Genomic DNA, 227,312 nt, shown 5'->3' on the forward strand with positions numbered 1-227,312 from the left:
CAGAAGGCGGGGTTCTTGGCGAAAAAGAGGCGCGACGATCCGTGGCCGCATTCCACCTTGCTGGTAGAGACGGCTTCCAACAGGTCTGAGGCGGGGACGATCTCGCCGTCGGGGAAGTGGCGGATGTTGAACTTGCCGCCCGTGGCTTCCGAGACGAATTTGCAGAAATGCTCGCCGGCGCCGATGCGCAGGTCCAGGGCAGCGGGAAAAGCAGACGACAGGCGCCAGCTCAAAGACGGCATGTCCTGCGCGAACGCAGGCGTGCTGACGGCGGCCCCCGTGGCGACGGCGCCGAGTCCGGCGTGCTTCAAGAATGAACGTCGTTGCATCTCTTTGCTCCTTACTGCAACACCAAGGACTTCGAGCAATACCCGCCGGATATTACACGGGGATATCGGTGTTGGTGGCTAGAGGAATTCCCGAGAGGGGGAGATGATGGGTGGAGCGCGAGGAAACGTGGATCAGGACACCGGCATGCGCCGCGCGCAACCCATCGTTTCCCCCGGCGATCACGTTCCCGCGATGGCCATTTGCTCGATCAGGATCGAGCCGGTGGTCTTGGTGCCGCGCGAAATGGTGTCCGCGCCCACGGCGACGATCTGCTGGAACATGTCCGCCAGATTGCCGGCGATGGTGATTTCCTGCACAGCATGCTGGATCTTGCCGTTTTCCACCCAGTAGCCGAATGCGCCGCGGGAGTAATCGCCCGTGACGTAGTTGACGCCCTGGCCGATCAGCTCGGTGACAAGGAAACCCGTGCCCAGCTTCTTCAGCATGGCTTCGAAATCGTCGCCGCGCTTGGTCAGCGTGGAGCTGAACACCAGGTTGTGCGAGCCGCCGGCGTTGCCGGTAGTAGCCATGCCCAGCTTGCGGGCCGTGTAGGACGACAGGAAATAACCTTCCAGCACGCCGGCCGACACCACGTTGCGGCGGCGCGTGCGTACGCCCTCGTCGTCGAAGGGCGAGCTGCCCATGCCGCCACGGATGTGGGGGTCTTCGGTCAGGTTGATGTGCTTGGGGAAGATCGGCTTGCCCAGCGAGTCCACCAGGAAGCTGGCCTTGCGGTAGAGCGCCCCGCCGTTGACGGCCTGGGTCAGCGCGCCGACCAGCCCCAGCGCCAGCGGCGCCTCGAACAGGACGGGAAACTTGCCGGTGCGGATGCGGCGGGCCGACAGGCGGCTCAGCGTGCGCTCGGCAGCGTAACGGCCGATGGCCTCGGGCGAGGCCAGCTTGGCCGGATCGCGCTCGGACGTGTACCAGTAGTCGCGCTGCATGCCGTTGCCGCGGCCCGCGATGGGCGCCACCGACAGGCTGTGGCGCGAATACGGGTAGCCCCCCAGGAAGCCCCGGGTGTTGCCCATGACGAACTGGCCTTCGTAGGTGCCCACGGTGGCGCCGTCGGTGTTCGTGATGCGGGCGTCGACGTCGCGCGCAGCGCGTTCGGCGCGCAACGCGAGTTCGGCGGCTTCTTCGGTGGACACGCTCCAGGCGCGGTGCAGGTCCAGGTCGGGGAATTCGGTGGCCAGCTGATCGGCATCGGGCAGGCCGGCGGCCGGATCGGCAGCGGTATGGCGGGCGATGTGCCAGGCGGCCTCGACGGTCTGGCGCAGCGCCGCTTCGGAAAAGTCGGAGGTCGAGGCGGACCCGCGGCTCTGGCCGGCGTAGACCGTCAGGTCCAGCGAGCGATCGCGTGTCTGCTCAACGGTTTCGATATCGTTCTTTCGGACCGAGACCGACAGGCCCAGGCTTTCCGAGACTTCCGCCGCGGCGTCGGAAGCGCCGATCTGGCGCGCGTAGGCGAGGGTTTGTTCGACGAGTTCGGAAAAACGCGCGTGATTCGCCGCCAGCGGCAAGGATGAGGAGGATTTAACCATTGCTGTCCAATTTGCAGAGACGGTTATCATAGCCAAGTCTGTCATTGCGCAGTTTTCCATGAATTCCCATACTGAAGAAGAATCCGTCGACGACGGTTACGATGAAAACGGCTACGACCGTCCCAGCAAGTCCCAGGTCAAGCGTGAAATGCACGCCCTGCTGGACCTGGGCAAACAGCTGATCGAACTGTCCCCCGAACGCCTCAAGCAACTGCCGCTGGCCGAACGCCTCTATGAGGCGATCCGCATGGCGCAGCGCACGACCGGCCGCGAAGGCCGCCGCCGCCAGGTCCACTTCGTGGGCAAGCTGATGCGCGACGCCCCCGCCGACGAGATCCGCGCCCAGCTCGATGTCTGGGAAAACGGCTCGCGCGAAGAAACCGCGGCCATGCATCGGCTGGAAACGCTGCGCGACCGCCTGCTGGACGACGACGACCTGCTGACCAAGCTGCTGGCGAACAATCCGCAAGCCGATGCGCAACAACTGCGCACGCTGATCCGCGCCGCGCGCAAGGAAAAGCTGGGCAACGCCTCGCTGCTGCAAGGCCAGGAACCGCAGAAGAAGCACTATCGTGCGCTGTTCCAGGCCTTGAAGACCCTGACGCTCTGATTCCCCTTCTCTGAATTTCCCGCCGGCCGTCCATGAACGCTTCCACCGACCTGCTCGATTGCATCGAGATCGAAACCGCCCCCAATCCCACGCACGCCGTGATCTGGCTGCACGGCCTGGGTGCCGACGGCAATGACTTCGCGCCCATCGTGCCGGAACTGGACCTGCCCGCGGGCCTGGGCGTGCGCTTCGTGTTTCCGAACGCGCCGGTGCAGCGCGTGACGATCAACAACGGCATGTCGATGCGCTCCTGGTACGACATCCTGGTGATGGACCTGGTGCGCGTGGAAGACGCGAAGGGCATCCGGGCATCCGAGGCCGCCATCCACAAGCTGATTGCGCGCGAAAACGCCCGGGGCATCCCCACATCGAACATCGTGCTGGCCGGGTTTTCGCAAGGCAGCGCCATGACGCTGCACACGGGCCTGCGCCTGCCGGAGAAACTGGCGGGCATGATGGCGCTGTCGGGTTACCTGCCGCTCGCGGATACCGCCGAAGCCGAACGCCACAGCGCCAACAACGCCACGCCGATCTTCATGGCCCACGGCCAGTACGACCCGGTCGTGTCGCTGGCGCGCGCCGAGGCGTCGCTGGCTGAACTGAAGCGCCTGGGCTACGACGTGCGCTGGCACACGTATCCCATGCCGCATTCGGTGTGCGCCGAAGAAGTCCGAGACATTTCGGCGTTCTTGAATGGCGTGTGGGGTTGATCTCGGGTTGATGATGGGTTGCGCGCGTTGGGCGTCAGCGCCCTCTCGCGCCTGACCTCGCGCTTCACCCATCCTGCGAAGCACGGCAAGCTTTCGCCTGTCCGGCGCGCGAAATCCATCGTTTCCCGCCGGCCGCTATAGCCCACGCCCAAACGGCCAAATCCCATTCCTGTATACCAAGTGGTATTCAAGCCCTGAATTTTCCGGGCTTGGCTGGCGCTCGTCCATAGAGAAAAACGCCAATCGCAAAATACTTGTCGCCTGTTTGTATTGAATATAGTATTCGATCCATGCCTTAGGGCCCGGGCAGTGATCGTTCGGGCTTCCCTGTTGTTGTTGTCGATTCCATCCCATTGGCCGTGTTGCGCCGGGTTTCGGCGTGCCATACAAGACGCAGGAGAAAGTCCCGTGAAATCCTTGCCATTGCCCCGCCTGGCGGGCGTAGCGCTGCTTGCGCTGTTCATTCCGCTGGCCGCCCACGCCGAAGCCCTGAATCCCCCCGTGAAGGTCCGCTACGAAGAGGTGGTGCGTTCCATCCTCTACGTGCCCAAGTACGTGGCCCTGTCGCAGGGGTACTTCAAGGATGCCGGGCTGGACGTGTCGATGAAGACATCCCAGGGCACCGACAAAGGCATGACGGCCCTGCTCTCGGGCAGCGCCGACATCGTGCTGATCGGTCCCGAGGCATCCATCTACGTGCAGAACAGCGAATCGCCGGTCAAGCCGAAGATCTTCGCCGGCCTGACGGCCACCGACGGGTTCTTCCTTTTGGCGCGCAAACCCATCGAGAAGTTCGACTGGTCGATGCTCAAAGGCAAGGACGTCATCGGCTTTCGGCCGGGATCCAACCCCATCGTGTTCCTGGAAACCGCGTTGCGCAAGCACGGGCTTGACCCCCAGAAGGACGTGAAACTGCTGAACAACATCGGCATTCCGGCGCGCGCTGGCGCGTGGATGGCGGGGCAAGGCGAATACGGCATCTTCCTGGAACCCGAGGCCGGCGAACTGGTGCGCAACGGCAAGGGTTATATCGTGGCCTCCGTCGGCCATGAAGTGGGCCAGGTGGACTACACCGTCTTCACCGCCACCGACAAATACATCCGCGACAACCCCAAGGTCATCCAGGCCTGGACCGATGTGGTCGCGCGCGCCGAAAAATACGTGAAGGACACGCCCGCCGCCACGCTGACCCCGCAGATCATGACGTTCTTCCCCGGCATGGACCAGGGCGCCGTGACCGAAGCGATCGAACGCTACAAGCAGTACCAGATCTGGAAGACGTCGCCGCTGGTGACGGCCGAGGCCATGGCGAAGCTGCAGGACATGCTGGTTGCCAGCGCCGTCATGAAGGAAACCGCCCGCGTGAAGTATGAAGACGTGGTGGTGGCCGACTTCGCCAAGAAGGTGCCGTGATGGGAGCCGCCGTCCATAACCTGAAGCCGGCCGTCGCCACGGCGAAGATCGAGCTGCGCGAGGTCTGCCTGTCGTACTTCACGACCGAAGGCGAAACCGAGGCGCTGTCGAACGTGTCGTTCACGCTGGCGCCGGGCGAATTCGTCAGCCTGATCGGGCAAAGCGGCTGTGGCAAGAGCACCTTGCTGTCGCTGATTGCCGGGCTGATCCCGCCGACCTCGGGCGCCGTGCTGATCGACGGCCAGGGCGTGACCAAGCCCAATCCGCGCATCGGCTACATGCTGCAGCAGGACTACCTGTTTGAATGGCGCACCATCCTGGACAACGTGATGCTGGGCGCCGAGATCCAGGGCCGGCGCGATGCGCGCAGCGAGGCGCGCGCCGTGCATCTGCTGGAGAAGTGCGGGCTGGGCGCCTTCCTGTCGCACACGCCGCGCCAATTGTCCGGCGGCATGCGGCAGCGCGCGGCGCTGGCGCGCACGCTGGTGACCGAGCCCGACGTGATCCTGCTGGACGAGCCCTTTTCAGCGCTGGATTCGCAGACGCGGCTGGCGATCTCGGACGAAGTGGTGGACATCCTGCGCCGTGAGGGCAAGACGGTGGTGCTGGTCACGCATGACATCGGCGAGGCCATCGCCATGACGGACCGCGTCATCGTGCTGTCGCGCCGGCCCGGCCGGCTGAAAAGCCAGTACCGTATCCACTATGGCGACGGCGCCCGACCGACGCCCTTCCAGGCGCGCTCGCGGCCGGAATTCAACACCTATTTCAAACAGCTCTGGGACGAGTTGGACGTCCACGTGGAGGGTTGACCCATGAATGCGCCCATCGCCAATACCGTCCCTCTGCGCGCCGTTGCCGCGCCCAGCGCCAAGTACCTGGACTACCTGCGCCGCGACCGCGCCCGCAAACGCAACATCCGGCTGTCGCAGGCGCTGCTGCTGGTGGTCTTTCTGTGCGCCTGGGAAATCCTGCCGCGCATGCACATCCTGAATCCGCTGCTGACCAGCTACCCCAGCGCGCTGTGGCCCACCTTCATCGAACTGTGGAACAACGGCCAGCTGGGCAAGCACATCATGACGACGCTGTCGGCCACGCTGGTCGGCTTTACGCTGAGCATGGCGATCGGCATCGTGGTGGCCGCCGCGCTGTGGTGGTCGGACTTCCTGTACAAGGTGCTGGACCCCTTCCTGGTGGTCGCCAACGCCATGCCCAAGATCGCCTTCGTGCCGATCTTCTACCTGTGGCTGGGGTCGGACTACGCCGTGTACGGCATGGCCGTGGCCATCGCGGTATTCGTCACCATCATGGTGGTGTATGCCGGCTTCCGGGGTATCGACCTGAACAAGGTCAAGCTGGCCCACACCTTCGGCGCCAGCCGCTGGCAGGTGCTGACCAAGGTGGTGCTGCCCGGCAGCGTGCCCACCCTGATCGCGGCCGTGAAGATGAACATCGGCCTGGCGCTGGTGGGCGTCATCGTGGGCGAATTCCAGTCCGCGGATTCCGGCCTGGGCTTTTTGATCATGAACGGCAGCCAGGTATTCAAGCTGAACATCGTCATGACCGCCATCGCCATGCTGGCGCTGATCTCCAGCGTGATGTATCTCATCATCTACCGCGTCGAAGCCGCCGTGGCGCGGCGCTACGGATAAGGAACCGCCATGGAATTCCCGCAATGGGTACAGGATCGCGTCGTGGCCCGGCAAGGCTGCCTGCATCCGTATGACGAACTGCCCGCCGCCCGCACGGCGGTGGTCGTGGTGGACATGCAGCAGTACTTCACGCTGCCCGGCTATCAGGGCGAATGCGCGCCGGCGCGCGAGATCATCGCGCCGGTGAACCGCCTGTGCGACGCCGTGCGTGCGGCCGGGGGCACCGTCGTCTGGGTGCAGACCGCATCCGACAACGCCGACGCCTTCTGGTCGCACCATCACGGCGTGATGCTGACGCCCGAACGCAGCGCGCGCCGTCTCGAAACGTTGCGCCGCGATTCGCCGGGTTTCCAGCTGCACCCGGACCTGCATGCGCACGACAAGGACCTGCGCGTGGTCAAGCGCTTCTACAGCGCGATGGCGCCCGGATCGTCCGAGCTGGAACCCCTGCTGCGCGGACTGGGCGTGGACACGCTGCTGATCGCGGGCACCGTCACCAACGTGTGCTGTGAATCCACCGCGCGCGACGCCATGATGCGGGACTTCCGCACCATCATGGTCGACGACGCGCTGGCCGCGGTGACGCCCGCCGAGCACGAGCATTCGCTGCACGGCTGGATGCTGTTCTTTGGCGACGTGTTGTCGGTGGACGAGGTGGCGGCGCGGCTGACGCCGGCGCAAGCAGCCAGAAAGACCGCCTGAGGGACCTGACCCCGCATGGGGTCAGGCCATCGGGTCAGACCATGGGGGTCAGACCAAACCCAACCAGACCCGGCGCATCGTCGGGTCTTCCGGGTCGGCGTCGTTGGTGAAGCCCAGGCTTGTCATCAGCGCCAGCATGGGCCGGTTCGTCGACAGCACCAGGCCGTCGATGTATTCCAGCCCCTGCTCGCGCGCCGCGTCGATCAGCGCCGTCATCAACTGGCGGCCCAGGCCGCGGCGCTGCCAGTCGTCACCGATCACCAACGCGTACTCTGCCCCGCGCCCGTCGGGGTTGCGCAGGTAGTGCGCGAAACCCACGATGACTTCGCGCGGATGACCGCGGTTGGCCGGGTTGGGCACTTGCGTGGCCGCCACCAACGCCAATTCGCGGTGGTAGTCCACCTGCGTGTAGCGCGACACCATGCGCGGGGTCAGCTCGCGCATCATCGACACGAAGCGCATGTAGCGCGAACGCTCCGACAGGCCGCGGATGAACTCCTGCAAGGCGTCGCCGTCTTCCGGGCGGATCGGGCGCAGCACCCACGGGATGCCGTCGCTGAAACGACGCACCTGCACCAGGCGCGCCGGGTACGGGTGGATCGCCATGTGCGGATAGCCCGAGGTCTGCGGCGTTTCACAGCCCGGGGCTTCTGTCAGCAGCAAGCGCAGGCCGCCGGCGCGCAAATGCGTTTCGCCGGCGTAGAGGGGATCGATGTCCAGCGTTTCGATGTCGGGCAATTCCGACACCATTTCGGACACCAGCACCACCGCCTGCTGCAGGGACTCGGCGGCGATATGGCCGATGCGCGGTGCCAGAACGCGGCGCCACAGCCGGCTGCGTTCGATCAGTTGCCGGGCCAGGAAGCCGTTGAGCGGCGGCAGGTCCATGCCGCGGTCCGACACGGACAGCATCGCGTCCGGGCCGCCCGCGCCAAAGCGGATGACCGGACCGAACTGCGGATCGCGCCGCACGCGGATGGCCATCGGACGGGATTCGGGCTCGACCGCGGCAACCTCCACCGGCATGTCGCGCAGCGGTACGTAGAACAGGCCCAGCAGGGTGCGGATTTCAGACGTGTTCAGTTCGCGCCGGCAGTCGGCGCGCACCCGCGCGATGACTTCGCGCGCCGCGGCCAGGTCCGGCACGTGGCTGGGGGGTTCCTGCGGCTGCGTCTGCAGCAGCAACTGCTGGTTGTAATGGTGGGACGCCAGCACGCCAAACGCGTCGGCGGCGGATTCCGGCGTCCGGAAAGCGGACGTGCCCGCGTCGTCCAGCATGCGCCGCAAAGGCCGCATGCCGGCGTCGCCCATGAAGCAACTGACGACGGGCTTTTTCGCCTTGGGCGCGATCTGCGCCAGTTCGCGCGCGACCGCCGGCATGTCGGCCAGCGCATCGGGCGCCAAGAGCACCAGCACGCCATCGACGCCCGCGTCGTCCAGCACCGTTTCCAGGATGGCGCGGATGCGCTCCGGCGTCAGCGGCGTATAGGTGATGACCGGGTTGGCGCTGGCCGCGTCCGGTTCCAGCATGCCCTCGAGTGCGCGCCGCGTGGCGGGCGCCAGCTCGGCGCGCAGCACGGCGGCGTCGGGGCCGATCAGGTCCATGGCCAACTGCGGGGGGCCGTTGCCGTTGGAGATCAGCGCCACGCGCCGGCCCTTGGGGCGGCGCGTGTAGCCCAGCACCTTCACGGCCGAGAACAGCTGCACGAAGTAGCGCACACGCACCGCGCCGGCGCGGCGCAAGGCGGCGTCGAAAATGGCGTCGGCGCTGTCGGCGTCGGACCGGCCGGCCTTCAGCACAATGACCGGCTTGACGCTGGCGGCGGCGCGCAGCGTGCTCATGAATTCGCGGGCGGGGCCCACGTCTTCCAGATACAGCACGATGCTGTCGGTGCGCGGGTCGCTGGCCAGGTAGTCCAGCACCTTCGACAGGCCCACCACCGCCTCGTCGCCCAGCGACACGGCGGTGGAAAAGCCGATATGCACGTCTTCGGCCCAGTCCATGACCGCCGCCATGATCGAGCGCGACTGCGCCAGCAGCGCCACGCGGCCGGCGCGCGCCAGCACCGGGTGCTGGCTGAAGTTCAGGCCCGCATGGGGACGCTGGGCGCCGAAGGAGCGCGGCCCCAGCAGTTCGCAGCGGTTTTCCTCGGCCCAGGCCCGGCACAGGGCCAGCGTGCCGCGCGGATACGGGTCGGGCAGTTCGTGGGGCAAGAGGATTACCGAGCGCGGCGCCAGCGGCGACAGGCGCCGCAGCGTTTCCGGCAGCACGGCCGGTGACACGCAAACCAGGGCCAGATCAGGCCGTTCGCCCGGGGCCAGCCCTTGCAGGGTGGCGGGCAGTTCAGGCGCGGCCCCCGTTTCGCAGGCCACCACGGTGGTTTTCGCCTTGAGCGCGGGCGACAGGGAGGCCGTCGCCGGCAGGGGCCTGTCGGCAACGATCACCAGCGAGCCGGGTTCGAACATCGGGGCAAGAGCGTGTCGCAGCATAGGGGGCAGGCGCTTATCGGGCCCTAATCTAAAATACCGTTCATCGTAACAAGACAATCCCGTCGTCCGCTTGATGTGGACCCTGCCTGACGCCGCTTTGTGGCGCCGCAGCCGCTATCATTGCCACCTATGACCTCCAACGCCTCCTCCCCCATTCGTACCCGTTTCGCGCCTTCGCCCACGGGCTTCCTGCACCTGGGCGGCGCGCGCACCGCGCTGTTCTCCTGGGCCTTCGCGCGCCATCACCAAGGCACTTTCGTGCTGCGCATCGAAGACACGGACGTTGAACGCTCCACGCCGGAAGCGGTGCAAGCCATCCTGGACAGCATGGAATGGCTGGGCATGCAGCCCGATGAAGGCCCCTTCTACCAGATGCAGCGCATGGACCGCTACCGCGAAGTGGTCGCGCAGATGCTGGCCGCCGGCACCGCCTACCACTGCTACAGCTCGCCCGAAGAAGTGGAAGCCATGCGCGAAGCCGCCCGTGCCCGCGGCGACAAGCCGCGCTACGACGGCACCTGGCGCCCGGAACCGGGCAAGACGCTGCCGGCCATCCCCGACGGCCGCAAGCCCGTCGTGCGCTTCAAGAACCCCCAGGAAGGCGCCACCTCCTGGAACGACATGGTCAAGGGCACGATCAGCTTCGACAACACCGAACTGGACGACCTGATCATCGCGCGCCCGGACGGCACGCCCACGTACAACTTCTGCGTGGTGGTCGACGATTGGGACATGGGCATCACGCACGTCCTGCGCGGCGATGACCACGTCAACAACACCCCGCGCCAGATCAACATCCTGCGCGCGCTGGGCGCGACCCTGCCCGAATACGGCCACGTGCCGATGATCCTGGGCCCGGACGGCGAAAAGCTGTCCAAGCGCCACGGCGCGGTCAACGTCATGGAGTACGACAACGACGGCTACCTGCCCGAGGCCATGATCAACTACCTGGCCCGCCTGGGCTGGAGCCACGGCGACGACGAACTCTTCTCGCGCGAGCAACTGGTGTCGTGGTTCGACACCAAGCACCTGTCGAAGTCGGCCTCGCAATGGGATCCGAAGAAGCTGAACTGGGTCAACGCCCACTACATCAAGCAGATGGACAACGCGGAACTGGCAGAACGCGTGGCTCCGCGCGTGGCCAACCGTGGTGGCCATCCGGAAAAGATCGACCTGCCGGGCGTCATGGGCCTGCTGAAAGACCGCGCGGAAACGCTGGAGCAACTGGCAGACGGCGCCATGCTGTTCTGCGCCGAGTTCAAGCCCGCTGCGGCCGAGCTCGTCGAACAGCACCTGACCGCCCCGGCTCGCGAAGCACTGGCCGATTTCGCCCAGCGCGCCCAGGACACTGACTGGACCCGTGAAGCCATTTCGGCGCTGATCAAGGCCGTGCTGGCCGACCGCGGCCTGAAGATGCCGCAACTGGCGATCCCGCTACGCGTGGCCGTCACCGGCCAGACGCAGACGCCCGCCGTTGACGCCGTCCTGGCCCTGCTGGGCAAGCAGACCGTGCTGGCCCGCCTGGCCGCAATCTAAAACCGCCGCCCACCGGCCACGGGCCTTGCGCATCCCAGGATGCGCAAGGCCCGTCTTGTTTCAAGCCTGTTTTTCAAGCCCGATTTTCAGGCCTGTTGAATCGCCGCCCGCGCCTTCAGCGCCCGCGCGAAGAACGCGCCCAGTAGCGGCAGCAGCACGGCAGATCCGCCGAACAGCGCGGCCGCGCCGATCTCGTCGACCACCGCGCCCGCCAGGGCCACGCCGGCCGCCTGCCCCATGAACAGGCAGGACGCGAACCAGGCCACGGCGGTGCCACGCGCCGACGGCACCATCTGCGTCGCGTTGGTCTGCAGCGTGGCGTGCAGCAGGTAATAGCCGAAGCCGGCCAGCACGCTGGCAAGCAGGCTCCACATCCAGACCGGCCCCAGCAGGTAAGACAGGAACGCCACGCTCAGCACCAGGCCGCCCGCGATCGCCAGGCCGCGTTCGCCCAGGCGCTTGAGGATGCGGCCCGCCACCACCGTATAGATCAGGCCGCCCACGGCGTACACCGCCACCAGCGCACCGGCCGCGGTCAGAGAAATATCGAAGCGTTCATGCAGATACGACGGCGCGAACGCCAGGGCGCCGAACACCAGCAGGCCTTCGGCGAAGACCGTCGCCAGCACGATGCGCGCCCACGGCGTGCCCAGCACCAGGCGCGCCTGCGCCACGAAACCTTTAGTGCCGGCCCCCGCCTCGACCCGGCCGAAGCCCGAGACCTGCTGACGCCGCACTTCCAGGTGCAACAGCACGCCCACAGCCAGATACCCCACGACCAGCGCGGCAAAGGCCCAGCGCCAGCCGATGGTGTCGGCGAACAGTCCGCCGGCCAATTGCCCGGCCGACATGCCCAGGATGGTCCCGGTCAGGAAACGCGCCAGCGTCGCCTGCCGGCGTTCGTAGGGCACGTTGTCGCCAATCCAGGCCATCGACAGCGGCACGATGCCCGCCCCCGCCGCGCCCGACAGCGCGCGGCACAAGACCAGCACATCCAGGGACTCGGCCATGACGGCGCCCGCGCTACCCAGCGCGCAGGCCACAGTCGCCACGCTGACGACGCGGTACTTGCCATAGCGGTCGCCGACTGGCCCGAAGAACATCTGCAGCACGCCGTAGGCAACGGCAAACGCCGTCACGGCGCGGGCGGCCTGACCGGTGGTGGTGCCGAATTCCGCCGCCAGTTGCGGCAGCATGGGATCACAGATGCGGAAAGCGCTGGCGCTGACGAAAGCGGCCAGGGCAAGCAGCGCGATGGCGCGTGCTTCGGAGGACATGGCGGGCATGGAGGTCCGGCGGCGAGGCGAAAGTCGAAGCCCGCACCTTACCGCAGCCCGGCCGTCTTGGCGAAGCCGCCGGGCGGAGTGTCCGCCCGGCGCAACGCTTAGTAAGGCAGGCGGTAGCCCGGAGGCATGCGGCGCGCGGTCACGACCTGGCCGCCGGTCTTCAGTTCGCGCAGCGTCAGCTTGGTCTTCTCGACCTTTTCGACGCGGTAGCGGTTCAGGTAGATCGGATCGTTGGCGTCCACCAGTTCGCCGGCGGATTTGGTGGTCCGCATCGTGTAGATGCCGTCTGCCACCGTCCAGCAACCGGTCTCGCGCAGGGCGGGACGCGCCTTGCGGCCGATCTTCAACAGGGTTTCATAGGCCATCGTGCCATCGGCGGACAACACGATCAGCGATTGCAGGTCGCCGCTGACGTCGCGCGGCTTGCTGTTCGACAACCACGTGCCGATCATCGGATCGCCGCTTTGGGCGGGTACGCAAGCCACCGGCTTGGGCGGTTCCGCGGGCTGGGCCTCGGTGATGACGGCGGGTTTCCTGGCGACGCAACCGGCCAGGACCAGAACGGCGCAGGCGATGCCGGCCGAACGCAAATACACACTGCTCATGTCTTCCTCAACACGTCTGTCGACGCGCCGCACCGATCACACCGGCACGTCCTTCGCGCAGCAAACATGACGCACTCTAAAGAGCCGCCTGGGAAGAATCAACGACGATCCGCGCGGAGTGCAATTGCGCAACAGTCGGGCGTTCAAAGCCCCGGGTTTAGCCCTGGAAAACGCACGAATGCGTTGGTTTCAAGCGACACTGCGGCCGCCCCGCACCGCTTTGGCGCGCAGCATTTGTTCCATGCGCGCGGCCGCCGGCGAGAGGCTGCGCCCCGCCAGCCGCGTGATGCCCAATTCGCGTTCGATCCGCGGCCGCGACAGCGGCACGAACGCCAGCCCGGGCGAGTCCGGCGGCACGCCCAGCCGCGCCAGCACCGTCACGCCCACGCCGCGTTCCAGCATGGCCAGCAGCGACATCATGTTCGACACGAACACCTGCCGGTCCAGCATGAACGCGGCCTGCGGATAGCCGGCAAGCTGCCGGTGCGCCACGGTGCCCACGAGCGGCAGGCCCGCGATCTCGCGCCACGTCACCGACTTGCGCCCGGCCAGCGGATGGCCGCGATGGCAGACCAGGCCGAAAGCGTCGCGCAGCAGCGGCTCGAACGACAGGCGGCGATCCTGCAACACCGGGCTGCACACGCCCAGTTCGACCTCGCCTGCCAGCACCATGCGTTCGACGCCTTCGGAGTTGTCGTCGAACAGGCGCAACGCGACCGCCGGGTAGCGCTCGCGGTAGGTGGCCACGAGTTCGGGCAGCCAGTGCGTCGCCACGGTGGCAACAGAGGCCATCGTCAGCGTGCCGGCGCCGTTGTTGGCCAGCCCGGACAGCGCGCCCGCCACGCGGTCGTGATGCTCGACCAGTTCGCGCGCCAGCGGCAGGCAATCCTGCCCGAAGCGCGTGAGCGTGTTGCGGTTGCCGCGTTCGAACAGCGGCTGCCCCAGGCGCTGTTCCATTTCACGGATGGACAAGGACAACGCCGGCTGCGAGCGGAAGGCCCGGGCGGCCGCCGCGCGGAAACTGCGCAGCTCTGCCACCAGCAGGAAATGCCGGTAGTGCGTAATGGACAGGTCAGGCAGGGATCGCATCGGGCAGCTGGATTTGGAAAACTTATCGAATCATAGGAAAAATAAAGTTTTCTCATCATAGGGGCGCACTTAAGATGGCCGCAAGATGAACGCTGCCGCCCCCACTTCCGCCCCCATCGCCACGGACCCGCTGGATTTCAGCCTGGCCGACCGCCTGCCCGCCCGCGCCGCGGGCCAGGGCCGCCTGATCGTCGGCGCGCTGCCGCAAAACGGCCGGCCCGGCCTGCTCTTCGTGCCGGGCGCCTATCACGGCGCCTGGTGCTTTGCGCACTATCTGGACTATTTCGCCGCCGCCGGCCTGGCCTGCGCGGCGCTGGACCTGCGCGGCCATGGCGCGCTGCCCCAGGACGCGGCGTTTGCGTCCACCACCATCGCCGACCTGGGCCAGGACGTGGCCCACGCGCTGGATGCGCTGGAAGGCCCTACGGTCGTGGTGGGCCACAGCATGGGCGCGTTGCCCGCCTTGCTGGCAGCCCGCCAGCGGCCCGTCGCGGGCGCGGTGCTGATGGCGCCGTCACCCCCGGGCGACCTGCCCGGCGCGCTGGCCCTGCCCCCGGTGCCAGACGCCGTGCCGCGCACCGCCCCCGCCCCGGCCGAAATCCGCGCGCGCTTTCTGGCGACCTCGCCCGACCGCGATATCCGCGCCGTCACGCAACGCCTGTGCGCCGAAAGCCCGCAGGTCCTCAACGACCGCTACCTGCTGCGCGTGGCGCTCGGCGACGCTTCTTTCAATGTGCCCGGCCTGTGCCTTGCTGCCGGGCTCGACACCCATGACCGCCATCCGCCCGGGCAGGACCAGGCGATCGCGCAACGCTATGGCTTTTCCCACGCCGTGCTGGCCGAACAGCCGCACTGCATGATGTACGCGGACCAATGGCAAATCAGCGCCGCCGCCATCCTGGCGTGGCACCGCGAGCAGTTCGGCTGAATCTTCATTCCCACACAGCAACGCCAAAACAACGACACATGACCGCGCAAGCACGCGGCCAAGCGCAATCAGGAGACAAGCATGTCCATTCCCCGTTTTCTTCGCCCGGCGCTGTTCGGCGCCGGCCTTGTCCTGGCCGCATCGGCCCACGCCGCAGGCTGGCCCGAAAAGCCCGTGACGATCATCGTGCCGTCCGCGCCCGGCGGCGCAGCCGACCTGACCGCGCGTACGTTCGCCCAATACCTGGGCGAACAGACCGGGCAGACCGTGATCGTCGAAGACCGCCCCGGCGCTGGCGGCATCGTCGGCACCAATGCGTCCAAGAACGCGGCGGCGGACGGCTACACCTTCCTCTTGTCCACGAACTCCACGCACGCCGCCAACCAGTTCCTGTACAAGAGCCTGCCCTACGACGCGCAAAAGGACTTCCAGCAAGTCGGCATGCTGGGCACGTTTGGCACCGTCGGCGTCGTGGCGCCCGGCAGCCCCTACCGCACGGTGCCCGAGCTGGTGGACTACGCCAAGAAGCATCCCGGCGAGGTCTTCTTCGGCTACTACAGCTCGTCCTCGCAAGTGCCGTCGGAACTGTTCAAGCAGCGCGCCGACATCAACATCACCGGCGCGGCCTACAAGAACATCACGCAGATCATCACCGACCTGCGGGGCAAACAGATCAGCTTCGCCTTCGTGGACTACCTGACCGCGATGGGCCAGATCGACGGCAAGGGACTGATCCCCATCGCTGTCACCGGTGCACAGCCGCACGCGGCCTGGCCCAGCGTGCCGACCATGGCGACCTACTACCCGGATTTCGTCGTGGCCGGCTGGCTGGGCCTGTCGGCCCCCGCGCACACGCCGCCGGACATCGTGGCGAAGATGAACGGCTACATGCAGGCGGCAGTCAAGGATGAAGCCACGGCGAAGAAGCTGCACGCCTTGGGTCTGACCCCGGAATCGATGGATGTCGCGCGCTTTGACGCCTTCGTGAAGGAAGACACGGCGCGCTGGAAGGAATGGATCCGCATTTCCGGCATCCAACCCCAATAAACCACTGCGACGGCGGATTTCCCGCTACGAACATTGCGCCCTCTATATATAGAGGGCGCAATGCGCATCACAGCGGCAGGCGCTGTTCGTGCTTGATCTCGCGTAGCGCCACGATGGTGCGCGTCTGGCGGATGCCCGGCATGTTGAAGAGGAACCGGTGCAGGAACCGGTCGTAGGCCTCGGGGCTTTCCACCAGGATCTTCAACAGGAAGTCCGAATCGCCCGTGACCGCATAGCACTCCAGGATTTCGGGGGCATCGCGCACCGAGCGTTCGAAGTTCTCGACCGTACTGGAGGAATGCCGCTCCAGGCTGATCTGCGCGAACATGCATCCCAGCCCCACCTTGCTGCGGTCCACCTGTGCGCTATATCCCTGGATGACCCCGCTAGCCTCCATTGCCTTCACCCGCCGCCATACCGGTGCGGCCGACAGGCCCACCTTCTCCGACAACTGCTGCGCCGAAGCCCGGCCGTCCTCCTGCAAGGCCTTGAGGATGCCGATATCGGTCTTGTCCATCGCTTTGTCTCCTGGTTTTTGTCGAACACGAAATGTTCATTGCGTATTATAGGGATAGCACGATCCGAAAACGCAATAAATCGAATGCTCCGCGAACCTATCATGGTGCGAAATACCAGGAGCATTCACTATGGACGGCACTCCCGCCCCCGAACCCCAGCTGGACCTTGAGTACCAGCTTGCCGACAACCTCACGCGGGAGTCCGGCCGCATCTTCCTGACCGGGACGCAGGCGCTCGTGCGCATCATGCTCACGCAGGCCCGGGTAGACCGCGAACGCGGCCTGAACACGGCCGGTTTCGTGTCGGGCTACCGCGGGTCGCCCCTGGGCGGCGTCGACATGGCGATGTGGAAGTCGAAGAAGGCGCTGGACGCCAGCAAGATCTCCTTCCTTCCCGGCATCAACGAAGACATGGCGGCCACCGCCGTCATGGGGACGCAGCAGGCCGGCGTGCGCGCCGACCGCAACGTCGATGGCGTCTTCGCCATGTGGTACGGCAAGGGCCCGGGCGTGGACCGCGCTGGCGACGCCCTGCATCACGGCAACGCGGCGGGCGCCTCGCGCAACGGCGGCGTGCTGGTGGTGGTGGGCGACGACCACACCGCCGTGTCGTCATCGATCCCGCACGCCAGCGAAGCGTCGCTGATCGGCTGGCAGATGCCCATCGTGCATCCCACGTCCATCGACGAATACGAGACCTTCGCGCTGTGGGGCTGGGCGCTGTCGCGCTATTCCGGCACCTGGGTCGCGTTCAAGGCCGTGTCCGAGACCATCGAAAGCGGCCACTCGTTCACGCCTGCCGCCGTGCACGCCTACGACATGCCCGCCGATCCGGACATGCCGCCTGAAGCGCTGGAGTATTCGGCGCGCGACTTCCTGTCGCTGGCCGTCGAAACGCGCATGAACCTGCGCATGAAGGCCGTGGCCGCGTTCGCGCGCTGCCACAGCATCGACCGCCTGACCTGTCCCGCGCCCCGCGCCACCGTGGGGATCGTGACGGTCGGCAAGGCGCATCTGGATACGATGGAAGCGCTGTCGCGCCTGGGCGTGGACACCGTCACCGCCAATGCGCCCGTGCGCATCTACAAGCCCGGCCTGACCTGGCCGCTGGATGGCGAACGGCTGCTGGACTTCGCGCGCGGCCTGTCGCACATCCTCGTGATCGAAGAAAAAGGCGCGGTCGTCGAAAGCCAGATCAAGGACCTGCTGTTCAACCGGCCCGACCGCCCGTCCGTCATCGGCAAGAAAGGCTTCGACGGCGAAACAATGGTGCCGTCGGCGGGCCAGTTGCGCCCGTCGCTGCTGGCGCAGCCGCTGGCAGGCTGGCTGACCCGCACGGCGGGCCTGCCGCTGGCCGCGGACCTGGCGGCGTTCGAGTGCCAGGCCGCACTGTCCAACGACGCCGACGGCATGCGCCGCCGCCCCTATTTCTGTTCAGGCTGTCCGCACAGCACGTCCACCAAAGTGCCCGAAGGCAGCCAGGCGCTGTCCGGCGTGGGCTGCCACTACATGGCCGCCTGGATGGACCGCGACACTGGCGGCCTGACGCAGATGGGCGGCGAAGGCGTGGACTGGATCGGCTTGTCCCGCTACACCAAGATGCCGCACATCTTCCAGAACATGGGGGAAGGCACCTACTACCACTCGGGTTATCTGGCGATCCGCCAGGCCGTCGCCGCCGGCGCCAACATCACCTACAAGATCCTCTTCAACGACGCCGTCGCGATGACAGGCGGGCAGCCCGTGGACGGCCCGATCTCGGTGCCGCAGATCTGCCAGCAGTTGCGTGGCGAAAACGTGGCGCGCATCGTCGTCACCAGCGACGAGCCCGAGAAATATCAGGGCGTGGACCTGGGGCCGAACATCCGGGTGCACCACCGCCGCGAACTGGACGCGCTGCAACGCGAACTGCGCGAGATCCCCGGCGTGACCGTGCTGATCCACGACCAGACCTGCGCGGCCGAGAAGCGCCGCCGCCGCAAGAAGAACCAGTTCCCGGACCCGGCACGCCGCATGCTGATCAACAGCGCGGTGTGCGAAGGCTGCGGCGACTGCGGCGTGCAATCGAACTGCCTGTCGGTCGTGCCGCTGGAAACGCCGTATGGCCGCAAGCGCGCCATCGACCAGTCCAGCTGCAACAAGGACTACTCGTGCGCGGAAGGCTTCTGCCCCAGCTTCGTGTCCGTCATGGGCGGCAAGCCCAGGAAGAGCGCGGCGCCCAAGACCGACCAGGAACGCCTGCAACGCCTGATCGAACAACTGCCGCTGCCGGCCACGCCCGCGCTTGACCGCCCCTACCGCCTGCTCGTCGCGGGCATGGGCGGCACCGGCGTCATCACCATCGGCGCCATCGTGTCGATGGCCGCGCACCTGGAAGGCCTGTCGGCCGCGGTGCTGGACCTGACCGGCCTGGCGCAAAAGGGCGGCACGGTCGTTAGCCACATCCGCTTGGCGCCCGCTGGCGCCTCCGCCGGCCCCGTGCGCCTGGACTGGCAACAAGCCGACGCCGCCATCCTGTGCGACCCGGTGGCCTCGGTGGCGCCGGATTCTCTGGGCGCGCTGCGCCGCGGGCACACCCAGGTCACCGTCAACACGTACGTGGCCCCGGTCTCCGACTTCACGCGCAACCCCGATGCCGCCATGCGCCCCGAAGCGCTGCTGGCCAAGATCCGCCACGCGGCGGGCGAAGCCAACACGGCCGCCATCGACGCGCACGAAGCCGCGCTGGCCCTGTTCGGCGACAGCATCCTGTCGAACATGTTCATGCTGGGCTATGCGTGGCAGCGCGGCGGCGTGCCGCTGTCGCAGGCCGCCATCAACCGCGCCATCGAACTGAACGGCGTGGCCGTCGCAGCCAATCGCGCCGCGTTCGACAGCGGCCGCCTTGCCGCGCACCAACCCGACGCGCTGGACAGCGCGCTGCGCCCGCGCGCCCAGGTCGTGCAGCTGCACGTGCCCGAGACCTTCGAACGCGCCGTCGCGCGCCGCATCGCGGACCTGACCGCCTACCAGGACGCCGCCTACGCCCGCGAATACCAGGACGTGGTCCAAGCCATCGCGGCCCGCGAACGCGAACTGGCTCCCGAGGCCAAGACCCCGCGCCTGGCGATGGCGGTGGCCCGCGGCCTGTTCAAGCTCATGGCCTACAAGGACGAATACGAGGTGGCGCGCCTGTACACGGGCGAAGCGTTCCAGGCGCAGCTGAAGGGCCAGTTCGAAGGCGACTACAGCCTGCGCTTTCACATGGCCCCGCCGATCTTCGCGCAGAAGGACCCGCGCACCGGCGTGCCGCGCAAGATGACGCTCGGCCCGCGCACCATGACCGCGCTGAAACTGCTGACCCGCCTGAAGGGCCTGCGCGGCACCTGGTTCGACCCGTTCGGCCGCACCGCCGAGCGCAAGATGGAGCGCGCCCTGATCGGCGAGTATCGCCAGACCATAGACCGGCTGCTTGTAGGGTTGACCCGGGACAAGCTCGCGCAAGCAGCTACAATCGCCGGCCTTGCAGAAACCATCCGCGGCTACGGCCACGTGAAGGCTGCGAACGTCGAGAAGTATCGGACGGAATTGGGTCGATTGATGCAGAGCTATACGGCACCGGCCCCGCGCGACATGCCCCTGCGGAAAACCGCATAAACATTCGCTCTGAGCGGTCCTGTCCTGGGCGCGCCTTACTGGGCGCGCCCAGTGCATTTAGTAACAATCTTTTGTGAGCTTCGTCATATCTTCTTCTTGTCCCTGTAGTTCTCGATCACTAGAATTAGTGTCCAACGAGGGGTGCTACACTATATGTTGTGGTCGCCTAAGCGCTGATTCTCGTCGGCCACGCCTTTTGGACTAGCCCGTCCAAGCGTTCCGACCCCCTCAAAAGATCCACATTCGTACCGGACATGACCGCCGTCATGTCGCTATCTACGCGTTTTCGCACAGGAGCTTCCATGCAGACTACGATCGCCTCTGTGACCCGGCCTTCGGCCGTGCCGCCCTCGCAAACCGATTCCCCTGCCGACGCCAATGGCGGGCAATGGGCCAGCTATAACATCATTCGCCGCAATGGCTCGGTGGTCGGGTTCGAACCCAGCAAGATCGCCATCGCCATGACCAAGGCTTTCCTGGCCGTCAACGGCGGCCAGGGCGCAGCGTCCGCGCGGGTGCGCGAGCTGGTCGAGAACCTGACGGGCCAAGCCGTCAATGCGCTGGTGCGCAACCGCCCCAACGGCGGCACGTTCCATATTGAAGACATCCAGGACCAGGTCGAACTGGCTCTGATGCGCTCGGGCGAGCACGACGTCGCCCGCGCCTACGTCCTGTACCGCGAGAAGCGCACGCAAGAGCGCGCCGCCGCCGCTGCCGCCGAAGGCCAGGACAAGGCCGCCGCTGCCCCGCAGGAACACGTGCTGAACGTGACCGATGCCGGCGTGCGCCGCCCGCTGGACCTGGCTGAACTGCGCGCGACCATCGTCGCCGCCGGCGAAGGCCTGGACGAATTCATCGACAGCGAAACCATCCTGAAGGAAACGGTCAAGAACCTGTACGACGGCATCCCCGTCGACGAAGTGTTCAAGTCCGCCATCCTGTCCGCGCGCGCACTGGTCGAAAAGGACCCGGCCTACAGCCAGGTCACCGCCCGTCTGCTGCTGCACACGATCCGCAAGGAAGTGCTGGGCGAAGAAGTGTCGCAAGACGGCATGGGCGCGCGTTACGCCGAATACTTCCCCACGTTCATCGCACGCGGCATCGAAGGCGGCCTGCTGTCGCCCGAACTGGCCAGCTATGACCTGACCAAGCTGGGCCACGCACTGAACGCCAAGCGCGACCTGCAATTCGGCTACCTCGGCCTGCAGACCCTGTACGACCGCTACTTCCTGCACATCCGCGGCACCCGCATCGAACTGCCGCAGGTCTTCTTCATGCGCGTGGCCATGGGCCTGGCGCTGCGCGAAGCCGATCGCGAAACGCGCGCCATCGAGTTCTACGAGATCCTGTCCTCGTTCGACTTCATGAGCTCGACGCCGACGCTGTTCAACTCGGGCACGCTGCACTCGCAGTTGTCGTCGTGCTACCTGACCACCGTCTCCGACGATCTGGAAGGCATCTACGACGCCATCAAGGAAAACGCGCTGCTGGCGAAGTACGCCGGCGGCCTGGGCAACGACTGGACCCCGGTTCGCGCACTGCGCAGCCACATCAAGGGCACCAACGGCGAAAGCCAGGGCGTCGTCCCGTTCCTGAAGGTCGTCAACGACACCGCCGTGGCGGTGAACCAGGGCGGCAAGCGCAAGGGCGCGGTTTGCACGTACCTGGAATCGTGGCACCTGGACATCGAAGAATTCCTGGAACTGCGCAAGAACACCGGCGACGAACGCCGCCGCACGCACGACATGAACACGGCGAACTGGATTCCCGACCTGTTCATGAAGCGCGTCATGGAAGGTGGCGAATGGACGCTGTTCTCGCCGTCGGACTGCCCTGACCTGCACGACAAGGTCGGCCGTGCGTTCGAAGAAGCCTACGTCGGCTACGAAAACCGCGTTGCCAGCGGCGAGCTCAAGCTCTACAAGAAGATGCCGGCGCTGACGCTGTGGCGCAAGATGCTGTCGATGCTGTTCGAAACCGGCCACCCGTGGATCACGTTCAAGGATCCGTGCAACATCCGTTCGCCGCAGCAACACGTGGGCGTCGTCCACAGCTCGAACCTGTGCACCGAGATCACGCTGAACACGAACGAATCCGAAATCGCGGTGTGCAACCTGGGTTCCGTGAACCTGGTCGCGCACATGAAGCCGGCTGCCGGCGGCGGTTTCGAACTGGACCACGACAAGATCAAGCGCACCGTCAGCATCGCGATGCGCATGCTCGACAACGTTATCGACATCAACTACTACGCCGTCGAGAAGGCCCGCAATTCCAACGCTCGCCATCGTCCGGTGGGCATGGGCATCATGGGCTTCCAGGATTGCCTGCAGATGATGCGTGTGCCGTACGCGTCGCAAGCCGCAGTTGAATTCGCGGACCGTTCGATGGAAGCGGTGTGCTATCACGCCTACTTCGCATCGAGCCTGCTTGCCGAAGAACGCGGCCGCTATCAGTCGTACGAAGGTTCGTTGTGGTCGCGTGGCATCTTGCCGCAAGACACGTTGAAGATGCTGCGCGATGAGCGCGGTGGCCATGTTGAAGTCGATGAATCGAGCTCGCTCGATTGGGATACGTTGCGCGCGCGCATCAAACAACACGGCATGCGCAACTCCAATTGCGTAGCAATTGCCCCAACCGCGACTATTTCCAATATCATTGGTGTATCTGCGTGCATCGAACCTACTTTCCAGAACTTGTACGTCAAATCGAATCTCTCCGGCGAGTTCACGGTCGTTAACGATTACCTCGTGCGTGACCTGAAGAAACTCGGTCTCTGGGACGAAGTCATGGTCGCCGACCTCAAGTACTTCGACGGCAGCCTGTCCCGCATCGATCGCGTACCTTCCGAACTCCGCGAACTCTACGCCACCGCGTTCGAAGTCGAACCGAGCTGGCTGGTTGAATGCGCGTCGCGCCGTCAGAAGTGGATCGATCAGGCTCAGTCGCTGAACATCTACATGTCGGGCGCATCGGGCAAGAAGCTGGATGACACCTACAAGCTGGCATGGCTGCGTGGTCTGAAGACGACGTACTACCTGCGTACCCTGGGCGCCACCAGCGCCGAAAAATCCACGGGCCGCGGCGGCGAACTGAACGCCGTCACCGCCGGTGGCCAATCCACGGCTGCGGCTGTGGGCGCCGCACCTGTTTTGCCGGAACCCGAAGTTCTCGGGGCGGTTTGCACCATGCGGCCGGGCGACCCCGGCTTCGAAGAGTGCGAAGCCTGCCAATAACCGCCTCCGGAGAATTGAATCATGATTAATTGGGAAGACGACACCCTCGCCACGCAACCTGCAAAAGCCCCCGCCCCCGCGGGTGGCGGGCAGGCTGCGCCCGAAGTCCGGGCGGCGACCGGTGTATTCGGCGACACCGCCATGCCCACGCCCGCCGCGCCTGAACACGCGGCCGGCCTCGCCGCGAGCGGCGCCGCCACCTCGCAACGTGTAAAGGTTGCTGACAAGCGCATCATCAACGGCGAAACCGACGTCAACCAGCTTGTGCCTTTCAAGTACAAGTGGGCGTGGGAAAAGTATTTGGCCACGTGCGCCAACCACTGGATGCCGCAAGAGATCAACATGTCGCGCGACATCGCCCTCTGGAAGAACCCGAACGGGCTCACCGAGGACGAGCGCCGCATCGTCAAGCGCAACCTGGGTTTCTTCGTCACGGCCGACTCGCTGGCCGCGAACAACATCGTGCTGGGCACCTACCGCCACATCACGGCGCCCGAATGCCGCCAGTTCCTGCTGCGCCAGGCATTTGAAGAAGCGATCCACACGCACGCCTATCAATACATCGTCGAAAGCCTGGACCTGGACGAAGCCGAGATCTTCAACGCTTACAACGAAGTTCCGTCCATCCGCGCCAAAGACGAGTTCCTGATCCCGTTCATCGACGCGATCGCGGACCCCCACTTCAAGACGGGCACGCCCGAAGCCGACCAGACGCTGCTGAAGTCGCTGATCGTCTTCGCATGCTTGATGGAAGGCCTGTTCTTCTACGTGGGCTTCACGCAGATCCTGGCGCTTGGCCGCCAGAACAAGATGACCGGCGCCGCCGAACAGTACATGTACATCCTTCGCGATGAATCCATGCACTGCAACTTCGGCATCGACCTGATCAACACCGTCAAACTGGAAAATCCGCATCTGTGGACGCCGGAATTCCGCGAAGAAATTCGAGAACTCTTCCGCAAAGCGGTCGAACTCGAATACGCTTACGCCGAAGACACGATGCCGCGCGGCGTGTTGGGCTTGAACGCACCTATGTTCAAATCCTACCTGCGCTTCATCGCCAACCGTCGTTGCCAGCAAATCGGTATCGAACCGCTGTACCCGCAGGAAGAAAATCCCTTCCCGTGGATGGCGGAAATGATCGATCTTAAAAAGGAACGCAACTTTTTTGAAACTCGCGTGATCGAATACCAAACTGGTGGCACGCTGAGCTGGGAGTAAAAGCAGTTCGTCATCAAGCCCGACGCGGGCACGCTCCAGCAACACGGAGCGTCGCGTTCGCGACAGGCTTGATGGCGCTCTCCCTGGTCAGGGTGTTCTGTCGCCGGGCCGCCTCAAGGCAAAACGCACCCCCTCGGGGGCAGTAAGCCGAAGGCGCGGCGTGGGGACAATTTCGAACACGTAGAACAAGCGGTCGGCGGCCTGTGATCAGGCTGCGACCGGCGCCATTTGAAATGGCTCGCGCCAAAGGAGCGGGGGCCATATCAAATGGCTGTGCCGAATTCATTAGCGCAAACCGTAGTAGCTGTTGCTCGCACAGAACAGCGGCATGCGCCGATGAATAGCCCGGGCACGGTTCGCCTTGTTGGCGAGTCGGGGCACGGGTTTAAGTTCTGGGACCCCTGAACCTAAGGAGCATGACCATGGCAACAGCCAAGAAAGCCGTAAAGAAAGCAGCGGTGAAGAAGCCCGCCGCCGCCAAGAAGGTAGTCGCGAAGAAGGCCGCACCGGCCAAGAAAGCCGCTGTCAAGAAGGTAGCTGTCAAGAAAGTCGCCGCCGCCAAAAAGCCGGCAGTGAAGAAGGTTGCCGCCAAGAAGCCGGCAGCCAAGAAGGTCGTCGCCAAGAAAGCGGTAGCCAAGAAGGCCGTCGCCAAGAAAGCGGTAGCCAAGAAGGTCGTCGCCAAGAAGGCGGTTGCCAAGAAGGCCGTCGCCAAGAAAGCGGTAGCCAAGAAGGTTGTCGCCAAGAAGGCGGTTGCCAAGAAAGCCGTCGCCAAGAAAGCGGTAGCCAAGAAGGCCGTCGCCAAGAAGGCTGTTGCCAAGAAAGCGGTAGCCAAGAAGGCCCCCGCCAAAAAGGCCGCTGCCAAGAAGGCGCCTGCTGCCAAAAAGGCTCCTGCTGCCAAGAAGGCCGTAGCCAAGAAGGCCCCCGCTGCCAAGAAGGCTCCTGCTGCGAAGAAGGCTCCTGCTGCCGCCAAGCCGGCTGCTGCTGCCAAGCCCGCCGCTGCCAAGAAGCCTGCTGCCAAGAAAGCCGCTCCGAAGAAGCCCGCAACGCCTCCGTCGTCGACGGCTGCTGCCCCGGGCGCGAAGACCGCGCTGAACCCCGCCGCGTCGTGGCCGTTCCCGACGGGTGGCCGTCCGTAATCAGGACGGTTGAAGCCCTGGCTTCACCAGAGCCGCCCGGCATGCCGGGCGGCTTTTTCACGCCCGTCGGCAGTCACGACGCGGTGGCTTGTCGCCGCCCAGCGCCTCCACGACAACGCGTTTTCCCCAGAGGGGCCGCAATCGTGCAGAGGGTGTACAGCGTACGGGCAACTCCCATGCGACAATTGACTCCTTCTTTTTTCGGCGAACGCGTCCATGCTCGGTGATATCTTCCGCTTTCTCCTCGAAATCGTGTTCACGCTGTTTGGCGCGGCATTGATTGCCCGCGCCTGGATGCACGCGATCCGCCTTCACCCGTTCAACCCGCTTTCGCGCGCCATCTACCAGGTCACGAACTGGCTGGTGATGCCGCTGCGCAAGATCATTCCAGCCGGCAACAAGATCGATTGGACGAGCCTGGTCGCGACCTGGCTGGCCGCGCTGGCCTATATCGTGCTGATCTGGCTGGTGTCCATCGGCGCGCTGATTCCCGCCGCGCTGTTGCCTGCCGCCATGGGCTCGGCCCTGCTGATGGCCATCAAATGGGCGCTGAACCTGGTGGTGTGGCTGACGCTGATCCAGGCCGTGCTGTCGTGGGTCAACCCGACCGCTCCCATGATGCCGCTGCTGCAATCGCTGACGGCGCCCATGCTGGACCCCATCCGCCGCCTGCTGCCGCGCACGGCCATCGACTTTTCGCCGCTGGTGCTGCTGATCGTGGCGCAGGTGCTGCTGATGGTGCTGAACAACCTCAGCCAGCGCATGATGGGACTGTAAGACGGCGGGGCCTTGCGCCCCGCCCTTGATCGCTACGCCGGAATGCCGGCGTAGATCTCGACCAGCTTCTTGCGGTCGATCTTGTGGTTGTTCGACATCGGCAGCGCCGGGCACGCCACCAATTCAGACGGCACCATGTAGGGCGGCAGCCGCTGGGCCAGCCGCTCCTTCCAGCCGGCCAAGGCGTCCGGCGCCAAAAAGCGCGCCTCTGCCGCTTGCGCCGCGCCCGCCACGAAACCAATCAAACGCACCGCCGTGCCGTCAGGCCGGCGCAGGACCGCGCACGCGCCGCCTTCCACGCCGGGCAGGGCGTGCAGGGCCTCGTCGATCTCTGCCAGCTCGATGCGGTAGCCGTTCAGCTTGATCTGGTCGTCCATGCGGCCGCGGCAGAACAGCAGGCCGCCCTCTTCCATCTGCCCCAGGTCGCCCGTGCGGAATGCGCGGCGGCCGTCGGCGTAGGTGTAGAGCTTGGCTTCGTTCAGGTCGGGACGGTTCAGGTAGCCGCGCATGACGTGGTCGCCCACGATGCAGATCTCGCCTTCGTCCACGATCAGCACGCTGTCGGGCTTGGCATGCCCCACGGGCAGCGGGTCATGCGCGGCCAGGACAGCATCGGTGACTTCGATCCAGGTGGTCGCCACGGTCGCTTCCGTGGGGCCGTAGGTATTCAGGATGACGGCGCCCGGGAAACGCTGGCGCAGCTTCTTGGCCAGTGCCGCAGGCAGCGGCTCGCCGCAGAAGAGGAACGTGCGCAACAGCGGCAAGGTCGCCGGCGAGAAGTCGCGGTTGGCCAGCTGCTGGTGCGCGAACGACGGGGTGGACACCCACACCGTCACGCCATGCTCGGCCAGGCGAGGCATCCAGGTGCCGGCGGACGCGATCTGTTCACGGGCGTTCAGCACGCAAGCGCCGCCCGAGGCCAGGGTGGCGAATACTTCATACATGGACAGGTCGAAGCTGAACGGTGCCTGGTTCATGAACACGGGCGCATCGCCCAAGCCGAAGCTGCCCAGCATCCAGTCGCCCAGCAGGCCGACGCTTTCGCGGCCGATCTGCACGCCCTTCGGATCGCCCGTGCTGCCGGACGTGAACATGACATAGGCCAGGCCGCGCTCGGCCAATTCGGCGCCCTCGCCCGGCGTGAACGTGCCGGCGGCGGCGTCGTAGACGGCGGCGGCGCGCACGATCTCGACGATGCGGCGCAGGCGCTCGGCCGGGTAGATGGTATCCACCGGCACGAACGGCGCGCCGATCAGCAAGGCGCCCACCATTGCGACGAAGAACGAGGCTTCCTTGTGGCCGTAGATGGCCACCGGCACATCCGGCGCCGCACCGTTCTTGCGGGCCTCGTCGGCCCAGGCGGCCGCTTCGGTGCGCAATTGGGCCCAGGTCAGGCTGCGGTCGGCGGCGGCAACGGCCAGCGCCTCGGGCGCCACTTCCGTGTCAACGAATTGGAAGGACTTCAGGTCGAAACGCATGCCGAAACTCCCGGCGTCAGATGGGGCTGCGACCGCTGAACACGTACAGCGCCAGCGCAGCCAGAATCAAGGTAAGCACGCGGCCCAGGAAGCGCATGACAGGCTGCGCCAGGGCGGCCTGCAAGGCGGGGCGGGTGCGCGAGGCGTTGATCAGCAGGTTGTGGCCCACCGAATACGCGCCGAACATCAGGCCGCTGACGATGTAGTGCAGCGACAGGCCGTTCCACACGCCCATGGCCAGCAGCGTCGCGAAGATGCCGATGTTCTGCGCCGCCATGCGATGGCGGCCGAAGAACTTGGTCTTGCTCAACGCCTTGTAGATCGGCATGAACACGACGTCGCGCAGCCACTCCGACAGGCTGATGTGCCAGCGGCGCCAGAAGTCCTGCGGATTGAGCGTGGCCAGCGGATTGCGGAAGTTGATCGGCAGCGTGAAGCCGAACAGCATGCCGATGCCGATCGCCATCGTCGAATAGCCGGCGAAGTCGAAGAACAGGTAGGCGCTGTAAAGCGACGCGTTCAGCGCGACGCCCGAGAACGAGTAGTCGTGCGCGTCCAGCGTGGACAGGCCGTAGCGCCAGATCAGTTCGGCCAGGCCGAACTTCTGGATCACGCCCAGCATGATCAGTTCCAGGCCGGTCAGCCACGTGCTCAGGTTCACGCCTTCGTAGCCGCGCTTCAAGTCCGCCTGGAAATTGCGCCAGCGGTACATCGGGCCAGCCAGCAGCGTGAGCGGGAAGAAGAGATAGATGAAGTAGTCCAGCGGCGACACGCGTTCGTTGCGCTGCGCGAAGAGCAGCACGTCGATGGCGCGGAAGGTCGCAAACGACAGGCCCAGCATGGCGCCCAGGTGCGATACGCCCGTCTTCACCAGCAGCAGCGGCGTCATCGTGATGATCACGGCGAGCCAGGTGGGAATGTAGTTGCGGCGCACGGCCCACAGCGCGCTGCCCGAAATGGCCAGCAGCGCAATGGGCTGATAGGGGCGCGCCCAGAACACCGCCATCCACACGCCCAGGCAGATCACGCCGATGATGTGGCGGTAGCCGATGCGGAACGGCATGCCGAACGAACGGTACGCCAACAGGCCAAGGCCCCCGAACAGGGCCCCGCCGAAAAAGCTCAAGCTTGCGAACAATTCCATGGCGCGGTCAGAACTGTTGGTATTGGAATTCGACCTTGATCGGTCCGCCGCTGCCCGTGGTGGGCTGCGCCTGCAGCACGAACACCAGGATCACCCCGATGTACAGGCAAAGATGCCAAAAGAAGCGGCGCGCCGCGCCCTCTTTGCGAAAGAATTTCATCGGGAAAAGTACTCCGCAATGCCTTGGTCCGCCATCGCCCAGCCGAGTTCGGCCAGATGCATGTCGTCGCGCACCATGCCAGGTTCGAACGGGATGCTGTAGAGATCCAGGCAACCCATCTGATACCGCTGGCACATGCCCGTAATGGCAGCCACCACCGGGTCGAAGCGCTCGACGTCCAGGATGAGCTTGGGATTGAACGGCTGAATGACGAAATACGCCTTCACCTTGCGCTTTTGCAGCAAGGCCATGACGCGCGACAGATCACCCAGCTCGGTGCGGGTGATCGGGTCCACGTCGGCGAATTCGTTGCGCGCTGGCGAATACAGCGACGCCAGGTACTGCTTGTAGTAGTCGTCGCGGACGTCGTAGGGATTGTTGCTGCCCAGGCCGCGTTCGACTTCGCGCGCCTCGTGCGTCAGCCGGCCCCACTGCCCTTCGTTCAGGCGGGCGGAAGACGGCCAGGACACGAAGCGGTGCGCCGGCACGGACAGCTTGCTGCGCGGACGGTCAGGCGCGGGCTCTTTGCGGGCGTGCCACCACAGCGACAGCTTGTCCTTGAGCTCGGCCACCTGGCCATTGGCGATCAGCCACAGCAGTCCCCAGTTGGCGTTGTCGCTGATCCAGTTCTGCATCTGCTCGCGCGTGTTCGGCTGGTCCCACAGGCGGTCCCAGACCGGGCCCGTCACGTGTTCGGCGAACGCGCTGCGCGGCAGTTGGCCGCCCGAGGCGAACCAGGCGGGCGACACCATGATCACCAACCGCGTGTTCGGCGTGAGCGAATCCGCAACGGACTCCAGCACGCTGACGATGCCGTAGGACTGGAACATGGCGTGGCCGTAGGCCAGCGTCGGCACCTTCAGCTCTTCGGGGAAAAAGCGGTAAGGCACGAAGCGCAGGTCATGACTGGACAGTTCGGACGACCCCAGCACGACCAGCGTGCCATCGCTCAGGGCGTTGCCCAGGCGATTCAGGTTGACGTGCTGCGTACCCCAGTCCGGTCCCAGGTTGGGCAGGTAGTTGCTCTTGTCGGCAGCGGCCGCAGCCGGGGACGACACCGGCGTGACGATGCGGCTGAGCAGGTCATCCGCGCCGCAGTACGCCCCGAACGCCAGTGCCACGGCGGTCGCGGCGGCCGCGACGTGGGACCACAACTGCGAATTACGAAGTATGGGCAGCGACATAGCCGGCAAGCGTGCGGACCGACTGGAGGTGCTCGGCGATCTCGGGAGCCGGGATGCTGCAACCGTACTCGGACTCGACGGCCAGCGTGATGTCCACGGCAGCCAGGGAATCAACCAGGCCAGTGGCAATCAACTGCGTATCGGGGGTGACTTTCTTCATGACGATCGACTCGACGATCTCGCCGATCTTGGTGTGGAGTTCTTGCTCGGTATGCATAGATAGTGCAGGTTGCCTCGTCGGCAAAACATCCCCATCCCCTGGGATTCAGGTAGACGAGAATACAGAAAAATGCTGAAGCTCAACTGACGGTTCCAGCGATCCAGACCGGCAGCAGGATGCACTTGGTTACATCAAAATCGAATCGCGATGCCGATCGCAGGCGCAATCATTGCACTTTGGCCGTTGAATCGCCATGAAACTTTTGGGGTAAATCGCGAGAAAAGGCTGGCAAACGTAACGCCTGCGGGTAAATCCCGGGTGCTGCGTTGCGGCAGAACGACAGATTCCGCCGTTTTCCGGGTTCCCATTAGCCCTGCCCCCATTTTCGGCTGCGGATTTTCAGGCAGAAACCCTATCCCGGAAAACGGAGCCGCCCCGCCAGCTCCAGGCGAAAAAAAGCCCGCTTGCGCGGGCTTTTTTGCGGCCTTGCCGATTACATCGGCGTGACGCGGGTCGGGCCCGAGCCGCTGATCACCTGGACGCGTTGGCCCACGCTGACCGGCACGTCGGCTTCCTGCGCGACTACGCGGGTTTCGCCGTTATCCAGACGTACGGTGATTTCGTAGCCGGAATTCTTGCCGACCTGGTTCTCCACGGCGTTGCCCGCCAGTGCGCCCAGGATGGCGCCGCCGACGGTAGCGATGGTGCGGCCCGTGCCGCCACCGATTGCGTTACCCGCCACGCCGCCCAGTGCGCCGCCGGCCAACATGCCGACACCGCTGGATTTGTCGTTCTGGATCACGATCGGGCGAACGCCCGTGACCGTGCCGGTACGGACGATCTGCTCACGCTGGGCTTGGTCATAGCTATACACACCGCTGGATGCGCTGCGATTGGCGCAGCCACCCAGGACAGCCATCGACGTCACGACGGCTGCGATGGCCAACCACCGGCCAGTACGCGGCGTCACCAGGGAAAGAGATTTGCTTTGGTTCATTTGGACTCCTCGATCGGGCACTGCCGACGATGCTTGATCATACTCCGCCCGGAAGTAGCGGCACTCGCAGCTGCAACACACTGAAACTCACAGCCAAAAGCGGAAAACAGCACCTGAATACGGCGGCCGCCTGGCCGCCGTCCTTCGAAAACGCGATGGGTTCGACCGCAAACCCGCATCGCGGTTCCCGACGAGCGGCAGCAATCAGGCCGGCAGATGAATGCCGTAGGTCGCGTGCAGCACGGCGTCGATGTCCGCGCGCGACGGCGCGTGGTTCTGCGGACCGCGCGATGCGATCTTGATGGCGCCCATGACGTTGCCCAGGCGGCAGCTATCTTCCCAGCTCCAGCCGCTGGTCAGGCCATAGAGCAGACCGCCGCGCTGGGCGTCGCCGCAACCCGTCGGGTCGACGACCTGCGAGGCGCGCACCGGAGCGATCTGGATGGTCTTGCCGTCCGTGTACAACGTCGCGCCTTCAGCGCCGCGCGTCACCACCACCGCTTGAAGCGTGGAGGCGATGTCGGCCACGCTGCGGCCGGTGCGCTGTTCGACGATGCCCGCTTCGTAATCGTTGACGGTCAACGCCTGCGACAGTTTGAGCATGCGTTCCAGATCGGCGCCGTCGAACAAGGGCATGGCCTGGCCCAGATCGAAAATGAAGGGGATGCCGCGGCGGTGCAGGCGTTCGGCATGGGCGAACATGCCTTCCTTGGCATCCGGGGCCACGATGGCCCAGGCGGCCTCGGCGTCGCTCAAGTCGTTTTCCGCGGCGAACGCCATGGCGCCCGGGTGGAAAGCGGTGATCTGGTTGTCGTCCAGGTCGGTCGTGATGAAGCACTGCGCCGTGAAGGTGTCGGGGATGACCTTGACCCGGCTGGTGTCGATGCCCAGGCCCGACAGGCGTTCCATGTATTCACCGGCGTCTTCGCCCACCGTCGCCACCGGCACGGGTTTGCCGCCCAGCAGGTTCATGGTGTAGGCGATGTTGCCGGAGCAGCCGCCGTATTCCTTGCGCATGCTGGGCACCAGGAAGGACACGCTGAGCGATTGGATGCGGTCAGCAAGAATGTGCTCTTTGAAGCGGCCTTCGAACACCGCAATCGTGTCGAATGCCATCGAGCCGCAAACCAGTACAGGGGTCGCCATGCTTGTCATCCTTTAAGGGAAGAATTTATCGAGTTGGTAGCCATTGACCTGGACACCGGTCACTTCAATGGGTACGGAAATCTTGAGCTCGCCAGCCGGGCCGAACGGGCCGCTCAACTGTTCGGGCGTCAGGTAGTTTTCGGGCATCAGCACCTTGCGCACGACCACCGTATCCGACAGGTCGGTCAGGTCCAGCACGAGGGCCGGCCAGTGCTGCGGCTTGTCATAGCGGTTGCGCAGCACCAGGTTCAGTACCAGGCGGCTGCGGCCGTCGTCGATCGCGGCGGCGCCGGGCGGCGGCTGCAGCGACGAAGAGGAAATCGCGATGCGCTCCAGGCGCCGGGCGTAACCGACCGTGCAGCCCAGCGGCTTGCAAGCGACGTCCAGCACCGGCCGCAGGACGGGCACGGAATTGGCGATGTCGGTGCGATAGGCATATACCAGTTGCAGGCCCAGCGCGATCAGGCCCAGCAGGCATGCGTAGCCCCACACTTTGCGCATGAGGCCGCGGCGCTCCTGCCGGTCCTGGTCCAGGAACTCGGGCGGGGCGCGGCCCACATCGGTGGCGCTGGAGTAGCGGGTACGCGTTTCACCCAGCACCGGCTCGCGCGTGTCGTCGTCTTCGGGCTCGTCGTCGTAATCGCCGTCGTCGCGGATGCGGTGATGGCGGGTGCGCGGATCGACGGGGTCGTCGGCGCTGTCGTCGTCGAGGTAGCGGTCATGTTCGTCATCACGGGCGTCGTCGCGAGCGTCGTCGGCGGTGAATGACGGCTCGGCTTGGGCGGCGGCGCGGCGGCGGGCGTCCCAATCGATGACGGGTTCGCTGTCGCGCGACGCGATGATGGGCTCACTGCGCAAGGGAGGCGCTACCGGTGGCTCCCAGCGCGGCGCGGGCTCGCGCACCGGCGCGGGCGGGCGGGCGAAGGCGGCGTGGCGGTCGCTGTCGCGCAGATCGCTGTCGTCTTCGCCTTCGTCCTCGGTATCGTCTTCGGGCAGGTCCGCCTCAGGCTCGGCACGCTGGCGGATGGCTTCGCGCCCGCGCAGCACGGCCGGCGGCACGGCGGGCGCGGCCGGGGCGGGAGCTGGCGGAGCGGAAACAGAAGGAGCGGGAACAGACGGCGTGTAAACCGGCTCGTCTTCCCACGGGGCGATCTGTCGCGGTGGCTCGGCTGACGGGCGCGAGAGCGGCGGCGGTACGTCGGCAACCGGCGGCGGAGCCACCGGGGTCGCCAGCACCGGCGCGGCGGCCGCAGCCGCGGGCGCCATCGCAGGCGGCACAGCGGGCGCGGCGGGCGGCGTCGCCGGCGCGCCGGCTTCCGGCAGCAGGCAGGCCCGGCCGTCGAAGACAGTCGAGCAGGCGCCGCAGCGCACCAGGCCATTGCGGACCCGGAGCTGGTCAGGCACCACCTTGAACGAGGTGCCGCACTGGGGGCAACGGGTGGTCAGAGCCATGTCGCGATCCTGCCGAACGGCGCTCAGGCCTTCTGGCCGTGCAGGCACACCCAGCCGTCGCGCGCGCGCCAGACCGACATGGCGATCCAGGGCGCATACGCGGCGGCCACTTCTTCGGCTTGGCGTTCCAGCACGCCGGACAGCACCAGATGACCGCCCGCGGCGACGCGGCCGGCCAGCATCGGCGCCAGCACCTTCAGCGGATTGGACAGGATGTTGGCAACGACGACCTGGAAGGTGCCGTCCGCCAGCGCGTCCGGCAACATCGCCTGCAATTCAACGCCATTGACCTCGGCGTTGTAGGCCGTGCTTTGCACGGCCTGCGCGTCGATATCCACTGCCAGCGTCGGGCCCGCGCCCAGCTTGCGGGCGGCGATCGCCAGGATGCCCGAACCGCAACCGTAGTCCAGCAAGGTCGCGCCGGCCGGCAGCTCGGCTTCCAGCCACGCCAGGCACAGGTGCGTCGTGGGGTGACTGCCCGTGCCGAAGGCCAGGCCGGGATCCAGTTCGATATGAATCGCGCCGTCGCCCGTGGCGGCCGGGTCGAAACCGGGCACGTCGGGGCTGTCGCGGTGCCAGCTGGGCACGATCCACAGGCGTTCGGCGATGTGGATGGGGCCGAACTGCGATTGCGTCAGGCGCACCCAGTCGGCGTCCGGGACGTCGCGCAGGCTCCAGCCGGCGAACAGCGCCGGATCCAGTTCGCCCGCCGCGGCGGCCTCTTCCATGATCTGCGCGGGATCGGCTCCGTCGGGCAGCAAGGCGACGACGCGGTTGCGGTCCCAGGCCTGCACGTCGGGCTCGGTGCCGGGTTCGCCGAACAGGGGACGTTCGTCGTCGGTGCCGAAGTCGGCGTCTTCCACGGAGACGGACAGCACGCCCGCTTCCAGCAGCGCATCCGACAAGGCTTCGGCCTGCGCCTCTAGGCAATGGAGCACGAGTTCACGCATGATTATTCTTCCATCTGGTCATCGGGCCGCGGCTGATGCCGCGGCCCGATGACCGTAAAACAATTAAAAAGGCCCCTGAGGGGGTTGCCTTCGGTAGGCCCAAAGGCAAAAAGGGGCCCTGAGGCCCCTAGTGGTCGGTCAGGGACGCTGAGCCAACTTGTTTTCCAGATAGTGGATGCTGGTGCCGCCTTCGATGAAACGGGCGTCCTGCAGCAGTTCGCGATGCAGCGGGATGTTGGTCGAAATGCCTTCCACCACCATTTCCGACAGCGCGATGCGCATGCGGGCCAGCGCCTGGTCGCGCGTATCGCCGTACGTGATGACCTTGGCGATCATCGAATCGTAGTTCGGCGGCACGAAGTAGCCGTTGTAGGCATGCGAATCGATACGCACGCCCGGACCGCCCGGCGTGTGCCAGTTGGTGATGCGGCCGGGGCTAGGCACGAAGCGGAAAGGATCTTCCGCGTTGATGCGGCATTCGATCGCATGGCCCTTGAACTGCACGTCGCGCTGGCGCAGCGTGAACTTCTCGCCTGCGGCCACCAGGATCTGCTGCTGCACGAGGTCGATGCCGGTGATCAGTTCGGTCACCGGGTGTTCGACCTGGATGCGGGTGTTCATTTCAATGAAATAGAACTCGCCGTTCTCGAACAGGAATTCGAACGTGCCGGCGCCGCGGTAGCCCATCTTGCGGCAAGCATCGGCGCAACGGTCGCCAATGCGCTCGATCGCGCGGCGGGGGATGCCCGGCGCCGGCGCTTCTTCGATGACTTTCTGGTGGCGGCGCTGCATGGAGCAGTCGCGTTCGCCCAGCCAGACGGCGTTGCGGCCGCCATCGGCCAGCACCTGGATTTCCACATGGCGAGGGTTCTCGAGGAACTTCTCCATATAGACTTCCGGGTTGTTGAACGCGGCGCCCGCTTCCGAACGCGTCATGGTGACAGCGTTCAGCAGCGCGGCCTCGGTGTACACCACGCGCATGCCGCGGCCACCGCCGCCGCCTGCCGCCTTGATGATGACCGGATAACCGACTTCGCGCGCAATGCGGATGATTTCCTGCGGATCTTCGGGCAACGCGCCCTCGGAACCCGGCACCACCGGCACGCCCGCTTCGATCATGGCGCGCTTGGCGCTGACCTTGTCGCCCATCAGGCGAATGGTGTCGGGACGCGGACCGATGAAGACGAAGCCACTCTTTTCGACGCGATCGGCGAAGTCGGCATTTTCGGACAAGAACCCGTAACCCGGGTGGATTGCCTCGGAATCCGTAACTTCGGCCGCCGAAATGATGGCAGGCATGTTCAGGTAGCTGTCACGCGACGGCGCGGGCCCGATGCACACGGATTCATCGGCCAGGCGCACGTACTTGGCTTCGCGGTCAGCCTCGGAGTGCACGACCACGGTTTTGATGCCCAGCTCACGGCAAGCGCGCTGAATGCGCAGGGCGATTTCGCCCCGATTGGCGATCAGGATTTTTTCGAACATTTTCAGCTATCAGCCAATGACGAAGAGGGGTTGACCGTACTCGACGGGCTCACCGTTTTCGACCAGGATTTCTTTGATGACGCCGGACTTGTCGGCTTCGATTTCATTGAGCAGCTTCATGGCTTCAATGATGCACAGCGGATCGCCTTCCTTGACGGTGGCGCCCACGTCGATGAACGGGGCGGCGCCCGGGTTCGGCGAACGGTAGAACGTGCCGACCATCGGCGCCTTCACGACATGGCCCTGGATGACCGGGGCGGCTTCGGCGGCCGGGGCGGCGGGTGCCGCGGCCGGGGCCACCGGTGCGGCGTGCGCGCCGGCTTCGGGCTGGTGGTAAGCCACCGGCTGCAAGGTCTGCGAGAACTTGACGATGCGTACCTTGCCTTCGCCTTCGGTGATTTCCAGCTCGGCGATACCCGATTCAGCCACCAGGTCGATCAGGGTTTTGAGTTTTCGAAGGTCCATAGAAGCTGCTTCCCGAGATAGTGTCGACGACGTCCCAGCGTGGGGTCCGCGCCGTATAAGATGTAAAAGCTGTGAGTTGGTGCGAGATCAGTGCCGCACTGCGTAACGCAGAGCCGCCTCGTAGCCGTCCGCGCCGAGGCCGCTGATAAGGCCTATCGCCAAGTCGGACAGATAAGAGTGATGCCTGAAGGGCTCTCGCTTATACAGATTGGACAAATGTACTTCAATAAATGGGATCGCGACCCCAGCCAGCGCATCGCGAATTGCGACGCTGGTGTGCGTATATGCCGCCGCGTTGATGATGATGAAGTCCGTGCCGTCTTGCCGGGCCGCCTGAATGCGGTCAACCAGCGCACCTTCGTGATTGCCTTGCCAAGCAGTCAGCTTGGCGCCCAATTCGCCTGCAAGCAGTTCCAGGCGCTCATTGATCTGGGGCAGGGTCAGACTGCCGTAGATATGAGGTTCCCGGGTGCCAAGCAGGTTCAGGTTCGGGCCATGCAATACCAGTATGTTTTGCGCCATGCGCTTGCCAATGAGTGGATTGCCAATTGTTGGCAAAACAGCCGATAAACCAGCTTTTTACGCCAATTCCTACTATTTGTCCAACAGACTTACGCCTTCAAACCAGACAGGGTTTGATTCAGGTCATCGGGCTGAATTTCACCCAATATCTTCCGGTTAATTCCGCCATCGGCGTTGAACACGATGGTAAAAGGCAGGCCACCGCTGGGGTTTCCGAGCTTGCGCAGGGTATCGATTGCCCCGGCGCCGATCACCCACAGGGGATAGGAAACTTGCACTTTCTCGACAAATTTTTGCATATTCGCTGCGGAATCGACACCGATGCCGACAAAACGGACGTGCGGGTATTTTTTCTGCAGCGCGTCGAGCTCCGGCATTTCCCTGACGCAAGGCGCGCACCAGGTTGCCCAGAAATTGACCACGATCGGCTGCCCCTTCCACCCGGAGAGCGATTGCGTGGCACCGTTCAGGTCAGGCATCTGCAATTGCATCAGTCCGGCAACAGGATCGCCCGCGTCGGCCGGCGCTGCGGAGTTCTGGGACTTGCGGCCCAGCAAGGTCAAGCCGCCCGCAACCGTGGCGGCCACCGCCACGCCGGCGGAAAGAAGTAGGCGTCGATTCATGGCGCGATCATAACCGCTGCCGCTGTTTTTTGTCGTTCGGCCGGCCTAGGACGAATACGCCCCCTAAAGGGAGCAGCCCGCCTGCGCGGAACGCAGGTCCGCTATATATACAATGCAGGACAGGAGAGTTTTCAATGCACCTGCACATTCTTGGCATCTGCGGTACGTTCATGGGTGGCTTGGCGCTGATCGCGCGGGCCGCCGGACACAAGGTCACTGGTTGCGATGCGGGCGTGTACCCGCCCATGAGCACGCAGCTGTCCGAACAGGGGATCGAACTGATCGAAGGCTTCGGCGTCGAGCAGATGGCGCTGAAGCCCGACCTGTACGTGATCGGCAACGTGGTCAGCCGCGGCAACCCGCTGATGGAAGCCATCCTGGAATCGGGCGGGCGCTACGTGTCCGGTCCGCAATGGCTGGGCGACAACGTCCTGCCCGGCCAGCACGTTCTGGCGGTAGCCGGTACCCATGGCAAGACCACCACCAGCTCCATGCTGGCGTGGGTGCTGGAAGCCGCGGGCCTGGCGCCCAACTTTCTGATCGGCGGAGTGGCCCAGGACCTGCACGTGTCTGCCCGCTACGACCCGGCGCGCCGTCCCTTCGTGATCGAGGCGGACGAGTACGACACGGCGTTCTTCGACAAACGCTCCAAGTTTGTCCATTACCGCCCGCGCACCGCCATCCTGAACAACCTGGAATACGACCACGCCGACATCTTCCCGGATCTGGCCGCGATCGAGACCCAATTTCACCACCTGGTGCGCACCATCCCCGGCTCTGGTCGCATCGTGCGCCCGACGCACTCCGACGCGCTGGACCGTGTGATTGCCCGCGGATGCTGGTCGGAAACCGTCACGTTTGGCGCCGATGGCGCCTGGCAGGCCACGCCACCCAATGCCGAGGGCGCGTTCGGCGTGCTGCGCAATGGCGTGGCGGTCGGCACCGTGCGCTGGAACCTGACGGGCGAGCACAACCGCATGAATGCGCTGGCGGCGCTGGCGGCGGCCGAGCACGTGGGCGTGTCCGCGGAACAGGGCATCGAGGCCCTGACCCGCTTTGCCGGGGTCAAGCGCCGCATGGAACTGCGCGGCACCGTCAACGGCGTGAAGGTCTACGACGATTTCGCCCACCACCCCACCGCCATCGCCACCACCCTGGAAGGGCTGCGCCGCCAAGTCGGGTCGGCTCGCATCCTGGCGGTGCTGGAACCGCGTTCCAACACCATGAAGCTGGGCACCATGGCCGCCCGCCTGCCCGAGGCGCTGGCCGACGCCGACCTGGTGTTCTGCTTCGGCGCGCACAGCGGCAAGCATGCACTGGGCTGGAACCCGGCCGACGTCCTGGCGCCTCTGGGCGACCGGGCTTCCAGTTACGATGACCTCGGCGCGCTCGTTGCCGCCGTGACCGCCGCCGCCCGCCCGGGCGACCAGGTGCTGGTCATGAGCAACGGCGGCTTTGGCGGCATCCACGGCAAGCTGCTGGACGCCTTGCAGGCGCGCGGCTGAACGGCGGACCGATACCGGACGAGCACGAAATGATTCTCTACCTGCACGGATTTCGCTCCTCGCCCACCTCGATGAAGGCTCGGATGATGGCCGACGCCATGACCCAGCTTGGCCTAGCCGCCGACTGGGCGTGTCCGCAGCTGCCCGCCAGCCCCCGGGAAGCGATCGACCTGGCCATGGGCATCGCCCGGCGCCAGCTGGAAGGCGCCGACACACCCCGCGCCCTGACCGTGATCGGCTCGTCGCTGGGGGGTTTTTACGCCACGTGGCTGGCCGAACAGCTGGGCTGCAAGGCGGTCCTGCTGAACCCGGCAGTGGAGGCCGCGCGCGACCTGGCCACCCAGGTCGGCGAACACCACATGTATCATTCCGACGCGCCGTTCGTCTTTTTGCCCGAATACGTGGACGAACTGGCGGCCATCCATGCCCCTCGCATCACGCAGCCCGACCGGTACTTCCTGGTGGCGGCGACCGGCGACGAGGTGCTGGATTGGCGTGAAATGCGCGATCGCTATGCGGGTTGCCGCCAGCGTATCGTGCAGGGAAGCGACCACGGTTTATCCGATTTCGCGCAATGGATGCCCGAGGTGCTTGAATTCGCCCTTGGCGCCAGGCACGTTCGCCCCCAATAATCAGTATCAGACCTCAACACTCTATATAGCTGCGCAAGGCGGCGCGTGCGCGCCGCCCAGGACGATCCCCACCATGTATGTGTTTTACGAAGACGACGGCAGCTTCAAGGCCGGCAATATCCTGTCCGAGACCGACGCCAGCCTGCAGGTGGAGTCGGAGTCGGGCAAGCGCAGCAAGATCAAGCGCGCCAACACCCTGTTCAATTTCGCGTCGCCCGAGCCGGCGGCGCTGATGAGCCAGGCGGCCGCGGCCGCCGAGGCGCTGGACCTGCAGTTCCTGTGGGAATGCGCGCCGCAGGAAGAATTCGACACGCCCGCCCTGGCCGCCGACTACTTCGGCCACGCCCCCACGCCCGTGGAGCAAGCCGCCTTGCTGATGCGCCTGCACGGCGCGCCGGCGTACTTTCATCGCCGCGGTAAGGGCCGCTACCGCCCTGCTCCGCCCGACATCCTGGCCGCCGCGCTGGCCGCGCTGGACAAGAAGCAGCGCCAGGCAGAGCAGCAGCAGGAATGGGTCGACGAGATGGCCGCCGGCCGTCTGCCCGAACCCATCGCCCAGGCCGCCGAGTCCCTGCTGATCCGCCCGGACAAGAATACGCAGCAATGGAAGGCCCTGGACGCTGCCTGCACCAAGCTGGGCAAGACGCCGGACCGCCTGCTGCTTGAACTGGGCGCCTGGCCGCATGCGCTGGCCTTGCACAAGCGCCGCTTCCTGGCGGTGAACTTCCCGCGGGGGCTGGCTTTCCCCGACCTGGAACTGCCGCCCGTCGACCGCGAACTGCCGCTGTCGGACGCCGAGATCTATTCGGTGGACGATGTCACCACCACCGAAATCGACGACGCGCTGTCCGTCACCGAGCTGCCCGACGGGCGCCTGCGCGTGGGCGTGCACGTGGCCGCCCCCGGCCTGACCGTGACCCGAGACAGCGAATTCGACAAGCTGGCCCGCGCCCGCCTGTCCACGGTCTACATGCCGGGCGACAAGATCCCGATGCAGCCGGATAACGTCATCAAGGCGTTCTCGCTGGACGCCGGCCGCGAAGTGCCAGTGCTGTCGCTGTATGTGGTGGCCGACCCGGAGACGGGCGAGATCTTCGAATCCGAAACGCGGCTTGAGCGCGTGGTGGTGCGCGAGAACCTGCGCCACAACATGCTGGATGCCCAGGTCACGGAGGCCAGCCTGGCCGATCCGTCGGCGGACATGCCGTACGGCCACTGGCTGCGCCCGCTGTGGAAGCTGGCGCAGGCGCTGTCGGCGCAACGCGAGAAGGTGCGCGGCAAACCCGAGAACAATTCGCGGGTGGAATACAGCTTCTATCTGGACGGCAACCCGGACGACCCGGACACGCCCGTGCGCCTGGTGCCCCGCCAGCGCAACGCGCCGCTGGACCGCATGGTGGCCGAATACATGATCCTGGCGAACAACCAGTGGGGCGGCTTGCTGCACCAGCACGGCGTGCCGGGCATCTACCGTTCGCAACAGGCCGGGCGGGTGCGCATGAGCACGCAGGCGCTGCCGCACGAGGCTATCGGCGTGCCGCAATACGCCTGGAGCACGTCGCCGCTGCGCCGCTATGTCGACCTGGTCAACCAATGGCAGCTGATCGCCGCAGTGGAGCATGGCGTATCAGCCCGCCTGGTGGCACCGTTCAAGCCGCGCGACGCGGACCTCTTCGCGATCATCGGCGCGTTCGACGCGCAGTACGCGGCGTGGGCGGAGTTCCAGAGCGCGATGGAGCGCTACTGGTGCCTGCGCTGGCTGAAGCAGCACGGCGTGACCCGGACGGTGGCGCACGTGTTGCGGGACGATCTGGTGCGGTTCGCGAATGCGCCGCTGGTGACTCGGGTGGTCGGAATGCCCGAGCTGGAGCGCGGGACGGCGGTGGAGATCGATATCCTGGGGATGGATGAGTTGAGCCTGGAGCTGGATTGCCGGTATCTGGGGGAAGTTAGTCCTGCTGCGGGAGAGGCGGCTTAGTCGCTGCGGGGCTTTCGGGCTTTGAGGGGTGGCTTCGCGGCGGAGGTCGGGGTTCTTCTTTCGGAGTTCCCAGTTCTTCGTCGGTCGCCCGTCGGCGGGGCCGGGCGAATGGCGCGCGCCCACGATTGCGGTCCGGAGCCTTCGCTCCGGACTGCCCCGTCGTCATCTTCGTTGCGGCCTGCGGCCGCTGCCTTCAGATTCCCTCGGGCGCATCAAGGTTGCGCGCCCTCCGCCCGGCCCCGCCGACGGGCTGGCGCTGTCTTGGTTTCCGCGCCGCTAGATTGCGACTGACTGACGAGATTTGCGTGGCCCGCCTCAAGCGGCCGCGCAGGCGGCCGCGTTCGGCATACGTGTTGCGGGGTGTCGGGGGTGTGGTCGCTTGCGCGCTTGCGGTGAATGGTTTTCTGTTGGGCCCCGCAGTCAGGTGGGTGGGGTGGAGCGACGGGTAGCGCGCGGCGGATAGCCGCGTGCTGATTGAGACCCGTGCGCGCGCCACCCGTCTAATAGGGAGACTGTCGTGCGGTACTGCACTGTCGCTCATCTGACGAGTTGATCGTTGAGCGTTATTCGTCTTCATGCACGTAGGATGGGTGGAGCGCGGTAAATCCGGCATAAAAACGGGAACATCCATCGCGCGTAACCCATCATGGTGGCATGCATGGGTGATGGGTTACGTGCGACACACGCCCGTGTGCTTGGGCCGACCAGAACGCACTCCACCCATCCTACGACGCCAACACCCCGACGCAAGACAACGCGTAAGCTCCCAAAGGCCGCCCGCGCGGCCGGCCGGGAGTGGGCCCCGCAAGATCTTCCTCTCCCTCACCTCCGACGAGCAGAACCTAAAAAACTCGACTCTCCCCGCCGACCCTCAGGATTCAGCCACCAGAGCCCGGCGTGGGGGTGGCCTGGGGTGCGCGGGGCGTCGATAAGCCCGAGGGAATCTGAAGGAACGGCCGAAGGCCGTGACGAAGATGACGAAGGGGAAGTCCGGAGCGAAGGCTCCGGACCGCAATCGTTGACCCGCGCACCCCAGGCCACCCCCACGCCGGGCGTCTTAAGAACTCAATCCCGATGGCCTCAAGAACCCAAACTGCTCCCCCCATTCCCCTGAACCCCGTAAACTCCCCAAAAAAATCAAAACATCCGGAGGAAACAACATGCGCATTTTGCTGGTCGAGGACAACCTTGATCTAGGCGATGCCGTGGAAAGCAAACTGCGTCTGGCGGGCCATAGCGTGCAATGGGTGCATGATGGGCTGGCGGCTTTGCGTTGGGGGCTGGACGAGACCTGGGATGCGTTGGTGCTGGACATCAACCTGCCGGGCAAGGACGGGTTTTCGGTCATCCGCGAATTGCGTGCGGCCGGGCTGGAGGCGCCCGTCCTCGTCATGACCGCGCGTGCGGAAATCGAAGACAAGATCGACATGCTGGATCTGGGCGCCGATGACTACCTGGTCAAGCCCTTTGACCTGCGCGAACTTGAAGCGCGGCTGCGAGCGCTGATGCGGCGGCCGGCCGGGCAGACCAGCAGCACCACCCAGTACGGCAATCTCAGCCTGGACCTGGCGGGGCGTAGCGTCACGCTATCGGGTGCGCCGCTGGAGTTGGGGCGGCGCGAATTCCGCTTGCTGGAGATCCTGGTTGGCCGGATCGGGCAGACGGTTGCCAAGGAAAGGCTGATGAACCAGTTGTTTGACCTGGATGACGGGTCGCTCAACGCGCTGGAGCTCCTGATTTCCCGCCTGCGCAAGAAGCTGGCCGGCGCGTCGATCGATATCGTTACCGTGCGCGGCGTCGGCTATCAGGCCCGCAGCCATGAGCATCCCTGAAAGCGCCTCCATCCGCCGCCGCGTCTTCACCTTGGGCGCGGCGTTGCTGGCGTGCGCGCTGATCGGGCTGGTGTTCTTCCTGCGCGATTATGCGCACCGGGCCGCCGAGCAGGCGTTCGACCGGCTGCTGGCCGCGTCGGCGCTGACCATCGCGGGGTCCGTGCAGATCGAGGACGATGGCGTGACCGTCGAACCGCCCGTGTCGTCGCTGGCGATGCTGTCGGGCAGCGAACGCGTGTTCTACGAAGCGCGCACCTCCAACGGCCGGCTGATCACCGGCTACGCCGACCTGGCGCCCACCCTGCCGCTGGCGCAGGCGGCAACGCCGGTGTTCGCGTATGTGACCTATCACGATGAGCCGGTCCGAGTGGCGACCGTGGGCAGGCTCGTGTCCGCCAGCCAGCATGCCGGTTGGGTGACGGTGCGCGTGGCCGAAACGCTGGGCTCGCGCGAAGAACTGGCCAGCGAAATCCTGGGCCGGGGGGTCCTGCCGTTGCTGGTCGTCTCGCTGGTGGCGCTGGGCTTGCTGTGGTTCGGAGTGCAGCGCGCGTTTGCGCCGCTGGCCGTGCTGGAACGTGACTTGCGCACCCGCGCGCCGGAAGACCTGACGCCGCTTGCCACCCCGGTGCCCCGCGAGGTGCGCCGCCTGGTCGAAGCGCTTAACGCCTTCATGCAACGCCTTTCCATCATCATGGATACCTTGAACACGCTGGTGGCCGACGCCACGCATCAGGTCCGCACACCCCTGGCGTCCCTGCGCGCACAAGCCGAGGTGGCGCTGGAGGAAACCGATCCGACACGCCTGCGCGAACGCATCGGCCGCATCCACCTGAACGCCACCCATGCCAGCCAGCTGATCAATCAGCTGCTGATGGACGCCACCATCACGCACCGCCTGGGCAAAGGGCCCCCGGAGCCGGTCGGGGTGGCCGAAACCATCAACGAAACCCGCCGCCGCATCGGCCCCGTGGAAGCCGGAAGGCTGCGTATCGAGATCGCCCCCGAAGTACGCCGCGCCCGGATCGCCGGCGACCGTGTGGCGCTGCGCGAAATGCTGCGCAACCTGGTGGACAACGCGCTGCGCTACGCGCCCGACGGCACCGTGGACATCCAGGCGACGCCGGTTGCAGGGTTCCGCGTGGCGCTGACGGTGTCCGACCGGGGCCCGGGCATTTCCGACGACGAGAAAGAAGCGGTGCAACAGCGCTTCACGCGGGGCCGTGCCGGGCAGTCGCAATCGGGCTCCGGCCTGGGGCTGGCCATCGTGCGCTCGGTCGCCCTGGCCCACGGCGGGTCGCTGTGGCTGCACGACCGGCCGGGCGGCGGGCTGTCGGCACGGGTCATCCTGCCGCTGGCGCAGCCCTCGGGCCGCCATCTGGCCACCTGGCTGGGCGCGCTCTGCACGGCGGCGATGTTGCTGGTGTCGGCCCCCAACGACCTGCAGGCGGCCGGCCTGGAAGAGATCGTCACGCACTATCCCGCGCCGCAGCCCTCGTCGCGCACGCTGGTGATCGCGGGGCCCACCGACACGCCGGTCGTCGCGCCGCTGATCCAGGGGTTCCAGTCCCTGCGGCCTGACGTCTCGGTGACCTACCGAGAAATCGGCAGCCGGGATCTGTACGAAGCCACGATCGACGGGCGGTTGACGCAGGTGGATGTGCTGATGAGTTCGGCGTCGGACCTGCAGATCAGGCTGGCCAACGACGGCTATGCGCAAAGCTACGCATCCCCCTACGCCCCCAAGCTGCCTTCGTGGGCCGTCTGGCGCAACGAAGTCTATGGCTTCACGTTCGAACCCGCCGTGATCGTCTACAACCCCAAGCGCTATACGGAGGCCACCGTGCCGCGCTCGCGCCAGGACCTGCTGCGGCTGCTGGAACGCGAACAGGCCAGCCTGCAGGGCCGCGTCGGCACCTACGACATTGCCGCCAGCAGCGTGGGCTATCTGCTGGCCGAGCAGGATGAGCTGGTGTCGTCGAACTTCTGGGGGCTGGCCAACGCCATGGGGCAGGTCGGCGTGCGCCTGTCGCCCACCACCGCCCAGTTGCTGGACGCCATCGAGAACGACGAGATGGACCTGGCCTACAACATCCTGGGGTCGTACGCGCTGTCTCGCCAGGCCTCCGGCAGCAAGATCGGCGTGGTGTTCCCGCAGGATTATGTGCTGGTGCTGGCGCGTTCCGTGCTGATATCGCGCCGCGCCCCCAGCCCGGACCTGGCGCGCGCGCTGGTGGACTGGCTCCTGTCGCCCGCCGGCCAGCAGGTGGCCTCCAGCCATGCGGCGCTGGGTTCCATCATGGAAGACACGCCCGGGCGCTGGACGTCCGAGGCCGTGCTGGCGCGTTCCAGCGGCATCGTGCAGCCCGTGGTGCTGAGCCCCGCGCTCTTGGTGGGGCTGGATCAGCGACGGCACTCGCGCTTCGTGCAGAACTGGGTGCGGCTGGTGACGGACACGCCCAAGCGACCGTAGCTGCGCCCAGGGATTACCCCTAGCCGCAACCTGTCTCCATGACAGGACGACGACAGACGCCGCCTCCTAAGATGGGCGCAGGCTGGACCAAGATCCTGCTCAGACCAATTCCAATCGGAGACAACACCCATGCTTGCCAAGTCCCAACTGGCGGCCGCCTGCGCCGCTGCATTCGCCATTGCCACCGGCAGCGCCTTTGCGCAGGCCGTGCCCGCGGGTTACCCGGCCGACTATCAGAAGATCCTGGACGGCGCCAAGAAGGAAGGCAAGGTCGTCATCTATTCGACCACCGACACCAAGGCCGCCGGCCCCATCATCAAGGGCTTCGAAGCGCTGTACCCGGGCGTCAAGGTCGAATACAACGACATGAACAGCACCGAGCTCTACAACCGCTACATCAGCGAACAAGCGGCGGGCGGCGGCAGCGGCGACATCGTCTGGAGCTCGTCGATGGACTCGGCGCTGAAGCTGGCCACCGACTACGCCTTGCAGTACAAGTCGCCCGAAATCGGTAAGCTGCCGGCCTGGGCCGTGTGGAAGGATTCGGCCTACGGCACGACGTACGAGCCGGCCGTGTTCATCTACAACAAGCGCCTGATCCCCGCCAACGAAGTGCCGACCACGCACGGCGCCCTGGCCAAGCTGATCGCCAGCCAGCCGGACAAGTTCAAGAACAAGGTCACCACCTACGACATCGAGAAGTCGGCCGTGGGCTTCATGCTGGCCGTGCAGGACAAGGCCAATGACCCCAAGTACTTCGAAACGCTCAAGGACATTGCCAAGGGCGGCCTGATCGTGCAGTCGTCCACGGGCACCATGATGGAACGCGTGTCGTCGGGCGAAAACCTGATCGGCTACAACATCCTGGGTTCGTACGCCGAAACCCGCGCCAAGTCGGATCCGTCGCTGGGCGTGGCCTACCCGACCGACTACGCGCTGGTGCTGTCGCGCGTGGCGTTCATCAGCAAGAAGGCCAAGAACCGCAACGCGGCCAAGCTGTGGATGGACTACCTGCTGTCGCAGAAGGGCCAGGAAATCATGGCCAACCAGGCCGACCTGGCTTCGGTGCGCGACGACATCGAAGGCGACAACGACGTGGACGGCATGACCAAGAAGCTGGGCGCCTCGCTCAAGCCGATCCCGGTCAACGAAACGCTGCTGGACTACCTGGAACAGACCAAGCGCCTGCAGTTCATCAAGGACTGGCGCGCCGCGGCGGGCAAGTAATGCCGCGCGGGTTCAGGACGGCGCACCCGGCCTGAACCGCCACAACGCGTAGCGGGCGGCACGGCGCCGCCCGCCTGACCGCCCCCGGGCGGGCTCTTCCCTGCCCGGGCGGCGCGACCGTCGCGTCATTTTCGACAACAGGATTTCCCCATGCAGTCATTGCGCAGAAAATGGCAGTCCCTGCCGCGCGGCGTGGTGGTGTTGATCACGGCACTGGCCATCTACGTGCCGCTGTCGTTCATCATCATCCAGAGCTTTCTCTCCGCGCCTTTCTTTGCCCCGTCCAAGGTCTTCAGCCTGGATGCATTCCGCTTCATCTTCGCGGACCCCGATTTCTACAAGGCGCTGAAAAGCGGCTTCATCCTGGCCTTCGGGCTGGCCATCATCGCCATCCCGCTGGGCGGCATGCTGGCCTTCCTGATGATCCGTACCGACCTGCCCGGCCGCCGCTGGATCGAACCGCTGATCCTGGTACCGGTGTTCGTGTCGCCGATGGTGCTGGGCTTCGGCTACGTCGTGGCCGCCGGCCCCGTGGGCTTCTTTTCGATCTGGGCGCAGAACATCCTGGGTTTCGTGCCCTGGAACGTCTATTCGCTGACCAGCATCGTCATCATCGCCGGCCTGACGCACGTGCCGCACGCCTACCTGTACATCTCGTCGGCCCTGCGCAGCATGGGTTCCGACGTGGAAGAAGCCGCCCGCGTCACCGGCGCCTCGCCGCTGCGCGTGATGGTGTCGGTCAGCCTGCCGATGGTGCGCCCGGCCATGCTGTACGCCACCGTGCTGCTGTTCTTCCTGGGCCTGGAGGTGTTCGGCCTGGTGCTGGTGCTGGGTGACCCGGAAGGCAACCTGGTGCTGGCGACGTACCTGTACAAGCTGACGAACAAGCTGGGCATCCCGTCTTACCACCTGATGGCGGCCGTGGCCGTGGTCCTGATCTGCATGACGATCCCGCTGGTCATGCTGCAGCGCCGCCTGATGCGCACCGCCAACCGCTTCGTCACCGTCAAGGGCAAGGCCTCGCGCGCCCGTCCGCTGCCGCTGGGCAAGTGGCGCTGGGTGGCGGGTGCCGTGGTGGCGTTCTGGCTGCTGGTTACCATCGTGGTGCCGCTGCTGGGCGTGTTGCTGCGGGCCTTCGTGTCCAACTGGGGCATGGGCGTGTCGCTGTTCGACGTGCTGTCGCTGGACGCCTTCCGCACCGTGTTCGCGCAGCCCAACCTGATGCGCGCCATCGTGAACTCGGTGGCCATCGGCGTGTTCGGCGGCGCGCTGGCCGTGATGTGCTACATGTTCGTGGGCCTGGCGATGCACCGCAAGCCCGACAACGTCACGCGCTTCATGGACTACAGCGTGCTGGTGCCGCGCGCCGTGCCCGGCCTGCTGGCCGGCCTGGCATTCCTGTGGGTCTTCCTGTTCGTGCCGATGTGGCTGGACAACGCGCTGGACGTAGACGAGAACGGCTGGCTGTCCGCCCTGCCGTTCGCGGAATGGCTGCGCGAGAACTTCATCGAATGGCTGCGCGCCATGCGCAGCACCATCTTCAGCGTGTGGCTGGCCTATACCGTGGTGTGGATGGCCTACGGCCTGCGCCTGATCTCGTCGACCCTGCTGCAAGTCGGGCCGGAACTGGAGGAGGCCGCCCGCAGCGCTGGCGCCCGCCGCGGCCAGGTCACGCGCCACGTCACGGTGCCGCTGGCCAAGTACGGCCTGATCGGTTCGTGGTTGCTGATGTTCCTGATCTTCGAGCGCGAATACTCCACGGGCGTCTACCTGCTGTCGCCCGGCACCGAGACCATCGGTTCCATGCTGGTGTCGCTGTGGGCCTCGGGCGCCATCGACATCGTGGCCGCGCTTTCCTTCATCAATATCGTTCTGGTCGTGATCGGCCTGGGCATCGCCCTGCGATTCGGAGTCAAACTTCATGATTGAGCTTTCTGTAGAAGACCTGCACCTGGACTACGGCGACAACCCGGTGCTCAAGGGCGTGTCGATGCAACTGCGCCAGGGCGAAGTGGTATCCCTGCTGGGACCCTCGGGCAGCGGCAAGACGACCTTGCTGCGCGCCGTGGCCGGCCTGGAAGGCCCCAAGCGCGGCCGCATCACGATTGGCGACCGCATCGTCTACGACGGCGGCGCGCGCAAGGAGATTCCCGCCGAAGAGCGCAACCTGGGCCTGGTGTTCCAGTCCTATGCGCTGTGGCCGCACAAGACCGTCTTCGAAAACGTGGCCTACCCGCTGAAGCTGCGCAAGGTGCCGTCGGCCGAAGTGCGCGAACGCGTGCAGGCCGTGCTGGACCAGCTGGGCCTGGGCAAACTGGGTCAGCGCCATCCGCACGCGCTGTCCGGCGGCCAGCAGCAGCGCGTGGCCATCGGCCGCGCGCTGGTGTACAGCCCGCCCGTCATCCTGCTGGACGAGCCGCTGTCCAACCTGGACGCCAAGCTGCGCGAAGAGGCTCGCGCCTTCCTGCGCGAACTGATCATCCGCCTGGGGCTGTCGGCCCTGATGGTGACGCATGACCAGAGCGAAGCCATGGCGATTTCCGACCGCATCCTGCTGCTGAACAACGGGAAGATCGAACAGCAGGGCACGCCGCAGGAAATGTACGGCTCGCCGTCCACGCTGTTCACTGCCGAATTCATGGGCAGCAACAACCGGCTGGAAGGCAAGGTCACCGAAGTGCGCGACGGCCGCGCCCGCATCGAAGGCCGCGGTTGGGCCCTGTGGGGCAAGGCGGGCGAAGGCGTGACCCAAGGCCAGGACGGCACGGCGGTGGTCCGGGTGGAGCAGGTGCGCCTGGCGGACGACCCGGACGGCAACCATCTGGACATGCCGCTCTTGACCAGCATGTACCTGGGCGACCGGTGGGAATACCTGTTCCGCACCCCGGACGCGGATCCCGCCAACACGCTGGCCCTGCGCGCCTATGGGCCGGAAGGCCGCGAACCCGGCCCCTGCCGCCTGGCGCTGCCCGCCAGCAAGGTCTGGGTCTTCCCGCGCAAGACGGCGTGACGCACCCCGGCCGTCTGCACGCGGGGGCCCGCCCTTCGCGCGCACGGCCGGATGAGTCCCGGGCCCGGGCGGCCGCCCGGCTTGCCGTCCGATAGCTGTTACAAGCCGTTGGCCCGCATGCCGGGCAACGTGGACTCGACTTACAATGCGTCCGTGCAACGCCCTGATTCCCCCTCCCCGCTAAGCCGTTACCTGCGGTGGCTGGGCGCTCCCGCCCAGCACTACCTGCGAATCGGCATCGCAATATCGCTGTTGGTGCACGCCGGCGCGCTGGCGTGGCGCTTTGGCGCGCCCGCCTTTACCCGCCCGCCCGTGACCAGCCTGGAAGTCGTGCTGCTCAATGCCCGCAGCGAGACGCCGCCGGACACGCCCCGTGCCCAGGCGCAGAATCAGATGAGCGGCGGCGGCAACGCCGACCGCGGCATGACCACCACCCCGCTGCCCCAGACCGGCGCCTCCGCCGAAACCATCGTGCTGGAAGCCATGCGCCGCCGCCAGGTGCAGTTGGAAGCCGAACAGACCCGCCTGATGACCCAGTTGCGCTCGCAAGAGAAAGCCGGCGTCGAACGCCAGGCCGTCAACCCCTGGCCGGACGGCACCGACTTGGGGCAGGACTCCCAGGACCAGGCCAGCGTGATCCAGAATGCCCAGGTGGCGGCCCTGGCCGCACGGGTGCAGCAATACAGCGCCGAACCCCGCAAGCAATTCGTGGCCCCGTCGGCCGAGGCCTCGCGCTATGCCGCTTACCTGGACGCCTGGCGCAGCCGGATCGAGGCGGTCGGCACCCAGCACTACCCGGACGAGGCGCGCGGGCGCATCTACGGCACGCTGCGCATCACGGTGTCGGTCCGCAGCGACGGCAGCATCGCCAACGTGGAAATCGATCAGCCCTCGCCGCACGCGGTGCTGAACCAGGCCGCGCGCCGCATCGTCCAGCTGGCGGCCCCCTTCCCCCCATTCCCTCCCGATATCGCCCGCGATACGGACGTGCTGGTCATCACCCGCACCTGGCATTTCGTCAACGACACCCTGGAAACACAAGCCCCATGACCGAGGCGACCCCTCTTGCCCGCTACGCCGTCATCGGCAATCCCATCGCGCATAGCCGCTCGCCCCAGATCCACGCCCTGTTCTCCCAACAGACCGGCAAACCGCTGCGCTACGAGCGCCTGCTGGCGCCGGTGGACGGGTTTGCCGAGGCGGCCGCGGCCTTCGTGGCAGAGGGCGGCCTGGGCCTTAACGTCACGGTGCCCTTCAAGCTGGACGCCTACGCCCTGGCGGCGGGCCGCTTGTCCACCCGCGCCCGGCTGGCCGGGGCGGTCAACACCCTGTCCTGGCGCGATGGCGCCTGGCACGGCTGCAACACGGACGGCGTAGGCCTGGTGTCCGACCTGCTGCGACTGGGCGTGCGCCTGAACGGCGCCTCGGTGCTGCTGGTGGGCGCCGGTGGCGCCGCTCGCGGCGTGCTGCAACCGCTGGCGGAAGCCGGCTGCGCCCGCCTGCACATCGTCAACCGCACGGCAGCCAAGGCCTTGGCGCTGGCCGATGCCTGGCGCGATACCGGCGTGTCGCCGCAGACCCGGGTCACGGCCGGCGGACTGGCCGACGCCGCGCTCGCAGGCGGCTGGAACCTGGTGATCAACGCCACGGCCAGCGGACTGCAGGACGCCGCCCCGGACCTGCCCGCCGGCCTGTACGCCGACGGCGCGGCCGGCTACGACATGATGTACGGCGCCCAGCCCACCGCGTTCATGCAACAGGCGCAGGCCGACGGCGCCGCGCTGACGGCCGACGGCCTGGGCATGCTGGTGGGCCAGGCCGCCGAGAGCTTCTACATCTGGCACGGCGTGCGCCCCGACCCGGCACCCGTGCTGGCGGCGCTGCGCGAGGCGCTCATGGCGGGACGCTAAGCAGCATGGCGGCGCGCAAGGGCCGATCCTGGTTCCGGATCACTACCGGCGTCCTGATGGCGCTGGTGTGCCTGGTCCTGCTGTACCAATTCTGGCTCTTCGCCCAAGTGGTCTGGTACAACTACCGCGACCCCGGCAGCAGCGCGATCATGCGCGAAGAGCTGTCCCGCCTGCGCGAGGGCAACCCCGACTTCAAGCTGCAGTACGAATGGGTGCCCTACGACAAGATCAACCGCAACCTCAAGCGCGCGGTCGTCGCCTCGGAAGACTCCAACTTCACCGTCCACGACGGCATCGAATGGGACGCCATCCGCAAGGCCTGGGAGTACAACCAGCGCCAGGAAGAAGCCGGCCGCAGCAAGATGCGGGGCGGCTCCACCATCACCCAGCAGTTGGCCAAGAACCTGTTCCTGTCCAGTTCGCGCAGCTATATCCGCAAGGGCCAGGAACTGGTCCTGACCTACATGATCGAACACGTCATGACCAAGGAACGGATCCTGGAGCTGTATCTGAACGTGGCCGAATGGGGCGTGGGCGTGTTCGGGGCGCAGGCAGCCTCCAAGCATTACTTCAACACCACGGCCGCCAACCTGGGCGCAAGCCAGGCTGCCCGGCTTGCCGCCATGCTGCCCAACCCCCGCTTCTATGACAGCCGCCGCAATTCCAACTACCTGAACTCCCGCGTCGGCGTGCTGACCCGCCGGATGCAGATGGTTGACATCCCCTGATACCCAAATCCACGCCATTCCGTCAGGCCTTCCCCACCCTTAGCGGCGGGATTTGTTAAGCTTTCACGTTTACGCGCTCCCTTTCCTTTTCATGCGTACCGCACGTCGCTACCTGGCCCGCGAGATCTATCGCTCTTGTGCAGTGGTCCTTATGGCCCTGCTGGGTCTTTTCACGTTCTTCGCGCTGGTGGACGACCTGGACAACGTGGGCGACAAGTTCTCCATGATGGCCCTGCTCTACATGCAGGCGCTGGCCATTCCCACCCGCTTGTACGACCTCCTGCCCATCGGGCTGCTGATCGGCGCGATCCTGGCGTTGGCGGGTCTGGCGCAGCGTAACGAACTCGTCATCCTGCGGGTCTCGGGCGTCAGCGGCATGCGCCTGCTGCGCATGCTGTGGATCGTCACCATCCCCCTGATGATCGGCGCGGCCCTGCTGTCCGAATACGTCACCCCCTGGGCCGAGATCAAAAGCGGCGAAGCCAACCTGCTGTTTCGCGGCAAGGCCGGCGGCGACCGCTTGAAGAGCGGCTACTGGTTCAAGGAACCCACCGCCAACGGCGGCACCCGCATCATCAATATCGGCGAACTCAAGGGCGACGGCCAGGTGGCCAACATCACCCTGTACGAATTCAAGAAAGACCTGACGCTGTCCGTCCTGTCCACGGCGCCCACCGGCCTGTTCGCCCACGGCGACCTGGTGCTCAAGGACGTGGCCGAGACGCGGCTGGACGACGAGGCCTCCGAGGCGCTGGCCAACGCCCGCCCGCCGAAGAACCCGCCCGCGGCCGTCGTGAAGGTGCCCGAGCGCACGGTGGACACCACGCTCAGCGCCGAGCGCCTGCTGGCCCGCGTGCTGACCCCTGAACGCATGTCCATCGTCACGTTGCTGGACTATGTGGAGTATTTGCGCGACAACCAGCTGCAATATGGTCGACAGGTCGTCGCCCTGTGGCGCAAACTGGCGTATCCGTTCACCTTGCTGGTGATGATCACGATTGCGGCCCCGATCGGCCTGATGCAGACGCGCCGCGGTGGCGTGGGCGCCAAGGTCTTCATCGGCATCCTGCTGGGCGTGGGCTTCTTCATGCTGAACCAGCTGGCCCTAAACGTGGGCATGTTGGGCAAGTGGCCGCCCTGGCTGACCGCCCTGGGTCCGAACCTGGGCGCCATGGCCCTGGCGCTGGGCGCGATGACCTACATGGAATACCGCCACACCTTTACCCGGTTCGTCCAACAACGCTGGCCTTGGAGCAAAAGTCCCGCATGAACGGCAGTATCTGGATGATCGGCGACGTGCAGGGGTGCTGCTCGCCGCTGGACCGCTTGCTGTCCCACCCCGATCTGGTCGGCGACCCGCAGTCGCGCTTCTGGTTCGCCGGGGACCTGGTCAACCGCGGCCCGCAGTCGCTGGAGACCCTGCGTCGCATCATCGACCTGGGCGACCGCGCGACGTCGGTGCTGGGTAACCATGACCTGCACCTGCTGGCCGCCGCGGCCGGGGTGCGCAAGCCGTCGAAATCGGACACGCTCGAAGAGATTCTTCGCGCGCCGGACGCGGCCGACCTGATCAACTGGCTGCGTTTCCGCCCGCTGGCCCATTTCGAACAAGGCCACCTGCTGGTGCACGCCGGCACGTTGGCAAAATGGGACGTCGCCAAGACGCTGTCCCTGGCCGGCGAAGTCCAAGACGCCCTGCGCGGCCCGAACTGGCAGAAGGCGCTGCAAAAGATGTACGGCAATGAGCCGGCCACGTGGAAAGAAGACCACAAGGGCGGCAAGCGGATGCGGGTGATCATCAACGCGCTGACGCGGATCCGCCTTTGCACGCCGAACGGACACATGGAGTTCGCAACCAAGGTCGCCCCGGGCGCCTGGCCACCGGGCCTGGTGCCATGGTTCGACGTCCCGAACCGGGCCACCCGGGACATCACGACGGTTTTCGGGCACTGGTCGACGCTGGGGTTATTGCAGCGGCCGGACGTGATCTGCCTGGACACCGGGTGCGTGTGGGGGGGAGCGTTGACGGCTTTGCGGTTGCAGGATCGGAAACTGGTGCAGGTGAAGTGTTCGCAGTTTCAGAATCCGTTGTCTGAGTGATTGGGAAGCTGCTGATTTAGTGGCTCGTTTTTTTGGCGAGTCTTAGCGCTTCGTAGGTCGCCCATCGGCGGTGTCGGCATGACGGCGCGCGCCCACGATTGCGGTCCGGAGCCGTCGCTCCGGACTGCCCCTTCCTCATCCTCGTCCGCCTTCGGCTCCCTTCGGATTCCCTCGGGCGCATCAAGGTTGCGCGCCGTCATGCCGACACCACCGACGAGCTGCCGCCGTCTGGGCCTGGGGCGCTGCTAGATCCTCGATTAATGACGAGTGCTGCGTTGCCCGCCGATTGCAGCCGCGCGGGCGGCTGCAATCGGCATACGTGATGTGGGGCGTCGGGGCTATGTCGCTTGCGCGCTTGCTAAGGCGGGGTTGCTAAGGGCGCCGTATTCACTCGGGGAGAGGTGGAGCGACGGGTGGCGCGCCACCCGTCTAATAGGGAGACTGTCGTGTGGGTGCGGCACTGTCTCTCATCTGACGAATTGATGGTTATTCGTCTTCTCGTGTCCGTAGGATGGGTGGAGCGCGGTAAATCCGGCATTGGGAAGGGAAACTTGATCGCGCGTAACCCATCGTGGCGGCATGCATCGATGATGGGTTACGTGCGATACACGTCGGTGTGCTTAGGCCGACCGGAACGCACTCCACCCATCCTACGAAGATGAACGACGCCGCTACCAACATCAATCGCCTGCGTAGGATGGGTGGAGCGCGGCAAATCCGTCATAACGGGAACGTCCATCGCGCGCAACCCATCATGGTCATGCAACGGCGATAGGGTCTACATGCAAGACGCGATCAACATCCTCACGACGCAAGACGCTGCGTAAGCTCCCAAAGGCCGCCCGCGCGGCCGGCCGGGAGCGGGCCCCGCAAGGTCTTCCTCTCCCTCACCTCCGGAGAGCAGAACCTAAAAAACTCAACTCTCCCCGGCGACCGTCAGGATTCAGCCACCAGAGTCCGGCGCGTGGGTGGCCTGGGGTGCGCGGGGCGTCGATAAGCCCGAGGGAATCTGAAGGAACGGCCGAAGGCCGTGACGAAGATGACGAAGGGGGGGGCCGCCGAGGCGAGTCCGGAGCGAAGGCTCCGGACCGCAATCGTTAACCCGCGCACCCCAGGCCACCCACGCGACGGGCGTCTTAAGAACCCTCAACCGCCCGAAAAAAAACCACCCTTAATGCCGAATCTCAGCCAAGAACTTCTGCGCCCGCACCGTCCCCGGTCGACTGAAAAACCCCTCCGGCGTTCCCGTCTCCACAATCCTCCCGGCATCCATGAACCACACCCGATCCGCGACTTCCCTCGCGAATCCCATTTCGTGGGTCACGCACACCATCGTCATCCCGTCTTTCGCCAAGCCCTTCATCACCTGAAGCACTTCGCCCACCATCTCCGGGTCCAGCGCGCTAGTCGGCTCGTCGAACAGCATCACCGGCGGGTTCATCGCCAAGGCGCGCGCGATGGCCACGCGTTGCTGCTGGCCGCCTGACAGTTGGGCGGGATAGGCGTCGGCCTTGTGCGCCAGGCCGACGCGCTCCAGCAGCTGCATCGCGCGGTCGCGGGCTTCGGGGCGGCGGGCGCGTTTGAGTTGCAGCGGGGCCAGCATCAGGTTTTCCAGCACCGACAGATGCGGAAACAGGTTGAACTGCTGGAACACGAAACCGATGTGGCTGCGCAGCTGGTCCAGGTGGACCTTGGGGCCGTAGATGTCCTGGCCGTTGACCTCGATCACGCCCTTCTGGATGGGTTCCAGGCGGTTCACGGTACGGATCAGGGTGGACTTGCCGGAACCGGACGGGCCGCACACCACCACGACCTCGCCTTGCGTCACTTGCTCGGTCACATCGGCCAGCGCCTGGTAGTCGCCGTACCACTTCTGCACTTGGGAAAATCGGATCATGTCGGCACCACTTTAGGGGTAGCCGTGAGCCCGGCGCGCCGTCTGCCGATACGCCGTTCGGTCAGGTGCACCAATGAACTCAGGCCAAAATTCAGGATGAAATAGGTCATCGCCAGCAAGCCGAACACTTCGAACGGCTTGGTCAGCAGCACGCTGTTGATCTGGTTCGCGGCATAGGTCAGTTCCTGCACGCTGATCACATAGGCCAGCGACGTCTCCTTCACCGTCGACACGAACTGGCTCAGCATGCTGGGCAGCATGTTGTAGAGCGCCTGCGGCAGGATCACGCGCCGCATTGTCTGCATGTACGACAGGCCCAGCGCGCGGCTGGCTTCCTGCTGGCCGGGGGGCAGCGCCTGGATGCCGGCGCGGATGATCTCGGCCAGGTACGCGCTTTCGTAGCAGACCAGCGCCACCACCATCGTCGTGGTGCCCGCGACGGGGCGGCCGATGATGAGCGGCACGAAGAAATACGCCCAGAAGATGAACATCAGGAGCGGCAGGCCGCGCACCAGGTAGACCACCGCCGAGGACGGCCAGTAGAAGATGCGGTAGGGGCTGATGCGGCCCAGCGCCAGCAACACGCCGCAGGGCAGCGCCAGGGCCAGGCTGATCGCGGCCAGGCCCAAGGTGGCGACCAGGCCGCCCACCGGTCCGTGCGGGTACTGCCCGATCAGCAGCAGCAGCCAGTTGTCTTTCAGTATGTCCCACATGTCAGCGTGCCCCCAGCGGACGGTAACGTCGTTGCAAGAGCGCCCCGCCCCCCATGATGATGAACGACAGCACCAGATAGATGACCGTCACCACGGCATAGGCCTCGAAGGTGCGGAACGTGTAGTTCTCGACCTCGCGCCCCGCAGCGGTCAGTTCCGTCACGCCGATCGCCATCGCCAGGCTGGTGTTCTTCAACAGCAGCAGGGTCTGGTTCAGCAGCGGTGGAATCGCGATGCGGAAGGCCTGCGGCAGAATGACCTTGCGCATGGTCTGCAGAAAGCTCAGGCCCAGCGCCCGCGACGCCTCGACCTGCCCCGGCGGAATGCCGCGCACGGCGCTGCGCAGGTCTTCGCAGATATAGGCCGACATCACCAGCGAGATCGCGATGCACGACATGATGAATTCGCTGCCGTGGCTATTGAGCCAGTCGGTCGCGAATTGCGGCAGCAGCGCCGGCACGCCGAAGTACCAGAAGAGAATGTGCACCAGCATGGGCACGTTGCGGTGGAACGCGACGTAAACCGCGATCACCGCGTTGGCCACGGGCGAGCCCGTCAGGCGGATCACCGCCAGCAGGCTGCCCACGAAGAACGCCAGGATCCAGGCCAGTCCGGCCAGCGCCAGGGTGGTGATGAACCCCCTGAGCAGCCATGACGGATACTCGCCCTGGAAAATGGCGCTGAAGTCGAAAACGTAATGCATCGAGACAGGCTCCAGCGCGCGCGGCGCGTCAACCCTTGATGGCTTCGATGCGGAAATCGCGCTTCATGTTGAACTGCGTGCCCGCGCCGAACCATTTGTCGAACGTCTTGGTGGCCTCACCCGATGCCTCCATGCCGTCCAGCACCTTGTTCACCTGGGCAAGCATGGCGGTGTCGCCCTTGCGCACGCCCATGCCCCAGGGCTCGACGAACAGCGCCGGCTCCAGGATCTTGACCGGCACCGCGCTTGCCGACGCCTGTTGCTTGAGCTTCACCAGCATCAGCTCAGACCCCACGAAGCCGCTGACCTTGCCCTGTTGCAGCGCCAGGAACGCGCCGCTGGGATCCTTGAAGGTCACGGGCTCGACATTGGGGATGTTCTTGCGCGCGCCCTGCTCCGACGACGAGCCGCGCACGGCGCTGACGCGCTTGCCGGCAAGATCAGCGGGCGCCTTCAAGTCCTTTTCCGAATCGCGCGCCAGGATCTTCTGCAGGCTCACGAAGTGCTGGTGCGAGTAATCGATCTGCTGCGCGCGCTCCGGGCTCCAGCCCAGGTTGGCCGCCACCACGTCGACGCGGCCGGCGATCAGTTCAGGGATGCGAGCTTCGACCGCGATCAGCTTCAATTCCAGCGGCACGCCCAGGCTGTCGGCAATGGCCTGGCACATGTCGACCTCGTAGCCCACGACGGCGCGGGTCTCGGGGTCCTGGAAGCTGAAGGGCTCGGCCGTACCCATGGTGCCGCAGATGAATTTGCCACGGGCCTTGATGTCCTGCAGGGTGTCCGCATGCGCGGCGGGCGCCAGCGTGGCGGCAAGGCCGACGGCGGCAACGAAAGTGGCGATGGTGGTCTTCATGGTATTTCCCCTTGGAATATAGGTATGGGTACTGCCTGCAAAACCTGCGCGTCAACGCAAGGCCGCGCACGCCTCATGGATGCGGCGGCAGCCTTCTTCGATGTTTTCCATGGACGTGGCGAAGCTCAGCCGCAAATAGGGCGACAGGCCATAGGCCGCGCCGTCCAGCACCGCGACGCCCGCCTCGTCCAGCAGGAACATCACCACGTCCAGGTCATTGGCCAGCAAGCGGCCGGCCGGCGTGCGCTTGCCCAGCAGGCCGTCGACCGACGGATAGACGTAGAACGCGCCCTGCGGTTGCGGGCAACGGATGCCCGGCACGGCGTTCAGCAACGCGACGATGCGGTCGCGACGCTGATGGAAGATGGCCGCGGCATCGCTCACGCAACGCTGGTCGGCCGTCAGCGCCACGCGGGCAGCAGACTGGCTGATGGCGCTGACGCAGCTGGTGCTTTGCGAGATCAGCGTGGCCATGGCCTTGATCAACGGTTTGGGGCCGCCGGCATAGCCCAGGCGCCAGCCCGTCATCGCATAGGCCTTGGACACGCCATTGATCGTGAGCGTGCGCGCAGCCAGCGCCGGCACCACGGCGGCGGGCGATGCGTGGGGCGCCTGGCCGTAAGCCAGATGCTCGTAGATCTCGTCGGTCATCAGCCAGACATGCGGATGGCGCGCCAGCACCTCGCCCAGCGCGCGCAGTTCGTCTGCGCCGTACATCGCGCCGGTGGGATTGCTGGGCGTATTCAGCAGCACCCACTTCGTGCGCGGCGTGATGGCCGCTTCCAGCGCCTGCGGCGTGAGCTTGAAGCCGTCGGCCTCCGGGCAAGCCACCACGACGGGGGTGCCGTCGTTGACCAGCACCATGTCCGGGTACGACACCCAGTACGGCGCGGGGATGATGACTTCGTCGCCGGCCTGCACGGTGGCGGCCAGCGCGGTGAAGATCAACTGCTTGGCGCCCACGCCGACGATCAGTTCGTCCAACCCGTAGTCCAGGCCGTTTTCGCGCTGGAACTTGGCGCGCACGGCTTCCAGCAGCGGCTTGGCGCCGGCGGAGGCCGTGTAGCGGATGTCGCCGCTGTTGAGCGTGTCGATGCCGGCCTGCACGATGTGGGCGGGCGTGGGCAGGTCGGGTTCGCCCACCGTGAAGTCGATGATGTCGCGGCCCTGGGCGCGCAACTGGTCGACGCGCGTTTTGGCCGCCATGCTGGGCGACGGCTTGATGGCCCGGGCGCGGTCGGCCAGGAATTCGGGGGCTACGGCGCTCATGCCAGCCCCTTGGCGGCAAACGCGGCCTGCATCCAGCTTTGCGTCCGGTCACCGCCCGCGATCTCGGCCATGATGCGTTCTTCCTTGGCGGCATGCGCGTGCGCCGCGGCGATCAGGCTTTCCGCGTCGCTGGCGGGAAAGCTGACCAGGCCGTCTTCATCGCCCACCAGGATGTCGCCGGGCTGGATGACCTGGCCGCCGATGGACACGGGCACGTTGACTTCGCCCGGGCCGTCCTTGTAGGGACCGCGGTGGATATGGCCACGCGCATAGCAGGGAAAGCTGTCGGCTTCGAACGCGGCCACGTCACGGATGGCGCCATCAACGACGACGCCGGCGCAGCCGTGGATCTGCAGGTAGCGCTTCATGATCTCGCCCAGCACGGCGTTGGACAGGTCGCCGCCCGCATCCACCACCAGCACGTGGCCGGGCTGGATCTGCATCATCGCCTTGTAGATCATCAGGTTGTCGCCCGGACGGGTCTTGACCGTCAGCGCGGTGCCCACCAGCTTGCCGCGCCCGTTGTAGCGGCGCAGGCCCGAGATGCCTTCGCGGCGCGCGAGGTTGTCGCTGAGGTGGGGCGTGACGATACCGGCCAGCGCTTCAAGGATGGCGGCGGGAGCAACGGGGGAAGCCGGCAATTGGCGTGCGCCGGTAAGGATAGTGGCCATGACGATCTGCAAATTCCTGAGTCGAAAGCCGCCGCAAGCCCGGAACCCTGTCCAGGCCCCGGCCAGCCGGGAGATGAATCAGATCGCATGGTGCGAGCTTTTCGGTTTGGGAAAAAGGGATTAAATTTCCACGAACTGCATCGCTTTTAGGAATATAAGGGTTAGCCCTTAGCGAAATTTCGGAATGAACCTGACCTTGGGCGGACCCGCCGCATGCTGACTTTCAAACAAATCGAGGCCCTGTACTGGACCGTCCGGCTGGGCACGTTTTCGGCGTCCGCACAGAAGCTGCACACCACGCAATCGGCCATCACCAAGCGCATCCAGGAGCTGGAGGCGGACTTCGACGTGGCCCTCTTCGACCGCTCCGGCCACCGCGCCGAACTGACCGCGCGTGGCCACGAGGTCTATGCACTGGCCGAAGAGATGCTGGGCCACCGCGACCGCCTGCTGGTCCGTTTGAAGGGCCAGCACACGCTGACCGGCACGTTCCGTTTCGGCATCACCGAGATCACGGCAATGACCTGGCTGCCCGCCCTGATCCGCCTGCTGCGCGCCCACTATCCGCGCATCACGCTGGAGCCGCACATCGACCTGGGCGCCGACCTGCTCAAACGCCTGCAGGCCGGCCAGCTGGACATGGCGTTCCTGCACGGTGAATTCGCCGAACCGAACTTGCAGGTGGTGGCGCTGCAACGCCTGGAGTTCGCCTGGATGGGCAGCCCCGACATGATCGACGCCAGCCGCATCTACACGCCCGCCGACATCGCGCGCCTGCCCTTGCTGCGCCAAAGCCGCGAGTCCGGCTTGAACATGATCTACGACGGCTGGCTGCGCCCGCATACGCCAGCCAGCAACATCTTCACGATCAACAGCCTGATCGCAATGGCAGGCCTGACCGCGGCCGGTTTCGGAGTGAGTTGCCTGCCGCGGGATTATTTCGCGGACATGGTGAGCAAGCGGCAGTTGGTGATTGCAAGAACCAGCACGGCGCCGCCGCAATCGGTGTACAGCGCGATGTTCCGGCGGGACGCAGACGTCGCGTTTTGTGAAAGCGTGGCGGAACTGGCGGAGAGTTGTTGTGAGTTTTCTGGGGGGTGGCAGTAGGAGGGGTGTTTGCGTGGTTGACGGGTGGGGGGTTCTTGAGACGCCCTTCGTGGCGGTCCCCCGGGGTGTGCGGGTCAACGATTGCGGTCCGGAGCCTTCGCTCCGGCCTTCCCCTTCGTCATCTTCGTTGTTGCCTACGGCAACTGCCTTTAGATTCCCTCGGGCTTATCGACGCCCCGCACACCCCGGGGGACCGCCACGAAGGGCTCTGCCAGCGGCAATTTCACGTCAGCTGGGGAGAACGGTGTGCTTAGGGTTCTCGCCAATAGTTTTGAGTGGTGGAGGATCTTGCGGGGCCCGCTCCCGGCCGGCCGCGCGGGCGGCCTTTGGGAGCATACGCAGCGTCTTGCGTCGTGAGGATGCGGGTTGCATTCAGCGTGTGACCTATCGCCGTTGTATGACCCATGATGGGTTGCGCGCGATGGACGTTCCCGTTCTTAGGACGGATTTGCCGCGCTCCACCCATCCTACGCAGGCGATTGATGTGGGTGGCGGCGTCGTTCACCTTCGTAGGATGGGTGAAGTGCGTTCGGGTCGGCGCAAGCACACGGGTGTCTGCCGCACGGAACCCATCATCGATGCATGCCACCATGATGGATTGCGCGCAAGCGGTCATCGCACCAACGACACACGATGCGTATGCCAATTGCAGCTGCCCGCGCGGCTGCAATTCGGCGGGCCCCGCGGCACTCGTCATTAATCGAGAACCTGACAGCGCCCCAAGCCCAGACGCACGTAGCGCGTCGGCGTTATCGCGATGACGGCGCGCAACCTTGATGCGCCCGAGGGAATCTGAAGGCAGCGGCCGTAGGCCGCAACGAAGATGACAAAGGGGAAGTCCGGAGCGAACGCTCCGGACCGCAATCGTGGGCGCGCGCTGTCATGGCGACAGCGCCGACGGGCGACCTACGAAGCACAACAAACCGCCAAAAAAAACCTAAGCAAGCACCCCAAGAATCGCATCCCGCGCCTGATGCGACAACTCCAGGCGAGTAGGCAAACTCCCATCAGGATGTCTCGTCGACAGCGCAGGCAAAAACACCACCTCGACTGACAGTCCCGTCGTCCCCATGACCCGCCAGAGATTCGCCACCAGGCTCTCTTCGCCGACAAACGCGGCGAAGCCGTCCCGTTTGCCGTCACGCAAAAACCGTAACGCGACGGGTTGGATTTCCACCGCCGCCGAACGCGCCGGTTCGAACAGGCTGGCGTGGAAAGGAAGCAGGTCGAAGCCTTCGGTCGTCGTGCCTTCGGGAAACAGTCCCACCGCATCGCCCTGCTTGAAGCGGGCCTGCATCGACTCCCCCATGGCATGCACTGCGTGGCGTTGGCCGCGTTCGATGAACAGCGTGCCTGCGCCCGCCACCAGCCAGCCGATCACCGGCCAACTGCGGATTTCGCTCTTGGCCACGAAAGACGTCGCGCGCGCGGAATTCAGGACGAAGATGTCGATCCAGGAAACATGGTTCGCCACCAGCAGCACGGGCCCCGTCATGCGCGGTTCGCCTTTGAAGACGACCCGCAGCCCACAGGCCGCCATCAATGCCCGCGACCAGGTGCGGTTCAACCAGGCTCGGGATTGGGGCCGGAGAAACGGGTAGACCGCTCCCACGCAAAACAGGCCGAAAACAATCAAGGGCAGCACCAGTGCCAGCCGTAGGACAAAGCGCAGCAGCTTCAAACTGAAGTCTCCCAGGCCAGCCGGCCACCGACCACGGTGGCGCGTACCCGACCGGGCAGCATCATACCCGCGAACGGGGTATGGGCGCTGCGGCTTTGCAGCGCTGCCGGCATCACCAGCCATTCGGCGTCCAGGTCGGCCAGGCACAGGTCCGCCGGCGCGCCCACGCCCAATTGGCCTGCCCGCGCGGCGTCCGGCGTCATGCGGCCGAGCACGGCGCCCGGGCCCGATGTCACGCGGGCCAACGCGTCGATCAGCGGGCAGCGACGGTCGCGCACCCACTTCAGCGTCAGGGACAGCAGCAGTTCCAGCGCCGTCGCGCCCGGCGCAGAGGCCGGGAACGGCACCGCCTTGGCTTGGCTGTCGACGGGAGTGTGATCCGAACACAAGGCGTCGACCAGCCCCTCGGCCAGCGCCGCGAGGATGGCATCGCGGTCGCGTTGGCCGCGCAGCGGCGGCGACAGATGGAAATTCGTATCGAAAAAGCCGATGTCGACGTCGGTCAGGTGCAGGTTGTGGGCCGACACGTCAGCGGTGACGGGCAGCCCTTCGCGCTTGGCCGCGCGCAGCAGTTCCAGCCCCGCCGCCGTGGACAGCCGGGTCAGGTGCACGCGGGCGCCGGTAGCGCGCTGAAGTTCGAAGATCGTTTGCAGCGCCACCGTTTCCGCTTGCGGCGGCAGGCCTTCCAGCCCCAGGCGCTCGGCGTAGGCGCCGCTGGCCGCGACCGTGCCGCGCGCCAGCCAGGGATCCTGCGGACGCAGCCACAACGTGCGGTCCATGCCACTGGCGTAGCGCATGGCGCCCCACAGCACCCGCGTATCGGCAATGCCGTGCTCGCCCTGGGCGAAGGCGATACAGCCCGCCAGGGAGAGCAGGCCCATTTCCGCCAGCGTCTCGCCGGCAAGACCCACGGTCATCGCGCCCAGCGGGTGAACACGGACCGTGCCGGCGTCGGCCTGACGCATCAGCGCGTCGACCTTGCCCGGTTCGTCCAGCGCGGCATCGGCATCCGGCGGCAACACCAGGCGGGTCACGCCACCGGCAAGCGCCGCGCGCAACTCGGCGGGCGCAAACGCGGAACCCGTGGCCATACTGCCCGCCCCTGCGGGCTGCAAGATTCGGGCCGACAAATCGACCAGGCCCGGCAGCACGGCCAGCCCGTCGGCATCCAGCACGCGGTCGGCCTGGAAGCCGTCCGGCGCCGCCCCCACAGCCACCACGTGGCCGTCGGCCGTGTAAATATCGTGCCGCCCGTCCACGCCGTTGGCGGGATCGATCAGGCGGCCGTTGGCGATGTGCAGCCTCATGGCGCGTCTCCGGCCAGCACGCCCAAGGCGGCCAGGCGCAAATGTTGCTGCAAGCCGGCCAATCGGGCCTCGATGGGCGGCAGGCTGGCCGCCACGTCGCCATCCACTTCCACGCCGGGCGTCAATGCGCCGGCGGGTAGCAGCAACACGTCGGAGTTGGCCGCGGCCAGCGCCGCGGGCGTCACGCCATAGGCCTGGGCGTATTCCCGGGCGGACGGCAGCAGCGCGCCGCTGATCCGTTCGACGCCCAGGGGCAGCACGATGACCACGTCGGCCCCCTGCAGGCCTTCGTGCAGGCTGGCGCAGGCGCGCACGCCCAATTGCGGCAGGCTGTCCGGCAAGAGCGTGCGCGGCGCGACGGCGCGCACTTCGGGCACGCCCAGCGTCGTCATCGCGTGGATGACCGAACGCGCCACCGGCGAATGGCGGATGTCGCCCACCAGCGTCACGGCCAGGTTCGTCAGGTCTTGCTTGATGTCCTGCATTGCCTGGAGCAATGCCAAGGCCGGCAGCGGGTCCGCATGCTGGCCGTCGCCGGCATTGACGACATGCAGCCCCGGCGCCGCCCGGGCTGCCGCACAATGCGCCGCGCCGCTGGCCGCATGGCGCAGCACCAGGATGCCCGGCGCCAGGCCTGTTACGGTCTGGGCCAGCGCATCGCCCGGCTCGGCGCCGTCGTCTTGCGTATCCAGGACGACAGGCAGCAGGGACAGGCGCGAGGCCGCGTCGGCGTAGGCGTCGCGGCAGGCGGGGTCGTCGGGCAGGGAAAGGAATACGGGCTGCGGCGTGGCGGCCGGCGCCTCGCCCGCGGCCCACGTGCGGGCCGCCTCGAGCAGGCGCTCGACGTGGCGTCGCGGCAACCCTTCCGTTGTCAGCAGATGAATGAGTTCGCCGCGGCGATCAAGTTGCGGATTGAGCATAGGCAGGCCGGGCCGCGTGCTTCAGGACGCAGGCAGGGTGTCCAAGTATCGTTGCAGGATAACAGCCGCGGCCATCGCGTCATCGGCCGCATGCGTACCCAGCAGGCGCTGGGCCTCCATGCTGGAGCCGCGTTCGTCCACCAGTTCAACGGCCACGCCGAAGCGGCCATGCAGCTGGTTGGCAAAGCGCCGGCAACGCGCGGTGGCGGGCTGTTCTCCGCCATCGGCATCCAGCGCCAGCCCCACGACCACGCGATGCGGCTGCCATTCCTGCAGCAGCGCCGCGATGCGGTTGAAACGCGCGTCGCGGATTTCACTGAAGATGATTTCCAGCGGACGCGCCTGGCGCGTCAGCGTGTTGCCGATAGCAATGCCGATCTTCTTTTCGCCGAAGTCAAAGGCAAGCAGCGTCTCTTCAGGCATGGCCCGCGTCGCCCGCCAGCATGACCGGATCGATGCCCAGCAGCTTCAAGGCGGCAGGGTATCGGTCTTCCGGAGGCACGTCGAAAATGATGTGGTCGTCGGCGCCGACGCTAAGCCAGGCGTTCTGGCCCATTTCGCTTTCCAGCTGGCCTGCGCCCCAGCCGGCATACCCCAGCGTGACCAGCATCCGGGCGGGCCCATTGCCGTCGGCCACGGCCTGCAGCACGTCGCGCGAGGTCGTCAGCGCCATCGCGCCCATCTTGATGCTGGAGCTGTAGTCGCCCGCAGGCGCGTGCAGCACAAAGCCGCGGTCGGTCTGCACCGGGCCGCCAAAGAAAACCAGCGTGTCCTTGACCGGGCCGATCTCAAGCGTCAGTTCAATGCGCTCGAACAGGGTGCCCAGCGTCAGGTCGGTGGGCCGGTTGATGACCAGGCCCAGCGCGCCGCGCTCGGTGTGTTCGCATACGTAGATGACAGAACCGGCCAGGCTGCCCTCGACCATGCCCGGCATGGCGATCAGGAACTGGTTGGCAAAGTTGGCCGCCTGCGTCGAGGCGGCTTCGTGGTGTTTTTCCGTCATGGCAACCCCTTCATGGGTAGTCTGAAAGAACCGTGGACGGGGCGCGCGTCATGCGCGGTCCTGCTTGCCTGGCGGCAGACCGTCCTGCGGTTACGAGGGATGGGGGCTTGCCCCATCTTACGAGCCCTGGCGGAATAGGTCAGCGGATCGGGTTCAGATTTCCATCAATTCAAAGTCCTCTTTGCGGGCGCCGCATTCAGGACAGACCCAGTTCGGCGGCACATCTTCCCAGCGGGTGCCGGGAGCAATACCTTCGTCGGGCAGGCCGGCCTCTTCGTCATAGACCCAGCCACAAATCAGACACATCCAAGTACGCATAGTTCTCTCTTACATCAATTCCCGACCGTGGTCCCCGTGGCGGGGCAAAGGTGGGGGGCTTCCATTAGAATGGGGACAATCTTACCGAAACCCAATAGGGGTTCCCCTGATTCACCTCAAAATGAGTCCGGGTACCCTCACTCAAGCGCTGTCCACGTGGCCCCCGTTACTCCCCCTCTCGTTTTGGTCTTCGGCCCGCTCGATCCCTCGGGATCCGACGGCTTGCCCGCGGATGCCGTCACCTGCGCCCGCCTGGGCTGTCATGGCCTGGCGGCCGTGACCGCGCTGACCGTGCAGGACACTGCCGGCATCGAAGAAATCCATCCTGTTTCGCCCGACCTGCTGGACGACCAGGCCCGCTGCCTGCTGGAAGACATGTCCGTGCAGGCCATCAAGGTGGGCGGACTATACACCGCTGAAACGGCAAGCGTTGCCGCCCAGGTCGCCGCAGACTACAGCCAGGTGCCGCTGGTGCTGCACCTGGGCCAGCGCGCCCCCTTGCCGGCGGACGCCGCCGACGAGGACGATGCCGACGACCTGTTGGCCGCCACGCTGGAACTGGTGCTGCCGCAGACCGACCTGCTGGTCATCGAACACCTGCGCCTGGCGCAGTGGCACGCCGACGGCGACATCGATATCGGGGACGCACCGACGCCCATGCACGCCCTGGTGGCGGCCGGCGCCGAATGGGTCCTGGTGCTGGGCAGCCCGCAGCGGCCCGGCCATTACGCCAACGTGTTGCTGGGCCCCAGCGGCCAGACCCACACCTGGCCGTGGCAAACGCCCCCGGACCGCAACGGCGACGCCGGCGGCCTGGCCGCCACCGCCATCACCGCCATGCTGGCCCGCGGGCTGGAAATGCCCGAAGCCGTGCGCCAGGGCCTGGCGCATGCCGACGCCTCGGTCGCCGCCAGCTTCCTGCCTGGCATGGGCCGGCGCATTCCCAACCGGATCCAACCGCAATGAAACCGCTGCGTTTTCCCGCCGGCCTGTATGGCGTCACCCCTGAATGGGACGATACCGAACGCCTGATGCAGGCCGTGCGCAAGGCCGCCGACGGCGGCATGCGTTCGCTGCAATTGCGCCGCAAGAACGTGCCCGACTCGGTGCGCGCCGAACAGGCGCGGGCACTGGCGCCCCTGTGCCGCGAACTGGGCGTGGTGTTCCTGATCAATGACGACTGGCGCCTGGCGCTGGAGGTCGGCGCCGACGGCGCGCACGTGGGCCGCGAAGACGAAAGCCTGGCGCGCATCCGCGCCGAAGCCGGCCCCGACCTGATCCTGGGCGGCTCCAGCTACGACGACCTGGTCCGCGCCCGCGAACTGCTGGATGCCGGCGCCGACTACATCGCCTTCGGCGCGATGTTCGCCTCCACCGTCAAGCCGGACACCGTGCGCGCACCGCTGTCGGTGCTGACCGAAGCCCGCCGCCTGGTCGAAGAGCGCGACGCGCCCCGGCCCGCGGTGGTCGCCATCGGCGGCATCACCGCCGACAACGCGCCGCTGCTGGCCCAGGCGGGCGCAGACTCCATCGCCGTCATCACCGGGCTTTTCGAAGCGCCCAGCATCCGGGCCGCCGCAACGGCCTGCTCCGCGCCCTTTTCCGCCAACCTCAACCGCAAGCCTTGAACGCCATGTCCCGTAACGAACAGCTTTTCGAACGCGCCTGCCGCAGCATCCCCGGCGGCGTCAACTCGCCCGTGCGCGCATTCCGCTCCGTGGGCGGCACGCCGCGCTTCATCAAGCGCGCGCAAGGCCCGTACGTGTGGGACGCGGAAGACAAGCAGTACATCGATTACGTGGGCTCCTGGGGCCCGGCCATCCTGGGCCACTCGCACCCTGAAGTGGTGCGCGCGGTGCAGGAAGCCGCCGTCAACGGCCTGTCGTTCGGCGCTCCGACCGAAGCCGAGATCGAACTGGCCGAAATGCTGATTGCGCGCCTGCCCTCGCTGGAGCAGGTACGTCTGGTCAGCTCAGGCACCGAAGCCACCATGACGGCCATTCGCCTGGCGCGCGGCGCCACGGGCCGCGCCAAGATCGTGAAGTTCGAAGGCTGCTACCACGGCCATTCGGACAGCCTGCTGGTCAAGGCCGGCTCGGGTCTCTTGACCTTCGGCAACCCCAGTTCGGCGGGCGTGCCGCCGGAATTCGTGTCGCACACGCTGACCCTGGAATACAACAACCTGGACGCCGTGCGCCAGGCCTTCGCCCAGCACGGCGCCGACATCGCGTGCATCATCGTCGAGCCGGTGGCCGGCAACATGAACCTGATCAAGCCGGCAGCGGGTTTCCTGGAAGGCCTGCGCGAGGTCTGCACGCAGCACGGCGCGCTGCTGATTTTCGACGAAGTGATGACCGGTTTCCGCGTAGGCCCGCAGGGCGTGCAGGGCCTGACCGGCGTGAAGCCGGACATCACCACGCTGGCCAAGGTGATCGGCGGCGGCATGCCGGTGGGCGCCTTCGGCGGCAGCGCCGAAGTCATGAAACACATCGCCCCGCTGGGCGGCGTGTACCAGGCAGGCACGCTGTCGGGCAACCCCGTCGCCGTTGCCGCGGGCCTGGCCACGCTGCGCCTGATCGCCGCGCCCGGCTTCTACGACAAGCTGTCGGCCCAGACCGCCAAGCTGGCCCAGGGCCTGCAAGAGCGCGCCCGCGCCGCCGGCCTGGCCTTCTCGGCCGACTCCGTGGGCGGCATGTTCGGCATCTATTTCAGCAACCACGTGCCGACCTCGTTCGCGGAAGTCTCGCAGTGCGACACGGCGGCGTTCAACCGCTTCTTCCACGCCATGCTGGACCACGGCGTGCATTTCGCGCCGTCCGCATTCGAAGCGGGCTTCGTCTCGGCCACGCACGACGACGCCGTGATCAAGTCCACCCTGGACATCGCCGAAAAGGTTTTCGCCGCGATGTAAGCGGCGGGCGTGCCGGCCTGGGATGCCTTACAAGGCGCCCGGCTGGCGCGTACCGGTTCAGGGCGCCTTGTAGCGCTCGTAGAGCGCCGTCACGTCCCTGACATAGGCTTGGGTTTCCGCATAAGGCGGCACGGCGTCGTACTTGCGCACCGCCCCTTCCCCCGCGTTATAGGCGGCCAGCGCCAGGTCCAATCGGCCGGGATACTGGTCGATCAGCCGGCGCAGATGGCGCGACCCGGCCCGCACGTTCGTTGCCGGATCCACCAGCGCCCGCTCGATATCGTCCACGGACAACACCGACGCCGCCGTCGCCGGCATCAGCTGCATCAGGCCCAGCGCCCCCTTGGGCGAGCGCGCATCGCTGCGGAACCCCGATTCGATCGCAATGACGGCAGTCAGCAACGCCCCATCCACGCCGGAATCCTGCGCCGCGCGGGCGATCAGCCCGTCGTGGGCGGTGGACGGCTTGGCATCGCCCCAGCGCAGGGCGCGGGAAGTGGGCGCAAGCGATGCCAGCCGCGCCCCGTCGCCCGCCTGCGGCGGACAGTCCAGGCAGGCCTTGATGCCGTTACCACGCCATACCGTGCGTGCCTGCGCCCGCTTGTAATACTTGGCGTAGCCCGTGGGCACTTTCATGGCGCGCCAGACGCCATACGGGTCTTTGTAACGGTAGATCTCGCTGGCCTCGGCGGGGCGGGCGGGCGCCAGCGTCAGCACGGCCGCCGCAAGGGCCGCCACCGCCGCCATGCCCCCGGCCCGCGCGGCAAAGGCGCGCAAGGCAGGTAGGAAGGATGAGGGATGTCGGCGCATGGTCGGGGCGAAGGTAGCGTCCGAAGACGGGTTGGCGAGCCCCTATGCTGCGGCGACGATCCCGGTTTGTCGCTCGGTCCTACGCCCTAGTCCCGCGCGGGCGGTGGGTTTCCCTATGTAAAACAGGGCCGAAACTACGGCATATGTCGGACGAGTACGATAGAATATGTCGCAATATTTCGTTTATTTACCAAATGAATGAACCTGGCAGCCATTGAGCGCCAGGCGGGAGAGGCTGAGATGGACGCAGAAAACACGCTCCAGCTGGTGCTGGATGCCAATACCAACGTCCTGACGGCCATCTATACGCCGCCTCCACGCCCCGACGCGGCGCCGGCGGACGACGATGACGCCCCCGCCGCTGAGGCATCGGGCAGCGCTGGCGGTGACGACGCCCCGGAGCTGGACGCCGACACGGACGTCGCCGTCGACACGGCGCCCCACATCAATCTTGACCTGCCCACCTGGGATGCGCTGACCGCCGCCGTCGTGGCGCAAGGCTGGACCGCCGACGCGCTGGACAACCACGCCGTGCTGGCCTTCATCGACCAGTGCCGCAGCGCCGCCGAACCCGTGCAGTTTCCGGTCGGGCAGGTGGTGGACGGCTCGTTCGAACTGGAACTAGACCCCACCCGCATGGCCGCGCTGCTGACCCTGCACCCGCCCAAGGGCGGCCAGCCGGTCACGCTGGACATGCTGCGCCACGCAGTGGCTGACCGCGGCATCGTGCATGGCGTGCTGGAAGCGGCCATGGCCGAAGTCGTCGAGCAAGGCCGCAGCGCCACCGTCATGATTGCTCAGGGCACGCCGCCGACCCGCGGCACGCCCACCCGCTTTGAAAGCCTGCTGGACCGCCTGAAGCCGCGCGCCCAGGAGATCGACGAACTGGCCCAGGTGGACTACCGCGACCTGGGCAGCCTGTTGCTGGTGTCGCCCGGCACGCCGCTGATGCGCCGCGTTCCGCCGCTACCCGGCGTGGACGGCACCAACGTGCTGGGCGAACCCGTGCTGCCGGACGAAATGCCCGACACGCCGTTCTCCAAGGACATCTCGGGCGTGGAAGTCGACCCGGAAGATCCGCTGCTGCTGCGCGCCACGATCGCCGGCACGCCCAAGCTGATCAGTCAGGGCGTGCAGGTCAATCCCATGGTGGAGGTCGACGCCGTCAACCTGTCCACGGGCAACATCACCTTTGAAGGGTCGCTGCAAGTGCGGGGTGACATCGCCGCCACCATGGAAGTCCGCGTGACGGGCGACGTGGTGGTCAACGGCACCATCGAGGCCGCGCTGGTGGAAGCCGGCGGCAGCGTGACCGTCAAGGGCGGCATCATCGGCATGGCCGAGGCCCTGCAGGACGCCGCAGCCACCGCCCGCACCGCCCACATCGTCTGTGGCGGCGCGCTGAAAGCGAAGTTCATTGAAAACGCGATCATCAGCGCCGGGCAGGATGTGGAAGTCGAACGCGAGATCCGGCAAAGCAGCATCGCCGCCGGCGGCAGCGTGCTGGTCGGCCCGCCGAACACGCAGCAAAGCGCCATCACCGGCGGGCAGACCCGCGCCTTGAATGCCGTGCGCGCGGGCACCATCGGCTCGCCGTCGGGCATTCCCACCCTGGTGCAGGCCGGGCTTGACCCCCACGCGGATATCAAGCGGTCGGCGCTGACGCGCAAGCGCCTGAAGATGAACGAAGAGAAGGCCAAGCTGGAACAGCTGCTGATGTTCCTGAAGGCCAACCCTCAGCGCGCCCCGGGCGACGTCGTGGAACGCGCCCGCAACACCCACGGCAAGCTCAGCGGCGAACTGCTGGCGCTGGACGCGGAAGAAGCGCAGTTGGTCCGCGACCTGCTGCCCCTGCACACCGCCGTCATCACGGCGACGCGGCGCTTTTGCAGCGGCACGAAGATCCAGTTGGGCAACAAGATGCAGGAGTTTCTGGAAGATCAGGTCGGCGGCAAAGCCGGGCTGGAAGAAGGCGAGATCGTCATTCGCTGACGCAGACGCCAACAGCGCCCGCCCTGCCGCCGGTCAAGGCACCAGGACAGGCGCCCCCCCTCTGCCCCGATCAGGGCGCCAGTTCCTTGAACCAGACCCGCGGTGAAATGCCGCGGTCTGGCCCCAGGATGGAAAACCCGCCGTCCACCGGGATATCCACACCCGTCATCCAGGACGCGGCATCCGAACACGCGAAGCAGACGGCGGCGGCGATCTCGCTGCCCGAACCCACGCGGCCCAGCGGATGGAAGTGCGCTCCCACCGCATCGGCCGCTGCCCGCGAACCGCCAGACAACTGTTCCACCGACGGCGACCACGTCCAGGCCGGCGACACCGCCAGCACGCGCACGCCGGCCGGCGCAAGTTCCACCGCGAAATTCTTGGTGATCTGCAGCAGCGCCGCCTTGGACGCCGGATACAGCGCGCGTCCGGCCGCGCCGAACTTGCCGCCCGTGCTGCCCAGATTCACCACCACGCCGCCGCGCGGCAGATGCGGCGCCGCGAACTGCGTGAAGATCGCGGCCGACACCAGATTGGTGTCCAGGGTGCTGTGCCATTCCTCGCGCGAAGACGCCAACCCGCGGTCCGCGTACTGGCACGCGTTGTTGACCAGGATGTCCAGCCGGCCGAAGCGCGCCAGCGCGGCGTCGATGCAGCGCTGGATCTGGCTGTCTTGTCCGATGTCGGTCTCGCAGAACAGGGCGCGCCCGTCCAGCTCCTGAGCGAGCGCCTGGCCCGCCTGGGCGTTGCGCCCGACCAGCACCACGTTCACGCCGGCCGCGGTCAGACCGCGCGCGATGTCAGCACCCAGGCCTTGCGTGCTGCCGGTGACGATGGCGGTTTTGCCGGCCAAGCCGGGAAAGCCTGAAAAATCCATGGATAGTCCTTGATCAATGCGGCGCGGCGGCCCAGCGCACAGCATCGGCCACCGAGCCGGTTTGCGCAATCAGTCGCATGCTGGCAAGCGAAGCCTGATGCACGGCTTCGTCGGCCGAGGCGCAGGCGTCTTCGGCCACCATCACGTCAAAGCCGATGTCGGCGGCATGGCGCACGGTGCCCTCCACCACGGAATGCGTGGCAACTCCGGCCACCACCAGCCGGCGCGCGCCGATCACGCGCAGCGTCTCTTCCAGCGGCGTGCCATAGAACGCGCTGATGCGGGTGTGCTTGACGATGAACTCGCGCGGGCTGCCGGCCAGCGGCTGCAGGCCGTCGTAGAAGGCGCTGCCCCACTGCCCTTCGGGCACCGCGCCGATCGTCGCCACGTTGCGGAAGATCGCGCAGTTGGGCAGCAGGTCGGCGTAATCGGGCCGGAAAGCGATGCGCACGTGCACGATGGGCAGCGACTGCGTCCGCGCGCCGTCGAGCAGGGCTGCGGCGCGGTCCAGCAGGCGCTGGCGCGCCCCGCTGTCAGCGTCCAGCCCGACGCGGATCTTGCCCTCGGGATGCAGCACGTCGTTCTGGTAGTGCAGCGCCAGCACCGCGGTGTCCGTCGTCATCAAACGAACACCTCGAACACGTCGTGCGCGTCGTCGCAGTTGACGAGATCCACGCGCTTCATGCGGATGCGCCAGCCGTCGCCTTCGGCGGCCAGCTTATGGGTGTAGCGGCCGGCCAGTTGGCGCGGCTGGCGCTTGCGCCATTCCGTCATCTGGAAGGCGGAGTGCACCACCAGGTTGCCGCCCGCATCCACGCCTTCGACCTGGACGCCGCCCACCAGCCGCACGCTGCGCGTGGGCGGCTGCTGCGACCAGTTGCGGGGATGCTCCAGGCGCCGGATGCGCACGTCGCGCAGCATGCGGTCTTCCCAGAACAGCGAAATGTGGTCGTACGGGCTTTGCTGGCCCGGGACCCGCGGCATCCAGTACATGCCGTCCGGCGTCCACAGCGACTGCCAGTCGTCGTAGCGCCGTTCGTCCAGCAGCCGCGCTTCGCGATAGAGGAACTGGGCGATGCGGTGGTAGGCATCCGCCGGCACGTCGGCCGGCGACAAGTCCGTGGTCCCGACGTCGAAATCCAGGTCTAGCAGCATGCGCCTTCTCCCGTGGCGGGCGCGGTCGACGCCGCGCCGGCTTCCATATAGGTCTTCCAGGCGCGGAACTGGTTGCGCATGGGCAATTCGCTGGTGCCGTTGACCGACACCAGGCCGTCGGCGTCGCTGCGGTCGCTGCCGTGGTAGCGATGCATGCTGACCCATTCACCGCCGCGCGTGGCGTTGCCCTCCTGGCAGCGGTTATAGAGTTCGATATCGTCCGGCATGACATTGGACGACGGCGAGTTGATGACGTTGGCGTACAGCATGGCGCGCTTGAACACACCGTCCGGCGCCCCCTTGCAGCGAAACGTCTGGATCTCGATCAAGGTGCGGTCCACGGCGATCGGCCGGATCACGCGGAATTGCTGGAACACGGTATGGGGCGAGCCGCTGCCGTAGATGACCGTGTTGTGGCGGTTCATGCCCAGGATCTCGCGGGCGCGTTCTTCGCCATAGGCGCCCGTCAGCGTCTCGAAGTGCGCGCGCGACACCGGATCGCGCTCGGCGGCGCCCGGGTTGAAGATGCCTTCCATATAGCCGTGGCCGTTGTCGTAGGCGCGCAGTTCCAGCTTTTCCCAGAACTCGTAGGGTTCGCCGTTGCCGTCCATGATGTGCAGCTCGAGCGGCATTTCGCCTATCTCCTTGGCCTCGTCGCGGGCCGCGGCATAGGACGATTCATGTGTCACGCGGGCATGCATGGTGTCGTGCAGGTTCTCGTAGAACACCTTCCAGTTCGACCGCTGCATCACCCGGAAGATGCCGCCCGCGACTTCGACTTCGCCCACCGGGGACCGGTCGCACAGATTGTCGATGGACGAGCGCACGCCGCCCAGGAAGTCCGTCAGTGCCGGGCCTTCCTTCGCCTGGCTGGCGAACACGAAGCCGCGGTAGCTTTCCACGCGCGCCAGCCGGCGCATCGAAAACGTGGGGTCGGTGGGGTCGTAGGCCGTACCCTCCAGGCCTTGCTTGAGCGGCACGCCCAGATGGCTGCCGTCCAGCTTGAAGGTCCAGGCGTGATACGGGCAGCGGAAGAACTTGCCCACGCAGCCTTCGCCGTCGGCCACCACCTTCGCGCCCTTGTGCGGGCAGCGGTTGTACAGCACGTGCACGTTGCCATCGGAGGCACGCACCATCAGCACGTCCTGGTCGCCCAGACGGGTGGTGTGATAGTCGCCCGTCTTGGGCACCTGGCTTTCGTGGCCCACGTAGATCCAGGCGCGGCCGTAGATCCGCTGCATCTCCAGATCGAAGATGGCGGGGTCGGTGTAGACGCCGCGGTGCACGCTGTCGCCGCGTACCATCGCGGCCAGTTGTTCCTGCGAGTAAGACATGTCGGCCTCCTACTTGTTCGCGCTGTCTTTCCAACGCGCCATCAGCGTGTTGGACGGCAAGGTCTCGTCCAGCAGCTTGGCGGCGGTTTCACGGCCCGCCACGGGCAGCCCCTTCGGGTCCAGCAGGCCCACCTGCACCAGCACGCTGGCCTGGTCCCAGTAGATGTGCTCGTGGTAGAGCTTGTCGCCCCGGAATTTCACGATGGCGATCAGCGGGATCTCCACCGGCCGGCCCGTAGGCGCCACACCGGGCAGCAGCCAGTCGATCTCGGTGGTATGCGTGAAGCAGAACAGCAGCTCGTCCACGATCTGGGTCGCGCCGACGGTGCGTGACAGCGGGATCAGCCGGGTATCCGGCGGGTTGCTGTTGACGAAATGGTGCTGGTAGAAGCGCGACAGCTCCTTGTGGCCCACGCCGCCCGTCATCGTCGGGATATGGTTCACGTAGGGTTCGGCCACCATCGTGGCCATGGTGGCGGCCACATCGCGCGTGCCGAATTCATATTCGCAGTGCTTGTCCCACAAGGCCGAATAATCGAACTCCGGGCCGATGGCGCGCTGCAGGGCCGCCATGCTGCGCTGGTGCGCCATCAGGGCCGACGGCTTGTCGTAGTGGTCCCCGCCGGTGCGCGCGAACGCGTGGTCCATGCCCGGATACACGTAGAGTTCCACGCCCGGCTTGCCGCCCAGCGCGGCGAGGATGCGCTGGCGTGCCTCGGGCGGACAGAAGCCATCCTGCTCGGCAATGTGCAGCACCAGGCGGCCGCGCAGGTTGGCCGCCTCTTCCAGGCTGCTTTCGATGCCCACGCCGTAATAGCCCACGGCCACGTCCACATCGGTGCGGCACGCGGCCAGATAGGCCAGCTTGCCGCCCAGGCAGTAGCCCAGCACGCCCACCCCGCCCTGCTGCTCGGGCAAACCGCGAAGCGCGGCGAGCGTGGACGCGATGTCTTTCAGGCCCAGCTCCACGTCGAAGCCCTGATAGAGTTCGAACGCACGCGGCATGTCGGCAGGGCCATCGGTTAGCTGGATGCCGGGCTGCTGGCGCCAGAACAGGTCGGGCACCAGCACCACGTAGCCCTCTTCGGCCAGCAATTGCGCCGCACGGCGCATGAAGTCGTTGACGCCGAAGATCTCCTGGCAGAGCACCAGGCCGGGGCCGTGGCCCGCGGCCGGCACGGCCAGGTAGGCGCCAAAGGACTTGCCATCGTGCGAGGCAATCGTGATCTCGCGCGTCGTCATGTTCTGGGTCATGCGGTTCTCCTGTAATGCGTGATGCGTATTGCGTGAGGCACGCCGCCTTACTTCATCTGGCACGAGGCGGCGAACGGGTCCTGGTACTGCGTCAGCACGGTGCCCGACAGCTTGTTGGCCAGCTTGCCATCCGCGCCCGCCTCGACGACGCGCAGGTAATAGTTCTGGACCGGATACTGGTTGCGGTTGAACGTGAAGTCGCCCCGCACCGACTTGAAGTCCGCACGCCGCAATGCCGGGCGTAAGGCGTCCGCTTCCAGCTTGCCGCCCGTCTGGCGCACGGCGCTGTCCAGCAGCATGGCCGCGTCATAGCCCTGCGAGGCGTACAGCGTGGGGCTGCGGTTGTAGGTCTTCTTGAAGTCTTCGACGAACTTGCGGTTGGCCGGGTTATCCAGGTCTGCCGCCCACTGCGACGTGTTGCGCAAGCCCTGGATGGGCGCACCCACCGCCGCGATCGTGTCCTCGTCGCCCGAGAAGCCGGGGGCCAGCAGCGCGATGTCCTTCGACAGGCCCGCGCCGTTGAACTGCTTGATGAAATTCACGCCCATGCCGCCGGGCAGGAAGAAGAACACCGCATCTGGCTTGCTGGCGCGCAGCCGCGTGATCTCGACCCCGTAGTCCAATTGGCCGAGCTGGGTGTAGATCTCTTCGGACAGGCCGCCCTTGTACAGGCGCTTGAAGCCATTGAGCGATTCGCGGCCGCCGGGGTAGTCCGGTGCAATCAGCGCCACGCGCTTGTAGCCCTGGTCGGCGGCGTACTTGCCCATGGCCGCGGGGATGTCCTCGTTCTGCCAGGCCACCGCGAAGAAATTCGGATTACAGCCCGCGCCCGCGTAGTTTTCCGGGCCGGTATTGGTGCTGAGATAAATCGTGCCCGACTGCAGGATGGCCGGCATCACCGGCAGCAGCACGTTCGAAAACACGATGCCCGTCATGATGTCCACGCGATCGCGCTTGAGCAGCCGTTCCACCGCCTGGCGGCCCGTGTCCGCCTTCTGCTGGTCGTCGGCCACCACCACTTCCGCCGGCAGGCCGCCCAGCTTGCCGCCGGTATGCTGCAACGCCAGATTGAAACCGTCGCGGATCTCGTTGCCCAACGCCGAACCGGGTCCGGACAGCGTCGTCAGCAAGCCCACCTTGACCTTGTCGGCCGCCGAGGCCCCCGCCGCGGCCGCCATACAGACCAGCGCCGCCAGCGCACGCCGGCTCCAGAGATTTCGATTCATGAGCCACCCCGTTTGCACCGCCAGCCGCGCTGGCGGAAAGCTGACAGAACCCGTCTGCCGTCGGTTTACGCATGCTGCCGATCCACGTCGCCACCTAGCGTATGCCGCCGGGCGGCGCCGCTCTATCCGAATACGGTCAGTTTTATCCGGGATTCACTTAATTCCCAAGCCGGGACGATTAAATTACTCTGGCCGCAGATACGGGAGCGTTCCCGTCCCGGAGGCATCCATGCACGGCTGGTCCCGACTCACGCTTGCGCCCTTGCTCAAACGGCGCGTGTTCAGTTCCACCCACCAGGACGAGACGCGCACGCGCGTGTCCGAAGCGCTGAAGGAACACCGCCTGACGTGGAAAGGCGGCCGCGTGGACGCCGAACTGAACCGGGGCCGCTTCGGTTCGCTGACGGTCTGTACGTTGCGCTACGGCGCCGAAGTCCACATCGAACCCGATCGCCTGCAGGATTTCATGCTGGTGCAGGTGCCGCTGCGCGGCCGCGCCTGTATCGAATGCGGCGACGAGCGCGTCAACGCCAACCCCGATTGCGCCGCCGTCATCGCCCCCAACCGCCCGCTGCGGCTGCACTGGGAAGCCGGCTGCGAACAGCTGCTGCTGAAGATCCCCCGCGGCAAACTGGAAGCCATCGGCCAACGCGCCTTCGGCGACGCCGCCACCCGCCCGCTGGACTTCAGCCCCGCGCTACGCCTGGACAACCCCATCGGCGCCGTCTGGCGCAGCATGATGACGGGCCTGATTCACCTCTTGCCCACCCTGGACGACGGCGCCCCCCGCCCGCCCGCCGCGTGGCTGGAACACATGGAAGACAGCCTGATCCTGCACCTGCTCTACAACCAGCCCAACACCTGGCAGACCCAGTCCGGCCAAACCCCGGCCGTCCCGCGCCGCCTGACGCTGGCCGAGACCTACATGCGCGACCACCTGTCCGCCCCCCTCACCCTGACCGACATCGCCCGCCACGCCGGCGCCAGCGCCAGCGCCCTCACCCGCCTGTTCCAGGAACACCGCGACACCACCCCCATGAACGCGCTACGCGCCCTGCGGCTGGACACGGCAAGGCAACAATTGAAGACGAACGCCACCGCCAGCGTGACCGAGGTCGCGCTGGGTGTCGGGTTCGGACATCTGGGAAGGTTTTCGGAGTACTACCGCGAACGGTTCGGCGAACTGCCAAGGGAGACGCGACGCGGTTGATGGGGGTCGGTTCGCGGGGGGAGATGATGGGTTGCGCGCGTTGGGCAACGGTTCAATATTGACGACCCGAGCGCGCTCCACCCATCCTACGGATGACGAGCAGCGCCACAGAAGAAGGCCAGCAGCGTCATATGTAGAGGATCGGCAGCACCAAGTCCGAAAGGACCAACAACGTCACGACGCAAGACGCTGCGTACGCTCCACGAGGCCGCCCGCGCGGCCGGCATGGAGCGGGCCCCGCAAGATATTCCACCCAACCCAGACGTTGGCGCGAGCCCTAAGCACGCAGCCCGCCCCGGCGGACGCCAGGTTGTCAATCACGCAGCCCGGCGCGGGGGTGGCCTGGGGTGCGAGGGGAGTCGATAAGCCCGAGGGAATCTGAAGGCAGTTGCCGTAGGCAACAACGAAGATGACAAAGGGGAAGTCCGGAGCGAAGGCTCCGGACCGCAATCGTTGACCCGAGTCACCCCAGGCCACCCCCGCGCCGGGCGTCAAAAGAACCCACCCCATCCCCCTCGCAAAACAATCAAGCCCCCGGCACCACAGCCGTCACCTCAATCTCCACCTTAGCCCGATCCTCAACCAGATCCGCCACTTCCACCGCCGTCATCGCCGGAAAATGCCGTCCGATGAATTCCCGGTAGTGCTTGCCGATCGCCGGATACGCCGCCACGTACGCATCCTTATCCGTGACGTACCACGTCATCCGGACAATGTGCTCGGGCTTCGCACCGCCTTCGGCCAGGATGGCGACAATGTTCGACAGCGTCTGGCGGACCTGGTCCGCCAGGTCATCCGATTCGAACTGCTGCTGGCCATTCCACCCCACCTGCCCGCCCACGAACACGAGCTTGCTGCCCACCGTCATTTCGGTAAGCACGCCATTCGAATAGCCCCGGGGCGCCATCCAATCCGGCGGTTGCAGAATCTTCATAACGTCTCATCCTATTTTTAAAAAAACAAACTACAGGGTGGCCCCGCCGCTTACGCCGCGGCAGCCAGATAAGCCTGCATGCGTTCCCGCAAGTCCGCAGGCAGCGGCATGGACTTCATCGTCCGCAAATCCACCGTCACGATCGTCAGCGTCGCCGACAAGCGCAACTGGCCGTCAGGCCCCTCGAAACGCACCAGCGCCTTGAACGACGCCCCGCCGATACGCTGCACTTCCAGCGTCTGGCGCAGGCGCTCGTGCCAACGGCTGGGCGCGCTGAAATCGCACGTCACCGACGCCATTGGCGTGCCGATGTGGCGCTCGACATGCAGCGCGTGGAACGGCAGCCCCATGCCCTTGTCGAACCATTCTTCGACAAAGTCGTTGATCATCTCGAAATAGCGCGGGTAGAAGACAATGCCCGCGGGGTCGCAATGACGGAAGCGGACTTCTACCTGGCTGATGAAAGGAGCGGCCATGATGATTTCCCGGTTGCCAGTTCAAGCCATCTTGCGCAGCGCGAAACGTTGCAGCTTGCCCGTTTCGGTACGGGGCAGAGCCGCCACGAATTCGATCGCGCGCGGGTATTTGTACGGCGCGATGCTGGCCTTCACGAAGGTCTGCATCGCCGCCACGAGTTCGTCGCTGGGCGCGTAGCCCGGCTTGAGCACCACGAACGCCTTGACCAGCTGGCCGCGCTCGTCGCACGGCGCGCCCACCACGCCGCATTCCGCCACGGCCTCGTGGCGCAGCAGCGCGTCCTCGACTTCCGGACCGGCGATGTTGTAGCCCGCCGACACGATCATGTCGTCATTGCGCGCCTGGTAGAACAGATAGCCTTCGTCGTCCTGCATGAAGGTGTCGCCCGGCAGGTTCCAGCCGCTTTGCACGAAGCGGCGCTGGCGCTCGTCGGCCAGGTAACGGCAGCCCGTCGGGCCCTTGACCGCCAGGCGGCCCACCGTGCCGTTGGGCACCGGATTCATGTCGTCGTCCACCACTTGCGCCACATAACCCGGCACCACCTTGCCGATGGCGCCGCGCTTGACCGATTCCGGCGGGCTGGACACGAACACGTGGATCATTTCCGTGCCGCCGATACCGTCGATCATCTCGATGCCGCTGGCCTGCTTCCACAGCTGGCGGGTAGCGTCCGGCAGGGCTTCCCCGGCCGACACGCTCTTCTTCAGTGACGACAGGTCGAACTTGCCGACCAGTGCCGCCATCTGGCGGTAGAACGTGGGCGCCGTGAAGACGATGGTGGCGCGGAAGTCCTGGATCAGTTCCAGCAGGCTTTCCGGCGTCAGCTTTTCGGCCAGCACGGTGCTGGCGCCCACGCGCAGCGGGAAGCACAGCAGACCGCCCAGGCCGAACGTGAAGGCCAGCGGCGGCGTACCGCAGAAAATGTCGTCCGGGCCCGGCTTGATGACGTGCTTGGGAAAGAGGTCGCACATCGCCAGCACGTCGCGGTGGAAGTGCATGCAGCCCTTGGGCGAACCCGTGGTGCCGCTGGTGAAGGCGATCAGGCACACGTCATCGGACGCCGTGTCGCAGGCAGCGAAATCGTCCGGCTTGGCGGCCGCCAACGCGTCCAGCGCATCCGGCGCCGTGTCGTTGAAATACATGACCTGCGACAGACCGGGGCAATGGTGTTCGTGATCCGGCTGGGCGCAGAACTGCGCTTCGTCCTTCAGGCGGGCGTCGCACAGGACGGCCTGGATCTGGGCCTTCTCGATGATCTGCTTGAGTTCCTTGGCGCGCAGCAACGGCATCGTCGGCACCGTCACCAGGCCCGCCTTGATCGCGGCCAGCCAGGACGCGGCCATCATCGGGTTGTTCGGTCCGCGCAAAAGCAGGCGGTTGCCGGCGACCAGCTTCATGTCCTCGGTCAGCACGCGCGCGATGCGGTTGGTCAGCGCGGCCAGTTCGCGGTAGGTCATGGTGGCCGGCTTGCCGTCCTGGCGCCAGCGCAGCGCGACGCGCTCGCCGAAGCCGCGGTCGACCATGGCGTCCACAAGTTCGACGGCGCAATTGAACCGCTTCGGATAGGCCACGTCGGGGCCGTCCAGCAGGAATTCTGGCCATTGGTCGCCCGGGGGCAGGTTGTCCCGGGCGAAAGTGTCGATGTGGGCGGATGCTTCCATAAGATTCCCCTTGCTATGCGATGCGGTGCGGTGTGGTTGGCGTTGCGGAATGGCGAGGGCTCGATGGCCCCTTATGCCTTCAGCAATTCACGGGCGATGATCAACTTCTGCACTTCGGTGGCGCCTTCGTAGATACGCAGCGCTCTGATTTCCCTGTAAAGCTTCTCCACCGGCATCCCCGACACTACCCCCGCGCCCCCGAACATCTGGAGCGCGCGGTCGATCACGGTCTGCGCCGACTCCGTGGCCATCATCTTGGCCATCGCCGCTTCACGCGTGGTGCGCAGTTTCTGCACGTCGCGCATCCACGCGGCGCGGTACGTCAACAGCGCCGAGGCATCGATGGCGGTCGCCATGTCGCCCAGCGCGGCTTGCGTCAGTTGCAGGTCGGCCAGGGTCTGGCCGAACATGCGGCGCGACTTGGCGCGCGCCAACCCTTCATCCAGCGCCCGGCGGGCAAAGCCCAGCGCGGCCGCCGCCACCGATGCGCGGAAGATGTCCAGCGTCATCATGGCCAGCTTGAAACCCTGGCCCGCGTCGCCCAGGCGATGCGACACCGGGATGCGGCAGTTGTCGAAGGTGATCGTGGCCAGCGGATGCGGTGCGATCAGTTCGATGCGCTCGCTGACCTCGAAACCCGGGGTGTCGGCATCCACGACGAACGCGCTGATACCGCGCGCGCCCGGCGCCTCGCCGGTACGGGCGAAGACGACGTAGAAGTCGGCGATGCCGCCGTTGGAAATCCAGGTCTTGGCGCCGTTCAGCACATAGTGGTCGCCGTCCAGCCTGGCTTCGCAGGCCAAGGCGGCCACGTCCGACCCGGCGTCCGGTTCGGACAGCGCGAAGGCGGCGATCTTCTCGCCGCTTGCCACGCGCGGCAGGTAGCGCTGGCGCAGCTCGTCCGAGCCCATCAGCGAGATGGCGCCGCTGCCCAGGCCCTGCATCGCAAACGCGAAATCGGCCAGCCCTTCATGGCGGGCGAACGTTTCGCGCAGGATGCACACGGCGCGGGAATCCACTTCCGACAGCGCGCCGCCCCAGGCGCCACCGGGGCCGCCCGCAACCGCGTAGCGCAGCCAGCCGGCCTGGCCCATGGCCTTCACCAGTTTCTTGCACGCCGCATCCGCGTCGTGATGATCCACGTCGCCCAACGATTTCTCGCACCAGGCGTCGACGTCATGCGCCAGCTTGCGGTGCGCGTCGTCAAAAAAGGGCCAGTCCAGCCAGCTAGCGTCACGCATCATCAGTTCCCCTCGAAGACCGGCTTCTGCTTGGCCACGAAGGCCTCGTAGGCACGGTGGAAGTCGCGCGTCTGCATGCAGATGGCCTGCGCCTCGGCTTCGGCCTCGATGGCTTCGTCCACGCCCATATTCCATTCCTGATGCAGCAGCTTCTTGGTGACGCCGTGGGCGAACGTCGGACCCGCGGCCAATTGCGCGGCCAGCGTCTGGGCGGCTTCGCCCAGCTTGTCGGCGTCATGCAGGGCATTGAAAAAGCCCCAGCTGGCACCCTCGTCGGCCGTCATGGCGCGGCCGGTGTACAGCAGTTCAGAGGCGCGGCCCTGGCCGATCATGCGCGGCAGCAAAGTGCACGCGCCCATGTCGGCGCCTGCCAGGCCCACCCGCGTGAACAGGAAGGCGGTACGCGCGGCCGGGGTGCCCAGGCGCATGTCGGACGCCAGCGCCACCATCGCGCCCGCGCCGGCGCAAACGCCGTCCACCGCGGCCACGATGGGCTGCGGGCAGGCGCGCATGGCCTTGACGAGGTCACCCGTCATGCGCGTGAAGTCCAGCAGTTCCGGCATGGTCATCTTGGTCAGCGGACCGATGATCTCGTGCACGTCGCCACCCGAGCAGAAGTTGCCGCCCGCGCCCGTCACGACCACGACCTTGACGTCCGTGGCATACACCAGCGAGCGGAATAAGTCGCGCAGTTCGGCGTAGGAGTCGAACGTCAACGGGTTCTTGCGTTCCGGTCGGTTCAGGGTGACGGTTCCGATCTTGCCGTCGGCCGACACCTGCCACAGGAACGTCTTGGCCTGATAGCCGGCCAACGGACGCTTGTGGTGCTTCATGGTGTGCTCTTCGGACTGGGTGCTCATGGTGTCTCCGTTCGTTATCCTGGGGTTGATGGGTCGCGCCGGCCTCAGCCGGTCATCACTTCGCCGCCATCCACGGCGATCGCCTGGCCGTTGATGGAGGCGGACGCCGGCAGCGCCAGCCAGGCCACCGTCTCGGCCACTTCCTCAGGCTGCACCAGGCGGCCCTGCGGGTTGCGCTCGGCCAGCTTGGCCCGGGCGGCTTCCGGCGTCATGCCGGTCTTGTCCACAATATTGGTCACCGCGCCACGCACGATGTCGGTTTCGGTGTAGCCGGGGCACACCGCATTCACGGTGACGCCCTTCTGCGCCGTTTCCAGCGCCAGCGACCGGGTCAGGCCGATCACGCCGTGCTTGGCGGCGCAGTAGGCGCTGACATAGCCATAGCCGATCAGGCCCGCCGTGCTGGCCACGTTGATCACCCGCCCCCACTTTTCCTGCAGCATGCCGGGCAACGCCGCCTGGATGCAGTGGAACGTGCCCGTCAGGTTGACGGCGATCATCTGCTGCCAGAGCGCCGCGTCGGTGCGGTCAAAGCGCTGGCTCACCGCCTGGCCGGCGTTGTTCACCAGCACCAGCACCGGGCCGAATTCCACTTCGGCCTGCGCGAACGCCGCGCGCACCGAGGCTTCGTCGGCGATGTCCGCGCTGACGGTCTGCACCTGGCCCAGGCTGGCCAGGCTGTCGGCGGCCGCCTCCAGGGACGCGCCGTCGCGGCCCAGCAGCGTGACGCGCGCGCCGCGCGCCAGGAGCGAACGCGCGCTGGCCAGGCCGATGCCGCGGGCGCCGCCCGTCACCAGCGCATGGCGCCCGGCAAGGGGTTGCGGGGAAGTCGTCATTTGATATCCAGTTGCGCCATGGCAGCGGCGCGTTCGAAATTGGTTTCCAGCTGGCGCTTGCCGGCGAAGTACTGGCTGGGCCAGGCCACGTCGGTATAACCCACCCGCGCCGCTTCGCGCAGCGTCCAGGAGGCGTCGGCCAGATGGGGACGCGCCAGGGCGCACAGGTCGGCGCGGCCCGAAGCGATGATGCCGTTGGCATGGTCGGCTTCGAAGATGGCGCCCACCGCGATGGTGGGGATGCCGGCTTCGTTGCGCACGCGGTCGGCGAACGGGGTCTGGAACATGCGGCCGTAGACGGGCTTTTCTTCCTTGCTGACCTGGCCCGACGAGCAATCGATCATGTCGGCGCCGGCCGCCTTGAAGTGGCGCGCGATCTCTACCGCGTCGTCTGCGGTGATGCCGCCTTCGACCCAGTCGCTGGCGGAAATCCGCACGGACATGGGCTTGTCTTCGGGCCACACGGCGCGCACGGCGTGGAAGACTTCCAGCGGGAAGCGCAGGCGGTTCTCCAGGCTGCCGCCGTATTCGTCTTCGCGGCGGTTGGTCAGCGGCGAGATGAAGCTGGACAGCAGGTAGCCGTGGGCGCAGTGCAGTTCCAGCCAGTCGAAGCCGGCTTCGGTGGCGCGGCGGGCGGCGGCCACGAAGTTGTCGCGCACCGCATCCATGTCGGCGCGCGTCATGGCGCGCGGCGTCTGCGACACGCCTTCGATGTAGGGCAAGGCGGAGGCCGACAGCAGCGGCCAGTTGCCTTCGGCCAGCGGGTGGTCGATCTTCTGCCAGCCCAGCTGGGTTGAACCCTTGCGCCCGGCGTGGCCCAACTGCACCCCGATGCGGGCGTCGCTGTTGCCGTGCACAAAATTGACGATGCGGGCAAAGGCCTGGGTCTGCTCGTCGTTCCACAGCCCCGGGCAGCCCGGGGTGATGCGGCCGTCGGGCGACACGCAGGTCATTTCAACCATGACCAGGCCGGCGCCACCCATGGCGCGCGCGCCCAGGTGCACCAGGTGGAAGTCGCCCGGGACGCCGTCGGAGCAGGAATACATGGCCATCGGCGACACCAGGATGCGGTTCTTCAGCCGCACTCCACGCACCTGGTACGGCGTCAGCATCGGGATGGCGGGACGCTTGCCGGCTGCCGCCGGTGCGCCGGCGCGCTCCGCGATCCAGCGTTCGAAGCCTTCCAGCCAGGCGGGATCGCGCAAGCGCAGGTTTTCGTGCGAGATGCGCTGCGAACGGGTCAGCAGCGAGTAGGCGAATTGCTCGGGTTCCAGTTCCGCGTAACGCTCGACGTTTTCGAACCATTCGGTGGAATTGCGGGCGGCGTTCTGGATCTTCAGCACTTCCACGCTGCGCACTTCCTCGTAGTGCTTCAGGCCGGCTTCCACGCTGCCTTCCGCGCCGCTCAAGCAGCGGGCAAGCTCGATGGAGTCTTCCAGCGCCAATTTGGTGCCGGAGCCGATGGAGAAGTGGGCAGTGTGGGCGGCGTCGCCCATCAGCACGACGGGCACGCGGCGCTGGCCGCGAGCGGTCTCCAGCGTGTTCCAGTGCACCCAGGTGTTGCAGATGACGCGCGGGAAGCGGATCCAGATGGCCGAGCCGCGCAGGTGCGAGGCGTTGCTGATCAGCGCATTGCCGTCCAGCCAGGGCGCGAACAGCTTTTCGCAGTAGGCGATGCCCTCTTCCTGGCTCATCTGCTCGATGCCGGCGGCCTGCCAGGTTTCCTCGGGCGTTTCCACGATGAAGGTGGACATGCCGTCTTCGTAACGGTAGGCGTGAGCCTGGAACCAGCCGTGCTCGGTCTGTACGAAAGCAAAGGTGAACGCGTCGAATACTTTTTTGGTGCCCAGCCAGACGAAGCGGCAGCGGCGCTGGTCGATGTCGGGGTGGAAGGTATCAGCGTAACGGGTACGGATCTGGCTGTTGATGCCGTCGGAGGCAATGACGAGGTCAGCGTCGTATTCGCGGGCGATGGCCTGGTCGTCCTGGACGAAGTTCTCGAACACCAGCTTGACGCCGACGTCTTCGCAACGCGCCTGCAGGATGTTCAAGAGCTTCTTGCGGCCGATGCCGATGAAGCCATGGCCGCTGCTGCGGATGCTGCGGCCCTTGAAGTTGATGTCGATGTCGTCCCAATGGTTGAACGCATCGCCGATGGTCTGGGCGGAAACGGGGTCTGCTTCACGCAGGTTCTGCATGGTGGCATCCGAAAACACCACGCCCCAGCCGAAGGTGTCATACGGCCGGTTGCGTTCGATGACGGTGATTTCGTTCGCGGGGTTCTGCAATTTCATCAGCAGACCGAAATACAGGCCGGCGGGACCACCGCCGATGCAGACTATTTTCATTGCCGTAACGCTCCGAGGTACGCGACAGTCGCTCGTTTATCGGGAGCGGGGCGCCGCGGATATTTAGGTCTGGATAGTTTAGGCTTGAAATATATACCTGAAGTGGGGGGATCGCAAATGGGGGAAATCTATTAGGGCTTTGGGGAATGGGGGACGGGGCGTGGGGCGGTTAACGGCGTTGTAGGTTCTCGTAGGTCGCCCATCGGCGCTGTCGGCGTGACGGCGCGCGCCCACGATTGCGGTCCGGAGCCTTCGCTCCGGACTGCCCCGTCGTCATCCTCGTCCGCCTTCGGCTCCCTTCGGATTCCCTCGGGCGCATCAAGGTTGCGCGCCGTCACGCCGACAGCGCCGACAAGCTACGGAAGTCTTGGGTCGAGGCGCTGTTAGGCCGCTGTTTACTGACGAGTGCTGCGGGCCCGCCGATTGGCGCCGCCCGGGCGGCGCCAATCGGCATACGCGTCTGGTGTCGTTGGGGTGGTGGTCGCTCGCGCGCGGGTGGGGAGGAGCGACGGGTGGCGTTCGTCATTCGTAGGATGGGTGGAGCGCGGCACATCCGTCATTAGGATGATGACGCCTGTCGCGCGTAACCCATCGGGGTGGCATGCATGGATGATGGGTTACGTGCGGCATACATTCGCGTGCCTATGCCGACCGGTACGCACTCCACCCATCCTACGGTGCATGGACAGATACGTAGGGGCAAAGTACCTCAAACCCAAACCACATCTTCACGACGCAAGACGACGCGTAAGCTCCCCGAGGCCGCCCGCGCGGCCGGCCGGGAGCGGGCCCCGCAAGATCCTCCACCACCCAAACACCGGTGGAGAGAACCTTAAGAAACCCGTTCTCCCCTGCTGACGCCATCGTGCAACTGACAGAGCCCGGGGCGACGGTGGCCTGCGGGGCGCGGGGCGTCGATAAGCCCGAGGGAATCTGAAGGCAGTTGCCGCAGGCAACAACGAAGATGACGAGGGGGCAGTCCGGAGCGAAGGCTCCGGACCGCAATCGTTGACCCGCGCCCCGCAGGCCGCCGACGCCCCGGGCGTCTCAAGAACCCACGCCCGCGACAACACAAAACGCCGTCAAGCCCTCCCCCGAAGCCACTCCTCCAATTCCTTAGCCGGCAACGGCGGCGAAAACAGAAACCCCTGCCCCGCCGCACACCCCTGCTCGATCAAGAACCGCCGCTGTTCCTCATTCTCGACGCCTTCGGCTACCACCGGCAGGCTCAAGCTCTCTCCGATCCGAATGACGGCGCTCGTCAATGCCCGCGCCGCGTCATCGCTTTCCAAGCCTTGGACAAAGCTGCGATCCAGCTTCAGTTCGTCCACGATCAGGCGCCGCAAATGTCCCAGGCTGGAATACCCCGTTCCGAAGTCGTCCATCGACAAGCGCACGCCCAGGCGATGCAGTTCGGCAATCGTCCGTAGCGTGCCGGCCGTAGCGTCCAGGACCACGCCTTCGGTGATCTCCAGCATCAGGTCGGCAGGCGCCAGGCCGAACTCGGCCAGTGTGGCCGCGATCATCCGGGGCAGGTTCAGGTTGTGGAAATTCGTGGCCGACAGGTTCACCGACACCGACGGCACCTTCAATCCGTTGTTGCGCCACGTCGCCAACTGCGAGCATGCCTCGCGCAGCGCCCAGTCGCCCAGGTCGCCAATCAGTCCGCACTCTTCGGCCAGCGGCACGAAACGCACCGGCGAAATATCGCCGAGCGTCGGGTGGCGCCAGCGGGCCAGCGCTTCCACCCCGTACAGGCTGCCGTTCTTCAGGCCGACCTGCGGCTGGTAGTGCAGGCGCAGCGCCTTGGCTTCCAGCGCGTCGCGCAGAGCCGCTTCCAGCGCCAGGCGTTCTTGCGCCTGGCGGTTCATTTCCGCGCTGAAGAAAGAGATCCGGTTGCGGCCCGCCGTCTTGGCCTGGTACATCGCCATGTCGGCATGGCGCAGCAACGTATCCATGTCGCGCCCGTTTTCCGGGAACACGCTGATGCCGATGCTGACCGACGGGTTCAGGGTGATGCCACCCACCGAGAACGGCTGGGCCAGCGCCACCAGGATGTGTTCGGCGGCGGCCGTCAGCCGGCCGTGCTCGAAGTCCGGCATCATCATCACGAACTCGTCGCCGGACAGCCGGCCGACGATGTCGGTCGCCCGCGCCAGGCGGCGCAAGCGCTGCGCCACGTCGCGCAGCAAGGCGTCGCCGATGGGATGGCCCAGGGTGTCGTTGACCTGCTTGAAGCGGTCCAGGTCCAGGAACAGCACCGCCACGCGCTTGCGTTCCGGTTCGGCGCGCGCCAGGGCCTGCTCGGCTTGGGCCAGCAGCAGGTTGCGGTTCGGCAGGCCGGTCAGCTCGTCGTAGAACGCCAGTTGGCGGATGCGGGCGCGGGCTTCTTCGCGTTCCAGCGCCAGCGCGCACAGGTAGACGCACACATCCACCAGGCGATGGTGGAAGTCGTCGGGCAGGCGGCGTTCGCGGAAGTAGAAGCCGAACGTGCCGATCACCCGCCCGTCGCTGGATTTGATGGGCGAAGACCAGCAGGCCTTGATGTCGTCGGGCAGCGGCAGGTGGCGGTAATCGTCCCACAGGGGGTCGGTGGCGATATCGGGCACGATGACGGGGCGGCCCAAAAACGCGGAAGTGCCGCAGGCGCCCGATTGCGGGCCTATCTTCACGCCGTCCAGCGCATCGCTATAGGCGGGCGGCATGCTCGGGGCCGCCAGTGGGCGCAAGTGGCCGGTGTCATCCACGCGCAGCACGGTGGCAGCCACTTCGGGCGCCAGGCGCTCGACTTCGCGGCACACCATGTTCATGACCTCGACGACCGAGGCCTCGTTCACCATCGCCTGCAGCACGCGGCGCTGCAGCACTTCATGCACCTTGGTGGGGGTGATGTCGGTCAGCACGTCCACGATGTTGACGAGCGTGCCCCGGTCGTCGAAGACCGAGTTGGCCATGACCGACACCCATAGCGGCTTGCCGCAGCGGTCGTAGACCAGCACGTCCTTGTGGTACCCCTCGCGGCAGGCGATGCGGCGGTCCAGTTCTTCGCGGGTGCCGCCGTCGGGCCGGCCGCCGGCCAGCAGTTCGCCCAGTTCCTGGTGCACGGCATCGCCCCGGCCGAAGCCCAGCATGCGCTGGAAGCCGTCGTTCACATAGACGATGCGGCCATCACTGCCGGACACCGCAACGGCGTTGCCGGTTTCGTTGATGCCCAGGAGCAGCAGGCGGATCTCTTCCTGCCGCTCGGCATCGGCAATCGACTTGCGCGAGATGACTGAAATGCGCACGACCTCGCCATCATCGTCCTTCAACGGCAGATAAGTGGCCTCGATCCATAACGATCCGCCGTCCTTCTTGCGGTAGCGGCAGGTGCCCGAAAAATGCTCGCCCTGGAGCAGCCGGGCCCAGATGCGTTCTCCGCTGGCGATGCCCTTGCCTTCGTCCATGCTGTCGCACAGCATGTCGTGGCGCAGCGCCAGGGCCTCCTCCAGGGTGTACCCCGCGGCAGCCAGGAAATTGGCGTTGGCGTTCGACAGCGAGCTGCTCGCATCGAAATCGAACAGCAGCAGCGCCCGATCCATCGACGTCAGGTAATTGCCCGCATGCCACGCGGCGCCCTGGGGGCCCGCGCTCGAAACGCCTACATGAGTATCAAGCATAAGGGGCTCCATGCCGGAATACAGCTGTTCCGGTTTCATTCAGCGCTTTGGAAAACCAAGCGTGACGCGGTCTCGGCCGTCCTGCTTGGCCAGGTACAGCGCCTGGTCAGCACGACTGAGCGTTTCCGAGAAAGTCTCTCCCAACTGGTGATGCGCCATGCCGATGCTGACCGTCAACCGCAATACCTCGTCGCCCGCCGCCACCGCCAGCCCGCGCACCGCGCCGACCAGCCGATCCATGACGCCCTGGGCGGCGTCGGGCTGCGTGTGGGGCAGCAGCACCAGGAATTCCTCACCGCCCCAACGTCCGCACAAATCGTATTCGCGCAGGCTCTCGCGCATCACGCCGGCCAGCTCGACCAGCGCGCGGTCGCCCGTCTCGTGCCCATAGCGGTCATTGACCGCCTTGAAATGGTCCACGTCCAGCATGGCGACGACAAAACTCTCGCCGCTGCGCGAGGCGCGCTCGACTTCCTGCTTGATCATTTCCATCAAGGCGCGACGGTTCAGCAGGCTGGTCAGCGGATCGCGGCTGGAGGTTTCTTCCAGCGCCGCGTTCAGGTCGCGCATCATGTTCTGGTAGTGGTCGGAGATCCGTGCGATGCGGGTCAATCGGCGCAACTGCCGGTCGAATTGGTCGCACAAGCCCAGTTCGCGCTCGTGCGCCATGGACTGGTAGGCATCCGACAACTGGGTCACGCGTTCGATACGGGCCATCTGCTCGGCCGTATGCCGCCACAGCGCCTCGAGCGCTTCGCGCAGCGGATGGCCTTCATAGGCGGGGTCCGCCAGCAGTTCGGTGATGCGTCGATCCAGCTCGGCGGCGCCCGGTTTCATTCGCGGCCAACCACCGAGAACGGAAAAGTGCAGTCTTCCTTGAATTCCTCGGCCAGTTCGCCGACGCGTTCATTGCGCTTGTCGTAGAACCAGGTCACGCTGACCTGACGGCCTTTGCCGTGGGCCGCTTCGAGGACGTCGAAGATGTCCATGACGGACTTGATGCTGCTGGTGTTCAGATACAGCAGTTCCAGTTCCAGGCTCAGCGGGGCGGTCGTGCCCAGCAGATACGCCTCGACCCACTCGATCACGGGTCCGAACAGTTCGAAGGAATTCTCGGGATAGGAGTCGCCGCGCATCGCCAGCACGCCGGCGGCGGCATCGGCGGTGATGGCGGGCGTGGACTGCGTCCCGGGAATGTTCAGATCTTTCATCAAATACTCCGAAAATAATTCTTGAATGCCTGCGGAGCCCTCAGATCACTACGCTCAGGCTGAAGAACGCCTGTCCTTCCTGCGCAGCGGGCGTCAGGCTGGCTTCCAGCGGGGCGCCAGCGCGCCGGGCGATATCGATCAGCCCCAGACCCGCGCCCGAGGCAACGCCTTGGGTGCGCGGCTTGTGCAGCTGCGTCTTGTATTCAGCCTTCAGGGCCGCCTTGTCCAGCGCGGCCAGTTCCTGGATCCGGGCAACCAGCGCATGGCCGTCATCGGACTTGACCAGATTGCCCGCCGACACCACGTAGCGGCTTTCATCGCGGCGGCCGATCACGACGGTGGCCGAGGCCTCGGCGTCTCCGTTGGCGGCAGCGTACTGGCGGATGTTCTGGATCATCTCGATGTACACCGAGAACACGTCCATTGCTTCGGCCGGGCGCACATGTTCGGCGTTCAGGTAATTCTTGAGCGCGTTGCCGATTTCCTCGATCAGGCTGCGGGAGATCGGCCCGTTGAAGCACAGCAGGGTGCGGTTCTGATTGAACCGTTCGCCCAGCGCGTAGAGATCGGAGGCATTCATAGCGGTACCGCCCTGATAACGTTTATTCGAAACGGAAAGACAGCAAGGTGATGTCGTCACGCTGGGGACGGCCACCTTGATATTCGGCCAGCGCTTGGGTAAACGCGGCGGCCTGTTCAGTTAACGGCTGCCGCGCGTGTCTCTTGAGCATATCCGCGAAACGCGTGTTGCCGAACCCGAATCCGTGCTCGCCGCCCGCCTGGTCCAGGAAGCCGTCGGTGGCCAGGTAATAGGTCCAGCCCGGCTCCATCTGCAGCTCGATATTCTCGTAGACCCCGGCGCGTTTGTCGCCCAGCGCGCGCCGGCCGCCGGGGATCTCGCGCAAGGTATCGCCATCGCTGGCGTACAGGCTGATCTTCGCACCCGCATACCGCAGGCGTCCGGTCTGGCGGTCAATATATACCAGGCCCGCATCGGTGTTGGTGGCCAGCGCCCGGGGCAATTGCGCATCCGCAAGCATGGCGCGAATGGCGGCGTCGGTGCGAGTCAACACGCCTGCGGGATCGCCGGGGCCGACCTCGGTGATCGCCAGGTCGATGGCGGCGCGCGCCAGCATGGTCATCAGCGCACCCGGCACGCCGTGGCCCGCGCAGTCCATGATGCCCAAGAGGCAATTGACGCCGTCCGAGCGGAAGACATAGAAGTCGCCGCCCACCACGTCGCGCGGCTTCCACAGCACGAAGTGGTGCGCGCCCAGGGACTGCGTCAGTTGGCGGTCCGGCAGGATGGCGCGCTGGATCAGGCTGGCGTAGTCGATGGAGTCGCCGATCTTCTTGTGCGCGGCGGCCATGGCGCGATTGGCGTCTTCCAGTTCGGAGGTGCGTTCGCGCACCTTCGTTTCCAGTTCGGCCGTGTGCTGGCGGACCTTGTCGGCCATGACGCCGAAGGCCCGGCTCAGGTCGCCGATCTCGTCTTGGCCGCCCGGGGGCAGGCGCACGTCGTAGCTGCCGTCCGCGATCGCGCGGGCCGACTGCTGCAGGCGGCGCAAGGGGCGCAGCATCAACCGCTCGATGGCATAGCCGAAGCACAGCAGCATGGCGGCAAACAGCACCGCCAGGCCGATGGCCGCCGGCCAGAGCCAACCGGTGTCCAGCACGCGGGCCGCCCCCAGGTCCACGACGGTCAACACATGCCAGTGCAGCTCGGGCATGTAGGCCACGGACATCAGCTGGCGCGTCCCGTCCATCTTCACCCAGGCGGACTGCACCGATTGCGGATCGGCCTGGGCCGCGTGCATGGCCGAGCGCAACTCCTCCCGCCCCGGGCCGTCGTCCAGCAGGTTGAACACCCTGCCCCGGCCGTCGGCCGCGCCGCTTGCGCCCGAGTTGTAGGCGATGAGGGTCGCGTCCATGTGCGCCTGGATGGCGCCTTCTTCGTCCACGATGATGGGCGTGACGCCGGGCTGGCCGCTGTTGACGAAGTCGCGCAGGAAGCCACCCACGTCCAGGCCGGCGCCGGTCAGGCCGACGACCTTGTCGCCATCGCGCACCTGCACGTTGATCCAGACCTTGGTGGTCTTGAGCTTTAAGTCGGGGTTGACGTTGATGTTGTATTTGGCCGGCGACTTCAGCGTGGCGTAGAACCAGCCGTCGTCCGCAGCGCCCGGGCTCAGCGTATAGCGCGGCGCTTCGGACAGCGGCTGGTCGTCGTTGAAGTAGTAGTGCCCGCTGGCGGCGCTGGCGATGAAGTAGGCCCGGCCCAGCAGATCGCGGCGGTAGCCGTCGGCTTCGCGGAAGAAGAGCTCGCGGGCGGCCGGATCGCTTTCATTGCGCAGCCAACGGCGAGTGACTTCACTGTCGGCCAGGCGTTGCGACAGGGCCAGTTCGCGCGACACCGGCGCCAGGATGCGTTGGCGGTTCAGTTGCGTGAAGTTGTCGGCGAATGCCCGCCCGAAGTGGTCTCGGACCCCATCCAGCACCAGCCAGCCGATCACGGCGGCGGACGCCAAGGCGATCACGCATGCCAACAGCAGCGCCATCAATGATTTTTTGCGCAAACCCCATTTCGCCATGCGAAGTCTTCCTGACAGCTTGATAAGACGTGACGTGCGTACCCGCCCTGAAGGCACGATAGGGGTCAGGCGCGCTAAGTGTAGAGAACAGCGGGGTCAAATGAAACAGGCACAAACGTCTGGATGCGTTCCAGACACCTTAAGTTTCAGCTCAGCAATGTAAATACGGGTTTATTGCGTTTTATATCGTATTTTTTACGAGTGACCCCGCGGGCGATGCGGCTTTATTACTACACGCCCAGATAGCGTTCCCATAGGCCGCGGTCGGCATCCAGCGCCCGCGAGTCGCCCGTCCACACGACTTTGCCGCGCTCCAGGATGACATGCTGATCCGCCAGGCTCAGCAACCTTTCGACATATTTGTCGATGACGAGGATGGTCTGCCCTGCCTGGCGCAGGCGCGCCAGGCAGTTCCAGATCTCTTCGCGGATCTTGGGCGCCAGGCCTTCCGTGGCCTCGTCCAGGATCAGCAGCCGGGGATTGGTCACCAGCGCCCGGCCGATGGCCAGCATCTGCTGTTCGCCCCCCGAGAGCTGGTTGCCCATGTTGCGGGCGCGTTCGGCCAGCCGGGGGAAAAGTTCGAAGACGCGTTCGGGCGTCCAGGGTTCGCCGATATCGGGGTTGCGCGCGGCGACGAAGGCGGTCAGGTGCTCGCGCACGGTCAGGTTGGGAAAGCACTGCCGCCCTTCGGGGACGATGGCCACGCCGACGCGGGCAATGCGGTCCGGGCTCCAGCCGCTGATGTCCTGCCCCGCAAAATGGATCTTGCCGCCACGCAGCGGCAATTGCCCGAACAGGGTGCGCAGCAGCGTGGTCTTGCCCATGCCATTGCGGCCCAGCAAGGTCACGACCTGCCCCGCGCCGATCTGCAGGTCCACGCCGAACAGGACCTGGCTGGCGCCGTAGCCGCTCTGGGCCGATTCGATGGTGAGCATCATGCCGTCTCCTCGTCGCCCAGGTAGGCTTGCCGCACTTCCGGGTTGGCGCGGATCTCGTCGGGGGTGCCGGTCGCGATGACGCGGCCATACACCAGCACCGACAGGCGGTCGGCCAGGCGGAACACCGCCTGCATATCGTGTTCGACCAACAGCATGGCGGCCCGGCCCCGCAGGGTTTCGATCAATTCGGTCAGTCGGACGGTTTCGTCCGGCCCCATGCCGGCCATGGGCTCGTCCAGCAGCAGGACGCTGGGCCGGGCGGCCAGCGCCAGCGCGAACTCCACCTTGCGCTGCTCGCCGTGCGGCAAGGTGCCCGCCGGGCGGTCCAGCAGGCTGGCGTCGATGGCGCATTCCCGGGCCAGTTCGCGCGCCTGTTCATATAGCGCGGATTCGGCCGCGCGCGGTTTCCAGAATCGGAAGCTGCTGCCCGCGTGCGCCTGCACCGCCAGCACCAGGTTGTCCAGCACGCTGGACTGCTTGAAGATATTGGTGATCTGGTAGGACCGCGACAGCCCGGCCGACACGCGTTGATGCGCATTCATGCCAGTGACGTCGCGCCCGCCCACGGTCAGCGTGCCGGAATCGGCCGCCAGCGTGCCGGACAGCAGGTGGATCAGCGTCGACTTGCCGGCGCCGTTGGGGCCGATCAAGGCGTGAATCTCGCCCGGGTTCAAGGACAGCGACACATTGTCGGAGGCGACCAGCGCGCCGAAACGACGGACCAGCCCGGTCGCCTGCAACGCAGGCGCGGTGGCGTTGATAGACGGATTCATGATCCCACCTTGCCGGATTGGGCCGCGGCGCGTCCGCCGAACAATGGGCCGAACAGGCCCACCAGGCCGCGCGGCGCGCCGAACACCACGCACAGCAGCAGCACGCCCAGCGGCAGGTGCCAGTATTCGGTCCACAGGCGCAGCACTTCTTCCAGCGTCAGCATCACGACCGCGCCGGCAACACCGCCCCAGCGCAAGCCGATACCCCCCACCAGCACCATGATCAGCAAGTTGGCCGACTGCGTCCAATGCATCAGGCTGGGCGAGATGAACAGGTTGTGGTTGGCCAGCAGGGCGCCAGCCAGGCCGGCCGCCGCCCCACTCAAGGTAAAGGCCGCCAGCTTGATGCGGTAGACCGGGTAGCCCATGGATTCCATGCGCGACTCGTTCTCGCGGATACCTTGCAGGGCCGTGCCGAAGCGCGAGGACACCACGCGGCTGAACCCCCACATGAGCAGCGCGAACAACACCAGCACCAGGTAATAGAAGCTGACGTCATGGGACAGATCGATGCCCGGCAGCGTGGAATAGCCCGGCAGGTTCAACCCGTCTTCGCCGCCGTATTGGCGCAGCGAGATAAAGATGTAGAACAGCATCTGCGCGAACGCCAGCGTGATCATGATGAAGTACACGCCGCGGGTGCGCAGCGAAATCGCCCCCGTGATGGCCGCCAGCACGCCTGCCAGCAGCATCGCCACCGGCCAGACGATCAGCGCCGACGTGATGCCCGACATCGCCAGGATGCCGACCGCGTAGGCGCCCGCGCCAAAGAACGCGGCGTGCCCCAGCGCCACCATGCCGCCATAGCCCAGGATCAGGTTGAGACTGGTCGCAGCCAGCGCGTAGATCAGCACGCGCCGCACGAATGAAATGTAGAAGTCCAGGCCAAGCGCCGGCGCCACCAGCGGAAACACCGCCAGCGCCGCCAGAAGGACCACGGTCCAGATGGTGGTTCTCATCGTCAACCCCGCGCCGGAAACAGGCCGGAGGGCCGGAACACCAGCACAGCCGCCATCAATACATAAATAGCGATGGCGGCCAACGTCGGACCGACGCTGGAGGCCACAGCCGGAGAAAAAACCTGGCGCAGCAGCATCGGCAGGAAGGCCCGCCCTGCCGTGTCCACCATGCCCACCAGCAGGGCGCCAACGAAGGCGCCGCGGATCGAGCCGATCCCGCCGATCACGATGCACACCAGCACCAGGATCAGGATTTCTTCGCCCATGCCCACCTGCACCGACGTGATCGGCCCCAGCAGGGCCCCGGCGACGGCGGCCAGCATGGCGCCCAGCACGAAGACGCCCAGGAACAGCAGCGGCACGCGCACACCCATCAGCGTCGCCATCTGGCGGTTGGAGGCGCCGGCCCGCACCAGCACGCCCGCGCGGGTGCGCGTCACGAACCAGTACAGCCCCGCGGCGGCGGCCACGCCGAACACGATGATCATCAGGCGATAGGCGGGATAGAGCAGGTCCGGCAACAGGCGCACCGGGCCGGACAGCACGGCCGGCATGTTGAGCATGACGGGGGCCGGGCCCCAGATCATCTTGACGAGATCATTGGCGATCAGGATGACGGCGTAGGTGCCCAGCACCTGCGCCAGGTGATCGCGCAGCGCCAGGCGGCGGATCAGCGTCAGTTCCAGCGCCACGCCAACCACGCCGGTCGCCACGGCAGCCACCAGGACGGCGGCGGTGAATGAACCGGTGCGCTGCATGGTTTCAGCGGCAACATAGGCGCCGGCCATGTAGAGCGAGCCGTGAGCCAGATTCATGATGTCCATGATGCCGAACACCAGGGTCAGCCCGGCCGCGATCAAAAACAACATCAACCCAAACTGAAGACCGTTCAGCAATTGCTCGACGATCAGCGTAAACGTCATGAACACTACCCCCTGCCGCAAATCGCCGATGGCGTCGCTCGCGGCCAAATCACCAAACCACCTGGTTATGCCTCACGCGGCCCGCCCTGCGCAGCCCACGAAACGTGCCCGCCCGAGCGGGGTCGCGCGGAGCCGGCTTCGCCGGTCCGCAGCGACGCCCCCCTTGAGGGGGAAGCGCGCAGCGCGTCGGGGGTGGGCCCTACTTACAGCTTGCAGTCGCCTACGTAGACGTCCTGGTACTTGTCGAACACCTTGCCCACCAGCTTGTTGGTGATGCGGCCGCTGCCGTCCTTGTCGACGACGCGCAGGTAGTAGGCCTGGATCGGGTAGTGGTTCTTGCCGTAGGTGAAGCTGCCGCGCACCGACGGGTAGTCGGCTTTTTCCAGCGCGCGGATGACGGCCTCGCGGTCGGAGGCCTTGCCGCCGGCCTGCTTGACCGCGGCATCCATGGCCATGATGACGTCGTAGGCCTGAGCGGCGTACACGGACGGGTAGCGGCCGTTGTATTCCTTGCGGAAGGCATCCACGAAGATCTTGTTCTGCGGCACGTCCAGGTCATGCGCCCATTGCGCGGTGTTGTACATGCCCAGCATGGGGTCGCCCACGGCCTGGATCACGTCTTCGTCGGCCGAGAAACCCGGGCCGATCAGCTTGACGCTTTGCGATAGGCCGGCCGACACGAACTGCTTGACGAAGTTGATGCCCATGCCGCCCGGCAGGAAGATATAGACCGCGTCCGGCTTGGCGGCGCGAATCTGCGCGATCTCGGCGGCGTAGTCGATCTGGCCCAGCTTGGTGTAGACCTCGTCGCCCGGGGCGGTCTTGTAGCCGCGCTTGAAGCCGGTCAGCGCGTCTTTGCCCGCCGGGTAGTCCGGGGCCATGATGAACATCTTCTTGAAGCCGCGGTCCGCCGCGACCTTGCCCGCCGCTTCGTGGAAGGCGTCGTTCTGGTAGGACGTGCCGAACCAGTAGTTGTTGCACTGGGCGCCGGCGAACTGGCTGGGGCCGGGGTTGTTCGACAGGTAGGGCACCTTGGCCGCGAACAGCGCGGGGCCGACGGCCAGCGCCACGTTCGAGCCGATGGGGCCGGTGAAGAAATCGATCTTGTCGCGCTGGATGTAGCGGGTGACGAGTTGGCGGGCCTGGTCGGGGTTGCCGCCCATGTCGGTCTGCACGAATTCGGCGGGCTGTCCGCCCAGCTTGCTGCCCAGTTGCTTGATGGCCAGGTTGAAGCCGTCTCGGGCTTCGGCGCCCAGCGCCGAGAACGGGCCGGAGATATCGTTGGCGATGCCGACCTTGACGGTGTCTGCCATGGCCACGGCCGGCACCAGCGCGGCGACGGCGATAAGGGAAGTGATCAAACGCATGGTGGTGTGCTCCGTGCGCGAGCCCGCGCAGAGGGTGTTCTTATAGAGGGTGCGATTCGAATGACTTCTGTGCCCGGCCTGCCGGCGCCATTGCGCCGCCGTCAAACTGGCTTGCAAAGATATTGCTTGCTACGCCACGATCCCGTTGTGAGAGCATAGGGAAAACTGGCGCGGTTCATAGTTTAGGTTTAAAGTATTCTCCAAAACAAGACTAGGGTTTTTACCAAAGGGTTTTTACTAGGCCAGTCAATAGCCGGCCTGATAACACTGAAATCTACCGCCATGGTTACCCTCTACCGCCACGTTGACCGCGCAGACTTGGACGTCCACTACAACGCACACGCGACAGTACCCGACATCGTGCTGACGCTCAACGCCTCCCCCAGCCCGCTGACCCGCGCCCGCTTCAAGCAGATGGGTCTGGCGCCCGCTTCCTCACGCATTCCCGGTATCCTCCCTAGCCATGACTGACGCTCCCGACCTGGAATCCCGCGCCGCGCCCGATGACCACCACGCGCTGCGCCTGTGGCTGCGCATGCTGACCTGCGCCAATCTCATCGAAGGCGAGATCCGCAGCCGCCTGCGCAACGACTTCGACACGACGCTGCCCCGCTTCGACCTGATGGCGCAATTGCAGCGCGCCCCCAAGGGCATGAAGATGGGTGACCTGTCGCGCCACATGATGGTCACCAACGGCAATATCACCGGCATCACCGACCAGTTGGAAAAGGAAGGACTGGTCGTGCGCACCAAGGTGGAATCCGACCGCCGCAGTTCGCTGATCAAACTGACGCCGCAGGGCAAGAAGACGTTCGCCCGCATGGCGCGCGCCCACGAGTCCTGGGTCAAGTCCATGTTCGGCGATCTGCCCGAATCCACCCGCAACGCGCTGTTCCAGGCCCTGGGCGAGCTCAAGCTGCAGGTGGTCGCCACCCGTTCCGAATCCGCCAAGAGCTAGACGCTGCGCCGAGGGCGCTGAAATCCGCGCCCGGTTTGGCGCATAATTGCCGCCATGATTCCGGTTTCTCTTCCTGGCGGTAATTTCTATGTGCTGATGGCGGCCTCGCTGGCCTGCCTCGCCACGTTGCTGACCTGGCTGGCCGTCCTGGCCACCACGCGCAACGCGCGGCTCTGGCTGGGCGAGCACCGGCGCACCGGCACCGCGCTGATGGCCTTCCTGGCGCTGATCGGCGCCATCTTTCCCTACCAGCAGTTCAGCCTGTGGTTCGCCGCCCAGCGCGACGCCCAGGCCGACGCCGGCCGCAAGACGACGCTGGCCCACGCCGCCCGCCTGGCCGGCGTGGACATGCCGGCAGGCACCGTGCTCAGCCTGACCCGGCCGGGCGAACTGGCCTCGTTCGACCGCGCCGTGTTTCCCCAGACCCAGCCCGCCCCCATCCTGGGCGTGGCCGCCACCCAACTGTTTCGCTACCCCGCCACGCCCAAGCAGCCCGAGACCCTGTCGGCCGAGATTGCCCGCGACCAGGCGCAGGAAGGCTGGCTGTGCGCGCACGGCCACCGGATCGAATTCGTGATGCAGGGAGGCCAGCCCCGATTCGCCAGTTGCCACCTTGCCATCGGCAACACGCTGGACCAGCAGCCCGTGCCCCCGGGGGCCTGGCTGAAGGTCGACGAGGCGGCGCGCGGCACGGCGCCGGATGCGCCCGGGTCCACGGCGCGCTGGCTGCTGCGCACCGAAGGCAGCGAAGCCCTGACCCTGCGCCAGATGCCGCTGCTGAAGGTGGACATGCACCTGGACGGCCAACGCCGCATCCTGGATTTCGAAGGCCTGCTGGCGCGCGAGACCGTGCTGGGCGCCATGACCTACCCGCCCGGCACCCGCGTGCTGGCCGCGAACCCGCGCCTGCCCGGCGCCCAGCCGGGCGACCTGCTGTTTTCGCCGTCGCGCGGCCGTTCGGCGCGGCGCACCGGCGGTGAAGACGTCGCAGCTGGCCTGTCGGTACTGCAAGCCCCGGACGGCACCGTGCGCAGCGTGCTCAGCAACCGCGAGGCCGGAGTGCTGGACGTGGCCGCTATGCGGATGGCCCCCTGACCGGCGCCTGACAAACCCCTGCCGCAAACCGGTGGGATAATACGAAACTTTCCCCCGCGCGCCGCCTTGCCTGGCGGCGATTCCGTCCTGCCCATTCAAGAGACGAAGTCATGGCCGTTAATTTGCAGATCCCCTCCGAGTCCGAAATTTTTCCTGTTGCCGGCATTGAAATCGGCGTCACCGAGGCCCGCATCCGCAAAGCCAACCGGCGCGACCTTACCGTCTTCCGCCTGGCCGAAGGCACGAGCGTAGCCGGCGTGTTCACGCGCAACCGCTTCTGCGCCGCGCCCGTGCAGGTCTGCCAGGCCCATCTGGCCGCCGGCGGCCCGATCAGCGCGCTGGTCATCAACACCGGCAACGCCAACGCCGGCACCGGCGAAGAAGGCCTGAAGAAAGCCAACGACACCTGCGCCGCGCTGGGCAAGCTGCTGGGCGTGCCGGCCACCGAGATCCTGCCGTTCTCCACCGGCGTCATCCTCGAGCCGCTGCCGCTGGACCGCCTGGTTGCCGGCCTGCCGGGCGCCATCGCCGACCTGGCGGCCGACCACTGGTCCAGCGCCGCCCACGGCATCATGACGACCGACACGCTGCCGAAGATCTCGTCGGCCAAGGTGCAGATCGATGGCAAGACCGTGACCTTCACCGGCATCAGCAAGGGCGCGGGCATGATCCGCCCCAACATGGCCACGATGCTCAGCTTCCTGGCGACCGACGCCGGCATCGCCCAGCCGCTGCTGCGCCGCCTGGCCGTGGAAATCGCCGACGCCTCGTTCAACCGCATCACGGTCGACGGCGACACGTCCACCAACGATTCCTTCATCATCGCCGCCACCGGCAAGTCGGGCGTGAACGTCAATAGCGAGTCCGACGCCGCCTACGCCGCCGTGCGCCAGGCCCTGACCGCCGCCGCGCTGGAGCTGGCCACGAAGATCGTGCGCGACGCCGAAGGCGCCACCAAGTTCATGACCATCCGCGTCGAAGAAGCCGGCACCACCGAGGAAGCGCTGAAGGTCGCCTACGCGGTCGCGCATTCGCCGCTGGTCAAGACCGCCTTCTTCGCGTCGGACCCCAACCTGGGCCGCATCCTGGCCGCGATCGGCTACGCCGGCATCGACGACCTGGACGTGTCCAACATCCGCCTGTGGCTGGACGACGTGCTGGTGGCCAAGAACGGCGGCCGCAACCCGGACTACCAGGAAGCCGACGGTCAACGCGTGATGAAGCAGGCCGAGATCTCGGTGCGCATCGCGCTGGGCCGCGGCGGCGTCAGCGACACGGTCTACACCTGCGACTTCTCGCACGAGTACGTGACCATCAACGCCGACTACCGTTCGTAAGGAAAGACGCTCCGGCCGTATGGGTGACCTTCACAGAGAAGCCGCCCGGCCGTAGGATGGGTGTAGCGCGAGAACGTCCAGGCAAGAACACGGATGCCCAACGCGCGAAACCCATCAGGCAGATGCTGGGTTATGGCTGAACCTGCCAAGAACTCGGCGCTGCCTGATGGGTTTCGCGCGACGACCGCCGGGGAACTTGCATCAAGACCCTCGCGCTCCACCCATCCTACAAGTCCACCGTGATGGCGGCGAAAAAAACCCCGCCGCGAGAGCGACGGACAGAAGTCCCGAGCAATAGCAACAAACAACAAAATGGCGGCGTGCGGAAACGCCGCTTTGCCCCGAGGATGCAGACGTGACCGCAACCGAATTTTCTACCCTCATCCAGCGCGCCGAGCGCGTGTTGGCGCAGCTTGAAGCCTTCCTGCCCCCGGCCACGCCGGAAATCGACTGGAGCGCGCACGCATTCCGCTGGCGTAAGCGCGGCTCGCGCGGCTGGCTGGATGCGGTACGCCATGTTGCCCGCATCGACATGGAGGACCTTCAGCACATCGAGCGCCAGAAGGCCACCATCGACCGCAACACCGTCCAGTTCCTCGCGCACAAGCCGGCCAACAACGTGCTGATGACGGGCGCCCGCGGCACCGGCAAAAGCTCGCTGGTCAAAGCCATGCTGGCCGCCTACGGCGACCGCGGGCTGCGCCTGATCGAAGTGGACAAGTCCGACCTGGGCGACCTGGCCGACATCGTCGAACTCGTCGCCTCGCGCCCCGAACGCTTCATCGTGTTCTGCGACGACCTGTCGTTCGAGGAAGGCGAACCCGGCTACAAGGCGCTGAAGTCCGTGCTGGACGGCTCGGTGTCTGCCTCGGGCGACAACGTGCTGATCTACGCCACGTCCAACCGGCGCCACCTGATGCCGGAATACATGAGCGAAAACCTGCAGGCCAAGCACCAGCCCGATGGCGAAATCCATCCGGGCGAAACGGTCGAAGAAAAGATCTCGCTGTCCGAGCGCTTCGGCCTGTGGCTGTCGTTCTACCCCTTCAAGCAGGACGACTATCTGGACATCGTCTACCACTGGCTGCGCGAGCTGGGCTGCCCGGAGGCGCACATCGAGCCTTCGCGCACCGAAGCGCTGCAATGGACGATCGAACGCGGTTCGCGTTCGGGCCGCGTGGCCTACCAGTTTGCGCGCGATTGGGCGGCCCGCCATGTCTGAGAAGATCGTCGACGTCGCCGCCGGCCTGATCCTGCGCGCCGACGGCATGCTGCTGCTGGGCCAGCGGCCCGAAGGCAAGCCATGGTCGGGCTGGTGGGAACTGCCGGGCGGCAAGCTCGAGCCGGGTGAAACCGTGCTGCAGGCGCTGGCCCGTGAATTGCAGGAAGAAATCGGCATCCGCGTCACGCAGTCGCGCCAGTGGGTCACCTACGTGCACGTCTACCCGCACACGACGGTCCGCCTGGCCTTCTGCCATGTCACCGGCTGGGAAGGCGAACCGCAAAGCCTGGAGAACCAGCGCCTGGAATGGGTGGATCCGGCCAACGCGGCCTCGGTGGGCGATCTGCTGCCCGCCACCCTGCCCCCGCTGCGCTGGCTGCAGCTGCCCACCACCTATGGCATCAGCTCGATCGGTTCGCGCGCAGGCGTGGCCGCCTTCCTGGGCCGTCTGGAAGCCGCGCTGGCGCGCGGCGTGAAGCTCGTGCAGTTTCGGGAACCGCAGTGGCCGGATGGCGCGGGCGCAAGCTCGCTGCATGAGGTGCTGCAACAGGTGGTCAAACGCTGCCAAGCGGCCGGCGCCCGCGTGCTGGTCAACAGCGCGCACCCTGCCGCCTGGTGGAAGGAAGCCGACGGCGTGCACCTGCGCACGGCGGACGCGGCGCGCCTGACCGCCCGCCCCGAATTGCCCAAGAACGCGCTGGTCGGCGTGTCGGCGCACGACAATGCCCAGGTCGTCCATGCCCGCGACCTTGGCGCTGACTTCGCAGTGCTGGGTCCCGTACTGGACACGCCCAGCCACCCCGGCGCGCAGACGCTGGGCTGGGAAGGCTTCGTGCAAGGCAACCGCGATGCCGGCATCCCGGTCTTCGCGCTGGGCGGGCAATCCACCCAGACCGTATCGCAGGCGCTGCGCCATGGCGCGCATGGCATTGCCGGGATACGCGGCGTCCTCTGACGCCGGCCCCGCCGGGGTGCGCCCCGGCGGGTTCCTGTCGACGCCTCAATCGATTTTGTAGTCCATCCACGAGGCGACCATCTCGCGCAGGCCGCCCTCTTCCTCGAACGCCTCGCGCGAGCCTTCCGCCTTGTTGCGTCCCAGTTCCAGGATGTACATGTAGTCGGACACCTCGGCGCAGCGCCGCACGTTCTGGTCCACCAGCACCACCGTCATGCCCTCGTCCGCGAAGCCCCGGATCAGCGCGTAGATTTCCTTGGAGATCTTGGGCGCCAGCATCGCCGTGGGCTCGTCCAGCAGGATCACCGACGGCTCGATCAGCAGGGCGCGTCCGAATTCCACGAACCGCTGCTGTCCGCCGCTCATGCTGGAGACGGGGTCGTTGCGCTTTTGCGCCAGGATGGGGAAACGGTCATAGACCGAGTCGATCCGCTGGCGCACCCGTGCCTTGTCGCCGCGGAACGGCCAGCAGCCCAGCAGCAGGTTGTCGTGCACGGACAGGTCGCCGAACAGGCTGCGGTGCTGCGGCACGAACGCCACGCCATGGCTGGCGCGCTCATGCGAGGGCTGCGCGCTGATGTCCTTGCCCCGCAGCGTGATACGCCCGGTGCGCGGCGGCAGAAAGCCGAACAGGGTCTTGAGCACCGTGGACTTGCCGGCGCCGTTGGGGCCGATCACACCGGTGACCTTGCCTGCGCGCGCCTGGACGTTGATGCGGTTCAGGATCGTGATGTCGCCGTGATAGGCCACGGTCACGTCTTCCAGCGCAAGGATGGCGGTGCTCATGTCAGGCTCCCAGATAGGCTTCGACCACCCGCGGGTCGGCGCGCACGTGATCGGCGTTGCCCTGGCTCAGGATGGCGCCTTCGTTCATGACGATGATGTGGTGGGACAGCTGGTAGATGGAGGTCAGGTCGTGCGAGACCAGCACCACCGAACAATCGTGCTCGGTGGGCAGTTCGCGGATCACCGAGATCAGCAGTTGCGCCAGCGCGGGATTCACCCCGGCGAACGGTTCGTCCAGCAGCACGACTTTCGGCCGCGCGACCATGATGCGCGCCAGTTCCACGAGCTTTTGCTGGCCGCCCGACAATTCTTCGGCGTAGTTGTGCCGCAGGCGGTGCAGCTCGACCTTATGCAGCCAATATTCGGATTGCGCGTAGCGCTCGTCGGCGCTGCGGCCCGCTTGCTGCTGCGCCACGTCCAGGTTGTCCAGCAGGCTGAGCTGGCGGAAGATGCGCGGCACCTGGAAGGTGCGGCCCACGCCCAACCGGGCCACTTCATGGACCTGCCGCCCGCCGATCTCGCGGCCGTCCAGTTCGATGCGGCCTTCGTCCGGCGTGTAGATGCCGTTGATGCAGTTGAGCATCGTGGTCTTGCCTGAGCCGTTCATGCCGATGATGCCCAGGATGGACCCCTTGGGCACCTCCAGATCCACGCCTTGCAACGCCACCAGGCCGCCAAAGCGCTTCTTGAGATTCGTGACTTTCAACATGCGTCCGTCTCCCGGGGCTGTTAACGCAGCGCCTGGCGGCCGAACAAGCCGCTGGGCCGGATGAAGATCGTGGCGACCATCAGCGCAAAACCGCAGATGGTGGCGATGGAGGGGCTGAAGAACACCACGGACACCTGTTCGGTGATGCCGAACAGCAGCGCCCCGACCAGCGCCCCAACCGGATGGCCCAAGCCGCCCAGCACGATGACGATGAAGCCGATCAGCGTGTAGTCGTTGCCCATGAACGGCGAGAACGACGGGAACACCATGGCCACCAGCACGCCGCTGGCGGCAGCCAGGCCCACGCCCAGCCCGAACGCCACGGCCGACAGCCGCTCGGCATTGATACCCACGATGCGGACCGCGTCGCGGTTCATGATGATGGCGCGCAGGGCCTTGCCCAGCTGCGTGCGGTACAGGAACACCGTCAGCGCGGCGATGATCGCCAGCGCGATGCCAAGCGCCAGCAGCCGCACGGTCGGGATCAGGACCGGACCGAACTTCAGGAAGACGGGTTCGATCTCGTAGGGCAGCGAGCGCGCGTCGGCATCGAACGCCAGCAGCATGAGCGCACCCAGCATGATGGACACGCCGAACATCAGCAGCAGCGAACTGATCTCGGGATCGTCCGCCTTGGACAGCCGCGGGATCAGGACGAAGTACAGCAGGTAGCCGGCCAGGAAGAACGCCGCGAACGCCAGCGGCAGCGCCACCAGTGGGTTGATGCCCGCGTATTCCATCAGGTAGAAGGCGAAATACGCGCCCAGCACCAGGAATTCGCCGTGCGCGAAGTTCACCACCCGCAGCACGCCGAAGACGACGTTCAGGCCCACGCCGATCAGGCCGTAGATGGCGCCGAGGATCAGGCCGTTGATCAGGCCTTGGATAAGCAGTCCGGTCATGGCGGGTCCTCAGGCGATGTAGCGGCGCAGTTGCGGCTTGCGTTTGATCAGGCTGCCGATGATGCCGCGGGGCAGGAACAGCATCAGCAGGACGATGATGAGGCCCAGCAGCAGCAGGTTCACCACCGGGAATTTCTGCCAGATCATGTGGTCGATGCCCACCAGCGCCAGCGTTCCGACCACAGGGCCGAGGATGGTGCCGAAGCCCCCCGCCATCGCGTAGATGATGCTCTTGGCGGTGATCAGCACGTTGAAGGCGTATTCCGGGTCGACGACGTTCGTGTACCAGGCCTCGATGCCGCCAGCCAGCGCGGGAAACAAGGCGGCCAGCAGCCAGGCCTTCAGGCGGGTGTTGGGAACGTGGATGCCCACGCAAGCGGCCGCGCCGTCATCGTCACGGATGGCCTTGAGCGCGCGGCCCAGCCGCGATACCGACAGCCAGGTGACAGTTGCCAGCGTGGCGCCCATGACAATCAGCATGGCGTAGTAGCTGTGCGTGGGATTGTTGGCGCGCGACAGGATGATGCCCATGCTGCCGCCCGTGAACGACTGGGGCAGGTCGGAAATGACCAGCTTGACGATGGTGGCCAACGCCAGGCTCACGATGCCGAAATACACGCCGCGCAGGCGCAGCGTGGGCGCCAGCAGCAGCGCGATCGCCAGGCCCACGCCGCCGGCGGCCAACAGCGACGGTAGGATGGGCCAGCCCATGATCTTGTAGCAGATGCCGGTGGCGTAGGAGCCCACGCCATAGAACACCACATAGCCGAACGGCAGATAGCCCGTGAAGCCCACGCAGATGTTCATGGCGCTGGCCATGGTGATCCACAGCATCAGGTAGAACGCGAACGAGATGTTCGAGGTCGCCATCGGGATCACGGCCAGGCCGGCGGCCAGCGCGGCGAAGAGGGTCACTGCGATGCGGGTGCGCAACTGCACGGCGCGCAGATCCTGCGCGCGATGCGAAGCCGCGCCCGCCGCCAGGGCGGGACTGCTGCTCATGATGTCTTCCTCCGGGCCGTCTCGGGTTGGATGGCCGCTCTATTTGGAGGCGATTATGAACAGTTCAAACCATAACTGCAAGTTAAGGACTAACCCTTATCCGGGTCCGGAAACGCCTCGGCCAGCACCCCGCGCAGCTCGTCGATGAAGCGCAAGGCGATCTGTGACGGCTCCCGGTTGCTAGCGTAGACGGCCGAGATATTCAGGGGAATGCACTCTTGCAGCGGCACGATCACAACGTCCGGCATGGTGTTCTGCATGACCGTGAATTCATCCACAACGGCGATCCCCACCCCGGCATTGACCAGCGCGCACGCAAGCTGGCTCCAGGGCACGTCGGCACACATGCGGCACGGCAGCCCGGCCTGCTCGAACGCGCCCAGCACGAGCATGCCGAAGGGCATGCGGGTGCCCACCACGATATGCGGATGCGGGGAAAGATCCGCCAGACTGACAGACGCCTGCCCCGCCAGCGGATGCCCCTTGGGGATGGCCGCCACCATGCGCCCCACATGCAGCGGCTGCGAGGTCAGGAAGGGATGGTCCGCCTGCATGACCACCAGCCCCAGCTCAGCCTCGCCCTGCAGCACATCGGAAATCAGGCTGGGCAGGACCGAGGTATTCAGCCGCAGCAGCAGCTCCGGATGGCGCTGCTGGAAGCGGGCCACCGCGCGCGGCACCAGGAATTGCGCCAGGCTGGGAATGGAAGCCAGGCGCAGCACGCCCGTGCCATGCTCGGAAAGGGCATCGGCCAGGTCATTGACCCGCTGCATCATGCGCTGCGTCTTTTCGATTTCCTCAAACAGGCTGTGCACTTGCGAGGTGGGGCGCAGCCGCCCGCGCACCCGCTCGAACAGCGTCACACCCATGCTCTTCTCGGTCTGGGCCAGCATCCGGCTGACGGCCGGCTGCGAAATGTTCAGCAGGCGGGCCGCGCCGCTGATCGACCCGGCCATGACGATGGCCCACAGCATTTCCGTCTGCCGGTAATTCAATTTATTCAAGGCGTGCGCTCCATGCCTATTTGTTATACGCTTTGTCGCGTATTGGGCAATTATTGCCCAATACCGGGTTCTGGATCCCTGCTTCGCGGCGGGGCGAGGCCCCCAAATCTATAACGATTGGAGACATCCCATGTTCGCTAAATCCTGGTTGTTCCGCTTACCGGCGCTGGCCATGGCCATCGCCGCCTTGACGCCCGCTACCGGCACCGCCCAAACCTCGGACAAGATCCGGGTGGGCATGACGGTCTCGTCCACGGGCAGCTTCGCCCTGGCCTCGCAATCCGGCGTCCGGGGCGTGGAACTGTGGGTGGAAGACGTCAATCGCCGTGGCGGTATCGAGGTGAAGGGCAAGAAATACCCTGTCGAGCTGGTCAAGCTGGATGACCGCAGCGACAAGCAGATGGTCACGCGTGTCTACGAACGCCTGATTGTCGATGAAAAAGTGGATCTGGTGTTTGCGCCTTTCGGCTCCACGCTGACGGCCGCGGCCGCCACCGTCACCGAGCGGCTGGGCAAATACATGATGGTCTGGTCCGCCGCCAGCGACGACCTGTACAAGCAGGGATTCAAGAACATGGTGTCGGGCACCCAGATGCCGGTGTCCGCGATGCTGCGCGCCAACATGGAGCTGGCGGCCAACCAGGGCGTGAAGAAGGTGGCGCTGCTGTATTCCGACGAACCGTTCCCCGCCGGACTGGCTGAAGGCGGACGCGAACAGGCAACGAAGAACGGCATGCAAGTCGTGATGTTCGAGAAGTACCCCAAGGGCCAGAAGGACTTCAGCACCATCTTGCAGAAGGCGCGCGCAGCAGGCGCCGAAGCGCTGGTGCCGACGTCCTATGAGGGCGACCTGATCAGCATGACGCGCCAGATGAAGCAGCTGGACATCAACTTCCCGTACGTGTTCATGGTGTATGCGTCGACCCCGCAATTCCAGGCCATCGGCGCGGACGCGAACTACATCTACAGCCATACCAACTACCACCCCGCGATCAACTGGAACGTCAACGCCGGCATGAGCCGCGAACAGTTCGCGGCCGCCTACGACCAGCGCTTTCCCAAGGCCGAGTTCCCGCCCGATTTCCAGACGGCGCTGGCCTACGGCGCGGGCGCGGTCACGGAAGAGGTCGTGAAGAAGGCCGGCTCCACGGACGCCGCGGCGCTCAAGCAGGCGTCGATGGACCTGTCCGGCAAGATCACGGTCATGGCCGGCCCCTACGCCATCGACGACACGGGCAAGCAGCTTCTGATGCCCTTCCCGGTGGTGCAGTTGCTGCCGGGCAAGGGCATGGTGCCCGTGTGGCCCGCGGACGTGGCCACGGCGAAACCCGTTTACCCCGCCCCTGACTGGACCAAACGCTAGTCGCGCTTTGCACAGCCGGCCGTGCGCGCCCCGCACGGCCGGCCCCCCAACCTGAGGAAAACATGTCTGAAATTGCATTTGCCACGCTCGGCGAGCTGGCCGACGGCCTGGCCAAAGGCCGCTACAGCTCGGTGGAATTGACGCAGCACTTCCTGGACCGCATCGCCCAGGCCAATCCGGCGCTGGGCGCGTATGTCAGCGTGGACAGCGTCGGCGCCTTGCGCCTGGCCGAAGCCGCCGATGCGCGCCGCCGCGCCGGCTATGGCCTGCTCAGCCCGCTGGACGGCGTGCCGGTGGCCGCCAAGGACCTGTGCGACATCCAGGGCCAGGTCACCACCGCAGGCTCCGAGGCCTGGCGCGAGCGCCGCAGCAGCGTCACGGCCACCGCGGTGACGCGCCTGCTGGACGCCGGCATGGTGATGCTGGGCAAGACCCACATGGTCGAATTCGCGTTCGGCGGCTGGGGCACGAACCCCGTCATGGGCACACCGCGCAACCCCTGGGACTTGCAGGCCCCGCGCATTCCTGGCGGCTCGTCCAGCGGATCGGGCGTAGCGGTGGCGGCCGGCCTGGCGCCTGCCGCGCTGGGGTCGGACACGGGTGGCTCGGTGCGGATTCCCGCCGCGTTGAACGGCATCACGGGCTTGAAGACCACGCGCGGGCTGATCAGCCTTCATGGCGCGGTAGCGCTGTCGACCACGCTGGACTCCATCGGTCCGCTCACGCGCGACACCCGCGATGCGATGCTGCTGACCGCGCTGATGGCCGGGCCCGATGCCCAGGATCCGTTGACGCAAGGCCTGCCCGCCCTCCAGATCCAGGAACCCGCCACCGGCGCGCATCCGTTGCGCGGCATCCGCATTGCGCTGATGCCGCCGTCGCAGCATCCCATCGCCGTGGATGCGGACGCCCTGTCTGCCCTGGATGACGCGCGCCGCGTGCTCGTCGACCTCGGTGCCGAGGTAGCCGAAACGCCCTTCCCCTTCGACTTCCGCGAGATGATGCTGCGCAACGGCCAGATCATCGCCGCCGAGGCCTACGCCATGCACCGCGAATACATCGAAGACGCGGCGCAGCCCATCGGCCAATATGTGCGCGCCCGCGTGCTGTCCGGCAAGGGCGTGTCCGCCGCCGACTACATCGCCGCGTTGCAGGCGCACGCGCAGGCACGCCAGGCATGGCTGGCATGGATGCGCAACATCGATGCTGTGCTGACGCCCTGCGCGCCGTTTGGCGCCCGCCTGCTGGCCGACGTGGACGAGGCCGCCACGCCGCTTGCCGCCTTCACCCGCGCGGGCAACTACGTCAACGCATCCGGACTGGCGCTGCCGGCCGGCTTCACCGCCGGCGGCCTGCCCCTGGGCGTGCAACTACTGGGCAAGCCGAACGCCGAAGGCACGCTCGGCAAGATCGGCATGGCCTTCCAGGCCGTGACCGACTGGCATCGCCGCCACCCCGACCTGAAGGCCATCGGGCTGTAAGTCGACTGGCTCGCTGACGACACGCCGGCGGCGAACGCCGTCGGCGCACGCACTCCCGCCCTCCTAGGGAAACTCCCCCCTTGCTGCCGATCCCCCCGAAGCAATATCTTGAACCCGGAATGTGACCACATGGTCACAACAGCGGCCGCACCCACACCGGCCACACCGCTTCGCTGCACCCTCTCTTTGTTGTCTTCTCAACCGCAAGGAAGTCCAGCATGCCCCAGCGTTCACCCTTTGATGGCCAGGCGGATCCCGCCCGCCGCGACTTCCTGTTGCGCAGCGCCGCAGGCCTGGCCGGCGCCGCCGGTCTGGCGGCAGGCGCCTGGCCCCTGCAGGCCCTGGCCCAGGCGCCCTCGCCGCTGACCTTCGCCTTCTGGCCGTGGGGCAGTGAAATCGTGCAGCAAGGCGCGGCGCGCTTCACGCAGGAAAGCGGCGTGCCGGTGAACCTGTCGCCCATTCCCGGCGACTACGCCGCGGTGCTGGAAACCCAGTTGGCCGCCAAGGCGCCGCTGGACATGTTCTACGCGCAACGCGGCCAGGCGTCGCGCTGGTACGCGGCAGGCTGGATCCGCCCGATCGACGACATGCCCGGCCTGGCCGACATCCAGAAGCAGATGTTCCCCGGCATCGTGGATGATGCCCGCGCCACCGACGGCCGCTACCTGGGCCTGACGTATTACAACGGCGGCCCGTTCGCGCTGTTCCGCAATGAGAAGATGCTGGGCGAAGCCGGCTTCGGCGGCACCGCCAACGCGGCGGACTATCCGCAGGATTGGGCCACGGTCGAGAAGCAGGCCCGCGAGATCAAGAAAAAGGGCTTGTCCGAGCACCCCATGCTGATGCCCTGGTACAACGCCTGGACCGGCCTGCCGTGGGCCCTGATCGCGCAGTGCTTTGCCGAAGGCGAACGCTTCGTCGACGACGACCTGCGCGCCACTTTCGGCCGCGACACGCCGCTGGTGAAAGTCCTGACGGACTGGAAGCGCTGGTGGGACGACGAGCTGGTGCAGCGCGCCGTGCTGACCTGGTCCGGCACCGAGACGTCCAGTTCATGGATGAAGGGCCAGCACGCCTTCCACCTGAACATCGACTACTACAGCTTCAACTACAACGATCCGGCCAAGAGCCAGATCGCCGCGTACTCCAGCTACAACCCCGTCGTGCCGGGCGCCACGCACGATACGGTGCTGGTGGGCCATGCGCTGCTGTGCATGTCGACCCGCAAGCGCACGGACGCCGAGCAGGCCGCGCTGTGGGAACTGGTGAAATACTTCGGCTACCGCGACAAGGCGGGCCAGCTGACCACGCACAAAAACTGGATCGCCAAGGCCAATCTGGAAGTGCCGTTCCCGGAGCTGTACCGCGACGCGGACAGCAAGGCGGCCATCATGAAGTGGATGTACCCGCCCCAGGCCGAACAGGTCTACCAGTGGCTCTTCCAAGGCCGCGAGAAAGCCGTCGCCGCCCACATCCTGAAGGCGCCCTGGTACCAGGAATGGGATACCGGCATGCACGAGATGATCGCCCAGGACATGCTCATCAAGGGGTCCAGGACGCCGGCGCAGGTCGCCACCGAACTGCGCGCCCGCTGGGATGCGCTCTACAAGAAGTACGCCAAGATCCTGAAGCGGAGCTGATATGGCCAGCGTATCCCTGCAAGGCATCCAGAAGGCCTATACCCACTTCCAGGCCGTGCGCTCGCTGGACCTGGACATCCGCGACGGCGAGTTCGTGGTGCTGCTCGGGCCGTCCGGCTGCGGCAAGACCACCACGCTGAACATGATCGCCGGGCTGGACACGCCCACGGGCGGTGAGATCCGCATCGCCGACCGGCGCGTGGACCAGGTGCCGCCCCACCGGCGCAACGTGGCCATGGTGTTCCAGAGCATCGCGCTGTATCCGCACATGACCGTGCGCGAGAACATCGGCTTTCCGCTGCGCATGCAGAAGATGCCGGTGGCCGAAGTGCGCGCGCGCGTGGACCGCGCCGCCAGCCTGCTGCGCGTGGAATCGATGCTGGACCGCAAGCCCTATCAGTTGTCGGGCGGACAGCGCCAGCGCGTGGCCATCGGCCGCGCGGTGGTGCGCAACCCCGACCTGTTCCTGTTCGACGAACCGCTGTCCAGCCTGGACGCCAAGCTGCGCACGGACATGCGGGTGGAGCTCAAGCGCCTGCACCGCACGCTGCAGGCCACCTTCATCTACGTCACGCACGATCAGGTCGAGGCGATGACACTCGCCGACCGCATCGCGGTGATGTCGGGCGGCAACCTGCTGCAGTTCGCCGACCCCGACACCATCTACCGCCGGCCCGCCAACATGGAAGTGGCCGACTTCATCGGCAACCCCGGCATGAACTTCCTGCGCGGCACGCTGCATGCACACGATGGCGCCCCCGCGCTGCAGACGGCGGGCGGACGCCATGTATTGCCGGCCGCCCTGCACCCCGCCGCGCGTGCCTTGCCCGAAGGCAGCCAGGCCACGCTGGGCATCCGCCCCGAAGCCATGGCGCCTGCGCCGCTGGCAGGCGACGGCCTGCTGCTGCAAGGCAGCGTCTGGGCCGTCGAGCCGGTCGGGCCCGACCAGTTCGTGGACGTGGCGGTCGGCGCGGAAGACGGCCCGCGCCTGCGCGCGCGCCTGCCGCCTGAACGCCGCTATGAAGTCGGCGCCCCCATCGCGCTGGCGCTGCCCGCGGCACGCCTGTACCTGTTCGACGCCCAGGGATTGCGCGTGCACGGCGGCGAGGAGCCGCGGTCATGAGCGCCGCCAGCCTGTCGCCCGCCCGACCCGCGCCGGCGCGCCAAGGTGGCCGCGAAATGTCCGACCTGGGTTTCGCGCTGACCGTGATCGTGGCGGTGTACGCGCTGAACACGCTGATCATCGGCGTGCCGCTGGGCTATTCGTTCTGGCTCAGCCTGCACGACACCAACGCCATCCTGCGCACGGAAGAATTCGTCGGCGCCGACCTCTACGGCGAAGTGCTGTCCGACCCCGCCGTCATCGACGCGATCTGGCGCAGCTTGGGCTTTGTGGCCATGTGCGTGGCGGGATCATTCGCCGCGGCGCTGGGCATCGCGCTGGTGCTGAACGAAGAGATGCCGCTGCGCGGCCTGGTGCGCGGGCTGGCGCTCTTGCCCTGGGCGATGTCCCAGGTGGTGACCGCCACGGTGTTCTCGTTCCTGCTGAACCCCAGCTTCGGCGCCCTGACCGGGTTGCTGGCGCCGCTGGGCCTGGCCAACGCGGCCACGGTCTGGCTGGCCAGCGACTGGGCGCTGTTCTGGGTCGCGCTGGCGTTCGTCTGGCATATCGCGCCGCTGGGAAGCTTTTTCTACCTGGCCGCATTGCAGACCATTCCGCGCGACCTGTACCGGGCGGCACGCGTGGATGGCGCGGGTCCGCTGTCGCGCTTTCGGCACATCACGCTGCCGCATTTGAAGCACACGACGCTGATCGTGCTGGTTGTGATGACGGTGGAAGCGGTGCGGCAGTTCGACCTGCTGTTCTCGCTGACGCGCGGCGGGCCCGGCACGTCCACGCAGATCCTGCCGCTGCTGATCTTCCGCTACAACTTCGAATTCTCGAAGTACGGCCTGGCCTCGGCCGCCGCCTTCCTGCTGACGGTGCTGTCGCTGCTGCTGGCCACGGCCTACTTCATGCTGATCCGCAAGAAACGCCCCCAGGGAGACGGCCATGCGCAGTGATGCCGCAAAAGTCACCGGCGAAGGCTGGCGCCCCTGGCTGGTGGGCGCAGGCGTGGCGCTCGTCGCGTTCTGGTGCCTGTTCCCGCTGTACTGGACGCTGAAGGCGTCGTTCATGGACGAATCGGCCATCATCATGGGGGTTGCGCACAGCGCGGGCGGGTTCACCTTCGACAACTACCTGCGTGTACTGGGCCTGTCCACGTCGGACTCGATCTTCGGCGGGCAGACCAAGGCCATCATGACGGGCTTCGTGAACAGCGCGCTGGTGGCGCTGCCGGCCGCCGCCGTCGGCACGGCCATCGCCACACTGGCGGGCTATGTGCTGGGCCGGTTCGAATTCCCCCTCAAGGGCCCGCTGCTGTACGTGCTGCTGGCCTCGCGCACCTTGCCGCCCATTGCGCTGCTGATCCCGTACTACGTGTTCTTCGCCGCCATCGGGCTGGCGGGCAGCCTGTTCGGCCTGTGGATCGTGTACCTGACCGCGGTGATCCCGCTGCTGTCGTGGGTGCTGATGGGCTACTTCGCATCGCTGCCCGTGGAAATCGAGCGCGCCGCGCGCATGGACGGCTGCACGCGCTGGCAGATGCTGCGCCACGTGACGCTGCCCATGGCGCTGCCGGGGATCGCCGCGGCCTTCATCATCGCGTTCCTGGTGGGCTGGAACGACCTGCTGTTCGCCATCGTGCTGACCGGCGGCACGTCCGCGCAGACCTTGTCGGCCTCGTTGCTGGGCCTGTCTCCGCTGATGCCGGGGTTCCGCGCCGACCTGGGACTTTTCGCCGCGGCCAGCATGCTTGCCGCTCTGCCCCCGCTGGCGCTGGCCATGCTGTTCCAGCGCTTCATCACCAACCTGAACATCGTCGATCCCGTGACGAGCAACACGGACTAGGGCCGGTGAACGCCAAGAGGAGCCTCGCATGACGATCGGCGTCGCGGCATCCGGCCCGCAGGCGGGCGCGGCAGTGCAGGCGGCGGCGCTGGCCGCCGAGGCGATGGGCCACGGCGCCATCGGCGGCTTTGCCGTGTTCGCCGTCATGGACGACGCCGGCCGCGTACGGCACAGGTGGTGCCAGCGCGGCGGCGTCACCGCCTTGAACCTGCCGCCGGACTGGTTGCAGGCGCCCCGCGCGGCCTTGATCGAAAGCGGCCCGGACCGCCCCGAACCGCTGGTGCAGTTTCTGCCCGGCGCCGATGGCGTGGGGCTGGTGACCGGGCACCGGCTGCCCAACCGGCCTGGCGCCGACGGCATCGCGCTGAACCAGGCCGCGCTCGGCCTCATGGCCGCAGGCGCCCCGCCGGGCGACGCCGTCGGTCAGGTGCTGCAGGCGCATCCGGAAATCGACGCGGGCCTGATCGCGCTGTCGGCCGCGGGCGAACTTGCCTGGGGCAATACACGGCGCGTCGCCCGCCGCCCCGACCAGGGGCTTGCCCATCGCGACAACGGCCTGTGCCGCGTCGCCGTGCTGCATAACTCCATTCACCCCTGCCCGCCGCTGGCCGACGCGATGGCGGACCTGGCCTGGTATGCCTTGACCGGTGAATCCGCGCCCTATCGCGCCTTGACCCTCGGCGTTCCCGTCGCCATCACCGCCGCGGCCCGCGACCGCGTGCTGGTGGATGCGCAAGGGCGCATCCTCGCCATCGAACAGGCCGACCCGTCGCTACCCTCGGCGCCGCGCCGCGCCAATGCGATCTACCTGGGCAGCGAAGTCTGGCAAGATGGCAGGCATATCGGCCACACCGTCAGCGAACTCACCGCCGACATGGCCGACGGCCGGGTGTACGGCGTGCCGGACCCCGCCCGCTCCCTCATCATCATGAAGGAATAGGCCTATGTCGCGACGCGAGAATACCGAAAGGCAGATCCTGCAAGCGCTGGAAGCCCAGATCCTGGAAACCGGAATGGGCGGCGTCGGCATCAACGCGATCGCCAAGCGCGCCGGCGTCAGCAAGGAACTCATCTACCGCTATTTCGACGGCATGCCCGGCCTGATGCTGGCCTGGATGCAGGAACAGGATTTCTGGACCCGCAACCCCGGGCTGCTGGCCGCGGACGAATCCAGCCAGCGCACGCCCGGCGAACTCGTGCTGTCCATGCTGCGCGCGCAGATCGACGCACTGGCCGGCAATGAGACGCTACGCGAAGTGCGGCGCTGGGAACTCATCGAACGCAACGAGGTGTCCGCGCCTTTGGCCGAACGGCGCGAACGCGCCGCGCGCGGCTTCATCGACCGTATCGACGGCCTGGCGCCGGAAGCCGACATGCCGGCGATGGTCAGCGTGATGCTGGCGGGCGTGCTCTACCTGATGCTGCGCGCCAAGACCGAATCCCACTTCCTGGGCGTGCCCTTGCGCACGCCGGAAGGCTGGGACCGCATCGGCGGCGCGCTGGAACACCTGGTGGCCCATGGTTTTCCTGACGCCCTGAATACCGAATCCCTTGCCAACCTGGAGGCGCGCCGCGGCACGCAGGCCGCCGACCCAGAAACCTGAGCCCCAACCCATGCCCGCGCATCCCGACCAGCAGGAATACGACATCATCATCACCGGCGGCCAAGTCGCCGACGGCCTGGGCGGGCCTGCCCGCCGCGCCGACATCGCGATCCGCGGCGAACGCATCGCCGCCATCGGCGATGGCGCGGCGTGGCGCGCGCCGCGCCGCATCGACGCGACGGGCAAGGTGGTGTCGCCGGGCTTCATCGACTGCCATACCCACGATGACCGCGCGCTGCTGGGCACGCCGCTGATGCGGCCCAAGGTCAGCCAGGGCATCACCACCGTCGTCACCGGCAATTGCGGCATCAGCCTGGCGCCCGTGCGCACGCCGGGCGACGTGGTGCCGCCGCCGCTAAACCTGCTGGCCAAGCACACGGGTGAGCTCTACGCCCGCATGCAGGATTACGCCGACGCGCTGCAAGCCGCACCCGCCGCCGTCAACAGCCTGGCGCTGGTGGGCCATTCCAGCCTGCGCGTATCCGCCATGGACCGGCTGGACCGCCCGGCCGACAAGAATGAGATCGCGGCCATGCGGCAGGCGCTGGACCAGGCCATGGCCGCCGGCGCGGCGGGGCTGTCGACAGGCCTGTACTACCCGACCGCCATGCACGCCAGCACCGAGGAAGTGATTGGCGTGGCTGAACCGCTGGCCACCTGGCGCGGCCTGTACACGACGCACTTGCGCGACGAGGCCGATCACGTCTGCGACGCGATGGAAGAAGCCTTCCTGATCGGCCGGGCGGCCGACGTGCCGGCCATCCTGTCGCACCACAAGGTCACCGGCAAGCACAACCACGGCCGCACGGCGGAAACGCTGGCGCTGTACGACCGCATGCGCGCCGAGCAGCCGCTGGGCATGGACGTCTATCCCTATGCGGCGTCTTCCACCATCCTGGAGCCGCGCCGCGTGGTCGCCGGCGAGAAGATCATCGTCACCTGGTCGCAGACACGCCCCGAGATCCAGGGCGTGGACCTGCGCGAACTGGCCGCGCGCGAAGGCCGCGATCCCACCCGCCTGGCCGAAGAACTGTCGCCCGGCGGCGCGATCTATTTCTCGATGGACGAAGCCGACGTGAAGCGCGTCATCAGCCACGGCAGCGTCATGATCGGGTCCGACGGGTTGCCGCACGACCAGCGCCCCCATCCCCGCCTGTGGGGCGCGTTCTCACGCGTGCTGGCGCGCTATGTGCGCGAGATGCGGGTGCTGGGCATGGAAGAGGCCGTCCGCCGCATGACGAGCCTGACGGCCGCGCAGTTCGGCCTGAAGGACCGCGGCGTGCTGCGCCCCGGCTGCTATGCGGACGTGGTGGTCTTCGACCCGGCCACGGTGGCCGACCTGGCCAGTTTCGCCGAGCCCACGCTGCCGTCCACGGGCATCCAGGCGGTGCTGGTCAACGGCCAGCTGGTCGAGGAAGACGGCGCCCCAACCGGCGCCCGTCCTGGCCGCTTGCTGCGCGGCGACGACCGCGCGGCCCCCGGCTTCGAAACACCCGCCTGGGCAGTCTGACACCTTATCGCCGCACGCCCGCCTGGCCGGGCGCCAACCCTGAACGCCGCGCCCGCGCGCGGCGCCTCCCTGGAGCATCATGCACATTGTTGTCATCGGCGCGGGGGTGGTCGGCATGACCACCGCCTATTTCCTGCACCGCGCAGGCCATCGGGTCACGGTCGTCGACGCGGGCTCGGCCCCCGGGCAGGCCACCAGCATGGCCAACGGCGCACAGTTGAGCTACAGCTTCGTCGCTCCGCTGGCCGACCCCGCCGTCTTACCCAAACTGCCCTCGTGGCTGCTGGCCCAGGACGCGCCGCTGCGCTTCCGGCCGCGCCTGGATCCGGACCAGTGGCGCTGGAGCCTCGCCTTCCTGCGCGCCTGCACGCGCGCCAAGAGCCGCTCCACCACGCGCGAACTGCTGTCGCTGGGCATGTACAGCCGTCTGTGCGTGCATGAGCTTGTGCGCCAGGAGAATCCCGATTTCGATTTTTCGTCGTCGGGCAAACTGCTGGTCTATCAGGACGCCGGTGCCTATGCGCACGCACTGGCGCAGCGCGACTACCTGGCGGATCTGGGCAGCGAGCAGCGCGTGATGGACACGCGCGCCTGCCTGGAGATGGAACCCGCGCTGGCCGGCATCGGCGCCAGCATCCAGGGCGCGCTCTACACCCCGACCGAAGATGCGGGCGACTGCCAGCGCCTATGCACGGAGCTTGAACGCATCCTGCGCGCCGCGGCGGACCCCGTGCGCTTTCATTTCAATACCCGGGTGACCGCGTTGCGCTCGGAACGCGGGCGCGTCGTGGGCGCCTCTACCGCCGCGGGCGATCTGGATGCCGACCACTACGTGCTGGCCAGCGGCATGGGCGCGCAGCCGCTGGCGCGGCAACTGGGGCTGAACCTGCGGATCTATCCGCTCAAGGGGTACAGCCTGACGTATGCGCTGACGCCGGACAGCGTCGCCCCCAATGCCAGCATCAGCGATATCCGGCGCAAGGTGGTGTATGCAAGGCTGGGCCAGCGGCTGCGGGTGGCGGGCATGGTCGACATCGGCACGGGCGGCGGCGGCGTGGATCCGCAGCGCGTGCAAAGCCTGGAACGCGACGTCGCGCAGTTCTTCCCGGACCTGAACCCCGCGGGCCCGCCCGAGCCCTGGGCCGGCCTGCGCCCCGCGCGGCCCGACGGCAAGCCGCTGATCGGCGCCACGCCCTACCGCAACCTGTGGTTGAACACCGGCCACGGCGGCCTGGGCTTCACGCTGGCCGCCGGCAGTGCGCGGATGCTGACGGACCTGATGCAGGGCCGCAACCCGGCCGTAGACGCGGCCGCCTTCGCCCTGGCGTAACGCGCGACGCAGGCGTCCGCGCCGCGCTCAGTCCGCCTTGATGCCGCGGCTGCGGATCAGCGTGCCCCACTTGTCGCGTTCCTTCACTTCAAACGCGGCCAGGTCCGCGCCGAACAGATTGCCCGGCGTGGCGCCGCCTTGCGCCAGCGACTGCTGCAGCTCGGGCGATTTCAAGGCCTGCTTCATCGCCGCGATCAGCTTGTCGACGACCGGCGCGGGCGTGCCGCGCGGCGCATACAGGCCGGACCAGGCGGTGACCTCGAAACCGGGCAGGCCGGCCTCGGCCATCGTGGGCAGGTCGGGCGCGGCAGGGCTGCGTTCGGCCGACGTCACCGCGATGCCGCGCAAGCGGCCGCCCGGTTTTAACGCCGCCATGGAACTGGGCAGGTTGTCCATCAGGATGTCGACCTGTCCGCCGATCACGGCGGGTATCGCAGCCGACGAACCCTTGAACGGCACGTGCAGCATCTGCAGCCCGGCCAGCGATTCGAAATAGGCGCCCGTCAGGTGCACGGACGAACCGATGCCCGGCGACGCGTAGGAGTACTTGCCGGGATCCTTCTTCACCGCCTTCATCACATCGTCCAGATTGCGCCAGGGCGATCCGGCGGCCACCGCCATGACGTTGGGCGTGGAAGCGATCATGCCCAGCGGCACCAGGTCGGTGGCGGGATTGAATCCGATGTTGCCGTACAGGAACTGGTTGACGGTCTGCGTGCCGACGGAGCCCAGCACGATGGTGTAGCCGTCGGGCTGGGCGCGCGCGGCAGCGGCCACGCCCAGGTTGCCCGCCGCGCCCGGCTTGTTCTCGACCACGATGGACTCGCCCAGCGCCGGCCGCATGTGTTGGGCGATGGTGCGCGCGAAGATGTCGGTGGTGCCGCCGGGCGGAAACGGCACGATCAGGGTGATCGGCCGCGCCGGCCATGCCTGCGCGGACGCCGCCGCGCTCAACGCCAGCGTGGCGGCCGCCGCCACGCTTGTCCAGCGCCCTGCCCTGGCGGCCGTCCGCCAATGAGTTGACCTGCCCATCCTCTTTCCCCTTCGCGTGACGCGTGTTCGATTGATCAAACGGAATTCGGTGTCGGTACTGCGCGACGAACGTGACCGCATGGTCACTTTCGTCGCATTAAGAACCGGCGCCGAAAACTTGTCAACGAAAGCGTAGAGGTTTAGGCGTTATCCCTAGGAGCCATCCCAACCGCCGCCCAGCGCGACGATCAGGTTCACGCTGGCGACCAGCCGCGTGCCCAGCAGGCTCAGCGCGTTGCGCTCGCTATTGAGCGCCGTGGCGTCCACGACCGCCACGCTCAGGTAGTCCACCAGACCGGCCTTGTACTGGTTCTGGATCAGGCGCAATGATTCGCGCGCGGACTCCAGCGCGCGGCGCTGGACGACCTGTTCGTTCTCCATCACGCGCAACTGGATCAGGTAGTCCTCGACTTCGCGCAAGCCCACCAGCGCGGCCTGGCGATAAGCCGCCGCTTGCGAGTCGTACGCCGCACGGGCCTGTTCGACTTGCGCCGCGCGCGCGCCGCCGTCGAAGATCGTCAACGCCAACGCTGGCCCCAGCGACCAGAAGCGCGCAGGCGCCGTCAGCAGGTCGGCGAACTGGCCATTGCGAAAGCCCCCGTCGGCGGACAAAGTCAGCGACGGGAACCACGCGGCTTGCGCCACGCCGATCTGCGCATTGGCGGCCGCCGCGCGGCGCTCGGCCGCAGCGATGTCGGGACGACGCTCCAGCAGCTCGGACGGCAGGCCCACCGGGATCTCGGGCAACTGCAGCGTGAACACGGCCGGCGCCAATCCGAACTTGGACGGCGCCTGGCCCATCAGCACCGCGATGGCGTGCTCGTACTGCCCGCGCTGCCAATCCAGGTCGATCGATTGGGCGCGCGTGCTTTCCACCTGAGTGCGCGCCACGGCCACATCGGCCTGCCCGGCCACACCCACCTCATAGCGGTTTTGCGTCAGCTGCAGCGATTTTTCGTAAGCCGCCACCGTGGCGTCCAGCAGGCGCTTCTGCTCGTCCAGCACGCGCAGTTGCAGATAGGTCTGCACCAGCGCCGCCTGCGCGCTCAGCCGCGTCGCGGCCAGGTCGGCCAGGCTGGCCGCTGCGCTGGCTTCAGACGATTCGGTGCTGCGGCGCACACGGCCCCACACGTCCAGTTCCCAGCTGACGCTGCCGGTCACCGAATACTGGTTCGACACATTGCTGCCCGACGACGAAGACGACGAGCCGTTCTGGCCGTTGCCGCTGCCCGCGCGCGACATGCCCGCGCTTGCGCCAACCGTCGGGTAGAAGCCGGCACGCGCGGCGCGCACCAGGCCCAGCGCCTGGCGGTAGTTGGCCTCGGCCTGCGCGATCGTCTGGTTCGACGTGTTCAGGCGATCGACCAGGCCGTTGAGCGTAGCGTCGCCATAGACCCGCCACCACTGCCCGCGGTCCGCGTCGTCGCGCGGCTCGGCAGGCTTCCAGCCTTCGACCTGATCCTGGCCCTGGCCCTCCTTGTAGGAGGCGCCCACGTCCAATTCAGGGCGCTGGTAGTCGGGACCGACCGCGCATGCGCCAAGCAGCGCGCACAGCGCCAGCGTGACCGCGCTGCGAGGAAGGAAGGCGTTCGAAAGCGGCTTGATACGGATCATGTTTGTTCTATGGAAGCAGGAGCGCCCTTCCGGGGACCGCGCCCGCGCGCGGCCCACAGACGGAAGCGGTCCAGGTAGAGATAGACCACGGGCGTGGTGTACAGCGTGAGGATCTGGCTGAGCACCAGGCCGCCCACGATGGTAATGCCTAGCGGCTGGCGCATCTCGACGCCGGCGCCGGTCGCCACCACCAGCGGCAGCGCGCCGAAGATGGCGGCCATCGTCGTCATCATGATCGGGCGGAACCGCGTCAGGCAGGCCTGGAAGATCGCGTCGCGCGGCGTCATGCCCTGGTTGCGCTCGGCGTCCAGGGCGAAGTCCACCATCATGATGGCGTTCTTCTTCACGATGCCGATCAAGAGGAACACCCCGATCAGCGCGATCAGCGTGAAGTCGTAGCGCAGCAGCAGCAAGGCCAGCAGCGCGCCCAGGCCGGCCGACGGCAGCGTCGACAGGATGGTCAACGGATGCACGAAGCTTTCATACAGAATGCCCAGCACGATGTACATCGTGACCAGCGCCGCCAGGATCAGCCAGGGCTGCTGCGCCAGCGTCTGCTGCAAGGCGGCCGCCGTGCCCTGGAAGCCCGCCTGAATCTGGTCCGAGGGCAAGCCGATACGGGCCACGGCCGCGTCGATGGCGGCGGTGGCCTGCCCCAGCGACACGCCGGGCGCCAGGCTGAAGGACACGGTGTCCGCCACGAACAGCCCTTGATGCTGCACGCTGAGCGGCGCGTTGGCGTTCTCCAGCCGCGCGAAAGCCAGCAGCGGCACGCGCGCGCCGGTCGAGGTGATCACTTCGACCTGCTTGAGCGATTCGATGTCTTCGGCGAATTTGGGCTCCAGGCCCAGCACCACGTGGTACTGGTTCAGCGGCCCGTACATCACCGATACCTGGCGCTGGCTGAACGAATTGTTCAGCACCGTCGAAATGGTGGACATGCTGACGCCCAGCCGCGTAGCGGCCTCGCGGTCGATCACCAGGTTGATCTGGCGGCCCTTGTCCTCGACGTCGGTGTCCACGTCCGTGATCTCGGGGATCTTCGCCATCGCCTGCTGCACCTTCGGCATCCACGTGCGCAGCAATTGCAGGTCGCCCGACATCAGCGTGTAGTCATAGGAACCCTGGCTTTGGCGCCCGCCGATCCGGATGTCCTGCTGCGACACCAGGAACATGCGCGCGCCCGGCATGTTCTGCAGCTTGCCGCGCAACCGGTTGATGACCACATCGGCCGATACGTCGCGTTCGCCCAGCGGCTTCAACTGGATCTGCATGAAGCTGCTGTTGCTGCCCCCGCGCCCGCCGGCATACCCCGTCATGCTCTGCACCGCCGGGTCCGCCAGCACCACCTTGCGCAGCGCCTCCAGCTTGGGCAGCGTCGCCTGGAACGAGGTGCCCTGGTCCACGCGGAAAAAGCCCAGCAGCTGCCCCGTATCCTGCTGCGGGAAAAAGCCCTTGGGCACCGCGGTGTACAGATAGATATTCAGGCCCACGGCAATCGCCAGGATCAGCATCATCAGCCGGCCATGCGCCAGCGCCCAGCGCAGGCTGCGCCGGTAGCCATCCAGCATGGACTCGAAGCCGCGTTCGGACCAGCGCGCCAGCCGCCCCGGCGGTTTCTGCTCTTTCGGTTCATGGCGCAGCAGGCGCGCGCACATCATCGGCGTCAGCGTCAGCGACACGATCAGCGACACCATGATCGCGGCCGACAAGGTCACGGCGAATTCACGGAACAGCCGCCCGACCACGCCGCCCATCAGCAGGATGGGGATGAACACCGCCACCAGCGACAGGCTCATCGACAGCACCGTGAAGCCGACTTCGCGCGAACCGCGCAACGCCGCCCGCATCGGCGACATGCCGTTCTCCACGTGCCGCATGATGTTCTCGAGCACCACGATGGCGTCGTCCACCACGAAGCCGGTGGCCACGATCAGCGCCATCAGCGAAATCGTATTCAGCGTGAAGCCGCAGAGGTACATGATGCAGAACGTACCGATCAGCGACACCGGCACGGCCACGCTGGGAATGATGGCCGCCCGCCAGCGCCTGAGGAACAGCAGCACCACCAGCACCACCAGGCCCACCGCGATGATCAGCGTCAGCTCGGCTTCGTGCAGCGACGCCCGGATGCTGGGCGTGCGGTCCTGCGCCACCGTCATGTTCACGTCGGCCGGCATCAGCGCCTGCAGCACGGGCAGTTGCGCACGCACGGCATCCACGGCCTCGATGATGTTGGCGTCGGCCTGCCGGCGCACGATCATCAGGATCGCCTTGCGTTCGTTGAAGAACCCGGTCTGATACAGGTCTTCGACCGAGTCCTCGACTTTGGCCACGTCCGACACGCGCACCGGCGCGCCGTCGTTCCACGCCACGATCAGCGGCCGGTATTGTTCGGCGCGGCTCAGCTGGTCGCTGACCATGATCTGCCAGTGGTAGCGGTCGTTCTCCAGCACGCCCTTGGGGCGGTTGGCGTTGGCGTTGGCCAGCGTGGCGCGCAACTGGTCCAGCGACACGCCGCGGTTGGCCAGCGCACCCGGCAGCACGGTGACGCGCACCGCCGGCAAGGAACTGCCGCCTACGGTGACTTCGCCCACGCCGTCCACCTGCGCCAGCTTCTGCGCCACGATGGTCGAGGCGATGTCGTACAGCTGGCCCTGGCTGAGCGTGTCGGAGGTCAGCGCCAGCGTCATGATGGGCGCGTCCGACGGGTTGGACTTGTGGTACGTGGGGTTGCTGCGCAGGCTGGTGGGCAACAGCGAGCGCGCCGCGTTGATGGCGGCCTGCACATCGCGCGCCGCGCCGTTGATGTCGCGCGACAGATCGAACTGCAAGGTGACGCGGGTGGACCCCTGCGAGCTGCTGGAGGTCATCTCGGTCACGCCGGCGATGCTGCCCAGCGAGCGCTCAAGCGGCGTGGCCACGCTGGAGGCCATCGTCTCGGGGCTGGCGCCCGGCAGGCTGGCCGACACCGAGATGGTCGGAATGTCCACCTGCGGCAAGGGCGCCACCGGCAACAGGAAGAACGACAACAGGCCTGCCAGCACGACCGCCAGGCTCAGCAGCGTGGTCGCCACCGGCCGGACGATGAAGGGCGCCGACAGGATCATGACGCGTCCCCGGCCGCCGGTTCGCGCACGCCGCGCCAGCGGCGCGACATGCGGTCGAACATCAGGTAGATGACCGGCGTGGTGAACAGCGTGAGCACCTGGCTCAACAAGAGGCCGCCCACCATCACCAGGCCCAGCGGCTGGCGCAGTTCAGCGCCCGTGCCGGTCGACAGCATCAACGGCAAGGCGCCGAACAGGGCGGCCAGCGTGGTCATCAGGATGGGGCGGAAACGCAGCAGCGCGGCCTCGTGGATGGCCGCGCGCGGCGTCAGCCCCCGCTTGCGCTCGGCATCCAGCGCAAAGTCGATCATCATGATGGCGTTCTTCTTCACGATGCCGATCAGCAGGATGATCCCGATGATGCCGATCATGTCCAGCTCGGTGCCGCTGATCAACAACGCCAGCAAGGCCCCCACGCCGGCGGACGGCAAGGTGGACAGGATCGTGATGGGGTGGATGTAGCTTTCGTACAGGATGCCCAGCACGATGTACATGGTGACCACCGCGGCCAGGATCAGCCACAGCGTGCTGGTCAGCGAATTCTGGAACGCCAGCGCCGCGCCCTGGAACCGCGTCTCCACGCCGGCCGGCAAGCCGATTTCGGCTTCGGCGGCGATGATGGCTTCGACCGCGTTGGACAGCGACGCCCCCGGCGCCAGGTTGAACGACACCGTCACCATCGGGAACTGGTCCAGCCGGTTCACGGCCAGCACAGTCCGGCCTTCGGAGATGTGCGCCACCGACGACAACGGCACCTGCGCGCCGGTGGAGGTCGGCACGTGAATCTGGCCCAGCGCGGCCGGGTTCATCTGGAACTGCGGCTGCACCTCCAGCACCACGCGGTACTGGTTGGACTGGGTGAAGATGGTGGAGATCAGCCGCTGGCCAAAGGCGTCGTACAGCGCCTCGTCGATCACCGCGGCCGTGATGCCCAGCCGCGACGCCGCATCGCGGTCGATCTCGACCCAGGTCTGCAGGCCATCGTCCTGCAAGTCGTCGGTCACGTCCTTCAACCCCGGCACCTGGCGCAAGCGGTCCACCAGCTTGGGCGTCCATTCGCTCAGCACCTTCAGGTCGGGGTTGGACAGCGTCATCTGGTATTGCGTGCGGCTGACGCGGTCTTCGATCGTCAGATCCTGCACGGGTTGCATGTAGACGGTCAGCCCGTCCTGCTTGCCCAGGGATTCCTGCAGGCGCGCCATCACGGTGCGCAGGTCGCCGTTGCGTTCGGCCTGGGGCTTGAGCGCAATCTGCATGCGCCCGGCGCTAAGCGTGGCGTTGCTGCCGTCCACGCCGATGAAGGACGACACCGCCTGCACGTCGGGATCTTCCAGCACCAGCCGCGCCGCGGCCTGCTGGCGTTCGGCCATCGCCGGGAACGAAATGGATTGCGGCGCCTGGGTAATGGCCTGGATCAGGCCGGTGTCCTGCTGCGGGAAGAAGCCCTTGGGCACCACCATGTACAGCACCACCGTCAGCGCGAACGTGCCCAGCGCCACCAGCAGCGTCAGCGGCTGATGGCGCAGCACCACCTGCAGCATGCGGTCGTAGCCGGCGATGACGCGGTCAATGAAGTTGCCCGTGGCCGTGTGGAAACGGCCGTGCTTCTGCTCCGATTCGGCGCGCAACAGGCGCGCGCACATCATCGGCGTCAGGGTCAGCGACACCACCAGCGAGATCAGGATGGATACCGCCAGCGTGATCGCAAATTCCCGGAACAGCCGCCCCACCACTTCCGTCATGAACAGCAGCGGGATCAGTACGGCGATCAGCGAAAAGGTCAGCGAGATCAGCGTGAAACCGATCTGCGAGGCGCCCTTCAAGGCAGCCTGCAAGGGCGTTTCGCCTTCTTCGATATGGCGGGCGATGTTCTCGATCATGACGATGGCATCGTCCACCACGAAGCCGGTGGCGATCGTCAGCGCCATCAAGGTCAGGTTGTTGATCGAGAAACCTGCCAGGTACATGATGCCGAAGGTGCCCACCAGGGACAGCGGCACCACGACGCTGGGGATCAGCGTAGCCGTCAGGCTGCGCAGGAAGACGAAGGTCACCATCACCACCAGCCCCACGGCCAGCAGCATTTCGAACTTCACGTCTTCCACCGAGTCGCGGATGGTCTGCGTGCGATCCGACACCACGCTCACGTCCAGCGTGGCGGGCAAGGCCGCGCGCAGTTGCGGCAGCAGCGTCTGGATCCGGTTGACCACGTCGATCACGTTGGCGCCCGGCTGGCGCTGGATGTTCAGCAGGATGGCGGGTTTGTCGCCGGCCCAGGCGGCCTGGCGCGTGTCTTCGGCGCCTTCGACCGCGCGCGCCACGTCCGACAGCCGCAGCGGCGCGTTGTTCTTGTAGGCGATGATCAGGTCGTTGTAGTCGGTGGGCGACTTCAGCTGGTCATTGGCATTGATCGTGGTGGACCGCAACGGCCCGTCCAGGTTGCCCTTGGGCTGGTTGACGTTGGCACCCACGATGGCGGTGCGCAGGTCAGACAGCGCCAGGCCATTGGCCGCCAGCGCCTGCGGATTGACCTGCACCCGCACCGCCGGCCGCTGGCCGCCCGCCACGCTGACCAGGCCCACGCCCGGAATCTGCGACAGCTTCTGCGCCACCCGCGTATCCACCAGATCTCGCACCTGCGGCAAGGGCATGGTGGGCGATGTGATGGCCAGCGTCAGCACGGCTGCGTCCGCCGGGTTCACCTTGTTGTAGGTCGGCGGCACCGGCAAGTCGCTGGGCAGCAGGTTCGACGCGGCGTTGATCGCCGCCTGCACCTGCTGCTCGGCCACGTCCAGCGGCAGCGTCAGGTTGAACTGCATCGTGATGACCGAGGCGCCGCCCGAACTGGTGGACGACATCTGGTTCAAGCCCGGCATCTGCCCGAACTGCCGTTCCAGGGGAGACGTGACCAGCGAGGTCATGACGTCCGGACTGGCCCCGGGGTACAGCGTCACCACCTGGATCGTCGGGTAGTCCACCTCGGGCAGCGCCGACACCGGCAGCATTCGGTAGGCGATGAAACCGGCGATCAGAATCGCCACCATCGCCAGCGTGGTGGCGACGGGGCGGAGGATGAACAGGCGCGACGGGCTCACGATGGTCTCGGCTTACTTGGACGCGGGCGTGGTGCCGGCAGGCGCCCCTGCCCCGAGCGTCTTGTCGCGGGTGGCGGGTATCACTTCCGCCCCGCCCACTACTTCCACCTTGGCGCCCGCTCGCAAGCGGTCGGTGCCTTCCGTGACGACGCGGTCGCCCGGTTGCAGGCCTTCATTCACAGCCACCATGCCGTTATTGATGGCGCCCAGCTTCACCTGGCGCACCAGCACCGTGTTGTCCGGCTGCACCAGGAACACGAAGGCGCCGGCCGACCCCTGCTGGATCGCGGCGGTTGGGATGGCAGTCACGTCCTTGCGCGTCAGCACGTGCAGGCGCACGTTGACGAACTGGTTGGGAAAGAGCGCGTCGTCCGCGTTGTCGAATTTGGCCTTCAGCTTCAGCGTGCCGGTAGTGACGTCGATCTGATTGTCCAGGGTCTCCAGCACGCCGGTGGCGATGCGGCGGGTGTCGGCGCGGTCATAGGCATCGACCGTCAGCGTCTTGCCAGCCGCGATTTCGCCGCGCACTTCGGGCAACTGGGTCTCGGGCAACGTGAACACCACGGAAATCGGCTGGGTCTGGGTAATCACGACCAGCCCGTTGGTGTCGGAGCTGGACACCAGGTTGCCGCGGTCGACCTGGCGCAGCCCCAGCCGGCCGCTGATGGGCGCGGTGATGCGGGCGTAATCCAGTTGCAGCTTGGCGTTGTCCACATTGGCCTGGTCGCTCTTGACGGTGCCCTCGTACTGGCGCACCAGCGCCGCCTGGGTGTCCACCTGCTGCTTGGCAATGGAATCCTGCTTGAACAGGGCCTGATAGCGCTGCAAGTCGCGCCGCGCGTTCTCCAGCTGGGCCAGATTCTGCATCTGGGTGCCGCGCGCCTGGTCCAGGGCCACCTGGAAGGCCCGCGGGTCCACCTGGGCCAGCAGGTCGCCCGCCTTCACGCGCTGGCCTTCCTGGAAGGCCACGTCCACCAGCTCGCCGCTGACGCGGCTGCGCACCGTGACGGTGTTGTAGGCCGTGACGGTGCCCAGGGACTTCAGGTAGATATCGATGTCCTGCGTGGCGGCGGTGGCGATGCGCACCGGCACGGCCAGGTTCGCCATGGCGGCCATCGGGGGCCGTCCCCCGCCCGCGCGACCGCCGGGCCCGCCGGCCGCGCCCTGTTTGGCCGACGGCCGCAGCGCAAGCCAGGCAATGACGGCCACGGCAAGCAACAACACCACCAATCCAATGATGCGGCGGCGGGTCCAGCGGGAAGGCGGGGAAACAGGACGACTATCGGACATGGAAACGGTTCCGGCACTGACGGAGAAAGCCGTATTGTCTACTAGTCGGTCGCCTTTTCTACTATTGCGGGCCCGAGTTGAAACTGGCCGCAACAAGAATCGGTCTCAAGAACGCCGCTTACCCACCTACGAGCTGCAGAGCGTCATCTGGAACGCCACGTCGCGCGCCACCTGCTGGGGCTTGAATTCGCCGTCTTGCGTGGAAAAACGTATCCAGATCATGTACTTATTGGCGCTGATCTCGGGAAATGCGCCCTGCGTCGGGTCCACCCAGACGCGCAGCAGCTGGAATTGCTTGCCGCCCAGCATCTGCTGGTAGGCGCCTTGCTCGGCCACGATATCGGTCTTGCGGCCGGACTCGCGCAACAGGCGCAGGGCCAGCGTCAGGCCATCGTACAAAGGCAGGAAGGGCGACACCCAGGCCTGCAAGTCCGCGCAACGGGCGGCTTCGGTCTTGTTCTGCCAGGCGAAATAGGAAGGCATGTCCACCTGCGTGGCGCTGCCCGGCACGGACAGCCGGCCGCGCAGGCTGGTCAACCATTCGTTTTCGCGCAGCGACTGCCCGGTCTTGCCGGGCGCGGCCAGCGCGCTGGCCACTTTTTCCAGTTCGCGCAGCATGGCTTCCAGCGCGTCTTGCGCCACGCCGGGGTGGTCGCGCAAGCCTACCAGCGCCATGCGCTGACGCTCCAGGTCTTGCAGCACGGCGCCTTTCACGTCGGTGCGTTCGCACGCGTCGAGCAGATCGAAAAGAGAGGTGACGGCAACCTGATGCTGGCGTGAGTCCCCCTCGCGAGCAAAGAAGAACAACCTGTCGAACAGGTATTCCAATCGCAGATAAGCGCGGATGCGCTCATTGAAGGGATATTCGTAAACAATCACGCTATTTGACAGGCCCATCAGTGGTCGGCCAAGTGGCCGAGGGATTCAGGGGTGCCGGCCAAGCTTGTCGCTTACCGGCCCGTTGTGGTCGCCAGCGTCAGCCAGCGGTCATGCAGGGTCTTCGCCTGCGCGCGCAATTGCTCCGGCGATGTTGCGCCGTCGTTCACGATGACGTCGTCCGCAACCTCCAACCGGCTTGCCCGCGCAGCCTGTGCCGCCATAATACGCCTGATGGCGGGCTCCGTCAGCCCGCTGCGCGCCTGCACGCGCGCCACCTGCGTTTCCGGGTCGCAGTCCACCACGCAGATACGATCCACGCGCGTGCGCCAACGCGCCAGGGACTCCACCAGAAGGGGCACCACAAAGACCAGGTACAGCCCAGTCGCGGCCGCTGCCTGGCGTTCGGTCTCTTCGGTAATGGCGGGGTGCAGCACGCCTTCCAGGCGCTGCCGCGCTTGCGGATCCGAGAACGCGCGTTCGCGCATCCATTGACGGTTCAACGCGCCTTCGGGCGTCAGCGCCTGCGGCCCGAATTCGCGTTCGATGGCCGGCATGGCTGCACCGTCGGCCGCCGTCAGCGCGTGCGCGATCTGGTCGGTATCGACCAGCGTCGCGCCCCATTCGCCCAGCATGTCCGCTACACGGGACTTGCCCGAACCGATGCCGCCCGTCAGACCGATCTTGAACATGATGCCCATCCTTTCTTGCCTAGCGCATGAACTGCCATAAACCCTGCTCGCCGCCCAGCAGCAGCATGACGATGCCGGCCAGCGCCAGATAGGGGCCGAAGGGCAGCGGCTGCCCGCGGCCGGCGCGGCCCGATAGCGTCAGCAGGCCGCCGATCAACACCCCCACCAGCGAGGCGGCCAACAGCACCATGGGCAGGGATTCGATACCGAACCACGCACCCAATGCGGCCAGCAGCTTGAAGTCGCCATACCCCATGCCCTCGCGCCCGGTCAGCAGGCGGAACACATGGAAGATAACCCACAGGAAAACGTAGCCGGCCACCGCCCCCACCACCGCCAGCGGCAAGGTCGTGAACGCGTCAAACAGATTGACCAGCAGCCCGGCCCACACGAGCGGCTGCGTCAGCGCGTCGGGCAACAGGGTGGACTCGAAGTCGATCCAGGCCAGCGCCACCAGCATGGCCGACAAACCCATCGCGAACAACGCGACGGGCGTCGCGCCGTAGCGCCACGCGCAGGCGGCGAACAGCGCACAGGTCAGGAGTTCGATTGCGGGGTAGCGCCAACTGATCGGAGCATCGCATGCGGCGCAGCGGCCGCGCAGCAACAGCCAGCCCAGCACGGGCAGCCGGCGCCAGCCAGTCACTGGCGCATGGCACGCGGGGCATTGCGAGGCCGGACGCAACAGGCCGTCGGGGCTGGCCGGCCGCGCCTTGCCCACCGCATCCAGGCACTGCGCCTGCCATTCGCGTTCCATCATGCGCGGCAGCCGATACGTCAGCAGGGTCAACCAGTTGCCGATGAACAAGCCCGCCAGCGCAGCCAGTCCGATGAAGGCGCCCAATGGGATGTCGAAGACGTGACGAACGCTGCTCATGCGCCCGTCCGATGGGCGCGATGGCCGGGGTCCATCGCAGCACAGATGGCGGGAAATCGGACAGCCCAACTGCGGCCGTGTCGTAATTTGTGCATAAAGTGCTGACAACACCCAAGAGTGGCTAAGGGAACGTATCGAATCTTCGCATAAGTGCGTAAAATCGGAGACAGACTCAATTCACGGATAAGCTGCCATGACCGCCCGCGTCGACATCGTTTCCCGATCCCGCAAACTCAGCGTCATGGGGCTGCTGCTGGCCGGTACGGCACTGGGTGCTGCAGGGTGCGCCCAGCAGAAAACCGAAGGCTATTACGATCCCCCGGTTGAAAGCACCGTGACCGACGCCCAGTACCAGGGCTCGGGCGCGGGTTACCGCAGCGTCATCCGCGCGCCGTCGCAGGTGCAGATCGCCCTGAAACCCGACGCCCGCAAGCCGCAGAACCAGGCCTCGCAAGCCACGCCGGCCGGCCAGACCACCGAAGACGGCCAAGCCGTGCCGGAAGGCGCCGACAATGCGGCTGCAGCCTCGGCCCCCGCACCGGCTCCCGCGACCCCGAACGCCGCTGCGCACAGCCTGGTGCCGCAACCGCAAACCTACATGGGCACGCTGCCGTGTTTCTCGCCCGCCATGCAATGCACGGCGCAGCGCGTTACGCTGACCCTGGCGCCCAACGGCCGCTGGCGCGGTCGCACAGCCTATCTGGAAAACGACCCCCAAAAGGGCCCGGCTGTGACGGAGCAAGGCTGCTGGGACGCCACCGACGAGCGCCCGCCGCGCGTCATCCTGATGGATGGCAAGGGCAATGCCCGGGCGGAATTCGTCGTGGCCGCCAACAACGTGCTGCGCGTGCGTTCCATCGCCGGCCAGACGCCCAACCTGAACTACAACCTGACCCGCCAGCCGGACCTGGATCCGATTGACGAGCTGGCCAAGGCCCAAGCGCCCCAATGCCCGTGATGGCCTCGAAGGTTCTGGGCCAGCCCCAAGGCAAGCCCTGAACCCTCTGCCCAATGAAATGCCCCGCCGGGCCTGGCGAACACCCCGTTCGCCAGGCCCGGTTTGCCATTGGCGAGGCGTCACGGGGGGAGCCGGATTGAGAAGGCAGCAATGGGAAGCCCCTCTTCGGCCGGCATCCCGCAGGCACGCAGCGACGGCACCCATCAAGGGTCTGACGGTTTACCGTCCGGCGGGCCCAGCCCGTAGGACGGCGACGCCGGCGCATGCAGCACATGGCGCGGCGCCTGGGCCGGGTGGCCGCGGACGGGCGGTTCGTCGTAGCGAGCCGCGCCGTGAAGCAGGGGCGAAGCGCCCGAGCGGCCATGGGCGCATAGCTGGCAGGCCAGCTGCATGGCATTGCGGGCATCGAGCTTGGCGAAAATGCGGGCGCGATGAGCCTCGGCCGTGCGTAGCGAAATGCCCAGATCGATGGCGATGACCTTGTTGGGGCGGCCGGCCGCCACATAGCCGACGATCTGCCGTTCGCGGGGCGTCAATGCGGAAAGCACCGCTTCAAGATCGGGACGGGGAGCTTGCATGGGCGACTCTTTTTTGCAATGTAGGATTACATCGAGTCTGCCCGGCCGCCCAAGGCGGCGGAAGCTGGCAAATCTGACAGGGGTCGGGGCGGCGCGGTGTCCGCGCGCCCCGTCCTGCCCGCCAGGATCAGGCCGTGTAGGCCAGTTCCAGGTTGTCGATCAGGCGGGTCGCGCCCAGCTTGGCGGCGGCCAGCACCACGACGGGCACACCGGCCTGCAGGTCGGCGGCCTCAGGGCGCTTCAGGTCTTGCTGGCGGCGCAGGGCCACGTAGTCCACCTTCCATCCGCGCTGCGTCAGACGGTCGGCGGCCTCGCGTTCCAGGGCCAGCGCATCGCGCTCGCCTTGCGCCAGCCGCTGGCCGATGTGCTGCAGTTCGGCATACAGCGCCGGCGCCTCGGCGCGTTCGCCTTCAGTCAGATAGCGGTTGCGCGAGGACAGCGCCAGGCCGTCGTCGGCGCGCACCGTCTCGTGCGCCAGCACTTCCACGGGCAGCTGGAACTGGCGGCACATGTTGCGCACCACCATCAGCTGCTGATAGTCCTTCTTGCCGAACACGGCCACGCGCGGCTGCACGCAAGAGAACAGCTTCAGCACCACCGTGCTGACGCCCTCGAAGAAGCCCGGGCGGAACTCGCCTTCCAGGATGTCGCCCAGATCGTCCGGGGGCTGCACGCGGTAGTTCTGCGGCTCGGGGTACATCTCGCGCTCATTCGGTGCGAACAGCACATAGACGTCGCGCGCCTGTTCCAGCTTTTCGATGTCGGCCGCCAGCGTGCGCGGATACTGGTCGAAATCTTCATTGGGGCCGAATTGCAGGCGGTTCACGAAGATGCTGGCCACCACGGGGTCGCCGTGCTGGCGCGCCAGCTTCATCAGGGACAGGTGGCCTTCGTGCAGATTGCCCATGGTGGGCACGAACGACACGCGATTCTGGCCGCGCAGGTGATCGCGCAATTCCTGGATGGTGTGTACGACTTTCAAGGGGACTCTCCGGGGTTGGGGGCAGCCCGGTCAGGATCAGGCCGCGACCGCCGCCACGCTGGTGTAGGCCAGGCGCACGTAAATGGGTGCATAGGGCTCCGCCTGCGTGATCTCCAGCAGGGATTCGCGGGCCAGCTCCAGCATGGCGATGAAATGCACGACGACAACCGCCGCGGGTGCGCCTTCGCGGACGCGTTCCATGAACAGGTCGCCGAATTCCATGAAGCGCACGTCATTCAAGCGCCGCAGGATATGCGTCATGTGATCGCGCACGGACAGCTGTTCGCGCGTGATGTGGTGATGCTGGTTCAGCTTGGCCCGCTTCATGATGTCGGCCCAGGCCTGGCGCAGATCATCCACGCTGACTTCGGGCATCATGCGTTCGACGCTGAGGTCGGCCACGGCCTGGCTGCTGACGAAGTCGCGGCCCAGTTGCGGCAGCTTGTCCAGCTTCTGGGCGGCCAGCTTCATCTGTTCGTATTCGAGCAGGCGGCGGACCAGTTCGGCGCGCGGATCTTCGGGCTCTTCGCCGGTGTCGGTCTTCCTGACCGGCAGCAGCATGCGCGACTTGATCTCGATCAGCATGGCCGCCATCAACAGGTACTCGGCGGCCAGCTCCAGGTTGGTGATGCGGATCTGGTCCACATACGACAGGTACTGCCGCGTGACATCCGCCATCGGGATGTCCAGCACATTGAAGTTCTGCTTGCGGATCAGGTACAGCAGCAGGTCCAGCGGCCCTTCAAACGCCTCGAGGAACACTTCCAGCGCGTCCGGCGGAATGTACAGATCCGTCGGCATCTGGAACAGCGGCTCGCCGTACAGGCGCGCGAACGCGACGCTATCGACGGTATCGGGCGTGCTGTCCACGGGAGGCGCCACTAGCTTGGCCAGTGCCTCGCCCGGGACTGAAGGGTTTTGGGACATGTCTGCCGCAATGGGATCAGTCTGCCGAATAGACGTACGGGCGCTGCGGCACGCGGGCCGCGCGGAAGCCTTCCAGCAGCTCCGAGTCCTGCGGTTTGTCCCAAAGACGGGCGCGGCCTTCGCGCTGGCGTTCTTCGGTGCCAGGGTGCGACTGCTTGAAGTCTTTCAGGAAAAGGGTGATCTCGGATTCGTAGTTGGTCGCCATGACACCAATTTCAGTGGGTTTCGGATCCCCGGAGTTTACTTCACGCCGGGCGAACCCCCGGCGTTACAATCGTCAGGCTCCCAACGCCCCCTCCCGCCATGTCAGCAGAATCCGCAGTAGCAGCCAACCCCGCTCCGCCCTCAAACCCGGACGCGCTGCGCGCGGCGCGCATGATCCCCTTCATTGTGGGCTGTGCGCTGTTCATGCAGATGCTGGACGCAACCGTCGTGGCCACCGCCCTGCCGGCCATGGCCCGGGCCCTTGGGTCCACGCCCGTCCGGCTGAATGTGGCCATTACGTCCTACCTGCTGTCCGTGGCCGTCTTTGTGCCGGTCAGCGGCTGGGCGGCCGACCGCTACGGCGCCCGCCGGGTATTCGTGGCCGCCATCGGCCTGTTCACCCTCAGTTCGGTCGCCTGCGCGGTCTCGCAGGACCTGCCTCAGCTGGTCGTGGCCCGGATCATCCAGGGGATGGCCGGGGCGATGATGGTGCCGGTGGGCCGGATCATCCTGCTGCGCACCGTGCCCAAGCAGGATCTGCTGAAAGCCATGTCGTTCCTGTCCATTCCGGCGCTACTGGGCCCGGTGATCGGGCCGCCGCTGGGCGGCTTCATGGTCACCTACATGTCGTGGCACTGGATTTTCCTGATCAACATCCCGATCGGCGTCCTGGGCATCGCGCTGGTGCTGCGCTACGTGGCCGAGATCAAGGAAGAGAGCGCGCCGCGTCTGGACTGGCTGGGTTTCCTGCTTAGCGCCGTCTGCCTGGCCACGCTGGTCAGCGGCTTCGAAGCCATCGGCCGCGACGTCATGCCGCTGCCCATGCTGCTGGGCATGATCGCCGTGGGCGCGGCCTGCGGCTTCCTGTACGCCTGGCACGCCCGGCGCGTCGAACACCCCATCATCGACCTGTCGCTGATGCGCATCCCCACGTTCGCCATTTCCACGCTGGGCGGCAACCTGTGCCGCTTCGCCGTGGGCGCGACGCCCTTCCTGCTGGCCATGCTCCTGCAGGTGGGTTTCGGTCTGTCGCCGTTTTCGGCCGGCCTGATCACGTTCGCCAGCGCCGCCGGCGCGCTGCTGATGAAGTTCGTGGCGACCCCCATCGTCCGGCATTTCGGCTTTCGCCGCGTGCTGACCGTGAACGCGCTCTTGACCGGCGTCTTCATCATGGTCTGCGCCACCTTCACCCCGGCCACGCCGGTCTGGCTGATGATCGCCATCCTGCTGGTCGGCGGCTTCTTCCGTTCCTTGCAGTTCACCGGGGTAAATACGCTAACCTATGCCGATATCCCCCCGGCCAAGATGAGCCGCGCCAGCAGCTTCGCGGCGATGGCCCAGCAGTTGGGCATCAGCCTGGGCGTGGGGGTGGCCGCAGTCACGCTGAACGTCAGCATGGCCCTGCGCGGCGCCGAGACGCTTGCAGTCAGCGATGTCGTCGCCGGCTTCATCGTCATCGGCCTGATGTGCATGGCCTCGACCTTCTCCTTTAGACGCCTCGAGCCGCAAGCCGGGGCACACCTGAACGGCGCCAAACAAAGTGACGACGAATGAATTTGTCCTAGCCCTGGACCAGGGCACGACCAGCTCCCGAGCCATCGTATTCGACCGCGACGGCGTGGTGCGCGGCGTCGGCCAGCGTGAATTCCGCCAGCACTACCCGCGTCCGGGCTGGGTCGAGCACGACGCCAGCGAAATCTGGCACACCCAGCTGGACGTGGCGCGCGAAGCGCTGCGCAACGCGGCTGCGACCGCGGCCGACGTGGCCGCCATCGGCATCACCAACCAGCGCGAAACCACGCTGATCTGGGAACGCGCCACGGGCCGTCCGCTTGCCCGCGCGATCGTCTGGCAAGACCGCCGCACCGCGCCGATGTGTGATCAGCTGCGCAGCGACGGTCACGCCGACTTCCTGCAATCGCGGACCGGCCTGGTGCTGGACGCGTACTTTTCGGGTACCAAGCTGGCCTGGCTGCTGGACCACGTGCCGGGCGCGCGCCAGATGGCCGAACGCGGCGAACTGGCGTTCGGCACGGTGGACACCTGGCTGATCTGGCAACTGACGGGCGGCGCCGTACACAGCACGGACCCCAGCAATGCGTCGCGCACGATGCTGTTCGACCTGCACACGCAGGACTGGAACGACGAAATCCTGGCGCTCTTGAAGATCCCTCGCGCCGTGCTGCCGCAGATTGCGCCCAGCAGCGCGGTCGTGGGCAATGCACTGCCGGAATGGCTGGGCGGCTCCATCCCGATCGCGGGCGTGGCCGGCGACCAGCAAGCGGCCACGTTCGGGCAGGCCTGCTTCAAGCCGGGCATGGCGAAAAACACCTACGGCACCGGCTGCTTCATGCTGATGAACGTGGGCGAAAAACCCGTGCAGTCGAAGAACCATCTGCTGTCGACGGTGGGCTGGGGCCTGCCCCGGTCCGGCCAGGACAGCTGGACCCCCACGTACATGCTGGAAGGCGGCGTGTTCGTGGCCGGCGCGGCGGTGCAATGGCTGCGCGACGGCTTGGGAATCATCCAGCGCTCGGAAGAAGTCGAATCCCTGGCCGCCAGCGTGTCGGACACGGACGACGTCTTCATGGTGCCAGCTTTCGCCGGTCTGGGCGCGCCGCATTGGGATCCCTACGCCCGCGGCACGCTGGTCGGCCTGACCCGCGGCACCACCCGCGCCCACATCGCCCGCGCGACGCTGGAATCGATCGCGCTGCAAAGCGCGGAACTGCTGACCTGCATGAACGGCGACAGCGGCATCGCACTGACCGAACTGCGCGTGGACGGCGGCGCCGCCCGCAACGACCTGCTGATGCAGATGCAGGCCGATCTTCTGGGCGTACCGGTCGTGCGCCCAAGAGTGCCGGAGTCGACGGCGCTGGGAGCCGCGGGGTTGGCGGGATTGGCGGTAGGGTTCTGGTCCGGGTTGGATGAGTTTGCGTCGAAGTGGCAGGCGGAACGGACGTTCGAGCCGGGATGGCCGGAGTCGGTTCGTGCGGCGCGGATGGGGAGGTGGAGGCAGGCAGTGGAGCTGTCTAAAGGGTGGGCGGCGGGGGGATCGAAGTAGCTGTTTTTTGGCTGTCTTCGGTCTTTGTCGGTTGCTCGTTGGTTGAGCTTCGTTCGTCGTTGGATCTTCGTGGGTCGCCCGTCGATTGAGCTTCGTCGGTCGCCCATCGTCGCTGTCGGCGTGACGGCGCGCGCCCACGATTGCGGTCCGGAGCCTTCGCTCCGGACGCCCCCGTCGTCATCCTCGTCCGCCTCCGGCTCCCTTCGGATTCCCTCGGGCGCATCAAGGTTGCGCGCCGCCACGCCGACAACGCCGACGGGCTACGCGTGTCTTGGGTCGGGGCGCTGCTAGGGCTATTTTTACTGACGAGTGCTGCGGGGCCCGCCGAATTGCAGCCGCGCGGGCGGCTGCAATCGGCATACGCATTGTGTGTCGGTGGTGCGGTGGGCGCTTGCGCGTGGGCGGGGAGGGGTTTGCTAGTGCCCCGCAGTCACGGGGTGTGGGTGGGGCGAAGGGTGGCGCGCGAGGCGCACCTGCTTGCTGATCAAGACCCGTACGCGCGCCACCCGTCTAATAGGGAGACTGTCGTGTGGGCTGGCACTGACTTTCATCTGAGGCGCCGTCAATGTTCAAGGGGTGGTCGTTGGTCGCTAATCATCTTCGTGCGCAACCCATCGAGTGGTGACATGCATCGATGATGGGTTACGTGCGGCATACATCCGTGTGCTCAGGCCTATCGGGACGCACTCCACCCATCCTACGAAGACGCCACCCCCACTCACCTCAATCGCCACCCGCCGACCGGCAATCGTAGGATGGGTGAAGCGCGGCAAATCCGGCATAAGAACGGGCACGTGCATCGCGCGTAACCCATCGTAGAGGCATACATCGAAAGGGTTTACGTGCACAACGCCCCCACACGCGAAGCGCCAAAAGCCACAACGCAAGACAACGCGTAAGCTCCCATAGGCCGCCCGCGCGGCCGGCCGGGAGCGGGCCCCGCAAGACCTTCCACCCCTCCCCGCCGTGGAGAAGAACCCTAAGCACACCGCCCTCCCCAGCGACCGAGAAATCGCGCTCAACGGAGCCCGGCGGGTTGGTGGCCGGTGGGGCGCGGGGCGTCGATAAGCCCGAGGGAATCTGAAGGCAGCCGCCGTAGGCGGCAACGAAGATGACGACGGGGCAGTCCGGAGCGAAGGCTCCGGACCGCAATCGTTGACCCGCGCCCCACCGGCCACCAACCCGCCGGGCGTCTAAAGAACTCAGCAGACCCATAACAACAAAACTCACGCTGCCCGCACCCCTATAGCCACCACCCGAGCACTGAACTCCCTCAGCAACTCCTCCCGCTTCCCGGCAACCTTCTCCATCGCCGCCTCCTTGATATGTCCGTAGCCCCGGATCTCCTCCGGCAACCCCGCTAACGTCACCGCCTTTTCCAGATTCCCGCGGTTCAATTTCGACAAGATCGCCGTCATCGTCTCCCGGTACTCCCGGATCAGTTCGCGTTCCGCGCGCCGTTCCGCCGTGTAGCCGAACACATCCAGCCGCGTCCCCCGCAACCGCCGCAACTTCGCCAGCACGCCGAACACCTTCAGCATTCCCGGTCCGTAGCTGCGCTTGATCAGATGGCCTTGCTTGTCGCGTCGGGAGAACAGCGGCGGGGCCAGGTGAAAGCGCAGTTTCCAATCGCCCTCGAACTGCTCGCCGACTTTCTTCACGAACTCGCCGTCCGAATACAGCCGCGCCACCTCGTATTCGTCCTTGTAGGCCATCAGCTTGAAGGCGTTGCGCGCCACGGCCATTGCCAGGCGGTTCGTTCCCGTGGCTTCCTGTTCCGCTCGGGCCACCTTGTCCACCAGGTCCGTGTACTGCTTCGCGTAGGCCTCGTTCTGGTATTGCGTCAGAAACGCCTTGCGCACCGCCACCAGCTGCGCCAATTCGCCGGCGGGTTTCTTCAGTTCGGTCACGGGTGCGGCGCGCGGGCGTTTGATTTCAATGATGTCTTCGGGCGGGGCGATCGGCATGCCGCCGTTGGCCAAGATCCGCATCACATCGGCCAGGTCGTGCGCGGCGCGGCGGCCCCAGGCGAAGGCGGCCTGGTTGTTCGCCACTTGCTGGCCATTGAGCTCGATCGCGCGCAGCAGCGCCTCTTGTGACAGCGGGATCCAGCCCTTCTGGTACGCGTAGCCCATCATCAGCGGGTTGGCGTAGATGGCGTCGCCCAGCAGCACCACCGCGATCGCGGCCGCGTCCACCGTGTGCAGGTTCTCCTTGCCGCAGGCCGCCTGCAGGTCCGCGGTCAGGTTGGCGCCGGGCAGCGTCCAATCAGGATTCGAGACGAAAGCGGCAGTGGGCGCGTTGTCCCGGTTCAGCAGCGCGCGGGTGCGACCCGGGCGCAGGCGCGCCATGCTGTCCGCACTGGTGGCAACCACCAGGTCGCCCGCCAGCAGCAGGTCGGCCTCGCCCATGGCGACCCGCGTATTCATCAGGTGCTCGGGCGATTGCGCCAGCACCACGTGCGAATACACGGCGCCGCCCTTTTGCGCCAGGCCGGCCATGTCCAGCACCGAACAGCCCTTGCCTTCCAGGTGCGCCGCCATGCCCAGCAATTGGCCGATGGTGACGACGCCCGTGCCCCCCACGCCAGCGATGAATACGCCATAGGGCTGATCCAGCGCGGGCGTGCGCGGCGCGGGCACGGCTGCGTCGATGACGCCTTCCTGCGACAAGGCCTTGGGCTTTCTCAGCTTGCCGCCTTCCACCGTCACGAAGCTGGGGCAGAAGCCCTTCAGACAGGAGAAGTCCTTGTTGCAGCTGGATTGGTTGATGGCACGCTTGCGGCCGAATTCGGTTTCCAGCGGCTCCACCGACAGGCAATGCGACTTCTGCGAACAATCGCCGCAGCCTTCGCAGACGCGTTCGTTGATGACGACGCGCCGCGCCGGGTCAGGATAGGCGTTACGCTTGCGGCGGCGGCGCTTTTCGGTGGCACAGGTCTGGTCGTAGATCAGCACCGACACGCCAGGGTGCTCGCGCAGTTCACGCATCACCGCGTCCAGTTCGTCGCGGTGCATCACCGGCACGCCCGGCGCCAGGTCGGTGACGTCGTTGTACTTGTCGGGGTCGTCGGTCACGACGACGATCTTGTCGATGCCCTCGGCGGCCATCTGGCGGCTGATCATCGGCACGCTGATCGGGCCATCGACGGGCTGCCCGCCCGTCATGGCGACGGCGTCGTTGAACAGGATCTTGTAGGTGATCGGCACCTTGGCTGCCACGGCGGCGCGGATGGCCAGCAGCCCGGAATGGAAGTACGTGCCGTCGCCCAGGTTGGCGAAGACGTGCTTTTCCTCGGTGAACGGCGCCTGGCCCACCCAGGGTACGCCCTCGCCGCCCATCTGGGTATAGACCTCGGTGTTGCGGTCCATCCACCGCACCATGTAGTGGCAGCCGATGCCGGCCATGCCGCGTGAGCCTTCGGGCAGGCGGGTCGATGTGTTGTGCGGACAGCCCGAACAGAACCAGGGCTTGCGCTCTTCGACGACGCGCGGGCGCGCCAGGGCCTGTTCGCGGCCGTTGATGAAATCCAGTCGGGCAAGGATGCCGGCGCGCACGTCCTCGGGCAATTCAAACCGCAGCAGGCGCGCGGCGATCGCCTTGGCGACCATTGCCGGTGAAAACTCGTAGTGCGCGGGCAGCAGCCAATTGCCTTGCGGCACCGACCATTCACCGCCGTCCTTGTCGTCGAACTTGCCGGCCACGCGCGGAATCTTCTTGCCGCTGCCGATCCAGCTGAACAGCTCTTCCTTCAACTGGTATTCCAGCACCTGGCGCTTTTCCTCGACGACCAGGATCTCGTCCAGGCCTTCGGCGAACTGCTGCATGCCGGTGGATTCCAGCGGCCACACCATGCCGACCTTGAACAGGCGCAGGCCGATGCGTTGGCAGACGGCTTCGGACAACCCCAGGTCGGACAGCGCCTGCCGCGTGTCCAGATACGCCTTGCCGGAAGTCATGATGCCGAAGCGCGCATCACGCTCGGGCACATGCCAAAGTTCGCGATTGAGCTTGTTGGCGCGCGCGTAGGCCAGCGCGGCGTACAGCTTGTAGTCCAGCAGCCGGGCCTCTTGCTGCAGGGGCGTGTCCGGCACCCGGATGTTCAGGCCGTCGGCCGGCATCAGAAAGTCTTCGGGCAGCTGAATGCGCACGCGGTGCGGGTCTACGTCCACCGAGGCCGACACTTCGACGATGTCGGTGATGCATTTCATGCCCACCCACACGCCGGCGTAGCGGCTCATCGCCCAGCCGTGCAGGCCGAAATCCAGCACTTCCTGGACGCTGGCCGGAAACAGCGCCGGGATCATGCAGGCCTTCAGGATATGGTCGCTTTGGTGCGGCAGCGTGGAGGACTTGGCCGGATGGTCGTCGCCCGCCACCACCAGCACACCGCCGTGGCGCGAGGTGCCGGCCGCATTCGCGTGCTTGAAGACGTCGCCGCAACGGTCCACGCCGGGGCCTTTGCCGTACCACATGCCAAACACGCCGTCGTACTTGGCGCCGGGAAACAGGTTGACCTGCTGCGACCCCCACACGGCGGTGGCGGCCAGGTCTTCGTTGATGCCCGGCTGGAACTCAACGTGGTGGGCCTTGAGGTACTTGGCCGCCTTCCACATGTTCTGGTCCACGCCGCCCAGCGGCGACCCCCGGTAGCCCGACACGAAGCCCGCCGTGTTCAACCCCGCCCGCACGTCCCGCACGCGCTGCATCATCGGCAGGCGAACCAGGGCGTGGATGCCGCTCATCCACGCGCGGCCGGATTCCAGGGTGTATTTGTCGTCCAGCTGGACGGATTCAAGCGCGGCGCGCAAGGCGGGCGGCAGGGGGGCATTCATGTCTCGACTCCAAGATCTGGATGCCCCCACCAGCTTCGCGTCGCGCGCCATGCGCGCCCGCGGGCCAACAAGGGCCGTGAAAGTGAAGTGATGGCGCTTTCGCGCTCTAGGTAGGACCTGGCAACACCCAAAAGCGCGTCGCACAGGCTCTTAGTTGTAACCGGTCGCCCTGACCCCGGCAATAGGGCGATGCGATAATGAGCGCCATGGAATTCGCCCCTCGTATCGTCGCCTGGCAGCGCCAGCATGGCCGCCATGATCTGCCCTGGCAAAACACGCGTGACCCGTATCGGATCTGGCTGTCCGAGATCATGTTGCAGCAGACGCAAGTGGCCACCGTGATCCCCTATTACGACCGCTTCCTGCAACGCTTCCCGGACGTAGCCGCGCTGGCCGCCGCCGCGCAGGAAGACGTGATGCCGTACTGGGCCGGACTGGGCTACTACGCACGCGCCCGCAACCTGCACCGGTGCGCGCAGGAGATCGCGCGCGACTGGAACGGCCGCTTCCCGCCCACTGCGGAAACCATCGCGACCCTGCCCGGCATCGGCCGGTCCACGGCGGCGGCGATTGCGGCGTTCGCCTACGGCGAGCGTTCGCCTATCCTGGACGGCAACGTCAAGCGCGTGTTCACGCGCCACTTCGGCATTGCCGGCGATCCCGCCAAGCGGGAAATCGAAACGCGGCTATGGGCGCTGGCCGACGCCCAGGTCGAGGCCGCCCCCGGCCTGGACATGGCCGCCTACACGCAAGGGTTGATGGATCTGGGCGCCACGCTGTGCACGCGCGGCAAGCCCGCTTGCGACAAATGCCCGGTGGCCGACAGCTGCGTCGCCCGCCGCGAGGGCCGCCAGGCCGAACTGCCCACCCCCAAAGTGCGCCGCGCAATACCGGAACGCGAGACCTGTATGTTGGTGCTGCAACACCAAGGGGCTTTCCTGTTGCAGCAACGGCCCGAACCCGGCATCTGGGGCGGCCTGTGGAGCCTGCCCGAATTCGACGTGGCGGGCGACCCCGACGCCGCATCGCGCGCGCTGGGCCTGGAGCCCGAACAACGCTTTGAACTGGCCGCCTTCGCCCACACCTTCACGCACTACCGCCTGCACATCCGGCCATGGCTGGTGCCCGTGCGCGCAGCCAGCCTGCGCGAATCGGCGCTGCCGGAACGCTGGGTCCATGCGGACAAGCTGGCATCCATGGCGCTGCCCGCGCCGGTCAAGAAGCTGCTGCAGGGGCTGGTAGACGCAGGGATGCAGGACAGCTTGTTCCGCGGCTAGGCCTCGGCCTGCACCGCCCCGCTCAGCAGCATCACCAGCTTCAGGTCCGGATGGGTCGCCAGCCGGAACGTGATCTGCTGGAAGGCCAGCTTGCCGTCCCGGGGGTGCTGGAATTCTCGCAAGCCCCCCTCGCGCTCCACCACGGCGTGACGCGTCCACCAATGGGCGAACACCGGGCTTTGGCGGCTTAGCGTATCCAGCAGGCCCAGCACCGCCGGTTCGTCCAGATGCGCGCCGGCATCCGCGCGAAACTCCGCCACGACGCGGCGGGCGCGCTGGTCCCAATCCACCACCAGTTCGCGCGCGGCCGGGTCCGTGAAGATGTAGCGCAGCAGGTTCGGTTCGGTGTCGCGCGTGGGCCAGTCGTCGAACAGGTCGCGCAACGGCTCGTTGTAGGCCAGCACGTTCCAGGCGCGGTCCAGCACGTAGGCGGGCGCGTCGATGGCGTTCACGCATTCCTGCAGCGGACCAGGCGCGGCGCCCGCGTCGTCGCGCGCGTGTTGCGGGTCGGCGCAGTCGGCCAGGTCGAACAGGTAGGCCCGCTCGGCGCGGGCCAGTTGCAGCACGCCAGCGATGCGTGACCAGACCGAGGGCGACACCGACACTTCCCGCCCCTGCTCGATCCAGGTGTACCAGGTGACACTGATGCCGCACAGTTGGGCGACTTCTTCGCGTCGCAGCCCCGGCGTGCGGCGGCGCATGCCTTCGGGCAGCCCGGCCATCTGGGGGGTGATGCGGGAACGGGCGCTGCGGACGAATTCGCCCAGCGCCTGTCGGCGCAAGGGGGAACCGTCCTGATTGGCGGCGCCGGCAAGGGGGGAAGTAGTCATACCAGGATAAGCAATGGGCTTGTACGTGTATACGGGCACGCCTATCTTAGCGCCTGCACCCCTTGTTCCGCACCCAGCCCCTTGAGGATATCCATGACCGCCAGTACCCACGACGCCGCCGTCGACCGCCAATTCAGCCCCCGCGCCACCGCCTACCTGACCAGCGCCGTCCACGCCCAGGGCGAAGACCTGCAGCAAATGGCCGGCATTGCGCGCCAGCACCCCGATGCGCGCGTGCTGGACCTGGGCTGTGGCGGCGGCCACGTGAGCTTTCACGTCGCGCCCGAAGTCCGCCACGTCACCGCCTACGACCTGTCGCAGCAGATGCTGGACGTGGTGGCGGCCGAAGCCGCCAAGCGCGGCCTGGCCAACCTCGTCACCTGTCAGGGCAAGGCCGAATACCTGCCGTTCGCCGACGGCGAATTCGACCTGGTGATGTCGCGCTATTCCACCCACCACTGGCAGGACGCCGGACGCGGCCTGCGCGAAGCCTTCCGCGTGCTCAAGCCCGGCGGCATCGCCGTGTTCGCCGACGTGGTCTCGCCCGGCGAACCGCTGCTGGATACCTGGCTGCAGACCATCGAAGTGCTGCGAGACACCTCGCACGTGCGCGACTACTCGATGGCGGAATGGACGCGCATGCTGACCGAAGCCGGCTTCACCCTGCAAGGGCTGTCGCCGCGCCGCCTGCCGCTGGAATTCCAGACCTGGGTTACGCGCATGCGCACGCCGGACACGCTGGTGGCGGCGCTGCGCCACATGTTCGGCATTGCGCCGGACGTGGTGCGCGCGCACTTCGACGTGCAGGAAGACGGCTCCTTTACCAGCGACACGGCCACGATCGTGGTGAAGAAGCCGGGCTGATCCGATCCCGGATCAGCGGGGTGTGGAGGCTGCCAGCGCGGCCAGCGCGCCGACCACGCCCTGGCTGCGCAAGGACTGCGCCGCCTGCGCCACGGCCCGCACGAAACGCGGGTCCTGGCCCAGATCCCCAAACACAGTCGCCAGGCTCGTCAACGACCCGGCCCAGGCCAGCATCGCCGCCGGCCCCTCCCCGGATCGTTGCGCCGCCTGTTCCGCCAACGCGTACTGCTGCACCAGGCGATCGGCCATGGGGTCCTGGATCTCGTAGCGGCGTCCCGCCTGATCCACGCCCCGCAAGAAATGCAGCCACCCCGCCACGGCCAGCGCCAGGCCGGGTATGGGCAGATCCGCCGTCAGCCGCGCGCGCACGGTGTCCAAGAGGCGCTGCGGCAGCTTCTGCGAGCCGTCCATCGCAATCTGCCGGGTCTGATGCTTGAGCGCCGGATTCTGGTAGCGCTGCAGCAAGCGGGCTTGATACTGCACCAGGTCCAGGCCCGGCAACGCCGGCAGGGTCGGCACGATCTCGTCGCTCATCAGCGCGGCCAGATAGGCTTTCAAGGCAGGGTGGGCCATCGCCTGGTCCACCGTCTCCCAGCCGGCCATCACCGACAGATAGGCCAGCGCCGAATGCGCGCCGTTGACCGTGCGCAGCTTCAGCGTTTCGAAGGGCGCGGCCTCGGCCACGAAGCGCGCGCCGCCCACCGTCCAGTCCGGCCTGCCGGCGGCAAAGCGGTCTTCCACAACCCATTCCAGATACGGCTCGGCCAGCACCGGCCAGGCATCGTGTGCGCCCAACGCATCGGCCACCGCGCGGCGGTCGTCGTCCGTCGTGCGGGGCACGATGCGGTCCACCATCGAACACGGAAACGCGCAGGAGGACGCGATCCATGCCGCCAAGGCGCGATCGACCTGCTCGGCAAACGCCAGCACCATGCCGCGCAGCAGATGACCGTTGCTGGGCAGGTTGTCCAGCGACATCAGCGTGATGGGGCCAAGCCCCGCCGCGCGCCGCTGTTGCAAGCCCCACGCCAGAAAGCCGATCGTGCTGCGCGGGGCCAGCGGCTGCCCCAGGTCGTGCACGATGTCGGGATGGTCCAGGTTCAGCCGACCACTGGCCGGATCATGGCAATAACCCTTCTCGGTGACGGTGACGCTGACGATGCGCGTGTCCGCATGCGCGATGCGCGCCAACACCGCCTGCGGATCTTCCGGCGCGACCAGGGTTTCCAGCAGGCAGCCGATGACCGCGACCTGCTGGCGCGGCTGGCCCGTAACATCGGCGCTGCGCAGGGCCAAGGCGTACAGCCCGTCCTGCGGCGCCAGCGCATCGCGCGTATCGGCCTGGCGCAGCGATACGCCGCAAATGCCCCAGCCGCGATCCGCGCCGGCATGCAGCGCGGCTTCGTTGACCGCCGCCAGATGCGCGCGCGCGAACGCACCCAGCCCCAGGTGCACGATGCCCGCGCGCAGGGTGGCCCGGTCATAGCCGGGGCGCGCCACCGTGTCCGGCAGCGCGGACAAGCCCGCGGGCGACAGGCGCGCCGCGCCGGCGGCTACCAGTTCCATAGCGTCCCGTCCTGCTGCAAGCGGTTCACTGGCAGGTAGGCGCGCTTGTACGGATACTTGGCGGCCAGCTTCTCGTCGATGTCGACGCCATGGCCCGGCACGTCGCCGGGATACAGCATGCCTTGGTCGAACGTATAGGCGTGCGGGAAAACGGCATCCGTCTCGTCCGTGTGGCGCATGTATTCCTGGATGCCGAAATTGGGCACCCACAGGTCGAAATGCAGCGCCGCACCCATGCAGACGGGCGACAAGTCGGTGGCGCCGTGGCAGCCGGTGCGCACCTGATACAGCGACGCCAGGTCCGCGATGCGGCGCAAGTGCGTGATGCCGCCCGCGTGCACCACGGTGGTCCGGATGTAGTCGATCAGCTGGTTCTGCACCAGGTCCTTGCAGTCCCAGATGGAATTGAAGATCTCGCCCACAGCCAGCGGCGTGGTGGTGTGCTGGCGGATCAGGCGGAACGCCTCCTGGTTTTCCGCCGGCGTCGCGTCCTCCATCCAGAACAGGTTGTAGGGCTCCAGCGACTTGCCCAGGCGTCCGGCCTCGATGGGCGTCAGGCGGTGGTGCACGTCGTGCAGCAGGTGGTGGTCGAAGCCCAGCTTTTCGCGGATGCGTTCGAACAGCTGCGGCGTGTGGCGCAGATACTTCTCGGTGGACCAGTCGTGCTCGCTGGGCAGGTCGGCGTCGGCGGGTTCGTAGAACAAATTCCCGCGGCCCACACCGTAGACCTTGTCCAGACCCGGCACGCCGCTTTGCGCGCGAATGGCGCGGTAACCCATGTCGGCATAGCGCAGCACTTCGTCCACCGTGTGCTCGATGTCCGACCCGTTGGCGTGCCCGTAGACCATCACGCCGCTGCGGCTCTTGCCGCCCAGCAGCTGATACAGCGGCAGGCCGGCCGCCTTGGCCTTCAGGTCCCACAGCGCGGTGTCCACCGCGGCGATGGCGGTCATGGTAACCGGCCCCCGGCGCCAGTACGCGCCCTTGTAGAGGTACTGCCAGATGTCTTCGATCTGGTGCGCGTCCCGTCCGATCAGGCAGGGGATGACGTGTTCGGTCAGGTAGGCCGACACGGCCAGCTCGCGCCCGTTCAGGGTGGCGTCGCCGATGCCGGTCAGCCCCTGGTCGGTTTCGATTTTCAGGGTCACGAAATTGCGGCCCGGCGAACAAACGATCACGCGTGCGTTCGTAATTTTCATTTTAGGTTTCCGTAAAGACAGGAAAAGGTCTTAGGCCCTGTTGATGCCAAAAGGAGCCCCGTTCGGGCCCTAGCCTTCCCAGCCCAGATGGCTGAGGAAATCGCGGGTGCGGGCGACTTGCGGGTTGTCGAAAATCTGCGTGGGCGGGCCTTGCTCAAGAATGGCGCCGTTCTCGAACACCACCACCCAATTGGCCACGCGCCGCGCAAAGCTCATCTCGTGGGTCACGACGATCATCGTCATGCCTTCCTGCGCCAGCTTCTTCATCACGTTCAGCACTTCGCCCACCGTTTCCGGGTCCAGCGCCGACGTAGGTTCATCGAACAGCATCACTTCGGGTTCCATCGCCAGCGCGCGGGCGATCGCCACGCGCTGCTGCTGGCCGCCGGACAGATTGGCGGGGAAGTTGCCCGCCTTGGCGGCCAGGCCCACCTTTTCCAGCAGCGCCATGGCGCGGGCGCGCGCCGCCTCCGGCGCCATGCCCAGCACCGTGATCGGCCCCATCGCCACGTTGTCCAGCGCGGACTTGTGCGGGAACAGCTCAAAGCTCTGGAACACCATGCCCATGCGCTGGCGCACGCGGCGCACCTCGGATTCGGATTCCGGCAACGCCACGCCGTCCAGCAACACGCGCCCGCCGTCCAGTTTTTCCAGCGCGTTGGTGCAACGCAAAAGCGTGGACTTGCCGGAACCGGACGGGCCGATCAGGCACATCACCTCGCCCTTGTTCACTTGCAGCGACACGTCGGCCAACGCCACGAAATCGCCGTAGACCTTGCGCACGTGTTCATAGACCAGCACGGGCGGCTGGTCCGCGCCCTTGCGCGCGGCCGACGCCGTGCGCGCCATGGCGGGCTCTTGCTCCAGGATCATGTCGTTCATTCCTTGACTCCGTATTTGCGATGGATCCAGTCGACCAGCTTGGCCTGGGGATAACCCATCAGCCAATAGATCACCGCCATCGCGGTCAGCATTTCCAGCACGCGGAAGCTCTGCGCGCGCACCTGCATCGAGGCGTAGGCCAATTCGCTTACCGCGATCACCGACACCAGCGACGTATCCTTGAACAGCGAGATCCAGGTGCTGGCCAGCACCGGCAGGATGCGGCGCCCGGCCTGCGGAATCAGCACCTTGAACATGGCCTGCCGGCGCGACATGCCCATCGCCAGCGCGGCTTCCATTTGCCCCTTGCGGATCGAATTGATGCCGGCGCGGAACGTTTCCGAGTTGTAGGCCGACACGTTCAGCACCAGCGCCACCAGCGCCGTGGTGACCGCCGAGAACTGCACGTCCAGCGCCATGGGCATCACGTAGAACGCCCAATAGATCACCAGGATCAGCGGCAGGTTGCGGAAGAACTCCACGATGGCGACGGCCACGCCGTTGGCCAGCCGGTTCGACGACAGGCGCATCAGCGCCAGCACCATGCCGCCGGGCACGGCAAGCGCCATCGTCACCACCGTCAGCATGATGGTCATCGCGGCGCCTTGCAGCAGCGCGTCACGCGAATCCCAGATGATTCCCCAGTCCAAGTTCATGAGCGCCCCAGGTGTGCGTAGCGTTGGTACAGCCGGTCCACGCCGCGGGTGACCGGGAACAGGATCACGAAGTACGCCACGATGACGGCGGTGAAGACTTCGATGGGCCGATAGCTCTGGCCCGCGATGGTCTCGGCCTTGTGCATCAGTTCAGGCACCGCGATGACGGTGGCGATGGCCGTGTCCTTGATGGCCACCGTCAGCACGGAGCCGAAGGCCGGCAGCATGCGGATGGTGGCTTGGGGCAGGATGATCTTGCGCAGCGCCTGGGCGCGCGACATGCCCAGCGCCAGGCCCGCGCGCATCTGCCCCGGCCGCACCGATTCGATGCCGGCGCGGATCACCTCGGCCGAATAGGCCGCAATGTGCAGGGTCAGCGCCACCAGCGCCGCCCAGAAAGGCGCGAAGTTCACGCCGGCCAGCAGCGGGAAGGCGAAGTAGATCCAGACCAGCACCACCAGCACGGGGATGGCGCGCATGCTGTCGATGTAGAACACCAGCAGCCCGCGCAGCCAGCGGGGCCCATACAGGCGCAACAGCGCGATCACGAGGCCCAGCAGGATGCTGGACACCGCCGTGACCGCACTGAGCGCCACGGTAACGCCGAGGCCGCCGGCGAAGAATCGCCAGTTCTCGACAAGCGGGGAAAAATCGAAATCCATGAAGTCTCCGGGGGACTAAGGGCGCGTCAGAACGTCACCATCACTTTCATGGCCTGGTGGCGGTCGGCCGCCAGCGCGAACGCGTCGTGCACGCGGGCGACCGGCACCGCGGCCGTCAGCAGCGGCGATACGTCGAGCACGCCGCGGCTCAGGTAGTCGACGGCCCAGGCGTATTCGTCGACGAAGCGGAAACTGCCGATGACCGACAGGCTCTTGACCATGATCTGGTTGAAAGGGCATTGCTCGCTGCTGCCACTGAGCGTGCCCACCGTCACGATGACGCCGCGCGGCCGCGTCGCGCGGATGCAATTGGCCAGCCCGGCGTAGTTGCCGGAGGCCTCGAAGCACACGTCGACCGAGCCCTTGCCCGCGGCCAGTTCCTCGATGGCGCCGGGATCGCGGGCGGCATTGATGGTGCGCGTGGCGCCTACGCGGGCGCAGGTGGCCAGCGTCTCGTCGACGATGTCCACCACGATTGCCTGGCTGGCGCCGGCCAACCGCGCCGCCATCAGGATCAGCGCGCCGATCGGCCCGGCGCCCACCACCATCACCGTCTTGCCCAGGAGGCTGCCTGCGCTTTGCACTGCATGCAGCGCCACGGCCAGCGGCTCGCCGAACGCCGCCAGCTCGAACGACAGGCTGTCCGGCACCGGCAAGCACTGCTTTTCCTGCACCACCACCTGTTCGCGCATCGCCCCCTGCATGTGCGGATAGCGGCTGGCGCTGCCGAAGAAGAACACGGCCTCGCAATGGTTGGAATCGCCCTGGCGGCAATAGCGGCACACCCCGCAGGTGCGCGCCGGATCCAGCGCCACGCGATCGCCCGGCTTGACGGCGGTGACCGCGGCGCCCACTTCCAGCACTTGCCCCGACGCCTCGTGTCCCGGCGTCAGCGGTTCGCGGATGACGAAGTCGCCCACTTTGCCGTGGCGGTAATAGTGCAGGTCGGACCCGCAGATGCCCACGGCCTTGACACCCACCCGCACTTGCGTGGGGCCCAGCGCCTCGGGCTGCTGTTCGTCCAGGCGCAGGTCCTGGGCGCCATGAATTGCGCAGTTCAACATGGTGGCCGCCTTATTTCAGGGTTTGGGTCATGCGGAGCTCTTCAGCCGCCAGTTCCGGATGCATGCGCGCCTCCACCTTGCGCAGCCAGTCCAGATAGACGGCCTGATCCTTGGCGACACCCATGCCCGCGTCGATCGCGAAGATCTTGCTGTACTGGCAATCGTTCTCTTTGGGGAACACGGCCAGGCCCTTGACCTTCTTGCTGATGTTGGGCCACAGCATGCGGTTCAGCGGCGCCACGTCCGAACGGCCGGCCAGCACTTCCTCGATTGGCGCGACCGAGCCCGAGTTCGTCACGCCGCGCAGCTTGGCGTTGGGAAAGTTCTGCAGCACCAGCGGCTCTTCGCCCGCGCCGGAGAAGTAGGCCATCGTGATGCCGGGCTGGTTGAAGTCTTCGACCTTGGTGGCGTTCGTGAATTTCGGGTTCGACGCCAGCCCGAACATGCAGACGCTGGTGTTGGAAAAGGTCACGAAATCGATGATCTTGGCGCGCTCGGCGTTCTGGTTCAGCGGGCCGATCATGATGTCCATCTGGTTGGCGATCAGCGCGGGCACCTTGGTTTCGTGGCTGACCTGCACGGGCACGATCTTCACCTCCAGCAGGCGCGCGAACTCCTTGCCTAGCAGCCACGACGACCCCATCCACGGTTCACCCGACCCGGTGGTGTTCTGCACCAGCCAGGGCGGGTTGTTGACCACGCCGACCCGCAGCACGCCCGCTTTGCGGATGGCGTCGATGCGGGGGCTTTCGCCAGGCGCGGGCGGCGTCTGGGCCTGCGCCGTAGCCGCGCCCGCCAACAGCGCGGCGGACAGGAACAGGCGGGCGGCGGGAAGGCGCGAGGAAAATCGGGGTTGCATGCAAAGTCTCCTAGAGGGAACCCGGCCGTCTGCCGCCGATGGCGGCACGCCCGGTACCGGCGTGTTCAAGCACCGGCGGTATCGCCAGATCCGCACGCGCCAGGCGCGTGCCGGTTGAAAAGGGGAATGGCCGGAGGGCCTACTGGGTCTGTTCGATGATGCGCATTTCGTCAGCGTCCAACGCGGGCTTCATCGTTGCCGCCACCTGCCGCAGCCAGGCCAGGTAGTCGGGTTGGTTCTTGTCGATGGCCAGGCCAACGGGCGAGGCCTTTTCCGTGCTTTGCTGGCAATTGGCTTCGGCGGGAAACACCACCAGGCCGCGCACCTTGTGGTTCAAACCCACCCATGGCACGCGGTTGATCGGCGCCGCGTCGGCGCGCTTGGCCATGATTTCTTCGATGGGCGCAGTGGCGCCGGAGTTGGCGACGGCGCGCAACCGCGCCTTGGGAAAGCGCTCTTTCACCCAGGCCTCTTCGGCGCCGCCGGTGAAGTAAGCGATGGTGATGTCCGGCTGGTTCAGGTCTTCGACGGACTTGGCGCGGGCCAGCTTGTCGTTGCCCGCGCGGCCGAACATGCAGACGCTGGTGGCCGAATACAGCACAAAGTCCACTACCTTCAGGCGCTCGGCGGTCTCGGCCAGCGGGCTGATCGTCATGTCGACTTGATTGGCGGCCAGCACGGGCACCTTGGTCTCGTGCGACACGGGCACGGCCGTCAATCTGACGCCAAGCTGCCTGGCGTATTCCTTGGCCAGCAGCCAGGCGGGGCCGCTCCACGCTTCGCCGCTTTTTCCGGACAGATCCTGGATCAGCCAGGGCGCGTTCTGCAATACGCCCACGCGAAGCTCGCCCGCCTTGCGGATGGCGTCGATGCGCGGGCTCTGCCCCGGCGCCGGAAGGCCGGTCGCCGTAGCGCCGCCTTGGGCGGATACCGGCAAGGACATCGCCAGCACCGCAGCCGCGGCCCACCGGGCCAACACGCGGCTCCCCTTGTTCTGTTGCTGCATTGCTTGTCTCCTGAACTTGAAAAGCCCGGATCCGGGGCGCGGTATCTTCCGCGCTCTGCCGAGGGGCCGCCTGCCGTACTGCCCTGCATTACCGCGTCACCGCCACCCTTGCGCGAATTCGCCGATCACGCGTTCAAGGTGAGCGCGCATCGCCTGCCGCGCAGCCTGCGCGTCGCCCGCCACCAGCGCGCTGAAAATGCGCTGATGGTCTTCCTGCGAGGCCTGGCGCAGATCCTGCGTATGGAAATGCTGTTCGATCTTTTCCCAGATGGGCCCCTGGGCCTGATCCCACATCGACGTCACCGTGGCCAACAACACGCTGTTGCCGGTGGACTGCGCGATGTACAGATGGAAGCGGCGGTCGGCCTCTTCGTTGGCGGCCTTGTCCATCATCTGCTCGCGCATCGTCGTCAGCGCTTCGAAGATGCGGTCCAGGTCCGCGTCGTTGCGGGTCGTGGCTGCCAACGCGGCGATTTCGGATTCGATCAGGCAACGCGCGCGCAGCAGCTCGAACGGTCCCGCGCCAGCTTCCTGGGCGGCCGGCAAGCGGGCGATGCCGGGCTTGGGCTCACAGACGTAGATGCCCGACCCGCCGCGCACTTCCACGACCCCCTGCAGCTCCAGCGCGATGATGGCTTCGCGCAGCGCGGTGCGGCTGACGTCGAAACGCTCGGCCAGCGCACGTTCGGCCGGCAAGCGCTTGCCGACGGCGAATTCGCCTTGCGCCACCAGGGCCTGGATCTGGGCGGCCAGCCGCACATAGGCGCGGTCCGCCACCGGCTTGCTGGCCGGTTCTTCGGATTTGGGGATCAGTTGCAGTGTCATGGATCTTAAAAGTGGTTAGACCAAATCATAAGTGGTTTACCAATTTCCACCATAATGGTTTACCACTATCGAAGTGGTAAACCATCGTTGCATAAGGTGGGGCCAAGGCGACGGCCGGGCTCGACAGCGGCGGCAGGAACCCTGTATAGATGGCGGTCCAACAGCATTCATCCGTACAGGTGAGAAAGCGCCATGCCAGAGACGTCCCAACAGACATTGTCCGCCAAGCCCCAGCCGCGCCCCGCGGGCGACGACGCCCTGACGGCGCTGACCGTCGCCGAAGCGGCCGCCCAGATCCGCGACGGCCGCCTCACCAGCGTGGCGCTGACCCAAGCTTGCCTGGACCGCATTGACGCCCACGGCGTGCTCAACGCCTTCATCACGGTGGACCGCGGCGGCGCGCTGGCGCAGGCCCGCGCCTACGACGCCGGGCAACGCCCAGGGGGTCAGGCTGGGCCGCTTGGCGGCGTGCCCATCGCCATCAAAGACAACATCCACGTGGCCGGCCTGCCCAACACCGCCGGCACTCCGGCCTTGAAGCACTTCCGCCCTGCCGAGGACGCGCCCGCGGTGCAGCGCCTGCGCGCCGCCGGCGCCGTCATCGTGGGCAAGACCCACATGCACGAACTGGCCTTCGGCGTCTCGGGCTACAACACCGCCTTTCCCGGTGCGCATGGCCACGGCACGCGCAACGCGTACGACAGCACCCGCATCGCCGGCGGCTCGTCCTCGGGCAGCGGCGCGGCCGTGGGCGCGCGCTTAGCGCCCGCCGCCCTGGGCACCGACACGGGCGCATCCGTGCGCCTGCCCGCCGCGGTCAACGGCGCCGCGGGCTTCCGGCCTTCGGTCGGCCGCTACGACGGCGCAGGCATCACGCCCATCTCGCACACCCGCGATACGCCGGGGCCCATCGCCAACAGCATGCAAGATATCGTGCTGCTGGACGCCGTGCTGGCAGGCGACGCGCAAGCGCTGGCACCCCTGCCGCCCTCGGGCGTGCGCCTGGGACTGGCGCGCTATTTCTGGGCCGACCTGGAACCGTCGGTGCGCAGCGTCATGGATGCCGCGCTGGCCAAGCTGCGCGAGGCCGGCGTGCATCTGGTGGACCTCGACATGCCTGACCTGCCGGCCGTCAACGCCGCGGTCGGCATGCCGCTGTGCCTGTATGAGCAAAAGCCCGACCTGACCGCGTACCTGCAGCGCTACGGCACGGGCGTGAGCTTCGACGACGTGGTGGCGCAGATATCCAGCCCCGACGTGAAAGCCATTTTCGACGGATTGATCGTGCCTGGCGTACTGCCCACGCCCGATGGCCAGGTCCTGGCGCTGCAACCGCTGTACGAACGCGTCATCGCCGTCCAACGCGACGAACTGATCGAGGTATACCGCCGCGCCTTCCGGGAACACGGCCTGGACGGCCTGCTGTTTCCGACGCTGCCCATCCTGCCGATGGCCGCCACGCCCGAGGCCAGCAGCTTCGAAAGCTTCAGCCGCCTGGCCCGCAACGTCGACCCCGGCAGCAACGCGGGCCTGCCCGGGCTGAGCGTGCCGGCCGGCCTGTCGCCGGAAGGCCTGCCGGTGGGCCTGGAGATCGACGGACTGCCCGGCGACGACCGTAAGGTGCTGGCGATCGGCGTGATGATCGAAGACGTGCTGGGGCGCATCGCGCCGCCTGCGCGCTAAGCCAGCCCGCAACTGGCGGCGGCGCAAAAAAAACCGGCCTCCTGGCCGGTTTTTTTATCGCGCGCAACGCGGGCGCATCACCCCAGGTTCGGGGCCAGCGTCCGCTTCAGGTCTTCGATGGTCCGTCCGCTGCGCTTGGCGTAGTCTTCCAGCTGGTCCTCGCCGATCACGCCCACGTTGAAGTACTGCGACTCCGGGTGGCTGAAGTAGAAGCCCGACACGCTGGAGGCCGGGTACATCGCGTAGCTGTCGGTCAGCATCATGCCGATGTCGCCGCCGTCCAGCACGCGGAACATGTCGGTCTTGACCACGTGCTCCGGGCAGGCCGGGTAGCCGGGCGCGGGGCGGATGCCCACATACTTCTCGGCGATCATGTCCTCGTTCGTCAGCGCCTCGTCGGGCGCATAGCCCCACAGGTCCTGGCGCACGCGGGCGTGCAGGCATTCCGCGAAGCCTTCGGCCAGGCGGTCGGCCAGGGACTTGAGCATGATGCTGGAATAGTCGTCCAGGGCCTTTTCGAATTCGGCTTCCTTCTTCTCGATGCCGATGCCCGCGGTGACGGCGAACATGCCGATGTAGTCCAGCTTGCCCGACGACTTGGGCGCGATGAAGTCGGACAGCGACTTGTTGCTGACCCCTTCGCGCTTGGCGCCCTGCTGGCGCAGGTTGCGGTACGTGAACAGCACTTCGCTGCGCGTCTCGTCCTTGTAGATCTCGATGTCTTCGTCGTTGACGCTGTTGGCCGGGTAGAAGCCGACCACGCCGTTGGCGGTCAGCCAGCGGCCTTCGACGATGCGCTTCATCATGGCCAGGCCGTCGGCGTAGACCTTGCGCGCCTGTTCGCCCACCACCTTGTCGTCCAGGATCGCCGGGAACGGGCCGAACAGGCTCCAGGTCTGGAAGAACGGACCCCAGTCCACGTACTTCACGATCTCGGCCAGGTCGTAGCTCTTGAACGTGCGACGGCCGATGAACTTCGGACGCGGCGGCGTGTAGTTATCCCAGTCGATCGCCGGGCGCGAGGCGCGCGCGTCCGCCAGCGGCAGGATCGGCGTGGCCTTGCGGTTGGCGTGGCGGCGGCGCACTTCCTCGTATTCCTGGGCCAGTTCGGCCAGATACGTTTCCGACTGCTCCGACATCAGGTTGGTCGCGACGCCCACCGAACGGCTGGCGTCCGGCACGTAGATGACCGGGCCTTCGTAGTTGGGCGCGATCTTCACGGCGGTGTGCACGCGGCTGGTGGTGGCGCCACCGATCATCAACGGCAGCTTGCGGCTGCGGAAGTATTCGTCGCGCTGCATTTCGCTGGCCACGTACGCCATTTCTTCCAGGCTGGGCGTGATCAGGCCGGACAGGCCGACGATGTCGGCGTTTTCTTCCTTGGCCTTTTCCAGGATCTGCGCGCAGGGCACCATCACGCCCATGTTCACGACTTCGAAGTTATTGCATTGCAGGACGACCGACACGATGTTCTTGCCGATGTCGTGCACGTCGCCCTTGACCGTGGCGATGACGATCTTGCCCTTGGCGCGCACATCGCCGCCGGCGGCCGCGATCTGGCGCTTTTCCTCTTCGATGAAGGGGATCAGGTGGGCCACGGCCTGCTTCATGACGCGGGCGGATTTCACCACCTGCGGCAGGAACATCTTGCCTTCGCCGAACAGGTCGCCCACGACGTTCATGCCGTCCATCAGCGGGCCTTCGATCACTTCGATCGGGCGGCCGCCACGAGCGAAGATCTTCTGGCGCACTTCTTCCGTGTCTTCCACGATGAAGGCGGTGATGCCGTGCACCAGCGCGTGCGACAGGCGTTTTTCGACTTCGGCGTTACGCCAGGTCAGGTCTTCTTCGCGCTTGGCGCCCGAACCCTTGACCGTGTCGGCAAACTGCACCAGGCGTTCGGTCGGCGTGCGCTCGTCGTCGGCTTCGGTCTTGCCCACCGGCTCGGCCCGGTCCAGCACCACGTCCTCGACCAGGTCGCGCAGCTTGGGATCCAGGTCCGCGTACACGCCCAGCTGGCCGGCGTTGACGATGCCCATCGTCATGCCTTCCTTGACCGCGTAGTACAGGAACACGGTGTGGATGGCCTCGCGCATCGGCTCGTTGCCACGGAACGAGAAGCTGACGTTGGACACGCCGCCCGAGATGCGCGCGTACGGCAGGTTGTCGCGGATCCAGCGGGTGCCTTCGATGAAGTCCACCGCGTAGTGGTTGTGCTCGTCGATGCCGGTGGCGACCGCGAAGACGTTCGGATCGAAAATGATGTCTTCCGGCGGGAAGCCTTCTTCCTCGACCAGGATCTTGTAGGCGCGCGCGCAGATTTCCTTGCGTCGTTCCAGCGTGTCGGCCTGGCCCAGTTCGTCGAACGCCATGACGACCACGGCGGCGCCATAGCGACGGCACAGCCGCGCATGATGGCGGAACGGCTCCAGCCCTTCCTTCATCGAAATGGAGTTCACCACCGGCTTGCCCTGCACGCACTTCAGGCCGGTCTCGATGACCTCCCACTTCGAACTGTCGATCATGACCGGCACGCGGGCGATGTCGGGCTCGGAGGCGATCAGGTTCAGGAAGCGGTGCATGCAGGCCACCGAATCCAGCATGGCCTCGTCCATGTTGATGTCGATGATCTGCGCGCCGTTCTCGACCTGCTGGCGCGCCACAGCCAGCGCCTCGTCGTACTTTTCCTCGCGGATCAGGCGGGCAAACATCTTGCTGCCCGTCACGTTGGTGCGTTCGCCCACGTTGACGTACAGCGTCTCTTCGTCGATGTTCAGAGGTTCCAGGCCCGACAGGCGGGTCTTGACCGGAATGTCCGGCACGATGCGCGGCGTCAGCGCGGCGACCTTGTCCGCGATGGCGCGGATGTGGTCGGGCGTCGTGCCGCAACAGCCGCCCGACATGTTCACCAGCCCGGCGCGCGCGAATTCCTCAAGCAGCGCGGACGTGTCGGCCGGCGTTTCGTCGAAGCCCGTTTCGGCCATCGGATTGGGCAGGCCGGCGTTGGGGTACACGCAGACATAGGTGTCGCAGATCTTGGAAAGCTCGGCCACATAGGGGCGCATCAGCGCTGCGCCCAGCGCGCAGTTCAGGCCGATGGTCACCGGGCGCGCGTGGCGCACCGAGTTCCAGAAGGCTTCCACGGTCTGGCCCGACAGGATGCGGCCGGACGCATCGGTCACCGTGCCCGAGATCATCACGGGCAGGCGGATGCCGCGCGCCTCGAACACTTCTTCGGTGGCGAAGATGGCGGCCTTGGCGTTCAGCGTGTCGAAGATGGTTTCGATCAGGACGATGTCGATGCCGCCGTCCAGGAGGCCGTTCAACTGTTCGATATAGGCCACGCGCAATTCGTCGAAGGTGACGTTGCGGGCGCCCGGGTCGTTCACGTCAGGCGAGATCGATGCCGTCTTGGGCTGCGGGCCCAGGGCGCCGGCCACGAAACGCGGCTTGTCCGGCGTACTGAATGCGTCACAGGCCTCGCGGGCCAGCTTCGCGGAGACCAGGTTCAGTTCGTACGCCAGTTCCGGCAGGTCGTAGTCGCCCTGCGCGATCGTCGTGGCGCCGAAGGTATTGGTCTCGATGACGTCGGCGCCCGCTTCCAGGTATTGGCGGTGGATCTCCGAGATCACGTCGGGCCGCACCAGCGACAGCAGCTCGTTGTTGCCCTTGACGTCCTTGCCGTGGTCGGCGAAACGCTGGCCGCGGAAGTCCGCCTCGCCCAGCTTGTAGCGCTGGATCATGGTGCCCATGGCGCCGTCCAGGATCAGGATGCGCTGGCCCAGCAGGCGGGCGAATTCGCCGCCTTGGGTATAGGCTTCGGGCGGGTACGGCAGGCGGGGATACGACACGGGCAGGTCCGGCTATAGGTTGGCTTCAGTGGCGAAGATGTGGCTAAAACGCCAAAACCACTTGAAAAACAAGCCCTGATCGTAACAAAACGGGCCCCCTCGCGCCCTCCGGTGATACAGTTTCGGCCCCGAACCGGTGCTTTCGGCGCATCGGGCTTGCAAGAACGCAACACTTGCCAGCCGCGCGCGAAAGGTAAACGGGAAACAGGAAGACGGCCCCCCGGGCCGCCGCGCCGCCCACAAGGCCGCGTGGCACGCCCCCGCCGTCCAGCCTGTGCTGCCCCCGCAACGGTCCCCATGCGCGCTTGTCTGCGCCCATGGCAGCCCGATACCGGCCAGTTCGCTCGTCAGGAAGTCCACGCATCGCCGCCGGGCCGACCGGCCCGCTGCGCGTGGGCATCCTCCCCATCGTGAATGACCTGCGGGGTCGCGGGTCGCATCGAGGTTACGTAGATGAAAGCCCGCTCCATCCGGCGTTACGCCGGCGCCCTGCTCTGCTCCGCTCCGGCCATCGCCGCCGCCCAGCAAACCGCCTCCGCCACCCCCGAGCTCGAAACCGTGACCGTCACCGCCCAGCGCGTGCCGACGGACGGCCGCACGCTGCCGGTGTCCATTTCGGTCATCACCGCCGAAGACATCGCCGCCAGCAGCGCCCGCACCATGCAGGACCTGCTGTCGACCCAGGCGGGCATCCACCTGATCAACACCAGCAGCTCCAGCGACAACGCCATCGTCGACCTGCGCGGCTTCGGCATCACCGGCGCCAGCAACACGCTGATCATGATCGACGGCGTCAAGCAGAACACCAACGACCTGTCGGCTCCGGGCCTGGGCGTGGTGCCGCTGGACCAGGTCGAACGCGTGGAGATCGTGCGCGGCAGCGGCTCGGTGCAATACGGCGGCGGCACGACCGGCGGCGTGGTCAACATCATCACCAAGTCCGATTTCTCGAAGGAACCGGTGACCGCCCGCGCCACCGCCACCTTCGGCAGCTACGGCCTGCGCCAGTACGACGCCGCCGTGGCGATGAACAACGAGAAGGTAGGCGTCGACGCCTACCTGCAGTCGCTGCACACCGACGGCTACCGCGACCACAGCGGCGAACGCCGCGAAGGCGGCGGCGGCGGCATCACCCTGCGCCACGACAACGGCTCGATCCGCCTGTATGGCCGCACCACCACGCAAAAGCTGGAACTGCCCGGCCCGCGCCTGATCAGCCCGTCGACCGGCGTGAACGAGTTCCAGGACGACCCGCGCGGTTCGAAGAACGACGTCGACTTCGTCAAGACCACGAGCACCACCTTCGGCCTGCAAGTCGAACAGGCGATCGGCGCCGGCACGCTGTACGCCGACCTGTCGACCCGCGAGAAGAAACTCAACGGCCTGTCATTCGACGGTTTCGGCGACACCCTGCGCGACCAGAAGCTGGAAGAGAACATCGCCAGCGTGCGCTATCGCCTGCCGATCAACGGCGGCCACAGCCTCGTCTTCGGCGCTGACGCGCAAGAATCCAAGACCACCGCCGACCAGAACGCCTACTACGACTTCGAGCCGTCCAAGTGGCAGTCGCGCCAGCACCAGTACGGGCTCTTCGCCGAAGGCCAGATCCGCGCCACCGACACCACCTATGTGACGGCCGGCGTGCGCCGCCAGTATGCGTCCGACGACCTGGACGTGCTGAGCGGGTCGGGCACCGCGTCCGACCGCAGCAACCACCTGACCGCCTGGCAACTGGGCGTGCGCCAGGACCTGCCCGCCGGCTTCGGCGTGTACGGCAAGGTCGGCCGCAGCTTCCGCCTGCCCAACGCCGACGAACTGCTGTCGGTGCAGAACCCGCTGGCCCCGCAGACGTCCACCGACAAGGAAATCGGGGTGACGTGGCAAGCGGCATCGAGCAGCGCCCGCCTGTCGTACTTCCGCTATGACCTGACCAACGAGATCCAGTACAACCCGCTGGCCGACGGCATGTGGGGCCCGGGCACCGGCGCCAACACCAACCTGGACCCGACCCGCCGCCAAGGCATCGAACTGGAAGGCCGCACCGCCATTTCCAGCAGCGTGACGCTGGATGCAAACGTGACCTGGATGGAAGCGCAATTCCGCTCCGGCACCTACGCCGGCGTGGACCTGGCCGGCAAGACCGTGCCGCTGGCCCCGAAGTGGCTGGCCAACGCCGGCGTGACCTGGCGCCCCACCGACGCCTTCCTGTGGAATGTGTCGGCGCAATATGTGGGCAAGTCGCGCATGGACAACGACCAGGCCAACCAGTTCGACAAGGAACTGGATGCCTACGTGCTGTTCAACACGAAGCTGGCCTACAAGTTCACGCGCAACATCGAAGGCGCCATCGGCGTGAACAACATCTTCGATCGCCAGTACGCCACCTACGGCATCCGCGGCGGCGATGCGTCGTTCCAGATGCTGGGCCCCGTCGCCAACTACAACCTGTACCCGGCGCCGGGCCGCAATTTCTACGCGTCGCTCACGCTGCGCTACTGATTGCGGACATCCGATATAGTCGGCGTACTCCGCTGACCTTATCGGCCCCTGCATGACCTTCGCACGCGCCTACCCCCGCATCGCCCCCGGGCTGTTCCTGGCCCTGGGTGCGACGCTGGCCCATCCGCCGGCCGCCGCCGGCTACCCCGCTTCCCCCATCCAGGTCCATGACGACAAAGGCCGCACGGTCTTGCTGGCTGCGCCCGCGCGCCGCGCCGTCACCCTGGCGCCCCACGCCACCGAACTCGTCTATGCCGCCGGCGCGGGTGACCGCCTCATCGCGACCATCCGCGGCAGCGACTATCCCGCCGCCGCCCGGCAACTGCCCGTCATCGGCGACGGCACCCAGCCCGACGCCGAACGCGTGGCCGCCGTGCGCCCCGACCTGCTGATCGCCTGGCAGCCCGCCGCGGCCGAGCCTCTGACGCGGGTCATGGACAAGCTGGGCGTGCCCGTCTTCTACAGCGATCCGCTGACGCTTGCCGCCATCCCCGACGCCGTGGAACGCATGGGCGCGCTGTTCGGCACCGAGGCGCAGGCGCGGCCCGCCGCCGAACAGTTGCGCGCCCGCCTGGCCGCCCTGACGGCGCGCTATGCCGGCCGCCGGCCCGTGCGCGTCTTCGTCCAGGCGGGCCTGGACCCCATCTACACCCTGAACGACAGCAGCATCGTCAGCGACGCGCTGCGCATCTGCGGCGGCGTCAACGTCTTCGGGCAGGCACCCGTCGTCGCCCCGCAGGTCACGCTCGAAAACGTGCTGGCCGCCCGCCCGGAGGCCGTGCTGGCCGGGGTGGGACGCCCCGAGGACACGCCCCGGAACCTGGCCGCCTGGCAGGCGCTGGGGCTGCCCGCCGCCCGCGCGGGGCATGTCTACGGCATCGACGCCGATGCCCTGTACCGTCCGGGGCCTCGCCTGGTCGACGCGGCCGAAGCCATCTGCGCCGACCTGGACCGGTTGCGCTGAGCCGCCCGCCCCCATAACCATGATCTGCAAATAGTGGAACGCGGCATTTCAATGAACACGCCTGCCGCGCCACGCCGTGCTTTATCATTCGTTTAGCAAAATCAGTCAGCCTCCGCGGGCTCCGCTCACGCGCCCCCGCCCTTTGAACACCGCCATGACCACACAAGACACCCTCACCATCGCCGGACGCGCCTATTCGTCGCGCCTGCTCGTCGGCACCGGCAAGTACAAGGACTTCGAACAGACCCGCGCCGCGCTGGACGCCAGCGGCACCGAAATCGTCACGGTCGCCATCCGCCGCACCAACATCGGCCAGAACGCCGGCGAACCGAACCTGCTGGACTACGTCCCGACGTCGAAATTCACGCTGCTGCCCAACACCGCCGGCTGCTACAGCGCCGACGACGCGGTCCGCACGCTGCGCCTGGCGCGCGAGCTGCTGGACGGCCACGACCTGGTCAAGCTGGAAGTGCTGGGCGACCCGCACACCCTGTTCCCCAACATGCCCGAAACCCTCAAGGCCACCAAGACGCTGGTCGATGAAGGCTTCAAGGTCATGGTCTATTGCACCGACGATCCCATCCAGTGCCGCATGCTGGAAGACATGGGCGCCGTGGCCGTCATGCCGCTGGCCTCCCTGATCGGCTCGGGCATGGGCATCCTGAACCCGTGGAACCTGCGCCTGATCATCGACCAGGCCCGCGTGCCGGTCGTGGTGGACGCCGGCGTGGGCACCGCGTCCGACGCCGCCATCGCCATGGAACTGGGCTGCGACGCCGTCCTGATGAACACCGCCATCGCCGGCGCGCGCGACCCGATCCTGATGGCCAGCGCCATGAAGAAGGGCGTGGAAGCCGGCCGCGAGGCCTTCCTCGCTGGCCGTATGCCCAAGAAGCTGTACAGCGGCGCGCCCAGCTCGCCCACCGAAGGCTTGATCACCGCCGGCCCGGGTTCGGCGAAATGAGCTCCCGCCAGCAGGACGGCAACGCCCGTCCCATCCCCCACGCGCTGACCATCGCCGGCGTCGACCCGTCCGGCGGCGCCGGCACGCTGGCCGACATCAAGGCCATGAGCGCGCTGGGCGCCTATGGCTGCGCCGTCATCGCCGCCCTGACCGCCCAGAACACCCAGGGCGTCACCGGCATTTCTCCCGTGCCGCCCGCCTTCGTGGGCTTGCAGATCGACACGCTGTTCACCGACGTGCGCATCGACGCCGTCAAGATCGGCATGCTGGGCCAGCGCCCGGTGATCGAGGTCGTGGCCGAGAAGCTGGCCAAGTGGGCGCCCGCCCACGTGGTGCTGGACCCGGTCATGGTGGCCAAGAGCGGCGACCTGCTGCTGGAAAAGGAAGCCGTGGGCGCCATGCGCGAAGCCATGCTGCCCCAGGCCACCCTGCTGACGCCCAACCTGCCCGAGGCCGGCGTGCTGCTGGAAGAGCGGCCGGTCGAGACCGTCAAGGAAATGCGCCGCGTGGCCGAACGCCTGCGCAACAAGCTCGCGCATTCGGGCGAACGCTGGGTGCTGGTCAAGGGCGGCCACCTGCCCGGCAACGAGACCATCGACCTGCTGCACGACGGCGACCGCATGATCGAGCTGCCCGGCCACCGTATCGAAACCGTCAACACCCACGGCACCGGCTGCACGCTGTCGGCGGCGTTGGCCGCGCTGCTGCCGCAAACCGGGGACGTACCCGAGGCCGCGCGCCGCGCCAAGGCCTACCTGACCGAAGCTATCCGCCACGCGGAACGCCTGTCGGTGGGCTCGGGCCACGGCCCGGTGCACCACTTCCACGCCTGGTGGTAAGCGCCCGGTAGCGCTTGCTGTCCCGCAGTCACCCAGCGGCGCTCTCCAGAGCGCCGCTGCCGTTTGGCGGCCCCTGCGGCGGCCCGGATTCCCGGCTGAAACATCTACCGGCAGGGCACGCCGTCACAGGACGCTACGAATCGGTACAATGGCCGGCTGATTCCTCTGTTTTTTCCTGACCGTCATGAACGCTTCGACCCTGCCCGACGTAGAACAAGCCCGCTTCAATATGGTGGAACAGCAGATCCGCCCTTGGGACGTCCTGGACGCCAATGTGCTGCAAGCGCTGTTCGATGTGCGCCGCGAACAATTCGTTCCGCCGGCCCTGCGCGCCCTGGCGTTTTCCGACCTGGAACTGCCGCTGGAAATCAATGCGGTGAATACCCGCCAGACGATGCTCGCCCCCAAGGTCGAAGCCCGCCTGGCGCAAGAACTGCAGTTGACCAAGTCCGACTGTGTGCTGGAAATCGGCACCGGCTCCGGCTACCAGGCCGCGCTGCTGGGCTATCTGGCCCAACAGGTCACCTCGGTTGAAATCGACAGCCGCCTGGTGACCTTCGCGCAGCAGAACCTGCAGATGAACAACGTCACCAACATCAAGGTTGAAACCGGCGACGCGCGCAACGGCTGGGGCTCCACCGAATACGACGCCATCCTGGTGACGGGTTCCGTGCCGGTCGTGCCGGACGCGCTGAAGTACCAGCTGCGTGTGGGTGGCCGCCTCGTCGTGGTCGTGGGCCAGGCCCCGGTCATGACGGCCTGTCGCATCACCCGCACGACGGCCGCCAGCTTCGAAACCGTGAACCTGTTCGAAACGGTCATCAAGCCGCTGCGCGGCGCCACGGTGTCCCAGTTCAAGTTCTAACCCTCCACCTTGCCGCCCTGCGCCCGCCCCCCGATGGGGCGCGCGCCTGTCAAGGCGGCCCGGCGTATCGTTGAAAATCATGCGCGTCCGATTGCTTACGGCTTTACTGGTTTTTACCTCTGCCGCAAGCGTCGGCCCGTCGCCCGCGTTTGCGCAGAACCTGATCCAGGTCTGGCAATCGGCCCTGGGCAATGACCCCACCTACGCCGCCGCGCGCGCCAATTACCGCGCCGGCCTGGAAAAAGAGCCGCAAGCCCGTTCGCTGCTGCTGCCCCTGATTTCCGCCGAAGCCGGCGGCGCCTACCAGGAAACGCGCAGCACGCGCGGCCTGGGCGTGTCCTACAGCGGCGGACGCGGCGTGTGGGACCTGGCGCTGACCCAGCCCCTGTTCGACTGGGGCCGCTGGCAGAACTACGAACAATCCAAGCTGATCGTGGCCGACGTCGAAGTCCAGCTTCAGCAGGCCTATCAAGACCTGCTGCTGCGCGTGGCCGACGCCTATTTCAACGTGCTGTATGCGCAGGACACGCTGACCGCCACCGAAGCCGAAAAGGCCGCCGTGGCCGGGCAGCTGGAGTCCGCCAAGCGCAATTTCGAACTGGGCAACGCCACCGTCACCGACACCTACGAAGCGCAGGCGCGCTACGACCTGGTGGTGGCGCAGGAACTGCGCTTGCAGAACGACCTGGACGTGCGCCGCGACGAGCTGGCCAAGATCATCGGCACGCCGCCCGGCGCCCTGGCCGAACTGCCCTACGGCGTGCAGTTGCCCGCGCCGCAGCCCGCTCGCGTGAACGACTGGAGCACCCAGGCCGAAGCGTCGAGCCTGGAAGTGCTGCGCGCGCAGCTCCTGACCCGCATTGCCGGCCGCGAAATCCAGATCGCCAAGAGCGGCCACTACCCCACCCTGAACCTGCGCGCCACCAGCGGCAGCGCCAGCGACGCCGTCATGCGCAACGCCGCGCCCGGCAAGCCGATCGACAACACCATCGGCGTGGTCCTGTCCATTCCGCTGTACGCGGGCGGCGGCGTGTCGTCGCAGGTGACCGAGAAAGTGCAGCTGGAGCAAAAAGCCCGCTACGACTTCGAAACCTCGCGCCGCCAGGCCGTCCAGGCCGCGCGCCAGTACTACACCGGCGTCACCAGCGGCCTGGCCCGCATCCAGGCGCTGGAGGCCGGCGAAAAGTCCAGCCGCGCCGCAGTGGAAGCCAACCGCACGGGTTACGAGGTAGGGGTGCGGATCAACCTGGACGTGCTCAACGCCCAGCAACAGCTCTATGCCACCCAGCGCGATCTGGCGCTGGCGCGCTACAGCACGGTGCTCTCGGGCCTGCGCCTGAAAGCCGTCAGCGGCATCCTGGCCGAGACCGACCTGGAAGCCATCAACCGGCTGCTGCGCGACGCCCGCTGATGGGTGTGGCCTGATAGTACGGGTTGATGGGTTGCGCGCGATGGGCGCTTATTCATTCATGAGCGCCTTCTCGCGCTCCACCCATCCCACGAACGCCTCGGCCTGTAGGATGGGTGGAGCGCGAGAAATACGCCGGGAGAACACGCATGCCCATCGCGCGCAACCCATCAAGCCGTGCGCGCATGAAAAAAACGGCCTGCGAGGCCGCTTTTCTTATTCCTGCACGCCGGATCAGGCGCCCTGGATCTTCTTTACCAACGCCGTGGTCGAACGCTCGAATTCGAAGGGGATCGCCACCGCGCGGCCGCCCCATGTCTTGACGAGCGCGGTTTCGGGCAGCTTTTCCATGTCGTAGTCGCCGCCCTTGACGATCAGGTCGGGCTTGAGCTCGCCGATTAGGGCCTCGGGCGTGTCTTCATGGAAGGACGTGACGACGGTCACGAAACCCAGCGCGGCCAGCAGCGCGGCGCGGTCTTCCATCCGGTTCAGCGGGCGCTCGGACCCTTTGCCCAGGCGGCGCACCGATTCGTCGGTGTTCACCGCCACGACCAGCGTCGCGCCCAGTTGGGCGGCCTGGTCCAGGTAGGTCGCATGCCCGCGGTGCAGGATGTCGAAGACGCCGTTGGTGAACACCAGCGGCCGCGGCAGGCGGCCAGCGGCGACGGCGGCGACGCATTCGTCGCGGGACAGGACTTTGGATTCGAAACGGGCGGCGGACATGCGGCGATTATATCCGCCCGCCTGCCGCCCCTCTGCCTGCCCAAAACAACCCGGAAACAACCCGAAAAGGGCTGCGGGGCCGCGCCAGGGCCGCCCCGCAACACCTGTGGCGATCAGGCGCCAGCGAGGATGATCTTCTTTTCCTTGGGGACCACCAGCGCGGTCATTTCCTTGCGGTAGCGGTTCAGGTCCTTCACCGTTTCGAAGCTGCGGTCCATCAGCTTGGACAGGATGTGCAGGATGCGCGAGGCGACCTTCTGTTCCCAGATGCCGTCAAAGCGGATCTGCGTGTCCAGCCAGTGCTCCAGCCAGCCCGGTTCGGGCAGACGCGACTGCACCGTGTCGTTGGGGAACAGGTCCTTGTTCACGTGCAGGTTGGTCGGGTGCAACGCCTGCTGGGTGCGGCCGGCCGACGCCATCAGCACGCCGATCTTCGAGAACGCCAGGCGGGCCTGTTCGCTCGTGTCCTGGCCGCGGTCATGCAGCGCGCGGCGCATGTACTGCAGATAGGCGCCGGCGTGGCGCGCTTCGTCTTGCGCGACGGTCTTGTAGATGGCCTTGATGACCGGTTCCGTGTGCCATTCGGCGGCGCGGCGGTACCAGTGGTTCAGGCGGATCTCGCCGCAGAAGTGCAGCATCAGGGTTTCAAGCTCGGGCGCGGCATCGAATTCGAAGCGCACGTTGTGCAGCTCTTCTTCGGTGGGCACCAGGTCCGGGCAGAAACGGCGCAGATATTCGATCAGCACCAGCGAATGCTTCTGTTCTTCGAAGAACCACACCGACATGAAGGCGCAGAAGTCGCTGTCGCCGCGGTTGTCGCGCAGGAACATTTCCGTCGCCGGCAACGCCGCCCATTCGGTGATGGCGTTCATCTTGATCGTTTGGGCTTGCTCGTCGGAAAGCTTGCTGCGATCGAAATCCCCCCAGGGGATGTCGTGGGCCATGTTCCAGCGCACGGCTTCCATGGTCTTGAAGAGTTCAGGATAAAGCATGGTCTGCCCTTGTATTCGTCCCGCTTGTGGGGCGATAAAAATTAATGAATGGCGCGCGCGTCTTTTCGGCGTGACGCTGCATTCATCCACCGCAGCGCTATTTTTCGCCGTCTCCCGCGAAGCTATGATGACCGTTTCATGAATGAAACATGACAGGGTTCGTCTAGATCATCGCGCCGCCTACCGGGTCAAGGCCCATATTGCGACCCCGATCGCAAGAGCCAGCACCCCAACCAGCGCTGCAACCAGCCGGTTGTTTTGTTCCTGGGCGCGCCGCAGGTGAACCATCTCGGCCAGCAGGGCGGGCGAGACGTTCGGGCGGCTCAGGTGGTCATGGACCAGCCTGGGCAAAGCGGGCAGCATCTGAGACCACTGCACGGCTTCTTTTTCCAGGCTTTGACGCAGCCCCTTGAATCCGACGCGCTGACGCATCCAGCGTTCCAGATAGGGCTTGGCGGTCTTCCAGAGATCCAGGTTGGGATCGAGCTGGCGGCCCAATCCCTCGACGTTGAGCAACGTCTTTTGCAGCAGCACCAGCTGCGGCTGGATCTCCACATTGAAACGGCGCGACGTCTGGAACAGGCGGAGCAGCACTTGCCCCAGCGAGATCTCGGACAGCGGCCGGTCAAAGTACGGTTCACACACGGCGCGCACGGCACCCTCCAGCTCTTCTTCGCGCGTATCGGCAGGCACCCAGCCCGACTCGATGTGCAATTGCGCCACGCGGCGGTAATCGCGATGGAAGAAGGCCAGGAAATTCTGCGCCAGGTAATTCTTGTCGAACTCGGACAGCGAACCGACGATGCCGAAGTCCAGCGCGATATAGCTGCCCAGCGTGTCGGGGCGGTCCGACACGTAGATGTTGCCCGGATGCATGTCGGCGTGGAAAAAGCCGTCGGTGAACACCTGCGTGAAGAAGATCTCCACCCCCGTGCGCGCCAGCGTCGGGATGTCGATGCCCGCTTCGCGCATGCGCTCGACCTGGCCCACCGGCATGCCGTACATGCGCTGCATGGTGAACACCGTGGACGCCGTGTATTCCCAGATGACCTCGGGCACGATCAGCATGTCGCCGCGGCCCGACTCGGGGCCGAAATTGCGGCGCAGCTGGCTGCAATTGGAGGCTTCGCGCACCAGGTCCAGCTCGTCGTGCAGGTACTTGTCGAATTCGGCCACGACTTCGCGCGGCTTCAGGCGGCGCCCATCGGCGCCCAGGCGCTCGATGATGCGCGCCACGATCTTCAAGAGCGACAGGTCTTTTTCGATGATGCTGAGCATGCCCGGGCGCAGCACCTTCACGGCGACTTCGCGGCCGTCGTGCAATACGGCGAAGTGCACCTGGGCGATCGAGGCCGAGGCCACCGGGTCCACCTCGAACTGCGCGAACAGCTTTTCGGGCGGCGCGCCCAGCGCGGCTTCGATGCAGGCGGCGGCCTGCGCGGACGGGAACGGCGGCACCCGGTCTTGCAGCAAGGCCAGCTCGTTGGCGATGTCGGCGGGGATCAGGTCGCGGCGGGTGGACAGCACCTGCCCGAACTTCACGAAAATGGGGCCCAGTGATTCGAGCGCCAGGCGCAGGCGCTGCCCGCGCGGCTGGCGCGGCCGGGTGCCCAGGCGGATGACGCGCAACAGGCAAGTCGCCAGCGGATGGTTCAGGCTGGAGAGCACCAGCTCGTCCAGACCGTAGCGCAGCGAAACCAGGATGATGCGGAACAGGCGCAGCAGGGGAAACATGGATCAGGCGCCCCGCTTTGCGCTGGCAGCGGCCAGACGGGTTTGGAGGGCGGTGGCCGAACGCGCCAGCGCATCGGCGCGGGTATTCAGTTCGGCCAGGTCCAGGCGCCATTGCTCAAGCGCCGGACGGCCCGCCAGCACGCCGCTTTCTTCCGCCAGGTATTCAGACACATTCTCGGCCAGGCGACGGCCGGCGGTACGCGCGCCGTCAGCCGCGGCCCGGGCGCCGCCCACGATGCGCAGCGCGGCGATATCGCCCACCACGCGGGCCAGGGCGTCTTCCGGGTCCCAGCGCAGTTGCTTGGACAGGTCCGCCACCACTTGCGCCAACGCCGCGTCGCCCGAAATGTGCGTCGCTTCGGCGAAATCGGGTGCCTCGCGGTCCGCGCCCAGGCGCGGCAGGGGCAGCTTTTCCGGGGCGACGGTCAGCGTCACGTCGGGCACCACGGCCGGGTCGGCCTGGGATGCCAAGCCCTCGCTGTCGATCGTCAGGCCCAGCGTGAAGCCCCCCAGCGCAAAACGCACGGTTTTGCCGGCGTGGCGCGCCAGGCGCTCGCGCGCCCAGTCCTCGCGCCTCAACAGGGCGTTGAGCGCGCTGACAGCCAGTCGCGAGGGAGTCGGCAGGAACGAAAAAGGCAGCATGACGGTCTGCAACGGCCCCGGTGCCGGGGGTTGCCGAAGTTAATGGCTAAATCGGGAGTGTAACGGGTTAGATGGGTGCGTGTTTTGCGGAAAGGACATGGAAAAACCGGCCCTTGAAGGGCCGGTTCAAGCAGACGCCTTGCGGCATCCGCAACGGAGGCGGGAATCGGACCCGGCCGGCCAGCCTTAGCTGGCGAGATCCACCGGGATCTGCTGGATGCCGGCCAGCAGCCAGCCGCCATTGGCAGGCTTGAACAGGTTCCAGACTTCTTCGAAACGGAAGGCCTCGGTGCCCGGGGCTTCGCGCAGCATGCCGGAGAAGCGCACGCTGGCCAGGTGGCCGTCGGACACGGTCTCGATACCCAGCATTTCGGCGTTCAGCAGGACCACTTCGGTCTTGTTGGGCGCGGCGCCGCGCTCGGCCAGTTGCGGCTTGAGCTCGGTAATCAGGTCGTCGGTCAGGAAGTCGCGCAGGCCATCGGTGCTACCGCTGTCCCACACGGCCTGGATACGGACGAACTGCTCCTTGGCCTGCTTCAGGAAGTTGGGCGTGTCGAAATCACCCGGCACGAACCAGTTGTTGTCTTCACCGGCCTTCGGCAGCACGGCCGGAGGAGCCACGGGCGCGGCGGCCACGGGTGCGGCAGCAGCGGCCGGCGCGGCGGCGGCCGGCTTCAGCGCTTCACGCCACATGGGCTGCTGTTGCTGGCCCGGCGCGTTGTTGGCGCCGTTGAAGGCACCTTGCGTCGCGGTGCGCGGCGCGGCGCCACGCAGGCGGCGGATGATGAACATGACGGCGAACACGACCGCGGCGATCAGCAGCGCGGAGCCGAGGAATTCGGCGAACGCGCCCGACAGGCCCATGCTGGACAGCAGGGCGGCGATGCCCAGGCCAGCGGCGATGCCGGCGATGGGGCCGAGCCAGCGCGACGCGCCGCTCTTGGCGGCGGCGCCCGCGGCGCCGGCCGTCGCTGCGCCGGCGGCTGCCGGAGCGGCGGTGGCGCCTGCCGTATTGTTCGCCGCAGCCGGAGGCGTCGTGGCCTGGCGTTGCTGGGTCACATTGGAGGATTGACGGCCGACGCTGCTGCCGCCGCCTGCACGACGGGCTTCGGCGTCAAAAGACGCCGTCACCAACGCCGCGCCGGAGATGGCGATGAGCGCCGCGGCGACAAACCGCGAAAAACAGAATTTGGTCATAGAGTTTGCTCCCTCGTACTCGCGCCCCCGCTGCCCCGAGCAGCGGGGAGTCCCACGGACAGCGGGACCATAGTCGCGACTTTTCTTACAGTAATCTGAATGACGTAAGAATAACGGACAAGACGCCAGCCCACAAGTTCCCCGTGGGGTGACGAAACATCCTATGGACAGGCCGGGTTCAGCCCAGGCGCACACCCTCGTGCAGCGCGGCAATGCCGGCGGTCAGGTTGAAGTACTGCACCCGGTCCAGGCCGGCAGTACGCAGCATGTCGGCCAGGGTTTCCTGGTCGGGATGCATGCGGATGGATTCCGCCAGGTAACGGTAGCTGGCTTCGTCGTTGGCGATCTTCTTGCCCAGCCACGGCAGCACGTTGAACGAATACCAGTCGTAGGCGGGCGACAGCGGCTTGGCCACCCGCGAGAACTCCAGCACCAGCAGCTTGCCACCCGGCTTGAGCACGCGGGCCATTTCTGCCAGGGCACGGTCCTTGTGGGTCATGTTGCGCAGGCCGAAGGCCACGCTGACCCGATCGAAGTACCCCGTGGGAAACGGCAGGCGCTCGGCGTCGCAGACGGCGGTGGGAAGCAGCAGGCCCGCGTCGGTCAGGCGGTCGCGGCCCACGCGCAGCATGGAATCGTTGATGTCGGTCAGCCAGACTTCACCCGTGGGGCCGGCGCGCTTGGCAAAGGCCTTGGCCAGGTCGCCCGTGCCGCCGGCAATGTCCAGCACCTTCATGCCGGGGCGGATGGCCGCGCGGCCGATGGTGAAGGCTTTCCAGACGCGGTGCAGGCCGGCGGACATGAAATCGTTCATGACGTCGTAGCGCTGGGCGACGGAATGGAAGACTTCAGCGACTTTGCGGGCTTTTTCGCCTTCCGGCACCGTCTGGAAGCCGAAATGCGTGGATTGCGAATTGGAATCCGCGGAATGTTGCGATTCGGAGGGGTTTTGCATGGTGAATTCCCGATATATCGTTCAATGGTAGCCTATCGGGCACCCGGCGGCGGCCACAGAACCTGCCCCGGCAGCACCCTGCGGTCACATACCTGAAATATTGCGGCCATACTATCGCAATGTTCGCGCCGCGCCGGCGCTCCGAAGTGTGCCAAATTCGCCATGTCCAGCACTATCCTCGTTGTCGAAGACGAACCCGCAATCCAGGAACTGATCGCCGTCAACCTGTCTTTCGCGGGGCACAAAGTGTTGCGCGCCTTCGACGCCGACCAGGCCCAGACCTTGATCCGCGCCGAACTCCCCGATCTGATCCTGCTGGATTGGATGCTGCCCGGCACGTCCGGCCTGGCCATGGCGCGCAAGCTGCGCAACGACGAGCGCACCCGCGCCGTCCCGGTCATCATGCTGACCGCCAAGGGTTCCGAGCAGGACAAGGTGGACGGCCTGGAGGCCGGCGCCGACGACTACATCACCAAGCCTTTCTCGCCCAAAGAGCTGATGGCCCGCATCAAGGCCGTGCTGCGCCGCCGCGCGCCCCAGCTGACCGACGACGTGATCGACGTGGGCGGCCTGAAGCTGGATCCGGTGACGCATCGCCTGTCCGGCAACAGCCAGTCGCTGCAGATCGGCCCCACCGAGTTCCGCCTGCTGCACTTCTTCATGACCCACCCCGAGCGCGTGTTCTCGCGCTCGCAACTGCTGGACCAGGTCTGGGGCGACCACGTGTTCGTTGAAGAACGCACCGTGGACGTCCATATCCGCCGCCTGCGCAAGGCCCTGGAACCCAGCGGCCACGACGCGCACGTGGAAACCGTGCGCGGCAGCGGCTACCGGTTTACGGCACAGCTCCCGACGCGGTAAAACTCCCGCACGATGATCTGGCTGCGCACACTTTTCCTGGTCGCCCTGTGGGCGGTGGTTTCATTACTGGCGCAATGGCTCATAGGAGACCCGTTGGGCTGGATAGTGTTTTCGGCCGCGCTGACCGCCATGCTGCTTTGGCGCAGCTGGAGGCTGACGCTGGTCTCCCATTGGGCCAACCACCCGGACACCTCTCCCCCCGCCTCCGTCGGGCCCTGGGACGACATCCTCGCCCCCCTCTACCGCTACACCCGCGCCCGTGCCCGCGAACTGGCCGAAACCCGCGACACCATGCAAGGCATGCTGGCCGCTGCCCAGGCCTTGCCGGACGGCGCAGTCACCCTGAACGCCGACTTCCAGATCGACTGGTGCAACCGCATGGCGCGCCAGCACCTGGGCCTGCGCCTGCCGGCCGACCGCGGCCATAACCTGTTGAACCTGCTGCGCGCGCCGGAGTTCGTGGAATATGCGCACCGGCCTGCCTGGCCTGAGCCGATCCTGGTGCGCCTGGGCCAGAACGGCCAGGAACGCCTGATGATGATGCAGTTGACGGCATACGCCAGCAATCAGCGCCTGCTCATCACCCGGGACGTCACGCAGATCGAACGCCTGGAAACCACGCGCCGCGACTTCGTGGCCAACGTCTCGCACGAACTGCGCACGCCGCTGACCGTGCTGGCGGGGTTCCTGGAAACGCTGCGCGACATGCCGGCCGACGCCCTGCCCGAAGAACAGCGGGCGCAGTACATCGACATGATGCACGAGCAGGCCCAGCGCATGCAGGCCATCGTGGAAGACCTGCTGACCTTGTCCACGCTGGAATCGTCGCCGGGCAGCGACCCGCGCGCCATCAATATGGGCGCGCTGCTGCAGAAGGCGCGCCAGCAGATCGAGGCGCTGTCGGGCGGACGCCATGTTCTGGAGTGGCACATCGACGACACGCTGGACGTGCTGGGCGCCGAAACCGAGCTGACCTCCGCGCTGTCGAACCTGCTGACCAACGCCGTGCGCTACACGCCGGACGGCGGCACGATCACCGTGCGCTGGGAACGCGAAGCCGACGGCGGCGCGCGCTACAGCGTGCAGGACACGGGCATCGGCATTCCCGCACGCCACCTGCCACGCCTGACCGAACGCTTCTACCGCGTGGACCGCGGCCGCTCGCGCGCCGTGGGCGGCACGGGCCTGGGCCTGGCGATCACCAAGCACATCGCCATGCGCCACGACGCCGAACTGCTCATCACCAGCGAACCGGGCAAGGGCAGCGTCTTCGCGCTGCGCTTCCCCGCCGAGCGCATCGCCATCGACGAGCCCGCGTAAACGTTGCCACGTTGGAACCCTCCGCGCCGTCCGGCGCGGATGGTAAATTCCGGGCCATGCGCATCCTGGTCATCGAAGACGAACCCAAACTGGCCGACTACCTGAAGAAGGGACTGTCGGAACAAAGCCATGTCGTGGACCTAGCCCGCGACGGCGTGGACGGCCTGCATCTGGCGCTGGAAGGCGAATACGACCTGATCGTGCTGGACGTGATGCTGCCGGGCGTCGATGGCTTCGGCATCCTGGCGTCCGTCCGCGCGCAGAAAGACACCCCCATCCTGATGCTGACTGCGCGCGACGCGGTGGAAGACCGCGTGCGCGGCCTGGAAGGCGGCGCCGACGACTACCTGGTCAAGCCCTTCGCGTTTTCGGAATTGCTGGCGCGCGTGCAGGCGCTGCTGCGCCGCGGTCGCACGCAAGAGCCCACCTTGCTGCGCCTGGCCGACCTGGAGCTGGATCTGGCGCGCCGGCGTGCCCAGCGCGGCGGCCGCCGGCTGGACCTGACCGCCAAGGAATTCAGCCTGCTGGCGCTGCTGCTGCGCCGCCAGGGCCAAGTGCTGTCGCGCACCACGCTGGCCGAACAGGTCTGGGACATGAACTTCGACAGCGACACCAACGTCATCGACGTCGCGGTACGCCGCCTGCGCAGCAAACTGGATGATCCGTTCGACGCGAAGCTGCTGCACACCGTGCGCGGGATGGGTTACGTGCTGGAGTCACGTCCCGAATGAAGCCGCCGCGCGTGCGTTCGATGCAGGCGCGGCTGACCCTGTTGCTGGGCGCCATCGCGCTGCTGGTCTCCAGCCTGGCCGGCGCCACCTTGTTCTGGGCGCTCAAGCGCGAAGTCGAGCGCCAGGAAATCACCGAGGTCAACGGCAAGCTGGAACTGATCGACCACCTGATCGACATGCAGAACAGCGCCAGCGGCCTGCAAGACCTGGCCGCCACGTTCGACGAGATGCGCGCCGGCCAGGGCCAGCTGGGCATCTGGATCGTGGACGCCCAGGGCAAGGCCGTCTATGGCGGCCCTGCCCCCGAAACGCTGGACACCGTGGACGGCAAGCAGGTCGTCCTGCAGGCGGCGGACGGCGGACGGATGCGAGGCCTGCGGGTCGCCATGAACGACCGCATCCTGCCGGGCGCGCAACTGACCGTGGCGGTCAGCACGCGTACCAGTTCGCAGTTTCTGTATGCCTACGGCACGGCCCTGGTGCTGATCTGCGCGCTATGGATAGGCGCGACGGTAGTGCTGGCCGCCTGGGCCGTGCGCCGCAGCATGGCGCCCACGCGCCGGCTGTCGGAGCAGGCCGCGCGCATCCAGCCCGACAACCTGGCGCGGCGCCTGCCGCTGGAAGACACCGACCGCGAACTGTACGAACTGGTGCGTTCGTTCAACCGCACGCTGGAGCGCCTGCAGACGGCCTACCAGCAGATGGAAGGTTTCAATGCCGACGTCGCGCACGAGCTGCGCACGCCGCTGGCCACGCTCATCAACGGCGCCCAGGTCATGCTGTCGTCGCCGCGAGACGCCGCTGAATTGCGCGACGCCCTGGAATCCAATCTGGAAGAGCTTGAAGACCTGAAAAAGCTGGTCAACGACATGCTGTTCCTGGCGCGCGCGGACCGCGGCGAACTGGCCGCCGACCTGGCCCCGGTGTCGCTCGCCGCCGAGGCCCGGCGCGTGGCCGAATACTACGAAGCCACGCTGGAGGAACATGGCGTGCGCCTGCGCTGCGAAGGCGACGCCACGGTGACCGCCAATTCCGGCCTGGTGCGCCGCGCCCTGGCCAACCTGATCTCCAACGCCATCAAGGCCACGCCCGCGGGTCACGACATCGTGCTGCGCTGCTCGGGGTCGCCGTCGGGCGCGCGGGTGGAAGTGCAGAACCCCGGTGCGCCCATTCCGCCCGCCGACCTGCCCCGCATTTTCGACCGCTTCTTCCGGTCGGGCCAGACACGCGCGCCGCGCAGCGAAGGCCACGGCCTGGGCCTGGCCATCGTGCGCGCCATCGCCCGCATGCACGGCGGCGACGTGGACGCGGTGTCCGATGCCCGCGGCACGATCGTGGGCATCACCTTGCGCGGGCCCGTGCCGCCGGCAGCCTCCGGGAACATTACAAAACCGTAATCCGGACGACAGAATCGGGTCACCCCGGCTTTCCTACAGTGTCATCACGATCCCCCCTTTCCAAGGATTCTCGTGAAAGACACCCTGATCCGCTTCACCCAAGCCGCCGCGCTGGCCCTGCTGGTCGCCGGCGCCGCGCAAGCCGCGGGCGAGCACGCCGGCCACGGCATGTCCATGCCGGCCGCGTCCACGCCCATCGGCAAGCCGGGCGACGCCGCCCGCGCCACGCGCACCATCGATGTCGACATGACTGACGCCATGCGCTTCACGCCCGACCGCATCGAGGTCAAGGCGGGCGAGACCGTGCGCATCAACGTGCGCAATTCGGGAAAGATCCGCCACGAGCTGGTGCTGGGCACCGACGCCGACCTGAAGGCGCACTACGACATGATGATGAAAGACCCCGGCATGCGCCACGAAGAGGCGAACGCGGTGTCGCTGGACGCGGGCAAGACCGGCCAGATCGTCTGGCGCTTCGACAAGGCGGGCACGGTGTCCTTCGGCTGCCTCGAACCGGGCCACTACAGCGCCGGCATGAAGGGAGCGGTGTCGGTGCTTTGATGCCCGACGCCTTTCTTCCATGAGCACCCTTCCCCCGCTTGCCCGCCGCCGTTTCGTGCAGGGCCTGGCCGCCGGCGGCGCGCTGGCCGCTCTTGGCGGCTGGCGCGCCGCGTTGGCCTCGCCCGCGCCCGCCAACGAATTGCGCGGTTCCGAATTCCATCTGGAGATCGGCGAAACGCCCGTGAACTTCACGGGCGCCGCCCGCATCGGCACCACCGTCAACGGCCAACTGCCCGCCCCCCTCCTGCGTTGGCGCGAAGGCGACACGGTGACCCTGCACGTCACCAACCGGCTGCGTGAGCAGACCTCCATCCACTGGCACGGCATCCTGCTGCCGACCGAGATGGACGGCGTGCCGGGCCTGAGCTTTCCCGGCATCGATCCGGGCCAGACGTTTACTTACCGCTTCGCGGTGCGCCAAAGCGGTACGTACTGGTATCACAGCCATTCGGGCTTTCAAGAGCAAACCGGCCTGTACGGCGCCATCGTCATCGATCCACGCCGCCGCGATCCCATCGCATCCGATCGCGACTACACGGTGCTGCTGTCGGACTGGACGGACGAAGACCCGATGCGGCTCTTCAACAAGCTCAAGGTGATGCCCGAGTACTACAACCGCATCCAGCCCAGCGTCCAGAGCCTGGCCGCGGACGCGCAGGAACGCGGCTGGCGCGCCGCGCTCTCTGAACGGCTGATGTGGGAACAGATGCGCATGACGCCGACGGACCTGGCGGACGTGTCCGGCGCCACCTACACCTACCTGACCAACGGCGCCACGCCCGCGGGCAACTGGACCGGATTGTTCAAGCCGGGCGAACGCATCCGGCTGCGCTTCATCAACGGGTCGGCAATGACGTACTTCGACGTGCGCATCCCCGGCCTGAAGATGACGGTGGTGGCCGCCGACGGCCAGGACGTGCGGCCCGTGGACGTGGAGGAATTCCGGATCGGCGTGGCCGAAACCTATGACGTGATCGTCGAACCGCAGGACGAGCGCGCCTACACGATCTTCTCTCAGGCGATGGACCGTTCGGGCTTTGCCCGCGCCACGCTGGCGCCGCGCGCCGGCATGCAGGCCGACGTGCCCGCGCTGGACCGCGTGCAATTGCTCGGCATGATGGACATGGGCATGGCGCATGACATGGGCAGCATGCCCGGCATGGACCACGGCAGCCACGGGGCTGCACCCGCGGGGCAAGGCGGCATGGTCGAGGTCAAACACCCCTACCCGACCGAGCGCGGCGTCAGCAATTCCATGCTGCCAGACGTGGTGTCGACGCGGCTGGATGACCCGGGCGTGGGGCTGCGCGACAACGGCCGGCGCGTGCTGACCTACGCAGACCTGCACTCCATCCGCGAACCCGAGGACAACCGCGCGCCGTCCCGTGAAATCGAACTGCACCTGACGGGCAACATGGAACGCTACATGTGGTCATTCAACGGCGTGAATTTCTCAGACGCCAAGCCCATCGTGCTGCGCTATGGCGAACGCGTGCGCTTCGTGCTGGTCAACGACACCATGATGACGCACCCGATCCATCTACACGGGTTGTGGAGCGACCTGGAGTCGCCCGACGGCGCCTTCCAGGTGCGCAAGCACACGATCACCCTCAATCCGGCGCAACGGCTGAGCTATCGCGTCAGCGCCGATGCACGCGGGCACTGGGCTTACCACTGCCACCTGCTGTATCACATGGAGGCCGGCATGTTCAGAGCGGTCGTGGTGGAGTAAGCGATGACGACGCAACGCAACCTGCTGGGCGCCTGCGCCCTTGCCCTGACACTGGGCGCCGCCGGCGCCCACGCGCAACCCGCGGCCATGGATCACGGCGCGATGGACCATTCCAGCATGCCCCGCATGGATCACGGTGCCATGAGCCCCGCGCCGGCGCCTGCCGCCATGGATCACGCCGCGATGGGGCATGGCGCCGCCCCCGCCTCGGACGCGCCGCCCATCGGCAGCCTGCCGACGAGCGATGGCGCGGGCGAACGCGGCTACGACAGCTACGGCATCCACCCCCACATGATGGACAACGCGTCCACCTGGCAAGTGCTGTTCGACAAGTTCGGCGTCACGCGCAACCGCGACGGCGAAAACGCCCTGGACTGGGACGGCCGCTTCTGGGTCGGCTCGGCCACCGACCGCCTGCTTATCAAGAGCGAAGGCGAACGCGAAAACGGCGGCGGCTCGGACGGCAAGGTAGAAGCCTTCTGGAGCCACGCCGTAGCGCCCTTCTGGGACCTGCAGCTGGGCGCCCGCCGGGACATCGGCACCGGCCCCAAGCGCAACTGGGCCGCCGTCGGCATCGAAGGCCTGCTGCCCTACAACATCGAACTGGAGACCACCGCCTATGTGGGATCGTCCGGCCGCACGGCGCTGGCGGTGAAGGCCGAATACGACCTGTTGCTGACCCAGCGCCTGATATTCACACCGGAACTCGAGGCCAGCCTGTACGGCAAGCGCGACCCCGAACGCGGCATCGGATCGGGCCTGTCGACAGGGTCGCTCTCTTTGCGGCTACGCTATGAGGTCACGCGGGAGTTCGCCCCTTACGTCGGCGTCTCCTTTGAACGGAAGTTCGGCCAGACCGCCAGCTATGCGTCGGACGCCGGAGCCAGCCGGTCCCAGACGGCCGTCATGGCGGGCGTCCGGTTCTGGTTCTGACCCGGCGCCACGCCCCTCATATCAATAAGGAGCCTCATGAACATTTCCCGTATCACGCGCCGCCTGGCCCTGGCCGCGGCCCTTTGCGCCCCCGCCTTCGCCACCGCGCAAACACCCGCCAAGGTCGAAGTCTGGAAGACGCCCACCTGCGGCTGCTGCGAAGACTGGGTCAAGCACATGCGCGACAACGGCTTTGCCGTCACCACGCACGATGTGCAGGACACCGGCCCCATCCGCCGCAACGCGGGCATGGCCGATTACGGATCGTGCCATACCGCGGTGGTGGACGGCTATGCGCTGGAAGGCCACGTGCCCGCCAGCGACGTGCGCCGCCTGCTCTTGGAAAAGCCTGACGCCGCCGGCCTGGCCGCCCCGGGCATGCCGCTGGGCTCGCCTGGCATGGACGGCCCCGAATACGGCGGCCGCAAGACGCCGCACGACGTGCTGCTGGTGGACAAGCGGGGCGGGGCCAAGGTTTTCCAGGCGTACCGCTGAAACAATTCATCCACACCGCCCCAATGGCTACTCCTTGCACTGCAGCAAAAATGCGCCACAATAAATAAAACGCATTCTTCACCCACCCCTTGGCAGTCATGGCAAAAATCGTCCTGTTCGAGAACATCCATCCGAGCGCGCGCGCGGTCTTCGAAGCCGCCGGCTACACCGACATCGTCACGCACGCCGCGGCCCTGCCGCCGGCGCAAATGCAGGAAGCCCTGCGTGGCGTGCACGTGGCGGGGATCCGTTCTCGCACGCACCTGGACGCCGCCTTGCTGTCCAGCCCGGACCTGCGCGTCGTGGGCTGCTTCTGCATCGGCACCAACCAGGTCGACCTGGATTCCGCCATGCAGCGCGGCGTCCCGGTGTTCAACGCGCCGTTCTCCAACACCCGCTCGGTCGCCGAGCTGGTGCTGGGCGAAGCCATCCTGCTGCTGCGCCGGATTCCGGAAAAGAATGCGCGCGTGCATCTGGGCCACTGGGATAAAAGCGCCTCGGGCGCCTTTGAAACCCGCGGCAAGACGCTGGGCATCGTGGGCTACGGCAATATCGGTTCGCAGATCAGCACCCTGGCCGAAGGCCTGGGCATGCGCGTCATCTATCACGACGTGGAAGCCAAGCTGCCGCTGGGCAACGCCCGCCCCGCCGGGACACTCAACGACCTGCTGGAGCAGGCGGACGTGGTGACGCTGCATGTGCCGGGCGGCAAGTCCACCGAAAACATCATGAACGCGGAAACGATCGGCCGCATGCGGCGCGGCGCGATCCTGATCAACGCCTCGCGCGGCACGGTGGTGGACATCGACGCCCTGCACGCCGCCTTGAAGTCCGGTCACCTGGCCGGCGCCGCGCTGGACGTGTTCCCCACCGAGCCCAAGGGCGCGGACGAACCGCTGGCCAGCCCGCTGATCGGCCTGCCCAACGTCATCCTGACCCCGCACATCGGCGGCAGCACGCAGGAATCGCAAGAGAACATCGGCCGCGAAGTGGCCGAGAAGCTGGTGCGCTTCATGCAGGCCGGCACGACCAAGGGCGCGGTCAACTTCCCCGAACTGCCCTACCTGGAGCCGGCCGGCGCCACGCGCATCCTGCACGTGCACCGCAACGCCCCGGGCGCGCTCGGCACGCTGGACAACCTGATGGCGCAGCACGGCCTGAACATTGTCAGCCAAACCCTGCAGACCAAGGGCCAGATCGGCTACGTGATCACCGACGTGGAAGGCCAGGTCGACGACGTGGTGATGGCCACGCTGCGCAACCACCCCATCACGGTCCGCTGCGACCGGCTGTAGGATGGGTGAAGCGCGGGAGTCCTGATGCAAGGACTCCGCTTTCGAACGCGCGTAACCCATCAAGCGGCGGTTGTGTTCTGGCTGAATCAGATAAGAAATGCGGCGCCGCTTGATGGGTTACGCGCGCCAGGCATCCGGGTTCTTGGCCGGATGATCTCGCGCTCCACCCATCCTACGTCCACGCCGTGAATTCTCCATCGGCGCAGCACCCGCAGAGCGGCGCCGCTAGTCGGCCGCCGCCGCCATCAGGCATTCCGCCATTTTTTCGCGCACGCTGCCCGCGTCGAACGGCAGGCGGCCGATGATGCCGATTTCGCGGTGGAAGGCCTGTTCGCCCAGCGGCACAAGCCGCAGGCCCGTCATGTCCAGGCGCCGCAGTTTCGGCAGCAGGGCCACGCCCAGGCCGTGGCGCACCATGTTGGCGATGGCCTCGATCTCATCCAGCTCCACCGCCTCGTGCACGTTCAGTCGGTGCTTTTTCAAGAAAATATCTACCACCCGCCCGCCAAACGACGCCCGGTCGTAGCGGATGAACGGTTGCGCGGCCAGCAGTTCGCGCCAGGGCGCGTCCGGCAAGGATGCCGGCACGGCCAGCATCACGGGCTCGCTCAGCAGGCGGTGCCAGCCCAGCTCGGGCGGCAGCGTGAACGGCGGGCGGATCAGCACGGCCATATCCACTTCGCCGGCATCCACTTGCCCCAGCAGCGATAGCGACACGCCGGGCACGATGCGCACCCGCACCTCCGGGTAGACGGCCCGGAAACGCCCCAGCGCGTCCACCAGCAGGTCCTGCTGCACTGAGGCGATGGCGCCGATGCGCAAGGACCCGCTGACCTGTCCCGCCCCCGCCGTCGTGACCATGCGTTCGGCCATCGCGACCAGCTCTTCGGCCTGCGCCAGCATCTCGCGGCCATGGGCGTTCAGCACGGCGGCCCGCGCCCCGCGGTCGAAAAGCTCGACGCCCAGGTATTCCTCCAGGCGCTTGATCTGGGCGCTGACCGCCGACTGCGTCAGGCCCAGATGGGTGCCTGCGCCGGTGAATGTCCCGTCTCGCGCCACGGCGATGAAGGTTTTGAACTCTTTGATCACGATCAATATTTTTGATGCTAAGGCACAAAAAATATCGTTTTTCAATCAAAAAAACAATACCTAAACTATGGCCTGGTGCTAAAAGCCGTCCGCCACCGCGGCAGCCGCAAGCCATCACCTTTTTGAACGCCCCGGAGTTTTTCATGACCGCCCAAACCAATCTGCCGCCGTTCCACCTGGCCTTCCCGGTCCGCGACCTGGCCGAAGCCCGCGCCTTCTACGGCGAAAAGCTGGGCTGTCCGGAGGGCCGCAGCTCGCCCGAATGGATCGACTTCAACTTCTACGGCCACCAGATCGTCGCCCACCTGGCGCCCAGCGAATGCGGCCACAAGGCCACCAGTGCCGTGGACTCGCACAACGTGCCGGTTCGCCATTTCGGCGCCGTGCTTTCCATGGAACAATGGGAAGCCATGTCCAAGCGCCTGATCGACGCAGGCACCGAATTCGTCATCGAGCCCTACATCCGCTTCAAGGGCGAAGTGGGCGAGCAGGCCACGATGTTCTTCCTGGATCCGTCGGGCAACGCGCTGGAGTTCAAGGCCTTCAAGAACATGGATTCCTTGTTCGCCAAGTAATCCTCCCCTAGAGGTTTCGCGCCGTTGAACGCTCTTTCAGAACCCCCTTCTCCGGCCGAAACCCCATGGCGCATCCTGCCTCAGGGCGACCGCTGCCTGATCATTTCCTTCGGTGACCGGATCGACGCCGCGATCGGCAGGACCTGTCTGGCCGCGGCGCGCAAACTGCGCGACGCGCGATTGCCCGGCGTCACCGATGTGGTGCCCTCGTTCGTCGCGGTGGCGGTGCATTACCGGCCCGACGGGCTGGGCAACGGCCCCACCTGTGCCAGCCTGACGGCCCGCATCGGCGCCTTGCTGGCCGACGGCGTCACGGCCGACGCCCTGGACGGCCGCCAGATCGACGTCCCCGTCTGCTACGGCGGCGAGCACGGCCCCGACCTGCCCGACGTGTCGCGCGCGGCCGGCGTGACGCCAGACGACATCATCGCCCTGCACAGCCAACCCCGCAGCATGGTGTTCATGCTGGGCTTTGCGCCGGGCCACGCCTACCTGGGCGTGCACGACGAAAAACTGAATATCCCGCGCCGCCCCTCGCCTCGCACTGCGGTGCCCACCGGCGCCGTGGCAGTGGCCAACCGGCAGACCGTGATCTACCCGAACCGGCTCCCCGGCGGCTGGAACATCATCGGCGCCACGCCGTTGACGCTGTTCGACCCCGCCCGCGAGCCCGCCTCCCTGCTTCAACCCGGTGATTCGGTCCGATTCGTGCCGATCAGCCCGCAGGAATTCGACCGCATCCGGGAAGCCCGGCCATGAGCGTGACCGTGATCAAGCCCGGCATGCTGTCCAGCTTCCAGGACCGCGGCCGCAACGGCTACCAGCATGAAGGCATCCCCGCCGCTGGCGCCATGGACGAACGCGCGCACCGCCTGGCCAACGCCCTGGCGGGCAACGCCGACGACCCGGCCACGCTGGAAATGACCCTGATCGGCCCCACGCTGCGTTTTGACGCGCCCGCATGCTTCGCGCTGGCTGGCGCCGACCTGGGCGCGACCCTCAATGGCCAGGACATCCCGGTACACCGCCCGCTGGTGGCCCACGCGGGCGATACCCTCGCCTTCGGCGCCCGCCCGGCCGTGGGCGCGCGCGGCTATCTGGCGGTGCACGGCGGCTTTGCGCTGCCCGCCGTCATGGGCAGCGAAACCACCTACCTGCGCAGCGGCTTCGGCGGATTCCAGGGCCGCGCGCTGGCCAAAGGCGACCAGATCTCGCTGCGCGCGCCGCTCACCGAACACGACCTGGATGCGCTGCAGTCGGCGCTATGGGATATCGGCGCCTATCTGCCCGGCACGCTGCGCGGCCAGCGCCGCGGCGCCATCCGTTTCCTGCCGGGCAGGCACTGGGACGCATTTTCGGCTGCCGCGCGGCAGGCTTTCACCGACGCGGAATTCCGCATCAGCCCCCAATCCGACCGCATGGGCTACCGCTTGCTGGGCCCGGCGCTGTCCATGGACACGCCGCGCCAGATGCTGTCGGAAGCTGCCAGTTTCGGCACCGTGCAGGTGCCTGCAGGCGGCGAAGCCATCATCCTCATGGCCGACCGGCAGACCACGGGCGGCTATCCCAAGATTGCGCAGATCGCCACCGTGGATCTGCCCGCGCTGGCGCAGTGCGCGCCCGGCCAGGCCCTGCGCTTCCAGCTGATCGAACTGGACGAGGCGCAACGCCTGGACGGCGAGCGCGAACACGCATTCACCCAACTGCAAGTGGCGCTGGAGCCTCTACGCGCGCTGCTGGCCCCGGCAACAAGGAAACCGCAATGACCTCCCGCATCGATATGAACTGCGACATGGGCGAAAGCTATGGCGCCTGGACCATGGGCAACGACGCGGCGGTGCTGCAATACGTCAGCTCCGCCAACATTGCCTGTGGCTTTCACGGTGGCGATCCCGCCACCATGCGCAAGACGGTCGCGGCGGCGTTGAAGCAGGGCGTAGCGCTAGGCGCGCATCCCAGCCTGCAGGACCTGGCGGGGTTTGGCCGCCGCGTCATCCAGATCACGCCGGACGAAGCGTATGACATCGTGGTGTACCAGATCGGCGCGCTGGCCGGCGTGGCGGCCTCGCAAGGCGCGCGGCTGCACCATGTGAAGGCGCACGGCGCGCTGTACAACATGGCCGCCCGCGACGAGGGCCTGTCGCGCGCCATCTGCCAGGCGGTCAAGGATGTGGACGCCTCGCTGATCCTGTACGGACTGGCGGGCAGCAAGCTGATCGACGCGGCGCTTGCCATCGGCCTTGCAGCCGCCAGCGAGGTGTTCGCCGACCGCTCCTACCAGGACGATGGTTCGCTGACGCCGCGCACGCGCGCCGGCGCCATGATCGAAGACCTTGACCGCGCGGTGGCGCAAGTGCTGGGGATGGTGCGCGAAGGCAAGGTGCGTTCCATCGACGGGCGCGACGTGCCCGTCCAGGCCGACACGCTCTGCATCCATGGCGACCAGCCCAACGCGCTGCTGTTCGCCGACGGCATCCGCCAGGCATTGGAACAAGCGGGCATCGAGGTCCGCACGCCAGCCCGGGTTTGAATCCCGCCGGCCGGCCGGTCGACTGGGGTTGAACCGGGCGGCCGGATCAGGCCCGGCCGTAGCGCGGCGCCAGGTCTTCGGCAGCCTGTTCGGCCGCGTCGCGGTACGACTGCAGGATGCCGGGCAGCACTTCCACGACATAGCTGCGCGTCAACTCGGCCGCGCGCTCGAAATCGCGGCCGGCCAGGGCTTGCGTGATGCCCTGCGTGTAGACCTGCAGGGTGTTGGTTTCCATCGAGCGCCTGGCCAGCAGGTAACGCAGCGGTTCCACCTGTTCGTAGAGCTTGCTGAGCATGCTGGTCAGCGGCGTATTGCCCGTGTAGCGGGCCCCCGCCAGATAGAACTCGCGCGAGGCCGCGATGCAGGCGCGGATGTCGCGCTTGGCCACCGCCGCCGCAATGGCGTCGTCATAACTGCGCAATTCAGCCACCAGCGGCGCCAGGTCGCGCATGTCCGCCAACTGGCGGATGCAATACGCCTCCAGCTCCGCGCGCAACATGTACAGGTGGCGGATCTGCGTTTCGGTATAGAGGGTGACCCTGAAGCCCTTGCGTTGGATATGCGTAACCAGGCCGCTCAGTTCCAGCAGCCGCAGCGCTTCCCGGATGGGGCTGCGGCTGGTGCCGAAACGCTGCTCCAGTTCTTGCTCCCGCAAGGGCTGCCCGGGCCGGATAGTGCCATCCACTATCAACTCACGAATCTGTTCCTGGAGGAAATACGGAATCGTGGCGGGCGCTTTGACGTCCAATCGGCTCCCCTTGTACTGCGCGATGCATGTATGAGACAGGGAGAAGATACTAGAAATCTATTGAAACACAAATAAGAATATTGTTGCAGAGGCGAAACGGCCGCCTGACACGCCCTTGACGGCGGATCAGTGCCAATCGTCGCGGTAGACGAACTTCGGCATCTGCCAATTGAAGCGCAGGGCCAACAGGCGCAAGGCCAGACCGACCGCCAGCGCCAGGGGTACCGCGGCATTGGCCGACAGGCCCAGCGACTGGCCGCCCAGGTACAGCGCCCCGGTCACGACCGATACGCTGGCGTACAGCTCCTTGCGGAACAGCAGCGGCACTTCGTTGCACAGCACGTCGCGCAGCACCCCGCCTGCACACCCGGTGATCATGCCGCTGATCAGCACCACCGTGATCGGCAGCTGCATCAGCTGCGCCACCTGGCAGCCGATGACGGTGAACGCCACCAGCCCCAGCGCGTCGGCCAGCAGGAACACACTGCGCAGGCGCCGCATGACGGGTGCGATCAGCGCGGTCAGGATGGCGGCGCCGCCCGTCATCCACAGATATTCGGGGTGGACGACCCAGGTCAGCGGGTAATGCCCCAGCAACACGTCGCGCAGCGACCCGCCGCCCAGCGCCGTCACGCAGGCGATGATGCAGACGCCCATCCAGTCCATGTCGCGCCGGCCCGCCGACAGCGCCGCGGTCATGGCTTCGGCCACGATGGCGACGAGGTACAGCGTATGCAGCAAGGCGGGGGAAATATCGGAGAACATGGGGAAAGGCAGGGATAAGACAGTAATCGGGCCGGAACGGGCCGGGCTCAGGATACGGCAGGCCCCATTGTATTGATCCTGATCTGGCGCAAGCCGCCATTGCCTGCCGGCGCCCCATCCCGTACGCTGGACCGTGCGTTGATATCAATCAATCCCCGGCCCGCGTCGCGGCGGGACAATGGGGACATGCCCTGACGGGCGGTAACAGCCAGGCGACGCGGACGCGGGAGCCGACAGCCTGGCGTCAACCGGGAGATAACGTATGACACAGCAAACTGGCCCCATCCTGTTGGCCACGGACCTGAGCGCGCGGGGCGACCGCGCCCTGGACCGCGCGCTGCAGCTCACCAAAGCGCTCAACACCAAGCTGATCGTCCTGCACGTCATGGAAAGCCATTCCACGTCGGCCCGCCTGACCACGCCGGTCTGGCGGCGCCTGTCCTCCGACCACAAGGCCCTGGCCGAACGCGAGCTGGCCGAAGACCTGGCCGCGGCCGACGTGCCGTTCGAAGTCGTCGTGGTGTCCGGGGATCCGCTGGCGCACATCATGGAAACCGCCGACAGCTTCGGCTGCTCGCTGGTCGTCACCGGAACGGCCCGCGACGAGACGCTGGGCCGGCTGCTGCTGGGCACCACCGTCGAAAAGCTGGCCCGCCAGGCGCGCCAGCCCGTGCTGGTGGTCAAGACGCGTCCGCGCAAGCCCTATCACGACGTACTGGTCGCCACCGACTTCTCGCCCGGCTCGCGCCAGGCCCTGCGCGCGGCGCTGCAACTGGTGCCCGATGCCAACCTGACGCTGTTCCACGCCTATGACGTGCCGTTCCAGGGCAAGACCGTGCCCGACGACGCCATCACACGCAGCTTCTACAAGGGCGCCGAGCAGAGCGCGCGGGAATTCACGGCCGACACGCCGGAACTGGCCGGCCTGACCCCGAACATCGTGCTGGAACCCGGCCAGCCCGAAACGGTGCTGTCGGAATATTCGTTCAACCACCGGTCCGATCTGGTCGTGACAGGCACCCACGGCCGCACCGGCATCCTGCGCACCGCCATCGGCAGCGTGGCCGAACGGCTGCTGGAATCCCTGCCCAGCGACGTGCTGATCGTCCGGCTGAGCGAAACGGAATAAGCCAACGCATAAAAAAAGCGGCGCCAGGAATCGGGCGCCGCTTTTTTTCGTCCGAACGGACCGATCGCAAGGGATTGATCCGCCGTTATGCCTGGTCGCCCTGCCGTTCCATGGTGTCAATCGTGCCGCGCAGGACCTTCAGCAGCACCAGGCCGGGCAATGCGATCAACACGGTCAGCAGGAAAAAGCCCGGCCAACCCATGTATCCGACCAGCGGTGGCGTGAGCGGTCCGGCCAGGTAGGTGCGGCCCACCGCCGACAGCGCTGACAGCAGCGCGAATTGCGTGGCCGAGAACCGCTGGCGGCACAGCGCCATCAGCAATCCGACGAAAGACGCGGTGCCCAGCCCGCCGCACAGGTTCTCGATGCCGACGCCCGTCGCCATCAGCCACAAGTTCTTCGGGCTGATCGCGATCAGCCAGTACGCCAGATTCGATACGGCCTGCAGCAGGCCGAAGACCATCAGCGACCGGTACAGGCCCCAGCGCGACATCAGCGATCCACCCGCCAGCGCGCCCACAATGGTGGCGGCCAGCCCCAGCACCTTGTTCACCGTGCCGACTTCGGTCGGCGTGAAGCCCGCGCCCCGGATCAGGAAAGTGGTGGACAAGGCGCCGGCGAAGGCATCGCCCAGCTTGTACAGCACGATCAGCAGCAACACCGCCAGCGCACCGCGCCGCGTGAAGAATTCCTGCAGCGGTTCGCCGACCGCCGCGCGCAGGCTGCGCGGCGCGCGGGCGACGTGTTCGGGTTCGGGCGCCAGCAAGGTGGCCACCGAGCACAGCAGCATCAGGCCGCCCATCAGCACATAGGTGTAGCCCCAGCCGATCCACTGGTCTGCCAGGATCAACGCCAGCCCGCCGGAGGCGATCATGGCCAGCCGGTAGCCCATTACCTTGATGGCGGCGCCGGCGCCGCGTTCCTCCTTGCGCAGCACGTCCGTGCAATAGGCGTCGAACGCAATGTCTTGCGTGGCGGACAGGAAGGCCACCAGCACGGCCAGCATGGCCAGCGGCATCAGCGCCGCCGACGGCGACAGCATGCCCATTGCCATGATGGTCACGGCCAGCAGCAATTGCGTCACCAGCATCCAGCCGCGGCGCCGCCCCAGCAAAGGCGGCACAAAGCGGTCGACCAGCGGAGCCCAGAGGAATTTGATGGTGTAGGCGGTGCCTACCAGGGTAAGGAAACCGATTTCCTGCAGCGGCACGCCTTCGACGGTGGCCCAGGCCTGCAAGGTTCCGCTGGTCAGGGCCAACGGCAGTCCGCTGGCAAAGCCCAGGACCAGCAAGGGGGCCACGCGGGGGCTGGTGTAGACGTTGGATACAGCGGTAATGACGGTCTCCTGAAACTCAGCCGGCGCGGCGCAACAGGCATTGCGCCGCGGGCTTCCCGGCATTTTAGGGCCAGTCAGCCCGCGCCGTCAGGACGATCGGTGTCGGAATGTCAGGGGGACGCGAAGCGGTACACCGCCAGCGTGCTGCGCCAGCTGGGGAACAGCTTCACCTCGCGGCCTTCGTTGAAGGTCGCGCGCTCCAGGATGCGCACGTCCACGACGCCAGCCAACTGTTCAAAGTCGCGCAGCGTGCACAGGTGGATGTTCGGCGTGTTGTACCACTGGTAGGGCATCTGGCCCGTCACCGGCATGCGGCCGCGCAGGATGGCCCAACCGTGCGGCCAATAACCGAAGTTGGGAAACGACACGATGCCGTAGCGCGCCACGCGCGCCATTTCCCGCAGGATGTGCTCGGTGCGGTGCATGGACTGCAAAGTCTGCGACAGCACGACGGTATCGAACTGCTTGTCGTCGAACAGCGCCAGGCCGTCTTCCAGGTTTTGCTGGATCACTTCGACGCCGCGGCGCACGCAGGCGATCACGCAGGTGTCATCCAGTTCGACGCCCGCGCCGCGCACCTGGCGGTGGTCGCGCAGGTGCGCCAACAGCGCGCCGTCGCCACAGCCCAGGTCCAGGACGCGGCTGCCGGGTTCGATCCAGCCGGCGATGCGCGCCAGGTCGGGCCGCAGCGCGCTGTGGGCATAGCGGGGGGTCACAGGGGTCATTCAGAGCGTCCTTCGGTCGGGGCAGCAGCGCCGCCAAGCCCAAGCTCGCGCGCGATGCGTTCGTAATAGCCACGAACCACGGCATGGTAGCGCGCGTCTTCCAGCAGGAAGGCGTCGTGGCCATGCGGCGCGTCGATTTCGGCGTAGGTCACGGGGCTGGCGTTCTTCAGCAGCGCGCGCACGATCTCGCGCGAGCGCTCGGGCGGAAAGCGCCAATCGGTCGAAAACGACACCAGCAGGAAGTCGGACTTGGCCGGCGCCAGCGCGCGCGCCAGATCGCCGCCGGTCGTGCGGGCAGGATCGAAATAATCCAGTGCGCGCGTGATCAGCAGATAGGTGTTAGCGTCGAAGTAGCGGGTGAATTTTTCGCCCTGATAGCGCAGGTACGACTCCACCTCGAACTCGACGTCGTAACCGTAGTGGTAGGCGCCGTTCTCGGCGGGCGCGCGCTGCGCGCGGCCGAATTTCTCGGCCATGTCGTCGTCCGACAGGTACGTGATGTGGCCGATCATGCGCGCCACCGACAGGCCGCGGCGCGGCACGGTGTCTTGCGCGTAGTAGTCGCCGCCGTGGAAGTCCGGGTCGGTGATGATGGCGCGGCGCGCGACTTCATTGAAGCCGATGTTCTGCGCCGACAGGCGCGGCGTGCTCGCGATCACCACGCAATTGGCCACGCGATCGGGCAAGGTGATGGCCCAGCTGAGGGCCTGCATGCCGCCCAGGGAGCCGCCCATCACCGCCGCGAAGCGTTCGATGCCGAAGTGATCTGCCACGCGGGCCTGCGCGCGCACCCAGTCTTCCACCGTCAGCACCGGAAACGCGGCGCCCCAGGGCTTGCCGGTGGCGGGGTTGATGCTGGCCGGGCCCGTCGACCCGAAGCACGAGCCCAGGTTGTTGACGCCGATCACGAAGAAAATGTTGGTGTCCACCGGCTTGCCGGGGCCCACCATGTTGTCCCACCACCCCACGTCGCTGGGGTTGTCCGCCGCTTGCCCCGCCACATGGTGCGAGGCATTGAGCGCATGGCAGATCAGGACCGCGTTGGTGCGCTGGGCGTTCAACGTGCCGTAGGTTTCCACGGCAAGTTCGTAGGCGGCCAGCGACTGGCCGCTAAGCAACGGCAGCGGCTCATCGAAACGGATGAAAGTGGGTGCGACAAGTCCGACGGAACCGGGATCAACGGCGTCGGAAGTCGTGACGGTTGCGGGAACGAACCCGCTGGCCGAATCACCGGCCAAATGTTGGGCAGGAGTGGTCATACGGACCTCTTTAGCTGGATTTATTGGAAGGCGCCCGCAAGCGGATCAGGCAAATCGGCGCCGAAATATGGGTAATGCAATCTGTACTGCGAAAAGAATTCTAGCACTGCTTGTGAACGCGGCCATAGCCCGCCGGCCGGTGGGACAATAGCTTTACCGGCGGCGTCCCCCACCGAACGCGGCGCGCCCCCCTGACAGGAAGGATATGGCTCACATCTATCTGGACGAACTTCAACACCTGGCGGCGGCCGGCCTGGCCGCCGCTGGCGCCAACCCGGCGATGGCCGACAGCACCGCCCGCGCGCTGGTCTTCGCGGAAAGCCAAGGCCTCAGTTCCCATGGCCTGTCGCGCGTGCCGTTTTACGCCGGCCACCTGCGCGCGGGCCGCGCCATCGGTTCGGCCGTGCCGCGCATCGTGCACGAGCGCGGTGGCGCCGCGCTGATCGATGCGGGTTCGGGCCTGGCGTTTCCGGCCTGCGCCCTGGCCGTAGAAGAGGCCGCCACCCGCGCCCGCGAACACGGCATCGCCTTCATCGGCGTCGCCAACAGCCACCATTTCGGTGAAGCCGGCTACCACCTGGAAGCCTTGGCCGATGCCGGGCTGGTGGCGCTGGCGCTCAGCAACTCGCCGGCCGCCATGCCCGCCTGGGGCGGCAAGCGGCCGCTCTTCGGCACCAACCCTATCGCCGCGGTCTTTCCGCGCCGGAACGGCGCGCGCCTGGTGATCGACCTGTCGCTGTCGCAAGTGGCGCGCGGCAAGCTGATGATCGCCGCGCGCGACAACCAGCCCATTCCGCTGGGCTGGGCGCTGGACGCGGACGGCCAACCCACGACCGACCCCAAGGCGGGCTTGGCGGGCAGCATGCTGCCCGCCGGCGGCGTCAAGGGCGCGATGCTGGCGCTGATCGTCGAACTGCTGGCCTGCGCCCTGACCGGCGCACACTTCGGTTTCGAGACAGAGTCGTTCTTCGTCGACGCGGGCGGCCCTGCCCGGCTGGGCCAGGCTTTCATGGCGATAGATCCCGGCGCGCTGGCCGGCAACAACACCTATCTGGAGCGCGTCGAAACGCTGGTCGACGCCATGCTGGAGGACGATGGCGTGCGCCTGCCCGGCGACCGCCGCCGCAAGCTGCGCGACGAAGCGGTCAAACACGGCGTGGACATCCCCGACGCGCTCATGGCGCAACTGCGGACGATGGCGGGCGTGGCCTGACGGGCCCCTCGATTGAACGCCCGCGCCTATGCCCCGGCGCGGGTGAACCACAGCATCAGCGGCGCCAGCAGCAGGAACACCACCGTGGACACCAGCACCGCGCCCGCTGCGGTGTCGCCCAACGGGGTGTAGCGCTTGGCGTACATGTAGCTGACCACCGCGCAGGGCATCGCCATCTGCAGCGTCAACGCCCCCGCCAGGACGGGCTCCAGGTCCAGCGCCCAGACCACGGCCAGCCCCGCCGCCAGGCCAACGCCTAACCGGATCGCGCCCACCTTGGCGCCGTCGCGCAGGCCGTTGGAAGGGATCAGCGCCAGGGCGTGGCCCAGGCTCAGCAACATCAGCGGCACCGTTACCGCGCCCAGCATCCGGGCTGTCTCGATCAGCCATTCCGGCACGGGGATGTGCAACATGCGCAGTCCCACCGCCACCACGGACGCCAGCAGAATGGGGCTTTTCCAGCTGCCCTTGGTGTTCACCCCGGGCAGCAGCCGCACGGCGATCGTGTGCATGACGAACGAGTTCACCGCAAAGAACGCCACCGCCACCGACAGGCCGGCGTCGCCAAAGGCCAATTGCGAAATCGGCAGGCCCAGGTTGCCGGCGTTGGGCAGGAAGGCCGTGGGCAGCAAGGTGCGCACGGGCAGCTTGCACACTTTCAGCAGCAACGCGGCGACCAGCGCGCACAGCAGCAGCGCCAGCAGCGTGGCCGCGGCCACGTCGGCCAGCGCGCGGTCGTCCAGGTGGGTCGTGACGAAGGTATGGAACACCAGGGCCGGCGTGGTCACCGACGTCACGAGCGTCGTGATGAACGCGCCGCCGAAGGGAATGTCGCGCTTGCCCCAGAACACCCCGATGCCCACGCAGAACAGCAGGGGCAGCATCAGCACAATGGCCGAGAGGTAGAACTGGGTGATGGCCAACATACGACTATTCCGTCAGAGATAAAGAGTTTGATGCGCTGCGGCATCAATGCTTGCCTACCGGCGGTGCGAGCCGCAGCATGGGGACGACATGTTAACTACCGGGCGTCCCCGCCCCCAGCCGCCATGACCGCCATCCGCCGCTTGTCCGCGTACCGCCCGTTGTTGCAGGCGTCTCTGCAAGTGACGTCCCAGCCCATGTCCGCCCTGAACCCGCCGATCTCTCCGCTGACCTCGCTGTCTGCGCCACCGGTTGCCAAAATGCTGTCCGACCGCCAGGCCGCCTGCCTGTACTGGTCCGCCGCGGGCAAGACCAGCTGGGAAACCGCCCGCATCTTGGGCGTCAGCGAAAGCACGGTGAACTTCCATTTGCGCAACGCCTGCGCCAAGCTGGGCGTGCGCGGCCGGCGGGCCGCGGTGGCCGCGGCGTTGCGCCAGGGCTTGCTGGACGCCGTCACGGCTTGATGGGCTTGGCCGGATTGATCACCACTGACCGCAGGAACTCGCGCGCCCGTTCGGCCGGCAAGCTTTCCTGCGTGCCTGCGGCCACCGCCTCGATCAGCATGGTGTCGGTCACCCAGACCTTGGCCTGCAGCCACCCCGGCTTGCCCATGGCCTTGCCGTGTACCTCGATTTCCTGCCCGTAGGCCGGCCATTCCGTGGGTGGCGGGGCCTGCATGTTGACGTATAGCGAAGCCATCAGCGCCCGGCCCAGCGCCTCTTTGGCGCTCGGATCTGCCGCGATCTCCGGCGGCAACGGGGCCGACCCGACCGCGAACACGGCTTCCCCCACGGTGGCGGTCGCCAGGGTAAAACGCAAGGTATGGGTATCCAGGCGCAGGTCGCGGGAGTCCGTCATGACCCGGTCCGGGAATGCCGCCCGCACGTGGCCGTCGGCCACGTCGACCTCCCGCCAGTTGTAACGCGGCGAACAGGCGGCCAGCACCAGCGCCAACCCCACAAAGAGGCCGGCTTTCTTGAACATGAAACGAAACAGCGATGAAATCGTCATTACCCGAGGACCTGGACGGTCTATCCATTTCAAGGAATGCAGAAATTGTCGCCGATTTCCATGACCCCAGCGCCCGACGGCACCCCATTGGCGAATTATGTCTGGCCTGCCGCCCCCAATGTTCCCCCGCCGATCACAGGTCCAGGCACGCCCAGCGTCTATCTGATGCACGGGCTGAGCGAGCACGCCGGGCGCTATGACCGCCTGGCCCGCTGGCTGGCCGCCCGCGGCTGGGCCGTGGGTGCGCACGACCATCGCGGCCATGGCCGTTCGGGCGGCCCGCCCGCCACGCTGAGCCACCAGGAAGACCTCGTCACCGACGCCGTCGACCGGCTGCGCGCCTGGACCCAGGCCCAGGGCCGTCCGCCGATCCTGCTGGCCCACAGCCTGGGCGCGCTGGTGGCGGTGCGGATTGCGCTACGCCGCATGGCGGAACTGGACGCCCTGGTGCTGAGTTCGCCGCCATTCGTGGTTCACGTGCCACAGTGGGTGCGCCGCACCCTCACCTGGATGTCGCTGCATGCCCCCGACCTGCGGGTGCCCCACGGCTTGGCGCCGGCCCGTATCTCGCACGACCGCGCCGTGGTGAAGGCCTACCGTTCCGACCCGCTGGTGCGGCGCCGCATGACAGGCAGGCTGGCGCGCTTCGTGGACGACGCCGGCCAGGAATCGCTGCGCGAAGCCGGGCTGCTGCCCTGTCGCACCCTGCTGATGGTGGCGGGCGACGACTCCATCGTCGCCGCCGAAGGCAGCCGCCAGTTCGCCCAGCGCGCCCCGGCGGAATTGCTGACGCTGCGCTGGTACGACACCGCCTGGCACGAGATCTTCAATGAAACGGCCCCTATTTCCGATCCGGTTTATGCTGATCTGGACGAGTGGCTGGCGCGCACGGCCCAGGCATTGTCCCTGCGCCCAGTACTGGCTCCCTCGGCACAGGAGGCCGGCACCCCGTAAAATCCCGCGACAGACCCAAACGAGAAGAATCCGTGACTGATACCGCCGCCAACCGCCTCTCCCGCCTAGAGGCCAACCGCTCGCTGCTGACCCAGACGCTGCGAGGCATCGAAAAAGAAGGCCTGCGCGTGGACGAGCAGGGCATCCTGGCCCGCACCCCGCATCCGGCCGGCCTGGGTTCGGCGCTGACCAACGAACACGTCACGACCGACTACTCCGAATCGCTGCTTGAACTGATCACGGGCACGCACACGGATGTGGACGCGCTCTTGGCCGAACTGACCAACACCCACCGCCACGTCTACAGCGTGCTGGACCATGAGCTGATCTGGAATCAGTCCATGCCCGCCACCCTGCCCGCCGAAGCGGACATCCCCATCGCCTGGTACGGCAAGTCCAATACCGGCATGCTCAAGCACGTGTACCGCCGCGGCCTGGCTGAACGCTATGGCAAGACGATGCAATGCATCGCCGGCGTGCACTACAACTTCTCGTTGGCCGAAGACCTGTGGTCCGTGCTGGACACGCAGCCGGGCTCGGTGCAAGACCGCCGTTCGCGCGGCTATATCGGCCTGATCCGTAACTTCACGCGCTACTCCTGGCTGCTGATGTACCTGTTTGGCGCGGCGCCCGCGCTGGCCAGCGACTTCCTGCGCGGCCGCGAGCATCCGCTTGAGCGCCTGGGCGACCACACGCTGTACCTGCCCTACGCCACCAGCCTGCGCATGAGCGACCTGGGTTACCAGAACAAGGCCCAGTCGCAGTTAAAGCTTTGCTACAACGACCTGGACACGTTCCTGGGCCGCCTGTACGACGCGGTGACGCAGCCCTGGCCCGATTACCAGAAGCTTGGCACGCATCGCAACGGCGAATGGATCCAGCTGAACACCAACGTGCTGCAGATCGAAAACGAGTACTACTCCAGCATCCGCCCCAAGCGCGCCACCGGCCGCTGCGAGCGCCCCATCACGGCCCTGGCCGAACGCGGCGTGCAATATGTGGAAGTGCGCTGCCTGGACATCGACCCGGATTCGCCCGTGGGCATCGACGCCAACACCAGCCGCTTCGTGGATGCTTTCCTGCTGTATTGCACGGCGTCGGACAGCCCCTTCTTCCCCGCCAACGGCTACTGTCAGCGCAGCGCCGACAACTTCTCCACCGTCGTCAAGGAAGGCCGCAAGCCCGGCCTGATGCTGGACCGCGAAGGCCAGCCCGTGGCGTTGGCGCAATGGGGCCATGAATTGCTGGACCAGATCGCGCCGTACGCCGCGCTGTTCGATTCCGCATTGGGCGGCAGCGCCTACGCCGAGGCCCTGTCCGCGCAGCGCGCCAAGCTCGACGCGCCGGATACCACGCCCTCGGCCCGCCTGCTGGATTCGCTCAAGCGCAGCGGCCTGTCGTTCCATGACTATTCGCTGCAGCAAAGCCGCAAGCACGCCGAGGCGCTGCGCGCGCAGGCCCTGCCCTCGGACCTGGCGGCGGCCTACGAGCAAGCGGCCGCGCAGTCGGCGATGGAGCAGCAACGCCTGGAGCAATCGGACACGGTGGATTTCGCCACCTACGTCGCGCGCTACCACGAGGCGCTGAAGGCCCCGCGCAAATAAGGCGTATCGTTAGGGTTTTGGTTTGCGGCGCCTGCATGACCGGCGCCGCAAACCGCGTCCGTCACTCAGGAGGTTTTTTCCATGCGCCGCACTGCAACATTCTTGCTGGCCTTGGCAGCCAGCATGGCGGGAATCGCCCATGCCGCGCCGCCGGCCATGCAGACCGTGGAATCGGTGGACCTGAAACGTTACGCCGGCATGTGGTACGAAATCGCAAATTTCCCCATGTTCTTCCAGCGCAACTGCGTGGGAGACACGACGGCCGAATACACCGCGCACGCTGATGGCACCGTGGGCGTGAACAACCGCTGCCGCACCAAGGATGGCGATATCGATTCAGCCTCGGGCACCGCGACCGTCGTGGAAGGCAGCAACAACGCCAAGCTTGAAGTGACGTTCGTCAAGCCGTTCAAAGGCGATTACTGGGTGATCGGCCTGGACCCGGAATACCGCTGGTCCGTGGTCGGCACGCCCGACCGCAAATACCTGTGGATCCTGTCGCGTTCGCCGCAACTGCCCAAGGAAGAACTCGACAAGGCGCTCGCCGCCGCGACGGCGCAAGGCTATCAGCTGGATGAGCTGCGCTACACGCCGCAGAAATAGCGCGGATCCTGTCGAACGCGATAGCACCGGTCGTGTCGACCGCGCTATCCGTACGATGATCCTCATCGCGCAATCCGTAGGATGGGTGGAGCGCGAGAGTCTTCATTCAAGGACTCGACTATGCAGCGCGCGCAACCCATCACGCAGCCGATGCGTTGTGGCTGAACCGGCTAAACACTCACCGTTGCTTGATGGGTTGCGCGCGCTGAGCATTCAGGTGCTTGGCTCGATCCTCTCGCGCTACACCCATCCTACGAGCATCCATCACGAGCGATGAGCGGCAATCAGCCCGACGAGCATCCGTCAGCCATATAAGGCAATCAGCCCGCGTAGTCGCGCGCCAGGCGAACCACCGTCACGCCGGGCTTCAGTTGGCGTAGCGACGGCATGATCAGCGTGCAGTCGTCGTAAGGCGTCACGATCGGCTGGCCATCCGCCCAGCCGATCACGGACCCCGCCTTTGCCAGCGTTTCCAGGCCCGTCCAGGCTTCCGAGAACCGCAGGTCCATCGACGGCGCAACGACCGCATTCGTCACTTCCAGCACGCGCTGCGCGGCAGGGTCCGGCAGTAGCCAGCCGGCCGGCACGTCGGCGGCATCGATCACCCCGGACTCCACCAGCATGCGCGCCACCATGTCGCGCGCCACATCGCGCGAGGCCAGCTCGCCGTGGAACCCGCATTCGATCAGCAAGGCGCAGGCATCTTCGCGCGCGGGGTCGCCGAACTGGGCGAAGTCGCGCATGCGCACGCCGTCCTTGTGGCCCGCGTCCACGATCACGTGTTGCGGCGCCTTCAGGCGGCGCGCCAGCGCGATGTTGCGCGGCAGGACGCCGGTCAGCAGCAAGGGCGCACCCGGCTCATGCATGGAATGCAGGTCCAGCAGCCAGTCCGCGCGCTGCACCCAGGGGCGCAGCGCAGCACCACGCTGGCGATCGGGCGTCGTGGGGTTGTCCAGGCGTTCGGCGCTCCAGACGCGGTTCATGTCTTCGGCCACGAAACGCGAGGCGTCGTGGTTGGCGTGGTCGAAGCGGTCGAACGCGTCCAGGTTGCAGAAGGCAAGCGTCAGGCTGCCGCGGCGCGGCTTCACGCCGGCGGCCAGCAAGTCCTTCAGTGCCCAGGCGCCGCACAGTTCGTTGCCGTGCACCAGCGCGGACACCATCAGCGCCCGCCCCGGCACGCCCGAATCAAAATGCCAGACGCCCGGCGTATCGGTGTTGCCGGCGCGCTCGGCGCTCAGGTCGGGAACGGGAAGCTTGAATTCCATGATGATGTCCGCTTGTCTGCCTGGTCTTGCGATTGATGAAAGCCTGAAATGACTGGGTCTGATTTATTGCGCTTCGATCTTCGCTGCCTTGACCAGCGCGCCGTACTTCTTCGTTTCTTCAGCCTGATAGGCGGCCAGATCGACACCCGGCTTGGCCACTTCGCCGCCGGCTTCCTGCATCTTGGCGCGGAACGCCTCGGACTTCAGCGTTTCGTCCAGCACGCCGCGCAGCTTGGCGACGACGGGCTCGGGCAAGCCGGCAGGGCCATACAGCGCAAACCACAGGTTGATGTCGACGGACTCGAAGCCCGGCGTCGCGGCCAGCGGCGCAATCTCGGGCGCGGCCGGCGAACGCTTGTTCTCGGTCAGGCCAAGTGCCACGATGTTGCCGCTGCGCACTTGCGGCAGGCCCGAAGACAGCACCAGCATGCCGTAATCCAGCTGGCCGCTCATCAGGTCGGTCACCAGCGGCGACACGCCGCGGTAAGGCACGTGCTCGGCGCGGGTGCCGGTGGCCTGGTTGATCATTTCGCCCGCCAGGTGCAGCGTGGTGCCCACGCCCGACGACCCGTAGTTGAACGTGCCGGGCTCGGCGCCGCGCAGCTTCTTCAGATAGTCGGCGGCGGTCTTCACGCCGGAGTTCTTGCTGGCTGCCAGCAACATCGGCTGCGAAGCCACCAGCCCCAAGGCGGTGAAATCCTTCGCGCTGTCGTACTTGACCGCCGTGTTGATCATGCGGGCGATCACCATTTCATTGGTGGAGCCCAGGAAGATCGTATAGCCGTCCGGTGCCGCGCGTGCCACGCGTTGGGCGCCGATCGTGCCGCCAGCGCCGCCCACGTTTTCCACGACCACGGTCTGGCCCAGGCGCTTGCCCAGCTCTTCGCCCAGCAGGCGGGCGGTCAGGTCCAGGCTGCCGCCGGCCGGGTAGCCGACGATCAGCGACACGCTGCGGGCGGGATAGTCTGCCGCCAAGGCGGCGGGAGCGACGGCAACGGCCGAGACGGCACAGAGCGCAACAAGCGCTGCACGCAGCGGATGCAGGATGGACTTCATGTTTTCTTCCTTGGGGTGCTGAGGGTGGACGGCGTTGCCGTCTCGTTTGAGGTTTAGCGCCACATTTTCACGGGCGGCGCACACGCCATCCGTGCCAAAACGGCACATCTTGGTGCTTATCCAGTTTGGCAGGCTGCCTGCGGATCAGGCCTTGCGGTTGGCGGTGGCTTCCCAGGCGGCTTCGGCCAGGTCCGTCAGCCGGGCCCGCGGACGGTACAGGCGCACCTCGAAGGCGATCTCTTCGCTGCGCCCGCCCAGCGCCGCCAGCGCGCCCCGCCGGCAATCGGCCGCCACCATGGACCACGGCAGCCACGCCACACCTACACCCTTGGCCACCGCGCCATGCGCGGCATCCAGGGAATCGCTGCGCACGAACGGTGTCAGCGCAAAAGGCGTGGTTTCCAGGCGGTCGCCGACGATGCGCTCCATCGCCAGGCCGCCCGTATAGGTGATCAACGGCACCGGCGTGCCGCCGTCTTGCAGCGTGTAGCGCGCGCGGCCGCGCGTGTCCATCTGGCTGACCGGCACCAGTTTGTCGGTCGCCAAGGTCATGTAGCGGTAGCGCGCCGGGCTGAGCGGCACGGACAGCGCCGGGTGCTCGTAGCAGCACAGCAGGTCTACCTTCCCCTGCTCCAGCCGCACCACCAGGTCCTGCGCCTTGCCGGTGGACAGCTCCACCTGCGTGCCTTCGGTCAGTACCTTGGGCGTGCGGTGCCGTAGGCGCGCGATCCAGTCCGCCACCAGCGTGCGGGCCAGGCTGCGGCCCGTAGCGATGCGCAGCACCGCCTCGCCGCCGGCGCCCGAACTGCGGATGCGGTGGCGCACCAGCCCCATCTGCTCGACCACCTGGGTGGCGGTCTTCAGCAGCGCCTCGCCTTCCGGCGTCAGCGTGACGGGCAGATGCTGCCGTTCGACCAGCGGCGCGCCCGCCCAGGCTTCCAGCGCGCGGATGCGCCGCCCAAACGCGGGATGCGTCACGTGGCGCAGTTCGGCCGCGCGCACGAAGCTGCCGGTGCGCGCCAGCGCGATCAGGTCTTCAAGGAGTTTCAGGTCGGCCATGAGACGCAAGCTTACGCCATCGACCGACCGCCGGACCGCCGATCCTGCAGGGTCAACGCGCCGCCAGCCCCATCATCGCCAGCGTGGCCCGGGTCAGGTCGCTGTCCGGGTCTTCCAGTTCGTTGACCAGATCGAAGTGATTGCAGTGCGGCGTGGGAATGCGCGTGGACGTCAGGCCGGCCCCGTTCCAGGCGGCTTCAAAGGCCGCGGTCTGGTTCTTGAAGCCCTGCGTCTCCAGGCCGCCCACGGCCAGCAGCATCGGACCGGCGCGCTCCGGCAGGTGGAAGATCGGGCTCTGGTGCGCCGCTTGCTCGGGCGTCAGCCGCAGCCAGGTATTCGGCAGGATGTCGCACAGCGGCCGCAGGTCGAACAGGCCGCTTAGCGCCAGCGTCCCCTTGATCACGTCGTCCGGCACGCCATACCGGGCGGGCCAGCCGGGCGCGGCCAGCATGCCGGCCAGATGCCCGCCCGCCGAACTGCCGCCCACATACAGGCGGTCAGGATCGATGCCGTAGGCGGCCGCATGGCGGTACAGCCAGGCCACGGCGGAGCGCACCTCGCGCACGACTTCGCCCAGGGTAGCTTCGGGCACCAGCGTGTATTCCAGCGTCGCGACGGCGGCGCCGGCGGCGTTGAACGCCTCGGCCATCACCGGCGCGTCTTCCTTGCGTTGCGCGCGCCAGTAGCCGCCGTGGATGAAGACGAACAGCGGAGCCGGCGCCTGCGAGGCGGCAGGCAGGAACAAGTCCAGCCTTTCGTCCTGGCCCATGCCGTAGCGCAGGTCCAGCACGCCGGGGCGGCGCGTGCGCACCCGGGCTGACGACTCGGCGTAGCGACGCACGCAGGCGTCGAAATCCGCTACCGATTCGCGCGCGTTGTATTGGACGTCACGTTCGGCGATGGAAGAGAAGAAAAGGTCGATATCCGTGTCATGCATGGCGGGCCTGCGTGTCGGGCTGTGAAATGATTCGTTCGATGAACTGCGCGGTCTTGCGGTAATGGGCCGCCAGCATGGCGACCGAGCCTTCGATGTCGCGCGAGATCGCGGCATCCAGCAACTGGCGGTGCTCGTCATCGACATTACGCTCCGGCCCGTAGGCCGTGGCGCCGGCGCGCGCCGGCCGGCGGTAGCGCTCGGTCTGCGCGTAAAGCTGCGTGGACAGGTCCAGCAGCCAGTGCGAGCGGCACGCGCCGATCAACGCATGGTGGAAATCCAGGTGGCGCGCCTCGAGCAGTTCTTCCAGCTCTTCGGAGGGCGGCTGCGCGTCGCCCGCGCGCTGCGCGGCCAGGGTCAGGGCGTGATAGGCGCCGACCAGCCGCGCTTCCCAGGCATCGTCGGCGTTGGCCAGCGAACGGCGCAACGCGTCGCTGTCGATCAGGATGCGGGTTTCACAGGCGTCCCACATTTCCTCGACCGACAAGGGCGCGATGCTGAAGCCGCGCGACGTCGTGTTGATGACCATGCGTTCGCTGCGCAAGCGGTTGAGCGCCTCGCGGATCGGGGAAAAGCTGCTGCCGTAGCGTTGCTTGAGCAGTTCCAGCCGCAGGGACTGGCCCGGCGCGAAAGCGCCGCTCATGATGTCGCGCCGGAGCAGGCGGTAGACCTGCTCGGACAGCGTGATTTCCTCTACTTCAGCGTTCCCGTCCGATCCAGCGTCGTCCTGGCGGGAAGCTTTGATTCTTGGCTTCAACATGCTCTCCAGATGTCAGCGGCTTGCCCGCCGGCCCGCGTACAGGCGGGTCATTCTACCCGCCTCATATCCCCAGATACCGCTGCGCCAGCTCCGGCTGCGCAGACAGTTCCGCCGGCTTGCCCGACCACGCCACGCGGCCCTTGTCCACGATGTAGTGGCGGTCGACCAACGTGGCCATTTCGGGCAGGTTCTTGTCGATAACGAGGATGGTCTGGCCCTCGCCCTTCAAGGCGCGCAGGCAGCGCCAGATCTCTTGCCGGATCAGCGGCGCCAGCCCTTCGGTGGCTTCGTCCAGGATCAGCAGCTTGGGGTTGGTCATCAGCGCGCGGCCCACGACCAGCATCTGCTGTTCGCCGCCGGACAAGGTGCGCGACGACTGCGTGCGGCGTTCCTTCAAGCGCGGAAAGAGCGCGTAGACGCGTTCCAGGTCCCACCCGCCGGCGGCCGCGCGCGCGGTGGCCACCAGGTTCTCCTGCACGGACAGCGATCCGAACACGCGGCGCCCTTCGGGCACCAGCCCCACGCCCAGCCGCGCCACGGTACTGGGCGCGGACCGGCCCAGGGTCTGCCCCCGGAACTGCACCGCGCCGCCGGTGGCGGGCAGCATCCCCATCAGGGTCTTGATGGTGGTGGTCTTGCCCATGCCATTGCGGCCGATCAGCGAGATCACCTCGCCTTCACTGGCCTCGAACGACATGCCGAACAGCACTTTGCTGGACCCGTAACCGCCAGTCAGCCCGTCAACCTTCAACATGTTCTTCTCCCAGATAGGCCGCGCGCACCTCCGGATGCCGGCGCACCTCGTCGGGCGCCCCGCTGAACACCACGCGGCCGTAGACCAGCACGCTGATGCGGTCGGCCAGGGCGAAGACGGCGTCCATGTCGTGTTCGACCAGCAAGATGCCGTAGTTGCCTTTCATGCCTTGCAGCAGCCGCGTCATGCGTGCCGATTCCTCGGGTCCCATGCCGGCCATGGGCTCGTCCAGCAGCAGCAGGCGTGGCGACCGCGCCAGCGCCACGGCCAGCTCCAGCTGCCGCTTTTCCCCGTGCGCCAGGTCCGCCGAGCGCACATGGCGGCGGTCCGCCAGGCCCACGTGCGTGAGCCACTGCATGGCCTCGTCCTTCAGCGCCGCATCGTGGCGCGGGTTCGACCACGCCCCGAAGGCCGGGCCGTCCTTAAGCATGCGCGACAGGATCACGTTCTCAAGCGCGGTGTATTCGTGGCACAGCTCGGTGATCTGGAACGACCGGCCCAGGCCCAGCCGCGCGCGCTCGAAGGCGCGCAGGGCCGTCACGTCCTTGCCGTCCAGATGGATGCTGCCGGAGTCCGGCCGGATCTCGCCGCAGATCTGCGCGATCAGCGTGGATTTGCCGGCGCCGTTGGGGCCGATGATGGCGTGGATCTCGCCCGCCCGCACATCCAGGTCCACGCCGTTGGTGGCCACCACCGCGTCAAAGGCCTTGCGCAGCTGCGTCAAGCGCAACAGGCTCACGCTTGCGTCAGTCGGCATGGCGCGTCTCCAGCAGTTTTCCGAACAGGCCCTTCTGCCCCCACAGCACCACCAGCACCAGGATCGGCCCCATGTACAGCAGCCAGTGTTCGGTCAAGGACGACAGCATCTGCTCCAGCCCCAGGAACACCGCGGCGCCCGCGATCGGCCCCAGCAGCGTGCCCACGCCACCCAGGATCACGATGGCCATCAGTTCGCCTGACTTGGTCCACGCCGCCATGTCCGGCGTCACCAACCCCGCGTAGTTGGCCCACAGCACGCCGGCCAGGCCCGTGCCCACGGCGGACAGCACAAAGGCGCTCAGCCGGTAGGGCGTGGGCGCCACGCCCAGGTTCACCGCGCGCCGTTCGCTTTGGCGCAGCGCTTGCAGCACCATGCCGAAACGCGAGTTGGTGACGCGGATGCAGAACAGCGTCCAGGCGGTCAGCAGCGCCAGGCACACGTAATAGAACACCATCGGGCTTTCCAGATTGATGCCCGGCAGCACGTTGCGCTGCGGAATCATCAGCCCGTCATCGCCCCCGTAAAACTGCAGCGACACCAGCACGAAATACACCATCTGGCCGAACGCCAGCGTGATCATGATGAACTGCACGCCGCGCGTGCGCAGCGCCAGGTAGCCGAAGATCCAGCCGGCCAGCGCGCAGACCGCCAGCGCGATCGGCCACACCACCAGCGCCGCATTGCTACCCGCCCAGCCGAAGATCGGCCCCGCTTCGGCGGTATGGAAGGCGATGATGCCCACCGCGTAGCCGCCCAACCCGAAGAACATGGCGTGGCCGAAGCTGACCATGGCGCCGTAGCCGATCACCAGGTCCAGGCTGACCGCCGCCAGCCCGTAGATCAGAAAACGCGTCACCACGCCGATCAGGAACGGCGAGCCCGAGGCAAGCGCCGCGGCCGGCAGCAGGATCAGCACCGCCAGGCCGGCCAGGCCCCAGCGGGCGCGATTAGAAAGTGTCTTAGCCATCATCATCCTCGCGCCGGGAACAAGCCGCCCGGCTTGGCGATCAGCACGATCGCCATCAGCACATAGATACTGGCCGACGCCAGGCCGGCCGCCAGCGGGTCCGCCGTGGCGGGCGAGAACACCGTGGACAGCATCTGCGGCAAGAAGGCCCGCCCCAGGCTGTCCACCATGCCGACCAGCAAGGCGCCAGCCAGGGCGCCACGCACCGAACCGACCCCGCCGATCACGATGACCACGAAGGTGGTGATCAGGATGCGTTCGCCCATGCCGATTTCAACGGCCAGCAGCGGCGCGGCCATCACGCCGGCCAACCCGCACAGCAAGGCGCCCAGGCCGAACACCAGCGTGTAGAGCTTGCGGATGTCGACGCCCAGCGCGTCCACCATTTCGCGGTCGTCAGCGCCCGCACGGATCAGCATACCGATGCGCGTGCGGTTGACGAGCCACCACAGACCCACCGCCACCAGCGCGCCGATCGCGATGAACGACAGGCGGATCACCGGATACTGGAATCCCGGCGCCAGCGTCACCGCGCCTTCCAGGAACGACGGGATGCCCACCAGCGGCGGGCGCCGCCCGAAGATCAGGCTGACCGCTTCGTTCGAAAACAGCAGCAGGCCGAACGTGGCCAGCACCTGGTACAGGTGATCGCGCTTGTACAGCTTGCGGATCACCAGCACCTCGACCGACACGCCGTACAGGCCGGCACCCAACAAGGCCGCCAGCACGCCGGCCAGGAACGACCCCGTGGTGCCGATCGCGTAGGCGGCGCAATACGCGCCCACCATGTAGAAGGACCCGTGCGTCAGGTTCACCACGCCCATGATCCCGAAGATCAGCGTCAGTCCGGCCGCCAGCATGAAAAGCATGGCGCCGAACTGCAGGCCGTTCAGCAGCTGTTCGAACAGAAGCGTCATGATGGCATCTTGCAGAATTGGGCGTAGGCGTCCTTATCGTCGGACACCAGCTTGCGGACCAGGTGCGGCGACAACGTGCCGTCGCTGTCTTTGCCGATGCGCATCAGGTAAAGGTCCTGGATGGGATGCTGGTTGGTATTCATGCTGAACGTGCCGCGCAGCGACGTGAATTCCGGCTTGCGCAGCGCCGCGCGGAATTCCGCCGCCTTGGACAGGTCGCCGCCCGTGGCCTTCAGGCCCGCGCCGATCAGATTGGCGGTGTCGTAAGCCTGCATCGCGTAATCCGTCGGCACGCGGCCGTAGGCTTCTTTAAAGGCCTTCACGAATGCCTTGGACTGCGGATTGTCGAAGTCCTGCGACCAGATGCCGGTGGTGTAGGACCCGACCGACGCGTCGCCCGTTGCCTGAATCATGCGCGCATCCATCGAAAAGCTGGGCATCAGCATCGGGATGGTCTTGTTCAAGCCCGCCGCCGCATACTGCTTGACGAAATTGATGCCGGTGCCGCCCGGATGGAACTGGTAGATGGCCTCGGGCGCCAGCGAACGCAGGCGCGCCAGTTCCACCGAAAAGTCCGACTGGTCCAGCTTGGTGTAGATCTCGGCCACCACCTCGCCCTTGTAGGTGCGCTTGAAGCCTTCGATCGCGTCGCGGCCCGCCTGGTAGTTGGGCGCCAGCAGCACCACGCGCTTGTATCCCAGCTCGTTGGCGGCCACGCCGCCCGCCGTATGGAAGGCATCGTTCTGATACGACGCCACGAAATAGTTGGGATCGCATTTCTCGCCCGCGAAATTCGACGGTCCGGGATTCAGGCTGACGTAGAACGCGCCCGACTTCACCACGCTGGGCACGACGGCGGCCAGCACGTTCGAGAAGTTCACGCCCGTAAAGAGCTTCACGCCCGATTGCAGCAGGCGGTCGGCGGCCTGCTTCGCATTGGCGGGCTTTAAGCCATCGTCTTCGATGACCAGCTGCACCGGCACGCCGCCCAGCTTGCCGTCGCCCTGCTTGATGGCCAGATTGAAGGCGTCGCGCTCGTCTTCGCCGATATAGCCCGCGGGCGTGGACAAGGTGGCGATGAAGCCGATCTTGACGGGGTCTGCGGCCTGCGCCGCACCCATTGCGGCAGCCGCGCCCAGCACGGCGGAAAGCGTGGCGGCCACGCCGCCTTTTTTCTGTTTCATGATCATGTTTTCCCCTTGGAGACTGCGTGGCCCGCCTGGCAGGCGGGGCCGAGTGACTGCTTGCGCTAGACCGCCACCACCGGATGGCGCAGCGTGCCGATGCCTTCCACGCAAGCCACCACCACGTCGCCCGGCCACAGCCATTCCTGCGGCTTGCGGCCCGCGCCCACGCCTTCCGGCGTACCGGTGGCGATGATGTCGCCCGGCTCCAGCGTGATGCCGGCGCTGATGTCCGAGATCAGGAACGGCACCTTGAACAGCATGTGCCGCGTGTTGGACCCCTGCTTCTTTTCGCCGTTGACCGTCAGCCACAGGTCCAGCACCTGCGGGTCGGGGATCTCGTCGGCGGTGACGATGCACGGGCCGAACGGCGCGTAGGTGTCCTGGCCCTTCGAATAGATCCACTGGCCGGCGCGGCGGCAGTCGCGCGCACTCATGTCCAGCATCACGCTGTAGCCGAACACGTAGGACAGGGCGTCAGCCTCAGCCACGCGCGAGGCGCGCCGGCCCATGATCACGGCCAGCTCCACTTCCCAGTCCAGCTGCTGCGTGATCTTGGCGTTATGTTCGATGGCGTCGCCCGGTCCGATGACGGTGGTGGGCGGCTTGGAAAAGATCACCGGCTGCTTGGGCAGGTCGGCCGAGGTGTCCAGCGTGCGGCTGGATTCCGCCACGTGCTCCACATAGTTCAGGCCGATGCCGAAGATGTTCTTGCGCGGCCGCGGGATCGGCGCCAGCAGCTTCACGTTTTCCTGCGGCAGTGCGGTGCCCACCGGCCAGTTGCCGCGGTAGGACTCCATCAGCCGGCTGGCCTGCGCGACTGCCACGGGGCCCAGGTCAATGAACGCCAGCATGTCGTCGGGCAGGTCCACGCCACCGGCGCGGCCCAAAAGGGCCAGGTCCACGACATAGCCTTCGGCCAGCGCGCCAAGGCGTGCGGCGGCGGTGGGATGAGCGCGAAAAGTCACCAAGCGCATAGGAACTCCATAGATTCAGGACGAGTTGAGTCAGGCGCGCGGACCCAGGCCCGCGCGGCGGATGAAAATTCTGGAAGGGATCGGGCGGCGCTAGATCAGCACTTGATGGCCGTCGTTTTCCTTGACCGCTTCTTCGCGGTAGAGCGCCAGCGAGCGCATCACGGGCAGGTCGTTGAAACAGAACAGGCAGGCGTCGTCGTTGGCCGACAGGTTGGCGTGTTCGTGGATCGCCCAGGACGGCACGCAGAAGATGTCGCGCTCGGTCCAGTCGTAGCGTTTGCCGTCGATGATGGAAAAGCCGCTGCCCTTGGCCACCTGATAGAGGTAGCTGCCGGTATGGCGATGCGCCTTGGTGTGCTCGCCCGCGCGCAACAGCTGCATGCTGGCGCCGATGGTCGGCATGACGGGCCCGCCCGTTGCCGGGTTCACGTATTCCAGCAGGATGCCGTCATAGGGACTGCCGGCGGTGGTGCGTGCATAGCGGCGCAGGGCCTCGTAAGTGGGTTCCCATTCGTACTTGAACAAGGGCGAATAGGGCTTCGTCCAGCCCGACACCTGAGGGCGCAGCGCCGCGTGGCCCCAGGCCCCGCTGGTGTCGTCCACCGGGTACGTCACCGTCTGGTTCAGGTCGGGGTGCACGGCATAGAAGCCGGCTTCCAGGGCGTTGACCAACGGGATATCCAGGCCGTCCTGCCAGATGCAGGTGGTGCCGTCTTCGGACACGCCGTGCTCGTGCCAGGTGCCGTTGGGCGTCAGCACGAAATCGTTCGCGCCCAGCGTCATCTTGTGGCCGTCGACCACGGTGTAGGCGCCCTGGCCTTCCATGATGAAGCGCAGCGCCGAATGCGAATGCTTGTGCGCGGACGCCAGTTCTCCGGGTTGCATCACCTGCAGGCCCGAATACAACCAGCCCACGGCGGCGGCCACGTCGCGCCGGCCGGGATTGTTCAGATAGATGACCCGCCGGCCCGCCTCTTCGGGCGACACCAGTTCGGCCGACCGCAGCACATGGCCGCGCAAGTCCTGATAGCGCCACACCACCGGCACCGAGGCGGACCGCGGCGCCCAGGGCTCGATCTTGTTCGCCACCGTCCACAGCGCGCCCGTCTCCAGGCTCGCCAGTTCCTTGTAGTAGGCGATGCGCTCCGGCGAGTCGGCCACGTTGGCGCGGCCTGCGGTGTCTTCGCGGTAGGCGTCGTACCGGTTGGATTCCATCCCTTGCCCTCTTTTTATAAAAATCAGAAGATTTTCGAAAATAATAGAGGTGAGGCCGAAATCGGGCAATCTTTGCGCGCTAGGGGTTTTCCCGCTGCGCCAGATTTAGTTGGTGCAGCGTCAAAAAATACTGTACAAAAACACAGTGCAACGTGATACATTTCGCTCGCCCGAAAAACTGTCGTCCAGGAGAATCCTGTGTCCGAAGCCGCTCATCTTGTTCAGTACATCGTCGTTCCCTACCGCGCCGCCGCCAACGGTGTCGCGCCAGGTGAAATCCGTCCGGCCAGCAGCGAATTCGGAGCCATCCGAATCGCCAATTCCATGGCCTCCAAATTCGCGGGAGTCGCCGCCTATGAAGTGTTGATCGACAAAGAAACCGGCGATATGGAATCGCCGCGCATCCTGATGCAGATCGGCACGGTGCCGTCGCTGGATGATTGACGTCTTGGCGCGGCTCGCCCGCCACCGGGCGAGCCGCGCCAAGACGTTACGGCGGCTAGCCGCCTGAGCCGCGCAATTTGCGCCATAGCGTGCTGCGGCTGACACCCAATTTACGCGCCGCGGCGGCGTGATTGCCCCCGCACTCGGCAAGCACTGCTTGCGCGTACTCCCGCTCCCCCGATCGCCGCACAGACGTCAGCGTGGCGGCGTCATCCACGACCTGCCCGCCCGGCCTGTCCAGCAACGCCCGGATTGCCGCCGCATCCAGCGGCGCATCTTGTTCCGCACACGCCATCGCAATCCGCTGCGCCACGTTTTCCAGTTCGCGTCCATTGCCTGGCCAATCATGATCGGCCAGGGCCGCAGGTAAAACGTCCAACACCGCCTGTTCGTACTGGCCCAGGCCCGCGTCGCGCATCGCCTGCGACACGAATCGCCGCGACAACGCATCGACATCGGCCGGCCGCGACTTCAGTGGCGGCACGGCCACGCACAGCACCGCAATGCGGTAGTACAGGTCTTCGCGAAACGTGCCCTCGCGCACCATCGCCAACAGGTCGCGGTGCGTCGCCACGATGACGCGCAGGTCCACTGGCGTGGCGGTGACTGCGCCCACGCGCGTGATTTCGCGTTCCTGCAACACACGCAGCAAGCGGGTCTGCAGCGCAAAGGGCAGCTCCGCGATCTCGTCCAGGAACAAGGTGCCCTGATGCGCGGCTTCGACCAGTCCCGCTTTGCCCGACCGGCGCGCGCCCGTAAAGGCCCCTTCCTCATAGCCGAACAGCTCACTTTCCAGCAGGCTTTCCGTCAACGCGCCGCAGTTGACCGCCACGAACGCATGGTGACGGCGCGGACTGGCGTGGTGCATGCCCTGCGCCAGCAGTTCCTTGCCGACCCCGCTTGGCCCGGTGATCAGCACCGTCGCCTCCCCGCGCGTGGCATAGATGCGGCACCGGCCAACCACGGCCTGCATCGGCGGCGACGCCTGCACGATCTGGTCCAGCGTATAGCTCGCGCCCGCGCTCTTGCGGCGTTCGTGGCGGCGCAGCTTGTGGAATGCCTGCCGCACGTCGTTGGACTCGCGCAAGGTGTAGACCGCGCCTGCCACCACCCCGCCTTCGTGCAGCACCAAACTGTCCACCACCACCTGCCGCCCCTGGAAGGAGTACACGCCCGAACCGCCCCGCGCGGCGTTGCGCAACGCCTGACCGGGATCCAGTTCCGGGACGCCTGCATTCAACGGCGCGCCGATCGCCAAGGGCGGGGCACTGCCCGTCAGCCTCTGCGCAGCCGGATTGGCCGCCACGACACGACCGCGCGCATCGACGGCGACGACCCCTTCATGCAAGTGCTCCAGGACGTTCGCCAAGGTAATGCGGCGCGACTTCTCGGCCTGCTGCGCCACCCCCAGGTTGATCGCGTCTTCCAGCGCCGCGTTGACCGAATTGCGCGAATACAGGAACACGCCGGCCATGCCTTGCTGCTGCGCAAGGTGCACGGCCAGACCAGCGCCAATCACGACCTGCACGCCCTCGGCCTGCAACGCCGCCACGGTATTGCGCGCGTCGTGCTCGGTGTCGTAGGCGCGCACGTCCAGCTTCAGGTCGAACTCCCGGATGAACTGCCGCATTTCCTCGGGCACATGCCGGTACAGCATCAATGCGATGCGGTCTGAAACCTGGCGCGCACGCGCCAACGCGGCCATGACGTCGTACCCGCCCACGCGTACGGCGACGACCGGAACGTCCAACTGCGACCGCAAATAATCGGCATTCGCGCCCGCCGTCAGGATCACGTCGCAAGATTCCGTGCGCAGCTTGGCGCGGATCATGTCTGCGGCGTCATCGAAATGGGCCTTCAGCATCTGCACGCGCGCGCGGTCCGCGTAATCCGGCGCGCAACGCTGCACCAGGGGCAGCAGCTCATAGGCGCTGACGGCCCAGATTGAAAGCGGGCTGGGAGTCGGGGCCGGGTAAGGCGGGTCGGCTGGCATGGTGATGTCTCATTTTTGAATGCTTGTGTTTCAAATATAGATCAACCTGGATGACGAAAAACGCCTGCCGCTTAAAAAAGCCTTTCTTATCAATGCCCCTGACCATCCCGCCCCCACTGGCACGGGTTTTGCATGGCTTGCCTGACTCTGAATGCAGAGCACAAGACCAGGAGACCTCCATGCAACGCAGACATTTTCTTGGCGCGGGGTTGGCATTGCCCGCCCTGCCCGCCTTGTTCAACACCGCCCGCGCCGCCCCTGCCTACCCGGCCTCGCCGATCACCTTGATCGTGGCGTATGTGGCTGGCGGCAGCACGGATCAGCGCGCCCGCCAATTCGGCGCGTTCATGGCGCAGGCGCTTGGCCAGCCCGTGATCGTGCAGAATCGCCCCGGCGCGGCAGGCAATATCGGCACCGAGGCCGTCGCCCGAGCGAAACCCGACGGCTACACCCTGGGCATGGGCAACCTGGCCCCGTTGTCGGTCAATCGCAGCCTGATGCCGGCCGGCGGGTTCGATCCCGTGTCGTCACTGACGATGATCGCGTTGATCGAGCGCGGCCCGTTGATGCTGGTCGTCAAGGCGGACTCTCCCCATCGCGACGTCCCGTCGCTGCTGGCAGCCGCCCGCGCTAAGCCTGGCGGTTTTTCCTACGGATCCAGCGGCGTGGGCAGCGCGCACCACCTGTCGGGTGAACTGTTGAAAAGCCTGACCGGTGCGCCTGTGACGCACGTGCCTTACAAGGGCGGCGCGGCGGCGGTCACCGACCTGATCGGCGGCCACCTGGATTTCATGTTCGAACCCATGTACTCCGCGATTCCCTACACGCGGTCCGGAAAGCTGCGCGCGCTGGCGATCACAAGCGAACACCGCTCGCCGATCGCGTCTGACGTGCCCACCATGGCGCAAGCGGGCGTGCCGGGCTTTCACATGGAAAACTGGCAAGGGCTGATCGGCCCGGCCGGCATGCCGCCCGCCGTGGTCCAGCAGCTGAACGAGGTGGTGAACCGTGCCCTGCAAGACCCAGCCATCCGCGAACAGATGCTGGCCCAAGGCAATGAATTGGGCGGCGGCACGCCCCGGGAATTCACCGACCTGGTGCGTGCTGAATCCATCCGATGGCAGGCACTGATCGCCCGGACGGGCATCGCCGTGAACTAGCGGCGCGCGATTTGAGGGCCAACCGCCCTACCTTTGAACACAGCAAGACTCGACACACAGCAGCGGAAACCATCATGAGAGCCATTTCTATCGAACAATACGGCGGCCCCGAGGTCCTTCAATGGCGGCGGGACGCGGCCGTCCCCGAACCCGGCCCGGACGACGTCCTGGTACGCGTCGCGTATGCCGGCGTCAACTTCATGGACATCCACACGCGTCAAGGCAAGTACGCCGCGTCGCGCACCTACCCCGTGCGCTTGCCGTGCACGCTGGGCATGGAAGGCGCGGGCCGCGTCATCGCCGTCGGCCACAACGTGACGACAGTGAAGGCAGGCGATCGCGTCGCCTGGTGCATCGCCTGGGGCAGCTACGCGGACTATGCGCGCATCCCCGCCGCCCGGTGCGCGCGGCTGCCCGACAGCGTTGCGTACGATGTCGCGGCGGCAGCGATCTTTCAGGGAAGCACCGCCCACTATCTGGTGCAGGACGTCGCGCAACTGCGAGCCGGCGCCACGTGTCTCATCCATGCGGCATCCGGCAGCATCGGGCAGCTCTTGGTCCAGTGGGTCAAGCATCTGGGCGCGACCGTCTACGCCACCGCCAGCAATGCGGAAAAGTGCAGCGTCGCCATGGCGCGCGGCGCGGATGCCGCCTTCCTCTATGGTGACGGCCAGTTCGCCGACGACGTCCTGGAAGCGACCGCGGGCCGCGGCGTGGACGTGGTGTTCGACTCCGTGGGCCGCAAGACGCTGCGCGACAGCTTCCGGGCGACGCGCACACGAGGCCTGGTCGTCAATTACGGATCCGTGTCGGGTTCATTGCAGGACCTGGATCCCATCGAACTCGGCGAAAGCGGATCGCTGTTCCTCACCCGTCCCAGGCTGGCCGATCACATGCAGGATGCACAGACCGTGCAACGCCGCGCCGATGCAGTGTGGGCCGCCCTGGCCTCTGGCGCGTTGACGATGGAAATCGCCGGACGCTACACGCTGGAGACGGTCGCCCAAGCCCACGAGCGCATCGAAAGCCGCATGCAGATCGGCAAGGCCGTGGTGGAAATCGATCGCGGCGCGTAGTGGCGGACGGATGCGGCAGACTGACGGTTAACATTGGCCGACTCATCAGAGTCGAACAACCGGAAAACCATGGAACTCACCCTACCCTCCAGTCTTTTGAAGCCCCTTGAACGCGAGGCCGCCGATGCGCAACGCACGCTGCACGCGCACATCCTGAAGAAGCTGGAAGCCGTCACCCCGCCCGTCGAGGCCATCGACCCCAAGGTGCTGAAGGCGGGCTTGCCGCAATTGGTGGACTATCTATCGCGGCTGCCCGGAACGACCGTGCTGTCCTCTAAAGTCACGCCCGACGCGTATTGGTGGGTCAAGCTGACCATCGATCTGCAGCACCCGCTGGCCTGGCAGGTCGTGCAGGAGCTGGGGTTCGTGTTGAACGATGCGTCGGTGCATGACAAACTGCCGACCGTCTTCAAACCAGTGTCTCCCCCTCCTTATTTGAATGGCGGTCCGCAGGAGTTTCTATCCTGGGTGATCGAATCTACCTACAACTACATTGACCCCGCATGGATCGCGCAGACGCTGGAAGGCTATCTGCCCCGTCCTGTGGATGACTTGACCAAGTGGAACGCATGAACGAGATCGGCGTGGTCACCATGCTGCTTAAACGTGCCGAGGCGGACGAGGCGATCGACATCGCGCACATGGCGCAATGGCTGCAGGCCTTCATCGAAGAAAAAGCCCACGAATACCAATAAGCATGGCGCCGCCTCCTACCCGAAACCCGAACCCCAGGCAGTTGAACCAGGCCCCGGCCCGACGCCCGTCAGGACGTCGCACAGGGCGCAAAAGCGGCCCGCCTTTATTGCTGGCGGCGGCGTTCGTATTCGCTTATGGGCTGGCAGCCTTGCTGTGGCGGGTGCCGATCGCGGTCGGGCTGGGCTATCTGGTGCTGAGCGCGCTCACGTTCATGGTCTATGCGGTCGACAAGGCAGCCGCCCGCGCCAACCGGCAGCGCGTTCCCGAGAAGACCTTGCATATCCTCGCGCTGATCGGGGGCTGGCCCGGTGCGTTGGTCGCGCAAGAATGGCTCAGGCACAAGTCGGTGAAGCCGGCCTTCCGTGCCGTGTTCTGGATCACGGTGGCGATCAACATTGGGGCGTTTGTTTTTCTGGCTTCGCCCTACGGCAGATCGCTGCTGGCGCCGTATGTGCTGACGCTGAACTGATATCTGATGCCGCACGGAGTCCATTGATGCCGTGGTTAACTCGGGGACCGGTCGGTGGCTAAATGATAGACATCGGGCACCTGATGATGTGTCGAGGATGCACGTAAACTGATGCTTCAACATTCACCGGAACGCCGCATGTCATTCGTCCCGTTTTCGACGCCGCAGCCCGGCCGCGCTAAAACCTGGGGGCTGATGCATAGCCGTCAGGCTGCGCAATTGCAGGTGCCGAACAAACCCGTGGTGCTTTACGACGCGCCGCCGGATGCGGCCACGCTGGCCCAGATTGAATCCGTGCATGTCTGGGCGCCGCATGGCGATCCGTTGACCGAAATGCCGGCGCTCATCGCCCGAATGCCTTCGTTGGTGGAATTATCCATGGGGCCGGGCGCGATCGACCCCAGTGTCATGACCGGCTTGCGCGCGGACATGTTGCCCGACAGCCTGCGCCACCTTTCCCTGCATCCCAGTCAAAACACCTACACCTGGAAGGGCGGCGCGATGCCCAGGCTGGAGTCCCTGACCGTGGGGGCAGCGTTGCGATTTGAACCGGAAGATTTTCCGGCGTTGATGTCGTTATCGGCGGTTCCGGATCGGCGCGGCGTCATGTTGGATCGCGCATTGCAATTGCCGCTGAAGGAACTGAATCTGTGGAATGTGCCGTTCGACACGTCCGTGTTCAATCGGCTTGCGGCATTGCCGCTGGTGGCGCTTGGCGTCGTTAACGGCCGCACCTTGGAATCTCTGGCAGGTATTGAGCAGCTTGCTGGTTTGCGTTCGCTACTGGTGAAGAACCAAGGAATATTGCACACGATTCGACCCATTGCCGCGCTGTCGAACCTGGAGAAGCTGAACATTCAATACTGCAAGCGAATTGCGGATATTGACGTGCTGGGGGAATTGTCTGCGCTACAAGAACTCACGCTGGTGGGTTGCGGCGATGTCGGTCTGGGTACGCTGGAAGAAACTTTGCGAGGGCGCTTGCGGCGTTCAAATATCGCGGCGACGCAATAAGCGTGTGGAGCGAAGAACACGGCGCATCGTGGCCATTGCGGCCCATCGCGCTTCACATTACGGCCCATTACGGCCGGGGTGCGTACACCCAAGTACACCCAATTCCTTGCCCCTGGCTCAAGGCCATGTCGGCGGCAAAAAAACGTAAGTCTTTGATTGGGTGGCGCGCCCGACAGGAATCGAACCTGTATCAAGAGCTTCGGAAACTCTCATTCTATCCATTGAACTACGGGCGCAGCGCAAGGAGGCGACATTGTACCTAGTTTTCGATAGCGTGCATGAAGTGGATCAAATCTTCCGTCAATCTCATCGAAAACCCCCGCAGCGTCATTGGACGCCCGTCCCTGACACCGTTATATAATCCAGCGTTTGCTTGCAGGCGGATGCGTCACGGGTTCGCCGATTTGTGCAGTTACTGATTTTCTGTTGCCGCCGCCAGGCGCCCCACCCGTTAGCAGGATTTGGTCATGAGCAACGAGCAGGAACACATAGAAGAGCACTCCTCCCCCATCAAGACCCCCAAGCAACTGGTCGTCACGATCGTTCTATCTTTCGTGATCCCAATCGCCATCATCATCCTCCTGGTGAACATGGTGGTCTCCGGCACCAAGGTCGGCGCCGGCTCCGATACCCTGACTGAAGAAGCCGTCACCAAGCGCATCGCGCCGGTCGCGGGTTTTGCGCTGGTCGACGCCAACGCGCCCAAGGTGTTCAAGACGGGCGAACAGGTCTTTGCCGCGGTCTGTACGGCCTGTCACACCGCCGGTATTGCCGGCGCACCCAAGATGGGCGACAACGCGGCCTGGGCGCCGTTCATCAAGTCCGGCTACGACACGATGCTGAACGTGGCCCTGCACGGCAAGGGCGGCATGCCCGCCAAGGGCGGCAACCCCACGCTGTCCGACTATGAAGTCGCACGCGCGGTCGTCTACATGGCCAACAAGTCAGGCGCCTCGCTGCCCGAACCGGCGGCTCCCGCCGAGGAAGGCGCGAAGAAGGAAGCGGATGCGGCGCCTGCTGCCGCGCCCGCCCCTGCTGCGGCCGCACCGGCCGTCGCGGCTGCCCCGGCTGCTGCGGCACCGGCTGCTGCGGCACCCGCCGCCGCCGCTCCTGCTGCCGCGCCCGCCGCGCCTCAGGCCGCCGCCGTCAACCCGGCCGGCGAGAAGCTCTACAAGAGCGTCTGTTTCGCCTGCCACGCCACCGGTGTCGCCAACGCGCCCAAGTTCGGCGACAAGGCCGCCTGGGATCCCTACATCAAGACCGGCATGGACGCCATGGTGAAGGTCGCCATGCAAGGCAAGCCGCCGATGCCCCCGAAGGGCGGCGCGGCCAACGCCTCGGAAGACGACATCCGCGCAGCCGTGCAATACATGGTGGACGCCGCCAAATAAATTGGCGTGCCCAAGAAAAAGCCCCTTTCAAAGGGGCTTTTTCTTTTGCTGCGTGATGGGTTACGCGCGGCAATCGTCCGTGTGCGTCGGCAGATCTGAACCCGCTTCACCCACCCTACGGGCGGTGAATTATTCCGCCGACGACTTCAGCAGGGACAAGCCCAGCTGCACGCGGCGTTGCAGCCACAGGCTGGGGCGATAGCGGGGGTCGCCCGTCACGCGCTGCATGCTCTTCAAGATTTCCAGGATGCGGTCGGCGCCCAGCTTGTCGCCCAGCGCCAGCGGACCCACCGGGTAACCCAGGCCCAGCGTCACGGCCTGATCGATGTCTTCCGGCGTGGCAATCTGCTGCTGCGCGATGTCGCTGGCGATGTTGACGATCATGGCGACGATGCGTTGGGCGATGAAGCCCGGCGAATCCTCGATCACCGTGACCGGCACGCCGTCGGCGGCCAACAGCGCGTGGGCGGCGTCGCGCCATTTGCCTTCGGTGGCGGGCGACACCATGATCGTGCGGCGCTTGGCGGCGTCGAACGCGTACAGCGTATCCAGGCCAACCGTGCGGCCCGCGTTCAGGCCCTGCGCGGACACCGAGGTCGAAACGTCGTCGCCGAACGGCGTGACGATGATCAGCGCATCGGCGTCGGGCGTGGCGCCCGTCACGAGCGTCGCGCCCAGCTTCTCAACCAGCGCCGAGGCGCGCGCGTAGCCTTCCGCATGCTTGGGGCTGACCCACACCTTCAGGCCTTCCGGCAGCACCGGCACGGGCGGTTCGGCGGGCACTTGCTTCTGGCCATCGGCGTAGACATAGAAGCCTTCGCCAGCCTTGCGGCCGATCAGGCCGCCCGCCAGGCGCACGGTGGTGATCGGCGAGGGGCGGAAGCGCGGCTCGTCGAAGAATTGGCGGTAGATGGATTCCATCACCGGATGCGACACGTCCAGCGCGGTCAGATCCAGCAGTTCGAACGGGCCCATGCGAAAGCCCGCCTGCTCGCGCATGACGGCATCCACTTGGGCGAAGGTGGCCACGGCCTCCTGCGCCACGCGCAGGCCTTCGGTATTCATGCCGCGACCGGCGTGGTTCACGATGAAGCCGGGCATGTCCTTGGCGCGCACGGGCGTGTGGCCCATGCGGCGGGCAAGCGCGGCCAGCGCGTCGCCGGCTTCCGGCGCGCTGCGCAGGCCGTCGATCACTTCCACTACCTTCATCAACGCCACCGGGTTGAAGAAATGGTAACCCACGACGCGCTGCGGACGCTTGCAGGCGGCGGCGATGGCGGTGATGGACAGCGACGAGGTGTTCGACGCCAGGATGCAGTCTTCCGACACCACGCCTTCCAGCGCGGCGAACAGATCGCGCTTGACGTCCAGGCGTTCGACGATGGCTTCCACCACCAGTTGGCACACCGACATGTCGGTCAGCGCCGTGGCGGATTCCACGCGCTCAAGCGACGCTTGCGCGTCGGCGGCGGTGATCTTGCCCTTCTGGGCCAGCTTCTCCCACGTCTGGCGCAGCGACTCGCGCGCCGCGGCAACCGCATCGGCGCTGGTGTCGTACAGGCGCACGCGCAAGCCGGCTTGCGCCGCGATCTGGGCAATGCCGCGCCCCATGGCCCCGGCGCCCACGACGCCGATGGTTTGAATCTCCGTCATCAACTTTCTCCTGCCTTTATTGGAATGGATCGTGTGCGCCGCGGCGTGGCGGGGCGCAATCGAAAGCGGAGCGGCCGCCTGGCCGCTCCGCTTCCGTTCAAGCCTGGCTCTGGGCCAGCGCCTGGATGTCTTCGGCCGACAGCCCCAGCTTTTCAGCCAGGACCTGCGCGGTGTGTTCGCCCAGCATGGGCGGCGGGCGGCGGTATTCGACCGGGCTGTCCGAGAACTTCAGCGGGCTGGACGCCATGGGCACGCGGCCGGCCGCCGGGTGCGGCAGCTCGCGCTTCATGCCGCGCGCCAGCACGTGCGGGTCTTCATAGACCTGGTCCAGCGTATTGATGGGGCCTGCCGGCACACCCACGCCCTCCAGCGCGGCCAGCCAGTGGTCCCGCGCGCCGGTCGCCATGCGTTCGGCCAGCAACGGCACCAGTTCCGCCCGGTTCTTCACGCGCTGCGGGTTGGTCGAGAAGCGCGGGTCCGCTGACAGTTCGGGCAGGCCGATCGCGCCGCAGTAGTTGCGGAACTGGCTGTCGTTGCCGACCGCCACGATCAGGTGGCCATCGGCCGCCGCGAACACCTGGTAGGGCACCAGGTTCTGGTGCGCATTGCCCGCGCGCTTGGGCGCCACGCCCGAGGTCATGAAGTTCAGGTTCTGGTTGGCCAGCATCGAGACCTGGCAATCCAGCAGCGCCATGTCGATGTGCTGCCCCAGGCCGCTGTTGGCGCGTTCCAGCAGCGCGGCCAGGATGCCCACCGTGGAATACATGCCGGTCATCAGGTCGGCCACCGCCACGCCGGCCTTTTGCGGACCGCCGCCGGGCAGGTCATCGCGTTCGCCGGTGATGCTCATCAGCCCGCCCATGCCCTGGATCATGAAGTCGTAGCCGGGGCGGCTGGCGTACGGGCCCGTCTGGCCGAAGCCGGTGATCGAGCAATAGATCAGGCGCGGGTTGATGGCCTTCAGGCTTTCGTAGTCCAGGCCGTATTTCTTCAGCCCGCCCACCTTGAAGTTCTCGACCAGGATGTCGCTTTGCAGCGCCAGTTCGCGCACCAGCTCGGCGCCGCGCGGGGACGCGATGTCCAGCGCCACCGACAGCTTGTTGCGGTTGGCCGACAGGTAGTACGCGGCTTCGGTGGTGTCGTTGCCCGCTTCGTCCTTCAGGTAGGGAGG

202 protein-coding genes, 1 tRNA gene and 1 riboswitch (2 of these 204 cut by a window edge) are annotated in these 227,312 nt (G+C 66.5%); of the genes, 88 read left to right on the plus strand and 115 right to left on the minus strand.

Annotation, left to right across the window (positions count from 1 at the left end; genetic code table 11):
• Both AC3WMU_RS24165 and pmbA read right to left on the minus strand, forming a co-directional pair.
• Positions 1–329, minus strand: partial view of a TRAP transporter substrate-binding protein gene (locus AC3WMU_RS24165; RefSeq protein ID WP_006226686.1) — the beginning only. It extends 769 nt beyond the left edge of the window; only the first 329 of its 1,098 coding nucleotides appear in the window; the start codon lies at positions 327–329; its stop codon lies off the left edge, out of view.
• A 180-nt stretch (positions 330–509) separates the two neighbouring features.
• Positions 510–1,874 (minus strand): metalloprotease PmbA, encoded by a 1,365-nt coding sequence (gene pmbA / locus AC3WMU_RS24170; RefSeq protein WP_006226685.1) that lies wholly within the window; start codon positions 1,872–1,874, stop codon positions 510–512.
• A 58-nt stretch (positions 1,875–1,932) separates the two neighbouring features.
• Here pmbA and yjgA point away from each other — a divergent pair, with 58 nt between their 5' ends.
• The 6 genes from yjgA (at position 1,933) to AC3WMU_RS24200 (ending at position 6,961) form a co-directional block, all read left to right on the plus strand.
• Positions 1,933–2,484: a ribosome biogenesis factor YjgA gene (gene yjgA, locus AC3WMU_RS24175; RefSeq protein ID WP_006226684.1), complete on the plus strand. Its 552-nt coding sequence runs from the start codon at positions 1,933–1,935 to the stop codon at positions 2,482–2,484.
• 32 nt (positions 2,485–2,516) lie between these two features.
• Complete coding sequence (locus AC3WMU_RS24180; protein ID WP_006226683.1) at positions 2,517–3,194, plus strand: alpha/beta hydrolase; 678 nt, start codon at positions 2,517–2,519, stop codon at positions 3,192–3,194.
• Positions 3,195–3,602: 408 nt separating this feature from the next.
• Positions 3,603–4,607 (plus strand): ABC transporter substrate-binding protein, encoded by a 1,005-nt coding sequence (locus AC3WMU_RS24185; protein ID WP_006226682.1) that lies wholly within the window; start codon positions 3,603–3,605, stop codon positions 4,605–4,607.
• Entirely contained in the window at positions 4,607–5,419 is an 813-nt protein-coding gene (locus AC3WMU_RS24190) for an ABC transporter ATP-binding protein (protein ID WP_006226681.1), read from the plus strand. The genes AC3WMU_RS24185 and AC3WMU_RS24190 overlap by 1 nt, the downstream gene beginning before the upstream one ends.
• Before the next feature lie 3 nt (positions 5,420–5,422).
• Positions 5,423–6,259 (plus strand): ABC transporter permease, encoded by an 837-nt coding sequence (locus tag AC3WMU_RS24195; RefSeq protein ID WP_006226680.1) that lies wholly within the window; start codon positions 5,423–5,425, stop codon positions 6,257–6,259.
• Between the two features lie 9 nt (positions 6,260–6,268).
• Entirely contained in the window at positions 6,269–6,961 is a 693-nt protein-coding gene (locus AC3WMU_RS24200) for a cysteine hydrolase family protein (RefSeq protein ID WP_280028897.1), read from the plus strand.
• Positions 6,962–7,009: 48 nt separating this feature from the next.
• On the opposite strand, the gene AC3WMU_RS24205 is transcribed toward AC3WMU_RS24200, so the two are convergent.
• The gene (locus tag AC3WMU_RS24205; RefSeq protein WP_454676118.1) at positions 7,010–9,451 is read right to left on the minus strand and encodes a bifunctional acetate--CoA ligase family protein/GNAT family N-acetyltransferase; all 2,442 of its coding nucleotides are present in this window, start codon (positions 9,449–9,451) and stop codon (positions 7,010–7,012) included.
• A gap of 129 nt (positions 9,452–9,580) precedes the next feature.
• Here AC3WMU_RS24205 and gltX point away from each other — a divergent pair, with 129 nt between their 5' ends.
• On the plus strand, positions 9,581–10,987 hold the full coding sequence (gltX, locus tag AC3WMU_RS24210) for a glutamate--tRNA ligase (protein WP_424626601.1): 1,407 nt from the start codon (positions 9,581–9,583) through the stop codon (positions 10,985–10,987).
• A gap of 86 nt (positions 10,988–11,073) precedes the next feature.
• Here the strand turns inward: gltX and AC3WMU_RS24215 are convergent, their stop codons facing one another.
• The 3 genes from AC3WMU_RS24215 to AC3WMU_RS24225 all read right to left on the minus strand — a co-directional run bounded on the left by AC3WMU_RS24215 (position 11,074) and on the right by AC3WMU_RS24225 (position 13,967).
• Positions 11,074–12,273: an MFS transporter gene (locus tag AC3WMU_RS24215; RefSeq protein ID WP_280028898.1), complete on the minus strand. Its 1,200-nt coding sequence runs from the start codon at positions 12,271–12,273 to the stop codon at positions 11,074–11,076.
• A 98-nt stretch (positions 12,274–12,371) separates the two neighbouring features.
• Positions 12,372–12,878, minus strand: a complete 507-nt coding sequence (locus AC3WMU_RS24220) for a hypothetical protein (protein WP_006226675.1) — start codon at positions 12,876–12,878, stop codon at positions 12,372–12,374.
• Between the two features lie 189 nt (positions 12,879–13,067).
• Positions 13,068–13,967, minus strand: a complete 900-nt coding sequence (locus tag AC3WMU_RS24225) for a LysR family transcriptional regulator (RefSeq protein ID WP_006226674.1) — start codon at positions 13,965–13,967, stop codon at positions 13,068–13,070.
• Positions 13,968–14,052: 85 nt separating this feature from the next.
• Here AC3WMU_RS24225 and AC3WMU_RS24230 point away from each other — a divergent pair, with 85 nt between their 5' ends.
• Positions 14,053–14,895, plus strand: coding sequence for an alpha/beta hydrolase (locus AC3WMU_RS24230; protein ID WP_492283068.1), 843 nt, complete (start codon positions 14,053–14,055; stop codon positions 14,893–14,895).
• Positions 14,896–14,976: 81 nt separating this feature from the next.
• The gene (locus AC3WMU_RS24235; RefSeq protein WP_492283069.1) at positions 14,977–15,942 is read left to right on the plus strand and encodes a Bug family tripartite tricarboxylate transporter substrate binding protein; all 966 of its coding nucleotides are present in this window, start codon (positions 14,977–14,979) and stop codon (positions 15,940–15,942) included.
• A gap of 67 nt (positions 15,943–16,009) precedes the next feature.
• On the opposite strand, the gene AC3WMU_RS24240 is transcribed toward AC3WMU_RS24235, so the two are convergent.
• Positions 16,010–16,459, minus strand: a complete 450-nt coding sequence (locus tag AC3WMU_RS24240; protein WP_006226671.1) for an Lrp/AsnC family transcriptional regulator — start codon at positions 16,457–16,459, stop codon at positions 16,010–16,012.
• A gap of 130 nt (positions 16,460–16,589) precedes the next feature.
• Here AC3WMU_RS24240 and AC3WMU_RS24245 point away from each other — a divergent pair, with 130 nt between their 5' ends.
• The 5 genes from AC3WMU_RS24245 (at position 16,590) to AC3WMU_RS24265 (ending at position 26,463) form a co-directional block, all read left to right on the plus strand.
• Positions 16,590–20,096: an indolepyruvate ferredoxin oxidoreductase family protein gene (locus AC3WMU_RS24245; RefSeq protein ID WP_492283070.1), complete on the plus strand. Its 3,507-nt coding sequence runs from the start codon at positions 16,590–16,592 to the stop codon at positions 20,094–20,096.
• Positions 20,097–20,398: 302 nt separating this feature from the next.
• Positions 20,399–23,329, plus strand: coding sequence for a ribonucleoside-diphosphate reductase subunit alpha (locus AC3WMU_RS24250; protein ID WP_006226669.1), 2,931 nt, complete (start codon positions 20,399–20,401; stop codon positions 23,327–23,329).
• Between the two features lie 21 nt (positions 23,330–23,350).
• Entirely contained in the window at positions 23,351–24,550 is a 1,200-nt protein-coding gene (locus AC3WMU_RS24255; RefSeq protein ID WP_006226668.1) for a ribonucleotide-diphosphate reductase subunit beta, read from the plus strand.
• Positions 24,551–24,972: 422 nt separating this feature from the next.
• Positions 24,973–25,686 (plus strand): histone H1-like DNA-binding protein, encoded by a 714-nt coding sequence (locus AC3WMU_RS24260; RefSeq protein WP_492283071.1) that lies wholly within the window; start codon positions 24,973–24,975, stop codon positions 25,684–25,686.
• A gap of 216 nt (positions 25,687–25,902) precedes the next feature.
• Positions 25,903–26,463: a YggT family protein gene (locus AC3WMU_RS24265; protein WP_006226666.1), complete on the plus strand. Its 561-nt coding sequence runs from the start codon at positions 25,903–25,905 to the stop codon at positions 26,461–26,463.
• Positions 26,464–26,495: 32 nt separating this feature from the next.
• On the opposite strand, the gene AC3WMU_RS24270 is transcribed toward AC3WMU_RS24265, so the two are convergent.
• The 13 genes from AC3WMU_RS24270 to AC3WMU_RS24330 all read right to left on the minus strand — a co-directional run bounded on the left by AC3WMU_RS24270 (position 26,496) and on the right by AC3WMU_RS24330 (position 38,229).
• Positions 26,496–27,941 carry a D-alanine--poly(phosphoribitol) ligase gene (locus AC3WMU_RS24270; RefSeq protein WP_492283072.1) on the minus strand — a complete coding sequence of 482 codons (1,446 nt, stop codon included), beginning with the start codon at positions 27,939–27,941 and terminating at the stop codon, positions 26,496–26,498.
• Between the two features lie 16 nt (positions 27,942–27,957).
• Complete coding sequence (locus AC3WMU_RS24275) at positions 27,958–29,085, minus strand: MBOAT family O-acyltransferase (RefSeq protein WP_006226664.1); 1,128 nt, start codon at positions 29,083–29,085, stop codon at positions 27,958–27,960.
• A 7-nt stretch (positions 29,086–29,092) separates the two neighbouring features.
• A complete protein-coding gene (locus AC3WMU_RS24280) occupies positions 29,093–29,245 on the minus strand; it encodes a hypothetical protein (RefSeq protein ID WP_006226663.1) in 153 nt (50 codons plus the stop codon).
• Complete coding sequence (locus AC3WMU_RS24285; protein ID WP_035213888.1) at positions 29,242–30,429, minus strand: D-alanyl-lipoteichoic acid biosynthesis protein DltD; 1,188 nt, start codon at positions 30,427–30,429, stop codon at positions 29,242–29,244. The genes AC3WMU_RS24280 and AC3WMU_RS24285 overlap by 4 nt, the downstream gene beginning before the upstream one ends.
• The gene (locus AC3WMU_RS24290; RefSeq protein ID WP_006226661.1) at positions 30,407–30,646 is read right to left on the minus strand and encodes an acyl carrier protein; all 240 of its coding nucleotides are present in this window, start codon (positions 30,644–30,646) and stop codon (positions 30,407–30,409) included. The genes AC3WMU_RS24285 and AC3WMU_RS24290 overlap by 23 nt, the downstream gene beginning before the upstream one ends.
• A 436-nt stretch (positions 30,647–31,082) precedes the next feature.
• Entirely contained in the window at positions 31,083–31,586 is a 504-nt protein-coding gene (locus AC3WMU_RS24295; protein ID WP_006226660.1) for an outer membrane lipoprotein, read from the minus strand.
• A 204-nt stretch (positions 31,587–31,790) separates the two neighbouring features.
• Complete coding sequence (locus AC3WMU_RS24300; RefSeq protein ID WP_006226659.1) at positions 31,791–32,732, minus strand: carbohydrate kinase family protein; 942 nt, start codon at positions 32,730–32,732, stop codon at positions 31,791–31,793.
• A 12-nt stretch (positions 32,733–32,744) separates the two neighbouring features.
• On the minus strand, positions 32,745–34,184 hold the full coding sequence (locus AC3WMU_RS24305) for a DUF3426 domain-containing protein (RefSeq protein ID WP_492283073.1): 1,440 nt from the start codon (positions 34,182–34,184) through the stop codon (positions 32,745–32,747).
• A gap of 23 nt (positions 34,185–34,207) precedes the next feature.
• Positions 34,208–35,134 (minus strand): 50S ribosomal protein L11 methyltransferase, encoded by a 927-nt coding sequence (prmA, locus tag AC3WMU_RS24310; protein ID WP_006226657.1) that lies wholly within the window; start codon positions 35,132–35,134, stop codon positions 34,208–34,210.
• A 138-nt stretch (positions 35,135–35,272) separates the two neighbouring features.
• Positions 35,273–36,619 (minus strand): acetyl-CoA carboxylase biotin carboxylase subunit, encoded by a 1,347-nt coding sequence (accC, locus tag AC3WMU_RS24315; RefSeq protein ID WP_006226656.1) that lies wholly within the window; start codon positions 36,617–36,619, stop codon positions 35,273–35,275.
• Positions 36,620–36,628: 9 nt separating this feature from the next.
• On the minus strand, positions 36,629–37,084 hold the full coding sequence (gene accB, locus AC3WMU_RS24320; protein ID WP_006226655.1) for an acetyl-CoA carboxylase biotin carboxyl carrier protein: 456 nt from the start codon (positions 37,082–37,084) through the stop codon (positions 36,629–36,631).
• 87 nt (positions 37,085–37,171) lie between these two features.
• The gene (aroQ, locus tag AC3WMU_RS24325) at positions 37,172–37,606 is read right to left on the minus strand and encodes a type II 3-dehydroquinate dehydratase (protein WP_006226654.1); all 435 of its coding nucleotides are present in this window, start codon (positions 37,604–37,606) and stop codon (positions 37,172–37,174) included.
• A gap of 89 nt (positions 37,607–37,695) precedes the next feature.
• Positions 37,696–38,229, minus strand: a complete 534-nt coding sequence (locus AC3WMU_RS24330; RefSeq protein ID WP_492283074.1) for a TlpA family protein disulfide reductase — start codon at positions 38,227–38,229, stop codon at positions 37,696–37,698.
• 134 nt (positions 38,230–38,363) lie between these two features.
• Between AC3WMU_RS24330 and mpl the strand changes: the two genes are divergently transcribed.
• The 13 genes from mpl (at position 38,364) to AC3WMU_RS24395 (ending at position 55,621) form a co-directional block, all read left to right on the plus strand.
• Positions 38,364–39,734 (plus strand): UDP-N-acetylmuramate:L-alanyl-gamma-D-glutamyl-meso-diaminopimelate ligase, encoded by a 1,371-nt coding sequence (mpl, locus tag AC3WMU_RS24335; protein WP_492283075.1) that lies wholly within the window; start codon positions 38,364–38,366, stop codon positions 39,732–39,734.
• A gap of 29 nt (positions 39,735–39,763) precedes the next feature.
• Complete coding sequence (locus AC3WMU_RS24340) at positions 39,764–40,366, plus strand: YqiA/YcfP family alpha/beta fold hydrolase (RefSeq protein ID WP_454676108.1); 603 nt, start codon at positions 39,764–39,766, stop codon at positions 40,364–40,366.
• Positions 40,367–40,439: 73 nt separating this feature from the next.
• On the plus strand, positions 40,440–42,344 hold the full coding sequence (locus AC3WMU_RS24345) for a ribonuclease catalytic domain-containing protein (RefSeq protein WP_492283076.1): 1,905 nt from the start codon (positions 40,440–40,442) through the stop codon (positions 42,342–42,344).
• Between the two features lie 1,160 nt (positions 42,345–43,504).
• Positions 43,505–44,176 carry a response regulator transcription factor gene (locus AC3WMU_RS24350; protein ID WP_006226649.1) on the plus strand — a complete coding sequence of 224 codons (672 nt, stop codon included), beginning with the start codon at positions 43,505–43,507 and terminating at the stop codon, positions 44,174–44,176.
• Positions 44,163–46,646: an extracellular solute-binding protein gene (locus AC3WMU_RS24355; RefSeq protein ID WP_492283077.1), complete on the plus strand. Its 2,484-nt coding sequence runs from the start codon at positions 44,163–44,165 to the stop codon at positions 46,644–46,646. The genes AC3WMU_RS24350 and AC3WMU_RS24355 overlap by 14 nt, the downstream gene beginning before the upstream one ends.
• Before the next feature lie 129 nt (positions 46,647–46,775).
• Entirely contained in the window at positions 46,776–47,873 is a 1,098-nt protein-coding gene (locus AC3WMU_RS24360; protein ID WP_006226647.1) for an ABC transporter substrate-binding protein, read from the plus strand.
• Between the two features lie 150 nt (positions 47,874–48,023).
• The gene (locus AC3WMU_RS24365) at positions 48,024–49,802 is read left to right on the plus strand and encodes an ABC transporter permease (protein ID WP_315847265.1); all 1,779 of its coding nucleotides are present in this window, start codon (positions 48,024–48,026) and stop codon (positions 49,800–49,802) included.
• Positions 49,795–50,883, plus strand: coding sequence for an ABC transporter ATP-binding protein (locus AC3WMU_RS24370; protein WP_492283078.1), 1,089 nt, complete (start codon positions 49,795–49,797; stop codon positions 50,881–50,883). The genes AC3WMU_RS24365 and AC3WMU_RS24370 overlap by 8 nt, the downstream gene beginning before the upstream one ends.
• A 117-nt stretch (positions 50,884–51,000) precedes the next feature.
• Complete coding sequence (locus tag AC3WMU_RS24375) at positions 51,001–51,933, plus strand: TonB family protein (protein ID WP_492283079.1); 933 nt, start codon at positions 51,001–51,003, stop codon at positions 51,931–51,933.
• Positions 51,930–52,793, plus strand: coding sequence for a shikimate dehydrogenase (aroE, locus tag AC3WMU_RS24380; RefSeq protein WP_006226643.1), 864 nt, complete (start codon positions 51,930–51,932; stop codon positions 52,791–52,793). Before AC3WMU_RS24375 ends, aroE begins: the two co-directional genes overlap by 4 nt.
• A gap of 5 nt (positions 52,794–52,798) precedes the next feature.
• Positions 52,799–53,521 (plus strand): monofunctional biosynthetic peptidoglycan transglycosylase, encoded by a 723-nt coding sequence (gene mtgA, locus AC3WMU_RS24385; RefSeq protein WP_006226642.1) that lies wholly within the window; start codon positions 52,799–52,801, stop codon positions 53,519–53,521.
• A 91-nt stretch (positions 53,522–53,612) separates the two neighbouring features.
• On the plus strand, positions 53,613–54,791 hold the full coding sequence (gene lptG / locus AC3WMU_RS24390) for an LPS export ABC transporter permease LptG (RefSeq protein ID WP_035213885.1): 1,179 nt from the start codon (positions 53,613–53,615) through the stop codon (positions 54,789–54,791).
• Positions 54,788–55,621, plus strand: coding sequence for a symmetrical bis(5'-nucleosyl)-tetraphosphatase (locus AC3WMU_RS24395; protein ID WP_006226640.1), 834 nt, complete (start codon positions 54,788–54,790; stop codon positions 55,619–55,621). The genes lptG and AC3WMU_RS24395 overlap by 4 nt, the downstream gene beginning before the upstream one ends.
• Positions 55,622–56,792: 1,171 nt before the next feature.
• Here the strand turns inward: AC3WMU_RS24395 and AC3WMU_RS24400 are convergent.
• Genes AC3WMU_RS24400 through AC3WMU_RS24425 form a run of 6 tightly spaced genes read right to left on the minus strand, consistent with a single transcriptional unit; the run spans position 56,793 to position 61,730 of the window.
• The gene (locus AC3WMU_RS24400; protein ID WP_006226639.1) at positions 56,793–57,518 is read right to left on the minus strand and encodes an amino acid ABC transporter ATP-binding protein; all 726 of its coding nucleotides are present in this window, start codon (positions 57,516–57,518) and stop codon (positions 56,793–56,795) included.
• The gene (locus AC3WMU_RS24405; RefSeq protein WP_006226638.1) at positions 57,515–58,231 is read right to left on the minus strand and encodes an amino acid ABC transporter permease; all 717 of its coding nucleotides are present in this window, start codon (positions 58,229–58,231) and stop codon (positions 57,515–57,517) included. The genes AC3WMU_RS24400 and AC3WMU_RS24405 overlap by 4 nt, the downstream gene beginning before the upstream one ends.
• A gap of 1 nt (position 58,232) precedes the next feature.
• Positions 58,233–58,934, minus strand: coding sequence for an amino acid ABC transporter permease (locus AC3WMU_RS24410; RefSeq protein ID WP_006226637.1), 702 nt, complete (start codon positions 58,932–58,934; stop codon positions 58,233–58,235).
• 28 nt (positions 58,935–58,962) lie between these two features.
• Positions 58,963–59,790 carry an ABC transporter substrate-binding protein gene (locus tag AC3WMU_RS24415; RefSeq protein ID WP_492283080.1) on the minus strand — a complete coding sequence of 276 codons (828 nt, stop codon included), beginning with the start codon at positions 59,788–59,790 and terminating at the stop codon, positions 58,963–58,965.
• Between the two features lie 51 nt (positions 59,791–59,841).
• A complete protein-coding gene (locus tag AC3WMU_RS24420; protein ID WP_280030005.1) occupies positions 59,842–61,059 on the minus strand; it encodes an aminotransferase class I/II-fold pyridoxal phosphate-dependent enzyme in 1,218 nt (405 codons plus the stop codon).
• A complete protein-coding gene (locus AC3WMU_RS24425) occupies positions 61,056–61,730 on the minus strand; it encodes an RraA family protein (protein ID WP_006226634.1) in 675 nt (224 codons plus the stop codon). Before AC3WMU_RS24425 ends, AC3WMU_RS24420 begins: the two co-directional genes overlap by 4 nt.
• A 213-nt stretch (positions 61,731–61,943) precedes the next feature.
• On the opposite strand from AC3WMU_RS24425, the gene AC3WMU_RS24430 reads away from it, so the two are divergent.
• Positions 61,944–62,837 carry a LysR family transcriptional regulator gene (locus AC3WMU_RS24430; protein ID WP_006226633.1) on the plus strand — a complete coding sequence of 298 codons (894 nt, stop codon included), beginning with the start codon at positions 61,944–61,946 and terminating at the stop codon, positions 62,835–62,837.
• Between the two features lie 937 nt (positions 62,838–63,774).
• Here AC3WMU_RS24430 and AC3WMU_RS24435 read toward each other — a convergent pair.
• From AC3WMU_RS24435 to AC3WMU_RS24460, 6 genes are all read right to left on the minus strand, one after another.
• Positions 63,775–64,518, minus strand: a complete 744-nt coding sequence (locus AC3WMU_RS24435; protein ID WP_006226632.1) for a lysophospholipid acyltransferase family protein — start codon at positions 64,516–64,518, stop codon at positions 63,775–63,777.
• The gene (locus AC3WMU_RS24440; protein WP_492283081.1) at positions 64,515–65,825 is read right to left on the minus strand and encodes a dihydroorotase; all 1,311 of its coding nucleotides are present in this window, start codon (positions 65,823–65,825) and stop codon (positions 64,515–64,517) included. Before AC3WMU_RS24440 ends, AC3WMU_RS24435 begins: the two co-directional genes overlap by 4 nt.
• Positions 65,822–66,745 carry an aspartate carbamoyltransferase gene (locus AC3WMU_RS24445; protein ID WP_280030008.1) on the minus strand — a complete coding sequence of 308 codons (924 nt, stop codon included), beginning with the start codon at positions 66,743–66,745 and terminating at the stop codon, positions 65,822–65,824. Before AC3WMU_RS24445 ends, AC3WMU_RS24440 begins: the two co-directional genes overlap by 4 nt.
• A gap of 21 nt (positions 66,746–66,766) precedes the next feature.
• Entirely contained in the window at positions 66,767–67,168 is a 402-nt protein-coding gene (gene ruvX, locus AC3WMU_RS24450; protein ID WP_006226629.1) for a Holliday junction resolvase RuvX, read from the minus strand.
• Complete coding sequence (locus AC3WMU_RS24455) at positions 67,161–67,748, minus strand: YqgE/AlgH family protein (protein ID WP_006226628.1); 588 nt, start codon at positions 67,746–67,748, stop codon at positions 67,161–67,163. The genes ruvX and AC3WMU_RS24455 overlap by 8 nt, the downstream gene beginning before the upstream one ends.
• A 153-nt stretch (positions 67,749–67,901) precedes the next feature.
• Positions 67,902–68,066, minus strand: coding sequence for a rubredoxin (locus AC3WMU_RS24460; RefSeq protein ID WP_003814980.1), 165 nt, complete (start codon positions 68,064–68,066; stop codon positions 67,902–67,904).
• Between the two features lie 156 nt (positions 68,067–68,222).
• Here AC3WMU_RS24460 and AC3WMU_RS24465 point away from each other — a divergent pair, with 156 nt between their 5' ends.
• The 3 genes from AC3WMU_RS24465 to hemL are packed head-to-tail and all read left to right on the plus strand — an operon-like array spanning position 68,223 to position 70,977.
• Positions 68,223–69,032 (plus strand): hydroxymethylpyrimidine/phosphomethylpyrimidine kinase, encoded by an 810-nt coding sequence (locus AC3WMU_RS24465; RefSeq protein WP_085946971.1) that lies wholly within the window; start codon positions 68,223–68,225, stop codon positions 69,030–69,032.
• Positions 69,029–69,694, plus strand: a complete 666-nt coding sequence (gene thiE / locus AC3WMU_RS24470) for a thiamine phosphate synthase (protein ID WP_492283082.1) — start codon at positions 69,029–69,031, stop codon at positions 69,692–69,694. Before AC3WMU_RS24465 ends, thiE begins: the two co-directional genes overlap by 4 nt.
• A gap of 5 nt (positions 69,695–69,699) precedes the next feature.
• Positions 69,700–70,977, plus strand: coding sequence for a glutamate-1-semialdehyde 2,1-aminomutase (gene hemL, locus AC3WMU_RS24475; RefSeq protein WP_492283083.1), 1,278 nt, complete (start codon positions 69,700–69,702; stop codon positions 70,975–70,977).
• 57 nt (positions 70,978–71,034) lie between these two features.
• Here the strand turns inward: hemL and AC3WMU_RS24480 are convergent, their stop codons facing one another.
• Positions 71,035–71,787 (minus strand): lytic transglycosylase domain-containing protein, encoded by a 753-nt coding sequence (locus tag AC3WMU_RS24480; protein ID WP_052017922.1) that lies wholly within the window; start codon positions 71,785–71,787, stop codon positions 71,035–71,037.
• A 240-nt stretch (positions 71,788–72,027) separates the two neighbouring features.
• Here AC3WMU_RS24480 and AC3WMU_RS24485 point away from each other — a divergent pair, with 240 nt between their 5' ends.
• Complete coding sequence (locus AC3WMU_RS24485) at positions 72,028–73,779, plus strand: flagellar assembly protein A (protein ID WP_492283084.1); 1,752 nt, start codon at positions 72,028–72,030, stop codon at positions 73,777–73,779.
• Positions 73,780–73,849: 70 nt separating this feature from the next.
• Here AC3WMU_RS24485 and AC3WMU_RS24490 read toward each other — a convergent pair whose 3' ends face one another.
• From AC3WMU_RS24490 to AC3WMU_RS24515, 6 genes are read right to left on the minus strand one after another with little or no spacing between them, the layout of a single operon-like run.
• Entirely contained in the window at positions 73,850–74,656 is an 807-nt protein-coding gene (locus AC3WMU_RS24490) for an SDR family oxidoreductase (protein ID WP_492283085.1), read from the minus strand.
• Between the two features lie 13 nt (positions 74,657–74,669).
• The gene (locus tag AC3WMU_RS24495) at positions 74,670–75,278 is read right to left on the minus strand and encodes a cysteine hydrolase family protein (RefSeq protein ID WP_006226621.1); all 609 of its coding nucleotides are present in this window, start codon (positions 75,276–75,278) and stop codon (positions 74,670–74,672) included.
• Positions 75,278–75,811 (minus strand): aromatic-ring-hydroxylating dioxygenase subunit beta, encoded by a 534-nt coding sequence (locus AC3WMU_RS24500; RefSeq protein ID WP_006226620.1) that lies wholly within the window; start codon positions 75,809–75,811, stop codon positions 75,278–75,280. Before AC3WMU_RS24500 ends, AC3WMU_RS24495 begins: the two co-directional genes overlap by 1 nt.
• A complete protein-coding gene (locus AC3WMU_RS24505; protein ID WP_088590257.1) occupies positions 75,802–77,145 on the minus strand; it encodes an aromatic ring-hydroxylating dioxygenase subunit alpha in 1,344 nt (447 codons plus the stop codon). Before AC3WMU_RS24505 ends, AC3WMU_RS24500 begins: the two co-directional genes overlap by 10 nt.
• A 9-nt stretch (positions 77,146–77,154) precedes the next feature.
• Positions 77,155–78,399 carry a dienelactone hydrolase family protein gene (locus tag AC3WMU_RS24510; protein ID WP_006226618.1) on the minus strand — a complete coding sequence of 415 codons (1,245 nt, stop codon included), beginning with the start codon at positions 78,397–78,399 and terminating at the stop codon, positions 77,155–77,157.
• A 47-nt stretch (positions 78,400–78,446) separates the two neighbouring features.
• Positions 78,447–79,625 carry an ABC transporter substrate-binding protein gene (locus AC3WMU_RS24515; protein WP_035213881.1) on the minus strand — a complete coding sequence of 393 codons (1,179 nt, stop codon included), beginning with the start codon at positions 79,623–79,625 and terminating at the stop codon, positions 78,447–78,449.
• Positions 79,626–79,854: 229 nt separating this feature from the next.
• Here AC3WMU_RS24515 and AC3WMU_RS24520 point away from each other — a divergent pair, with 229 nt between their 5' ends.
• On the plus strand, positions 79,855–80,835 hold the full coding sequence (locus AC3WMU_RS24520) for an AraC family transcriptional regulator (protein ID WP_492283086.1): 981 nt from the start codon (positions 79,855–79,857) through the stop codon (positions 80,833–80,835).
• Between the two features lie 526 nt (positions 80,836–81,361).
• Here the strand turns inward: AC3WMU_RS24520 and AC3WMU_RS24525 are convergent.
• The 17 genes from AC3WMU_RS24525 to AC3WMU_RS24605 all read right to left on the minus strand — a co-directional run bounded on the left by AC3WMU_RS24525 (position 81,362) and on the right by AC3WMU_RS24605 (position 101,613).
• Positions 81,362–81,769 carry a RidA family protein gene (locus tag AC3WMU_RS24525; RefSeq protein WP_006226614.1) on the minus strand — a complete coding sequence of 136 codons (408 nt, stop codon included), beginning with the start codon at positions 81,767–81,769 and terminating at the stop codon, positions 81,362–81,364.
• Between the two features lie 50 nt (positions 81,770–81,819).
• Positions 81,820–82,245 carry an acyl-CoA thioesterase gene (locus AC3WMU_RS24530; protein WP_006226613.1) on the minus strand — a complete coding sequence of 142 codons (426 nt, stop codon included), beginning with the start codon at positions 82,243–82,245 and terminating at the stop codon, positions 81,820–81,822.
• A 21-nt stretch (positions 82,246–82,266) separates the two neighbouring features.
• Entirely contained in the window at positions 82,267–83,907 is a 1,641-nt protein-coding gene (locus AC3WMU_RS24535; protein ID WP_006226612.1) for an AMP-binding protein, read from the minus strand.
• Between the two features lie 71 nt (positions 83,908–83,978).
• On the minus strand, positions 83,979–85,148 hold the full coding sequence (locus tag AC3WMU_RS24540; RefSeq protein ID WP_280030016.1) for an acyl-CoA dehydrogenase family protein: 1,170 nt from the start codon (positions 85,146–85,148) through the stop codon (positions 83,979–83,981).
• A 2-nt stretch (positions 85,149–85,150) separates the two neighbouring features.
• Positions 85,151–86,008: an enoyl-CoA hydratase family protein gene (locus AC3WMU_RS24545; protein WP_006226610.1), complete on the minus strand. Its 858-nt coding sequence runs from the start codon at positions 86,006–86,008 to the stop codon at positions 85,151–85,153.
• Positions 86,009–86,052: 44 nt separating this feature from the next.
• Positions 86,053–86,844: an SDR family NAD(P)-dependent oxidoreductase gene (locus AC3WMU_RS24550; RefSeq protein WP_006226609.1), complete on the minus strand. Its 792-nt coding sequence runs from the start codon at positions 86,842–86,844 to the stop codon at positions 86,053–86,055.
• The gene (locus AC3WMU_RS24555; protein ID WP_424626623.1) at positions 86,841–89,192 is read right to left on the minus strand and encodes a bifunctional salicylyl-CoA 5-hydroxylase/oxidoreductase; all 2,352 of its coding nucleotides are present in this window, start codon (positions 89,190–89,192) and stop codon (positions 86,841–86,843) included. The genes AC3WMU_RS24550 and AC3WMU_RS24555 overlap by 4 nt, the downstream gene beginning before the upstream one ends.
• A gap of 1,082 nt (positions 89,193–90,274) precedes the next feature.
• The gene (locus AC3WMU_RS24560) at positions 90,275–92,851 is read right to left on the minus strand and encodes a sensor domain-containing protein (protein ID WP_081534441.1); all 2,577 of its coding nucleotides are present in this window, start codon (positions 92,849–92,851) and stop codon (positions 90,275–90,277) included.
• Between the two features lie 39 nt (positions 92,852–92,890).
• Positions 92,891–93,688, minus strand: coding sequence for a biofilm regulation diguanylate cyclase SiaD (gene siaD / locus AC3WMU_RS24565; RefSeq protein ID WP_006228046.1), 798 nt, complete (start codon positions 93,686–93,688; stop codon positions 92,891–92,893).
• A complete protein-coding gene (gene siaC, locus AC3WMU_RS24570; protein WP_006228045.1) occupies positions 93,685–94,062 on the minus strand; it encodes a biofilm regulation phosphoprotein SiaC in 378 nt (125 codons plus the stop codon). The genes siaD and siaC overlap by 4 nt, the downstream gene beginning before the upstream one ends.
• A 40-nt stretch (positions 94,063–94,102) precedes the next feature.
• Positions 94,103–94,642, minus strand: a complete 540-nt coding sequence (gene siaB / locus AC3WMU_RS24575) for a biofilm regulation protein kinase SiaB (protein ID WP_006228044.1) — start codon at positions 94,640–94,642, stop codon at positions 94,103–94,105.
• A gap of 22 nt (positions 94,643–94,664) precedes the next feature.
• A complete protein-coding gene (gene siaA / locus AC3WMU_RS24580) occupies positions 94,665–96,653 on the minus strand; it encodes a biofilm regulation protein phosphatase SiaA (protein ID WP_006228043.1) in 1,989 nt (662 codons plus the stop codon).
• 230 nt (positions 96,654–96,883) lie between these two features.
• Positions 96,884–97,588 carry an ABC transporter ATP-binding protein gene (locus AC3WMU_RS24585; protein WP_006228042.1) on the minus strand — a complete coding sequence of 235 codons (705 nt, stop codon included), beginning with the start codon at positions 97,586–97,588 and terminating at the stop codon, positions 96,884–96,886.
• Positions 97,588–98,364 carry an ABC transporter ATP-binding protein gene (locus AC3WMU_RS24590; protein ID WP_492283087.1) on the minus strand — a complete coding sequence of 259 codons (777 nt, stop codon included), beginning with the start codon at positions 98,362–98,364 and terminating at the stop codon, positions 97,588–97,590. Before AC3WMU_RS24590 ends, AC3WMU_RS24585 begins: the two co-directional genes overlap by 1 nt.
• Positions 98,361–99,323: a branched-chain amino acid ABC transporter permease gene (locus tag AC3WMU_RS24595; protein WP_006228039.1), complete on the minus strand. Its 963-nt coding sequence runs from the start codon at positions 99,321–99,323 to the stop codon at positions 98,361–98,363. Before AC3WMU_RS24595 ends, AC3WMU_RS24590 begins: the two co-directional genes overlap by 4 nt.
• Before the next feature lie 2 nt (positions 99,324–99,325).
• The gene (locus tag AC3WMU_RS24600) at positions 99,326–100,246 is read right to left on the minus strand and encodes a branched-chain amino acid ABC transporter permease (RefSeq protein ID WP_006228038.1); all 921 of its coding nucleotides are present in this window, start codon (positions 100,244–100,246) and stop codon (positions 99,326–99,328) included.
• A 203-nt stretch (positions 100,247–100,449) separates the two neighbouring features.
• The gene (locus AC3WMU_RS24605; protein WP_006228037.1) at positions 100,450–101,613 is read right to left on the minus strand and encodes an ABC transporter substrate-binding protein; all 1,164 of its coding nucleotides are present in this window, start codon (positions 101,611–101,613) and stop codon (positions 100,450–100,452) included.
• Positions 101,614–101,895: 282 nt separating this feature from the next.
• On the opposite strand from AC3WMU_RS24605, the gene AC3WMU_RS24610 reads away from it, so the two are divergent.
• From AC3WMU_RS24610 to AC3WMU_RS24635, 6 genes are all read left to right on the plus strand, one after another.
• Entirely contained in the window at positions 101,896–102,084 is a 189-nt protein-coding gene (locus tag AC3WMU_RS24610; RefSeq protein ID WP_006228036.1) for a hypothetical protein, read from the plus strand.
• Positions 102,077–102,571, plus strand: coding sequence for a MarR family winged helix-turn-helix transcriptional regulator (locus AC3WMU_RS24615; RefSeq protein ID WP_006228035.1), 495 nt, complete (start codon positions 102,077–102,079; stop codon positions 102,569–102,571). The genes AC3WMU_RS24610 and AC3WMU_RS24615 overlap by 8 nt, the downstream gene beginning before the upstream one ends.
• A gap of 54 nt (positions 102,572–102,625) precedes the next feature.
• Complete coding sequence (locus tag AC3WMU_RS24620; protein WP_492283088.1) at positions 102,626–103,666, plus strand: hypothetical protein; 1,041 nt, start codon at positions 102,626–102,628, stop codon at positions 103,664–103,666.
• Between the two features lie 110 nt (positions 103,667–103,776).
• Positions 103,777–105,003, plus strand: coding sequence for a bifunctional glutamate N-acetyltransferase/amino-acid acetyltransferase ArgJ (gene argJ, locus AC3WMU_RS24625; RefSeq protein WP_492283089.1), 1,227 nt, complete (start codon positions 103,777–103,779; stop codon positions 105,001–105,003).
• Between the two features lie 355 nt (positions 105,004–105,358).
• On the plus strand, positions 105,359–106,225 hold the full coding sequence (locus AC3WMU_RS24630) for an ATP-binding protein (RefSeq protein ID WP_006228032.1): 867 nt from the start codon (positions 105,359–105,361) through the stop codon (positions 106,223–106,225).
• Entirely contained in the window at positions 106,218–107,180 is a 963-nt protein-coding gene (locus AC3WMU_RS24635; protein WP_492283090.1) for a Nudix family hydrolase, read from the plus strand. Before AC3WMU_RS24630 ends, AC3WMU_RS24635 begins: the two co-directional genes overlap by 8 nt.
• A gap of 45 nt (positions 107,181–107,225) precedes the next feature.
• Here AC3WMU_RS24635 and AC3WMU_RS24640 read toward each other — a convergent pair whose 3' ends face one another.
• From AC3WMU_RS24640 to AC3WMU_RS24660, 5 genes are all read right to left on the minus strand, one after another.
• Positions 107,226–107,966, minus strand: a complete 741-nt coding sequence (locus AC3WMU_RS24640; protein WP_006228030.1) for a branched-chain amino acid ABC transporter ATP-binding protein — start codon at positions 107,964–107,966, stop codon at positions 107,226–107,228.
• A 1-nt stretch (position 107,967) separates the two neighbouring features.
• Positions 107,968–108,675, minus strand: a complete 708-nt coding sequence (locus tag AC3WMU_RS24645; RefSeq protein WP_006228029.1) for an ABC transporter ATP-binding protein — start codon at positions 108,673–108,675, stop codon at positions 107,968–107,970.
• Between the two features lie 20 nt (positions 108,676–108,695).
• Complete coding sequence (locus tag AC3WMU_RS24650) at positions 108,696–109,577, minus strand: branched-chain amino acid ABC transporter permease (protein ID WP_006228028.1); 882 nt, start codon at positions 109,575–109,577, stop codon at positions 108,696–108,698.
• Positions 109,578–109,586: 9 nt separating this feature from the next.
• On the minus strand, positions 109,587–110,579 hold the full coding sequence (locus AC3WMU_RS24655) for a branched-chain amino acid ABC transporter permease (protein ID WP_006228027.1): 993 nt from the start codon (positions 110,577–110,579) through the stop codon (positions 109,587–109,589).
• 89 nt (positions 110,580–110,668) lie between these two features.
• A complete protein-coding gene (locus AC3WMU_RS24660) occupies positions 110,669–111,553 on the minus strand; it encodes a LysR family transcriptional regulator (RefSeq protein WP_492283255.1) in 885 nt (294 codons plus the stop codon).
• A 160-nt stretch (positions 111,554–111,713) separates the two neighbouring features.
• On the opposite strand from AC3WMU_RS24660, the gene AC3WMU_RS24665 reads away from it, so the two are divergent.
• The 10 genes from AC3WMU_RS24665 (at position 111,714) to AC3WMU_RS24710 (ending at position 123,464) form a co-directional block, all read left to right on the plus strand.
• The gene (locus AC3WMU_RS24665; protein WP_006228025.1) at positions 111,714–112,946 is read left to right on the plus strand and encodes an amino acid ABC transporter substrate-binding protein; all 1,233 of its coding nucleotides are present in this window, start codon (positions 111,714–111,716) and stop codon (positions 112,944–112,946) included.
• 62 nt (positions 112,947–113,008) lie between these two features.
• Positions 113,009–114,427, plus strand: a complete 1,419-nt coding sequence (locus AC3WMU_RS24670; protein WP_006228024.1) for an amidase — start codon at positions 113,009–113,011, stop codon at positions 114,425–114,427.
• Positions 114,428–114,645: 218 nt separating this feature from the next.
• Positions 114,646–116,067: an ABC transporter substrate-binding protein gene (locus AC3WMU_RS24675; protein WP_492283091.1), complete on the plus strand. Its 1,422-nt coding sequence runs from the start codon at positions 114,646–114,648 to the stop codon at positions 116,065–116,067.
• A gap of 1 nt (position 116,068) precedes the next feature.
• Complete coding sequence (locus AC3WMU_RS24680; protein ID WP_006228022.1) at positions 116,069–117,190, plus strand: ABC transporter ATP-binding protein; 1,122 nt, start codon at positions 116,069–116,071, stop codon at positions 117,188–117,190.
• A complete protein-coding gene (locus AC3WMU_RS24685; RefSeq protein WP_454676095.1) occupies positions 117,187–118,131 on the plus strand; it encodes a carbohydrate ABC transporter permease in 945 nt (314 codons plus the stop codon). Before AC3WMU_RS24680 ends, AC3WMU_RS24685 begins: the two co-directional genes overlap by 4 nt.
• Positions 118,121–119,020, plus strand: a complete 900-nt coding sequence (locus AC3WMU_RS24690; protein WP_454676094.1) for a carbohydrate ABC transporter permease — start codon at positions 118,121–118,123, stop codon at positions 119,018–119,020. Before AC3WMU_RS24685 ends, AC3WMU_RS24690 begins: the two co-directional genes overlap by 11 nt.
• A gap of 28 nt (positions 119,021–119,048) precedes the next feature.
• Entirely contained in the window at positions 119,049–119,960 is a 912-nt protein-coding gene (locus AC3WMU_RS24695) for a DUF6963 family protein (RefSeq protein WP_424626633.1), read from the plus strand.
• Positions 119,961–119,964: 4 nt separating this feature from the next.
• Complete coding sequence (locus tag AC3WMU_RS24700) at positions 119,965–120,624, plus strand: TetR/AcrR family transcriptional regulator (RefSeq protein WP_006228018.1); 660 nt, start codon at positions 119,965–119,967, stop codon at positions 120,622–120,624.
• 10 nt (positions 120,625–120,634) lie between these two features.
• Positions 120,635–122,134 carry an N-acyl-D-amino-acid deacylase family protein gene (locus tag AC3WMU_RS24705; RefSeq protein ID WP_492283092.1) on the plus strand — a complete coding sequence of 500 codons (1,500 nt, stop codon included), beginning with the start codon at positions 120,635–120,637 and terminating at the stop codon, positions 122,132–122,134.
• A gap of 79 nt (positions 122,135–122,213) precedes the next feature.
• Positions 122,214–123,464: a D-amino acid dehydrogenase gene (locus tag AC3WMU_RS24710; RefSeq protein ID WP_492283093.1), complete on the plus strand. Its 1,251-nt coding sequence runs from the start codon at positions 122,214–122,216 to the stop codon at positions 123,462–123,464.
• Positions 123,465–123,491: 27 nt separating this feature from the next.
• Here the strand turns inward: AC3WMU_RS24710 and AC3WMU_RS24715 are convergent, their stop codons facing one another.
• The 8 genes from AC3WMU_RS24715 to AC3WMU_RS24750 form a co-directional block, all read right to left on the minus strand.
• A complete protein-coding gene (locus AC3WMU_RS24715; protein WP_492283094.1) occupies positions 123,492–124,496 on the minus strand; it encodes a Bug family tripartite tricarboxylate transporter substrate binding protein in 1,005 nt (334 codons plus the stop codon).
• Between the two features lie 153 nt (positions 124,497–124,649).
• Positions 124,650–126,110, minus strand: a complete 1,461-nt coding sequence (locus AC3WMU_RS24720) for an efflux transporter outer membrane subunit (RefSeq protein ID WP_280029921.1) — start codon at positions 126,108–126,110, stop codon at positions 124,650–124,652.
• Positions 126,107–129,220, minus strand: coding sequence for a multidrug efflux RND transporter permease subunit (locus AC3WMU_RS24725; protein ID WP_006228013.1), 3,114 nt, complete (start codon positions 129,218–129,220; stop codon positions 126,107–126,109). The genes AC3WMU_RS24720 and AC3WMU_RS24725 overlap by 4 nt, the downstream gene beginning before the upstream one ends.
• Complete coding sequence (locus tag AC3WMU_RS24730; RefSeq protein ID WP_006228012.1) at positions 129,217–132,315, minus strand: MdtB/MuxB family multidrug efflux RND transporter permease subunit; 3,099 nt, start codon at positions 132,313–132,315, stop codon at positions 129,217–129,219. The genes AC3WMU_RS24725 and AC3WMU_RS24730 overlap by 4 nt, the downstream gene beginning before the upstream one ends.
• Positions 132,316–132,327: 12 nt before the next feature.
• Complete coding sequence (locus AC3WMU_RS24735; RefSeq protein ID WP_035214302.1) at positions 132,328–133,605, minus strand: MdtA/MuxA family multidrug efflux RND transporter periplasmic adaptor subunit; 1,278 nt, start codon at positions 133,603–133,605, stop codon at positions 132,328–132,330.
• 126 nt (positions 133,606–133,731) lie between these two features.
• Positions 133,732–134,484: a cell division protein ZapD gene (gene zapD, locus AC3WMU_RS24740; RefSeq protein ID WP_035214312.1), complete on the minus strand. Its 753-nt coding sequence runs from the start codon at positions 134,482–134,484 to the stop codon at positions 133,732–133,734.
• Between the two features lie 71 nt (positions 134,485–134,555).
• Entirely contained in the window at positions 134,556–135,182 is a 627-nt protein-coding gene (gene coaE, locus AC3WMU_RS24745; protein ID WP_006228009.1) for a dephospho-CoA kinase, read from the minus strand.
• A gap of 10 nt (positions 135,183–135,192) precedes the next feature.
• Positions 135,193–136,050: a prepilin peptidase gene (locus tag AC3WMU_RS24750; RefSeq protein ID WP_006228008.1), complete on the minus strand. Its 858-nt coding sequence runs from the start codon at positions 136,048–136,050 to the stop codon at positions 135,193–135,195.
• Positions 136,051–136,243: 193 nt separating this feature from the next.
• On the opposite strand from AC3WMU_RS24750, the gene AC3WMU_RS24755 reads away from it, so the two are divergent.
• Entirely contained in the window at positions 136,244–137,008 is a 765-nt protein-coding gene (locus AC3WMU_RS24755; RefSeq protein ID WP_006228007.1) for a copper resistance protein NlpE N-terminal domain-containing protein, read from the plus strand.
• A 203-nt stretch (positions 137,009–137,211) separates the two neighbouring features.
• Here AC3WMU_RS24755 and AC3WMU_RS24760 read toward each other — a convergent pair whose 3' ends face one another.
• The 4 genes from AC3WMU_RS24760 to AC3WMU_RS24775 all read right to left on the minus strand — a co-directional run bounded on the left by AC3WMU_RS24760 (position 137,212) and on the right by AC3WMU_RS24775 (position 139,700).
• Positions 137,212–137,586: a response regulator transcription factor gene (locus tag AC3WMU_RS24760; RefSeq protein WP_006228006.1), complete on the minus strand. Its 375-nt coding sequence runs from the start codon at positions 137,584–137,586 to the stop codon at positions 137,212–137,214.
• Between the two features lie 127 nt (positions 137,587–137,713).
• The gene (gene panC / locus AC3WMU_RS24765; RefSeq protein ID WP_006228005.1) at positions 137,714–138,568 is read right to left on the minus strand and encodes a pantoate--beta-alanine ligase; all 855 of its coding nucleotides are present in this window, start codon (positions 138,566–138,568) and stop codon (positions 137,714–137,716) included.
• Between the two features lie 36 nt (positions 138,569–138,604).
• Positions 138,605–139,495: a segregation and condensation protein A gene (locus tag AC3WMU_RS24770; RefSeq protein WP_006228004.1), complete on the minus strand. Its 891-nt coding sequence runs from the start codon at positions 139,493–139,495 to the stop codon at positions 138,605–138,607.
• Between the two features lie 16 nt (positions 139,496–139,511).
• Positions 139,512–139,700 carry a DUF3460 family protein gene (locus AC3WMU_RS24775; RefSeq protein ID WP_006228003.1) on the minus strand — a complete coding sequence of 63 codons (189 nt, stop codon included), beginning with the start codon at positions 139,698–139,700 and terminating at the stop codon, positions 139,512–139,514.
• Positions 139,701–139,798: 98 nt separating this feature from the next.
• Here AC3WMU_RS24775 and AC3WMU_RS24780 point away from each other — a divergent pair, with 98 nt between their 5' ends.
• Positions 139,799–141,253, plus strand: coding sequence for a DHA2 family efflux MFS transporter permease subunit (locus AC3WMU_RS24780; RefSeq protein WP_035214300.1), 1,455 nt, complete (start codon positions 139,799–139,801; stop codon positions 141,251–141,253).
• On the plus strand, positions 141,240–142,766 hold the full coding sequence (glpK, locus tag AC3WMU_RS24785) for a glycerol kinase GlpK (RefSeq protein WP_006228001.1): 1,527 nt from the start codon (positions 141,240–141,242) through the stop codon (positions 142,764–142,766). Before AC3WMU_RS24780 ends, glpK begins: the two co-directional genes overlap by 14 nt.
• Before the next feature lie 1,226 nt (positions 142,767–143,992).
• Here the strand turns inward: glpK and AC3WMU_RS24790 are convergent.
• Positions 143,993–147,601, minus strand: coding sequence for an indolepyruvate ferredoxin oxidoreductase family protein (locus tag AC3WMU_RS24790; protein ID WP_492283095.1), 3,609 nt, complete (start codon positions 147,599–147,601; stop codon positions 143,993–143,995).
• Positions 147,602–147,798: 197 nt separating this feature from the next.
• Here AC3WMU_RS24790 and mutY point away from each other — a divergent pair, with 197 nt between their 5' ends.
• Complete coding sequence (mutY, locus tag AC3WMU_RS24795) at positions 147,799–148,878, plus strand: A/G-specific adenine glycosylase (RefSeq protein ID WP_454676089.1); 1,080 nt, start codon at positions 147,799–147,801, stop codon at positions 148,876–148,878.
• On the opposite strand, the gene AC3WMU_RS24800 is transcribed toward mutY, so the two are convergent.
• Positions 148,875–149,708, minus strand: a complete 834-nt coding sequence (locus AC3WMU_RS24800; protein ID WP_492283096.1) for a helix-turn-helix transcriptional regulator — start codon at positions 149,706–149,708, stop codon at positions 148,875–148,877. The genes mutY and AC3WMU_RS24800 overlap by 4 nt on opposite strands.
• A 93-nt stretch (positions 149,709–149,801) precedes the next feature.
• Between AC3WMU_RS24800 and AC3WMU_RS24805 the strand changes: the two genes are divergently transcribed.
• A complete protein-coding gene (locus AC3WMU_RS24805) occupies positions 149,802–150,572 on the plus strand; it encodes a class I SAM-dependent methyltransferase (RefSeq protein WP_492283097.1) in 771 nt (256 codons plus the stop codon).
• 12 nt (positions 150,573–150,584) lie between these two features.
• Here the strand turns inward: AC3WMU_RS24805 and AC3WMU_RS24810 are convergent, their stop codons facing one another.
• The 9 genes from AC3WMU_RS24810 to AC3WMU_RS24850 form a co-directional block, all read right to left on the minus strand.
• Entirely contained in the window at positions 150,585–152,138 is a 1,554-nt protein-coding gene (locus tag AC3WMU_RS24810) for a mannitol dehydrogenase family protein (protein ID WP_492283098.1), read from the minus strand.
• Positions 152,126–153,337 carry a D-mannonate dehydratase ManD gene (gene manD, locus AC3WMU_RS24815; protein ID WP_006227995.1) on the minus strand — a complete coding sequence of 404 codons (1,212 nt, stop codon included), beginning with the start codon at positions 153,335–153,337 and terminating at the stop codon, positions 152,126–152,128. Before manD ends, AC3WMU_RS24810 begins: the two co-directional genes overlap by 13 nt.
• 69 nt (positions 153,338–153,406) lie before the next feature.
• Positions 153,407–154,186 (minus strand): amino acid ABC transporter ATP-binding protein, encoded by a 780-nt coding sequence (locus AC3WMU_RS24820; RefSeq protein ID WP_424922751.1) that lies wholly within the window; start codon positions 154,184–154,186, stop codon positions 153,407–153,409.
• A gap of 29 nt (positions 154,187–154,215) precedes the next feature.
• Positions 154,216–154,875 carry an amino acid ABC transporter permease gene (locus AC3WMU_RS24825; RefSeq protein WP_006227993.1) on the minus strand — a complete coding sequence of 220 codons (660 nt, stop codon included), beginning with the start codon at positions 154,873–154,875 and terminating at the stop codon, positions 154,216–154,218.
• On the minus strand, positions 154,872–155,537 hold the full coding sequence (locus AC3WMU_RS24830; protein ID WP_088590978.1) for an amino acid ABC transporter permease: 666 nt from the start codon (positions 155,535–155,537) through the stop codon (positions 154,872–154,874). The genes AC3WMU_RS24825 and AC3WMU_RS24830 overlap by 4 nt, the downstream gene beginning before the upstream one ends.
• Before the next feature lie 26 nt (positions 155,538–155,563).
• Positions 155,564–156,601: an L-idonate 5-dehydrogenase gene (locus AC3WMU_RS24835; protein ID WP_006227991.1), complete on the minus strand. Its 1,038-nt coding sequence runs from the start codon at positions 156,599–156,601 to the stop codon at positions 155,564–155,566.
• Between the two features lie 10 nt (positions 156,602–156,611).
• Positions 156,612–157,460 (minus strand): transporter substrate-binding domain-containing protein, encoded by an 849-nt coding sequence (locus tag AC3WMU_RS24840; RefSeq protein WP_492283099.1) that lies wholly within the window; start codon positions 157,458–157,460, stop codon positions 156,612–156,614.
• 139 nt (positions 157,461–157,599) lie between these two features.
• Positions 157,600–158,466 carry a substrate-binding periplasmic protein gene (locus AC3WMU_RS24845; RefSeq protein ID WP_280030034.1) on the minus strand — a complete coding sequence of 289 codons (867 nt, stop codon included), beginning with the start codon at positions 158,464–158,466 and terminating at the stop codon, positions 157,600–157,602.
• Positions 158,467–158,562: 96 nt separating this feature from the next.
• Positions 158,563–159,291, minus strand: coding sequence for a FadR/GntR family transcriptional regulator (locus AC3WMU_RS24850; protein WP_006227988.1), 729 nt, complete (start codon positions 159,289–159,291; stop codon positions 158,563–158,565).
• Positions 159,292–159,483: 192 nt separating this feature from the next.
• Between AC3WMU_RS24850 and iaaH the strand changes: the two genes are divergently transcribed.
• A complete protein-coding gene (gene iaaH, locus AC3WMU_RS24855; protein WP_492283100.1) occupies positions 159,484–160,974 on the plus strand; it encodes an indoleacetamide hydrolase in 1,491 nt (496 codons plus the stop codon).
• Between the two features lie 77 nt (positions 160,975–161,051).
• Here iaaH and metH read toward each other — a convergent pair whose 3' ends face one another.
• The gene (metH, locus tag AC3WMU_RS24860; protein WP_492283101.1) at positions 161,052–164,825 is read right to left on the minus strand and encodes a methionine synthase; all 3,774 of its coding nucleotides are present in this window, start codon (positions 164,823–164,825) and stop codon (positions 161,052–161,054) included.
• A 453-nt stretch (positions 164,826–165,278) separates the two neighbouring features.
• Here metH and AC3WMU_RS24865 point away from each other — a divergent pair, with 453 nt between their 5' ends.
• The 6 genes from AC3WMU_RS24865 (at position 165,279) to AC3WMU_RS24890 (ending at position 172,367) form a co-directional block, all read left to right on the plus strand.
• Complete coding sequence (locus tag AC3WMU_RS24865; RefSeq protein ID WP_280030038.1) at positions 165,279–167,324, plus strand: TonB-dependent receptor; 2,046 nt, start codon at positions 165,279–165,281, stop codon at positions 167,322–167,324.
• Positions 167,325–167,376: 52 nt separating this feature from the next.
• On the plus strand, positions 167,377–168,288 hold the full coding sequence (locus tag AC3WMU_RS24870) for a cobalamin-binding protein (RefSeq protein WP_492283102.1): 912 nt from the start codon (positions 167,377–167,379) through the stop codon (positions 168,286–168,288).
• 154 nt (positions 168,289–168,442) lie between these two features.
• On the plus strand, positions 168,443–169,252 hold the full coding sequence (locus AC3WMU_RS24875; RefSeq protein WP_006227983.1) for a thiazole synthase: 810 nt from the start codon (positions 168,443–168,445) through the stop codon (positions 169,250–169,252).
• Positions 169,249–170,091, plus strand: coding sequence for a bifunctional hydroxymethylpyrimidine kinase/phosphomethylpyrimidine kinase (gene thiD / locus AC3WMU_RS24880; protein WP_006227982.1), 843 nt, complete (start codon positions 169,249–169,251; stop codon positions 170,089–170,091). Before AC3WMU_RS24875 ends, thiD begins: the two co-directional genes overlap by 4 nt.
• Before the next feature lie 184 nt (positions 170,092–170,275).
• Complete coding sequence (locus AC3WMU_RS24885) at positions 170,276–170,956, plus strand: protein-L-isoaspartate O-methyltransferase family protein (RefSeq protein ID WP_492283103.1); 681 nt, start codon at positions 170,276–170,278, stop codon at positions 170,954–170,956.
• Between the two features lie 79 nt (positions 170,957–171,035).
• On the plus strand, positions 171,036–172,367 hold the full coding sequence (locus tag AC3WMU_RS24890) for a TolC family outer membrane protein (RefSeq protein WP_006227980.1): 1,332 nt from the start codon (positions 171,036–171,038) through the stop codon (positions 172,365–172,367).
• 231 nt (positions 172,368–172,598) lie between these two features.
• Here AC3WMU_RS24890 and AC3WMU_RS24895 read toward each other — a convergent pair whose 3' ends face one another.
• The 6 genes from AC3WMU_RS24895 to ubiE all read right to left on the minus strand — a co-directional run bounded on the left by AC3WMU_RS24895 (position 172,599) and on the right by ubiE (position 178,607).
• Positions 172,599–173,087, minus strand: coding sequence for an adenylyltransferase/cytidyltransferase family protein (locus AC3WMU_RS24895; protein WP_006227979.1), 489 nt, complete (start codon positions 173,085–173,087; stop codon positions 172,599–172,601).
• Between the two features lie 113 nt (positions 173,088–173,200).
• Positions 173,201–174,079, minus strand: coding sequence for a ferritin-like domain-containing protein (locus tag AC3WMU_RS24900; RefSeq protein ID WP_006227978.1), 879 nt, complete (start codon positions 174,077–174,079; stop codon positions 173,201–173,203).
• A gap of 180 nt (positions 174,080–174,259) precedes the next feature.
• Complete coding sequence (gene ubiB, locus AC3WMU_RS24905) at positions 174,260–175,813, minus strand: ubiquinone biosynthesis regulatory protein kinase UbiB (RefSeq protein ID WP_006227977.1); 1,554 nt, start codon at positions 175,811–175,813, stop codon at positions 174,260–174,262.
• A 3-nt stretch (positions 175,814–175,816) separates the two neighbouring features.
• The gene (locus AC3WMU_RS24910) at positions 175,817–176,455 is read right to left on the minus strand and encodes a ubiquinone biosynthesis accessory factor UbiJ (RefSeq protein WP_492283104.1); all 639 of its coding nucleotides are present in this window, start codon (positions 176,453–176,455) and stop codon (positions 175,817–175,819) included.
• Between the two features lie 186 nt (positions 176,456–176,641).
• Positions 176,642–177,652 (minus strand): Tim44 domain-containing protein, encoded by a 1,011-nt coding sequence (locus AC3WMU_RS24915; protein WP_088590988.1) that lies wholly within the window; start codon positions 177,650–177,652, stop codon positions 176,642–176,644.
• A 178-nt stretch (positions 177,653–177,830) separates the two neighbouring features.
• Positions 177,831–178,607: a bifunctional demethylmenaquinone methyltransferase/2-methoxy-6-polyprenyl-1,4-benzoquinol methylase UbiE gene (gene ubiE / locus AC3WMU_RS24920; protein ID WP_006227195.1), complete on the minus strand. Its 777-nt coding sequence runs from the start codon at positions 178,605–178,607 to the stop codon at positions 177,831–177,833.
• A gap of 162 nt (positions 178,608–178,769) precedes the next feature.
• Here ubiE and phoB point away from each other — a divergent pair, with 162 nt between their 5' ends.
• From phoB to serA, 9 genes are all read left to right on the plus strand, one after another.
• Positions 178,770–179,468 carry a phosphate regulon transcriptional regulator PhoB gene (gene phoB, locus AC3WMU_RS24925; protein WP_006227196.1) on the plus strand — a complete coding sequence of 233 codons (699 nt, stop codon included), beginning with the start codon at positions 178,770–178,772 and terminating at the stop codon, positions 179,466–179,468.
• Between the two features lie 12 nt (positions 179,469–179,480).
• Entirely contained in the window at positions 179,481–180,788 is a 1,308-nt protein-coding gene (gene phoR / locus AC3WMU_RS24930; RefSeq protein ID WP_035214040.1) for a phosphate regulon sensor histidine kinase PhoR, read from the plus strand.
• 56 nt (positions 180,789–180,844) lie between these two features.
• Positions 180,845–181,519 carry a heavy metal response regulator transcription factor gene (locus AC3WMU_RS24935; protein ID WP_006227198.1) on the plus strand — a complete coding sequence of 225 codons (675 nt, stop codon included), beginning with the start codon at positions 180,845–180,847 and terminating at the stop codon, positions 181,517–181,519.
• Positions 181,516–182,916, plus strand: coding sequence for a heavy metal sensor histidine kinase (locus AC3WMU_RS24940; protein ID WP_492283105.1), 1,401 nt, complete (start codon positions 181,516–181,518; stop codon positions 182,914–182,916). The genes AC3WMU_RS24935 and AC3WMU_RS24940 overlap by 4 nt, the downstream gene beginning before the upstream one ends.
• Before the next feature lie 72 nt (positions 182,917–182,988).
• The gene (locus AC3WMU_RS24945; RefSeq protein ID WP_006227200.1) at positions 182,989–183,477 is read left to right on the plus strand and encodes a cupredoxin domain-containing protein; all 489 of its coding nucleotides are present in this window, start codon (positions 182,989–182,991) and stop codon (positions 183,475–183,477) included.
• A gap of 19 nt (positions 183,478–183,496) precedes the next feature.
• Positions 183,497–185,209, plus strand: a complete 1,713-nt coding sequence (locus AC3WMU_RS24950) for a copper resistance system multicopper oxidase (RefSeq protein ID WP_427939412.1) — start codon at positions 183,497–183,499, stop codon at positions 185,207–185,209.
• A 3-nt stretch (positions 185,210–185,212) separates the two neighbouring features.
• On the plus strand, positions 185,213–186,142 hold the full coding sequence (locus AC3WMU_RS24955; RefSeq protein WP_424626644.1) for a copper resistance protein B: 930 nt from the start codon (positions 185,213–185,215) through the stop codon (positions 186,140–186,142).
• Positions 186,143–186,178: 36 nt separating this feature from the next.
• Positions 186,179–186,637 carry a DUF411 domain-containing protein gene (locus AC3WMU_RS24960; protein WP_492283106.1) on the plus strand — a complete coding sequence of 153 codons (459 nt, stop codon included), beginning with the start codon at positions 186,179–186,181 and terminating at the stop codon, positions 186,635–186,637.
• Between the two features lie 98 nt (positions 186,638–186,735).
• Positions 186,736–187,932, plus strand: coding sequence for a phosphoglycerate dehydrogenase (gene serA / locus AC3WMU_RS24965; RefSeq protein WP_454676080.1), 1,197 nt, complete (start codon positions 186,736–186,738; stop codon positions 187,930–187,932).
• 225 nt (positions 187,933–188,157) lie between these two features.
• Here serA and AC3WMU_RS24970 read toward each other — a convergent pair whose 3' ends face one another.
• Positions 188,158–189,021 carry a LysR family transcriptional regulator gene (locus AC3WMU_RS24970; protein ID WP_035214059.1) on the minus strand — a complete coding sequence of 288 codons (864 nt, stop codon included), beginning with the start codon at positions 189,019–189,021 and terminating at the stop codon, positions 188,158–188,160.
• A 143-nt stretch (positions 189,022–189,164) separates the two neighbouring features.
• Here AC3WMU_RS24970 and AC3WMU_RS24975 point away from each other — a divergent pair, with 143 nt between their 5' ends.
• Genes AC3WMU_RS24975 through AC3WMU_RS24990 form a run of 4 tightly spaced genes read left to right on the plus strand, consistent with a single transcriptional unit; the run spans position 189,165 to position 192,126 of the window.
• Positions 189,165–189,596 (plus strand): VOC family protein, encoded by a 432-nt coding sequence (locus AC3WMU_RS24975; protein ID WP_088590995.1) that lies wholly within the window; start codon positions 189,165–189,167, stop codon positions 189,594–189,596.
• A 24-nt stretch (positions 189,597–189,620) separates the two neighbouring features.
• Positions 189,621–190,355, plus strand: a complete 735-nt coding sequence (gene pxpB / locus AC3WMU_RS24980; protein ID WP_492283107.1) for a 5-oxoprolinase subunit PxpB — start codon at positions 189,621–189,623, stop codon at positions 190,353–190,355.
• Entirely contained in the window at positions 190,352–191,362 is a 1,011-nt protein-coding gene (locus AC3WMU_RS24985) for a 5-oxoprolinase subunit C family protein (RefSeq protein ID WP_492283108.1), read from the plus strand. Before pxpB ends, AC3WMU_RS24985 begins: the two co-directional genes overlap by 4 nt.
• Entirely contained in the window at positions 191,359–192,126 is a 768-nt protein-coding gene (locus AC3WMU_RS24990; RefSeq protein WP_492283109.1) for a LamB/YcsF family protein, read from the plus strand. The genes AC3WMU_RS24985 and AC3WMU_RS24990 overlap by 4 nt, the downstream gene beginning before the upstream one ends.
• Before the next feature lie 46 nt (positions 192,127–192,172).
• Here AC3WMU_RS24990 and AC3WMU_RS24995 read toward each other — a convergent pair whose 3' ends face one another.
• Together AC3WMU_RS24995 and AC3WMU_RS25000 are read right to left on the minus strand one after the other, a co-directional pair.
• Entirely contained in the window at positions 192,173–192,874 is a 702-nt protein-coding gene (locus AC3WMU_RS24995; RefSeq protein WP_006227210.1) for a GntR family transcriptional regulator, read from the minus strand.
• Between the two features lie 126 nt (positions 192,875–193,000).
• Positions 193,001–193,639, minus strand: a complete 639-nt coding sequence (locus tag AC3WMU_RS25000) for a trimeric intracellular cation channel family protein (protein WP_035214041.1) — start codon at positions 193,637–193,639, stop codon at positions 193,001–193,003.
• A gap of 262 nt (positions 193,640–193,901) precedes the next feature.
• Here AC3WMU_RS25000 and AC3WMU_RS25005 point away from each other — a divergent pair, with 262 nt between their 5' ends.
• On the plus strand, positions 193,902–194,768 hold the full coding sequence (locus AC3WMU_RS25005; protein WP_492283110.1) for a universal stress protein: 867 nt from the start codon (positions 193,902–193,904) through the stop codon (positions 194,766–194,768).
• 85 nt (positions 194,769–194,853) lie between these two features.
• Here AC3WMU_RS25005 and AC3WMU_RS25010 read toward each other — a convergent pair whose 3' ends face one another.
• The 3 genes from AC3WMU_RS25010 to metX form a co-directional block, all read right to left on the minus strand.
• Positions 194,854–196,167 (minus strand): muropeptide transporter, encoded by a 1,314-nt coding sequence (locus AC3WMU_RS25010; protein WP_267880232.1) that lies wholly within the window; start codon positions 196,165–196,167, stop codon positions 194,854–194,856.
• 47 nt (positions 196,168–196,214) lie between these two features.
• Complete coding sequence (gene metW / locus AC3WMU_RS25015; protein ID WP_006227214.1) at positions 196,215–196,829, minus strand: methionine biosynthesis protein MetW; 615 nt, start codon at positions 196,827–196,829, stop codon at positions 196,215–196,217.
• Positions 196,826–198,088, minus strand: a complete 1,263-nt coding sequence (gene metX / locus AC3WMU_RS25020) for a homoserine O-succinyltransferase MetX (RefSeq protein WP_006227215.1) — start codon at positions 198,086–198,088, stop codon at positions 196,826–196,828. The genes metW and metX overlap by 4 nt, the downstream gene beginning before the upstream one ends.
• Positions 198,078–198,159: riboswitch (SAM riboswitch) on the minus strand. Its footprint overlaps the gene before it by 11 nt.
• Before the next feature lie 134 nt (positions 198,160–198,293).
• Here metX and AC3WMU_RS25025 point away from each other — a divergent pair.
• A complete protein-coding gene (locus tag AC3WMU_RS25025; protein WP_088591000.1) occupies positions 198,294–199,301 on the plus strand; it encodes an Ldh family oxidoreductase in 1,008 nt (335 codons plus the stop codon).
• A 26-nt stretch (positions 199,302–199,327) separates the two neighbouring features.
• Here AC3WMU_RS25025 and AC3WMU_RS25030 read toward each other — a convergent pair whose 3' ends face one another.
• Positions 199,328–200,227, minus strand: coding sequence for an AEC family transporter (locus AC3WMU_RS25030; RefSeq protein WP_006227217.1), 900 nt, complete (start codon positions 200,225–200,227; stop codon positions 199,328–199,330).
• A 258-nt stretch (positions 200,228–200,485) separates the two neighbouring features.
• Between AC3WMU_RS25030 and AC3WMU_RS25035 the strand changes: the two genes are divergently transcribed.
• Positions 200,486–200,689 carry a helix-turn-helix domain-containing protein gene (locus AC3WMU_RS25035; protein WP_035214062.1) on the plus strand — a complete coding sequence of 68 codons (204 nt, stop codon included), beginning with the start codon at positions 200,486–200,488 and terminating at the stop codon, positions 200,687–200,689.
• Here AC3WMU_RS25035 and AC3WMU_RS25040 read toward each other — a convergent pair.
• Positions 200,679–201,236, minus strand: a complete 558-nt coding sequence (locus AC3WMU_RS25040) for a hypothetical protein (protein ID WP_006227219.1) — start codon at positions 201,234–201,236, stop codon at positions 200,679–200,681. The genes AC3WMU_RS25035 and AC3WMU_RS25040 overlap by 11 nt on opposite strands.
• A 60-nt stretch (positions 201,237–201,296) precedes the next feature.
• Here AC3WMU_RS25040 and AC3WMU_RS25045 point away from each other — a divergent pair, with 60 nt between their 5' ends.
• The 3 genes from AC3WMU_RS25045 to AC3WMU_RS25055 all read left to right on the plus strand — a co-directional run bounded on the left by AC3WMU_RS25045 (position 201,297) and on the right by AC3WMU_RS25055 (position 204,397).
• Positions 201,297–202,190, plus strand: coding sequence for an alpha/beta hydrolase (locus AC3WMU_RS25045; RefSeq protein ID WP_052017940.1), 894 nt, complete (start codon positions 201,297–201,299; stop codon positions 202,188–202,190).
• Between the two features lie 32 nt (positions 202,191–202,222).
• Positions 202,223–203,794, plus strand: a complete 1,572-nt coding sequence (gene gshA / locus AC3WMU_RS25050) for a glutamate--cysteine ligase (protein WP_424626650.1) — start codon at positions 202,223–202,225, stop codon at positions 203,792–203,794.
• An 81-nt stretch (positions 203,795–203,875) separates the two neighbouring features.
• Positions 203,876–204,397: a lipocalin family protein gene (locus tag AC3WMU_RS25055; RefSeq protein WP_006227222.1), complete on the plus strand. Its 522-nt coding sequence runs from the start codon at positions 203,876–203,878 to the stop codon at positions 204,395–204,397.
• A gap of 320 nt (positions 204,398–204,717) precedes the next feature.
• Here the strand turns inward: AC3WMU_RS25055 and AC3WMU_RS25060 are convergent, their stop codons facing one another.
• From AC3WMU_RS25060 to AC3WMU_RS25115, 12 genes are all read right to left on the minus strand, one after another.
• Positions 204,718–205,662 carry a M14 family metallopeptidase gene (locus tag AC3WMU_RS25060; protein ID WP_006227223.1) on the minus strand — a complete coding sequence of 315 codons (945 nt, stop codon included), beginning with the start codon at positions 205,660–205,662 and terminating at the stop codon, positions 204,718–204,720.
• Positions 205,663–205,725: 63 nt separating this feature from the next.
• Entirely contained in the window at positions 205,726–206,718 is a 993-nt protein-coding gene (locus AC3WMU_RS25065; RefSeq protein WP_035214063.1) for a Bug family tripartite tricarboxylate transporter substrate binding protein, read from the minus strand.
• Positions 206,719–206,862: 144 nt separating this feature from the next.
• A complete protein-coding gene (locus tag AC3WMU_RS25070) occupies positions 206,863–207,777 on the minus strand; it encodes a LysR family transcriptional regulator (RefSeq protein WP_492283111.1) in 915 nt (304 codons plus the stop codon).
• Between the two features lie 52 nt (positions 207,778–207,829).
• Positions 207,830–208,714 carry an alpha/beta hydrolase gene (locus AC3WMU_RS25075; RefSeq protein WP_492283112.1) on the minus strand — a complete coding sequence of 295 codons (885 nt, stop codon included), beginning with the start codon at positions 208,712–208,714 and terminating at the stop codon, positions 207,830–207,832.
• Entirely contained in the window at positions 208,707–209,468 is a 762-nt protein-coding gene (locus AC3WMU_RS25080; RefSeq protein ID WP_492283256.1) for a GntR family transcriptional regulator, read from the minus strand. The genes AC3WMU_RS25075 and AC3WMU_RS25080 overlap by 8 nt, the downstream gene beginning before the upstream one ends.
• A gap of 64 nt (positions 209,469–209,532) precedes the next feature.
• Entirely contained in the window at positions 209,533–210,225 is a 693-nt protein-coding gene (locus AC3WMU_RS25085) for an ABC transporter ATP-binding protein (RefSeq protein WP_006227228.1), read from the minus strand.
• Positions 210,212–210,982 (minus strand): ABC transporter ATP-binding protein, encoded by a 771-nt coding sequence (locus AC3WMU_RS25090; protein WP_006227229.1) that lies wholly within the window; start codon positions 210,980–210,982, stop codon positions 210,212–210,214. The genes AC3WMU_RS25085 and AC3WMU_RS25090 overlap by 14 nt, the downstream gene beginning before the upstream one ends.
• A complete protein-coding gene (locus AC3WMU_RS25095) occupies positions 210,972–211,958 on the minus strand; it encodes a branched-chain amino acid ABC transporter permease (protein ID WP_088591010.1) in 987 nt (328 codons plus the stop codon). The genes AC3WMU_RS25090 and AC3WMU_RS25095 overlap by 11 nt, the downstream gene beginning before the upstream one ends.
• The gene (locus tag AC3WMU_RS25100) at positions 211,955–212,869 is read right to left on the minus strand and encodes a branched-chain amino acid ABC transporter permease (RefSeq protein ID WP_006227231.1); all 915 of its coding nucleotides are present in this window, start codon (positions 212,867–212,869) and stop codon (positions 211,955–211,957) included. The genes AC3WMU_RS25095 and AC3WMU_RS25100 overlap by 4 nt, the downstream gene beginning before the upstream one ends.
• A complete protein-coding gene (locus AC3WMU_RS25105) occupies positions 212,866–214,059 on the minus strand; it encodes an ABC transporter substrate-binding protein (protein ID WP_006227232.1) in 1,194 nt (397 codons plus the stop codon). Before AC3WMU_RS25105 ends, AC3WMU_RS25100 begins: the two co-directional genes overlap by 4 nt.
• Before the next feature lie 59 nt (positions 214,060–214,118).
• Entirely contained in the window at positions 214,119–215,030 is a 912-nt protein-coding gene (locus AC3WMU_RS25110; RefSeq protein WP_006227233.1) for a fumarylacetoacetate hydrolase family protein, read from the minus strand.
• 90 nt (positions 215,031–215,120) lie between these two features.
• Entirely contained in the window at positions 215,121–216,245 is a 1,125-nt protein-coding gene (locus tag AC3WMU_RS25115; protein WP_006227234.1) for a cupin domain-containing protein, read from the minus strand.
• A gap of 198 nt (positions 216,246–216,443) precedes the next feature.
• On the opposite strand from AC3WMU_RS25115, the gene AC3WMU_RS25120 reads away from it, so the two are divergent.
• Positions 216,444–216,689: a hypothetical protein gene (locus tag AC3WMU_RS25120; protein WP_006227235.1), complete on the plus strand. Its 246-nt coding sequence runs from the start codon at positions 216,444–216,446 to the stop codon at positions 216,687–216,689.
• A gap of 55 nt (positions 216,690–216,744) precedes the next feature.
• Here AC3WMU_RS25120 and prpR read toward each other — a convergent pair whose 3' ends face one another.
• A complete protein-coding gene (gene prpR / locus AC3WMU_RS25125) occupies positions 216,745–218,682 on the minus strand; it encodes a propionate catabolism operon regulatory protein PrpR (protein ID WP_492283113.1) in 1,938 nt (645 codons plus the stop codon).
• Positions 218,683–218,861: 179 nt separating this feature from the next.
• Here prpR and AC3WMU_RS25130 point away from each other — a divergent pair, with 179 nt between their 5' ends.
• The 6 genes from AC3WMU_RS25130 to AC3WMU_RS25155 all read left to right on the plus strand — a co-directional run bounded on the left by AC3WMU_RS25130 (position 218,862) and on the right by AC3WMU_RS25155 (position 223,097).
• The gene (locus AC3WMU_RS25130) at positions 218,862–219,842 is read left to right on the plus strand and encodes a Bug family tripartite tricarboxylate transporter substrate binding protein (RefSeq protein ID WP_424626654.1); all 981 of its coding nucleotides are present in this window, start codon (positions 218,862–218,864) and stop codon (positions 219,840–219,842) included.
• A gap of 74 nt (positions 219,843–219,916) precedes the next feature.
• On the plus strand, positions 219,917–220,918 hold the full coding sequence (locus AC3WMU_RS25135; RefSeq protein WP_492283114.1) for a quinone oxidoreductase family protein: 1,002 nt from the start codon (positions 219,917–219,919) through the stop codon (positions 220,916–220,918).
• 69 nt (positions 220,919–220,987) lie between these two features.
• Positions 220,988–221,491 (plus strand): hypothetical protein, encoded by a 504-nt coding sequence (locus tag AC3WMU_RS25140; RefSeq protein WP_427957145.1) that lies wholly within the window; start codon positions 220,988–220,990, stop codon positions 221,489–221,491.
• Positions 221,488–221,613, plus strand: a complete 126-nt coding sequence (locus AC3WMU_RS25145) for a hypothetical protein (protein ID WP_492283115.1) — start codon at positions 221,488–221,490, stop codon at positions 221,611–221,613. The genes AC3WMU_RS25140 and AC3WMU_RS25145 overlap by 4 nt, the downstream gene beginning before the upstream one ends.
• Positions 221,614–221,654: 41 nt before the next feature.
• Complete coding sequence (locus tag AC3WMU_RS25150) at positions 221,655–222,083, plus strand: DUF1294 domain-containing protein (protein WP_492283116.1); 429 nt, start codon at positions 221,655–221,657, stop codon at positions 222,081–222,083.
• Positions 222,084–222,221: 138 nt separating this feature from the next.
• Positions 222,222–223,097, plus strand: coding sequence for a leucine-rich repeat domain-containing protein (locus AC3WMU_RS25155; RefSeq protein WP_492283117.1), 876 nt, complete (start codon positions 222,222–222,224; stop codon positions 223,095–223,097).
• A gap of 161 nt (positions 223,098–223,258) precedes the next feature.
• Here AC3WMU_RS25155 and AC3WMU_RS25160 read toward each other — a convergent pair.
• Positions 223,259–223,333, minus strand: a tRNA-Arg gene (locus AC3WMU_RS25160).
• Positions 223,334–223,564: 231 nt separating this feature from the next.
• Between AC3WMU_RS25160 and AC3WMU_RS25165 the strand changes: the two genes are divergently transcribed.
• Entirely contained in the window at positions 223,565–224,488 is a 924-nt protein-coding gene (locus AC3WMU_RS25165; RefSeq protein WP_006227242.1) for a c-type cytochrome, read from the plus strand.
• 129 nt (positions 224,489–224,617) lie between these two features.
• On the opposite strand, the gene AC3WMU_RS25170 is transcribed toward AC3WMU_RS25165, so the two are convergent.
• A complete protein-coding gene (locus AC3WMU_RS25170; protein ID WP_492283118.1) occupies positions 224,618–226,141 on the minus strand; it encodes a 3-hydroxyacyl-CoA dehydrogenase in 1,524 nt (507 codons plus the stop codon).
• Between the two features lie 97 nt (positions 226,142–226,238).
• Positions 226,239–227,312: the 3' portion of a CaiB/BaiF CoA transferase family protein gene (locus AC3WMU_RS25175; protein ID WP_006227244.1), read on the minus strand. The gene runs 156 nt beyond the window's last position; 1,074 of the gene's 1,230 nt are visible here — the last part of the coding sequence; its start codon lies off the right edge, out of view; its stop codon occupies positions 226,239–226,241.

The organism is Achromobacter sp. FW305-C-13 (assembly GCF_058783475.1).

Excerpts from the sequence above, each read along its gene's own strand:
- pmbA (WP_006226685.1), bottom strand. The coding sequence starts at position 1,874 with ATGGTTAAATCCTCCTCATCCTTGCCGCTGGCGGCGAATCACGCGCGT.
- yjgA (WP_006226684.1), top strand. The coding sequence starts at position 1,933 with ATGAATTCCCATACTGAAGAAGAATCCGTCGACGACGGTTACGATGAA.
- AC3WMU_RS24180 (WP_006226683.1), top strand. The coding sequence starts at position 2,517 with ATGAACGCTTCCACCGACCTGCTCGATTGCATCGAGATCGAAACCGCC.
- AC3WMU_RS24190 (WP_006226681.1), top strand. The coding sequence starts at position 4,607 with ATGGGAGCCGCCGTCCATAACCTGAAGCCGGCCGTCGCCACGGCGAAG.
- AC3WMU_RS24195 (WP_006226680.1), top strand. The coding sequence starts at position 5,423 with ATGAATGCGCCCATCGCCAATACCGTCCCTCTGCGCGCCGTTGCCGCG.
- AC3WMU_RS24200 (WP_280028897.1), top strand. The coding sequence starts at position 6,269 with ATGGAATTCCCGCAATGGGTACAGGATCGCGTCGTGGCCCGGCAAGGC.
- AC3WMU_RS24205 (WP_454676118.1), bottom strand. The coding sequence starts at position 9,451 with ATGCTGCGACACGCTCTTGCCCCGATGTTCGAACCCGGCTCGCTGGTG.
- gltX (WP_424626601.1), top strand. The coding sequence starts at position 9,581 with ATGACCTCCAACGCCTCCTCCCCCATTCGTACCCGTTTCGCGCCTTCG.
- AC3WMU_RS24215 (WP_280028898.1), bottom strand. The coding sequence starts at position 12,273 with ATGCCCGCCATGTCCTCCGAAGCACGCGCCATCGCGCTGCTTGCCCTG.
- AC3WMU_RS24220 (WP_006226675.1), bottom strand. The coding sequence starts at position 12,878 with ATGAGCAGTGTGTATTTGCGTTCGGCCGGCATCGCCTGCGCCGTTCTG.
- AC3WMU_RS24225 (WP_006226674.1), bottom strand. The coding sequence starts at position 13,967 with ATGCGATCCCTGCCTGACCTGTCCATTACGCACTACCGGCATTTCCTG.
- AC3WMU_RS24230 (WP_492283068.1), top strand. The coding sequence starts at position 14,053 with ATGAACGCTGCCGCCCCCACTTCCGCCCCCATCGCCACGGACCCGCTG.
- AC3WMU_RS24235 (WP_492283069.1), top strand. The coding sequence starts at position 14,977 with ATGTCCATTCCCCGTTTTCTTCGCCCGGCGCTGTTCGGCGCCGGCCTT.
- AC3WMU_RS24240 (WP_006226671.1), bottom strand. The coding sequence starts at position 16,459 with ATGGACAAGACCGATATCGGCATCCTCAAGGCCTTGCAGGAGGACGGC.
- AC3WMU_RS24245 (WP_492283070.1), top strand. The coding sequence starts at position 16,590 with ATGGACGGCACTCCCGCCCCCGAACCCCAGCTGGACCTTGAGTACCAG.
- AC3WMU_RS24250 (WP_006226669.1), top strand. The coding sequence starts at position 20,399 with ATGCAGACTACGATCGCCTCTGTGACCCGGCCTTCGGCCGTGCCGCCC.
- AC3WMU_RS24255 (WP_006226668.1), top strand. The coding sequence starts at position 23,351 with ATGATTAATTGGGAAGACGACACCCTCGCCACGCAACCTGCAAAAGCC.
- AC3WMU_RS24260 (WP_492283071.1), top strand. The coding sequence starts at position 24,973 with ATGGCAACAGCCAAGAAAGCCGTAAAGAAAGCAGCGGTGAAGAAGCCC.
- AC3WMU_RS24265 (WP_006226666.1), top strand. The coding sequence starts at position 25,903 with ATGCTCGGTGATATCTTCCGCTTTCTCCTCGAAATCGTGTTCACGCTG.
- AC3WMU_RS24270 (WP_492283072.1), bottom strand. The coding sequence starts at position 27,941 with ATGCGTTTCGACCTGAAGTCCTTCCAATTCGTTGACACGGAAGTGGCG.
- AC3WMU_RS24275 (WP_006226664.1), bottom strand. The coding sequence starts at position 29,085 with ATGGAATTGTTCGCAAGCTTGAGCTTTTTCGGCGGGGCCCTGTTCGGG.
- AC3WMU_RS24280 (WP_006226663.1), bottom strand. The coding sequence starts at position 29,245 with ATGAAATTCTTTCGCAAAGAGGGCGCGGCGCGCCGCTTCTTTTGGCAT.
- AC3WMU_RS24285 (WP_035213888.1), bottom strand. The coding sequence starts at position 30,429 with ATGTCGCTGCCCATACTTCGTAATTCGCAGTTGTGGTCCCACGTCGCG.
- AC3WMU_RS24290 (WP_006226661.1), bottom strand. The coding sequence starts at position 30,646 with ATGCATACCGAGCAAGAACTCCACACCAAGATCGGCGAGATCGTCGAG.
- AC3WMU_RS24295 (WP_006226660.1), bottom strand. The coding sequence starts at position 31,586 with ATGAACCAAAGCAAATCTCTTTCCCTGGTGACGCCGCGTACTGGCCGG.
- AC3WMU_RS24300 (WP_006226659.1), bottom strand. The coding sequence starts at position 32,732 with ATGGCGACCCCTGTACTGGTTTGCGGCTCGATGGCATTCGACACGATT.
- AC3WMU_RS24305 (WP_492283073.1), bottom strand. The coding sequence starts at position 34,184 with ATGGCTCTGACCACCCGTTGCCCCCAGTGCGGCACCTCGTTCAAGGTG.
- prmA (WP_006226657.1), bottom strand. The coding sequence starts at position 35,134 with ATGCGTGAACTCGTGCTCCATTGCCTAGAGGCGCAGGCCGAAGCCTTG.
- accC (WP_006226656.1), bottom strand. The coding sequence starts at position 36,619 with ATGTTCGAAAAAATCCTGATCGCCAATCGGGGCGAAATCGCCCTGCGC.
- accB (WP_006226655.1), bottom strand. The coding sequence starts at position 37,084 with ATGGACCTTCGAAAACTCAAAACCCTGATCGACCTGGTGGCTGAATCG.
- aroQ (WP_006226654.1), bottom strand. The coding sequence starts at position 37,606 with ATGGCGCAAAACATACTGGTATTGCATGGCCCGAACCTGAACCTGCTT.
- AC3WMU_RS24330 (WP_492283074.1), bottom strand. The coding sequence starts at position 38,229 with ATGAATCGACGCCTACTTCTTTCCGCCGGCGTGGCGGTGGCCGCCACG.
- mpl (WP_492283075.1), top strand. The coding sequence starts at position 38,364 with ATGCACCTGCACATTCTTGGCATCTGCGGTACGTTCATGGGTGGCTTG.
- AC3WMU_RS24340 (WP_454676108.1), top strand. The coding sequence starts at position 39,764 with ATGATTCTCTACCTGCACGGATTTCGCTCCTCGCCCACCTCGATGAAG.
- AC3WMU_RS24345 (WP_492283076.1), top strand. The coding sequence starts at position 40,440 with ATGTATGTGTTTTACGAAGACGACGGCAGCTTCAAGGCCGGCAATATC.
- AC3WMU_RS24350 (WP_006226649.1), top strand. The coding sequence starts at position 43,505 with ATGCGCATTTTGCTGGTCGAGGACAACCTTGATCTAGGCGATGCCGTG.
- AC3WMU_RS24355 (WP_492283077.1), top strand. The coding sequence starts at position 44,163 with ATGAGCATCCCTGAAAGCGCCTCCATCCGCCGCCGCGTCTTCACCTTG.
- AC3WMU_RS24360 (WP_006226647.1), top strand. The coding sequence starts at position 46,776 with ATGCTTGCCAAGTCCCAACTGGCGGCCGCCTGCGCCGCTGCATTCGCC.
- AC3WMU_RS24365 (WP_315847265.1), top strand. The coding sequence starts at position 48,024 with ATGCAGTCATTGCGCAGAAAATGGCAGTCCCTGCCGCGCGGCGTGGTG.
- AC3WMU_RS24370 (WP_492283078.1), top strand. The coding sequence starts at position 49,795 with ATGATTGAGCTTTCTGTAGAAGACCTGCACCTGGACTACGGCGACAAC.
- AC3WMU_RS24375 (WP_492283079.1), top strand. The coding sequence starts at position 51,001 with ATGCCGGGCAACGTGGACTCGACTTACAATGCGTCCGTGCAACGCCCT.
- aroE (WP_006226643.1), top strand. The coding sequence starts at position 51,930 with ATGACCGAGGCGACCCCTCTTGCCCGCTACGCCGTCATCGGCAATCCC.
- mtgA (WP_006226642.1), top strand. The coding sequence starts at position 52,799 with ATGGCGGCGCGCAAGGGCCGATCCTGGTTCCGGATCACTACCGGCGTC.
- lptG (WP_035213885.1), top strand. The coding sequence starts at position 53,613 with ATGCGTACCGCACGTCGCTACCTGGCCCGCGAGATCTATCGCTCTTGT.
- AC3WMU_RS24395 (WP_006226640.1), top strand. The coding sequence starts at position 54,788 with ATGAACGGCAGTATCTGGATGATCGGCGACGTGCAGGGGTGCTGCTCG.
- AC3WMU_RS24400 (WP_006226639.1), bottom strand. The coding sequence starts at position 57,518 with ATGATCCGATTTTCCCAAGTGCAGAAGTGGTACGGCGACTACCAGGCG.
- AC3WMU_RS24405 (WP_006226638.1), bottom strand. The coding sequence starts at position 58,231 with ATGTGGGACATACTGAAAGACAACTGGCTGCTGCTGCTGATCGGGCAG.
- AC3WMU_RS24410 (WP_006226637.1), bottom strand. The coding sequence starts at position 58,934 with ATGCATTACGTTTTCGACTTCAGCGCCATTTTCCAGGGCGAGTATCCG.
- AC3WMU_RS24415 (WP_492283080.1), bottom strand. The coding sequence starts at position 59,790 with ATGAAGACCACCATCGCCACTTTCGTTGCCGCCGTCGGCCTTGCCGCC.
- AC3WMU_RS24420 (WP_280030005.1), bottom strand. The coding sequence starts at position 61,059 with ATGAGCGCCGTAGCCCCCGAATTCCTGGCCGACCGCGCCCGGGCCATC.
- AC3WMU_RS24425 (WP_006226634.1), bottom strand. The coding sequence starts at position 61,730 with ATGGCCACTATCCTTACCGGCGCACGCCAATTGCCGGCTTCCCCCGTT.
- AC3WMU_RS24430 (WP_006226633.1), top strand. The coding sequence starts at position 61,944 with ATGCTGACTTTCAAACAAATCGAGGCCCTGTACTGGACCGTCCGGCTG.
- AC3WMU_RS24440 (WP_492283081.1), bottom strand. The coding sequence starts at position 65,825 with ATGAGGCTGCACATCGCCAACGGCCGCCTGATCGATCCCGCCAACGGC.
- AC3WMU_RS24445 (WP_280030008.1), bottom strand. The coding sequence starts at position 66,745 with ATGCTCAATCCGCAACTTGATCGCCGCGGCGAACTCATTCATCTGCTG.
- ruvX (WP_006226629.1), bottom strand. The coding sequence starts at position 67,168 with ATGCCTGAAGAGACGCTGCTTGCCTTTGACTTCGGCGAAAAGAAGATC.
- AC3WMU_RS24455 (WP_006226628.1), bottom strand. The coding sequence starts at position 67,748 with ATGACGGAAAAACACCACGAAGCCGCCTCGACGCAGGCGGCCAACTTT.
- AC3WMU_RS24460 (WP_003814980.1), bottom strand. The coding sequence starts at position 68,066 with ATGCGTACTTGGATGTGTCTGATTTGTGGCTGGGTCTATGACGAAGAG.
- thiE (WP_492283082.1), top strand. The coding sequence starts at position 69,029 with ATGAAACCGCTGCGTTTTCCCGCCGGCCTGTATGGCGTCACCCCTGAA.
- hemL (WP_492283083.1), top strand. The coding sequence starts at position 69,700 with ATGTCCCGTAACGAACAGCTTTTCGAACGCGCCTGCCGCAGCATCCCC.
- AC3WMU_RS24480 (WP_052017922.1), bottom strand. The coding sequence starts at position 71,787 with ATGCGCCGACATCCCTCATCCTTCCTACCTGCCTTGCGCGCCTTTGCC.
- AC3WMU_RS24485 (WP_492283084.1), top strand. The coding sequence starts at position 72,028 with ATGGACGCAGAAAACACGCTCCAGCTGGTGCTGGATGCCAATACCAAC.
- AC3WMU_RS24490 (WP_492283085.1), bottom strand. The coding sequence starts at position 74,656 with ATGGATTTTTCAGGCTTTCCCGGCTTGGCCGGCAAAACCGCCATCGTC.
- AC3WMU_RS24495 (WP_006226621.1), bottom strand. The coding sequence starts at position 75,278 with ATGACGACGGACACCGCGGTGCTGGCGCTGCACTACCAGAACGACGTG.
- AC3WMU_RS24500 (WP_006226620.1), bottom strand. The coding sequence starts at position 75,811 with ATGCTGCTAGACCTGGATTTCGACGTCGGGACCACGGACTTGTCGCCG.
- AC3WMU_RS24505 (WP_088590257.1), bottom strand. The coding sequence starts at position 77,145 with ATGTCTTACTCGCAGGAACAACTGGCCGCGATGGTACGCGGCGACAGC.
- AC3WMU_RS24510 (WP_006226618.1), bottom strand. The coding sequence starts at position 78,399 with ATGACCCAGAACATGACGACGCGCGAGATCACGATTGCCTCGCACGAT.
- AC3WMU_RS24515 (WP_035213881.1), bottom strand. The coding sequence starts at position 79,625 with ATGAATCGAAATCTCTGGAGCCGGCGTGCGCTGGCGGCGCTGGTCTGT.
- AC3WMU_RS24520 (WP_492283086.1), top strand. The coding sequence starts at position 79,855 with ATGCACGGCTGGTCCCGACTCACGCTTGCGCCCTTGCTCAAACGGCGC.
- AC3WMU_RS24525 (WP_006226614.1), bottom strand. The coding sequence starts at position 81,769 with ATGAAGATTCTGCAACCGCCGGATTGGATGGCGCCCCGGGGCTATTCG.
- AC3WMU_RS24530 (WP_006226613.1), bottom strand. The coding sequence starts at position 82,245 with ATGGCCGCTCCTTTCATCAGCCAGGTAGAAGTCCGCTTCCGTCATTGC.
- AC3WMU_RS24535 (WP_006226612.1), bottom strand. The coding sequence starts at position 83,907 with ATGGAAGCATCCGCCCACATCGACACTTTCGCCCGGGACAACCTGCCC.
- AC3WMU_RS24540 (WP_280030016.1), bottom strand. The coding sequence starts at position 85,148 with ATGCGTGACGCTAGCTGGCTGGACTGGCCCTTTTTTGACGACGCGCAC.
- AC3WMU_RS24545 (WP_006226610.1), bottom strand. The coding sequence starts at position 86,008 with ATGAGCACCCAGTCCGAAGAGCACACCATGAAGCACCACAAGCGTCCG.
- AC3WMU_RS24550 (WP_006226609.1), bottom strand. The coding sequence starts at position 86,844 with ATGACGACTTCCCCGCAACCCCTTGCCGGGCGCCATGCGCTGGTGACG.
- AC3WMU_RS24555 (WP_424626623.1), bottom strand. The coding sequence starts at position 89,192 with ATGAAAATAGTCTGCATCGGCGGTGGTCCCGCCGGCCTGTATTTCGGT.
- AC3WMU_RS24560 (WP_081534441.1), bottom strand. The coding sequence starts at position 92,851 with ATGCTTGATACTCATGTAGGCGTTTCGAGCGCGGGCCCCCAGGGCGCC.
- siaD (WP_006228046.1), bottom strand. The coding sequence starts at position 93,688 with ATGAAACCGGGCGCCGCCGAGCTGGATCGACGCATCACCGAACTGCTG.
- siaC (WP_006228045.1), bottom strand. The coding sequence starts at position 94,062 with ATGAAAGATCTGAACATTCCCGGGACGCAGTCCACGCCCGCCATCACC.
- siaB (WP_006228044.1), bottom strand. The coding sequence starts at position 94,642 with ATGAATGCCTCCGATCTCTACGCGCTGGGCGAACGGTTCAATCAGAAC.
- siaA (WP_006228043.1), bottom strand. The coding sequence starts at position 96,653 with ATGGCGAAATGGGGTTTGCGCAAAAAATCATTGATGGCGCTGCTGTTG.
- AC3WMU_RS24585 (WP_006228042.1), bottom strand. The coding sequence starts at position 97,588 with ATGCTCACCATCGAATCGGCCCAGAGCGGCTACGGCGCCAGCCAGGTC.
- AC3WMU_RS24590 (WP_492283087.1), bottom strand. The coding sequence starts at position 98,364 with ATGAATCCGTCTATCAACGCCACCGCGCCTGCGTTGCAGGCGACCGGG.
- AC3WMU_RS24595 (WP_006228039.1), bottom strand. The coding sequence starts at position 99,323 with ATGAGAACCACCATCTGGACCGTGGTCCTTCTGGCGGCGCTGGCGGTG.
- AC3WMU_RS24600 (WP_006228038.1), bottom strand. The coding sequence starts at position 100,246 with ATGACGTTTACGCTGATCGTCGAGCAATTGCTGAACGGTCTTCAGTTT.
- AC3WMU_RS24605 (WP_006228037.1), bottom strand. The coding sequence starts at position 101,613 with ATGCGTTTGATCACTTCCCTTATCGCCGTCGCCGCGCTGGTGCCGGCC.
- AC3WMU_RS24610 (WP_006228036.1), top strand. The coding sequence starts at position 101,896 with ATGGTTACCCTCTACCGCCACGTTGACCGCGCAGACTTGGACGTCCAC.
- AC3WMU_RS24615 (WP_006228035.1), top strand. The coding sequence starts at position 102,077 with ATGACTGACGCTCCCGACCTGGAATCCCGCGCCGCGCCCGATGACCAC.
- AC3WMU_RS24620 (WP_492283088.1), top strand. The coding sequence starts at position 102,626 with ATGATTCCGGTTTCTCTTCCTGGCGGTAATTTCTATGTGCTGATGGCG.
- argJ (WP_492283089.1), top strand. The coding sequence starts at position 103,777 with ATGGCCGTTAATTTGCAGATCCCCTCCGAGTCCGAAATTTTTCCTGTT.
- AC3WMU_RS24635 (WP_492283090.1), top strand. The coding sequence starts at position 106,218 with ATGTCTGAGAAGATCGTCGACGTCGCCGCCGGCCTGATCCTGCGCGCC.
- AC3WMU_RS24640 (WP_006228030.1), bottom strand. The coding sequence starts at position 107,966 with ATGAGCACCGCCATCCTTGCGCTGGAAGACGTGACCGTGGCCTATCAC.
- AC3WMU_RS24645 (WP_006228029.1), bottom strand. The coding sequence starts at position 108,675 with ATGTTGAAAGTCACGAATCTCAAGAAGCGCTTTGGCGGCCTGGTGGCG.
- AC3WMU_RS24650 (WP_006228028.1), bottom strand. The coding sequence starts at position 109,577 with ATGACCGGACTGCTTATCCAAGGCCTGATCAACGGCCTGATCCTCGGC.
- AC3WMU_RS24655 (WP_006228027.1), bottom strand. The coding sequence starts at position 110,579 with ATGAGCAGCAGTCCCGCCCTGGCGGCGGGCGCGGCTTCGCATCGCGCG.
- AC3WMU_RS24660 (WP_492283255.1), bottom strand. The coding sequence starts at position 111,553 with ATGCTGTGGGCCATCGTCATGGCCGGGTCGATCAGCGGCGCGGCCCGC.
- AC3WMU_RS24665 (WP_006228025.1), top strand. The coding sequence starts at position 111,714 with ATGTTCGCTAAATCCTGGTTGTTCCGCTTACCGGCGCTGGCCATGGCC.
- AC3WMU_RS24670 (WP_006228024.1), top strand. The coding sequence starts at position 113,009 with ATGTCTGAAATTGCATTTGCCACGCTCGGCGAGCTGGCCGACGGCCTG.
- AC3WMU_RS24675 (WP_492283091.1), top strand. The coding sequence starts at position 114,646 with ATGCCCCAGCGTTCACCCTTTGATGGCCAGGCGGATCCCGCCCGCCGC.
- AC3WMU_RS24680 (WP_006228022.1), top strand. The coding sequence starts at position 116,069 with ATGGCCAGCGTATCCCTGCAAGGCATCCAGAAGGCCTATACCCACTTC.
- AC3WMU_RS24685 (WP_454676095.1), top strand. The coding sequence starts at position 117,187 with ATGAGCGCCGCCAGCCTGTCGCCCGCCCGACCCGCGCCGGCGCGCCAA.
- AC3WMU_RS24690 (WP_454676094.1), top strand. The coding sequence starts at position 118,121 with ATGCGCAGTGATGCCGCAAAAGTCACCGGCGAAGGCTGGCGCCCCTGG.
- AC3WMU_RS24695 (WP_424626633.1), top strand. The coding sequence starts at position 119,049 with ATGACGATCGGCGTCGCGGCATCCGGCCCGCAGGCGGGCGCGGCAGTG.
- AC3WMU_RS24700 (WP_006228018.1), top strand. The coding sequence starts at position 119,965 with ATGTCGCGACGCGAGAATACCGAAAGGCAGATCCTGCAAGCGCTGGAA.
- AC3WMU_RS24705 (WP_492283092.1), top strand. The coding sequence starts at position 120,635 with ATGCCCGCGCATCCCGACCAGCAGGAATACGACATCATCATCACCGGC.
- AC3WMU_RS24710 (WP_492283093.1), top strand. The coding sequence starts at position 122,214 with ATGCACATTGTTGTCATCGGCGCGGGGGTGGTCGGCATGACCACCGCC.
- AC3WMU_RS24715 (WP_492283094.1), bottom strand. The coding sequence starts at position 124,496 with ATGGGCAGGTCAACTCATTGGCGGACGGCCGCCAGGGCAGGGCGCTGG.
- AC3WMU_RS24720 (WP_280029921.1), bottom strand. The coding sequence starts at position 126,110 with ATGATCCGTATCAAGCCGCTTTCGAACGCCTTCCTTCCTCGCAGCGCG.
- AC3WMU_RS24725 (WP_006228013.1), bottom strand. The coding sequence starts at position 129,220 with ATGATCCTGTCGGCGCCCTTCATCGTCCGGCCGGTGGCGACCACGCTG.
- AC3WMU_RS24735 (WP_035214302.1), bottom strand. The coding sequence starts at position 133,605 with ATGTCCGATAGTCGTCCTGTTTCCCCGCCTTCCCGCTGGACCCGCCGC.
- coaE (WP_006228009.1), bottom strand. The coding sequence starts at position 135,182 with ATGGGCATCATGTTCAAGATCGGTCTGACGGGCGGCATCGGTTCGGGC.
- AC3WMU_RS24750 (WP_006228008.1), bottom strand. The coding sequence starts at position 136,050 with ATGAGCAGCGTTCGTCACGTCTTCGACATCCCATTGGGCGCCTTCATC.
- AC3WMU_RS24755 (WP_006228007.1), top strand. The coding sequence starts at position 136,244 with ATGACCGCCCGCGTCGACATCGTTTCCCGATCCCGCAAACTCAGCGTC.
- AC3WMU_RS24760 (WP_006228006.1), bottom strand. The coding sequence starts at position 137,586 with ATGCAAGCTCCCCGTCCCGATCTTGAAGCGGTGCTTTCCGCATTGACG.
- AC3WMU_RS24770 (WP_006228004.1), bottom strand. The coding sequence starts at position 139,495 with ATGTCCCAAAACCCTTCAGTCCCGGGCGAGGCACTGGCCAAGCTAGTG.
- AC3WMU_RS24775 (WP_006228003.1), bottom strand. The coding sequence starts at position 139,700 with ATGGCGACCAACTACGAATCCGAGATCACCCTTTTCCTGAAAGACTTC.
- AC3WMU_RS24780 (WP_035214300.1), top strand. The coding sequence starts at position 139,799 with ATGTCAGCAGAATCCGCAGTAGCAGCCAACCCCGCTCCGCCCTCAAAC.
- AC3WMU_RS24790 (WP_492283095.1), bottom strand. The coding sequence starts at position 147,601 with ATGAATGCCCCCCTGCCGCCCGCCTTGCGCGCCGCGCTTGAATCCGTC.
- mutY (WP_454676089.1), top strand. The coding sequence starts at position 147,799 with ATGAGCGCCATGGAATTCGCCCCTCGTATCGTCGCCTGGCAGCGCCAG.
- AC3WMU_RS24800 (WP_492283096.1), bottom strand. The coding sequence starts at position 149,708 with ATGACTACTTCCCCCCTTGCCGGCGCCGCCAATCAGGACGGTTCCCCC.
- AC3WMU_RS24805 (WP_492283097.1), top strand. The coding sequence starts at position 149,802 with ATGACCGCCAGTACCCACGACGCCGCCGTCGACCGCCAATTCAGCCCC.
- AC3WMU_RS24810 (WP_492283098.1), bottom strand. The coding sequence starts at position 152,138 with ATGGAACTGGTAGCCGCCGGCGCGGCGCGCCTGTCGCCCGCGGGCTTG.
- manD (WP_006227995.1), bottom strand. The coding sequence starts at position 153,337 with ATGAAAATTACGAACGCACGCGTGATCGTTTGTTCGCCGGGCCGCAAT.
- AC3WMU_RS24820 (WP_424922751.1), bottom strand. The coding sequence starts at position 154,186 with ATGGCGCGCACGGCGTCGGCCGCGCGCAAGGGCGCGGACCAGCCGCCC.
- AC3WMU_RS24825 (WP_006227993.1), bottom strand. The coding sequence starts at position 154,875 with ATGAACTTGGACTGGGGAATCATCTGGGATTCGCGTGACGCGCTGCTG.
- AC3WMU_RS24830 (WP_088590978.1), bottom strand. The coding sequence starts at position 155,537 with ATGGATTTCGATTTTTCCCCGCTTGTCGAGAACTGGCGATTCTTCGCC.
- AC3WMU_RS24835 (WP_006227991.1), bottom strand. The coding sequence starts at position 156,601 with ATGTTGAACTGCGCAATTCATGGCGCCCAGGACCTGCGCCTGGACGAA.
- AC3WMU_RS24840 (WP_492283099.1), bottom strand. The coding sequence starts at position 157,460 with ATGCAACCCCGATTTTCCTCGCGCCTTCCCGCCGCCCGCCTGTTCCTG.
- AC3WMU_RS24845 (WP_280030034.1), bottom strand. The coding sequence starts at position 158,466 with ATGCAGCAACAGAACAAGGGGAGCCGCGTGTTGGCCCGGTGGGCCGCG.
- AC3WMU_RS24850 (WP_006227988.1), bottom strand. The coding sequence starts at position 159,291 with ATGACACTGCAACTGATCCCCAAATCCGAAGAACCGGCCAGCAAGCCG.
- iaaH (WP_492283100.1), top strand. The coding sequence starts at position 159,484 with ATGCCAGAGACGTCCCAACAGACATTGTCCGCCAAGCCCCAGCCGCGC.
- AC3WMU_RS24865 (WP_280030038.1), top strand. The coding sequence starts at position 165,279 with ATGAAAGCCCGCTCCATCCGGCGTTACGCCGGCGCCCTGCTCTGCTCC.
- AC3WMU_RS24870 (WP_492283102.1), top strand. The coding sequence starts at position 167,377 with ATGACCTTCGCACGCGCCTACCCCCGCATCGCCCCCGGGCTGTTCCTG.
- AC3WMU_RS24875 (WP_006227983.1), top strand. The coding sequence starts at position 168,443 with ATGACCACACAAGACACCCTCACCATCGCCGGACGCGCCTATTCGTCG.
- thiD (WP_006227982.1), top strand. The coding sequence starts at position 169,249 with ATGAGCTCCCGCCAGCAGGACGGCAACGCCCGTCCCATCCCCCACGCG.
- AC3WMU_RS24885 (WP_492283103.1), top strand. The coding sequence starts at position 170,276 with ATGAACGCTTCGACCCTGCCCGACGTAGAACAAGCCCGCTTCAATATG.
- AC3WMU_RS24890 (WP_006227980.1), top strand. The coding sequence starts at position 171,036 with ATGCGCGTCCGATTGCTTACGGCTTTACTGGTTTTTACCTCTGCCGCA.
- AC3WMU_RS24895 (WP_006227979.1), bottom strand. The coding sequence starts at position 173,087 with ATGTCCGCCGCCCGTTTCGAATCCAAAGTCCTGTCCCGCGACGAATGC.
- AC3WMU_RS24900 (WP_006227978.1), bottom strand. The coding sequence starts at position 174,079 with ATGCTTTATCCTGAACTCTTCAAGACCATGGAAGCCGTGCGCTGGAAC.
- ubiB (WP_006227977.1), bottom strand. The coding sequence starts at position 175,813 with ATGTTTCCCCTGCTGCGCCTGTTCCGCATCATCCTGGTTTCGCTGCGC.
- AC3WMU_RS24910 (WP_492283104.1), bottom strand. The coding sequence starts at position 176,455 with ATGCTGCCTTTTTCGTTCCTGCCGACTCCCTCGCGACTGGCTGTCAGC.
- AC3WMU_RS24915 (WP_088590988.1), bottom strand. The coding sequence starts at position 177,652 with ATGACCAAATTCTGTTTTTCGCGGTTTGTCGCCGCGGCGCTCATCGCC.
- ubiE (WP_006227195.1), bottom strand. The coding sequence starts at position 178,607 with ATGCAAAACCCCTCCGAATCGCAACATTCCGCGGATTCCAATTCGCAA.
- phoB (WP_006227196.1), top strand. The coding sequence starts at position 178,770 with ATGTCCAGCACTATCCTCGTTGTCGAAGACGAACCCGCAATCCAGGAA.
- phoR (WP_035214040.1), top strand. The coding sequence starts at position 179,481 with ATGATCTGGCTGCGCACACTTTTCCTGGTCGCCCTGTGGGCGGTGGTT.
- AC3WMU_RS24935 (WP_006227198.1), top strand. The coding sequence starts at position 180,845 with ATGCGCATCCTGGTCATCGAAGACGAACCCAAACTGGCCGACTACCTG.
- AC3WMU_RS24940 (WP_492283105.1), top strand. The coding sequence starts at position 181,516 with ATGAAGCCGCCGCGCGTGCGTTCGATGCAGGCGCGGCTGACCCTGTTG.
- AC3WMU_RS24950 (WP_427939412.1), top strand. The coding sequence starts at position 183,497 with ATGAGCACCCTTCCCCCGCTTGCCCGCCGCCGTTTCGTGCAGGGCCTG.
- AC3WMU_RS24955 (WP_424626644.1), top strand. The coding sequence starts at position 185,213 with ATGACGACGCAACGCAACCTGCTGGGCGCCTGCGCCCTTGCCCTGACA.
- AC3WMU_RS24960 (WP_492283106.1), top strand. The coding sequence starts at position 186,179 with ATGAACATTTCCCGTATCACGCGCCGCCTGGCCCTGGCCGCGGCCCTT.
- serA (WP_454676080.1), top strand. The coding sequence starts at position 186,736 with ATGGCAAAAATCGTCCTGTTCGAGAACATCCATCCGAGCGCGCGCGCG.
- AC3WMU_RS24975 (WP_088590995.1), top strand. The coding sequence starts at position 189,165 with ATGACCGCCCAAACCAATCTGCCGCCGTTCCACCTGGCCTTCCCGGTC.
- AC3WMU_RS24985 (WP_492283108.1), top strand. The coding sequence starts at position 190,352 with ATGAGCGTGACCGTGATCAAGCCCGGCATGCTGTCCAGCTTCCAGGAC.
- AC3WMU_RS24990 (WP_492283109.1), top strand. The coding sequence starts at position 191,359 with ATGACCTCCCGCATCGATATGAACTGCGACATGGGCGAAAGCTATGGC.
- AC3WMU_RS25000 (WP_035214041.1), bottom strand. The coding sequence starts at position 193,639 with ATGTTCTCCGATATTTCCCCCGCCTTGCTGCATACGCTGTACCTCGTC.
- AC3WMU_RS25005 (WP_492283110.1), top strand. The coding sequence starts at position 193,902 with ATGACACAGCAAACTGGCCCCATCCTGTTGGCCACGGACCTGAGCGCG.
- AC3WMU_RS25010 (WP_267880232.1), bottom strand. The coding sequence starts at position 196,167 with ATGCCGGGAAGCCCGCGGCGCAATGCCTGTTGCGCCGCGCCGGCTGAG.
- metW (WP_006227214.1), bottom strand. The coding sequence starts at position 196,829 with ATGACCCCTGTGACCCCCCGCTATGCCCACAGCGCGCTGCGGCCCGAC.
- metX (WP_006227215.1), bottom strand. The coding sequence starts at position 198,088 with ATGACCACTCCTGCCCAACATTTGGCCGGTGATTCGGCCAGCGGGTTC.
- AC3WMU_RS25025 (WP_088591000.1), top strand. The coding sequence starts at position 198,294 with ATGGCTCACATCTATCTGGACGAACTTCAACACCTGGCGGCGGCCGGC.
- AC3WMU_RS25030 (WP_006227217.1), bottom strand. The coding sequence starts at position 200,227 with ATGTTGGCCATCACCCAGTTCTACCTCTCGGCCATTGTGCTGATGCTG.
- AC3WMU_RS25035 (WP_035214062.1), top strand. The coding sequence starts at position 200,486 with ATGCTGTCCGACCGCCAGGCCGCCTGCCTGTACTGGTCCGCCGCGGGC.
- AC3WMU_RS25040 (WP_006227219.1), bottom strand. The coding sequence starts at position 201,236 with ATGACGATTTCATCGCTGTTTCGTTTCATGTTCAAGAAAGCCGGCCTC.
- AC3WMU_RS25045 (WP_052017940.1), top strand. The coding sequence starts at position 201,297 with ATGACCCCAGCGCCCGACGGCACCCCATTGGCGAATTATGTCTGGCCT.
- AC3WMU_RS25055 (WP_006227222.1), top strand. The coding sequence starts at position 203,876 with ATGCGCCGCACTGCAACATTCTTGCTGGCCTTGGCAGCCAGCATGGCG.
- AC3WMU_RS25060 (WP_006227223.1), bottom strand. The coding sequence starts at position 205,662 with ATGGAATTCAAGCTTCCCGTTCCCGACCTGAGCGCCGAGCGCGCCGGC.
- AC3WMU_RS25065 (WP_035214063.1), bottom strand. The coding sequence starts at position 206,718 with ATGAAGTCCATCCTGCATCCGCTGCGTGCAGCGCTTGTTGCGCTCTGT.
- AC3WMU_RS25070 (WP_492283111.1), bottom strand. The coding sequence starts at position 207,777 with ATGGCCGACCTGAAACTCCTTGAAGACCTGATCGCGCTGGCGCGCACC.
- AC3WMU_RS25075 (WP_492283112.1), bottom strand. The coding sequence starts at position 208,714 with ATGCATGACACGGATATCGACCTTTTCTTCTCTTCCATCGCCGAACGT.
- AC3WMU_RS25085 (WP_006227228.1), bottom strand. The coding sequence starts at position 210,225 with ATGTTGAAGGTTGACGGGCTGACTGGCGGTTACGGGTCCAGCAAAGTG.
- AC3WMU_RS25090 (WP_006227229.1), bottom strand. The coding sequence starts at position 210,982 with ATGCCGACTGACGCAAGCGTGAGCCTGTTGCGCTTGACGCAGCTGCGC.
- AC3WMU_RS25095 (WP_088591010.1), bottom strand. The coding sequence starts at position 211,958 with ATGATGATGGCTAAGACACTTTCTAATCGCGCCCGCTGGGGCCTGGCC.
- AC3WMU_RS25100 (WP_006227231.1), bottom strand. The coding sequence starts at position 212,869 with ATGACGCTTCTGTTCGAACAGCTGCTGAACGGCCTGCAGTTCGGCGCC.
- AC3WMU_RS25105 (WP_006227232.1), bottom strand. The coding sequence starts at position 214,059 with ATGATCATGAAACAGAAAAAAGGCGGCGTGGCCGCCACGCTTTCCGCC.
- AC3WMU_RS25110 (WP_006227233.1), bottom strand. The coding sequence starts at position 215,030 with ATGCGCTTGGTGACTTTTCGCGCTCATCCCACCGCCGCCGCACGCCTT.
- AC3WMU_RS25115 (WP_006227234.1), bottom strand. The coding sequence starts at position 216,245 with ATGGAATCCAACCGGTACGACGCCTACCGCGAAGACACCGCAGGCCGC.
- prpR (WP_492283113.1), bottom strand. The coding sequence starts at position 218,682 with ATGCCAGCCGACCCGCCTTACCCGGCCCCGACTCCCAGCCCGCTTTCA.
- AC3WMU_RS25130 (WP_424626654.1), top strand. The coding sequence starts at position 218,862 with ATGCAACGCAGACATTTTCTTGGCGCGGGGTTGGCATTGCCCGCCCTG.
- AC3WMU_RS25135 (WP_492283114.1), top strand. The coding sequence starts at position 219,917 with ATGAGAGCCATTTCTATCGAACAATACGGCGGCCCCGAGGTCCTTCAA.
- AC3WMU_RS25140 (WP_427957145.1), top strand. The coding sequence starts at position 220,988 with ATGGAACTCACCCTACCCTCCAGTCTTTTGAAGCCCCTTGAACGCGAG.
- AC3WMU_RS25145 (WP_492283115.1), top strand. The coding sequence starts at position 221,488 with ATGAACGAGATCGGCGTGGTCACCATGCTGCTTAAACGTGCCGAGGCG.
- AC3WMU_RS25155 (WP_492283117.1), top strand. The coding sequence starts at position 222,222 with ATGTCATTCGTCCCGTTTTCGACGCCGCAGCCCGGCCGCGCTAAAACC.
- AC3WMU_RS25165 (WP_006227242.1), top strand. The coding sequence starts at position 223,565 with ATGAGCAACGAGCAGGAACACATAGAAGAGCACTCCTCCCCCATCAAG.
- AC3WMU_RS25170 (WP_492283118.1), bottom strand. The coding sequence starts at position 226,141 with ATGACGGAGATTCAAACCATCGGCGTCGTGGGCGCCGGGGCCATGGGG.